This window comes from Acidovorax sp. GW821-FHT09A11, assembly GCF_059418365.1.
On the sequence record NZ_JBWKPS010000003.1, the window covers coordinates 450013 to 677118 of the forward strand.

Sequence of the window (227106 nt, forward strand, 5' to 3'; positions counted from 1 at the left end):
TGAGGGCCAGCGACGTGGCCGCCCCGCCGGAGAGGCTCAGCGGCACGGCGTTGCCGCTGGAGCCATAGGCCACCGTGTGCGCCGAGTGGCTGGCCACCGGCGCCGCATCGGCCACCACCAGCGTGTAGGCGCGCGTGGCGGTGTAGGGGCCGGTGCCGGTGCTGCTGTCGGTGGCGGTCACGCTGAAGTTGAAGGACCCCGTGGCCGTGGGCGTGCCCGACAGCACGCCACCCGCGCTGAGCAGCAGCCCGCCTGGCAACGCCCCGGCCGTGACGGCATGGGTGTACGGCGCCGTGCCGCCCGATGCCGCGAGCGGAGTGCTGTAGGCCACGGTGCGCGTGCCGCCCGGCACGGTGGCGGGGGCCAGCGACACCGTGGGGCTGGCAATGGCCAGGGTATAGGCCTGCGAGCCCGCATACGGCCCCGGAAAGGCGCTGCTGTCGGTGGCGGTGACCGTGAAATTGAACGCACCGCCCGCCGTGGGCATGCCGCCGAGCAGCCCGCCGGTGGACAAGGCCAGCCCCGTGGGCAGCGCGCCCGCCGTCACCGCGAATGCATAAGGGCCTGCGCCACCGCTGCCCGCCAGGGTCTGGCTGTAGGCCGCCGCCACCGTGCCGACTGGCAGGGTGCCGGGGCCGACGGCCACAGGCACATCGTCGTTGGTGATGGTGCCCAGGCCCTGGTTGTCGGCGATGGTGGCGTTGACGGCGCCGCTCAGGTGGACGAAGAAGGTCTCGTGGGCCTCGGGCGTGGTGTCGCCGACCACGGGCACCGTAATGGTGAGCAAGGTTTGCCCTGGCGTGAAAGTCAGCGTGCCGCTGGTGGCGGTGTAGTCGCCGGACTGCGTGGCCGTGCCGTTGGCCGTGGCGTAGTTGACGCTGGTGGTGAAGCCACTCGGCGCGCTCAGGGACACGGTGAAGACGGCGCCGGTGGTACCGCCGTGGCCCTCCACCACGGTCACATCGTTGATCGACAGGCTGGGGGCCGCGTCGTCGTTGACGATGGTGCCCTGGCCCTGCGCGTCGCCCGCCACGGCATTCACCAGATTGGTCACATTCACCCCAAACGTCCTGTCCGGCTGGAAGAGCGCATTGCCCGGCACCTGCACCACGAAGGGGTAGGTGCTGCTGCCTGCGGGTATGGCCTGGCCCGCGAGGCTGTGCGCCACGTAGTCGGCCCCCGCGGTGGCCGTGCCATTGGCCGTGGCGATGTCGAAGGTGACGCCGCCCGGCCCGGCGGGCGCGCTGAGGCTGACCGTGAAACTGAAATGGGCCATGCCCGCATTGCCTTCGCTGGCCGCCACGTCGTTGATGGACAGCACGGGCTGCTGGCTGACCACCAGCGTGTAGTTCTCCAGCTCGAAATAGCTCCCAGGCCCCGTGCTGGCGTCCGTGACCCGCAAGGTCACCGGGTAGCTGCCCAGGGACGCCGCCGTGGTGCCGCTGACCACGCCCGCGCCGGAGATGCTGATGCCCGCCGGGAGGCTGCCCGTCTCCAGCTGATAGCTGTAGGGCGGCACACCGCCCGTGGTGGCCAGTGCTTGCGAGAAGGGCTGGCCCTGCACCGCCGTGCCCGTGGGGGTGGCCAGCGCCAGGCTCGGGTTGCCCACCGTGCCGGTGTAGCCCTTGTCCACGAACAGGCCGCCATGGTCGGTGGAGCGCACGCTGAAGGTGTAGCCCCCGCGCCGGGTGGGCGTGCCGGTGATGGCGCCCGAACCGGCCAGGCCGAGGCCCGGGGGCAGCGCGCCGCCTTGCAGCGTGTAGGTGTATGGCGCCGTGCCGCCGCTGGCGCTGAGGGCCTGCGAAAACGGCGTGCCCGCCGTCAGGGCGGGCAATGTTGCGGGTGCGACCGCAATGGGAGACGACGAGGGATGGATGGTGACCGTCACGCCCACGACGCTTTGCGCAGTGGCGTTGCCCGATGCGTCGGTGAACTCGAAGTAGTCGCTGGTGGCGCTGTTGCCATTGTGGCTGTAGTCCAGGACCCAGTTCGGTCCGGTGATGCGCAGGTTGGCACTGCCATGCACAGGTAACGCCGGCCCGTCCACCGGACCGGTGCCCGCCCAGCCAATACCTGGCGTGCAGTCGGTCACGTCGATGGTGACCGTGCCGCCTTGCGTGACCCCACCACCCTTGGCCGGGCAGATGAGCGAGGTGTGCGCGGCGCTGGCCATGCCAGGCTGCAGCAAACCCGCCAGCAGCGCCGCGCAAGCCAGCAGGCGCAGGGCCGCATGACGGAGCCCCTCCGGAAATCCATGGAAACGCAGCATTGGCATCGCCCCTACACAGTTCTTTGTCTTGTGCTTGGGCGGGCCCTGCGCGGCCCACGGCGGGAGCCACTGTCCTGTGAAAAGTGCAGCGGCAGCGCCGCACCGAGCTTGTCCCAATCGTGGCTGATTACATGCTGCGCCCTGGCAAATAGCATCCCTCCTGAAGTAGGGTTCCCACTGCCGAAAACACGCGCCAGGCATGGCGCAGGCGCGCCGGTCTGGAGGCAGGCCCATGGCTTGCGAAGCGCTTTCCGGCAAAGCCACCAACAGAAAGGCCCCGCGTGCGGGGCCTTTCTGTCCATTCGATCAAATCAGCCCCTGGCGCTTATCCATCAAGTGCCAGATGCTATAAAATCAATAGCATCACAGATTCGGCGCCAGCAACCGCTCCAGCACCTTCTCATCCATCCTGCGGCGCTGCGCCATGTCGTGCAACTGGTCTTCACCGATCTTGCCGACGTTGAAGTACACGGCATCCGGATGACCGATGTAGAAGCCGCTCACGCTGGCCGCCGGCATCATGGCCAGGCTTTCGGTGAGGGTCATGCCGATGTCTTCGCACTGCAGCACACGGAACAGCTCGCTCTTGGCGCTGTGGTCGGGGCAGGCGGGGTAGCCGGGCGCGGGGCGGATGCCGCGGTACTTCTCGGCGATCATGTCGTCGTTGCTCAGCGCCTCGCCGGCGGCATAGCCCCACAGGTCGGTGCGCACGCGGTGGTGCAGGGCTTCGGCAAAGGCTTCGGCCAGGCGGTCGGCCAGGCTCTTGAACAGGATGGCGGAGTAGTCGTCCAGCGCGTCGATGAAGGCCTTTTCCTTCTTCTCGATCCCCAGGCCCGCCGTCACGGCGAACATGCCGGCGTAGTCGGCAATGCCGCTTTCCTTGGGCGCCACGAAGTCGGCCAGGCAGCGGCTGGGGCGGGTCACGCCGTCGATGGTGTGCTTTTCCGCTTGCTGGCGCAGGCCGTACCAGGTCATGGCGACCTCGGTGCGGGTGTCGTCGGTGTAGAACTCGATGTCGTCGTCGTTCACGCTGTTGGCGGGCAGCAGCGCCATCACGCCGCTGGCCGTGAGCCACCGGCCTTCGATGATTTTTTTCAGCATGGCCTGGCCATCGGCAAACACCCGCGTGGCCTCCACGCCCACCACCTCATCGGTGAGGATGGCGGGGTACGGGCCGGCCAGGTCCCAGGTCTGGAAGAACGGGCCCCAGTCGATGTACCTGGCCAGCTCGGCCAGGTCGAAGTTCTTGAACACGCGGCGGCCCAGCGCACGTGGCACGGCGGGCTGGTAGGCGGACCAGTCCACGGGTGTCTTGTTCGCGCGGATCTTGGCCAGGGGCCACAGGGGCGTGGCCTTCTTGTTGGCGTGCTGGATGCGCACCTTGTCGTAGTCGGCATTCAGCTCGTCCACGTAGTTCTGCACGCCGTCGCCCAGCAGGCTCTGCGCCACGCTGACGCTGCGCGAGGCATCGGGAACGTAGACCACGGGGCCTTCGTAGTGCGGCGCGATCTTCACGGCGGTGTGCACGCGGCTGGTGGTGGCGCCGCCGATGAGCAGCGGGATCTTCTTGATGCGGAAGTGCTCGTCCTTCTGCATCTCGCCCGCGACGTACTGCATTTCTTCCAGGCTGGGGGTGATCAGGCCCGACAGGCCCACGATGTCGGCGCCCTCGACCTTGGCGCGCGCCAGGATCTCGTGGCAGGGCACCATCACGCCCATGTTCACCACCTCGAAGTTGTTGCACTGGAGCACGACGGTGACGATGTTCTTGCCGATGTCGTGCACGTCGCCCTTGACGGTGGCGATGACGATCTTGCCCTTGCTGCGCACGTCGCGCCCGGCCAGTTCGTCCTGGCGCTTTTCTTCCTCGATGTACGGAATCAGGTGGGCCACGGCGGACTTCATCACGCGCGCGCTTTTCACCACCTGGGGCAGGAACATCTTGCCAGCGCCGAACAAATCGCCCACCACGTTCATGCCGTCCATGAGCGGGCCCTCGATCACGTGCAGCGGACGGCCGCCCCTGGCCAGGATCTCGCGGTAGGCCTCTTCGGTGTCCTCGGTGATGAAGTCGGTGATGCCGTGCACCAGCGCATGCGACAGGCGCTCGCCCACGGTCTTGGGGTGCTCGGGCGTGCCGCGCCATTCGAGTTTCTTGCTCTCGTCCTTGGCGCCGCTCTTGGCGGTTTCGGCGATCTCGACCAGGCGCTCGCCGGCGTCGGGGCGGCGGTTGAGCACCACGTCTTCCACGCGCTCGCGCAGCACGGGCTCCAGGTCGTCGTACACACCCACCATGCCGGCATTGACGATGCCCATGTCCATGCCCGCCTTGATGGCGTGGTACAGGAACACGGTGTGGATGGCCTCGCGCACGGGGTCGTTGCCCCGGAAGCTGAACGACACGTTCGACACGCCGCCCGAGACCTTGGCGCCCGGCAGGTTCTGCTTGATCCAGCGCACGGCCTCGATGAAATCGACGGCGTAGTTGTTGTGCTCTTCGATGCCGGTGGCCACGGCGAAGATGTTGGGGTCGAAGATGATGTCTTCGGGCGGGAAACCCACTTCATCGACCAGGATGCGGTAGGCGCGTTCACAGATTTCGATCTTGCGTTCGTAGGTGTCGGCCTGGCCTTTTTCGTCAAACGCCATGACCACCGCAGCGGCGCCGTAGCGGCGCACCAGGCGCGCCTCGTGCTTGAACTTGTCCACGCCCTCCTTCATGGAGATGGAGTTGACGATGCCCTTGCCCTGCACGCAACGCAGGCCGGCTTCGATCACCTCCCACTTGGAGCTGTCCACCATGATGGGCACGCGCGCGATGTCGGGCTCGGACGCGATGAGCTGCAGAAAGCGCACCATGGCGGCCTTGCTGTCGAGCATGGCCTCGTCCATGTTGATGTCGATGACCTGGGCGCCGTTCTCCACCTGCTGGCGCGCCACGGCCAGGGCCTCTTCGTACTGGCCGTTCAAAATCATGCGCGCGAACGCCTTGGAGCCGGTGACGTTGGTGCGCTCGCCGATGTTGACGAACAGCGTGCCCTCGCCAATGGAGACAGGCTCCAGGCCGGACAACTTCATGGGGGGGACGGACAAATCTGACATAAGGCTCACCTGCGCGGCACAAGGGGGTTCAGGTGAGCGTCGTTGTCAATGTACTGAGGGATGCGCGGCCCAAGCCTGACGAGCCGCCATGCCCCACCAGGGCACGGCAAGCCGCTGCAACGCTCCTTGGACCAGGGGCCGATTGTAGTTGGCCCGCCCGCGGTCAGCGCATCTGCCGGCGCTGGCCCAGCGCGACCAGCAGCACCAGGCCGGCGAGCAGCCACAGCGCCCATTCCGACAGGGACGGAATCGCGCTCGGGGCCGCCGCGATGGTGTCGGTGTCGGTGGCGCTGTTGTTGCCGGGGTTGGGGTCGGTCACGCCACCTGGGGCCGCGACGGTCGCGGTGTTGACCAGTGTCCCCGTCGCCGACGCGCCCACCGTGGCGCTGACGGTGTAGGTCACCGATCCGCCCGCGGGCAGGTTGACGGTGTCGTTGATGCTGCCACTGCCCGCCGCCGTGCAGGTGCCGCCGCCCGCGCCCACGCAGGTCCAGGTGCCGGTCAGCACCGCGGGCAGGGTGTCCGCCACCGTTGCCCCAGCGACGCCGGAGGGCCCGGCATTGCTCGCGGTGATGGTGTAGGTCACCGAGCCGCCCGGGGTGGCCGTGGTCACGCCGTCCGTCTTGGTGATGGCCAGATCCGCCTGCGGCGTGACGGTGTCGGTGTCGGTGGCGCTGTTGTTGGCCGGGTTGGGGTCGGTCACCCCGCCCGGCGCCGTCACCGTCGCCGTGTTGACCAGCGTTCCCGTGGCCGCCGCACTCACCGTCGCGCTGACGGTGTAGGTCACCGAGCCGCCCGCGGGCAGGTTGACGGTGTCGCTGATATTGCCGCTGCCCGCCGCCGTGCAGGTGCCTCCGCCCGCGCCGACGCAGGTCCAGGTGCCCGTGAGGGCGGCGGGGAAGGTGTCCACCACGCCCGCGCCTGCGGCGTTCGATGGGCCGGCGTTGCTGGCGGTGATGGTGTAGGTGACCGAGCCGCCCGGAACGGCCGTGGTCACACCATCCGTCTTGGTGATGGCCAGGTCGGCTTGCGACGCGAGGGTGTCGGTGTCGGTGGCGCTGTTGTTGGCGGGGTTGGGATCGGTCACCCCGCCCGGCGCTGTCACCGTCGCCGTGTTGACCAGCGTTCCGGTCGCCGAACCGCTGATCGTGGCGCTCACCGTGTAGGTGACCGATCCCCCCGCGGGCAGGTTGACGATGTCGTTGATGTTGCCGCTGCCCGCCGCCGTGCAGGTGCCTCCGCCCGCGCCGACGCAGGTCCAGGTGCCGGTGAGCGCGGCAGGGAAGGTATCGAGCACCGCGGCCCCCGACGCATTGGACGGCCCCGCGTTGCTGGCGGTGATGGTGTACGTCACCGATCCGCCCGGAACGGCCGTGGTCACGCCATCGGTCTTGGTGATGGACAGATCCGCCTGTGGCGTGAGCGTGTCGGAGTCGGTGGCGCTGTTGTTGGCTGGGTTGGGGTCGTTCACGGCAGACGTCACCGTCGCGGTGTTGGTCAGCGTGCCCGTCGCAGACGCATTGATCGCGGCGCTCACTGTGTAAGTCACCGAGCCGCCCGCGGGCAGATTGACGCCATCGTTGATGTTGCCGCTGCCCGCCGCCGTGCAGGTGCCGCCGCCCGCGCCCACGCAGGTCCAGGTGCCGGTGAGCACGGCCGGAAAAGTGTCCGCCACCGTGGCACCGACGGCGGGGTCCGGCCCTGCATTGCTGGCGGTGATGGTGTAGGTCACCGATCCGCCCGGCGTGGCCGTGGTCACTCCATCGGTCTTTGTGATGGAAAGGTCCGCGTCTTGGGCATGCGCTGCGGTCGCGGCCACCATGGCCAACAAGAACGCAGTGAGCCACAGCAATGCACGTTGGCGCATGGTGAAGTCCCGATTTGGAGTGGAAGGGTGGCCAAAGTGTAACGCCACGTTTCCATCTGGAACGTTCATGCGCGTCGGCGCGCGCTGACGGCGCGTCCCGCGCTGGACGCGGTCGAATCGCCCTTAACGCACCGGCAGAAACTGCAGGAAAGTCCCGCCCACGATACCCTGCACGTAGCTGATGGCAGCGCGGCGGTACTTTTCGGTGGTCAGGGCGGCCAGCAGGTCGAGCCGCGCGATGACCTTGCCGAACTCGCGCTCGAAGCTCAGGTTGCGGCCCTGGGGCCCGATTTCGTCGGCCAGCAGCAGCGGCTGGCCCTGGGCATTGCGGCGCTGGGCCAGCAGCCACACGGCGCTTTCCACATTGCGCGCGGCGTTGTAGAGGTGCTGGGCATCCACACCGTCGAGCAAGAAGAACTCGGTCTTGCCGCCATGGGCCGTGATGATCATGTCGGCCGTCGCATGGATGAACGCCGCCACGCGGTCTCCCGCAAACTCCGGCGCCAGCGCAAAGCCCATCGCGGCGATGTCACGGCGCCCCTGCAGTGGCGCCCAGGGCTGGCGCTGCAGGATGGCCGTGCGCACCTGCTCGGCGGCGTGCTCTCGGCTGGTGGTGCTGGTCTTGCGCCATTCGGCGGGGTTGCGGCGGTAGAGCTTGTCCATGAGGCGGAACAAGCCCTCCAGGTTCTCCTGCATGGCCAGCGTGGCCAGGCGGTTCATGTCGGACTGGGCCAGCTCACCGGGCGCGGCGGATGCGCCCTTGACCTCGCCGCGCTGCGTGGGCGCGTTGCCCGCGCAGCCCCCGAGCACGGCGCACAGCAGCGCACAGGACGACATCCACAGGATAGAAAAGAACGGCCCACGCATGGGGGCCGATTATCGGGCGCAGTGCGGGCCTCGCACAGGCGGTTGACACTGTTTGAAGATCTCAGGCCGCTGCAAGCATCGAACGGGCGAACCCGCGCCACACTCCCCGTTTGGCGTCAGCTGCGGCCTGCGCTGTCAGGGTTGGGGATGCCCTCCATCGGGCATTCCTCGGTGCCTACCATGGGCCGCGTGATGGCTTCCACGGCCTTGCGGGTGCCTTCGGGGTCATTCACCCAGCGGGTGTAGAAGTCATACGGGCAGGCGGCCACGCCCTGGTCCCCGTCGCGGGAGTTGATCATGCCGGTGTAGCCCCGGTGCAGCAGCTTGAAGAGGTGGTTTTCGGACTGCCCGTTCCTGCGGAAGTCGCGGATCAGGCTTTTTGACAACGCTGCGTACTGCACCCCGTATTCCTCCTCGCCGCATTCACCGAGCGTTCGGCCATCAAAGCCAATCAGCGCGCTGTGGCCAAAGTAGCTGTACACGCCGTCGAACCCGGCGGCATTGGCCACGGCCACGTAGGTGTTGTTGGCAAAGGCCATGGCCTTGCTCATCAGAATCTGTTGCTCCTTGGCGGGGTACATGTAGCCCTGGCACCGCACGATGAGCTCAGCGCCCTTCATGGCGCAGTCGCGCCAGATCTCGGGGTAGTTGCCGTCGTCGCAGATGATGAGGCTGATCTTCAGGCCCTTGGGGCCTTCGCTCACGTACGTGGTGTCCCCCGGGTACCAGCCTTCGATGGGGGTCCAGGGCATGATCTTGCGGTACTTCTGCACGATCTCGCCCTGGTCGTTCATCAGGATCAAGGTGTTGTACGGCACCTTGTGCGGGTGCTCCTCATGGCGCTCGCCGGTGAGCGAGAAGACGCCCCACACCTTGGCCTTGCGGCAGGCGGCGGCGAAGATCTCGGTCTCCTCGCCGGGGATGGTGGCCGCCGTGTCCATCATCTCCTGGGCGTCGTACATGATGCCGTGGGTGCTGTACTCCGGGAAGATCACCAGGTCCATCCCGGGCAGGCCGGTCTTCATGCCCACCAGCATGTCCGCGATCTTGCGCGCGTTGTCCAGCACTTCGGCCTTGCTGTGCAGGCGTGGCATCTTGTAGTTGACCACCGCCACGCCGACGGTGTCCTTGCTGCTGGAGATATCGCCGTGAATCATGGTGAAGCACCCCTATCAATGAGAAATCATCCAGGGCCGTTTGCTGGGAAACGCCTTGGCGCCGCTGGGCGCCGTCACCGTGGCCTTGCGGCTTTGCGATGACGAACAGCAACCACAGCCTGCAGGGTGCTTGAGGCGGGCGTAGTCGCCCGAGCGCTGCGGCTCGTGCCGCGCGCGCTCGTTGGTGGCGATGGCGCTGCGCGCCGACGCACTCATGAGCGCCAGGCGCGGTGCGGTGGCAAACACGCGCGGCGATGCGGCGCCGCAGTCCGGGCAGGCGGCGGGTTCGTTGCGGTCGGCCAGCAGGCGGAAGGCATCAAAACCGCCACACTGGGCACAGGCGTAGTCGTAGGTGGGCATGGCGGGTTCTTTCTGACGAAGGCGCCCCGTGGGTCAGGCCAGATCGGGCGACAGCGGCATGGCCACCGAGCCATCCAGGTGCTGGACCGGCCCTGCGGCGCTGGGGTTGATGTCAAAGTCAAAGATCTGCGTGGGCAGCCACAGCGTGGCGCAGGCGTTGGGCACATCCACCACGCCGCTGATGTGGCCCTGCACGGGCGCCGTGCCCAGGATGGAATACGCCTGCGCGCCCGAGTAGCCGAACTTCTTGAGGTACTCGATGGCGTTCAGGCAGGCCTGGCGGTAGGCCACGTTCACATCCAGGTAGTACTGCTTGCCGCTTTCGTCCACGCTGATGCCCTCGAAGATCAGGTAGTCGTTGTAGGTGGGCGTGATGGGGCTGGGCTTGAAGATGGGGTTCTTGATGCCGTACTTGGCCATGCCGCCCTTGATGAGCGTGACCTTCATGTGCACCCAGCCCGCCATCTCGATGGCGCCGCAGAAGGTGATCTCGCCATCGCCCTGGCTGAAGTGCAAGTCGCCCACCGACAGCCCGGCACCGTCCACATACACCGGGAAGAACACCTTGGCGCCGCGCGACAAGTCCTTGATGTCGCAGTTGCCACCATGCTCGCGCGGGGGCACCGTGCGGGCGCCTTCGGCAGCCGCCTTGGCCTTGGCATCGCCCGTGAGGCGACCCATGTGCGCGGTGCCCGCCGAGGGTGGGTTGGCCAGCCCGGCCGTGGGGTCCGAGTGGATCAGGGTCTGCTCACGGGCGTTCCACTGTTCCAGCATCTTGCGGTCGGGCAGGCATCCGATCAGGCCGGGGTGGATGAGGCCGGCGTACTTCACACCTGGCACATGGCGCGAACTGGTGAACATGCCATGAAAGTCCCAGATGGACTTTTGCGCCTGGGGAAAGTGCTCGGTCAGAAAGCCGCCGCCATTTTTCTTGCTGAAGAAACCGTTGAAGCCCCACAGGCTGTCCTGCTTGGCGCCAATGTCCAGCAGGTCCACCACCAGCAGGTCGCCCGGCTCGGCGCCCTTCACGCCCACGGGGCCGCTGAGGTAGTGCACCGTGGTCAGGTCGATGTCGCGCACGTCGTCGGCGCTGTCATTGTTCTTGATGAAACCGCCGGTCCAGTCGAACGTCTCCAGCACGAACTCATCGCCAGGGTTGACCCAGCAGGCCATGGGGATGTCGGGGTGCCAGCGGTTGTGGATGTTCTCGTTCTCGGTGGGCGACTTGCTCAGATCGACCTTGATCAGGGTTTCAGCCATGGCGTGCTCCTTGGAAGGGTGGGTGGACAGAGGAAAAAGTGGGGGAAGAGAGTCCAGGGCATGCACGGCAAGCGCCCTGCGAAACTGTCACGGCGAAGGCCAGTGCCCCCGCGCAAGGGCCGCCCCGCCGCGCTGGGGGCGTTCCCCTCCTGCAGCGCGCAGCGATGCGAGAGAGGGGGAAGGCGCGAAGCGACACAGGGGGTGCCTCATACAGACAAATAAGCCTTGATGCGCTGCTGGTCGGTGTCAGCGCGTGCCGTCTCATGCACCAGGCGGCCGCCCTCGATGACGAACAGCCGGTCGGCCACGTCCATCGCGAATGACAGCACCTGCTCGCTCACCACGATGGTGATCTGGCGCAGCTTGCGGATCTCGTTGAGCGCCTTGGCGATGTCCTTGATGATCGAGGGCTGGATGCCCTCGGTGGGCTCGTCGAGCAGCAGCACCTTGGGGTCGGTGACCAGCGCTCGCGCAATGGCCAGCTGCTGCTGCTGCCCGCCCGACAGGTTGCCGCCCTTGCGGCGGCGCATGTCCCACAGCACGGGGAACAGCGCGTAGATGTCTTCGGGAATCTGCCGCGTCTTGGAGTTTTCCAGCCCGGTCTCGATGTTCTCTTGCACCGTGAGGGTCGGGAAAATCATGCGGCCTTGCGGCACGTAGGCGATGCCCTTGGCCACGCGGCGAAAGCTCTCGTCCTTCGTCACGTCCTGGCCTGCCACGGTGATCTGGCCGCTCTTGACGGGCATCACGCCCATGAGGCTTTTGAACAGCGTGGTCTTGCCCATGCCGTTGCGGCCCATGATGGCCACGGTTTCGTTCTCCCGGCCCTCGAACGAGATGCCGTGCAGTGCCTCGCTCTGGCCGTAGGCCACAAACAGATCTTTGACTTCCAGCATGCTGCGCTCCTGTGGGGGTTCGGTGGGCGGGTGGCGAAGTCAATGACCGAGGTACACGTCGATGACCTTGGGGTCCGCCTGCACCTTCTCCATGGGGCCTTCGGCCAGGATCTTTCCCTGGTGCATCACGGTGACCTTGTGGGCAATGCGCTTGACGAACTCCATGTCGTGCTCAATGACGATCACCGCGCGGTTCTTGCAGATGCGCTGCAGCAGCTCGGCCGTCAGCTCACGCTCGCGGGCGCTCATGCCAGCGATGGGCTCGTCCAGCATCAGCAGCTCGGGCTCCTGCATCAGCAGCATGCCGATCTCCAGCCACTGCTTTTGCCCGTGGCTGAGCAGGCCCGCCTCGGTGTCGAGCTTGTCCCCCAGGCCGATGTCCTCGGCCACCACCTGCACACGCGCCTTGACTTCGTCGGTGCACTTGAACGCCAGCGCGCCCAGCACCGAGCGGCCCGCGGGGTAGGACACCTCCAGGTTCTGGAAGACCGACAGGTTCTCGTAGATGGAGGGGGTCTGGAACTTGCGTCCGATGCCCAGCCGCACGCGCTTGTGCTCGGCCATGCGGGTGAGTTCTTCGTTCTTGAACTTGATGCTGCCGCCGGTTGCGCGGGTCTTGCCGCAGATCAGGTCCAGCAGCGTGGTCTTGCCCGCGCCGTTGGGGCCGATGATCACGCGCAGCTCGTTCTTGTCGATGTACAGCGTGAGGTCGTCGATGGCCTTGAAGCCGTCGAACGACACGGTCAGGTCTTCAATGGCCAGCGCGAAGTCGGTGTTGCTCATGAGGAGTGCTCCGGTGGTTTCAGACGCCCTGGCGGCTCACGCCATCAGGCAGCGTGGCAGACGGTACGGGCGACGATGCCGCCGCTGGCCCAGCATCGGCGGGTGGGCGGACTGCGGGTGCCCGGCCTTGGGCGGACGCCTGGCGCAACGCTTCGCGGCGGCCCTTCCACCAGGGCACCACATGGCTCTCCCACAGGCCCGCCAGGCCCATGGGGAAGGCCATGGTCACGCCGATGAAAAGCCCGGCCATGAGGAACAGCCACAACTCGGGAAAGCTCTCCGAGAAATACGTCTTGCCCGCGTTCACCAGCAAGGTGCCATACACGGCACCCACCAGGCTCATGCGCCCGCCCACGGCGGCGTAGATCACCATTTCAATGGACGGCACGATGCCCACGAAGCTGGGCGACATGAAGCCCACCTGCAGCGAGAACATCGCCCCACCGATGCCCGACAGCGCGGCGGCCAGGCAGAAGGTGAAGACCTTGAAATTGGCCACGTCGTAGCCCGAAAAGCGCACGCGGTCTTCCTTGTCGCGCATGGCCAGCAGCAGCGTGCCCACCTTGCCGGTCTGTATCCAGCGGCACAGGACGATGGAGCCGATGAGCAGCGCCACGCACACGTAGTACAGGATGTACTTGGCGCTGTCGGTGCGCGTGTCCCAGCCCCACAGGGTCTTGAGGTCCGTCATGCCGTTCACGCCCCCGGTGTAGCCCTGCTGGCCGATGATGAGCACGGTCAGGATCAGCGCCACGGCCTGCGTGATGATGGCAAAGTACACGCCGCCCACGCGGCGCTTGAACATCGCGAAGCTGATGACCCAGGCCAGCACCGTGGGCACCACGATGACCGCTGCCAGCGCAAACGGCAGGCTCTTGAAGGGAATCCAGAAGCTGGGCAGCTCGGTGATCTGGTTCCAGTCCATGAAGTCCGGGATGCCGGGCGTGGACTGGATCTTGGTGCTGATGGGGTCCGACGCCTCGAGCTTGAGGAACATGGCCATGGCATAGCCCCCCAGGCCAAAGAACACGCCCTGCCCCAGGCTGAGCACGCCGCCGTAGCCCCACACCATCACGAGGCCGATGGCGACGAACGCATAGGTGAGGTACTTGCCCACCAGGTTCAGCCGAAAGATGTCGAGTGCCAGCGGCAGCACCACGGCCAGCAGCACGGTGAGCAGTACCAGGCTGGCGAGCTGGTAGCGCAGGATCCAGGCTTTGAGGGCGTTCATGCGGAGACTCCGGTGGGCTCGAAGGAAATGGACAGTTGAGCGAATTTCATCGGCGAACTTTGGAGGCGAACAAACCCTGCGGCCGCACCATCAGGATCAGCACGATCAGCGACAGCGTGATCATCTTGGCCATGGAGCCCGCCATGAAGAACTCGGTGATGGACTGCGTCTGCGCAATGCCGAAGGCCGACACCACGGTGCCCAGCAGGCTGGCGGCGCCGCCAAACGTCACCACCAGGAAGGCGTCCACGATGTAGAGCGAGCCCGATGTGGGGCCGGTGGAGCCGATGGTGGTGAACGCTGCGCCCGCCACGCCGGCAATGCCGCAGCCGATGGCGAACGTGAGGCGGTCGGTCTTCTGGGTGTCGATGCCAATGGCGTTGGCCATGACGCGGTTGCTCACCGTGGCGCGCACCCGCAGGCCCCAGCGGCTTCGGTGCAGGGCGAGCAGCACGCCGCCCGTGACCACCGCCGTCAGCGCCAGCACGAACAGGCCATTGATCGGGATGTCCAGCCCCTCGGCGGGCGCCCAGGAGCCCAGCAGCCAGTCGGGCAAGGTCGGGCTGACCTCCTTGGGGCCAATGAAGGTGCGAAACGATTGCTGCAGGGCCAGGCTGATGCCCCAGGTGGCCAGCAGCGTGTCGAGCGGGCGCTTGTACAGGTGGCGGATCAGCCCCCATTCCACCAGCCAGCCCGCCGCAAACGCGAAGCCGAACGCCGCCACGATCGCCAGCGGAAAGTAATACGGAATCATCTGCGGCGCATGGTTGGCCGCCAGCGTGGATCCAAGGTAGATGGTGTAGGCGCCAATGGTCATGAACTCGCCATGGGCCATGTTGATCACGCCCATCTGCCCGAAGATGATGGCCAGGCCCAGCCCCATGAGCAGCAGCACGGCAAAAAGGCTCAGGCCCGCAAAGCCCTGCATGAGGCCGATGTTGAGCATTTCTGAGAAGGTCATGGGTGCTGCTCCTGAGCGCAAACGGGTCGGTACGAAGAACGGGGCACGCAAAGGCACGGCCCAAGCCAGGGACGCCGAGCAAGGGCCGCCCCGCAGCGAGGGCGTCGTCCCCCTCCCGCGCAGCGAGAGAGGGGGAAGGCGCGAAGCGCCTCAGGGGGTGTTTATTGATACCCTTTGGGGAACGGATCCGGCTTGATCAGCGCGGGCGACTCGGACACCACCTTGAACGACGCGTCCGGCATGCCCATGGCGATGCGCGACTTGCTCCACAGGTGGTGGTTGGCGTCCACCTTCACATAGCCCTCCGGCGCGGTGGTCAGTTCAATGCCGGGCGATGCGGCCACCACCTTGTCCACGTCAAAGCTCTTGGCTTTTTCGACCGCCGCCTTCCACAGCCAGGGGCCCAGGTAACCCGCCTGGGTCACGTCGCCAATCACGGCCTCCTTGCCGTACTTGGCCTTGAAGGCGGTCACAAACTTCTTGTTGTTTTCGTTGTCGAGCGACTGGAAGTACTTCATCGACGAATAGAAGCCCGCGAAGTTTTCGCCGCCCACCCCGGTCATTTCGTCCTCGGTGACCGACAACGTGACGAGCAGCTGCTTGTCGCCCGTGATGCCCGCGGCCTTGAGCGCCTTGTAGAACGCCACGTTGGAGCCACCCACCACCGCCACAAACAGGCAGTCGGGCTTTTGCACCTTGATCTTGTTCATGAGCGAGCCGAAGTTGGTGCTGCCCAGCGGGTAGTACTCCTCGCCCACGACCTTGCCCTTCTGGAAGTTCTCGATGTGCTTGCGCGCAATCTTCATGGAGGTGCGGGGCCAGATGTAGTCGGAGCCAATCAGGAAGAAGCTCTTGGCCTTCTTCTCGGTCTTGGCCCATTCCAGGCTGTACAGGATCTGCTGCGTGGCTTCCTGGCCGGTGTAGATCACATTCTTGGACTGCTCCAGGCCTTCATAGAACGTGGGGTAGTAGAGCAGGCCGTTTTCCTTTTCGAACACCGGCAGCACGGCCTTGCGCGAGGCACTGGTCCAGCAGCCAAACACGGCGGCGCAGCGGTCGTTGATGAGCAGCTTCTTGGACTTCTCGGCAAACGTGGGCCAGTCGGAGGCGCCGTCTTCCTTGATCACCTTGATCTTGCGGCCCAGCACACCGCCCATGGCGTTGATCTGGTCAATGGCCAGCTGCTCGGCCTGGATGGAGCCCGTTTCGGAAATCGCCATGGTGCCGGTGGCCGAGTGCAGCTGGCCCACGGTGACTTCGGTGTCGGTGATGGCCAGCTTGGTGGTGTTGACCTGCGCCGTGGGCTGGCCAAAAGACCAGGCGGGCAGGCCCGCTACCGACGCGGCGCCCAGCGCCTGCAGGATGCGACGGCGGCCGGGTTCGGCCTGGACGGAGTCACTGAAGCGGGGGTCGGAGGGGTGGCTCATGAAGGCGCTCCTTGCGGGATCGGTGTGAATGAATGAAGGAAGGAAGGGACGGGACCAAAGCGGTTTGTTTGCGCTGTGGAATGAAGGTTAGGGACAACCCTTGCATGCGCCCATACGTCAATTAACGTAGGGCTGCCTACGCACCCCGGTGCGCACCCTGCGCATGGCCCCGCGCACCCGTGCAGCGCCCCAACGCGGTGCACGCCTAGAACGCTTCTTGCTTGAAGCCTGCGCATGGCCCCACCGCTCCCACCCAACGCCCAGAGCGCGCCGCAGACCATCTTCCGGTTCCGGCGCGAATACAACGCGTGGGTGGCCGACGAGACCATGGAGGACTACGCGCTGCGCTACACGCCCAAGAGCTTTCGGCGCTGGAGCGAATTCCGCGTGGCGAACACCGCATTTGGGTCGCTGTCGTTCCTGGCGCTGGAGGCCATTGGTGGTGCGATTGCGCTGAACTACGGCTTCAGCAACGCCATGTGGGCGATCCTCACCGTGGGCCTCCTGATCTTTCTGACGGGCCTGCCCATTGCCTACTACGCCGCGCGCTACGGCCTGGACATGGACCTGCTCACGCGCGGCGCGGGCTTTGGCTACCTGGGCTCCACCATCACGTCGCTGATCTACGCGGTGTTCACCTTCATCTTCTTTGCGCTGGAGGCGGCCATCATGGCGCTGGCGCTGCAGATGGTGGTGGACTGGCCGCTGGAGTGGTGCTACATCGCGTCGTCGCTGGTGGTCCTGCCGCTGGCCATGCGCGGCATCACCCTCATATCGCGCCTGCAGGCGTGGACGCAGCCGCTGTGGCTGTTCCTGCTGCTGCTGCCCTTTGTGTGGATTGCACTGGCCCAGCCGCAGCTGTACCGCGACTTTGCGGGGCTTTCGGGCCTCAAGAGCGGCAGCAGCCAGTTCGACCCGCTCATGTTTGGTGCAGCGGCCGCGGTGATCTTTTCGCTGGTGGTGCAGATTGGCGAGCAGGTGGACTTTCTGCGCTTTCTGCCCGAGCGCACGCCCGCCAACCGCCTGCGCTGGTGGGGCGCGGTGCTGGTGGCCGGCCCTGGGTGGATCGTCATGGGCATGCTCAAGATGGCGGGCGGGGCCTTTCTGGCGTTTGCCGCGCTGCAGTTCGAGGTGGGCGCCCAGCGCGCCGCCGAGCCCACGCAGATGTTCCTCGCAGGCTTTCACCAGGTCATGCAGGCGCTGGGCCTGCCAGGGCTGGCCGTGGCGGTGACGGTGGTGTTCGTGGTGGTGTCGCAGATCAAGATCAACCTCACCAACGCGTACGCGGGCTCGCTGGCATGGTCCAACTTTTTCGCGCGCGTCACCCGCAGCCACCCGGGGCGTGTGGTATGGCTGGTGTTCAACGTGTTGATTGCCACGCTGCTGATGACGCTCGGGGTGTTTGGAGCGCTGGAGAAGGTGCTGGCCGTGTACAGCAACGTGGCCATCGCCTGGGTGGGCGCGCTGGTGGCCGACCTCGTCATCAACAAGCCGCTCGGGCTCTCCCCCAAGGGCATCGAGTTTCGGCGCGCGCACCTGTACGACTTCAACCCCGTGGGGCTGGGCGCCATGGTGCTGGCGGCCACGGTGGCCTGCGGCGCCTATGCGGGGCTGCTGGGCGAAGAGGCGGCCGCGTTTTCGCCCTTCATCGCGCTGGTGCTGTCGATGGCGCTGGCGCCGCTGCTGGCCTGGCTGACGCAGGGCCGCTACTACCTGGCGCGCGCGCCGGGCAACGAGTGGCGCCCCGGCGAGATCGTGCGCTGCGCCGTGTGCGAGAACCAGTTCGAGTCCGAAGACATGGCGCGCTGCCCGGCCTATGCCGCGCCCATTTGTTCGCTGTGCTGCTCCCTGGAGTCCCGCTGCCACGACCGTTGCAAGACCGGCTCGCGCGCGGCCGACCAGTTGCGCGGCGTGGTGATGGCCCTGCTGCCGCAGCGCTGGGCCATCAAGGTGAACTTTCGCCTCGGACAGTACCTGATGGTCGTGGTGTCGCTGTGCGCGGTGATGGCGTTTCTGGTGGGCGTGGTGTATGTGCAAGAGAGCCTGCAAACCCCTGCGCCCGAGCAGGTGCTGCGGATGCCGTTCCTCAAGGTGTTTGCGTTGCTGGCGCTGCTGGCGGCCGTGTGCGCGTGGTGGGTGGTGCTGAGCACTGACAGCCGGCGCATGGCGCAAGATGAATCAGAGCGGCAGACGCAGCTGCTGCTGCAGGAGATCGAGGCCCACAAGCGCACCGACGCCGAACTGCAGGCCGCCAAGGACCAGGCCGAGTCGGCCAACCAGGCCAAGACACGCTACGTGGCGGGCATGACGCACGAGCTGCGTTCCCCCCTCAACAGCATCCTGGGCTACACGCAGATCTTGCTCAAGAACCCGCACACCGAAGGCTGGATGCGCGAGACGCTGTCCACCATGCAGCACAGCGGCCAGCACATGCACGCGCTCATTGACGGGTCGCTGGAGCTGGCGCGCATCGAGGCCGGGCGCCTGCGGCTGGACATGGCCCCGCTGCCGCTGCCCGACCTGATCGAGAACATCGAAGCCATGCTGCGCCCGCAGGCCGAGGCCAAGGGCCTGCACTTTGTGGTGGAGACACTGGGCACCATGCCCGGCTGGATACGGGCCGACGCCAAGCGCCTGCGGCAGATTCTGATCAACCTGCTGTCCAACGCGGTGCGGTTTACCGAGCGCGGCGAGGTGCGGCTGCGCATGGACTTTCGCCAGCATGTCTCGCGCATTGAAGTGATCGACACCGGCATCGGCATCGAGCCGCAAGACCTGGAGCGCATCTTTGTTCCGTTTGAACGCGGCAGCGCGGGGCGCCGGGCCAGCGAGGCGGGCACGGGCCTGGGGCTGACCATCACGCACCTGCTTGCCGAGCTGATGGGTGGCCAGCTCACACTGACCAGCACCCCGGGCCAGGGCAGCACCTTCACCGTGCGGCTGTACCTGCCCGGCATTGCGGTGGACCCGGCCTGGACCCCGCCCAGCCGCGCCACGCTGCGCCCGGTGATTGGCTACCTGGCACCCCGGCGCACGCTGCTGGTGGTGGACGACCAGCCTCTGCAGCGCCAGCTGCTGGCCGGCCTGCTGGTGCCCCTGGGCTTTGATGTGCGCGAGGCCGCCAGCGGCCGCGAATGCCTGGAGATCGTGCGCCAGACACCGCCCGACCTGGTGCTGCTCGATATCACCATGGACGACCTGGACGGCTGGCAGACCGCTGCCCTGCTGCGCGCGCTGCGCCCCGCGGCGGAGCTGCCCGTCGTGTTCGTATCGGCCAACCTGTTTGAACATGAAGCGACGCGCCTGGCCGCCCAGCAGTGCCAAGGCTTCGTGGGCAAGCCCGTGATCGAATCCGAACTGCTGCAGGCGCTGGAGCACGCGCTGCAGCTGGAATGGGTGCGCGACAACACCCCGCTGGCGCCCGGCCCGGATCCCGCCGCAGGCCCCGCCAACCCGGACGACACCCTGGCCACCCTGCCGGAACAACTGCGCGAAGACCTGACCCGCCTGGCACGCTCCGGCCAGGCCGCCGCGCTGCGCGAGCGGCTGCGGCGCGCACGCGGCGACCTGCCGGGCCACGCCGCCACGCTGGCGCTGCTGCAGGCCAGCGCCGACCGCTTTGACTTCGAAACCCTGGCACACCACCTGCGCGAGCCCGAAGAGGGAACCCCATGAACGACCAACCCGACGCCGCCCCGCAGATCAGCCAGCGCGTGATCCTGGTGGTGGACGACGCGCTCGACACCCTGCGCATGCTGTGCGATGCACTGGCCGCCGAAGGCTACGCCGTGCTGGCCGCGCGCGATGCCGAAGAAGCCCTGCAGCGCTTTGACCTCACCGTGCCCGACGGCGTGCTGCTGGACGCGGTGATGCCCGGCATGGACGGCTTTGCGCTGTGCCGCCAGCTCAAGGCCACCCCGCCCTGGTCGCATGTGCCCGTGGTGTTCATGACGGGCTTGTCGGACACCGAACAGATCCTGCAGGGCTTTGCCAGCGGCGGCGTGGACTACGTGGTCAAGCCCCTGCGGATCCCCGAGGTGCTGGCCCGGCTGGCCACGCATGTGCGCAACGCCCAGGCCACGCGGCTGGCGCGCGAGGCGGTGGACGTGGCCGGGCTCGGCGTGGTGGTGCTCGACGGCCAGGGCCGCGTGGCCTGGCGCTCACCGCAGGCCACGCGCTGGCTGGAGACAGCTTTCGCCCGTGAGGAGGCACCGGCCGAACGCGCGGCCGCCTGGCTGGTGCAGGCGCGCCGGGAGGGCGCGCAAACCCTGCCCCTGGCCGATGGCCGGCAGCTGCTGGCCCGGCACATGGGCACCAGCGGCCTGGCCGAATCCATGCTGCTGCTCAGCCACGCGCAGCCCGAGGCCGCCGCGCCACGCCACCTGCAGCAGGTGGCGCTGACCCCGCGCGAGACCGAGGTGCTGTCCTGGCTGAGCAAGGGCAAGACCAACCGCGACATCGCCGACATCCTGGGCATGAGCCCGCGCACGGTGAACAAGCACCTGGAGCACATTTTTGAAAAGCTGGGGGTGGAAACGCGCACCGCCGCCGCGGCCATTGCGGGGCAGTTGCTGCAGGTCTGAGTCCGGATTTTCCGGATGGGCCACGCCTGCCCCCATTCGTCCGGGCGGCGCCTGTCGACGCCAGGGCGCTCCTTGCGAGCGGCCCTTCGACGGGCCCGGGCGACCGGCTGATCCGAGGCCGGCACCCATCAGGTCAGTTGAGGTCAAATTGACCTTTGGCGCTTATCCATCAAGCGCCAATAGCTATTAATTTGATAGCGAAATTCCTTGCAACCTCAGGCAGCCACGGGCTCCATGGCCGAGGCCGGCAGGCCGAACAGATGGTCGAACACCCAGTTGAAGACAAAGGTGTAGCACAGGAAGAACACGATCAGCCCCAGGTCCATCACGAACGCGTGCCACAGGCTGATGCCGAACCACCACGCGAACAGCGGCACCAGCGTGAAGACCAGTCCGCCCTCGAAACCGATGGCATGCGCCACGCGCCGCGCCACGCTGCGGCCGCGCACGGGCTGGCGTGCTTCCCAGCGCTCGAAGGCCCAGTTGAAGATGATGTTCCAGAGGATGGCAATCACCGAGGCCGCCACGGCCACCACGCTCGAATGGCCCGCGCCCTGACCCGTCAGCAGGGCCAGCCCCGCCGTCGCCGCCACGATGGCGATCAGTTCGTACAAGGTCACATAGATCAGGCGGCGCTTGAGGCCCTGCAGACCAAAAAGAGTAGGTTTCTTGTCCATGGGCCGGACTTTATATTCAACAATCTGACATATAAAGTCAGCTTATTTCAGTTTTATTGATAGATCAGGAGCCACCATGGCCTTCAGTTCCGACAGCGTGCAGGTCTTTCTGGCCGCGCTGGACCACGGCTCGTTCTCGGCGGCGGCACGCGCGCTCTCGCGGGTGCCCTCGGCGGTGAGCATGACGATGGCCCATCTGGAGGCCGAGCTGGACGTGCAGCTTTTCGACCGCAGCGGGCGCGAGCCCCGGCCCACCGCGGCGGCGCGTGCGCTGGAGCCCCAGGCCCGGCTGCTGGCGGGCCAGCTGCAGCAGCTCAACGCCCAGGCGCTCGCGCTGACCCAGGGGCTGGAGGAGCGGCTGACGCTGGCCATCGCCCCCGAGCTGCTCGCTGCGCGCTGGACCGGGCCCCTGGCCGCGCTGGCGCAGGAGTACCCGCTGCTCCAGGTCGAGGTGCTGGCCGCGCCGCAGGTGGATGCGCTGGAGCTGCTGCACGGCGGCCGCGCCCAGCTGGCGCTGGTGTTCGAGCGCCCCAGCATCGACGGGCGCGAGGGTTTCCAGGAGGTGGGCACCGAGACGCTGGTCGCCGTGATCGCCCCCGAGCATCCGGTGCTGGAGGGCGCACGGGCGTCGGCGAAGGCGCGGGGCGAAGAACCCGGGCGCGCCATGCTGCGCGAGGAGCACCTGACCACCACGCGCCAGATCGTCGTGGCCAGCCGCGACCTGGCGCAGACCGATCCCCGCTTTGTGTTTGCCCGGCACCACTGGCGCACCGACAACCACCTGGCCGCGCTGGGGCTGATCGAAGCGGGCCTGGGCTGGGGCTGGCAGCCCCGCGCGCTGGTGCAGCCACGCATCGAGGCCGGCCGCCTGGTGGAAATGCCCTTCGAGAACCTGAGCAACGGCACCGCGCTGTGGGTGGACGTGGTGTGGTCCAAGGAGCGCCCGCTGGGCCTGGGCGCGGCGCGCTTCGTGGCGCTGATGCGGGAGAGCACGGGGGTGCGCACGGCCCCCGGCGACTGCACCCTCAAGAAGGGCTCCAGCGCCTGACCATCATGCGCAATTAGCTATTTTTTCAATAGCATCCGTGCCGCCAGCCGTGCGCCGGAACCGCCGCGCCTCGCCGTCCTCGGGCACCCACAGGCGGTGCGCCCAGCCGCCCTGCTCGGCCAGCGCACGCACTGCCGTGCGGGTGGTGGGGCAGTGGTCCAGGGCCTGCAGGTGGTTGACCACCAGGGTGCCGGGCGTCAGCGCGGCGGCCTCGGCCATGTCGGCGGCGTCCATGAGGATTTCCGCGCCGATGTCGAAGCGCGCGCCCCCCGCGGGCAGCACCGCCACATCCGGCTTCAGTCGCGCCAGGCAGTCGCGCACGGCGGGGGTCAGCAGCGTGTCGCCCGCCAGGTACACGCAGGGCTCGCCCGGCAGCTCCAGCAGGTAGCCATGGCCGTGCTCCATGAACCGGCCGATCCAGCCCCGGCCGTGCACGCAGGCGATCGGCGTGACATGGCCGCCCAGCGCGAACGGCTGGCGCTGCGGGCCGGACAGCGGCCACGCCGCCAGGCCCCGTTGCGCCAGGTAGCCCGCGTCGCGCGGCATGCAGACCACCGGAATCTGCCGCTCGCGCAGAAAACGCTTGCCCGCGCTGTCCAGGTGGTCGAAGTGGCCGCGCTGGCAGTGCGTGATGAGGGCGTGCGTCACGCGCTCCAGCGCCGCGTCCGTGCCCGGCGGCAGGTCGACGATGGGATTGCGCTCGCGCCCCTGGCCCAGGTAGCGCAGCGCAGGCAGGGCGCCGCGCGGGGCGAGCATCGGGTCCACCAGCAGGCCCACGGGGCGGCCTTCCGATGAGAATTCCAGCAGGACGGTGGCATTGCGCAGATGGGTGATGTGCATGGGGGTCTCCAACAGGGCCGGGGGGTGGGTCGATGGCCGATTGTGGGATGCCGTGGCCTGCGCGAGAATGGCCTGATCGGACAACTTCTTGCCATTTCCGGCCAACCACTTCTTCCCCCATGGCAACACCCGTCGAGCCATCCCTCCCGCGTCGCTCCGTGCCGCCGCCCGCCGCCCCGCTGCGCCTGGGCCTGCTGCTGTACCCCGGCTGCATGCCGGCGGGCCTGTTCGCTGCCGCCGACATGGCCCGCGCGGCCGGCCTGCGGGTGCAGCGGCCCGTGGTGCAGACGCTGTGGGTGGGCGCCGACCTGCAGCCCGTGCCCACGTGGCAGGGGCCGGCGCTGGCGCCCACCGCCGCCCTGGCCGGGGCCGATGTGGATGCGGTGCTGGTCCCCGGCCTGTGGCTTTCGTCCACGAACGGCCTGGCCGCGCAGCTGCAGCAGCTGGCCCCGGTGGTGCGCGCCCTGGCCGCCCTGCCCCGCCGCACGCAGGTGTGGAGCTACTGCGCCGGTGTGCTGCTGGCCGCCGCCAGCGGCCGCCTGCGCGGGCGTGGCGCCACGGCCACCTGGTGGCTGCGCGCCGCGCTGGAGCAGCAGTTCGGCGCCGTGCGCTGGCGCTTCGACGAACCCCTCGTGCAGGACGGCGCCGCCACCACGGCGGCCGGTGCCAACGGCCACCTGCCGCTGATGCTGCACGCCCTGGGCGCGCGGATCGCGCCCGAGGCCCTGGCGGACCTGCAGGCGCTGCTGATGCTGCCGCGCCCGCGCGCCACCCACCCGGCGTTCGCGGGGCACGACCTCATGGCCACGGCCGACGCCGACCTGCGCCGCGCCATGCTCTGGGTGCAGCGCAGCCCCGCCGCAAAGCTGCGGCTGCCCGCACTGGCGGACGCGCTGGGCGTGTCGCCCCGCACGCTGGCACGCCGGGTGCAGGCCCACACGGGGCTGCCGGCGGCGCAATGGATGCGCCGCATCAAGCTGCGCCAGGTGAGCGAGGCGCTGTGCGACACGCCACGGCCCTTGAAGCGCATCGCCGAAGACCTGGGTTTTGCCAGCGAAGCCGGCCTGCACCGGGCCTTTCGGCAGGCCACGGGGCAGACGCCGCTGGCCTACCGCATGGCGCACGGGCGCGGTTGAAAGAACCCCGGCAGAAGGCTGGCGGGGTAGCCCCGCAGCCGCGCTTTTGCGATCATCCGCCCTCGCCCTGCAAGATCGCCACACGTTCCGAGGACCCGCCCATGCCCCAGACCTACACCGCCACCTGCCATTGCGGCGCCGTCCATGTGCAGGCGGGCCTGGACCTGAGCCAGCCCACCTTCCGCTGCAACTGCTCCATCTGCCGGCGCACGCGCTTCTGGGCAGCCGTGGCGCTGCCGGGCCAGTTCCACATCGTGCGCGGGCAGGACGAGCTCACGCGCTACCAGTTCAACACGCGCAAGAACCTGCACTACTTCTGCAGGCACTGCGGCGTGCGCGTGTTCGGCCACGGCACCGAGACGCCGATGGGCGAGATGTACGGCATCAACGTGGGCTGCATCGACGGGCTGACGGACGAAGACCTCTCGCGGCTGGCCATCGTGCGCATCGACGGCCGGCACGACCAGTGGCAGCAGCCGCCGGCCCACGCAGGCCACTTGTGAGCTAACCTCTTTCACACCAACGCACCGCCCCTGGAACCCCATGCCGTCACCCCTGATTCCCAAGTCCCGCAACAAGGCCGCCGAGCTCTGGTCGCAATGGCAACCCGGCAAGCCCGCCGATGGCGAGGGCAAGGGCAGCAGCCGGGGCAAGCCGCCACGCGGCGTGTCGCTGCAGGACTACGACCCGGGCGCCAAGCCGTTTTCGCAGGGCGAGAAAGCCCGGGACAAGGCCGCCGTCGAGGCGCTGGCCGAGGAACTCGATGCGCTGCAGAACCTGTTCTATGCCGACAAACGCTACAAGCTGCTGGTGGTGCTCCAGGGCACCGACACCTCGGGCAAGGACGGGACGATCCGGGGCGTGTTCGGCCGCATGAGCGCCCTGGGCGTGCATGCCGTGGGCTGGAAGGCGCCGACCGAGGCCGAGCGCGCCCGCGACTACCTCTGGCGCATCCACCAGCAGGTGCCACAGGCCGGCGACATCACGGTGTTCAACCGCAGCCACTACGAGGACGTGCTGGTGCCCGTGGTCAACGGCTGGATCACGCCCGAACAGCACCAGCAGCGCCTGGCCCACATCAACGACTTCGAGCGCATGCTCGTCGAAACGGGCACCATCGTGCTCAAGTTCCTGCTGCACATCAGCCCCGAGGAGCAGCGACAGCGCCTGCAGGAGCGCCTGGACGATCCGGCCAAGCACTGGAAATTCAGCATGGGCGACATCGAGGTGCGCAAGCAATGGGCGGAGTACCAGCGCGCCTACGACGCGCTGCTGGCCGCCACCCACACGCCCTGGGCACCGTGGACCATCGTGCCCGCCAATTCCAAGACCCATCGCAACCTGATGATCGCCACCGTGCTGCGCGAGGTGCTGCAGAACCTGGACCTGCGCTACCCGACGGGCGACCCGGCGCTGACCCATTTCACGGTGGAATGACCGGCGTGGCGGGCGGCCGCCCGGTGCCCGCGCACGGCGCGGCCCATGGTGCAGTGCCGCATGGGGCGGTCGTTTGCATGGTTATGCAACAAATGCATAACACACAAACACTACGGCCTTAGACAGCGTGCGGCGGCAGGCATAAGCTTCGCGGCTTGAACTGATCCCACAAGGAATTCACCATGTCTTCATCCACGGGCGCCCCAGCCTCCAACCCCGCAGGCGCAGTCCACACCCTGCCCTCGTACCTGCAGGCCGACCACCTCGGCCCCTGGGGCAACTACCTGCAGCAGGTGGACCGCGTCACCCCTTACCTGGGCAGCCTGGCGCGCTGGGTGGAAACGCTCAAGCGCCCCAAGCGCATCCTGATCGTGGACGTGCCGATCGAGCTGGACAACGGCACCATCGCCCACTACGAGGGCTACCGCGTGCAGCACAACCTGAGCCGGGGCCCCGGCAAGGGCGGCGTGCGTTTCCACCAGGACGTGACACTGTCCGAAGTGATGGCCCTGTCGGCCTGGATGTCGGTCAAGAACGCCGCCGTGAACGTGCCCTACGGCGGCGCCAAGGGCGGTATCCGCGTGGACCCCAAGAAGCTGTCGATGGGTGAGCTGGAGCGCCTGACGCGCCGCTACACCAGCGAGATCGGCCTGCTGATCGGCCCCTCCAAGGACATCCCCGCCCCCGACGTGAACACCAACGGCCAGATCATGGCCTGGATGATGGACACGTATTCCATGAACGTGGGCGCCACCGCCACCGGCGTGGTGACCGGCAAGCCCGTGGACCTGGGCGGCTCGCTCGGCCGTGTGGAGGCCACCGGCCGCGGCGTGTTCACCGTGGGCGTGGAAGCCGCCAAGCTCACCGGCCTGGCGCTCGACGGCGCCCGCGTGGCCGTGCAGGGCTTTGGCAATGTGGGCGGCATCGCGGCCAAGCTGTTTGCCGAAGCGGGCGCCAAGGTGGTGGCCGTGCAGGACCACACCGGCACCATCTTCAACGCCAAGGGCCTGGACGTGCCCGCGCTGCTGGCGCACGTGAAGACCCGGGGTGGCGTGGGCGGCTTCGCCGGCGCCGATGTGATGCAGCCCGAGGAGTTCTGGGGCGTGGACTGCGAGATCCTGATCCCCGCCGCGCTCGAAGGCCAGATCACCAAGGACAACGCGGGCCAGATCAAGGCCAGGCTCGTGATCGAAGGCGCCAACGGCCCCACGACCACCGAGGCCGACGACATCCTGCACGACAAGGGCGTGCTGGTGCTGCCCGACGTGATCGCCAATGCCGGCGGCGTGACGGTGAGCTACTTCGAGTGGGTGCAGGATTTCTCCAGCTTCTTCTGGAGCGAGGACGAGATCAACGCCCGCCTGGTGCGCATCATGCAAGAGGCCTTCGCGGGCATCTGGCAAGTGGCGCAAGAGCACAAGGTGAGCCTGCGCACCGCCACCTTCATCGTGGCCTGCCAGCGCATCCTGCACGCCCGCGAAATGCGCGGCCTGTATCCGTAAGCGCCCGCAGCGGCTGCGCCGCTTCCCCCGAGGGGACACGCCGGTGGCCTGGCGTGAAGGCGCCGCCTGATTGCGCAGGGGCACTTTCTAGTCCGCCATCCTGGCCACGCCCTTACCGGGGCGGGCCTTGCCAAACAACCGCCACGCCGTGATCCGGCCTGGCGGTTTTTTCTTTGTCTGCGCACGGTGCGCCGGCCTGCTTGTTGCGCCACGGCGACGGGCACGCGGCGCGCACCGCCGTTCACGGAGCCAAAGCGACCGCACAGCCGAAGCAGAAACAAGAAGATACGCGCAGGTACAAATGGTCATCTTTTGCCACGGGTGCGCGTGAAAAACTTCCTTGACCTTGCTTTCACGCCCCTCCTGGGAGACTTCCGGTGGCCTTACCTTCCCTGCGCAGCCTGGTGGCGCGCTTTCTCCTGAACCGCTTGCGCACCGCCCGCGCCGTCGCCCGCCTGGCGTACCGCCTGCACCCCCACAAGCCCGCGCTCATCGACCGGCGCGGCACGCTCACCTACGCACAGCTGCACGAGCGCGTGTTGCGCCTGCGGGCCTGGATGCAGGCGCAGGGCGTGAAGAAGGGCGACGTCGTGTTCACCTGGCTGCCCGAGACCGGCGAGCAGTACGAAACCCGCCTGGCCACGTTCGAGAACGGCACCATCTTCGCGAGCTTCCACAAGCACCTGCCGGCCGATGCGGCGCTCACCACCATGGGCCGCGTCAAGCCCACGGTGTTCATCCACGACCCGCTGCTGAGCGCCCCCATCCTGCAGGCCGTGCGCGAGCAGCTGCCCGGCCTGCGCCTGCTGGCGCTGGGGGATGAGTACGAACAGGCGCTGGCGCAGGCCACCCCCACCGCGGGCACCGCCGAGGTGCACGAGGACGACGTGTTCGCGCTGCACATGACCTCGGGCACCACGGGCCTGCCCAAGTCCATCGGCTACAGCAACCGCAAGTACCTGGACAGCGTGCGCCTGATCTCGCGCGCCATCGACTTCAGGCCACCCGCCCACGGCCCCGACGTGAACATGCTGGGCCTGCCGCTCACCGGGCCGGGCTCGGGCCTGGTGCTGCCCACGCTGCTCTCGGGCGCGGCGCTGGTGATGCCCGAGGACTTCCGCGCCAGCACGCTCGCGGGGCTGATCCAGAAGCACCGCGTGTCGCGCGCCTTCCTCTCGCCCTCGGCCATCATCGACCTGCTGGACGAGCCCACGCTGGACCAGTACGACCTGTCGTCACTGACCCACGTGCCCTATGGTTCGGAGATGATGCCCGCGCCCAAGATCGCCGAGGCCATCCGCCGCTTCGGGCCGATCTTCCAGCAGGGCTACGGCTGCCTGGAGGCCCTGCCGCCCATCACCTGGCTGCTGCCGCACCAGCATGTGGATGCAGAGGGCAACCCGCTCGGCCTGGAGGTGCTCTCCACCGTGGGCCGGGTCATGCCCGGCGTGCAGGTGGTCATCCGCGGCGACGACTTCACGCCGCTGCCGCAGGGCGAGATGGGCCTGATCACCGTGCTGACGCCCGTGCGCTTCGACGGCTACTGGCTCGACCCCGAAAAGACCGGCGAGACCCTGCGCGACGGCTGGGTGGTGATGGGCGACCTGGGCTATTTCGACACGGCAGGCTACCTGCACGTGCTGGGGCGCAGCGCCGACCGCGTCTCGCGCGATGGGCAGCTGCTGAACCCGCGCGAAGTGGAAGAGGTGGCGCACACCCACCCCTCGGTCAAGGAAGCCTGCCTGGTGCAGCATGGTGCGCAGGCTGTGCTGGTGCTGAGCCTGCGCCAGAGCTGGCGCAAGGAGCACGACTGGCGCACGCTCGAAGGCGAGATCGCGCAGTACCTGGCCGGGCAGCTGCCCGCCCACCTGCAGCCGGACGATGTGCGCATCGTCGAGGAGATTCCGCGCAGCTTCCTGAACAAGATGCTGCGCCGCGAAGTGCGGCTGATGCTCGAAGCCGCGCCGCCGTGCGCCGCAGCCTCCAGTGCGCCCACGCCCGCCGCGGTGCCTTCGTCCGTCCCGGCGGTGGCACCGTGATGCACCACAGCCACGCGCCGGGCAGCACCACGCCATCGCCCCTGACCCTCGGCACCAAGCTCAGCTACGCGGTCGGCAACGTCGGCCTGCAGATGCTGATCGCGGCGATGAATTTCATGCTCATGATCTTCTACACCGACGTAGCCCTGGTCGCGCCGGCCGTGGCAGGCGCGGCGCTGCTGGTGGGCAAGGTGTGGGACACCGTCAACGACCCGCTGTTCGGCTGGGTGACCGACCGCACGCGCTCGCGCTGGGGCCGCCACCGCGTCTACCTCGTCTACGGCGCGGTCCCGCTCGGCATCGCCGCCGCCGCGGTGTGGATGGTGCCGCCGGGGCTCTCGCCGATGGCCGCGTTCCTGTGGATCGCGATCACGTACACCGTGTTCGACACGCTCATGACGCTGGTGCAGCTGCCCTACCAGGCGATGGCCGCGAACATGACCACCGACTACGACGAGCGCACCAGCCTCACGGCCCATGCCTCCATGGGTGCGCTGCTGGGCTTCTTCGCGGGCAGCGTGTTCATGCCGGTGCTGGTGCGGGCCGCGCCCGACGCCCGCACCGGCTATGCACTCGCGGGCTCGTGCTTCGGCCTGATCGCCGGCGCGGCCGTGGCCGTGGTGGCCTGGCGCGTGCGCGAGCCCCAGGGCGGCGCCGAGCCCGCCGCCGACGCCAGCGACCGCCAACCCATGTGGGACAGCGTGCGCGAGACCCTGCGCACCACGCTGCGCAACCGCCCTTTCCTGTTGCTGATGAGCGCCGCGACCCTGGTGCGCCTGGGCCTCACGCTGGTGCAGGCCTCGCTCGCGTACTTCGTGATCTACCAGCTGCAGGGCGACAAGGGCGACCTGCCGCGCTACATGGGCACGCTGCTCGGCGTGGTGGGCCTGTCGCTGTTCGTGTGGAAGGTCGTGGTCGACCGCTGGGAAAAGAACTGGGCGTACGTCCTGGGCCTGGTGCTGTGTGCGGGCGGCCTGGTGGCGCTGTACTGGGTGGGGCCGGGCGACCAGCGCCTGGTCATGGGCATCCTGGTCGTCATCGGCATCGGCATGGGCGCGCACTGGATCGTGCCCTTCGCCATGGTTCCCGACACCATCGACCACGGCCACATGCAGGCCGGTGAGCGCAAGACGGGCATGTACTACGGCCTGTACGGCCTGATGGACAAGCTGGCACGCACGCTGGCCACGGTGATGGTGGCCGGCATGCTGGACGTGACGGGCTACGTGCCCAACGTGGCGCAGTCGGCCAGCGCGCTGCAGGGCATCACCCTGATGACCGGCGTGCTGCCGGCGCTGTGCCTGGTGCTGGCCGTTCCGCTGCTGGTGGCCTACCCCATCACGCGGTCGCGCCACGCGGACATCCTGCACAAGACCCGCTGACCCGCGAGGCCGCGCCCCGCCAGCGCGATCCGCGAAAAGTCCGGGACGAACAGGCTCTAGGCGCCGGGCGCGGGGCCCACCGGCTCCGGTGGCCGCACCCCGCGCTGCGCCAGGCAGAAAGGCTGGGCGCACTCCGCGCGGGCCGCATAAGGGCAGCCCACGGTCTCGCACAAGCCGGAGGCGCCGTTGCGGGCGCGGTCCTCCTCGCGCGGCACCTGGCCGCTGGCCTGCAGCACGGCCATCTGCGTCCACGGATCCATGCGCAGCTGCGCCAGCAGGTCGCGGCCATACACGGCAGCGGGCATCTGCGGTTGGAAATCCATCACCAGCAAGGCGCTGGTGCGGGGCGCCGAGGCCTCCAGCCCTTGCAGCACCAGCGCGAACACCCCGGACTGCAGCGACTGCGCACTGCCCGTGAACGGCACCTGCAGCGGCGCCGCCGTGGAGGGCGTGGCGGCCGCCGCCGCTGCGGATGCGGCAGCCGAAGGCGCCTGCGACGCCAGCCACGGCACCGGCACGCGCAGGGTCAGCGCAAAGCCGCGCGGGCCTTCGGGCGTCTGCACGCTGCCCTGGCGCACCAGCCAGGTCTGCAGCGGCGGCGCCTCTGCGTCCACCGCGCCGCTTTCCAGCGCCTGCGCCAGCCCGATGGGCCAGGGCTGGGCGGCCGTGACCCGCTGGGGCGCCACACTGCCCGCCGTGAGCTGCGCCACCAGCGCACCCACCATGCGCAGCAGCGGCGCACCCAGCCCCGTGGCGGGCCAGTCGGCGCCCGACACGGATGCCGTGGAGGAGGCTGGCACAGGCGCGCCCACGGGCAGCGGCGGCGGTGCCAGCGCCCCCCGCGGCGCGGCGCCGGCCCTGGCGCCGGGGGCCGCAGCGGCGGCCGCGTTGCCCGCCACCCCGCGCCGTGGTTCAAAACCTGCGCCGAGCTGCTCGCGCGCCTGCGCCGAGATGCTGGCCTTGTCGGCCGCCGGGGCGGGCAGAGGTCCAGCGGGCGGGCTGGGAGAGGTCGGTGTGGGCGGAGGCGCGCTCGGGTCGGCCGTGGGCAGCGGCGCGGTCGCGGGGCCGGGCTTGTCCAGCCCCAGCAGCGCGGCCTGCCGCTGCAGGGCCGCTTCGGCCAGGAACTGGGCCACGGGCGGCAGCGCGCTGCGGGAGGGGTCGATGGGGAGGGCCATACCGGACAAGCGTGGGAGTTTCCGATTCTGAAGCGATTCCACGGGCGTGAACAGGGCACGCCGCCCGCAGCGTGCAAAACCATCAACAAGCTACCAAATGCATAGCTGAAAATGCACTAAATTCCAGCGCCAGTGGCCTATCTGATTCAAAATTGCGCCGGTCCGCTGGCACCACCCGGTGCCGGTGCCCCGTGGTTCCAAGCTCGCCATGCGCCAACGCCCTGCCCCACCATCCCACCACACGCCCGGCCCCACGCGGGCGCCCCACCCGGGGGTCGCACCCGCCCTGCTGGGCGCGGTGGCGGGGTTTCTGCTGTTCAGCGCGTGGATCTTTGCACCGGGCTGGGAGCGCGCATTCCGCTCCGACAACTCGCCCGCATCGTGGCTGTCGAGTGCGCTGCTGCTCACGCTGTGCATCACCGCGCTGCGCCTGACGGCCGAGCGCTGCCTGCCCTGGCGGCTGGGCGTGTGGCTGGTGCTGGCCTTCGGCGCGCTGGCGCTGGACGAGCAGTTCATGCTGCATGAGTTCTGGAAATTCCGCTGCCACGAATGGACCGATGCCTGCCGCTGGAGCGCCGTGCGCGAGGCGCCCATGCTGGCGGTGGCCGTGGTGGGCCTGGCCACGCTGGCCTGGTTGCACCGGGCACTGTCGCACCGCAGCACCCAGGCCCTGCTGTGGACCGGGTTCGCCGTGGGGCTGGCGGCGATGGCCGTGGACCAGTGGCCCGAGGTGCAGCCGCACTGGCCCTGGTTGCCAGGGCTGCCGGAGTTGCTGACTACGCTGGAAGAGGCGCTGGAGGTGATGGCGGAGGCGCTGGTGCTGGGGGCGTTGTTGCGGCAGCCGGGTTTGCGGTGAGTGTGGGTATCACTTCGGGCTGATTGAGCGGTCACTTTGGGCCTCAAGCCGCCGTTCAGAAGCGCCGTCCTGAAGCCGCCATTGACTTGCTGCAACGGCTGTTGGAAATCTCGGTGTTTGCCTACGGCAAGCTGTGTTTGCCGAATGAATGTGTGCCGGGTTTCCACGGAATTTTTAAACCTGGACTATCCTGCACGGTCCATTTTGTCCCGCAGGTTTTGCGGTCTAAATTACCTTAGGTGTCACCAAAAGCCTTTATGACCGCTGAGACCGCCAAACACTACGCAGCGCTGTCCGAGCTGTTCATGACGGATCAGTCGTTTGACTTGGGCAACGAAGTGACGATCCGGATTGCATACGCGCATATGTTTGCGAACCACATGCTCGCGTACGCACCGGCACAGCCAGGCAAGCCAAGCCCCGGTCCATGGAAAGCGACGAGAGGCGGTAACTGGCATGACATTACAGCCGAACTCTCCATTCCAGTGGATGGTGTGCCCGGCCTTGGATCGTTCCATGAAATTGCTCGCGCTGTCCTACTGGTTATACGACTCGGCATAAATCCTGCGACTTATCTTTCGGCCACTTCCAACAAGTCTTTCTTCGCGCACTCTCAAGCTTCAGATCCTGATGCGTGGGTTCAGCCGGTAGAGACTGAGCTACGGCGCTTTCCGCTAGCGGTGGATGATGGAAAAGTAAACGCTGACAGAGCCGCTTGGCTGTCTGACAGGTGGCCAACAACTGCACGCCTGATCCGTCAAAGTCCCGAGTTCGCTTTGGCTGCGGATGCTTTGGCGATCGGTCAGTATGTTCACCGAACCTCGCTGGTCATGGTCGCGATTTGGGCGGCGCTTGAAGCGCTTTTCTCTCCGTCAAATAGCGAGTTGAGGTTTCGAGTTTCCGCGTTGATTGCGTCGTTTCTGGAGCCGCCGGGCGAGCGCCGCCGGTCGAGGGTGAAAGAAATCGGCAAGCTCTACGACAAGCGCTCTTCCGCCGCACACGGAAAGTCGAGCCACGAAAATACCGACCTGCTCGCGTCGTTCAACCTTCTGGGTGAAGTGTTGCGAAGGATGGTTGATCAAGGTCGTGTACCTACCAAGGCAGAGCTTGAGGGTTTGCTTTTCGGCGATGTAGAAAGCCCTTCGTGACATCCAACCCATCGAGCGGGTGTCCAACAGGCTGCGTCAGTCGGCCACCTCATGTCAAACTTTGAGCGTCCGCTTTCACCTGACACCACCGACTGCTCCTGACCGGAAGCTCCCCCTGAACACTTCTGAGCTCCCCACCCCAAGCATCTGAAAACCCGGCCCTTCCCCGCCCCCAACTGCCTCGCAAGGAGTCCACTCACGTGCACTCCTGATCCGCCCAGTACCCCGCCCGGAACCACTGGCCATTGATGTTCAGGTACCACCGCCAGTCAAAAACCGGCTCAAAGCTCATGCCACCCGGCGCAGGGGTATCGATGCGCAGGATGTCCGCCACGCCGTCGCGGTCCACGTCGATCTCGTGCACCATCACCGCCGTGTGCTTGCGCTGGGGCTTGTCCCGGATGGGCGGGTCGGCGGGTTGCATCCAGCTCGTGGCGTAGCGGCGGGTCTTCACCTTCACGGCATCGGGCGGCAGCTTGCCGGGCACGACCAGGCGGACCAGCACCTCGGCGGTGTCGGACAGTCTGGCGTAGCCACGCACGGGGACCGTATCGTCCTCGCGCGGGTCGCCGAAGCCCTTGCCTGGGTAGTGGCCGCCGCAGTAGTGGTCGGCGTTGCTGATGTCCCAGTAGCGCTGGCGCAGGGCCCGTGCGCCGACCAGCCCCTGGTGGGTGATGGCATACAGAGTGAGCGCGGGGGCAAAGGCCAGGTCGGCAGACCCCACGTCCCAGAAGCCGGTCACGAACTCGATCTCGGGCCCCATGTGGCGGTTGAAGCTGCCATGCGGCGCGCCGGTGGGGACCACGCTGATGCGGGTTCCCGCCACCGCCGCCAGGCCATCGGCATCCGTTTCGTGCAGCAGGGCCACGCTGGCGTGGGTGCGGAAGTACGAAGGGGCGATGGTGGGCAGAACGGGCCGCGTGGCGAGCGGGGCCACGGCGGGGATGTGGTCTACCGCGCGGGTGGCCAGCTTCAGGTCGGCGAGCGGGTCAATGGGCTCGCCCCGGTCAATCTCCTGCTCGGGCCGCAGCGGCACACCCGCGCGCAGCAGCTTCTTGGCGGCTTCGAACTCGGGGCGTGCCGGGTACACCACGGGCGCCTCGGCTGGGTGGGTCTTGGTCAGGGCATTGAGCTGCAGAGCGGCGGGCCGGGGCAAAGCGTTGCCATAGGCACGCAGCCGGTTGGGCGATGGTGCCACCCAGAACGCACGGGCTGCGTCCTTGCCCGCCTGGGCCAGGGTCAGGGGCTGGTCAGACAGCAGATTGCAGGACACATGGGCTTGCAACGGTGCCGCCAATGCGGGGCCCAGGCGCGCATCGCCCCGGTAGAGCACGGCGCACCAGCCGTCGCGCTCGGCAAGCTGGTCCAGCGCAGTATTGGCGGGCACCTGGGCCAGCACGCTGGCTTGGGCCTGGGCCGACTCGCGCAGGTTGACCCACGAGCCTTGTACGTAGCGCACCTTGGCGGGCGCCAACTGCGGCGTGCCTGCAGCGGGGCCCTGCGCCAAGGTGCTGGTGCTGGCGAGCGCGGCCACAACCGACAGTGCCAAAACCGACGCGCCGCTGCGATGGTGCGTCCACATGGTGGTGCGCCCCGCTCAAGCCACGACGGCGGGTTCGGCCGCCGCGGCCGCAGCCGGTGCCTCCACCACGCGGGCCAGCAGCGCGCCGGTATAGCGCGCAGGCAGCGGAATCCACACGCGCACCGGGTTGCCTTGCGCCACCGCCACCGGTTGGCCTTCCGCATTGCGCATCTGGTCCAGCCGCACGGTGATGTTGCCGCTGGGGTGCACCACTTCGATCAGGTCGTCCACCGCAAAGTGGTTCTTGGTTTCGACCAACACCCAGTCGCCTTGCAGCCCCACTTCGGCCTGCCCCTCGGCGCCCAGCACCTCGCCCACGAACTGGCTGCGCTGCGTGGTGGAGTGGCCGTTGATGTAGTTCTGGTAGTCGTTGCTGGGGCGCCGCTCCAGCAGGCCGCCGGTGTAGCCCCGGTTGGACAGGCCTTCGAGCTCGATGAGCAGCTCGGGGTTGAACGGGCGGCCGGCCACGGCGTCGTCGATGGCGCGGCGGTAGACCTGGGCGGTGCGGGCCACGTAGTACAGGCTCTTGGTGCGGCCCTCGATCTTGAGCGAATCGACACCGATCTGCGCCAGGCGCGCCACGTGCTCCACCGCGCGCAGGTCCTTGCTGTTCATGATGTACGTGCCGTGCTCGTCTTCCATGATGGGCATCATCTGCCCGGGGCGGCCGGCCTCTTCGATGAGGTAGACCTTGTCGGCCTTGGGGTGGCGCTCGCCGTTGCCGGTGGTCGATGCGAAGGACTGTTCGGCCTTCTGCTGCGCGGCCTCGAAGTTGAAGTCGCCTTCCATCTTCTGCGCAATGGCTTCGCCCGTGGTGGGGTCGATGTCGGCGTCGTGGGTGGCGTAGTTCCAGCGGCAGGCGTTGGTGCAGGTGCCCTGGTTGGGGTCGCGGTGGTTGAAGTAGCCGCTGAGCAGGCAGCGGCCCGAGTACGCGATGCACAGCGCGCCGTGCACGAAGACTTCGAGCTCCATGTCGGGGCATTCCTGGCGGATTTTTTCGATCTCGTCCAGGCTGAGTTCGCGCGAGAGGATGACGCGCTCCACGCCCATCTTCTGCCAGAACTTCACCGCCGCCCAGTTGGTGGTGTTGGCCTGCACCGAGAGGTGCACCACCTGCTCGGGCCACTTTTCCTTGACCATCATGATCAGGCCCGCGTCGGCCATGATGAGGGCGTCGGGTTGGCAGTCGATCACGGGCTCGATGTCGCGCAGGTAGGTGCGGATCTTGTCGTTGTGCGCGATCAGGTTGCTGGTCACGAAGAACTTCTTGCCGCGCGCATGGGCCTCGGTGATGCCTTGGCGGATCTGCTCGAGCTTGAACTCGTTGTTACGCGCGCGCAAGGAATAGCGCGGCTGGCCGGCGTACACCGCGTCGGCGCCAAAGTCGTAGGCGGCGCGCATCTTGTCGAGCGAGCCGGCGGGCAGCAGGAGTTCGGGGGCTTTGAGGAGGGTGGTCATGGGATGGCCCAATCTAGAAATCGTCGGGGGTCGGGTTCAGCGGGGCATCAGGGGCAGGCCCGCGAGCATGCCCACGGCCTGCGCGGGAAAGTCTTCGGCATCGAACGCCTTGTCGCCATCGGCATCCTGCACGCCGTTGGGCATCAAACCTTTGAAGTCGAACTGGCGCGTGTCCATGAAGTGCGAGGGCACCAGGTTGCGCAGCGCCACGGCCATGTTCTCAATGCGGCCGGGGTACAGCTGCTGCCAGTCGCGCAGCATCTGGCCGATCTGCTTGCGCTGCAGGTTCTCCTGGCTGCCGCACAGGGTGCAGGGGATGATGGGGAAGTTGCGGATCTCGGCCCAGCGCGTGAGGTCATCCTCGGCCACATAGGCCAGCGGGCGGATGATGAGGTGGTCGCCCCGGTCGCTCTGCACCTTGGGCGGCATGCCCTTGAGCTTGCCGCCGAAGAACATGTTCAAAAAGAAGGTCTGCAGCATGTCATCGCGATGGTGGCCCAACGCGATCTTGGTGCAGCCCAGCTCGTCGGCCACGCGGTACAGGATGCCCCGGCGCAGGCGGCTGCACAGGCTACACATGGTCTTGCCTTCGGGGATGTGCTCCTTGACGACGCTGTAGGTGTCCTGCGTTTCGATGTGGAAGGGCACGCCCACCTTCGTCAGATACTCGGGCAGCACATGGGCCGGAAAGCCGGGCTGCTTCTGGTCGAGGTTGACGGCGATCAGCTCGAACTTGTGGCCGTTGCGCTGCTGCAGCAAACGCAGCACGTCGAGCAGGCCGTAGCTGTCCTTGCCGCCGGACACGCAGACCATGACCTTGTCGCCGCCTTCGATCAGGCCAAAGTCGCCAATGGCCTGGGCGACTTGCCGCACCAGGCGCTTTTCGAGCTTGAGCGCGGCGTGGGCGGCGGCTTTGTCGGCGGCCTCAGCAACAGGGGTTTCGGGCAGGGTGGCGGTAACGGACATGGGGAGCGGGCCGGGGTTCTGGCAAAGGGTGCGGGCGAAAGTTCAACCGAAGGCGCAAGGGTGCCGCAGAGTCATGCGCCCGGCAATGCGCCACCGCAGCGCAGTGACGATCTGAGTGCTGCGTTTTTTATAGCTACCAGCGCTTTCTGGATAAGCGCCAGAGGCCAGTTTGTCTCCGAATTCAGGCCTCAGCGGGGTAGAACATCTTGCGCGTGGGCACGTTTTCTACCGCCTTGGCGATGGCGCCGATGTGGTCCGGCGTGGTGCCGCAGCAGCCGCCCAGGATGTTGACCAGCCCCTCGGCCGCGAACTCGTGCACCAGGCGGCTGGTGATCTCGGGGGTTTCGTCAAACCCGGTGTCGCTCATGGGGTTGGGCAGGCCCGCGTTGGGGTAGCAGCTGATGAACGTGTCCTCGGCCACCCGGTTCAGCTCCTGGATGTAGGGGCGCATCAGCGTGGCGCCCAGCGCGCAGTTCAGGCCGATGGCCAGCGGGCGCGAGTGGCGCACGCTGTGCCAGAAGGCGGTCACGGTCTGTCCGCTCAAGATGCGGCCCGAGGCGTCGGTGACGGTGCCGCTGATGATGAGGGGCAGGCGCTCGCCGCTTTTTTCAAAGAACTCATCGATGGCGAACAGCGCGGCCTTGGCGTTGAGGGTGTCGAAGATGGTCTCGACCAGCAGCACGTCGGAGCCGCCCTCGACCAGCGCCTCGGTCTGCTCGTAGTAGGCGGCGCGCAGCTGCTCGAAGTCCACATTGCGCGCGCCGGGGTCGTTCACGTCGGGGCTGATGCTGGCCGTCTTGGGCGTGGGGCCCAGGGCGCCGGCGACGAAGCGCGGCTTGTCGGGCGTGGAGTATTTGTCGCAGGCGGCGCGGGCCAGCCGGGCGGACTTGAGATTCATCTCGCGCGCCAGGTCGGCCATCTTGTAGTCCTCCTGCGCGATGGTCGTCGCGCCGAAGGTGTTGGTCTCGATGAGGTCGGCGCCCGCGGCCAGGTAGCGCTCGTGGATGTCGCGGATCACGTCGGGGCGGGTGAGGCTGAGCAACTCGTTGTTGCCCTTCACGTCGCGCGGGAAGTCCTTGAACCGGTCGCCCACACCGTCGGGGCCCGTGTAGCCCTCGCCCCGGTACTGCGCCTCGCCCAGCTTGAAGCGCTGGATCATGGTGCCCATGGCGCCGTCGAGGATGACGATGCGTTGGGCGAGGATGTCGGGCAGCTGCGCGGCGCGGGTGTAGTGAAGGGCTTGCATAGGCCGCTATTGTAGAAAGCCGGGCTAAACGGCTTTCTACCCTGGACTAATCTGCCTTCATGCGTGCGAACAAGGATTGCGCCGCCCGCAGAGCTTCTTGGCGCACGGATTCATCCGCCGTGGGGAGTTCGATGCCATCTACCCCGTCCACGAACATGGGGCCACCCACATCGTCGTCGTAGCTGGAGCCATCCTCGTGAATAGCCCGGTAGTCGCCTTGGGTGAGATCCTTACCCAGCAACTTGGCGTAGTGAAACCAGGTCCATACCTTGAGCGGATCCTCCGCGTGCCACGATTCCATCAGCTTCGCCAATGGCCCGCAGCGCTCACGGGGCATGCCCAGCGCCTCGGCCCGCGCCGCGCATGGCCCAGGACGCAAGTTGCCGTAGTGCGCCAGGAGCGGCTGCGATGGCTGGGGGCCTAGCAGGCCATGGGCCTTCAGTGCGGCATGGGAGCCGAGCCCCAGCGCAGCGGCCAGCAGTTCATAGACGTGAGACCGCTTGACGTTGGCACGGTCGGCGCCTGGAATCGTTTGAAGGTGGGTTTGCGCCTGACGCGCAAACGAAGCGATGTTGTTCATGTGAAACCTTTCTTCAGCGAGCGCGCAACGCCGGGAAAGTGCACACGTTTAAGCCACGGCAGCGCACTCTATGAATAGAGGCCGCATGAAATCAATGAAGAGGAAGAAGAGAGCCTTTTTTTGCTCGTGTGCAAGCAGGGTGGGCACCGTACGAAATTGTAAGCCGGTGATTGGCAAGGCCTCTTGATTTGACAGCATCACGCCACCCAACCATACTAGTCAGTCTAGTCAAATCAGCAAAAGGAGCCTTTATGCATGCTTGGCAACTACAAGACGCCAAAAGCCGCTTTAGCGAACTGGTGGAATGCGCACTGAACGAAGGCCCCCAACTGGTTACCCGGCGTGGCAACGACGCCGTGGTGCTGATGGCCGCGCCCGAGTACCGGCGGCTGGCGGGCGAGGATGCGCTGGTGTCCCTGCTGTTGCAGGCGCCACGCGGGGAGCCGCTGGATACGGCACGGTCAGCCGAACCCATTCGCACGTTGGCGCTGGAGTGATCTGAAGTGAAGTACCTGCTGGACACTTGCCTGCTGTCTGAATTGGTGCGGCCCGCGCCCAATCCCGCAGTGCTGGAGTGGATGGGCGCGCGCACGTCTGCCGACCTGTTTGTCTCCGCTCTGACACTGGCCGAGCTGGAGCGAGGCATTGTGCGACTGCCGCCTTCGCGCCGCCAGAGCGAACTGGCCACTTGGCTCGCCAGTGTGCAGGCGGGGTTTGGGCAGCGGACTCTGGCCTTCACACGGGATACGGCCGGGTATTGGGCGCGCCTGTGCGCGCAGGCCGAGGCAGCGGGCAAGCCGATGGCGGCTTTCGACTCGCTGATTGCCGCGACGGCGCTGGAGCATGGCCTGGCCGTGGTCACGCGCAACGTGAGCGACTTTGCCAGCGCACCCGTGGTGCTGATCAATCCTTGGGACATAGCACCCGGCGCACAATAAGCCCCTTCGCGAGCGGGCACACTCGCCGCGAAAGTATTGGTCAAATTGGCCTCTAGCGCTTGACATACAAGCGCTACCAGCTATCAATTTCAGAGTATCCGCTTGTCCTCCCGCCTGTCTCCCGCCTTGTCCCCCGCCCATACCGTCCTGCAGGACGTCTTCGGCTACGAGCAATTCCGCGGCCCCCAGCAGGCCATCGTTGAACACGTGATCGCGGGCAGCGATGCCCTGGTGTTGATGCCCACGGGCGGCGGCAAGTCGCTGTGCTACCAGGTGCCGGCCATCGTGCGCCAGCAGCAGGGGCGCGGCGTGACCATCGTGATCTCGCCCCTGATCGCGCTGATGCACGACCAGGTGGGCGCGCTGCACGAGGCGGGGGTGGATGCGGCCTTTTTGAACTCCACGCTGAGCTTTGACGAGGCGCAGGACGTGGAGCTGCGCCTGCAGACCGGCGACATCACGCTGCTGTATGCGGCGCCCGAGCGGCTGAACACGCCGCGCTTCCTGGGCCTGCTCGACAGCCTATACCACGAGGGCCACCTGTCGCTCTTCGCCATCGACGAGGCGCATTGCGTGAGCCAGTGGGGCCACGACTTTCGCCCCGAGTACCGCGCGCTCACGGTGCTGCACGAGCGTTATGCGGGGGTGCCGCGCATCGCGCTCACGGCTACGGCCGACGACCTCACGCGCGCCGACATCATCGAGCGCCTGCAGCTGGAAGACGCGCGGCTGTTCATCAGCAGCTTCGACCGGCCCAACATCCGCTACACCATCGTCGAGAAGAAGGACGCCACCACGCAGCTGCTGCGCTTCATCGAGCGCGAGCACGCGGGCGAGGCGGGCGTGGTGTACTGCCAGTCCAGGAAACGCGTGGAGGAGCTGGCGGCCACGCTGAGCGACGCCGGCCTCACGGCCCTGCCCTACCACGCGGGGCTCGACACCAAGGTGCGCCAGCGCAACCAGGACCGCTTCCTGCGCGAGGAAGGCATCGTGATGGTGGCCACCATCGCCTTCGGCATGGGCATCGACAAGCCCGACGTGCGCTTCGTCGCGCACGTGGACATGCCCAAGAACATCGAGGGCTACTACCAGGAGACCGGCCGCGCGGGCCGCGACGGCCTCAACGCCGATGCCTGGATGGCCTATGGCCTGAACGACGTGGTCAACCAGCGCCGCATGATCGACGAGAGTCCGGCGGGCGAGGAGTTCAAGCAGGCACTGCGCGGCAAGCTCGACGCGCTGCTGGCCCTGGCCGAGGCCACCGACTGCCGCCGCGTGCGGCTGCTGGCCTACTTTGGCGAAGCCTCCACACCCTGCGGCAACTGCGACAACTGCCTGACACCACCCGCGATCTGGGACGCCACCGACGCGGCGCGCAAGCTGCTGTCCACCATCTACCGCGTGAACCAGGCCAGCGGCATCAGCTTTGGCACGGGGCACATCATGGACATCCTGCGCGGCAAGAAGACCGAGAAGGTCGCGCAGTTCGGGCACGAGAAGATTTCCACCTTCGGCATTGGCGCGGACCTCTCGGAACCGCAACTGCGCGGCGTGCTGCGCCAGCTGATCGCCACGGGCGCTTTAGGCCTTCAGAAGGTGATGCTGGACAGCGGCCACAGCTTCGACACGCTGTGCCTCACCGAGGGCTCGCGCGCCGTGCTCAAGGGCGAGGTGCCGGTGCAGCTGCGCGAATCGGTGTCGTCCGCACCGGCCAAGCGCACGCGCAAGGGCAGCGCCCCGCCCGCCGCCGCCGCCAACCTGGGCCCGGACGCGCAGGTGCGCTTCATCAACCTCAAGGCCTGGCGCGCCGAGGTGGCGCGCGAGCACAACCTGCCCGCGTATGTGATCTTCCACGACGCCACGCTCGCGGCGATTGCCGAACGCAACCCGGGCACGCTGGACGACCTGCAGGGCATCAGCGGCATGGGGGCGAAGAAGCTCGAAGCCTACGGCGCCGACGTGCTGCGGGCGGTGGGCGGCTGAGCCGCCCGGCCACCGGCATCGCCCCACCCCCTGCCAGGCTGGCGCGCGCGTGCGTGTGGCGGGGAGGGCTACCTTCCCGCGCGCAGCGCGCGAATGCCCTCTGAAAAACGCCGCAGCGTGGGCGTGCTGTCGCCCGGCGGCACCATCAGCTCGATGAGCTGGAAGCGCCCGCGTTCGGCAAACGCGGCATCGAGCGCCGCCTTGAACTGGGCGCGCGTGTGCACCCGGTGGCCGCGCCCGCCCAGGGCGTCGGCGGCATCGGCCAGATGCCAGTCGCCGAGCGTGGCGCAGCGCGACGTGGTCTGGAACGCGCGGATCATCTCCCAGGTCTGGTTGTTGAGAACGATGGCGATGGGGTCCAGCCCCAGGCGCGGGCAATTGCCCAGCTCCCAGCCCGTCATCTGGAAGGCGCCGTCGCCCACCAGGATCAGGCTGCGCTGGCCCGTGGCCACCTGGGCGCCGATGCCGGCCGGCACCCCGAACCCCATGGACGCGTAGTAGCCCGGCGCCACCAGCGGCGTGGGCAGCAGCTCCATCGCGGCGAACAGGCAGTCGCCGATGTCCGAGACGATGTTCATGGGGCCGTGCGTGCGGATGCGGTCGTTGAGCGCGCGGGAGAGGTCGGCCGCGCACACGGGCGCATCGTCGGCCACCAGGCCTTCGGGGCAGATGGGCGGGGGTGGCAACGCGCGTGCCATTGCAACGCCCGCTGCCGGGGCACGGGCCAGCAACGCCTCCACCAGCGCGGCCAGGGGGATGTCCGGGCACAGGTGGTGGCCCACGCGCGCCTCGCGGTGCGCGGCGATGAGCGCGCGGCGGAAGTCCATGCGCTGGGCGCTCACGCCGAAGTTGCTGTCCGACAGGATGGCGCCCAGCATCACGGGCAGGTCGGAGTCGTCAAGCAGCGCGCTGGTCTCCGGTGCGCCCGCCACGCCCAGGTAGGTGCCGTGGAAGGGCACGCCGGCATGCCCCGCGTCCTCAGCCAGCAGGCCCCGGCCCATGAAGGTGGTGAGCACGGGCAGCTGCAGGCGGCGCGCGAGTTCGGCCACGCGGGCTTCCAGGCCAAAGCGGCGCACCTCCACGTCCACCACCAGCACGGGGCGCCGGGCAGCCTGGATGCGGGCCATCCATTCATCGGCGCATTCGGCCACGGCGGCTGCGTTGAACGGGCTGGGGGGCAGCACCGGCACCTCGGCCATGGGGTGCAGCGTCATGTCGCGCGGCACCTCGATGAGCACGGGCTGCGAGTATTCGCGGCAGCTGCGCAGCACGCGGGCGAGGTCGGCGGGCGCGGTGGCGGGGTCGGACAGGCGCACCTGGTCGCAGGTGATCTCGCGGAAGATCCGCCACTGCGAATCGACATGGCGCACCTGGTGGTGCAGCACCAGGCCGGAGTGCGCCTCGACCTCGCCGGGGCAGCCGGCCAGGACCACCAGCGGCGAGCGCTCGGCATAGGCCCCCGCCACCGCATTGACCACGTTGAGCGCACCCGCGCCGTAAGTGACGGCCACCACGCCCAGCCCGCAGTGCATGCGCGCGGCGGCATCGGCGGCAAAACCCAGCGAGGGTTCGTGGCTGAGCGTGACCAGCGGCAGGATGCCGCTTTCCTCGATCTGCGCGAACAAGGGCAGGATGAAATCACCGGGGATGCCGAAGATCTCGCGCGCGCCGTGGTGCTTGAGCGCGTGCAGCAGCTGGAGGCCGAGGGGGTTCATGGAGGATTTCCTGACAAGGTGGTGCCGTTGTGCGGCGGTGGCGCGAATGATCCGCGCGGGCCGCGCAAAGCACTTCTGACGCGCATCAAGGCGTGTGCAACAGCGGCCGTATTTGCATGCCTATTTCATGCAGGCCCTTGCAACGCAGGAAATCTGCGCCCGGCACTCACACCCGGCGCAAGGTGAATCCGGAAAACAGCGCGGCCAGTTGCTGCTGGTGCGCGGGCGCCAGCGCCCAGGCCGGAGCGCCGAGCACGCGGCATTCCTGCAGCGCCCAATGCCGCACCCCGCGCGCGGCCAGGGCCTGGGCCAGTTCCAGCAATTCGCCCACACCAAACAGGCCCGCGTGCCAGGTGGTGCGGCATTCGTGGTCGATGCCATGGGCCAGCATGGCATCGAGCGCGGCCCAGGCGCGCGCGCCGCTGCCGGGGGTGGCGGTGATGGCGTCGTAGCGCTGCGGCAGGGCCTTGATGTCCAGCCCCACCCAATTGAGGCGCGGCAGCAGCGCCGCCAGCCGCCCGGGGTACATGCCGCCGGTGTGCAGGGCGGTCTGCAGGCCCAGTGCGCGCACGGCATCCACCGCAGCGGGCAGCGCGGCTTGCAGCGTCGGCTCACCGCCCGAAAACACCACGCCGTCGAGCAGGCCCCGGCGGCTGTGCAGGAACTGCAGCGCCTGGTCCCACGGCAACGCCGGGGGCGCGGCGGCGTCGAGCAGCCCGGGGTTGTGGCAGTAGCCGCAGCGCCAGGGGCAACCCTGGCAATAGAAAACGGCCGCGAGGCGGCCGGGGAAGTCGATGGTGGTGAGCGGCGTCATGCCGCCCAGCCGCAGCGCGGACGCTGGCGGCGCCTCAGCAGGCGTTGCTTCCACCACGCGCCTGCTCTGAAAAGAAACGGCGCTCGGCGTGCTCGCCCTGCTTGCCCGTGTTGAAGCTGGCCACGGGGCGGTGGTAGCCCATGACGCGGGTCCAGACCTCGCAGGGCTGGCGCTCGCCGTCGGTGAGCTGCACGGCGGCCAGGGCGGCCTGTTCGGGGGTAGAGAAATGGCTCATGTGATCTCCTTCATGGTTGAAAAATGCTTCTGTATTGATAGCTGCCAGCTCTTTATTGATAAGCGCTACAGGTCAATTTGGTTTGAAATTCGAGGTCAGGCCGCAAGCCGCCGCCGCTTGGCGTCCAGCCGCTCTTCGTCGCAGCGCGGGCAGAACGGGTGCTCGCCCGCCAGGTAGCCGTGCGTGGGGCAGATCGAGAACGTGGGCGTGACGGTGATGTAGGGCAGGCGAAAGCGCGTGAGCGCGCGCCGCACCAGATCGCGGCAGGCTGCGCCGCTGGACAAGCGCTCGCCCATGTACAGGTGCAACACGGTGCCGCCGGTGTATTTGGATTGCAGCGCCTCCTGCCGCATCAAGGCCTCGAACGGGTCGTCGGTGAAGCCCACGGGCAGCTGCGAGGAGTTGGTGTAGTAAGGCTGCTCGGACGTGCCCGCCTGCAGGATGGCAGGCCAGCGCTTCCTGTCTTCCTTGGCGAAGCGGTAGGTGGTGCCTTCGGCGGGCGTGGCCTCCAGGTTGTAGAGGTGGCCGGTTTCCTCCTGGAACTGCGTCATGCGCTCGCGCACGTGGTCGAGCAGGCGCACGGCAAACGCGTGGCCCCATTCGCTGGTGATGTCGTGCCGGTCCGCCGTGAAGTTGCGCACCATCTCGTTGATGCCGTTCACGCCCAGCGTGGAAAAGTGGTTGCGCAAGGTGCCCAGGTAGCGCTTGGTGTAGGGGAACAGGCCCTGGTCCATCAACCGCTGAATCAGCTTGCGCTTGGTCTCCAGGCTTTGTTTGCCCAGTTCCAGCAGGCGGTCGAGCGCGGCGAACAGGCCCGCCTCATCGCCCGCATGCTGGTAGCCCAGGCGCGCGCAGTTGATGGTGACCACGCCCAGGCTGCCCGTCTGCTCGGCGCTGCCGAACAGGCCGTTGCCGCGCTTGAGCAGTTCACGCAAATCGAGTTGCAGGCGGCAGCACATGGAGCGCACCATGTTGGGCTCCAGCTCGGAGTTGATGAAGTTCTGGAAGTACGGCAGACCGTACTTGGCCGTCATCTCGAACAGCAGCTGCGCGTTCTCGCTCTCCCAGGGGAAGTCCTTGGTGATGTTGTACGTGGGGATGGGGAAGGTGAACACCCGGCCCTTGGCATCGCCCGTGGTCATCACGTCGATGTAGGCGCGGTTGATGAGGTCCATCTCGGCCTGCAGGTCGCCATAGCAAAACGGCATCTCCTGGCCAGCGATCACGGGCACCTGCTCGCGCAGGTCTTCGGGACAGGTCCAGTCGAAGGTGAGGTTGGTGAACGGCGTCTGCGTGCCCCAGCGCGAGGGCACGTTGAGGTTGTAGACCAGCTCCTGGATGCACTGGCGCACGGCGGCGTAGTCCATGGCATCAACGCGCACAAAGGGCGCCATGTAGGTGTCGAATGACGAGAACGCCTGCGCGCCCGCCCACTCGTTCTGCAGCGTGCCCAGGAAGTTCACGATCTGCCCCACGGCCGAACTCATGTGCTTGGGCGGCCCCGCCTCCACCTTGCCCGGCACGCCGTTGAGCCCCTCGTGCAGCAGCGTGCGCAGCGACCAGCCTGCGCAGTAGCCGCTGAGCATGTCGAGGTCGTGGATGTGCAGGTCGCCGCTCCTGTGCGCCTCGCCGATCTCGGGCGTGTAGACGTGCGACAGCCAGTAGTTGGCCGTGACCTTGCCCGCCACGTTCAGGATCAGCCCGCCCAGCGAGTAGCCCTGGTTGGCGTTGGCGTTCACGCGCCAGTCGGCGCGCGTGAGGTATTCGTTGATGGAGCTTTCCACATCGACCAGCGTCTGCCGGTCGGCGCGGAGCTGGGCGTGCTGCTCGCGGTAGACGATGTAGGCGCGCGCGGTGGCCAGGTGGTTGGCGGCGATCAGCGTCTGCTCGGCCACGTCCTGGATCTGCTCGATGGTGGGTGCCTCGCCATGGAAGCGGTGGATGAGCACCTTGGTGACCTGGGCGGTGAGCAACGCCGCTTCGTCGGCGCCATATTCACCCGAGGCCTGCCCGGCGCTGGCCAGCGCGGCGCGGATGCGTTCGGCGTCAAAAGGAACGCGCTGGCCGCTGCGCAAAACGACTTCGCGGGGCAAGGTGGAAAGGGTGGACGCCATGGGTTCGACCAATCTGTGGAACGGGTTAAAAACACTACCTATGGTGTCCACGATACCCACCAAACACTATAGGTAGTTTGACCCAACACAATCGAGGCGGTAAGCAGGGGTAAAAAAATGCCGGCACAAAGGCCGGCGAAAGGAAGGTGCCGTCAGGCCCTACCGATGGATGGGGGTGCGTGTGATGGCACGCTGGAGCACAAGAGGTGTGCGTGGAAAAGGTGGGTGTTTTTGTTGGGGGCTAGGGGCTGCTGGGGCTCCACCGCTGCGGCCGGGCTGCGCTCGCGTGGGCGCTCAATGGCAGGCGGCGGTTTCTTCCTCCTCGATGCGCGGATAAAAGTCATGGTCTTCGCGCTGCATGCGCTCGAACACCCGGCGCAGCACCACGTTGGCCTCGTCCCGAAAGCCCTGCGCATCGCGGCGCACGGCCTCGGCCGTGTTCCAGCGGCGCGCAAAGGCGTTGTAGGCGCTGGCAATCGAGGCCATCTCGCTCTGGTACTGGCGGCCCAGGCGCGCCAGTTCGGCGTTGCCACCGCGCTGCAGTGCGGGGTACAGCACCTGGTCTTCCACGGCCAGATGCAGCTTGATGGTGCCGCTCATCGCCACGATGCCCTGCGCGATGGCCGTGGCGTTGGCCTGCACGCCCGCGTGGGCCAGGGCGCGCAAGGTGGCGATGCTGCGCAGGATGTCGGTGTGCTGGTGCTTGAATTTGTCGAGGTTCATGGTCAGTCCTTGTGGGCAAACGGTGTGTGAGCGCGGTGGCCGCTTGTGGCAGCCGCCGCGCACGGTGCATTTCAGCGGCGGGCCTGTGCCAGGTAGGCCCCCGTGGAAGCGGCCGGGGCCCGCGAACCGAACACACCGCTCACCACCTGCCAAGCCATGGCCAGCGCGCCGACGATGAAGACCACGTCGCCAAAGGTGCGCACCCAGCGCAGCGTCTGGATGAAGGGCTGCTGCATGAAGGCCTCGCCCCGGGCGTACCACAGGCCTTCGCTCACGCTCGCGTGGAACTGGAACAGGGCGATGGGGAACAGACTGGTGGCGATCATCAGCACCAGGCCGGCGTTGAGCCACCAGAAGCCCGTCTTCATGAGCCGCTCGCTGAACACCAGCTGCGGCCGGATGTAGCGCAGCACCAGCAACGTGAAGCCCAGCGCCAGGAAGCCATACACCCCGAACAGCGCGGCGTGGGCATGCACCGGCGTGGTGTTCAGGCCCTGCACGTAGTACAGCGAGATGGGCGGGTTGATCATGAAGCCGAAGACACCCGCGCCCAGCATGTTCCAGAAGGCCACGGCCACGAAGCACATCAGCGGCCAGCGCAGGCGGGCCATCCAGGGCGTGCGGTGCTGCAGGCGCCAGTGTTCCCAGGCCTCGTGGCCCAGCACGACCAGCGGCACCACTTCGAGCGCGCTGAAGGCTGCGCCCACGGCCATCACCGGGGTGGTCGTGCCCGCGAAGTACAGGTGGTGGAAGGTGCCGGGCACGCCGCCCAGCATGAACAGCGAGGCCGAGGCCAGGCTGGCCGTGGTGGCCATGCGCACCGACACCAGCCCCAGCGTCGAGAAGATGAAGGCGAGCGCCGTGGTGGCGAAGACTTCGAAGAAGCCCTCCACCCACAGGTGCACCACCCACCAGCGCCAGTACTCCATCACCGACAGGTGGGTGCGTTCGCCGTAGAAGAAGCCCGCGCCGTAGAACAGGCCGATGGCCACCACCGACGCCGTCAGCAGCGCCAGCAGGTTCTTGTCGCCACCGGGGGTGCGCAGCGCCGGCACGATGCCGCGCAGCATGAGCACCAGCCAGAAGGCGATGCCGGTGAACTTGCCGATCTGCCACAGGCGGCCCAGGTCCACGTATTCATAGCCCTGGTGGCCCAGCCAGAAGTTCCACTCGGGCGGCATGATCTGCGCGATGGCCAGGTAGTTGCCCGTGAACGAGCCGACCACCACCACGACCAGCGCCCAGAACAGGATGTCCACGCCCAGCTTCTGGTAAGCCGGGTCCTTGCCGCCATTGATGAGCGGCGCGAGGAACAGACCGGCTGCCAGGAAGCCCGTGGCGATCCAGAACAGCGCGCTCTGGATGTGCCAGGTGCGCACCAGCGAATAGGGGAACCACTGCGACACGTTGATGCCGTAGAACTGCTGGCCTTCCACCGTGTAGTGGGCCGTGAAGCCGCCCAGCAGCACCTGGAAGCTGAACAGCGCAACGATGAGGAACAAATACTTGCCCAGCCCGCGCTGCGACGGCGTGAGCGGCACGCGCGAGAGCGGGTCATGCTGGGGTGGCGTGGGCTCCACCTCGTCGTGCTTGCGCAGGAAGGACCAGCCCCACACGAGGAAGCCCACGCCCGCCATCATCACGACCACGCTCATCACCGACCAGACCATGTTCTCGGCCGTGGGCTTGTTGCCGATCAGCGGCTCGTGGGGCCAGTTGTTGGTGTACGTTGCCGTGGTGCCGGGGCGCTCGGTGGCGGCGGCCCAGGCCGTCCAGAAGAAGAAACCCGTCATCTGCGCGCGCCGCTCGGCGCTGGGCAGGGTGTTCTCCTTCATGGCGAAGTGCTCGCGGGTCTTGTGCAGCGCGGGCACGTCGCTGAAAAGCTGGTCGTAGTACAGCGCGGTCATCGCAATGGCATCCGCACGCACCGAAGACACCGTGGCCACGCCCGTCTCGGGGTGGTAGGTGTTGGTGCGGTACTCGGTCTTCATGCGGTCGCGCAGCACCGCCTGGGCGGCGGCGTCGAGCTCGGCAAAGGGCTTGCCGTGCGCACGCTCGGCGGCGACGTCAAGCCAGTTGAGCAGCTCGCGGTGCAACCAGTCGGCCGTCCAGTCGGGCGCCTGGTAGGCGCCGTGGCCCCAGATGGAGCCCAGCTGCATGCCGCCCACCGATTGCCAGGCGGTCTGGCCGTCGAGGATGCTGTCGTGGGTGAAAAGCACTTCACCCCCTGCCGTGGCGAATTTCGCGGGGATGGGCGGCGCGGTGCGGTAGACCTCGGCGCCGTAGTAGCCCAGCAGGCTGAAGGTGACGATGAGCACGCCGATCAGCGTGAACCAGAGCTTGCGGTAGTTACCCATGGCGGGCCTCCTGCTTCAACAGAACAACAACGGGGCGGCGCCAGCGTGCGCTGGCGGCGTGGGGTCGGGGTCTTGTGGTCATGGCTTTTTGGAACAAGTGAATCGGTGTCACTGCCCACATCGCAAGCGCCGGGCCAGGGCTGCAGGCCTATAAAATCAACCACTTACACCGGTCATGGTTTTTTTGACCCTTCTCAAATGGGGTTTAATTCACCCATTGAAGGTAAGTATCACCATGGACCATAGCCCCCTGCTGGCCGACCTGGCCACCGACCTGCCCCAGGCTGTGCGCCTGCAGCGGCTGGCGGACCACCTGCGCACCCGCTTTCACTGCGGCGCCGTGGCCCTGCTGCAGCTGGAAGAAGACCACCTGCGCCCCGTGGCCGTGGAGGGTCTGGTGCGCGAGGCGCTGGGCCGGCGCTTCGTGGTCAGCCAGCACCCCCGGCTCGCGGCCATCCTGGCGCGGCGCGAGGTGACCTGTTTCGACCACGACAGCACCCTGCCCGACCCCTACGACGGCCTGCTCGACACCCTGGTGGGCGAGCCCCTGCCCGTGCACGACTGCATGGGCGTGAGCCTGTGGGTGGACGGCCAGCCCTGGGGCGTGCTGACGCTGGACGCACTGCAGACCGGCACCTTCGGCGAGGCCGCACGCGCCGCGCTGGCCGACTGCAAGGTGCTGGTGGAGGCGGCCGTGCGCATCTCGCGGCTGGAGCGCGAGGTGCAGGCGCTGCGCAGCGCCCCCCACACCCGCAGCGCCGACGACGAGCGCACCACCCGCGCAAGCGATGGCGACATGGAGATCGTTGGCCAGAGCGAGCCCCTGCTGCGCCTGCTGCACGAGCTGGAGGTAGTGGCGGGCTCGGACCTGCCGGTGCTGCTGCTGGGCGAAACCGGCGTGGGCAAGGAGCTGTTCGCGCGCCTGCTGCACCGCCAGTCCACGCGCCGCACCAAGCCCCTGGTGCACGTGAACTGCGCGGCGCTGCCCGAGTCTCTGGCCGAGAGCGAACTCTTCGGCCACGTGCGCGGCGCGTTCTCCGGCGCAGTGGCCGATCGGCCCGGGCGCTTCGAGGCCGCCGAGGGCGGCACGCTGTTCCTGGATGAGGTGGGCGAGCTGCCGCTGGCCGTGCAGGCCAAGCTGCTGCGCACGCTGCAGAACGGCGAGATCCAGCGCCTGGGCGCCGACCGCCCGCGCCGCGTGGACGTGCGCGTGATCGCCGCCACCAACCGCAACCTGCGCGAGCAGGTGCGCGACGGCGCGTTCCGCGCCGACCTGTACCACCGGCTGTCGGTGTACCCCGTGCCCATCCCGCCGCTGCGCGAACGGGGCAACGATGTGCTGCTGCTGGCGGGCCGCTTTCTGGAACTGAACCGCGCGCGCCTGGGCCTGCGCAGCCTGCGGCTGTCGGCCAGCGCACAGGACGCCCTGCGCCGCTACCCCTGGCCCGGCAACATCCGCGAGCTGGAGCACGTGGTCAGCCGCGCGGCGCTCAAGGCCCTGAGCCGGGGCGTGAGCCGCGCGGACATCGTGACGCTGGAGCCCGCGCTGCTCGACCTGGACGCCAACGCCGCCAGCGTGGCCCACGCCCCCCTGGATGCCGGTGCCCCCGCTGTGGCCACCACGCCGCCCACCCCCACCACCGCCGAAGGCCCGCTGCGCGACGCCGTGGATGCCTGCCAGCGGCACGCCATCACGCAGGCCCTGGCGCGCCACCAGGGCAACTGGGCCCAGGCGGCGCGTGCGCTGGAGGTGGACGCGAGCAACCTGCACAAGCTGGCGCGCAGGCTGGGCATCAAGTAGAGCTTCCATTTTGATAGCATTCAGCGCTTATCCCTCAAGCGCTGGCGGCCATTTTCTTCCCATGTCCATGCCGGGGGGCCTGCGGCACGCGGGCCTGCGCCACAATGGCGCCATGCTGACCCTCCAAGACATCCGAGACGCCGCCACCCGCCTGCAGGGCCAGGTGCTGGACACCCCCTGTGTGGAATCCAAGACGCTCTCGCAGATCGTGGGCGCGCAGGTATTCCTCAAGTTCGAGAACCTGCAGTTCACGGCCTCGTTCAAGGAGCGGGGCGCCTGCAACCGGCTCACCTTGCTGGTCGACGCGGAACGTGCCCGCGGCGCGGCGCCCGGAACGACGCCGGGTGTGGTGGCCATGAGCGCGGGCAACCATGCCCAGGGCGTGGCCTACCACGCGCAGCGCCTGGGCCTGCGCGCGGTGATCGTGATGCCGCGCTTCACGCCCGGCGTGAAGGTGGAGCGCACCCGCGGCTTCGGCGCCGAGGTGGTGCTGCACGGCGACACGCTCGAAGAAGCCCGGGCCCACGCCTACGGGCTGGCCGATGCGCAGGGGCTGACGTTCGTGCACCCCTACGACGACGAAGCCATTGCCGCGGGCCAGGGCACGGTCGCGCTGGAGATGCTCGCCGCCCAGCCCGATCTGGACATGCTGGTCGTCGCCATCGGCGGGGGCGGGCTGATCGCCGGCATGGCCACGGCGGCCAAGGCGCTCAAGCCCGGCATCGAGATCGTGGGCGTGCAGGCGGCGCGCTTTCCGTCGATGGTCAACGCCGTGCGGCACACGCAGCACCCCATGGGCACCTCGACCATCGCCGAGGGCATTGCCGTGGGCACCCCGGGCAAGATCACCCAGGAGGTGGTGCAGCGCCTGGTGGACGACCTGGTGCTGGTGGACGAAGGCGATATCGAGCAGGCCGTGCTGATGCTGCTCGAAATCGAGAAGACGCTGGTCGAGGGCGCGGGCGCCGCGGCCCTGGCGGCGCTGGTGCGCCACCCCGCCCGCTTCAGGGGCAAGCGCGTGGGGCTGGTGCTCTCGGGCGGCAACATCGATCCGCTGCTGCTGGCCGCCATCATCGAGCGCGGCATGGTGCGCTCGGGCCGGCTGGCGCGCATCAAGGTCAGCGCGCGCGACGTGCCGGGCGTGCTCGCGCGCATCACCGCCACCGTGGCCGACGCGGGCGCGAACATCGAGGAAGTGCACCACCAGCGCGCGTTCACCATGCTGGCCGCGCAGAACGTGGAGATCGAGCTGGTCCTGCAGACAAGGAGCAAGGCGCACGTGGACGAGGTGCTGGGCAAGCTGCGTTCGGCGGGCATGGAGGCCGACCTGATCTGACCCCCGGCGCGGGGTTTTCAGCCCCGTGCACGCCGGCGCGGCTAGAATTGCGCAAGTTTTAAGCATCTGGAGCCCACACCATGTCCGACCACCACACTACGCACGCCCCCGAATCGCTCCCGCACGATCCTGTGGAAAACGTGGTTCACGTGATTCCCGTGGTGCTGCCCGTGGTCGGCGGCATCATGATGTTCCTGCTGGCCTTCATCGCCGTGTACATGGCCTGATCGATTGCCCTGGCACCGCCACAAGCCCCGCTGCGCGGGGCTTTTTTTCGCCTTGCACCACCCCCGTCACCAGGAGACCCCATGAGACCCGGACACGCCCTCGTCCTTTTTTCCGGTGGCCAGGACTCCACCACCTGCCTGGCCTGGGCGCTCACGCAGTTCGAGCGCGTGGAAACCATCGGCTTCGACTACGGCCAGCGCCACCATGTGGAGCTGCAGGCCCGGCAGGCAGTGCTGGCGGCCCTGCGGTCCCGCTTCGGGCCATGGCGGGACCGGCTCGGCGACGACCACATGATCGACCTGGCCGTGCTGGGCCGCATCAGCGACACGGCGCTGACCAGCGACGCCGAGATCCAGATGACCGCCGCCGGCCTGCCCAACACCTTCGTGCCGGGGCGCAACCTGCTGTTCTTCAACCTGGCCGCCGCCGTGGGCTACCGGCGCGGGCTGCACACGCTGGTGGGCGGCATGTGCGAAACCGACTTCTCGGGCTACCCCGACTGCCGCGACGACACGCTCAAGGCGCTGCAGGTCGCCGTGTCGCTGGGCATGGGGCAGCGCTTCACGTTCGAGACGCCGCTCATGTGGCTGGACAAGGCCGCCACCTGGGAGCTGGCCCGCACCCTGGGCGGCGACGCGCTGGTGGATCTCATCATCACCGAGTCGCACACCTGCTACCACGGGGTGCGCGACACGCTGCATGCCTGGGGCTACGGCTGCGGCACCTGCCCGGCGTGCGAGTTGCGCAAGGCGGGCCATGCGCGGTGGCAGGCCGGCCAGACAGGCCAGCCCTGCACCTGAAGGGCGGGACAGAGCGGGACTGGGCGGATTGTGATGCATAACCTCATGCATCTTTTGCATGGTTTTAGCCCCAGTCTGACAGACAAGCGGTCGGCAGATTCATAAAATTGACACCCCAGCCGACCCGCGGAATCCGTGGAAATAGCCTCCACCCCGTGGGGCTGATCCACGCTCCCGCCCGCCGACTGAGCACGAAAGCCGTTTTTTCAAAGGCAGCGCTCAGCATCGCAACTGCGCCAGGCCTTGCCGCGATCCACCGGGTCCGCTTCCTTTGAAAAAACTGTTTTTCAACTTAGGAAGCTCCCGATGAACGCACCCACCATGCAGGGCCTGAATCTCAACGCCCCCGCTTACGTCAAGAACGCCCGGCTGCTCGCCTGGGTGGCCGACATGGCCGCCCTGTGCAAGCCCGACACCATCTATTGGTGCGACGGCAGCAAGGAAGAGTACGACCGCCTGTGCCAGCAGCTGGTCGACGCCGGCACCTTCAAGAAGCTCAACCCCGCCAAGCGCCCCGGCAGCTTCCTGGCCTGGTCCGACCCATCGGACGTGGCCCGCGTGGAAGACCGCACCTACATCTGCTCGGCCGCCAAGGAAGACGCAGGCCCCACCAACAACTGGATGGCACCCGCAGAGATGCGGGCCACGCTGCAGCCCCTGTTCGACGGCTGCATGAAGGGCCGCACCATGTACGTGGTGCCTTTCAGCATGGGCCCCCTGGGTAGCCACATCGCCCACATCGGCGTGGAGCTGACCGACAGCGCCTACGTGGCCGTGAACCAGCGCCTCATGACCCGCATGGGCAAGGCCGTGTACGACGTGCTGGGCGTGGAAGGAGAGTTCGTGCCCTGCATGCACACCGTGGGCGCCCCCCTGGCCGAAGGTGAAAAGGACACGACCAGCTGGCCCTGCAATCCCAAGGTCAAGTACATCGTGCACTACCCCGAGACGCGCGAGATCTGGTCGTACGGCTCGGGCTACGGCGGCAACGCGCTGCTGGGCAAGAAGTGCCTGGCCCTGCGCATCGCGTCGACCATGGGCCGCGACCAGGGCTGGCTGGCCGAGCACATGCTCATCCTGGGCGTGACCAACCCCGCCGGCAAGAAGTACCACGTGGCCGCCGCCTTCCCCAGCGCCTGCGGCAAGACCAACTTCTCGATGCTGGTGCCGCCCGAAGCAGGCTTTGCCGGCTGGAAGGTCACCACCATCGGTGACGACATCGCCTGGATCAAGCCCCATGCCGACGGCAAGATGTATGCCATCAACCCTGAAGCCGGCTACTTTGGCGTGGCCCCCGGCACGAACATGCACACCAACCCCAACTGCATGAAGAGCCTGGACAAGGACGTGATCTTCACCAACGTGGCCCTGACCGACGACGGCGACGTGTGGTGGGAAGGCATGGAAAAGGACACCGGCAAGCTCCCGGACCACCTGATCGACTGGCAAGGCAAGGACTGGACGCCCCAGATCGCCAAGGAAACCGGCGCCAAGGCGGCCCACCCCAACTCGCGCTTCACGGTGGCCGCCACCAACAACCCGGCGCTCGATGCGCAGTGGGACGACGCCAACGGCGTGGCGATCGACGCCTTCATCTTCGGCGGCCGCCGCTCCACCACCGTGCCGCTGGTGACGGAAGCCCGCACCTGGACGGAGGGCGTGTACATGGCCGCCACCATGGGCTCCGAGACCACCGCCGCCGCCTTCGGGGCCCAGGGCGTGGTGCGCCGCGACCCCTTCGCCATGCTGCCGTTCTGCGGCTACAACATGAGCGACTACTTCCAGCACTGGCTGAACATGGAAGGCAAGATCGCCGCCACCGGCAAGGCCGTGCCCAAGGTCTTCTGCGTGAACTGGTTCCGCAAGGACGAGGCCGGCAAGTTCGTCTGGCCCGGCTACGGCGACAACATGCGCGTGCTCAAGTGGATGATCGACCGCATCGAAGGCCAGGCCCAAGGCCAGGAAACCATGTTCGGCGTGGCGCCCCAGTACGCCGAGATCAACTGGACGGGCCTGGATTTCAGCGCCCAGAAGTTCGACGCCGTGACCAGCATCGACAAGGCGGCCTGGGCCGATGAGTTCAAGCTGCACGATGCCCACTTCGAGCAACTGGCCTACCACCTGCCCACGGCCCTGCTGGACACCAAGGCCCTGCTGGAAAAACGCCTGGCTGCATAAAACCCTGTTCTTCCCAGTCCGAGAAACCGCCCCTTCTGCCGAACGGGCGGTTTTTTCATGGGCCGGCGCCAGGGGGAAACAGGCCAGGCGCAGGACAGCCGGCCCATGAAAAAAGCCGTGGCGAGCATTCGCCACGGCTTCAAGGGGATCGGGACGGCCGCGCAGCGCGGTCTCAGTAGTACGTGCGGATATCGTTCACCGTGGGGATGCCCATTGCATGGTTCAGTTCAGCCATGATGCGGGGATCCTTCATGGCGACTTGCCAGGTGCGCTCGTCGTCCGCGGCGCGGCGGCGGTTTTCCGCCCAGGCGCGGCCTGCCACGCGCAGAGCGGCGCCAGCACGGCGTGCCGGGGCGGTCAGCAGGGCCAGGGCGGCGAACGCCACCAGCCACAGCACCATCCACGCGGCCAGCAGGTGGCCTTCGCTCCAGGTGTCGATCACCTGGTTGGCCACGACCAGCAGTGCCGACACGACGGCCGCGAGCAGCAGGGTGGCGGCGCCACGGGCGCCGTCAAAGTTGGCGGCCACGCTCTTCAGAGCGGCGGCGGCGTTTTCGGCGCGGACCACGCCGGGGTGTTCAGTGGGGTAGTCAACGTGTGCAAAGCTGGTCATTTCGGTTTCCCTTTTCTAACGCTTGTGGCGAGATTGCCGGGCGATGGGGTGATATTAGGGTTTACCCTTTGCATGTTCAAGTTTATATTTTGAATCATTGATATTCATAATGGTGATGAATTCCCATGACACCCTTGAACTTCCGCTCGCTGGACCTGAATCTGTTGCGCGTCTTCGACGAGGTGATGGCCGAGCGCAGCCTCACGCGCGCGGCACACAAGCTGTCCATCACCCAGCCCGCCGTGAGCAATGCCATGCGCCGGCTGCGCGACGTGCTGGGGGATGAACTGGTGGTGCGCAGCGGCCAGGGGGTCGAGCCCACGCCCCGCGCCTTGGCGCTGTGGCCCCCCGTGCGCGAGGCCCTGGCCCATCTGCAGGACTCCCTGGCGCCGGGGCGCTTCGAGCCCGCCACGGCCGAGTCCACCTTTGTGCTGGCCATGGCCGATGCCACGGCGGCCACGCTGGTTCCCGCCCTCGTGGAGATCATCGAGCGCGAGGCCCCCGGCATCTCGATCCGGGTGCTGCCCCTGACCACCCGCGACCCCCGGCGCCTGCTCGACGAGGAAGCCGCCGACATGGCGGTAGGCTACTTTCCGGCCGTGCTGGCCGACCTCACGGCACGCGCGCAGTCGGGCGGGGCGGTCGCGTTCGAGAGCCGCCGCCTCTACGACGGGGAATACGTGTGCGTGATGCGCCAGGGCCACCCGCTGGCGGACGCGCCGCTCACCCTGGACGCCTATTGCGCTGCCCGGCACATGCTGGTGAGCTTTTCCGGCCGCCCCTTCGGTTTCATCGACGAGGCGCTGGCCTCCCTGGGCCGCGAGCGCAAGGTAGTGATCACGGTCAACCAGTTCTTCACCGCCGGGCGCGTGGTGTCGGGTTCGGACCTGCTGACGGTGCTGCCGCGCCACTTCGTGCCCGTCACGGGCATCTCCGACGCGCTGGTGCAACGGGCCCTGCCGCTGGACGTCCCGCCCGTGCACGTCGATGCCCTGTGGCGCCGCCGCGGCCCGCAGCAGGCGGCGATGACCTGGCTGCTGCACGCCCTGGCGCGCTCGGCGCGCCGCACCTTTCCCGAACCGTGAGGCCCGGGCGCGGGCATCCCGCCCACCCACCCCAGCGCGGCCTGCCGCGGCAGTGCCTTGCGGCGGGATCTGGCGCATTTCGGGGTGCCGCCAGGGCATTCGCTTCGCCCCTTCCCACCCCGAGCCCGTAGACTGCGCGCTCCATGAACATCCAGCTGCTGTCCGATCTGCACCTTGAGGCGCACCCCCATTTCATCCCCGAACCGGCCCCCGGCGCCGATGTGCTGGTGCTTGCGGGGGACGTGGGCTCCTACCAGCAGGGCTCGCTGCTGCAGGACGATGACTTCGGCCTCGCCCGGTTCTCGCCCCTGGCCCCGTACGCGGGCTGGCCCACGCCGGTGCTCTTCGTGCCCGGCAACCACGAATACGACGCGCAGGATTTCGATGCGGCCCACCAGCGGCTGCGCAGGACCTGCGAACGGCTGGGGATCACCTGGCTGGAGCGGGAGGTGGTCACTCTTCAAGGTGTCCGCTTCGTGGGCACCACGCTCTGGAGCGATTTCGACGCTTTGGCGGACCACGAAGGCACCACCGACCTGGCCAGGCGCCTGAAGCTGCGCGACAAGGCTTTCCGGGCGGCGAATTTCTATCTGCGCAAGACGGGCGGCACCCGCCATGCGCAGCCGTTCCTCGCCGAGGCCGTGCGCGACCAGGCCCTGGTCTGCCAGCAGTGGCTGGCCGACGCGCTCGCGGTCCCGTTCGACGGGCCCACGGTCGTGGCCACGCACTTCGCGCCCAGCCTGCGCAGTGCCGACCCGCGCTACGGCATGGTGCCGGGCACGGCGGGCTTCTGCAACGCGCTGGACGCCCTGCTGCCCCGCGCGCAGCTGTGGCTGCACGGGCACCTGCATGCCCCGAGCGACTACACGGCACGGGGCCTGCGCGAGGACGGCACGCCGTGGCAGTGCCGTGTCGTGGCCAATCCGCTGGGTTATGCGCGCAAGGGCGAGCAGGCGGCGTTCCAGGCGCAGTGCTGCATCACCTTATGATCGGCGCACGGGGCCCTGCCGCCCCGCAGTGCAGAGGAAAAAACATGACCCAGGTCAAGACAACAGAAGTCCGCGCACGTTAGTCTGACCCATTCCTTTTCGGAGAACACCATGAACATCCTGCTTGCTGTCGACGGCAGCGCCTACACCAAGAAAATGCTGGCTTACCTGGCCACCCACGAAGAACTGCTGGGGGGCAACCACCAGTACACGGTGCTCACCGTGCAGGCCCCGCTGCCCGCGCGTGCCCGCGCGGCCCTGGGCAAGGAAGTCGTGGAGAACTACCACGCCGAAGAAGCCGAGAAAATCCTGGCGCCCGTGTGCAAGTTTCTCGCGCGCCACGGTGTGGAGGCCAAGCGCAGCGTCAAGGTCGGCACGGTGGGCGAGAACATCGCCAAGGTGGCCGACAGCGGCAAGTTCGACCTGCTGGTGATGGGCTCCCACGGCCACGGAGCCCTGGCCACCCTGGTCATGGGTTCGGTCACCACGCAGGTGCTGGCCCACAGCAAGGTGCCCGTGCTGCTCGTGCGCTGAGCCCCGCCGCCCGGCGCAGGCCGCGCCCTGCCTCGGCAGGGTTTTTCGCCCACAAGACAAGAAAGCCCGGCATGCCGGGCTTTCTTGCGAGGTACGAAACGCCGGAACGGGCTGCCGCTACCGCGCAGCCAGCCCGTCGAAACAGGTGCGCACCACCAGATCCACGATCTGCGCATCCGAATACTGGCCGCCTTCCTTGAGGAAGCTCACCACCGGGTCACAGGCCCGCGCATACAAGGTGTACAGCACCACCAGCGGTGGCAGCGTGGGGTTGATCACGCCCTCGGCCTGGGCCTGGGTGATCCATTCGCCGATCTGGTCGCTCACCGCCACCAGGCCGTTGAGATAGTCCTTGTTGGCCATGAGCACCGCGCGCAGCGTGGAGTTGCGGCTGGGCAGCAGCGGCATTTCATTGCTCAGCAGGCGCTCCAGCGACCAGCGCACCAGCGCATGGAGCTTTTCGAGGGGTGGCGTTTCGGCGGGCAGGTCCGCCAGATAGGCCCGCACCCGCGCCAGGATCTGCACCATGGCGGCGCTGCACAGCTCTTCCTTGCTGCAAAAGTGCTTGTACAGGCTGGCCTTGGCAATGCCCACGGCGTTGGCCACATCGTCCATGGTCATGGCGTCGAAGGCCTTTTCGCCCAGGAGCTGACAGGTGGACTGGAGGATGGCATCCTCGCGCGCCTGGTGCATCTGCTCCTTGAACGAGGCTTTGGGGGGCTGCGTTTGCATGGCGTCCATTTTATACATCACAGTAAAAAAATAAATGACCAAGTTGCAATGCAACTACGTCGTTCACGTTTTCTCCAGCAGGAATCGTGCCGCGGGCCTGGGCGCGAGGGCGGGCAATCTGCGCTGGTGCACTGCAGCACCCGCCCCCATAATCGCGCCGCCATGTCCACGCCGCACGCCCTGCCATCGACAGTTTTCACCACCGACCAGGGTTCCGGCGAAGAGCGCTTCGAGGCCTGGCGCAGCAGCATTTCGGTGGTCTTCGATGTCGCGCCGCTGGACCGCGATCCGCTGGAGAGCTTCAGTGCATCGGTCACCGCCAGCCACCTGGGCGCCCTGCTGGTGGGCGACCTGCGCTTTGGCCGGCAGCAGTTCTCGCGCGGTACGCCGCGCGTGGCGCGCGACGGGGTCAACCACTACCTGGTGCAGTGGTACCGCAGCGGCGGGTTCGTGGGCCAGCACGACGACGGCGTGGACATGCAGGTGCGCGCGGGCGACATCACCGTGTTCGACCTCGGCCGCACGCAGCGCACCTACGCCAGCCCCTCGCACGTCCTGTCCATCGTCGTGCCCCGCGAGATCGCCGACGAGGCCTTTTGCAGCCCCTCGGCCGACCTGCACGGCACGGTGCTGCGCGGCCACACGGCGCTGGGCGGGCTGCTCAGCGACTACCTGCAGTCGCTGCATCGGCGGCTGCCCACCGTCACCCTCCCCGAGGCGCCCGCCGTGGTGCAGGCCACCACGCAGATGCTGGCGGCCTGCCTGCGCCCGGGCCGCGACACCCTCGCCCAGGCGGAGCCACAGATCCAGGGTGTCACCCTCGGACGCATCCAGCAATACATCGCGCAGCACCTGGGGGCCCCGCTCAGCCCCGAGCTGCTGAGCCGCACGTTCGGCGTCTCGCGCAGCATGCTGTACCGGCTGTTCGAGCCGCTGGGCGGCGTGGCGCACTACGTGCAGCAGCAGCGCCTGGCCCGGGCGTTCCACGCGCTGGCCAACCCGGCCAACCGCCGGCTGCGGGTGGGCGAGATCGCCACGCGCGCCGGGTTCACCAGCGAGGCGCATTTCAGCCGCGCCTTTCGCACGACCTTTGGCCTCACGCCCAGCGACGTGCGTGCCATGGGGCGCGGCTGGCAAGCGCCCCGCAAGGGCCCGGACGGCGCCAGCGGGCAGACCACCGCCGAATACGCGGACTGGCTGCGCGGCTTGAGGGTGTAGCACCCGCTTTTGCCGATCCCTCGGCGGCACGGGCAGTCAAGCGCCCTGAAACGCACAGTCAAGCCGCGCCGTGAATGCTGCCTAGCATGCGCGGCAGCCCTCCTCCGCTTCTTCTCCGTGCGCGCCACCATGTTCCTTGTCCGCGGCATCGCCGCCGCCCTTTTCGCGGCCAACCAACCGGCGCAGCGTGGGCTTGGCCTTGACCGACGGCGGCCCGGGTCCCGTCGCAGGGCTCGCGCATCACTCCCAAAACAATAGCTACTCACCCTTTTAAAACAAGCGCTACAAGGCAATTTCATGCAAAAAAACCATCCCTCCCGTCACCCCGCAACCGCCCCACGCATCGCCCTGTGGGCCGCCGCCGCTGCAGCCCCCGCCGCCTGGGCCCAGGGCGCGCCCGTGGGCGCGGTGGCCTATGCCCCGCTGGCGGCCCCGGCCGCCGTGCCCACGCTGTCGCAATGGGGGCTGCTGGTGCTGGTGCTGCTCCTGGCCGCCGCGGCCCGCCACCTGCTGCGCCACGCGGGGCACGGCGTGGTCCGCGCCATCGTGCCGGGGCTGCTGACCTGCGCGGCGCTGCTGTGCATGCCGTGGGGCGGACAGGCGATCGCGGTGCCCTCCAGCGATGTCCCGCTGGACAACCCGGCGGGGGGCGTGGCCGACATTCCCGACCACCCCGACCTGGAACGTGCATTCGCCGACTACCTGCACGCCTACGAGGTGCGCAACACCACGGACCGCCCCCAGCGGATCACCGCCGTGAGCGTGACCGCCGCGCACCGCATCCAGGGCCCGGGTGATGAGACCCGATGCACGGTGGGGCAGACGCTGGCGCCCATGGCCTCGTGCCATCTCGTGGTGGGCCGGCCGCACTGAACGCAGCCGCCGCCCCGGCTAGGCCGCCGGCGCCTCGAGCGTGCGGGCGGCCGTGGCCGTGAGCGCGGCCGTGAGCGCGTCCAGCACCGCCGACTCCAGGTTCCAGCAGTGCCAGTACAGCTGGATCGGCAGCCTGCGGCCGGGCGCCAGGTCCACCATGCTGCCGTCGGCGATGGGCCCGCGCGCCAGCAGCTCGGGCACCACGCCCACCGCCCAGCCGGCGGCCACGGCGCGCATCTGCGCCTCCGACCCGGGCACGAACAGGTGGTTGAGCGCCACGCGCTTGAGGCCGAAGGCACGGGCCACGAATTCGGCGGCCATGTCGTCCTTGCGGTTGAACGACAGGAACGGCACTTCGCGGAAGTTGTGCGGCGTGAGCCCCTGGGGCAGGTGCTGCTGCGCATAGGGCGCAGACGCCACCGCCACGTAGTGCATGGCGCCCAGAGGCACCATCTTGCAGCCGCGCAGGGCCTGCTTGAGCGTGGTCACGCAGCCCAGCACCTGGCCGGAGCGCAGCCATTCCTGGGTGAAGTCCTGGTCGTCCACGATGATTTCGAGCGGCAGGCGCTGGCGCACCAGGTCGTGCAGCGCGCCCATGGCCCAGGTGGCGATGCTGTCGGCATTGATGGCGATCGAGATGCGTTCGTCCTCGCGCGTGCCGCCGGGGGCGCTGGGCGCGAGTTCGTGCAGGTCGCGCTCCAGGTCGGCGCGCAGCAGTCGCAGCTGCTTGGTGTGCTTGAGCAGCAACTGCCCCGCCGAGGTGGGCCGCAGCGGACGGCTGCGCACGATGAGCACCGAGCCCACCTGCGCCTCCAGCGCGCGCAGGCGCTGTGAGACGGCCGACTGTGTGACGTTCAGGCGCTGCGCAGCGCGCTCGAAGCCGCCCTCTTCAACGATGGCGGCAAGGCATTCCAGGGCGGCGGGATCGTAGGTGCTCATGGTCTCGGGCTCGAACAAAAGAGGGTTGTCTCTACCGCACCGTTTATTAGGTGCGCTGATGTTTTTGGAGTAAGTTTAATTTTGCTTTTAGTTGAATGCAATGTCGCGCACACTGCGCCCCATCGTGTCCCGCACTGGGGCGGGTGGCACGCAAAGGCTCACAAGGCATTCCGCATATGAAAACCATTGTTCTCGGCGCAGGCATCATCGGCACCAGCACGGCGTGGCACCTGCTGGAACGCGGTCACGAAGTCATCGTGATCGACCGCCAGCCCGATGCGGCGCTCGAAACCAGTTTTGCCAACGCGGCGCAGATCTCGGTGAGCTACTGCGAGCCCTGGGCCAACCGCGAGGCGCCGCTCAAGGCGCTCAAGTGGATGTTCGACAAGGAAGCGCCGCTGCTGTTTCGCCCGCAGATGGACTGGCAGCAGTGGCGCTGGGGCCTGCAGTTCCTGGCGCAGTGCAACGACGCGGCATTCGAGCGCAACGTGCAGCAGATCGTGGCGCTGGGCGCCTACAGCCATGCCGCGCTCAAGGACCTGGTGACCACCACGGGCATTGAGTACAACCGGCTCGAACGCGGCATCGCCCACTTCTACACCGACCAGAAGTCCTTCGACGCCGCGGGCCATGCGGTGGAGCTCATGCGCAAGCACGGCGTGCAACGGCGCCTGGTGAGCCGCGACGAACTGCTGCAGATCGAGCCCGCGTTCAAGGCCTACGGCGACAAGATCACCGGCGGCACCTACACCAGCACCGACGAGAGCGGCGACGCGCGCGTGTTCACGCAGGAACTCGCCCGCCGCTGCGTGGCGCGCGGCGCGCAGTTCCTCTATGGCCACGACGTGCTGCGCCTGAACAAGATCGGCAACGCTATTGATTCGGTAGCTGTCATGGCACGCCAGTCCAGCGGTGGGGGCAAAAAAGACTTCATCCTGAAGGCCGACGCCGTGGTCGTGGCCTGCGGCTCCTACAGCGCGCCGCTGTTGCGCAGCGTGGGCGTGGACCTGCCGATCTACCCTGGCAAGGGCTACAGCGCCACGTTCCCGCTGCTCAAGCCCGAGGGCGCGCCCATGGTCTCCACCATCGACGACGGCAAGAAGATCGCCATGAGCCGCCTGGGCAACCACCTGCGCGTGGCGGGCACCATCGAACTCAATGGCTGGGACCTGACGCTGGACAGCACACTGGCCCGCGCACGCTGCCACATGCTGTCGCGCCGCATCGAGGCCATCCTGCCCGGCGTGTGCGACACCCGCACGCCCGAAGAAGGCGGCGACCCGCAGTACTGGACCGGCCTGCGCCCGGCCACGCCCACCAACATCCCGTTCATCGGGCAGACCCGCGTGGGCAAGCTGTGGGTGAATGCTGGCCACGGCACGCTGGGCTGGACGCACGGCGCGGGCTCGGGCAAGGCGCTGGCCGAGCTCATCAGCGGCGAACAGCCCGCGATGAACTTCGGCTTCCTGGGCGACGAACGGGTGCGCGCGCCCCGGGCCGTCGCCACGGCCTGAAGCCACTGCCAGCAGACACGGGCCGGGGCCGTTACGATCCCGTCCATGCCTGCACCGCACTACCTCTTTCTCACCACGTCCACCCGCGAGCCGGGCCACACCGGCAACACCGAGTGGCTCGCGCGCCAGGCGGCCGCCGCGCTGCCCCCGGGCACCACACAAACCTGGCACCACCTGGCCCGCATGGACCTGCCGCCCTTCGTGGACCAGCGCCACACCTCGGGCACCTATGCGCCGCCCGAAGGCGACATGAAGACGCTGCTGGACGCCACGCTGGCGGCCACGCACATCGTGTTCGTGGCGCCGGTCTACTGGTACAGCATTCCCTCGCCGCTCAAGACCTACCTGGACCACTGGAGCGCCTGGATGCGCGTGCCCGGCCTGGCCTTCAAGGAGCCCATGGGCGCGAAGACCCTGGCGCTCATCACCACCAGCGGCGACCGCGCCAAGGCCCAGCCCATGATCGACTCCGTGGAGCTGTGCGCCCGGTTCCTGTCGATGGCCTGGGGCGGCGCGCTGTGGGGCAAGGGCGGGCCGCCGGGGGCGGTGCAGGCCGACGCGCAGGCGCTGGCTGCGGCGCCGGACTTCTTGCTGGCGTAGCTAACCACAACGCCGTGCCGGCACGGCACAGGGTGAGGCTGCTGCGGTCGCGGTGGGTGTGGCTTTCGCCACAGGGGCCGGGACGCCGGCGAGAACAGCTAGGGCTGCCGGCTCCGGGCCAGCGCCACGATGGCGCCAATGGCGCCGCGCGCCTGGGGGCTGTTGTGCCAGCAGGTGGACCTCATCATCTCCGAGATGGTTCTGGTCACCGCGGCCACATCCGCGTCGACCAGTTCGGCCAGCGCCGAAAACCCGACCTGCTCCAGGCGCGCAATCACGGTGGCCCCCACGCCGTGCAGGGCCAGCATTTGCTCTTTTTCAGCGGCAGAAAAACCCATGTCACCCCACTGTGGGCATTGCAACGAGGGAGACTGTATCCGCCTGCCCGAGCGCCATCAGGTTCGCCAGGCTCTGGCGGCCCGCAGATCCATCCGGCACCAGGGCGTGCGCGGCGTCTCCCATGGCTGGGGCGCCGGCGCCCGGCGCGCCTTTCCACTTCACTGTGCCGGCGGCATTGGCCTGCATCATGGGCAGCTCCCTCTCAAGAATGATGCACACGAGGCTATTGCCGGGCTGCTGACAACGTCGTGTCAGGAGCCCAGCCCCATCCGCTGCACCAGAATCCCCAGCCATTCGTGCAGCGCCAGGCTGCTGTCGGCCAGCGCGGAGGCGCGCGGCAACACCCGGTACAGCTTGCGGGCCTGCCCGCCCTTGAAGCCCATGGGCGCGGGCAGCACCTGCAGCCCCGCGCGCTCGAAGGCCCCGGCCGCGCGCACCATGTGCCAGCCGTGGGTGACCAGGGCAATGCGCTCGATACCGGCGGCCTTGAGCAGGATGGCGGATTTTTCGGCATTGCTGCGGGTGTCGAGCGACTCCACCTCCGTCCAGCGCACCCGCCCTTTGAACTCGCGCTCCACCACGTCCTTCATGACCAGTGCCTCGGCCCGCATGCCGCCGGTGGAGCCGCCCGTCGCCAGGATCGGCAAGCCCGCCTGCTGCTGCAGGTGCACGGCGTAGCGCACCCGCTCGCGGGCGCCCCGGCTGAGCACATCCACACCGTACTCGGGGGCCACGGTGTCGGCCCCGCCCCCCAGCACCACGATGGCCTGGGTGCGCGATTGGGACAACTGCTTGGCGGTCACCACGGGATGGTGCTCCAGGCTGCGCACCAGCACATCCGACACCGGTGGCCAGGACAGCACCAGCACCGACAGCAGCGACAGCACCACCACCGTGATGCCCGTGCGGCGGTGGTAGCGCGCGATCCACAGCCCCACCAGCGCCAGCAGGATGCTGGACACCGGGGGCAACAGCAGCGCAGACAGTATTTTCTTCAGGGCAAACCACATGGCAACAGAAGGAGAAAGGGAAGGAGCAATCAGGCCTGCACGAGCCCGCCCGGCGGCGCCAGGGCATGGCGGGGGAAAAAATGGACCGCTTGGACGGCCGAACCATCGGCCCTGCGGGGTGGGGCAAGCTCAGTGCAGCACCCGCCGCTGCGCCAGAAAGTCCAGCAGCGCGGCATCGAAACCCTCGGGGTCCTCCAGCTGGGGCCAGTGCCCGACATGGGGCAGCACCAGGGTCTGCGCATCGGGCAGCACCTGGGCCAGCGCCTCCAGGGCCGCGGGGGGTGTGCAGCGGTCCAGCGCGCCCCCCACCAGCAGCGTGGGCATGGCCAGGTGGGCCAGCGCGGCAGCCCCGCGATCAAACGTGGGCAAGGCCTCCAGCGCGCGCCGGTAGGCCCCCGGGTACACCTGGGCCAGCGCATGGTTGGCCAGCCGCACCCCTTCGGGCAAGGCGCCGGTGCCGATGAACTGGGGCACCAGCGTTTGCGCCAGCGCCTCCATGCCGCCACCGCCATCCAGCGCTTTCAGGGCGCGCAGCCGGGGCGCCACCCAATCTTCCACCGCCTGCGCATCGAGCGCCGGCCCGCCCGCGCACAGCACGAGGCGCCGCACCTGCGATGGGCCGCGCACGGCGGCCTCCAGCGCCACCATGGCGCCCATGCCGTGCCCCACCAGCGTGACCGGGCCACCCTGCAGGGCGTCGATCAGGGCCAAGCAGCTCTGCGCCAGCGCCTTGAAGGTGTAGGGCTCCACGGGCGCGCTGCGGCCATAGCCCGGCATGTTCCAGGCCACGGCGCGGTAGCCAACCGTGGCCAGCGTTTCCACCTGGGGGGCAAAGGTGAGGTGGTCGCCATCGGCGTCGTGCAGCATGAGCACGGTGGGGCCGAAGCCCAGGGCGGTGAAGGTAGGAAGAACGGCCATGCGGTGGAAAACGGAACAGAAATGACTTACGCAAAACAGGGCTCAGGCAGATAGCTCCCCCCCACGCCAGGTGGTGGTTGCATCCCGATTTGCGCAAGTCTTACGGAAGTAAACCCCGCAACAGCGCGGTGGTGGGTGGCGCCTGATAATAGTTGCTCCCCCCTGCTGCCACCGCTGGCACCGCTTTTGTGAACCCTTCGCCCCCCCGCCCCGCCCTCGCCCTGCCACCGAGCTTCTCCACACGCGAGTTTCGCGATGCACTGGGCATGTTTGCCACGGGCGTGACGATCGTCACGGCCCGCACGGCTGCGGGTGACCTGGTGGGGCTCACGGCCAGTTCGTTCAATTCGGTGTCGCTGGCGCCCCCGCTGGTGCTGTGGAGCCTGTCGCACGGCGCCAGCACCCTGCCCACCTTTGCCGATGGCTCGCACTACGCCATCCACGTGCTGGCCGCGGACCAGAAGGCGCTGGCCGAGCGTTTTGCCACGCGCGGCATCGACCGCTGGGCAGGCCTGGAACACCGGCCCGGCATCAGCGGTGCCCCGTTGCTGGCCGGGGCTGCTGCCACGTTCGAATGCTTCAACCGCAGCCAGTACAAGGAGGGCGACCACACCATCTTTGTGGGCGAGGTCGAGCGCTGCGAGCACCGCGAAGGCATCTCGCCCCTGCTGTACCACGGGGGCAAGTTCTACACCGAGCACCCGCTGTGACGGCCCCCACTGTGGCCGTGCGCCACGTGAACATCGGCCTGGCCCGGCGCCTGAAGGTGGGCGAACGCTCGGTGCTCACCGCCATCGGCAAGGCACCCGTCACCGGCCCGGTGGCCGTGGGCCCGCTGGGCCTGGCGGGGGACGAGCAGGCCGACCCGAGCGTGCACGGCGGCCTGGGCAAGGCCATATACGCCTACCCCGCCGCCCACTACGCGTTCTGGCAGGCACAGCGCCGCGAACGCGGCGTGAGCCTGTTCGATGAAACCTTGCCGCCGGGTTTCATGGGGGAGAACCTCACCATCGACGGGCCGCTGGAAGCGGATGTGTTTGTGGGCGATGAATGGCATTTCCCCCACTGCGTGCTGCGGGTGAGCGCCCCGCGCGAGCCATGCTTCAAGTTCAACGCCGTCATGGGGTTTGCGCAGGCGGGCCGCACCATGGCCCTGGCCGGGTGCTGCGGCTACTACCTGGCGGTGGACCAGCCCGGCACCATCGCCGCCGGAGAGACCGCCACGCTGGTGCCCGGGCAGCGCGGGCTGAGCATCGCGCAGGCGCTGGCCGGCAAGTGGGCAAAACACGCGCGCTAGCCAAGCCCCACCGGGTTCATCAATTTTGATAGCTGCCAGCGCTTACCAGATAAGCGCCAGGGGCCAATTTGGCTTGGATGCAGGACCTCAGCGCACGGTGTCGGGCAGCTCGATCTTGACCTCCAGCACCTCCAGGTTGTCCTGGCGCTCCAGGTGCACCTTGAGGTCGTCGGGGTTGATCTTCACGTACTTGGAGATCACCGCCACCAGTTCGCGCTGCAGCGCGGGCAGGTAGTCGGGCTCCGAGGCATTGCGGCCGTTGCGCTCGTGCGCCAGGATGATCTGCAGCCGCTCCTTGGCGACGCTGGCGGTTTTCTTCTTCTCGCCGAGCAGGAAGGACAGGAAAGAAGCCATGGCTTATTTGCTCCCGAACAGGCGTTTGAAGAAGCCTGGCTTTTCCGCGTCGATGAAACGCAGCGGCTTGTCGGTGGCGCCCAGGAAGCGGTCGATCACGTCCTTGTAGGCCTCGGACACATCCGAGTCCTTGGCATGGATCGCGGGTGTGCCCTGGTTGGACGACTGCAGCACCACTTCCGACTCGGGGATCACGCCGATCAGCTTGATGCGCAGGATGTCCTGGATGTCTTCCAGGCTCAGCATCTGGCCGTCCTGCACGCGGCTGGGGTTGTAGCGCGTGATGAGCAGGTGCTCCTTGATCGGCTCGCCGCCTTCAATGGCGCGCTTGGTCTTGCTCCCCAGCATGCCCAGGATGCGGTCCGAGTCGCGCACCGACGACACCTCGGGGTTCGTCACCAGCAGCGCCTCGTCGGCGAAGTGCATGGCCATCAGCGCGCCGCTTTCGATGCCGGCGGGCGAGTCGCAGACGATGTACTCGAAGTCCATCGCGGCCAGGTCCTTGAGCACTTTCTCGACGCCGTCCTGCGTGAGCGCGTCCTTGTCGCGCGTCTGGCTGGCGGCCAGCACGAACAGGTTGTCGCACTGCTTGTCCTTGATGAGGGCCTGGTTCAGGTTGGCCTCGCCCTGGATCACGTTGATGAGGTCGTACACCACGCGGCGTTCGCAGCCCATGATGAGGTCCAGGTTGCGCAGGCCGACGTCAAAGTCGATCACGGCGGTCTTGTGGCCGCGCAGGGCGAGGCCGGTGGCAAAGCTGGCACTGGTGGTGGTCTTGCCCACGCCACCCTTGCCGGAGGTCACGACGACGATTTTGGCCATGTGTTGGGGTCTCTTGAGGGGTTTGATGATGAATGAAGTATCAATTTTCGTGGCGCATGCACCGGGGCGACGCTTGACACGGGCGTGGCCCACACCAGGGCTCCCGCGCAAGGGCCGCCCCGCCGCGCTGGGAGCGTCCCGCTGCGCGCAGCGCGCAGCGCTGCGAGAGTGGGGGGAAGGAGCGAAGCGACATAGGGGGGTGTTTCACTTGAGAGCTTCGATGATGAGCTTCTCGCCATCGAGCCGGACCTGGGCCGGCTTGCCGCGCACATCGGCGGGCAACTCGGTCTCGGTGGTGCGGTAGATGCCCGCGATGGACACCAGCTGGGGCTCCAGGCAGGTCGAAAAGATGCGCGCTTCGGTGTTGCCGCGCGCACCGGCAATCGCGCGGCCGCGCAGCGGGGCATAGACGTGGATGTTGCCGTCGGCGATCACCTCGGCGCCAAAGCTCACCACGGCCATCACCACCAGGTCGGCGCCACGGGCATACACCTGCTGGCCCGAGCGCAGGGGCTTGTCCACCACCACGGTGCCGGGGCCCGGCATGGGCACTTCGCGCACCACTTCGACCTCGACCTCGCGGATCACCTCGCGCACCACTTCCTGCACCGGGGTGGCAGGGGCCTCGGCGCGAACGGGCGGTGCATCGGGCGCCGCGGCCAGCCCGGCCGCGCGCGCGGCATCCATCTGGGCAGGGCTGCCGCCGCGGACCGCCACGGGCAGGGTGCTGTGGCTGCGCAGCAAGGCCGTGATGGCCGCGAAATCGATGGGTTCCTGCGCTTCGCGCACAGGGGCCAGATCGATCAGCACCGGATCATTGTCGAAGAAGCCCGGGGCGTCGGCCACGCGCTCGGCCAGGTCGGCGGCAAACAGCGCGGCGTCGGTGGTCTTGAGCACCACGGCCACCACGGGCAAAGAGGCGCTCTTGAGGTCAAAGCTGGTGCGGGACTGCGCCGCCGTCGTAAGGGCCATGAATGAGGGGTGGAAAAGACGCTCGGGAACGGGTTTCAGAAGGCGCAAAGTGTACCGTGGGCCCGTGTAAGAACCTGTTCGCGCTCCCCGGGCGCCCTGCGCGGGAACACAAGGGGAAACGCGCGGCGCCTCGCGCGTGGCGCCGTGCCCCTCCCTGGGGAGCCCGTGCCTTCATCGGAAACCGGGCCAATGGCCGCCAGGGTCGCGAGGGGCCGTGAAGCCTTCCGCCTGCGCTCCGGGTCGCCTGGATGCATGGGCGACGGGGCGCCGGGCAAGGGTCTTTGATAATCGACCGATGTCTTCTCCCCGCAAAACCCACATCGATTCCCTGGCCATCGCCCTGCTGCTGGCCTGCTGCATGTTCTGGGGCTTCCAGCAGGTGCTGGTGAAAGCCACCGTGGGCGAGGTGGCTCCCGTGTACCAGGCCTTTCTGCGCTTCGTGCTGGCCACCGTGGCGGTCGCCGCCTGGTGCGCGTGGCGCGGCGTGCCGCTGTCGGGCGCGGCCGAGCCGGCCGGGGCACCGCGCGCGGGCCTGCTCGCCGGGGCGCTGTTCGCAGGAGAGTTTGCCTGCATCTACCTGGGGCTGCAGTACACCACGGCGTCGCGCCTCACGGTGTTCCTCTATGCCGCCCCGTTCTGGGTGGCCCTGCTGCTGCCGCGCTTCATCCCCGGGGAGCGCCTGCAGGGCTGGCAGTGGCTGGGACTGGCCGCTGCCTTTGTGGGCGTGGGGCTGGCGCTGGGCGACGGTCTGCTGGGCCCCGCCAACGCCGCCCTGCCCCGTGCCTGGCTGGGCGACCTGCTGGGCCTGGCCGCGGGCCTGATGTGGGCGCTGACCACGGTGGTGATCCGCACCACGCCGCTCGCGCGCGTGGCGCCCGCCAAGCAGCTGCTCTACCAGGTGGGCGTGAGCGCCGCCGCACTGCCCTGGCTGTCGCTGGCCCTGGGCGAAAGCTGGACCTTGCAGTTCAGCACCTTCGCCTGGGGTTCGCTGCTGGTGCAGGCGCTCGTGGGTGCATTCGTGAGCTATCTGGCCTGGATGTGGATGCTGGCGCACTACCCGGCCACGAAGATCTCGGTGTTCGTGTTCCTCACGCCCGTGTTCGCGCTGCTGTTTGGCACCTGGTGGCTGGGCGAGCCCGTGACGCCCGGACTGGTGGCGGCGCTGGTGCTGGTAGCGGCGGGGATCGTGCTGGTGAACCGGCGCGCGAGCTGATCATTTGTATCAAATGGTGCTACTGCGCCTACTCACTTGGCACTGGCAGCTATCATTTTCATGGCACTTGTTGTCGAAGGTGCCCAGTCCAACCAGGCATGTGGGAAGAACACATGGGGACGATTTGAATCACCGCTGCAAAGTACCACCACAGGTACGCGAGCACCGTTTACCGCTTCCTGAAAAAGCACCCATGCATCACAACACAATGACTTTTGCACCCGAAGCTGCCCACCAATGGGCCCCACGTGCCTTGCCGACCTTGCGAGCCGCACTGGCCTTGAGCTGTGCCGCACTGGCCTTGGCAGGCTGCGGTGGCGGCTCAGGCTCCGCAGAGCCAGGCCAGCCTCCCGTCACCGGCGCGCTGGCCGCCCCCGAGAACTTTGAGAACGGTGGGGCCCTGAGTTTTTCGTGGAGCGCCACGCCGGGCGCCACCCGCTATGAGCTCTTTGCCGACACGGATGGCCCAGGGCCTCAGACGGAAGTGCAGATGGGCGAGGCGCAAGGCCTCAGTTTCTACTCCACGACTCAACGACAGTTCGGCTACCTGAATCTCGCCCGGCTGCCTGACTTCATCAACGCCACCTTCCGTCTGCGGGCTTGCAACACCGATGGCTGTGGAGCCTTCACCGCAGCGAAGGCGCTGGACATTCCCAAAAGCATCAGCCATGAATTCCCATCGGGGCGTGCGCCCCTCAAATCATCAGCGAGCAATTTCGATCCCATATCCCAGGACGGCCTGACTTTGGTCCTGCGCGGTGCCAGCGGTTCGACAAGCACCTTGTTGGTGTTCGCGCGCACGGCCATCGACCAGCCATGGCAGCAGCAAGCCGAGTTCCCCACGCGCGCGTCCCGGATCGCGCTGTCTTCGGACGGCACCACCCTGGCGGGGGCTGAAGACGACAAGATACAGATCTACCACCGCGGCGGCGCAACCTGGGGCCTGCAAGCCACGATTACATCGACCCAGACGCCTGCCGCATGCCCCCAGCCCTGCCAGTTGGCCTCCGTCCCCGGCAAGCTGGCACTGTCGGCCAACGGCAACCTGCTGGCCGTCACGGGGATCTATGGCGCTGCCACTAACACCCCCAACGCTGTTTTCACCTACGTGCGCACCGGCACGACCTGGGCACCCCAAAGCCATCTGGCGCCGGGAGGCAGCGTCGTGGGAACGGCCCTGGCCCTGTCGGGCGATGGCAGCACCCTGGCGTTGAACAGCGGCGCCATCACCCGCAGCGAGAGCTTCGCACCACCATACCTGCATGTTTACGCGCAAAGCGGAGGCGGGACGTGGAGCGAGCAAGCGCGGCTGCCCGTGGGCATCGTGAATTTCCTGGACATTGCGGCATCGCGGTACAGCGCCTTGGCGCTCTCCAACGATGGCGCCACGCTGGCCGTCGAAGCCCTGAACGCACCCAACTCGTTGCCGGCAGAGTTCCACATCACTGGTGCAGACCTCACATGCGCAGGCACGGGGAGTACGGCGCCCGGGTGGCACATCGCCTTGTTCGCCCGCGAGGGTGCTACATGGCGCAGGCAGGCCGTCATAGCGCGCGACGCAGCATCCTGGGCCCTGGCAAACGACGGCAGCGCCCTCTTCTTCGGTGGCGAGCTGTTCAACCGCCGCAGCGGCGCCTGGACGTGCCCTTAGGGTTACGCGCCGCCGGGGGCCTGAAGCCCCGCGAGGATGGCCACCTCCAGCCCCCTCCGGACCGTGCCCCGCAGCAATGAAGCCGGGAAAAACAAGGCCTACCGCCATATAGCAAGCGTATGTAGCTTCTATTTTTATAGCAAAATGCAGGTCGACCGGGGGCATGGCCTCATGGCGCCACGGATGCGCGCACCCAGCGCAGCACCTTCATCGTCGTCCAGGCGCGTGAACTGCCGGGACCAGGTTTCGGACTGCGCAAGTTTCGAATACTGGGGCGGTTCGCCCACAACCAGTCCGGGTGGGTGGCCCGGGGCTTCGCCCGAAAGCATGCAGGTGTACCCTGTAGTACAGGGCAGTGCGGGGGTTTTGGTCCCCGGGGATGGGCCAGCGGGTTTAGCGCGTCGTTGCCCGCATCGCAGTCTTTGAGGCAGTCACCGGCGAGCTGTCGAGCAGGGCCCGGCCCGTGGTGGTCGCCAGGCACGACCAACGCGCCAGCTCTTCGGGCGTCAGCTCGCTGCGTTCCCAGACGGGCACATGACCGCCGTCGCTGCGGTGGTTCATAGGCCGCACGAGCAGGTCGACCGTGCCACCAGCCAGTGGCTCAGAGCTTGGGGATGCGGATCCGGCTGATCATCAGCGAACCCGACAGCGCGAACAGCAGCACCAGCGGGTGCAGCGTGAAGCCGCCGATGAGCACCTTGCCGAACCACAGGCTCTCGCGCACCGCGCCCAGGTAGGCCGCCAGGGCCAGCAGGCCCACGAGCACGATGGAGGTGGGGATGGGCGTGCCCTCGAAGTACTTCACCTTGCCGTCGTCGCCCGAGAGGGTTTCGGCCGTGACGTTGTAGCGCGCCAGGCGCGAGACGCCGCAGGCCACGAAGTAGGCCAGCACGATGCGGTCGTACAGGCCCTGCATGCCGCAGCCATAGGCGATGATGGCCGGAGCCACGCCGAACGAGATCACGTCGGCCAGCGAATCGAGCTCCCGGCCCATGGCCGAACTCTTCTGGCGCCAGCGCGCGATGCGGCCGTCCAGCACGTCGAAGATGAGCGCGGCCAGCACGAGGGCGGCGGCGAAATAGACGTGCACCACGGCGCCGGTTTCCAGGTAGGTCATCGACGAGAACAATGCGCCCACGCCGCAGACCGCGTTGCCCAGCGTGAACCAGTCGGCCAGGTGGAATTCGCGGATCATCGAGAAACGCTTGGGATGTCGGGGAGTGTTCATGTCAGGAGCTCCGGTCGCGCCATGGTGGATGAGAACGCCCCATTATGGGCGGCCAGGTGCCGGGCTTCTTGTAGGCACACCGCCCGCCCGCTCGAGGATGAAATCGATGAGCGTGCGCACCGAACTGGTCTGGTAGCGGTTGGGCATGTACAGGAGGAACATCTGCGTGCCAAAGACGCTCAGGCGGTAGTCGTCGAGCGCGGTGACGATGCGCCCCTCGCGCACCGGGTCCGCCACCACGTAGTCGGGCAGCAGGCCCACGCCCAGGCCCGCCAGGACCGCGTCGCGCAGGAAGGGAAAATGCTCGGACAGCAGGGTGGGCCGGGGCAGCACTTCCTCGCGCTGGCCGTCGGGCCGGTAGGCGGCCACGCGCAGCTCGCGCCCGATGAAGCCCGAGGTGAAGAGCGGCACCGTGGCCAGGTGCTCCAGGCGCGTGGGCAGGCCGTGCTCCTGCGCGTACGCGCGGGCGGCGCACACCACGTAGCGCACGGGCCCCAGGGCCCGCGACACCAGGGCCGGCGGCGGCTCGGTCATGATGCGGATGGCGATGTCCACGTCCTCGCGCACGAGGTCGCTCACGCGGTTCTCGAACATCACTTCGAGCACGATCCCCGGGTACAGACGCTTGAATTCGATGAGCCAGCCGGCCATGACCATCTGGCCGTAGCCCAGGGGCATGCTCAGCCCCACGCGCCCCTGCAGGCTCTGGCCCAGCGTGGCGATGGTTTCGCGCGCCGCCAGCATCTCGTTCATGATGCTGCGGCCGTGCTCGTACAGGCGCAGCCCGACCTCGGTGGGCTCCACGCGCCGCGTGGTGCGGCGCACCAGCTGCACGCCCACCGACTTCTCCAGCTGGTGCAGGTGGTAGCTCACGTTGGCGCGGCTCATCTTGAGCTTGCGCGCGGCCAGGCTGAGGTTGCCGGCGTCCAGGATCTCCACCAGCAGGGTCAGTGCCGAGAGGTCCACGTGGCGCGCTCCGCTTGTTTGTCAAAAATATTCATACAGAGTGTCAATCCTTCATGTGATTGTCAAGAAATCCTGTCGGCACAACAATCCCGGGTCTGCCCGCACTTCCGTCCATGACCGCTCCCGCACTCCATCCGCCCTTTGCCCGCACCGCCACCACCCTCCGCGGCCTGCGGGATGTCGAACAGCTGGAAGCCACGCCCCTGGCCCAGGCGCTGCCGGTGCGGAGCACCTATGAAATCCTGCGCAACGCCGCCCATGCGTTCGGCGGCAAGACCGCGCTGACCTTCCTGCCCACGGCCGATCCGGCGGACGCGCCCATCCGCTGGTCGTACGCGCAGCTGCTGGCCGGCATCCACCAGACGGCCAACCTGCTGCACACACTGGGCGTGGGCCCCCGGGACGCCGTGGCCGTGCTGCTGCCCGGCTGCCTGGAATACCACCTGGCACTGTGGGGCGGCGAGGCGGCGGGCATCGTGCAGCCCCTGAACCCCATGCTCACCGACGAGAAGCTCGCGGCCATGATGGCGCTGGCGGGCGCCAAGGTGCTGATCGCCTACGGTGCGGAAGGCGACGTGGGCTACTGGAGCAAGGCCCTGCGCCTGCGCAGCCAGGTGCCCACGCTCGCCACCGTGCTGCGCGTGGCCCCGCACGATGAGGCGCCCGGCGCCGCCGGCGCGCTACCCGAGGGCGTGGTGGACTTCGCGGCGCGCCTGCGCCAGCCCGCCGGCCAGCTGGTGAGCGGCCGGCGCATCGCGCCCGGCGACATCGCAGCGTACTTTCACACCGGCGGCACCACGGGCGCGCCCAAGATCGCGCGCCACAGCCATGGCGCGCAGGTGTTCACCGCCTGGGCCAGCGTGCAGATGCAGGGCATCACGCCGCAGGACGTGGGCATCAACGGCTACCCGCTGTTCCATGTGGCGGGCGTGCTGCCCGGTTCGCTTGCGGCGCTCTCGGCGGGGGTGGAGACCATCATCCCGACGGCGGGCCTGTTCCGCAACCGCGAGGTCATCGCCAGCTACTGGCGGCTGGTCGAGCGCCACCGCTGCACCTACCTGTCGGCCGTGCCCACGGTGCTGGCCGCGCTGGCCAACGTGCCGCTCGATGGCGCCGACATCTCGTCGCTGCGCTACTGCCGCACGGGCGCGGCCATCCTCGCGCCGGAGCTGGCGGCGCGCTTTGAGCGCCTGTTCGGCCTGCATGTGCACGAAAGCCTGGGCATGACGGAGATGGCGGGCATCTCCACCATCACGCCACCGGGCGTGCACGCGCCCGCCGGCTGCGTGGGCTGGCGCCTGCCGTACGCGCGGCTGCGCATCGTGGCGCTGGACGCGCACGGCAACGCGTCCGGCCAGGACATGCCGCCTGGGCAGCCGGGCATGGTGCTGTTCCAGTCGCCCAACCTGTTCTCGGGGTTTCTGGATGCGGCGGACACGGCCAAGGCCTTCACGGCCGACGGCTGGCTGGCCACCGGAGACCTGGGTTTCGTGGACGCCGAAGGGCGCCTGCACCTGAGCGGCCGCTCCAAGGACCTCATCATCCGCAGCGGCCACAACATCGATCCCAAGGTGATCGAGGACGCGCTGGGCGCCCACCCCGCCGTGCAGCTCGCCGCCGCCGTGGGCGCGCCCGACGCCTATGCGGGCGAGCTGCCCGTGGCCTTTGCCACGCTGGTGCCCGGCGCGCAGGCGACCGAGGCCGAGCTGCTCGCCTTCACCGCAGAGCACGTGGACGAGGCCGTGGCCCGCCCGCGCTGGGTGCGGGTCCTGGGCACCATGCCCGTGACCAACGTGGGCAAGATCTACAAGCCCGCGCTGCGCCTGCAGGCCGCCTGCCACACGGTGCAGGCGCTGGCCGACGGCGTGTGGGCCGAGACCCCCGGCCTCCCCCGCCACCAGGTGCAGCCCGAAGGCGAGAGCGCCGTGCGCGTGACCCTGCAGCCCGGCCCGGGCGCGGCCGCGCTGCAGGCCCGGCTGCGCGAGGTGCTCGCGCCCCTGCCGCTTGCCGTCACCATCGCCCCGGCGCCAGGAAGCCCCCAGCCCGCCTGAACGAGCCCCGGCCCGCCACCGCGCAGGGCCGGGCCGGGCCGGGCCAGCCTGATTTGCAATACCCATGACAGGAGACGACACATGCCCCACCACCCCCCGTCGATGACCCGCCGCCACTGGCTGGGCGCCGCCGCCCTGGCCGCCGCCGCCGCGTGCACCGGCCCCGCCGCCCTGGCGCAGGCCTACCCCAGCAAGCCCATCAAGGTGGTCGTGCCCTTTGCCGCGGGCGGCGCCACCGACGTGCTCGCGCGCGTGCTGGCCGAGAAGATGGCCGCGGGCCTGGGCCAGCCCATGGTCATCGACAACAAGCCCGGCGCGGCCGGCATCATCGGCACCGACGCGGTGGCCAAGGCCGCGCCCGACGGCTACACGCTGCTGCTGGCCTTGAGCAACTCCATGCTCACCAACCAGTTCCTGTACACCAAGCTGCCCTACAGCCCCGAGCGCGACATCGCGCCCATCTACCAGATCGCCATCGCGCCGCTGGTGCTGGTGGCCCACCCCGGCGTACCCGTGGCCACGGGCCCCGAGCTGCTCAAGTACGTGGTGGCGAACAAGGGCAAGGTGGCCTACGGCTCCTACGGCACGGGCGCCTACCCGCATCTGGCCGGCGCCTACATGAGCCTCACGCAGAACGCCGACATGAGCCACGTGGCCTACCGCGGCGAGGCGCCCATGGTGCAGGACCTGCTGGGCGGCCAGATCCAGATCGCGTTCGCCAGCGCGCTGCAGGCCAAGCCGCACATCGACGCGGGCAAGCTCAAGGCCATCGGCGTGAGCGGCGAGCGCCGCATGGGCGCGCTGCCGGGCGTGCCCACGCTGGCCGAACAGGGCCTGAACGACGAGGCCTACCGCGTGGCGGGCTGGCTGGCCTTTGGCGCACCGGCCGGCACGCCAGCACCCATCCTGGAGCGCATTGCCGCCGAGGTGCGCAAGGCCACGCAGTTGCCCGACGTGGCGCAGCGCATCGCGGCCATGGGGTTCGATGTGCAGAACAGCTCACCCGCGCTGTTCACGGCTGCGATCGCCAAGGAGCGGCCGGTGTGGGAGCGATTGATCAAGGCCTCGGGCGCGAAGCTTGACTGACCCCCTGAGCGGCTGCCAGAAACAGCTGCTCTTCGTCATGTCCAGGCCTGCGCAAGCAGGCTTGGAGCCGCAGCCCTCAGCCCCGGAAGGGGGCCGTCGCCAGCGCGGCGGAGCGGCCCTGGCATGGCGCCGCGCCGGTCACAACAGGTGGCAGGAAGCAAAAAAAGGCCCGCGAGGGCCTTTGAGGCCAAAATGGGCCCCAGCGCCTGTCCATCAAGCGCAAGCAGCTATCATTTTTGAAGCATTTTCGCGCCGCCCACGGTGCAGGGGCCCCGCCGCGTTCAATCGAGGGTCACGCCGGTCGATTTCACCACCCCGGCCCAGCGCTGGAGTTCCTTGCCGACATAGGCGCGGTACTCTTCGGGCGTGGAGCCCAGCGGCTCGGCGCCCTGCACCGCCAGCCTGGCACGCACCTCATCGCTTTGCAGCGCCTTGTTGATCTCGGCGTTGAGGCGCTGCACCAGCGCCGCCGGCGTCCTGGCGGGCACCATCACGCCCTGCCAGGCGCCCGCCTCAAAACCGGGCATCACGGTTTCCCCCAGCGTGGGCACGTCGGGGTACAGGGACATGCGCCTGGCGGTGGTGACCGCCAGCAGCTTCAGGCGCTTGTCCTTCACGAAAGGCATCACGGAATTGATGGTGTCCGTCATGAACTGGATCTGCCCCGCCACGAGGTCGACATCCGCGGGGGCGCTGCCCCGGTAGGACACGTGCGTGGCCTCGATGCCCAGGCTCCTGGTGAACTGGAAAGCCGCCAGGTGGGTCACGTTGCCATTGCCTGCCGAGCCATAGGAGAGCTTGCCCGGGTTGGCCTTGGCGTAGTCGACGAACTCGCGCACATTGTTGACGGGAAGGCTCGGGTGCACGACCAGGGCCAGCGGCACCACGGCGGTGAGGGCCACGGGCGCCAGATCTTTCTGCACGTCATAGCTCAGGTTCTTGTAGAGCGCCGGGCTCAGGGTGATGGACGAGGTGTTGTAGAGCAGCGTGTACCCGTCACCCGCCGCCTTGCTGACCTGGGTGCCGCCGATGTTGCCGTTGGCGCCGGGCTTGTTGTCCACGATCACGGACTGCCCCATCTGCTCCGTCAGCTTCTGCGCCAGCACGCGCGCCACCTGGTCGGTGGGCCCGCCTGGCGGAAAGGGCACCACGAGGGTGATCGGTTTGGAAGGGTAGGCCTGCGCATGCGCCAAGCCCATGGGGGCGATGGCCGCCACGCCGGCCGCGCAGCCGAACATGGCCAGGCATACGCGCCGGACGCCGCTGGGTCGCGAAGACGTGCGGGAAGTGCTTTTTTTCATGGTGGTTGTCTCCTGGGTGGTTGTAGTTGGGGAAATCGGTTCACGAACGCCCGGCGAGCAAGCGGGTGGCCGTGTAGGTCATGACCGGTACCCCCTGCTGGTTGAAGACGTCGATGCGCGAGGTCACGACCGCGCGGCCACTCCTGGAGGTGGGCCGGATCTCCGTCACCTCCACCACCGCCTCGATGGTGTCGCCCACCCGCACGGGCGCGAGGATCTTCTGGTGCAGCTCCAGCATCGCAAGGCCCGTGCCCTGGATCATGGTCTGCAGGATGAAGCCCTCGATGAGCGCATAGGTCAGCGCCCCCGGCACGGGCCGCCCCGCCATGGCGCCGCCCTCGTAGCCGTCTTCGATGAAGATCGCCTCCAGCATGCCGGTCACGCCGATGAAGCTGACCAGGTCCGTCTCGGTGACCGTGCGCCTGAAGGTGCGAAAGCGTTGTCCCACGCTCAGGTCCTGCCACACGAACCCCTGTCCGAGGCGCGGCAAATGGCGGTCCACGCCAGCGAGGGCGGCAGGGCGGAGGGTGTCCGCAGAAGGCGTCTGGGGGATCATGGGAGGTGTCCTTGTCAAGAAGAGGGGCCCACGGCTGCGCGGGTGCCCAGCAGTGCCTGGATCTGTGCGCCGCCGAGCCCGGCCTGGGCCAGCAGCGTCTCGGTGTGTTCGCCCAGCCGGGGGGGCATGGCGATGGCGGGGCGCTGCCCGTCAAAGCGCACCGGCACGCCCGGAAAGCGCACCTCGCCCAGGGCGGGGTCGGAGAGGGTTTCGAAGAAATCCGTGGCCACGAGGTGTGGATCCAGGGGCAGGTCTTGCAGCCTGGCCACGGGCGCGGCGGGGATTTCCAGCCGCTCGCACACCGCGATCCAGTGGGCCGTGGTGTGGCGCCCGGTGAAGCCCGACGCAAGCTCCAGCAGTTCGGCGATGTGCCGCGTGCGGCTGGCGATGTCGGCGAAGCGCGCATCGCGCGCCAGGTCCGGGGCACCCACCTCGGTGAAGAAGCGCTGCCAGTGCAGGTTGGTGTACGGCATCATGGCCACCGCCCCATCGGCCGTGCGGTAGGGCCGGCGCCAGGGGGCCAGCACACGCGGGTAGCCCGGCGGGGACAGCGGCGGCTCGAAGTGCTGGCCGTAGTAGTGCTCGACCAGGTTGAAACCCACCATGGACTCGAACATGGGGATTTCCACGAAGGCCCCCCGGCCCGTGCGCTCGCGCTGCCACAGCGCGGCCAGGATGGCATGCGCGGCCACATGGGCACAGGTCTTGTCGGCGGCGATGGTGGGCAGGTAGCGCATTTCCCCGCCCTGCCGTTCCATCAGGTCGGCGAGCCCCGACATGCCCTGGATCACGTCGTCATACGCGGGTTTGCCGGCATAGGGGCCAGGCAAGAAGCCCACCAGGCTGGCGTACACCAGGCGCGGAAAACGCTCGCGCAGCGCCTCGGGCGCGAGGCCCAGGGCCGCCAGCTTCTGCGGCCGCATGCTGTGCATCAGCACATCGGCCGTGGCGATCAGTGCGCCCAGCGCCTCCTGCGCACCGGCCTGCTTGAGGTCCAGCGCCACGCTCTTCTTGCTGCGGTTGGCGCCCAGGAACATCGCCGCCATGCCCGCCTCCCGGGCGGGGCCGGTATGGCGCGTCGAGTCGCCCTCGGGCGGTTCGATCTTGATCACCTCGGCGCCGTAGTCGGCCAGGACCTGGCTGGCCAGGGGGCCGAAGATCACGCTGGACAGATCCAGCACGCGAAGGCCTTGCAAAGGCGTCATCTCACATCCTTCCGAAGGCGGGTGGGCGGGCACGGTGCCTCACTGGAACTTCGGCGCGCGTTTTTCAATGAAGGCGGTCACCGCTTCCCGGTGGTCTGCCGTCTTGTGCGCGATGGCCTGGTAGCCCGCCGAAGTCTCCAGCAGCGAGGCCAGCGAGGCGTGTTCGCCCTCGCGCAGCAGGCGTTTTGTCATCCGCATCACGGCGCCGGGGTTGGCCGCGATCCTGGCGGCCAGCGCCCGCGCGGCGGGCAGCAACTGGTCCGCCGCCACCACGCGACTCACCAGGCCGCAGGCCAACGCCTCCTGCGCGCCGATGGCCTCGCCGGTGAACGCCATCTCGGACGCCTTGGCCCTGCCGACCGCGCGCGGCAGCAGCCAGGCACCACCGTCGCCGGGCACGATGCCCACGCGCACAAAACTCTCGGCGAAGGTGGCCGCCTCGCTGGCGATGCGGATGTCGCACATGCAGGCCAGGTCCAGCCCCGCGCCGATGGCCGGGCCGTTGACGGCGCAGATCACGGGAACATCGAGCTGGTACAGCGCCTGGGGGATGCGCTGGATGCCCTGGCGGTACTCCTCGCGGATCAGGTCGGGCGTGAACGCGTCATCAAAGAAGCGCTTCATGTCCTTGACGTTGCCGCCCGAGCTGAAGATGGGACCCGCGCCCGTGAGGATCAGCACCTTGACGCCGGCATCCCGGCGCACGTCCTCGCACAGCTGCACGAACTCGTCCACCGCGGTGTTGCCGGTGAGCGCGTTGCGCGTTTCGGGCTGGTTCATGGTGGCGGTGAGGATGCCGCCGTCGCGTTCAATGGTCAGAAAGGCCATGGCAAATGTCTCCAGTCAGCGAAGTGGCACTCGGGCCGGGAATTCGACGTCGGTGATGCGGCGCACCAGGTCGAGCGTGATGCCGCTGTGCTGCAGCAGCGCCTCGCCGGCCACGGTGTGCCAGTACCCCTCGCTGCCGGCCGTCTGGCGCCAGGCATGCAGGCGCCGGGTGAAGAGCTGCAGGTCATGCTCCTCGGTGAAGCCGATGGCGCCGTGGATGGCGTGGGCGGCTTCCGACACGGCCAGCGCGGCCTCGCTGCAGCGCGCCTTGGCGGTCGCCACGCGCAGGCGGTCGGGCTGGATGCCCACGCCGCCGCTGCAGCCGAGCTGCGCGGCCATGCGCGCGGCAAACACGTGTTCGCTCATCACGGCCAGCTGGTGCTGGACGGCCTGGAACTTGCCGATGGGGCGGCCGAATTGCTGGCGTTCGTTGGCGTACCGCAGGGTGCGCTGGAACACGCTGCTGAGGGCGCCGGCCATCTGCGCGGCCACCACCGCGGCCTGCAGGGTGCGCACGTCCAGCGCGGCATCCACGCCCACCGTGGGGGCGGCATCGCACTGCGCGGCCGACCAGGTCAGCGCCGCGTCCAGCGCCAGTGCATGCGCACGGGCGTGGGCGCCGTCGACGGGAAGCAGGTGCCAGGCGCCGCCGGCCTGCACCAGCACCGTATCGGCCACCTGGCCGCCGCGCACCAACGCGCAGTGCAGACCGCCGCCGGCGCCACGCTGGCCGCGGGCCAGGGCGATGCTGCCCTGCGGGCGCACCAGCCCTGCCTGGGCCAGCAAGGCCCGCGCCACCATGGTCTCGGCCAGGGGCAGCGGCAGCGCGTGGGCACCGCATTGCTCCAGCACGCCAAAGGCCTGGTCCAGTTCCAGGCCCGCCCCCCCCTCGTCTTCGCCCAGCAGGGCGTCGGCCAGGCCGGTGGATTCCAGCTGCTCCCACAGGCCCCGCGCGGCATCCGCCGCGCGCCCGCCGCACTCGATGGCGCGCACCACGGCGGGGGTGCACCGGTCCGCCAGCACGTCGTGCGCGGCATCGGCGAACAGGTCGTTGTCATTCATGCTCATGTCGGTCATCCATTGCGTTGCACACACTGCCCCCGGCCCCTGGCCGAAGCGCGGCCCGGTCGGAGGCGCCAGGCACGGTCCCCACGCAGCGCGCGCGCGAGAGATGCCGCGCAGCAGCCCAGGGGTGTCTCATCTCAAGCCCAGGCCGCGGGCGATCATTCCGCGCAGGATGTCGCGCGTGCCGCCGCGCAGCGAGAAGGAGGGCGAGGCCTCGGTCACGTACTTGAGCGTCATCAGCAGCTCCACGGGCACGTCCTCGGCCTCGCGCGCGAACAGGTCCTCGGCAATGGCCGCTGGAATCATCTGCTCGAGGGTGGTTCCAAGCTCCTTCACCAGCGCCGCCTCGACGATGGGGCTCGCGCCCTGCGTGAGTTTTTCCTGCACCGACACGGACATGGCGCGCAGCGGCGCCAGCTGCGTGAGCACCTTGCCCGCCAGCCGCACGGCCGAGTCGGTGCGTCCCTGGGGCGTGCGCACGTAGCCGAGCCACTGGTCGAACAGCACGATGGAGGAGAACAGGCGCTCGGGCCCGCTGCGCTCGAACGCCAGCTCCGCCGTGACCTGCTCCCAGCCCTGGCCCTCGGCGCCAATGAGCGCATCCGGCCCCAGCCGCACGTTGTCGAAGAACACCTCGCAAAAATGGCTGTCGCCCGAGAGGTCTTCGATGGGGCGCACCGTGACCCCCGGCAGCGACAGGTCCACGATGACCTGCGACAGGCCCTGGTGGCGGTCCTCGGAGGTGCCCGAGGTGCGTACCAGCGCGATCATGTACTGGCAGTGGTGGGCGTTGGTGGTCCAGATCTTCTGGCCGTTGAGCACAAAGCCTTGCGCATTGGGCACGGCGCGCGTCTTCACGCTGGCCAGGTCCGAACCCGCGTTGGGTTCGCTCATGCCGATGCAGAAGAACGCCTCGCCCTTGCACACGCGCGGAATGTAGAACTGCTTTTGCGCCTCGGTGCCGTACTTCAGGATCAGGGGCGCGCTCTGGCGGTCGGCGATCCAGTGCGAACCCACGGGGGCGCCGCAGGCCAGGTATTCCTCCACCAGCACGTAGCGCGTGAACGCGCTGCGCCCGCCCCCGCCGTACGCCCTGGGCAGCGTGATGCCGATCCAGCCCTTGTCTCCCAGCCGGCGGCTCAGAGCGCTGCTGTAGCCGCCCCAGGAGCGCGCGCGGATGTGCGCGGGCAGGTCGGCAATGGCCTCCTGCAGGAAGGCGCGCACCTCAGCGCGCAGTGCCTCGTCTTCAGCGGGAATGCGCGTGAGCGCCAGTGAATCCAGGGTGCTCATCCCAAAACTCCGTCGTCCTTGTAGGCCTGCAATTGCGCGGGCGAAAAACCCAGGTAGCGGGCCAGCACCTCGTCGGTGTGCTGGCCCAGCTGCGGGGGCGTGTGGCGGTAAGTGACGGGCGTGTCCGACAGGCGGATGGGGCTGGCCACCAGCGGCACCTCGCCCGCCTGCGGGTGCGGCATCGCGATCCGCAGGCCCCGGGCCTGGACCTGTGGGTCCTCGAACACGTCGCGCACGGTGTTGATGGGGCCGCAGGGCACGGCGTGCCGCTCCAACAGAGCGATCCAGTCGCGCGTGGTGCGCGCCACGGTGGCGGCGCGGATGCGGCCGACCAGTTCCTCCCGGTGGGCCAGGCGGCCGGCGTTGCACGCGAAGCGTTCGTCCTGCGCCCAGTCCGGTTCGCCGATGGCATGGCAAAAGCGTGCAAACTGTCCGTCGTTGCCAATGGCCAGGATCATGTGGCCGTCCTGCGTGGGGAAGTCCTGGTAGGGCACGGTGTTCGGGTGCGCATTGCCCATGCGCTGCGGCACCTTGTCGCCGTACAGGTAATTCATGCCCTGGTTGGCCAGGCAGGCCACGCCCACGTCGAGCAGCGCCAGGTCGATGTGCTGGCCCCGGCCCGTGTGTTCGCGCGCCTGCAGCGCAGCGAGGATGGCCGTGCTCGCATACAGCCCGGTGAGGATGTCGGTGAGCGCCACGCCCACCTTCATGGGACCGCCGCCGGGTGCCCCGTCGGGGTGGCCGCTGATGCTCATGAGCCCACCCATGCCCTGGATCAGGAAGTCGTAGCCCGCACGGTGCGCGTAGGGGCCGTCCTGGCCAAAGCCGGTCACGGAGCAGTACACCAGGCGCGGGTTCAGCGCGCTCAGGCTTGCATGGTCGAGCCCGTACTGCGCCAGGCCGCCGGTCTTGAAATTCTCGATGAGCACGTCGCACCGCGCCGCGAGCTCGCGCACGATCCGCTGACCCTCGGGCCGGGTGAAGTCCACCGTCACCGACTGCTTGTTGCGGTTGGTGCACATGTAATAGGCCGACTCGCCGGTGGGCCGGCCCGCCGCGTCCGTCACATGGGGAGGGCCCCAGGCGCGGGTGTCGTCGCCGGTGCCCGGGCGCTCGACCTTGATCACTTCGGCCCCCAGGTCGCCCAGGGTCTGCGCGGCCCAGGGGCCGGCCAGCACGCGGGACAGGTCGAGCACCTTCACATGCTGCAGCGCACCCGGCTGCACGGCGGGAGCACCGCTCATTGCAGCGGCACCTTGGCCTGGGTGACGATGCGCTTCCACAGCACGATCTCGTTTTTCTGGAACTCGTGCATCTGCGCGGGCCCACCGGTCATGGCGGTGGCTCCGATGCGCTCGTAGAAGGCACGGGTCTCGTCCATCCTGGAGATGGCGGTGAACAGCTCGGCCAGCCGGGCGGTTTCGGCGGCGGGGGTCTGGGCGCTGACCATGGCGCCCACCCACGTGTAGGCCTCGAAGCCCGGCAGGCCCGCTTCCGTGGCGGTGGGCACGTCCGGCGCCGCGGCCACGCGCTTGTCGGACGCCACGGCCAGCACCTTCACGCGGCCGCCCTTGGCTAGCTCCTGCACGGCGGTCACCTCGGCGAAGGTGTAGTCGACGGTGCCCGAGGCCACGGCCGTCATGGTCTCGCCGGCGCCCTTGAAGGGCACGTGCACGGCGTGGATGCCCGCCGTGTCGTTGAGCAACTCGCCCATGAGCTGGTAGCCGGCCGAGCCCGCGCCGAAGTTCACCTTGCCCGGGCTGGCCTTGGCGTAGGCGATCAGGCCCTTGAGGTCGCTGTACGCCGCCTTGGGCATGGCCGCGATCATGGCGGGCGAACGCATCATCATGGTCAGCGGCGAGAAGTCCTTCACCGGGTCGTACGGCAGCTCCTTGAACAGCGCGGCGTTCACCGCCAGCGTGGAGTTGCTGCCGATGAAGACGGTGTAGCCGTCGGCCGGCGCCGACAGCACTTGCTTGACGGCGATGAAGCCGTTGGCGCCGGGCTTGTTTTCCACCACCACGGCCTGGCCCGTGAGGTCCTGCAGCTTGCGCGCGAAGTAGCGCGCCGAGGTGTCGGTGCCGCTGCCAGGGCCGAAGGGCACGACGAACTTGATGGTTTTGGCAGGGAATGCCTGGGCTTGCACGGCGGGGGCCAGGGCCGTGGCGGCAAGCGCCAGCAGCGCGCCGGCCACGGTTCTACGGGATTGCATCACGGTGTCTCCTTCATGGAATTTTTTTGATCGTCAGGCCCTGCCCAGGCCTGCAGGCGAATGTAGGCAGCGGGCACCCATGCTGTCTAATATTAAAAATTCACAAACCGATATTTGTTTGGTATCCCATGAACCTGCGCCAGCTGCGCCAATTCGTCACCCTGGCGGAAACCGGCAACTTCCACCGCACCGCCGAGCTGCTGCACATGGCCCAGCCGCCCCTGTCGGTGTCCGTGCGCAAACTGGAGGAGGAACTGGGCAGCCGCCTGTTCGAGCGCCACAGCACTGGCGTGCGCCTGACGGCCGAGGGCCAGGCCATGCTGCCCGAGGCGCACCTGGCGCTGTTTCATGCGGAGCGCTGCCGCCAGGCCGTGGCGGACGCGCGCGAGGGGCTGGGCGGCCTGCTGCGCCTGGGCATCATCGGATCGGCCACCTATGCCCTGCTGCCGGAGCTGATCCCATCCGTGCGGGCGCGCTACCCGCAGATCGAGCTGGAGCTGTCGGAGGCCACATCGACCGAAATCCTCGACGGGCTGCTGGCGCGCCGCTTCGACGTGGGATTCGTGCGCTACCCGGTTCTGCACCCCGAGCCGTTCGAGCTCCTGCCCATGGACCGCGACGATTTCGTGCTCGCCGTGTCCGCGCACGGCCCGCTGGCGAAGCGCCACGCGATCGCGCTCTCGGAAGCGGCGGGCGAGCCCTTCATCATGTACCCGCAGGACAAAGTGCCCGGGCTGTCCGCCCTGGCGCTTCTGCGCTGCCAGCTGTCGGGCTTTTCACCCCGCGTGGCACAGGAGGCCATGCAGGTGCAGACCATCATGAGCCTGGTGGCCGCGGGCCTGGGCGTGGGACTGGTGGCGGGCGTCGCGCGGCTGGTGGTGCCGCCCGGCGTGAAGTGCCTGGCGCTCACCGACAACCCGCCGGGCTTCAAGGTGGGCATCGCGCTCGCGCGACGCGCGGGAGAGGCCAGCCGGCTCGTGGAGCGCTTCATCGAGCATGCGATGGGCTTTTCCAGCGTGCCCCGCCCCGGCCCGGATATGGATCAAACCGGGCTGTAGCGTACAGCCCGCAAGCGCGGGCAGCTATGTATTTTGCACTTCTGCCGCGCGCTCGGCGGCAAACGCCACATACCAGTCCAGGCAGCCCGGGTTGGCCATGGCGTCCTTGTTCACCACCTTCTCGATGGGCTGGCCCAGCAGCAGTTTCTTGATGGGCAGCTCCTGCTTCTTGCCGCTCAAGGTGCGCGGCACCTCGGCCACCGCGAAGATGTCGTCGGGCACGAAACGCGGGCTCAGCGCCGTGCGCACCGCGCCGTTGATGCGGGCGCGCAGGGCCTCGTCCAGCGTGTGGCCGGGGCGCAGCACCACGAACAGCGGCATGTAGCTTTCGCGGCCCAGGTATTCCAGGTCCACCACCAGGCTGTCGAGCACCTCGGGCAGGGATTCGACCGCGCTGTAGATCTCGCTCGTGCCCATGCGCAGGCCGTGGCGGTTGATGGTGGCGTCCGAGCGACCGTAGATGATGCAGCCGCCGTTGGCGCCGATCTTGAGCCAATCGCCGTGGCGCCACACCGCGCCCATGCGCGCGGGGCCATCGCCGCCGCCGGGCTGGCGGCCGTGGCCAGGCGGGTACATGTCGAAGTAGCTCGACAGGTAGCGTGAACCGTCCTTGTCCCCCCACAGGTACAGCGGCATCGACGGGATGGGCTGCGCGCACACCAGCTCGCCCACCTCGTCCATCACCGGCACGCCCGCGGCATTCCAGGACTCCACGGCCGCGCCCAGCATGCGGCATTGCATCTCGCCGGGCACCTGGGGCATCTCGCGATTGCCGCCGATGAAGGCGCCGCAAAAGTCGGTGCCGCCCGAGATGTTGTTCCACCAGATGTCGTGCGTGCCCAGGGCCTCGAACTGCGCCGTGCCCCATTCCTGCACCTCGGGCGACAGCGGCGAGCCCGTGGTGCCCAGCGCGCGGATGCGCGTGAGGTCGCCGTATTCGGCCAGCGCGATGCCCGCCTTCATGCAGTTGGCAAAAAACGCCGCGCCCGCGCCGAAGAAGGTCACGCCCGTCTCGGCCGCGAAGCGCCACAGCACGCCCCAGTCGGGGTGGTCCTTGCTGCCGCCGGGGTTGCCGTCGTAGATCACGCAGGTGGTGCCCGACAGCAGGCCCGAGAGCTGTGCGTTCCACATCACCCAGCCCGTGGAGCTGTACCAGTGGTAGCGCTCGCCAAAGCTGTTGGGCTCGTAGCTGCAGCCGATGTCGTTGTGCAGCACCTTGAGCTGCAGCGCCACCAGCACCGTGCCGCCGTGGCCGTGCACGATGGGCTTGGGCAAGCCGGTGGTGCCGCTGGAATAGACGATCCACAGCGGGTGGTCGAACGGCAGCCACATCGGTTCGAAAGCTTCAGTGTCTGCATCATTTCGGGCTGTAGCGCTTGTCCAGCTTGCGTAACCAGCTATCGAAACAGAAGCATCCAGATTGCCCAGCAACACCGCGTGCCGCAGGCTGGGCAGCGCCGCGCGCAGCTCGGCCAGCACGCCGGTGCGGTCGTGGTCGCGCCCGCCGTAGGTCACGCCGTCCACGCCGATCAGCACCTTGGGCTCGATCTGGCGGAACCGGTCGAGCACCGCATGGGTGCCCATGTCGGGCGCGCAGATGCTCCACACGCCGCCGAGGCTCACCGTGGCGAGGAAGGCCACCATCGCCTCCGGCACGTTGGGCAGGTAGGCGGCCACGCGGTCGCCCGGCTCCACGCCCTGGGCCTTCAGGTGCAGCGCCAGCGACGCGACCTGGCGGCGCAGCTCGGGCCAGCTCATTTCGCGGTGGTGGCCCTTTTCGTTGCGGCTGATGATGGCCGGCAGACCGGCCGCGTGCGCGGCGTCCACATGGCGCAGCGCCTGCCGCGCGTAGTTGACCTGGGCGCCCGGGAACCACTGCGCGCCGGGCATGGTGTTGCGCGCCAGCACCGCCGTGTGCGGCGTGGGCGATTCGATGCGGAAGTAGTCCCACACGCTCTGCCAGAAGGTATCCAGCTCCGTGGTCGACCAGCGCCACAGCGCGTCATAGCTGTCGAACGCAATGCCGCGCTCATCGCGCAACCAGTTCTGGTACAGGCGAATCTGCGGCACAAACGGCGCCGCGGACCGGGGAGGAAGTGGGGGGATTGTTTTGCTTGTCTCCATGGCGACGCAGCGTACCAGCGGTGGGTGGAAGGGGCTAGTTGGCTCCGTCGCCGGGTTGACACGGGGGTGGTCATTCAGATGCTCGATGGTCTGCTGACCGAGGCCGGGAGTGCCGCTGTATGAGCAATCCCCCTGCCACGCCTGCCGCAACCACCGTCCCGGCTCTGCAACCCCACATTGCTCGCCATATCCTGGCGCTGCGCGATCAGCGGGTGATGCTGGACGCGGATCTGGCCGCGCTGTGCGGGGTGGAGACCAAGGTGCTGGCGCAGGCCATCAAGCGCAATAGCGAACGGTTTCCTGGGGATTTCATGTTCCAGCTGGATGCCCAGGAGTGGGCTTCTTTGAGGTCACAGTTTGTGACCTCAAACACCGGCCGGGGTGGCCGCCGCTATGCGCCCTATGCGTTCACCGAGCAGGGCGTGGCAATGCTGTCTTCGGTCTTGAACAGCCCGCGCGCCATCGCCATCAATATCGAGATCATGCGAGCCTTTGTGCAGGTGCGTTCCATGGCCGCGACGCACCAGGAGTTGACCCGGCAGCTCTCGGAGTTGCAGGACAGGGCTGAGGTCCTGGCGATGCAGCATGACACCTTCAGCCGCAATACCCGCGCCCAGCTCAAGCAGGTGTTTGATGCGCTGCGCGAGCTGATGACGCCGCCGGAGCCGCCCAAGCGGCCTATCGGGTTTGTGACGCCTGAGGACAAGAAGGGCAGCAAACCCGGCAGCGCCAAGGCGAAGGGCAAGAAGGTGTAGCGCACAAACACCCAGCGGCTAAAAGAAGAAGCCACCTGAATCCCGCAGCTTTTATCGCTGGGGGGATGCAGGTGGCTTTTATGTTTTAAGCATTAATGAGTGCTTACAGCCATCGAAATTGGAGCATGCGGCCAAGTGCGAACTGCCGCTTATCCGCAGCGTCAACCTATAGCCAAATTTACCGCATTAATCGCAAAAAACGGCCGCATACCAATAATTTTTAGGATCATTGAACCAAGGATCAGATTGCGATCTGCACAATGGTCGGAGACATTTTCTGTCTAAATCATATCTCGTCATTAAACCGACGAGTTCATAAAAACTTATTTTATCTATTGGCTCCTCTATCGTCACAGCCAAACCGGACGGAGTACCGGTGACCTCCTTAACTGCCGGAATAGCTTTTAACCAAGCGAAGAAGCAATCCTCATCAGGCTCACAGTAGTACCGAGACGGCTCTGGAATCAATAGCATTTCTTCCTCTTTAAAAATCACTTGGACTTTGGAGGCCAAACATTTCTGTATCCTCCACCAGGACTCTGAACATCCCATTGAGGACCACCGTGAGCACGCCCACCCCAACCCGTAGGGCACCAAACATCTCCATTGGCATCTTGCCATCCATAACTAGATCCACCCCTTCCTGGATTCGGATTTGGAACCCAATTCTCCCCGCCCTTGGGATCTTTGAATCCTTGCTCTTCCCCCGGTTTACCTGGCGCCTTCGGACCGTTCGGGTCATACGCGTTATCTGGTGGTTTGATTAGCATCGGGCCGACGATATTCCAGCCGATCCACGCGCCCGCACCCGCGCCTATGAGACCGCCCACCACTGTGCCAACCGGACCAAACGCGGAGCCCGCACCAGCTCCAGCCAAACCACCAGCCAAGGGGTTCAGACCACGTGGATCGCTATAACGCAACGGATTCCCGTCTACATAGGCAAACCGATTCCACCCCCCATCCAGCCCAATAGGATCAGCCTGCGTATACCGCCCACCCATCGTCGGACTGTAGCTGCGGAAGTGGTTGTAATGCAGCTTGGTCTCTTGGTCAAAGTACTGCCCCGGATACCGCAGGTTGAACTGCACTTCAGGGATGCTTGTGCTGCCCGTCGTCGGTGTCGTGGCGCTGCTCGTAAACCGCCTGGCCGCCGTGGTGGGCTGCTCGTCGCCGAAGGCGCTGTAAGCCCACTGCCACGCGGCCTGCCCATCGGCCTGCGTGAGCTTCCTCGGGGTGTTCAGGTGGTCGCTGTGGATGGCATAAGCCTGGCCTTTGATGATGGCCGCAATGGGCATGGGGCCTGAGGCGGTGGGCAGGTAGATGTACTGGGCCGTGCCCGTGCTGTTGCTGCCGCCCGAGCCGTACTCGCCCAGCAGGCTGCCGTCTTCAGCGTACACGTAGCTAAAGCCCAGTTTCTCGGCGTCGCTGGTGCCGGGGCTCCAGAGTTTGCTGAAGAAGCTGAGGATTTGCTGGATGAGGCCGGGTTGTTCTGCCTGGGCGAGTTCTGCTCCCTCGTCGTCGGCCAGCAGGTTGTTCAGGTTCTTGCCGGTTTTGCTATTGCTGGTGCCGCTGCTTTGTGTGGTGCTGCTGTACAGCGGCTCGGTCTTGAACACGCGCTGGCCCAGGCCGTTGTGGGCGTATTTGGTGGTGGGTGCGTCTTCGCCCTGGCCGGTGCTGGCGCTCTCCATGCGGCCTTCGCTGTCGTAGCGATAGCTGGTCAGGCCGTCGCCCAGCAGGTCGCCTGCGCTGTTGTATTGGTAGGTGACGCTGGTGGTGGCCGCGCTGCCGCCCGCGGTGGCGGTTTGCGTAAAGCCCAGCAGGCGGTTGTGGGTGCTGGCACTGCCGTAGGTGCGGCTGAGGGTGCCAGGGGTGCCCACGGTGGTGGTCTGCACGCTGGTTTTGCGGTTGCCGTTGGCGTCGTAGGTGTAGGTGGTGGTGCGCCCTGTGTCTCCAAGCTCGATGATGCGGCCCGCCAGGTCGTACTTGACGGTCCAGAGCTTGGTGGCCTGGCTGAGGGTGCTGTCCTGGGGGTTGGTGCTGGCGGGCTGCCACAGGTCCTGGCTGATGGTCGTGATGCGGCCCGCTGCGTCGTACTGGTAGCTGCTGAATTCGGTGGTGGCCAGTTGGCCCGCCGTGTTGTAGCTGCGGGTGGCGGGAATGGCGCCCGCACCGCCGGGCAGGTTCCAGCTCCAGCCGGTGGGCTGGCCCAGGGGGTTCCAGGTGATGCCGCTGACCAGGGGCTGGCCCGCCCAGGTCAGGCCGGTGAGCTGGCCGGTGGTGTCGTAGACGTTTTGCAGCACTTGCCCGCCGGGGTAGGTGGTGCTGGCCAGCAGGCCCTGGGCGTTGTAGCCGTAGCTCACGCTGCGGGTGTCGCCGTTGATCAGGGCCTGGGTTTTGGTGGTGATGCGGCCGTGGGCGTCGCGCTGGTAGGTGGTGGTGCCGCTGGCGTCCACGATCTCGCCAAGGTATCCCCGGCTGGCGGGGGTGAGGTCGTAGCGCAGGGTGGTGGTGCGCCCGTCGGCATAGGTGATGAGCGTGGGGCGGCCCAGCAGGTCGCGTTCGATGGTGGTGGCCTGGCCCAGGGCGTCGGTGATGGTGCTGGGCAGGCCCAGGGCGTCGTACTGGGCGGTCTGCGCGCCGGTGTCTGCGCTGGTTTCTGTGGTGGCGTTGCCCAGGGCGTCGCGGGTGTAGGTGGTGGCTACGTTCTTGGCGTCCAGGACTTTGGTGACCTGGTCCAGTGCGTTGTAGGTGAGGCTGACGGTAGCGTTGGCCGCATCCTTGAGCGACTGGGGACGGCGCAGGGCATCCAGGGTTTGACGGGTGGTTTGGCTCAGGCCGTTGGTGGAGCTGACGCGATCACCGTTGGCGTCGTAGGCAAAGGTGGTGGTCTGCCCGCCCAGGGTGACGGATTCCACGCGGTTGATGCTGTTGATGGTGCGCGCCAGCCGCCATGCGAGTTGTCCCTGGGCATTGCGAACCTCTTCCTGCGTGCGGTTGCCCATGTTGTCGAGCACATAGTTGCCGCTATTGCCCCGGTTGTCGCTCCAGCCTATGAGGCGCTGGGCAAGGTCGTAGGTGTAGCTGACAACGTGGCCGTGCGGCAGGCTGGCTGTGGCGACCTGACCACTCGGACGGTAGGTCAGTGCCGTGACAAGCCCACCCCGGCCGATGGAGAGAATGCGACCGCGAGCGTCGTAGGTGAAGCTTGTCACCAAGCCGGTCGGGGCAGTATGGGTGAGCACACGACCGGCGCCGTCGTGGGTATAGCTGTCAGCCTGCCCCAGAGCATTGGTAGCAATGACCAGATTGCCCAGTGCGTCGTACTGATAGCTGGTAGTAGCGCCGTTGGGCGCGGTTTCGGTCGCCACGAGGCCACTTGGATGGTAGGTCCAGGTGGTAAGGCGGGTCATACCTCCGGTTGCGGTGTCCCTCACCGTCTCGCCCAGAGGGTTGCCTACATAGTCGTAGCTGTACAGGATCTCGCGACCAGCCTCGGTAATCTTGGTGGGTTTAGGGACGGATGCGGACCATTCAATGCTTGTCGACTGTTGCGCAGCACCTCCCTGATTCCGGATTTGTTTGGTCAGTTTCGATCCATCCGCACTGTACTCATAATTATTGATGACTCCGCGAAAATCATATTCGCTTCTAACACGCCCGAATGGATTGACATTTCGACTCTTGACGACAGAGCGGCCATAAGGGTCGACAAGGTCAACGCTGTACAGGAAAAGATAGTCTTCGGGGTATGAATCTTGATTTCCATAAATGTAAAGATAGCTGCGCAAAATCCCTAGCGGATCGGTAACTTGATGAGTCGCACCACCAGAGCTCCATGCACCGTAATTTACGGCATACCGATTAGTACCCCCGGCCCGCTCCGTGAATACAGCACGCCCTTGTTGATCATAGCCAAATCTTGAATATAGTTGCCCAGACTCATCATGGATTTTTGTCAGCAAGAAGGGGGAATTTTCATTTTCATAAAAATACCACCGCCCGGAGCCCCCTGGATATCCGACACTTGCAAGCCGCCCTTCATTATCATAGGCGTAATTTATATTACCATCTGGCGTCTTTAAAACAACAATTCTGTCTGAGGCATACAGTAATTCCAGTTCTTTTCCGAAATGATTTCTAATGCGAACCAGATTGTTGCCGGCATAGAAGAATTGGTACTTCATCCCATTGGGCTCGATTTGCTCCAATAGCATTCCGCCGTCCCGGTCGGTTGCAAAAAATCGGACCCGGCCCGTGCTCTTCTCCGTGAAAACATAACCCGCGCGCACGCCTTCCTGCTTGACAAGCGAATCCCCGCTCAGATCGTTTGCAACCCAACCCGCCTGCGCAGACGAAGAAGTATTTCCATTGAGTGTAAAACGTCGTGGCGAGCCGTCTTCCAGAATCACGGTATGGGCCAACTTTCCGTCATTCAAGGCCTGCAGGTTCTCACTCCTCCAGCTCGCAGTTTCACCAGTCACCCCGTTAACAGGCGCCATACGTGATGAAAATCGATGAGCCCAGCCCTTGGAAAATCCTTGCCCCCTGGTCTCTCCACTGACGGGATAACGAACGATACCGCTGCGAAACACGCGGGTAAAAGAAAGAGGATGAGGCCCAAGGTCGACCCAATCCGATTCCATCTGGATTTTTTCACCCGTGGAAGGCATGATGGGATTACCAAATAGAGTATCGCCCTCATCACTGACAAATTGAGCTCCTTCACCAGCCCCCTTTGAGCACATATTTGGCGACTTCAGACCTGGCAATGAGTAATCGACACAACTGACACTATAAACACCAGGCTCGGAGATCAACTTCTTCTGCAAAGTGCCTCGGCTGCACTTCCACTCAGAAACTAGGCTCAACCTCCCATTCCCAGAATAATTAGAAGAAGGGTCTTTATAATGCCACTCCCGCCTATAATTGACACCAGCATAAATTGACACTCCGTTATACTTCGGCCCACCCCCATCTATTCCTTGGGGCGTATCCAAGACTCAAGGATTTATAGCACTCGGACCCGCAGCCCATGTGGCTCGGCATTCATTATATTTTTTGACTGAATAAGCAGCATAAGATGCCTTAAACTCATCCGGAGTTGCATAAATAACTTTTTGAAAATTATTGTGACTAACCTGATAAAAAAACTCATTGAACCACGAGACCTCCATTGCGAAATCCTGCTTCGCGAAAACAGGGGAGCAAACCAAAAACGTCAAAATTATAGCCAAATGTCTTGACATAAATTCCCTCATGAAATTATTATATTAAATACAAAGCAATAAAATATCGCCCTATAGCATATTATAAATTCAATTCAACCCACTGCCTGAGCCGCTACAGATAGCATAAGCCCGGTAAAAGCCAGAAAATTCTTCAGAGCTTCGGCAACTCTTTTACCCGACACCAATTAAAATCAGAAATTATTCTGAGAATAAATCGATGGTTTACGCGACGTTGTTTATATATTTCCCAAAAAACTGCGTCTAGGGGGGTGATGATTGAATCAATATTTTCCCTACATTATTAAGCAGGTACGGCGTTGATCGCGATTCGGGCACGAAGCTGCTGTCCGCCGTACCCCGCAGCGGTGCGCAGACGGCCTTGCGGCGTGGGGATGCGCGGCATTCCCGCGAAGATATACATCAAGGGTTTGTTGGGAGATCGCCCACCCGGACAGCAAGGCAATTCCACCTCATTGACAACGGCGCCTGGCAAACACAGGGCGTCTCAGGCCGCGTGCCGCCACGGTGCCTCAGTGGTGCCACGGCCTCCTATCCGGCATCGGGCATGGGCGCGCTCTTTTCCAACCTTTATCCGCCAAGGGTCGCACAAATTTCGCACGATTGTGCTAAATTCTCCCCATGGATGCCAAAACCCAGAAATCGGAACTCACCCGCGCGGCCATCGTGGGCGCGGCGCTGGACCTGGCTGCGGCCGAGGGGCTGGAGTCGATCACGCTGCAGGCCGTGGCCGACCGGGTGGGTTTGTCCAAGAGCGGCGTGTTCTCGCGGGCCGGCTCGCGCGAGGCGCTGCAGAAGGCGGTGATCGAGGAGTTCGGCCGCCGCTTCCTGGCCGATGTGTTCGTGCCCGCGATGCAGCACCCCAAGGGCCTGCCGCGCCTGAACGAGATCGTGCGCCGCTGGATTGCGCGCACGCGCGACGTGGAGGCCTTCACCGGCTGTCTCTACACCGCTGGCGCCTTCGAGCTGGACGACCGCGAGGGCGAGCTGCGCGACCTGCTGCACGCCGAGATCACGCGCTGGCGCGCGGCCCTGCGGCGCACGGTGCTGCAGGCCGTCGAAGCCGGGCACCTGCCCGCCGACACGCCGGCGGACCAGCTGGTGGGCGAGATCTACTCGATGATCATGGGCCTTTTGCACGATGTGCGCTTTCTGCGGGACCCGCAGGCAGCGCCACGCACCGAGGCGTCGTGGGCGCGCCTCCTCAAGAGTTATCAGACCGTCTGATCCCCTTCTCCGTGTTTCTGCGCGATGGATACCTCTTGTTCTTCTTTGCCCCAATTTCGCACAACCGTGCGAAGAAAGGAATCACCATGCTGATCATCTTGGGTATCGCCGCCATCGCGGCCGCGGTGGGCGCCGTCCGGGCGCTGCGCCAGACACTCGCCCGCCTTCCGCGCAGCAACCGGGACTGGATCTTCTATTGACGACCGCTCGTCCACCACGACCCGCCCCTTCCCTCCTCCCTCCCTTTTGGAGCCCCACCATGAACGCCCCTTCCTCCTCCTCCACCGCCCTGCGGGCCACGTCCAGCTTCTATGGCGAACACCCCGGCATGCGCCTGCTGCGCGTGGCGCTGGGCACCACCGAGCGCCTGTGGCCCGCGCTGGCCGTGCGCGCGGCCTACCGCCTTTTCGGCACGCCCCTGCCCCTGCGCAAACCGGGCCGCAGCGCCGTGCCGCCCGGCCACTGGCGCACGGAACGCTGGCCGTTCGAAGACGCCGAGATCACGCTTTACCTGCCCCAGGCCCAGCCGCACGGCCCCACGGTGCTGCTGCTGCACGGCTGGGGCGGCCACGCGCGCCAGATGCTGCCGCTGGCCGGCGCCCTGGCCGCGCGGGGCCTGCGCCCGGTGCTGGTGGACCTGCCCGCGCACGGCGGCAGCCGGGGCCGCGTGAGCAACCTGCCGCAGTTCGCGCGCGCCATCGAATACGCCACCGCCCGCCTGCATGCGCAGGATTCGGCGCCCAGCGCCGTGGTAGCCCATTCGCTCGCGGCCAACGCGGCGGCCCATGCGGCCAGCCGGGGCCTGGCCACCGGGCGGCTGGTGCTGCTGGCGCCGCCCGCGTCGCCCCACGAATACACGCGCCTGTTCGCGCAGGTGTTCGGCCTGTCGGAGCGCACGCGCGCTTCCATGCAGCGGCGCATCGAGGCGCGCGAGGGCATCCTGATGCGCCAGTTCGAGCCCCCGGCCGTGGGTCCGCGCATCGCGCTGCCCACCCTGGTGGTGCACGACCGGGGCGACCGCATCAACCGCTTTGCCGATGGCGAGGCCTACCGCGACCACATTCCGGGCGCCACGCTGCTGGCCACCGAAGGGCTGGGCCACCGCAAGATCCTGCAGCAGGATGGCGTGCTGGCGGCCGTGGCCGATTTCGTGGCGGGCCCGGGCCATCCACGCTGACGGGCCCGGGAGCCAGGGGGCCCGGCGGGGGGCCGCGCGGCGCAGCGTGCGGTGCGGGGTGGCTCGGCGCACCGCCGCGCGGTGTCGCCAACAGTTACAGCCGCAAGGCGAACAGGACGCGGCCAGCGCCTATCATCCGCAGTCGTGCGTGCCCCCAGGGCCGCTCTTGCCGATGATTCACCGGTGTGCTGCCTGCCACCGGTGGCCCCACGCCGCTACCTGTTGTCTCCGATGCACGCTCTCCTGTCCGCCTGGCCCGCCCTGGCCCTGCTGTTGCCCGCGCTGGTGCTGGTGTCGGCCTTCTATTTCCTGGCCAAGGGCGACCGCCGCGCGTTCTCGCACCTGCTGGCCCTGCTGGCGTGTTTCCTGATCGGCGCGCTGCTGATGGAGTTCTTCATCTTCATGGCGGCGCGCATGGCCCGTTCGGGCAGCCGCGAGGCCGTGCTGGGCGCCGGCACCCGCCAGCTGCTGGAAACCATGGCCAATCCGCGCTCCATCACCGCCCCGCCCCTGTCGCTGGCGGCCGTGGCGGCCTACAGCGTGCTGGCGTCGTACCTGTGGCTGCTGGTCACCTGGGGCCTGCACCTGCGCGGCAAGCCTGCCGGCGGCGCCGGAAAGAAGAAAGCGGCCAAGCGCCCGCCGCGCAAGCCGGCCCGGGCCTGATCCACGGGCCTTGGGGTCTTTGGGGCCCCTAGCGCTGAATACATCAGCGCCGACAGCTATATATTTAATAGCATATCCTGCGCGCACACTTGACGCAGGGCAACCTCCGGCGCGCGGAGCGCATCCACAATGGCAGGCGATCCCCTCCGGTCGCGGGGGTGCGTACCAGGCTGTCCACCTCCTGCCTTTTCCTGCCATGACTTCCTCCTTCTCCTCCCACAGCGATGTCCTCATCGTCGGCGCGGGGCCCGCGGGCCTGTCGCTGGCCATTTCCCTGGCCCACGCCGGTTTCACGGCCACGGTGGTCGAGCAGCAGCCCCAGGCCGCGCTGGCCGCCCCCGCGCCCGACGGCCGCGAGATCGCGCTGACCCACCCCAGCCGCGCCACGCTCCAGCGGCTGGGCACCTGGGCGCAACTGGCGCCGCACGAGACCGGCGCCATCCGCGAGGCCCAGGTGCATGACGGGCCGCTCGGCCAGCGCAGCGCACTGCAGCTCGACGCCCAGCGCTCGGGCCACGGGGCGCTGGGCTTCATCGTCCCCAACCACGCGCTGCGCCGCACCGCCTATGCGGTGGCCGCGCAAACGCCCGGCGTGCGCATCGTCACCGGCGCCCAGGTGACGCGCGTGGCCACCCTGGCCACGCATGCCGAGCTGGCGTACCGCCTGCCTGCCCCCACAGACACGGCCCCGGACGCGGAGGCCCCTTCACCCCAGCGCCTGCAGGCGCCCTTGCTGGTCGCGGCGGACAGCCGCTTCTCGGCCACGCGGCGCCAGCTGGGCATTGGCGCGCGCATGGCGGACTTCGGCCGCACCGTGATCGTCTGCCGCATGCGCCATGCCCGGCCCCATGGCGGCGTGGCGCACGAGTGTTTCGGCTACGAACGCACGCTGGCCATCCTGCCCCTGCCGGATGCGGTGGATGCCGCAGACGTGGCCGACACGGCCGGCAGCCCGCACCTGTGCTCGGTCGTGGTCACCGCAGGCGCTGCGGATGCCGCCACGCTGATGGCGTTGCCCGCCGACGCCTTTGCCGCCCAGGTGCAGGCGCAGTTCGACAACCGCCTGGGGCCCATGCAGCTCGACGGAGAACGCCACGCCTACCCGCTGGTGGCCGTGTACGCGGATCGCTTTGCCGCCCACCGCTGCGCGCTGCTGGGCGACGCGGCCGTGGGCATGCACCCGGTGACGGCCCACGGCTACAACCTGGGCCTGGCCGGCGTGGAGCGCCTGACCGCCGCCCTGCTGGCCGCGCGCGGCCAGGGCCGCGATATCGGAGACAGCGCAATCCTGTCCGGCTATGGACGCGCACACCACCACCACGCATGGCCGATCTACGAAGGCACGAACGCCATCGTGCGGCTGTACACCGATGCCCGCCCCCTGCCCCGCCTGCTGCGCCAGCTGGTGCTGCAGGGCGCCCGGCGCCTGCCACCGCTGCAGGCGGCCATCGTGGGGCAGCTCACCGGCAAGCCGCCCGCGTGGACCGAGCTGCTGGGGCGCCTGGCACGGCAGTGACACGTCCGCCCCCGGCCAGCCCGCCGGCCGCCACCGGGTGCCGCCCCCTTTCCACGCGCGGAAGGGAAGAAGTGGCAGCGCCCGCGCCCACGCCACGGGCGCTCAGGGGGTGGTGACTTCCAGCTCCACCATGCCGTACAGCGGCGCGCCCAGCCAGGGCCACCACAGGGTCTCCAGCGCCAGGCCCGCCCAGCCATAGCATTCCGCCACGCTGTGCGCGTGCCGCAGCGCCAGGCGCGGGTGCGCGGCGGACAGGTCGGCCAGGCGTGCCAGGCCCCAGCGGAACTCGGCCCCCGTGGGTCCCACGCTCGCGTGCCGGCCGGCCGTGCCCACGGCCCGGTGGGTGAGCACGTCCAGCACCAGGCGCGAGCCCGGGGGCGCGCACTGCGCGAACTCGTGCAGCACCGCCTGCACCTGGCCTGGCTCCAGGTACATGAGCACGCCCTCGCACACCACCAGCACGGGCGCCGCTGCCGCCCCGCTCCCCGCCGCGCGCGGCGGCAGGCCCAGCCGGTGCCACCAGCCGGGCTGGGTGATGTCCGCCTCGGCCAGCCGTGTGCGCGGGCACCGCGCGGGCAGCAGTTGCCGTCGCAGCGCCATCACCTCGGGCAGGTCGGCGTCGAGCCAGTGGTTGGCGCCGGTGTCCAGCCACTGGAAATGGTGCGACAGGCCGCAGCCCAGGTTCACGCCCTGGCCCCCGGGGTGCCTGAGGAAGAAGCCCTGCGCGGTGTCCCGGATGATCCGGGTGCGCCACAGCACGTTCAGCACGGTGGGCAGGTCGTTGAGGTAGGGCTCCACATCGGTGCCCAGCCGCTCCAGCAGCCCGGCGGCCACCGCATCGCCGCAGGCCAGCCAGGGAAAGTAATGGTTGCCCCGCGCCCGCGCCGCCAGCGGGATGAGGAGGGTGCTGGGCACGGCGGGCAAGGGCGCGTGCCGCAGCGGGGCCGGTGCCGCGGCGCTGCGTGGCGCGGGCGCCCGCCCGGCGGATGCCCGGGGACGGCGTCGGCTTCGGTGCGGCTGCAGCGGCAAGATCGTCTCCTCCTGTGGTCGCAGGGACGCCCCGTTTGGCGGAATGGATGGACGGGAGCAGGCAGTACGGCGGCCACGCGCACAGGCTGCTGGCCGCCACGGGAGACTGCGGCGACGGACTGGGGCCGCCGGGAAGTCTGCGAACGCCATTGTGGTCCGAACCCGGGCCGGTGTGCCCATTTCGCAGGGCCGCGCAAGGGTATATGCAAACGCGGGAAATGGCCGGTGCGGCTACACCCGCTTGGTCAACACCTCCCAGACCAGCGAGACGCCCGCGGCCAGCAGGTCGCCGGTGAAGGAGTCGCCATCGCCATCCCGCGCGCCGCTGAAGGCACTCTTTTGCCGCTCGCGCTCGGCCCGGCTGCGGTCGCGCTCCAGCGCCACCAGGGCATCGCCAATGTCCACGGTCGCCGCCGGCGTGCCGTGCGCGGCCTGGGCCGGGCGGGCGCCAGCCCGGGCGTAGCCCTCCATCGCGCGCACCACCGCGTCGGGGTCGATGAGCGAGAACGCCGCGCGGCAGTAGGGGCAGGCGTGGTCCTTGCGGATGTCCACGGGCGCGCCGCAGCTGGTGCAGTAGATGGCGCCCACGCGCCGGGCCAGGTCGTCGATCTCGGGGCGCGTCATGTGGCGCACGAAGCCCTTTTCGACCATGAAGGAGGAAAAGGTGCTGAACCGCCCGTGCTGGCGCGCGCAGCGGTAGGTCATGTAGCGGCCGCTGCGCACAACGTCGAAGCCCTGGTCCAGCGCGCAGCTGCAGCGCGGGCAGGCCATGCGCGCCTGCAGCGGGCGGTGTTCATGGGTGCGGTGTTCGTGCAGCAGGCGGAACAGGTCCACCACCGCCTGGGGCGAGAGCTTGAGGTTCTCGTGCCGGTCCAGCCAGAGGCCCTGGCAGGCGTAGCAGATGTCCAGCTCCAGCGTGTGCCCGGTGTTGCTGGTGAACGAATGGGCCTCCATGGGCTGGCGGCACGACGGGCAGGATGGGGCGGATGGCGGCATGGTGGACGTCGGGTGAGGGCCGGCCCTCTTGCCCGCCGCTGTGAGGCAGCCATCCTACCGTTCCCGCCGCCTCGCACCTTCGCCTGGCGAAGTTCATCGTCCACGTGCGCATTCATCCACTAGCATTCGCGCCTCGAACTACAAGGAACAACACACATGGGATTCATGAACTGGCAAGAAAAAAGCGCGGCCGTGCTGCAGCAGGGCGGAGTGATCGCGCCCGACGAACGGCTGCCCTGGCCGCAGACGGCGGCGATGGGCGTGCAGCATGTGATCGCGATGTTCGGCGCCACGGTGCTGGCGCCCATCCTGATGGGGTTCGACCCCAACGTGGCCATCCTGATGAGCGGCGTGGGCACGCTGATCTTCTTCCTGGTGACGGGCGGCAGGGTGCCCAGCTACCTGGGTTCGAGCTTTGCCTTCATCGGGGTGGTGATCGCGGCCACGGGCTATGCGGGCAAGGGGGCCAACGGCAACATCGCCGTCGCCCTGGGCGGCATCATCGCCTGCGGCCTGCTCTACACGCTGATCGGCGCGCTGGTGCAGGCCATCGGCACGGGCTGGATCGAGCGCTTCATGCCGCCCGTGGTCACGGGCTCGGTCGTCGCGGTGATCGGGCTGAACCTGGCGGGCATTCCGATCAAGAACATGGCGGCGAGCAATTTCGACAGCTGGATGCAGGTCGTGACCTTCGTGAGCGTGGGCCTGGTGGCCGTGCTCACGCGCGGCATGGTGCAGCGCCTCTTGATCCTGGTGGGGCTGATCGTGGCGAGCATCATCTACGCGGTGCTCACCAACGGCCTGGGCCTGGGCAAGCCCATCGACCTGTCGATCCTGGCGAACGCGGCATGGGTGGGCATGCCCAACTTCGCCGCGCCGGTGTTCGACGGCAACGCGATGCTGCTGATCGCCCCGGTGGCCATCATCCTGGTGGCGGAGAACCTGGGCCACATCAAGGCCGTGACGGCCATGACCGGCCGCGACCTGGACCGCTACATGGGCCGTGCGTTCATCGGCGACGGCGTGGCCACCATGGTGAGCGGCGGCGTGGGCGGCACGGGCGTGACGACCTATGCCGAGAACATCGGCGTGATGGCCGCGACCAAGATCTACTCCACCGCCGTGTTCCTGCTGGCGGGCGTGTTCGCGCTGGTGCTGGGCTTTTCCCCCAAGTTCGGCGCGCTGATCCAGACCATTCCGCTGCCGGTGATGGGGGGCGTCTCCATCGTGGTGTTCGGCCTGATCGCGGTGGCCGGGGCCAAGATCTGGGTGGACAACAAGGTGGACTTCTCGCAGAACAAGAACCTGATCGTCGCGGCCATCACGCTCATCCTGGGCACGGGCGACTTCACGCTCAAGTTCGGCCAGTTCGCACTGGGCGGCATCGGCACGGCCACGTTCGGCGCCATCCTGCTGTATGCCTTGCTCAACCGCAAAGCGGCGTAATCTGCGGACGTGAGCGGACGTGAGCGGACGTACCGCATTTGTAAGGGTTAACCCTTAATTTGTAAGGAACGACGGCTAGCATCCTGGGTTTTGTCCACGGGGCCATCCGCTCACCGGGCGGGTGGCCTCTTTTCTTTTTTGCGGAGTTTGTTCATGTCCCTGGCCGATCGGGTGCTGTACCCCGACTTTCTCTCCCGCACCATGTCCGCCGACGAGGCGGCCGCCCTGATCCCTGCCGGTGCCCATGTGGGCATGAGCGGCTTCACCGGCGCGGGCTACCCCAAGGCCGTGCCCGGCGCGCTGGCGCGGCGCATCGAAAGCCTGAACGCGCAAGGCCATGGTTTCAAGATCGGGCTGTGGACGGGAGCCAGCACCGCGCCTGAGCTGGACGGCGCGCTGGCCCAGGTGGACGGCATCGAGATGCGACTGCCCTACCAGTCCGACCCCACGGTGCGCCGCCAGATCAATGCGGGCCACATGCAGTACGTGGACATCCACCTGTCGCACGTGGCGCAGTTCGTGTGGTTCGGCTTCCTGGGCAAGCTCGACGTGGCCGTGGTCGAGGTGGCGGGCGTGCTGCCCGACGGCCGGCTGATTCCCTCGTCCTCGGTGGGCAACAACAAGACCTGGCTGGACCAGGCCGACAAGGTCATCCTGGAAGTGAATGCCTGGCACAACCCGGGCCTGGAAGGGATGCACGACATCTACTACGGCACCGACGTGCCGCCACACCGCAGGCCCATCCCGATGACGCGGCCCGACGAGCGCATCGGCGAGCCCTACCTGCGCTGCGACCCGTCCAAGGTGATCGCGGTGGTGGTGACGGACCAGCCCGACCGCAACAGCGTCTACGCCGCGCCCGACGACACCTCGAACCGCATCGCGGGCCACATCATCGAGTTCCTGCAGCACGAGGTGAAGAAGGGCCGGCTGCCCCGGGACCTGCTGCCGCTGCAGTCGGGCGTGGGCAACATCGCCAACGCGGTGCTGGCGGGGCTGAACAACGGCCCGTTCGAAAACCTCACGGCCTACACCGAGGTGCTGCAGGACGGCATGCTGGACATGCTGCGCTCGGGCAAGCTCGCCAGCGCCTCGGCCACCGCCCTGTCGCTCAGCCCGGCGGCGATGCAGGACTTCAACGAGCGCATCGAGTACTACAAGCAGCGCATCGTGCTGCGCCCGCAGGAGATCAGCAACCACCCGGAGCTGATCCGCCGCATGGGCCTGATCGCGATGAACGGCATGATCGAGGCCGACATCTACGGCAACGTCAACTCCACCCACATCATGGGCTCGGCCATCATGAACGGCATCGGCGGCTCGGGCGACTTCGCGCGCAATGCGTACCTGTCGATCTTCATGACGCCCTCGCTGGCCAAGAACGGCTCGATCTCGTGCATCGTGCCCATGGCCTCGCACGTGGACCACACCGAGCACGACGTGCAGATCCTCGTCACCGAACAGGGCCTGGCCGACCTGCGCGGCCACTCGCCCACGCAGCGGGCCGAGCTCATCATCGACCGCTGCGCGCACCCCGACTTCCGCCCGGCCCTGCACGACTATGTGGCCCGCGCCAAGCGCGGCGCCGTGGGCCAGCACACGCCGCACCTGCTGGGCGAGGCACTGTCCTGGCACCAGCGCTACGTGGAGACGGGCAGCATGCGGCAGAGCGCGCCCGCCTGACCAGGCCCCGGCCGAATCCCCCGGCCCGGCAGGGAGAACATGGTCTTGTCACAGGCCCTGGGTAAAATCAGGGTTAACCCTTGGTCGTCGGACCACCAGGCCTCCCCCCGTTTTCCTTTTTCTTCACCGGCCACCAGCCCTTCGCGGGGCTGGTGGCCTTCTTGTCCGTGAGTTTTCCTGCCATGCAACGTCGCCAGTTCACCCAGTCCCTTGCCGCTGCCAGCGCCGGCCTGCTTTTTGCCAACCCGTCGCGCGCCGTGGGCGTGCAGGACCCGATGGACGCCAGGAGCGTGGCCATTGGCTGCTCCGTCGGCCTGACCGGCGCCCTGGCCAGCCTGGGCAAGGAACTCAAGCAGGGCCTGGACGCGGGCATCGCCCAGGCGAACGTGCGCGGCATCCATGGCCGGGAGCTGAAGCTGCTGGCGCTGGACGACGGCTATGACGCCGCCCGCTCGGAGGAGAACGCGCGCAAGCTGATCGCCGACGGCGGCGTGGTGGCGCTGCTGTCGTGCATGGGCACGGCCAACAACCAGCGCATCCTGCCGCTGGTGGACGAGGCGCAGATCCCCTACGTGGCCCCGCAAAGCGGCGCCACGTCGCTGCGCAAGGCCGAGTACCGCTCGGTGTTCCACGTGCGCGCCAGCTACTCCGACGAGGCCCAGCGCCTCACGCAGAAGCTGGTGGCCATGGGCATCACCGACCTGGCCATCGTCTACCAGGACACCGCCTTCGGCCGCGAATTCCTGGCCGATGTGAACAACGCCATGAAGGCGGCCCAGCAGCCCGCGCCCAAGGCGTTCAAGCTCGACGCACAGGGCGCGCAGGTGGCCGACGTGGTCAGGCAGGCCGTGGCGGCCAAGCCCACGACGGTGCTGCTGGGGACGGCGGGCGACGTGTCGGCCGCGCTGGTCAGCGAATTCAAGAAGGTGTCGCCCAGCACCCCGCTGGCAGCGACCAGCGTGGCCCTGTCCGGCGACAACCTGCGCCAGCTCGGCGGCAAGGCGGCGGGCATCGCGCTGTCGATGGTGCTGCCCGACGCGGGCCGCACCAGCGTTGCCCTGGTGCGCGACTACCAGCGCGCCATGAAGGCGGTGGGCTTTCAGGAATTCTCGAGCCGCAGCTTCGAGGGCTATGTGAACGCCCGCGTGCTCGCCGAAGGCCTGGAGCGCGCCGGCCGCGAGCTGACCCGCGCCAGGCTGCGCAACGCGCTGGCCGGCATCCGCAGCAACGACCTGGGCGGCCTCACGATCGACTACGCAGGCAGCGCCCCCTATGTGGGCTCGCGTTTCCTGGACCTGGGCGTGATGGGCGCCAACGGCAAATTCATCGGGTAACCCCCTGAGGCGCTGCGCGCCATTCCTCAAGGGGGGACGCCTCCGGTGGACCGGCAGGGCCGGATCCACGGTGGCGCCGGGCCGGGGCTGCGCCCATGAGAGCAAGATGGGCACAATGGCCGGTCCGAAAAGATTCATCCCTCTGTCCGACCGAAGCCACCATGCCCATCTGGAAAAAGCCCGTCGACCTGGCTCGACTCAACGCCGACCACCACAACACCGCTGCCTCGCACCTGGGCATCGAGATCATCGAACTGGGTGACGACTTCCTGCGCGGCCGCGTGCCGGTGGACCAGCGCACCAAACAGCCCTTCGGGCTGCTGCACGGCGGTGTGAGCGTGGTGCTGGCCGAGTCGCTGGGCTCGGTGGGCGCCTACTACGCCAGCCCCGAGGGCCACAACGCCGTGGGCCTGGACATCAACGCCAACCACCTGCGCTCCGCCACCAGCGGCTGGGTGACGGCCACCGCCCGGCCCATCCACCTGGGCCGCACCACGCACGTGTGGCACATCGACATGGTCAACGACGCGGGCGAGCTCACCTGCGTGTCGCGGCTGACCATGGCGATCCTGGCGCCGAGATAAGGTGCATCCCCCTGAGGCACTTCGTGCCTTCCCCCTTCTCTCGAATCGCTAACGCGACTCGGGAAGGGGGACGCAGCCCTCGCTGCGGGGCGGCCCTTGCTTGGCTGCCCTGGTGGGCAGCGCCACCCGCAGCGGGCAGGGTTGAATTTATAGAAAATTACTCTCCAGCGCTTACTGGGTAAGCGCCAGAAGCTATCTATTCAGTAGCATTCTGCTGCGCCAGGCGCTCGCTTTTCCAGTACACGTCATCCCCGCCATCCATGCGGTTGAGCACGCGGGCCAGGACGAACATCAGGTCGGAGAGGCGGTTGAGGTACTGGCGAGGCGCGTCGTTCAGCGCCTCTTCGTTGCCCAGGGCGACCACGGCGCGTTCGGCGCGGCGCGCCACGGTGCGGCAGACATGGGCTTGCGCGGCGGCTCGGGTGCCGGCGGGCAGGATGAATTCCTGCAGGCGCGGCAGCGCCGCGTTGTGGTGGGCCAGGGCGTCATCCAGTGCCAGCACCGCTTGCGGCTTGAGCAGTTCGAAGCCCGGGATCGACAGCTCGCCCCCCAGGTTGAACAGCTGGTGCTGCACCTCGACGAGCAGGCCGCGCACGTCCTCCGGCACGCGCTCGCACAGCAGCAGGCCGATGTGGGAGTTGAGCTCATCCACGTCACCGAGCGCATGGATGCGCAGGCTGTCCTTGGAGACGCGTTCGTTGTTGCCCAGGCCGGTGGTGCCGGCGTCGCCGGTGCGCGTGGCGATCTGTGTGAGTCGGTTGCCCATGGGTGCCTTGCTTGGTCGGTGGGGGATGCGGCGCAGGGCCGCGCGGGGAATCTACACCCGCGATTTTCCGCCACCGGGCCCGCCGGGCTGGCATTCAAAAAAAAGCCCCTTGCACACGCACCCGGTGCAAGGGGCGGACGGGCAGCCCCTATCGCGCTGCCGTCCACCGGCTGCCGCCGGCCACCAGGGTCACTGGGTCGCCGTCGAGCGGTTGAGCTTGTCGATGTCCGCCGTGGAAACACCCGTGTTCGAGGGCTTGAGGTTGTTCCACGCATTGGCGTGGTACGTGTCCCACTCCTGGCGCGACACCATGCCGTCGCCGTTGGAGTCCATGAGGCGGGCGTTCACCCGCGTTTCCGCCTTGGCGGCGGCCTTGCCCCCGGAGGCGCTGGGGTTGATCTCTGCCACCGGGGCGCCACGGCCATCGCCCTTGGCAGGGTTGGCGGGCGCCGCCGTGCTCTGGCTGGCACGGTTGTCGGCCTTGTTCTGCGCATTCGCGGCGGCGGGGCCGCCCGAAGCGGCGGGATTCACCTCGGAAGGGGGGCGGGCGGTGTTGGTGGCGGGCGCCTGCGCGAGGGCGGCGGTGCAGGCCAGGGCGGCGAGGGCGGCCACAACGGTTTGCTTTTGCATGAGAGGCTCCTTGGGATAAAACAACAAAAAACATCCATCCAACGGGATGCTGAAGTGCATTGTTTTGGGCCGGCGGGAACGCCGATGTAGGACATGCCCCGGCCTGCCAGTCATCCGGCAACCGGCCCGCGGCGTCGGGCGGGCGCCTGTGGCGCCCTACGTTTGGGTACATCCCCTCCGCATTGCCCTACAAAGCAGCCGCTGCCGGTTACACCGCGCTGGGAAATGTTGGCCCGGGCAACAGCAGGCAAGAGTGCTGGCCTTGCCCGGCCTGCTGCGGTGCAATGAAACCCTGTTCAACTTCGAAGGAGCCTAGCTTCCATGAAAGCACTGCAACGACGCACCTATTCGTTCGATACGCGCAGCGTGATGCTCTTCGCCGCCCTCTCCCTGGGTGGCGTGGGCGCATTGCAGGCACAGTCCACTTCCACTTCGCCCCAGCCTGCGCCGGCCAGCAAGGCCGCAGCCCCGGGAGACCCCAAATACTCCTACGGCCCTGGCACCGGAAACCCCTCCATGGCCGCCACCAACGCTTTCAATCGCGCCGACACCGACAAGGACGGCAAGCTGAGCGAGAAGGAAGCCACCAAGCTGCCGGCCATCAGCCAGCGCTTCAAGGAGCTGGATGCCGACCAGAGCGGCTCCCTGTCTCCAGCCGAATTCGAGAAGGGCCTTCTTTCCTGATCCTCCATCCCGGATGCCCTGGCTCTTGGCCACGGAGCCAAACCCGGGGTGACCACCGCGTGTAGCGGACCATTGGCGTCCGCGAGCCCGCCCGCCCTGGAGCGTTCCAGACCGTGGGCGGGCTTTTGTGCCTGCGCGCCGAGGGCCGCCGTCAGTCGTGCAGCGAGGACAGGAATTGCTGCAGTTCAGGCGTGCGCGGGTGGCCGAACAGCTCGGCGGGCGTGCCCGTCTCGTGCACACGGCCCTGGTGCATGAAGATCACGCGGTCGCTGACCTTGCGCGCGAATGCCATCTCGTGCGTGACCATCATCAGTGTCATGCCTTCCAGCGCGAGCGACTCCACCACGCGCAGCACCTCGCCCACCAATTCAGGGTCGAGCGCCGAGGTGATCTCGTCGCACAGCAGCACCTGCGGCTCCATGGCCAGGGCGCGTGCAATGGCCACGCGCTGCTGCTGCCCGCCCGAGAGCTGGTCGGGCATGGCGTCGAATTTTTCTGCCAGGCCCACGCGCTCGAGGAGCTTGCGCGCCTGCGCGGCCGCCGTGGCGGCGTCGCGCGACTTCACCAGCGTGGGGGCCAGCATGATGTTGCGGCCCACCGAAAGGTGCGGGAACAGGTTGAAGTTCTGAAAAATCATGCCCACCTGCTGGCGCAGCTCACGCATGGCCGTGGGGCTGTCGTGCATGAGCTTCTTGCCGTTGACGCTGAGGGCACCCTCCTGAAAGACCTCCAGCCCGTTCACGCAGCGCAGCAGCGTGCTCTTGCCCGAGCCGCTCTTGCCGATGATGGCGATCACCTCGCCCTTTTGCACCTTGAGGTCGATGCCCTTGAGCACCTCGTTCGTGCCGTAGGACTTGCGCAGGGCCGTGATGTCCACGATGGGCGGCGTGCCCACCACGATGCCGTCGTGGGCGGGAGCCGGGGTTGTATCAACTGCGGTTGCCATGGAGTTTCCTTTCAAGGGACTGCGCCACCAGGCTCACCGGGAAGCACAAAACAAAGTACAGCAGGGCCACGCAGGCGTAGACCAGAAAGGGCTGGTAGGTGGCGTTGGAAATCATGCTGCCGGCCTTGGTCAGCTCGACAAAGCCGATCACCGATGCCAGCGCCGTGCCCTTGATCACCTGCACCAGAAAACCCACGGTGGGCGGCACCGCAATGCGCAGTGCCTGCGGCAGCACCACATGGCGCAGCTGCTCGCCAAAGTTCAGGGCCAGGCTCTGCGCCGCCTCCCACTGGCCCTTGGGGATGGAGGCCACGCAGCCGCGCCAGATCTCCGTGAGATAGGCGCTGGTGTAGAGCGTGAGTGCCACGGCGGCGGCTGTCCACGGCGAGGTCTTGATGCCAAAGAGCGCAATGCCGAAGTACGCCAGGAACAGCTGCATGAGCAGCGGCGTGCCCTGGAACACCTGCACGTAGGCCCCGATCAGGCGCTCGGTACCCCGCACCTTGGACAGACGCAGCACCAGCAGCAACAGGCCCACCAGCCCGCCGCCGATGAAGGCAATGAGCGAGAGACTGACGGTCCAGCGCGCGGCCATCAGCAGGTTGCGCAGGATGTCCCACAGAGAAAATTCCACCATGGCTTATCTCCCCACCAAGAATCGGGCACCCACCCAGATGAGCAGGCGGCGGGTCAGCATCGACAGCGCCAGGTACACGGCCGTCGCCAGGATGAACGCCTCGAACGCGCGGAAGGTGTTGCTGGAGATCAGGTTGGCCGCGTAGCTCAGTTCCGGCGTGGAGATCTGCCCGCACACGGCCGAGCCCAACATCACGATGATGATCTGGCTCACCATGGCCGGCCACACCTTGAGCAGCGCCGGCGGCAGCACCACACGGCGGAAGGTCTGGCCGGGCGTCAGGGCCAGGCTCTGCGCGGCTTCGATCTGCCCGCGCGGCGTGGCCTCGATGCCGGCGCGGATGATCTCGGCCGAATACGCGCCCAGGTTGATCACCATGGCCAGCACGGAGGCCACCTCGGGCGAGAGCTTGAGCCCGAGCGCCGGCAGGCCGAAGAACAGGAAGAACAGCTGCACGATGAAGGGCGTGTTGCGCACCAGCTCCACATAGGCGGCCACGGCCCAGCGCAGCGGCAGCGCACGCGGCCCCAGGTTGCGGGCGCGCGCCCAGGCACAGGCCGTGCCCAGCAACAGGCCCAGCACGGTGCCCACCACCGTGAGCCCGATGGTCCAGACCACACCGCGCACCAGCAGCGGCCAGGAGGACAGCACGGCAGAGAAATCCAGCGCGATCAGCATGCGGTTGCCCTGCGGCGCTTGTCACGCCCCAGGCCTGTTCAGCAAATGGTCAGTGGTGAGCGTTCACAGGGGCAGTTCGCCGGCGGGACGGCCCAGCCACTTGCTGGAGAGCTTGTCGATGTCGCCCGACTTCTTCGCCTCGGCGATGATCTCGTTCACGCGCAGGCGCAGCTTGTCCTCGCCCTTGGCCACGCCGATGAAGTTGGGGCTGTCCTTGAGCAGCAGCTTGTACTCGGTCTGCAGGCTGGGGTTCTTCATCATGATGGTGCCGGCCGTGGACGCGCTGGTGGCGATGGCCTGCGTCTGGCCCGACACGAAGGCCGAGATGCTGGCCGCGTGGTCTTCAAAACGCTTCACGTCCACGCCGGCGGGCGCGACCTTGGCCAGTTCCTGGTCCTCCATGGCGCCGCGCGTCACGGCCACCGACTTGCCGGCCAGGTCCGCAAAACTCTTGATCGACAGGCTCTTGCCCGCGAACACGGCCTGGAAGAACGGGGCGTAGGCGGCGGTGAAGTCGATCACCTTCTCGCGCTCGGGGTTCTTGCCCAGCGTGGAGATGACGAGGTCGGCCTTCTGCGTCTGCAGGTAGGGGATGCGGTTGGCGCTGGTCACGGGGATCAGTTCGACCTTCACGCCCAGCTTGGTGGCGATGTAGTTGGCCATTTCCACATCCAGGCCCTGGGGCTTGAGATCCGTGCCGACAAAGCCGTAGGGCGGATAGTCGGTGGGGATGGCGATCTTGATTTCCTTGGCCTTGAGGATGTTGTCCAGCGCGTTCTGCGCGTGGGCGGCAGGGGCCATCAGCGCGGCCGACAGGCCCGTGGCGGCGAGCACGCCCAGTGTCAGGCGGCGGGTCGAGGAAACAAAGGCACGGGAGGCGGTCATAGCAGGGCTCCTAGGTAGGTGGATGCGTCGGCGGGTGCTGCGTCCTTGTCGGACGCTTTCGGGGTGGAACTCTTGGGCGCAGCGCGGGGCTTGCGTTGCCGGGGCTGCGCGGTGGTGTCCGCTGCGGCGGCGGTGCTCTTGCGCACCGGGGCCAGCGCATCGCGCAGCCCGGCCAGCGGGTCGGTGCTGGCCTGCAGGCGCAGCGCGGATTGCACCGAGCCGATGTGCTCGGACATGAGCGCTTCGGCTTGGGCGATGTCGCCCGCCTCCAGCGCCTCGACGATGCGCACGTGGTCGGCGCACGACTGCGCGGCATCGTGCGACGACTGGTAGAGCATGGCGATCAGCGTGGTGCGCGCCGTGAAGTCGCGCAGCGTGTCGGCCAGCAGTGAATTGCCCAGGCATTCGGCCAGGCACACATGGAAGTCGCCCAGCAGGAAGCTGCGCGCGCCCACGTCGCTGCCCGCCAGCGCCGCCTTCTCGCGCTGCAGGTGGCTCCTGAGCTGGCGCACGGCCGCCTTGTCCACCGCCTTGAGCTGGTGCAGCAGGCCCAGTTCGATCACGCGGCGCGCCTCGAAGGCCTCGCGCGCCTCGTCTTCCGAGGGTTCGATCACATACCAGCCACGCCGCGCGCTCACGGTGACGATGCCGCGCGTGGACAGCCGCGTGAGCGCCTCGCGCACGATGGTGCGGCTGCAGTCGAACAGCATGGCCAGCTGCTGCTCGCCCAGGCGCGAGCCGGGGGCGAGCTTTTGCGCCATCACGGCTTCGATGATGCGGTTGCTGATCTCGGTGGCGGTGGTCATTGCCGCCTGCTGATTGCAGGTTCCGTGCCAACTGGTATACAAGATGGATGCACCAGTGTGGCGCGCCAGCCTATGGCGCCCTACGGGGGCTCAGCGGACTTCGCCCTCCTTGCTCAAAGAATGCCTCGCCACAGATTGAATCTGGTGGGTTCGCTATGGATTTCGCAGCGCGATGCGCTGTTGAAATGCTGCAGCCAGGGCATGGTGCCCTCATGGCGCGCCCAGCCGGGGTCGCCCCGGCGCGCAAAACTCGCCCAGCTTTGGTGCATGGCCTGCGCCAGAGCGGCAGGCGGCGCGGCCCCCGTGAACTCTTGCCCCTGGGCAGTGTGAAGGTTGCCAAAGACAAACGGCAGCTCCACCGCGTGCGCCGCGCCCAGCCGCCCCCGCCACTGGGGGGATGCCCAGGCAAACTCATAGCGGTGGGCGCTTTGGGCCCATTCGCTGGCCAGCGCCGCGATGCGCTGTGCGGGCACGCGGTAGTAGAAATCGGACTGCAAGGCTGACAGCAGCTCGCCCGGTGTCTGCTGGGCAGCCGGCAACAGCGCCCGGCAGGCGCGAACCGCCTCCGTGGGCAAACCCACATCCTGCGCAAACGCCAGCACCTGCGCCTCGCTCACGCGGTCGATGGCGCCGCCCGGCACGTGGTACAGGCGCATCTCGTCCACATTGCTGCCCACCAGCACCTGCAGGTCCGGTGGCCGGGCCCTCCATTGCTGGCGCATCGCCTGCAGCGGCGGCGCAGCCAGCACCCGCCCATCCACCACGGGCCGCAGCGGAAAGAAGTTGCGGCCCCCGATGCCATGCCGAACCCGAAGCGATGGATCTGCTGCCAGCCTGTGGACGGCATGAAGCACCGAACCGATGGGTGCCGAGGCCAGCGTGGTGCGGCTCGGCGCCACGCCCACCAACGCAGCCACTGCGCGGCGCACGGCGGCGGCTTCGTCCAACGTTTGGCAGGCCACGCTCGGGCTTTGCAGGATGACCCTCTGGAACAAGCCGCGCGACGCTGGCATGCCCAGCAGGCACGCCAGCGCACCCGCGCCCGCCGACTGGCCAAACACCGTGACCTGCGTCGGGTCGCCACCCCAGGCCTGGACATGGTCCTGCACCCACTGCAGCGCAGCGATCTGGTCCAGCAAACCCCGGTTGGCGGGTGCACCGTCGTCCTCACCCTCGAAGTGCATGAACCCGTCCATGCCCAGCCGGTACTGCAGCGACACAAAAACCAGCCCCTGCCGGGCGAACGAAGCGCCGTCGTACAGCGGCTCGCTCGCCGAGCCGCGAAAGAAGCCGCCACCATGCACCCACACCAACACCGGCAGGCCCGCACCCGGCGCTGCGGGCGGTGCCCACACATTGACGGCCAGACAGTCCTGGCCACCCAGCATGGGCGCATCGGCTTTTGCCGTGCGGGCCAGCTGCGGCGCCATGGGCGCGAAGGTGGTGGCGTCGCGCAGGCCGGACCACGGCAACGCAGGCGCCGGTGCCACAAAGCGCAGCGCGCCACGTGGTGCCTGGGCGTACGGCACGCCACGGAACACACGCACGCCGTGGTCCCACAGACCCCGCAGCTGGCCGCCGTGGGGCAGCGTGACCTGGGGTGCCGCTGTGCCCACTGTCATTCCGTGGCCAGGCCCAGCTTGTCGATCAAGGGCCGCCACACGGCCGCATCGCGCGAGGCCCAGGCGCGCACGTCGCCCGGCACCGAGGAAGTGAGCGTGACGTTCATGGCCTCCAGCCGCGATTTGTACTGCGCATCGCCCCGGCACTTTTCGGTGACGGCGTTGAGCTTGCTCAGCAGTTCGGGCGGCGTGCCCGCCTTGGCCACCACCGCAATCCACGCGGGCCGCGCCAGGTCGGCGGCGGTGGGCAACGCTTCGGCAATGGTGGGCACCTCCGGCAGCAGGGGCGAGCGCTGCGCGCCAAACAGCGCCAGCGGCACCAGCTTGCCCGCCTTGACCTGGGCTGCGGCCGTGCCGATGACCAGGGTCATCGCATGGATCTGCTGCCCCATCAGCGCGGTGAGGCCCGCGCCTTCGCCCACAAAGGGCACATGGGTGCCAGCCACGCCAAGGCGCTCGATGAGCGCCGAAGTCAGCAGGTGCGCCGGGCTGCCCTTGCCCGGCGACCCAAAGTTGACGCCACCCGGCGTGGCGCGCGCGAGTTTTTGCAGATCGGCCAGGCTCGCGATGCCCTGCCCCGCAGGCACGGCCAGCACCAGCGGCGACGTGCCCAGCACGGCCACGCCATCGAAATCGCGCAGCGGGTCGTACGGCGGCTGCTTGTACACATACGGCGTGATCGTCATCTGCGACATGCCGATGCTCAGCAGGCTGTAGCCGTCGGCGGGCTGGCCCTTGAGGTAGTTGATTGCCAGCACGCCGTTGGCCCCCGGCTTGTTCTGCACCACCACCGCCTGGCCCAGTTCACGCGCGGCGCAATCGGCCCACACGCGGGTCATCGCGTCCGAGCCGCTGCCGGGCGGCTGCTGCGCAATGAGCTGGATGGGCTTGGCCGGGTACGCGCCTGGCTGTGCCACTGCGATGCCTGCCAGCAGCACGAGGGCGCCCAGCAGCGGAATGCGGGGCGCGCGGGGGAAGGAAAGGGCCATGGTGTGTTGTCTCCTGGTTTTTTTGGGGGGGTGGCAGTGGAATGGCGTTGCACGGGCGCCTGGCGGGGCACCCGCAAACGTGCGCAGGTGCGCGCCGGTGCGGCGGCACCCGGGGCCTAGCGGCGAGGCGCTCGCGCCTTGGCGGGCGCGGCACTGGCGGCTGCGGCTTCACATCGGGTGGCGATCAGGTCGGCCAAGCAGGCCAGCTGGGCTTGTTGCGCAGCATCCGGCGTGTCCTGCCGCGCAGGTGCAAAAAGCTGCAGCATCCCCAGCCCGCGCAGCGAGGACAGCACTAGGCCCAGCAGGCCATCGCGGTCGGCCTCGTGGGCCAGTTCGGGAAATGCCTTGAAGAACCCGTCGCGCATGCGCGCCTGCACGCTCTGGCGCAGCTCGGCAATGTGGCCCAGCACTTCCGGCTGGTTGCGGCAGCCCAGATAGATGTTCCAGGCCACGATGAAGCGCGGCTGCGCATAGACCAGGCCCCAGACGGCCTGCACGAAAAGGGTCGCCCTCTCGCGGGGCGCCAGCGTGCTGTCGGGCCAGAGTGCGCCCGACAGCACGCTGGACTCGATCAGCTCGCTGAGCACGTTCATCATCAGCACCGCCTTGGACGTGAAGTGGTGCTGCACCGCCCCCGACGTCATGCCCGCCGACTTGGCCAGCTCATGGATGGACATCTCCTCCAGGCTGCGGTTCTGGATCACATCGATGGCCGTGGCGATCAGGTGCTGGCGGGTGGCGGCGCTGCGCTCGGCATGCGTGCGGCGCACCCCCGCCTTGGGGGAAACACGGTGGTTCATGGCGCTTTCACAATATACATTTCAAACGTAATGTATTTAAGCGAACACCCGCGAACAAGCCCGTGAATACCCGCACCACGCCGCGCAGTGCCCGCGCGCCTTGTGCACCCGCGGGGTCCGGGCCAGCTTGCACCTGCCTGACCACTGCCATGGCGCCCCGCAAAAGCCGGTGGTATTCTTTTCGATCACCCTGGAGACAACCCATGAACGCCCCCACCGCTGCCGCCCACCTTCTCCCCGAAATCAACCTGCGCGAAGTGCCCCAGGCCCTCATCGAAGCGCTGCAGACCCGCTTTGGTGCGCGGTGTTCGCTGGCCCAGGCCGTGCGCGAGCAGCATGGCCGGGACGAAGGTTCCTTCCAGGCGCCGCCACCTTCCGCTGTCGTGTTCGCCGAGAGCACGCAGGACGTGGCCGACGCCGTGAAGCTGGCCAGCCAGTACGAGGTGCCGGTGATTCCCTACGGCGCCGGCTCCTCGCTCGAAGGCCACCTGCTGGCCGTGCAGGGCGGCATCAGCATTGACGTGAGCCGCATGAACCAGGTGTTGAGCATCAATGCCGAAGACCTCACCGTGACCGTGCAGCCCGGCATCACGCGCAAGCAGCTCAACGATGCGATCAAGGACACGGGCCTGTTCTTCCCCATCGACCCCGGCGCCGATGCCAGCATTGGCGGCATGAGCGCCACGCGCGCCAGCGGCACCAACGCCGTGCGCTACGGCACCATGCGCGAGAACGTGCTGGCGCTGCAGGTGGTCACGGCCAGCGGCGAAGTCATCCACACCGGCACGCGCGCCAAGAAGAGCAGCGCGGGCTACGACCTCACGCGCCTGATGGTGGGCAGCGAGGGCACGCTGGGCATCATGACCGAGATCACCGTGCGCCTGTACCCGCTGCCCGAGGCCGTGAGCGCCGCGATCTGCTCGTTCCCGAGCATCGAGGCCGCCGTGCACACCGTGATCCAGACCATCCAGCTCGGCGTGCCGATCGCGCGCGTGGAACTCATCGACCACCACACGGTGCGCATGGTCAACGCGCACAGCAAGCTCACCCTGCGCGAAGAACCCATGCTGCTGATGGAGTTCCACGGTTCGCCATCGAGCGTGAAGGAGCAGGCCGAGACGGTGCAGGACATCGCCAGCGAGTTTGGCGGCAATGCCTTTGAATGGGCCAGCACGCCCGAGGAACGCACGCGCCTGTGGACCGCGCGGCACAACGCCTACTTCGCCGCCGTGCAAAGCCGCCCCGGCTGCCGCGCCATCAGCACCGACACCTGCGTGCCCATCAGCCGCCTGGCCGACTGCCTGCTCGACTCGGTGCAGGAAGCCGAGGACAGCGGCATCCCTTACTTCCTGGTGGGCCATGTGGGCGACGGCAACTTCCACTTTGGCTACCTGCTCGACCCCAACATCCCCGAAGAACGCGTGACCGCGGAAGACCTGAACCACAAGCTGGTGGCCCGCGCGCTGAGCATGGGCGGCACCTGCACGGGCGAGCACGGCGTGGGCCTGCACAAGATGGGCTTCCTGCTCGATGAAACCGGGGCTGGCGCGGTGGACATGATGCGCGCCATCAAGCGGGCGCTGGACCCGAAGAACATCCTGAATCCGGGAAAGATCTTCGCGCTGTAGCCACCGCGTGGCGCAGCCCCCGTCCCGGGCGGCCCATGCTGCCCTTCGAAAGCTGTGCGCATCCGCAAGACGGGCCGCGGGCGAGCCCCATGGCCCTCGCTAGCGCCGCGGCGGCGGCGGTCTTGATGCCCCCGGGAAGACGGCGGGTGCCTTCTAGAATGAAGGCATGATCAAATACTCCTTCCCAGCCGCGCCGGTGACCTACCGGCCCGCCGCCAGCACCCCCGCCACCATGGCCGGCGAGTTGATCGACTACCAGGCGTGCCCGTTGTGCGAGAGCAAGGCCTTTCGGCCGCTGCGCAGCGCGGACTGTTCCCACCACCCTCGCTACAGCCAAGAACTCTCCCGCACCATGGATTGGAGCCAATGCACGGCGTGCCAGCATGTTTTTCGCAGCGGCTACTACTCCGAAGCGGCGCTGAATGTCGTTTTCCGTGGCACCAACGAATCCCAGGTGGTGGGCTATGACCTGGAACGGCAGCGCTATGTGTCTGCGCAGATGATCGAGAAGGTGCTGTCCTACCAGACGGGAGGCACGTGGCTGGACGTGGGGTTTGGGAATGCATCGCTTCTGTTCACCGCGCAGGAGTACGGCTTCGATCCCGTGGGCCTGGACCTGCGTCCGCAATCGGTGGAAGAGCTGCGCAGATGGGGGGTGGCGGCCCATTGCCAGGACGTCACAGGGTTCGAGCTGCCGCGGCCGGCCAGTGTGGTCAGCATGGCGGATGTGCTGGAGCACATGCCGTTTCCCAAGGTGGGCCTGCATGCCGCCCACCGGCTGCTGCAACCCGGGGGGGTGCTGCTGATCTCCCTGCCCAACCTGGGCTCCTTGGTCTGGAAGGCGCTGGATGCGAACAACGCGAACCCCTACTGGGGTGAAATCGAGCACTATCACAACTTTGACCGCGACCGGCTGTACGCGCTGCTGGCCGAATGTGGCTTCCGGCCCGTGCGCTATGGCATCAGCCAACGCTACCGCGTGTGCATGGAAGTGATTGCCGTGAAGGTCGGGGCGGACAGCGCACACCACACACCGCCACAACTGCGATGACCCACGGAAATCCCGATGAGGGGCCTTGGCTTGCGGCCCGCTGGAGGGAGGGCGCCGGCTCTGGTCCAGTGGCCGCTTGACACGCCGCGGATGGGATGGCCGGTGGCGGCCCTCCGTGCGGGGCTCGCGCTCCGCCCCCCATCTTTGCGGCAGTGTCATGGCAAAAGGCCGCACGGCGCCGTGTCAGAAAGCGCACGTTGTCCCGCCGAAATCTCCAAGACGAAAGAGCCCATGCAGAACGCCAGCCCCGCAGAACGCGCACTTCAGGTCGCCCTGGTCGCCGAATACCAGCATGCCTCGCTGGCCAACCTGCTGTGTGAGCTGCACGCCTTCTACAACGAGGGCGCCACGCCCTCTCGGCAGGTGGTGATGGAGCACCTCCGCCAGAACCTCCTGGCGCCCGGCTCCGCCCAGCGTTTGCTGGTGGCTTCGCGCAGCGACGGCGTTGTGGTGGGCCTGGCGGCGTTCTCGCTGGTGTATTCGCTGGTCGAATTTGCAGAGGAGCAGCGCAGGCATTGCCAGCTCAAAGAGCTGTACGTGAGTTCGGCCGAGAGAAGCCAGGGGACTGGCCGGGCGCTCATGTCCGGGCTCGCCCGATATGCCTTGGACCACGGCTGCCGCCGCATCGACTGGCCCGTGAAGGCGTCGAACGTCGGGGGAATCCTGTTCTACGAAAGCCTCGGTGCCCAGCGTGTGGCCGAACGGCTCAGCTACCGGCTGACTGCGCCCGCACTGGGCCGGCTGGCCCAGGACCGTGGATGTGCCGGCGCAGGGCCCGCACTGAACTGAAAACCGGAGACCTGCGCCTTGTTTCGATCTTTCGTCCTTCTGCTCGCCCTGCTGGGCGGCGCGGCCTTCGGCGGGTTGCTTCTGGTGTCGCTGCTGCAACCCACCTGGATTGAACGCGGTGCACGCGAGCTCATCCGCCAGCACATCGAGCACAAGACGGGCGAGAAGCTCCAGGCCCTGGACGAACGCTTCCTGAACGCGCAAGCACGGGTCTTCTTGCGCGGCAAGGAGCAGGAGATCGACGCCGCGCGCAAGGCGCTGTCGGCCGGCCTGCCCGCCCGGGTCGCCGCCATTGCGGCCGAGATGGGGATCCCGGCCTGCGAATGCCGCAAACGGCGGCAGCAGCGGCTGGAGTTGCAGATCGGCACCGCGCAGCAGATGCAGGCCCAGCTCGATGCGCTGATCCGCAGCGCCTACATGGATACGGCCGAGAAGCTGCTGCGCGAATTGCGCATCTTCAGCGGTGCCAACGCCCTGGCGTTCGCCCTGCTGGGCCTGGCCGCATGGCGGCGGCCCCACGGCGCAGTTGGGGCATCGCTGGTGCCGGCCACCGCCACGCTCCTCGTGGCAACGCTGGCGAGCAGCGCTGTCTACCTCTGGGGCCAGAACTGGCTGCAGACCATCGTGTTCGGCAGCTATGTGGGCTGGGCCCAGCTGGCTTACATCGCGCTGGTGTATGCGTGGCTGTGCGATCTCTTGTTCAACCGGGCACGCATCAGCCTGCACCTGTGCCAGGGCAGCCTGAGCGGCGCTGTGTCCCCCTGCTGAAAGCCACCACCCCATGCGCATGGCCCTCGTCTCCGACATCCATGGCAACCTCGCCGCACTGGAAGCGGTGGCCGCCGACATCCGCCGCCGGGGCGCTGACCAGGTGGTGAACCTGGGCGACAACCTCCAAGAACCTGTTCAAGGTGTTTTCGGGGTCGCACAAGTACCTTGCCGGGATGGGATGCTAGGCGCAGTGCGCAGTTGATAGCTTGGCTATCAACAAGCGCCGCAACGCCGCAGACCGCCCGGCAAGGCACTTGCCCGAAGGGTTGGAGTGAAATCGGGCGATTGAATGCCCCGGCTGCTTGCATGGGCACGAGCCCATGCAGCGCATCCGAGGCATCCACTCATCCCGATTGCACTTCAATGCGATTCCCGAAAACACCTTGAACAGGTTCTCGGCCCGCTGCTGCCGCGCGAGACGGCGCAGTGGCTGATGGCGTCGGGCTGGCTATCACTGGCGGGCAACCACGAGCGCCAGGTTCTGGAACTGCGCCCCGGGCGCGGCGGCCCTTCGGACCAGTACGCGCACGCACAGCTCACCGAGGCGGAGTTCACCTGGCTGCGCACGCTCAAGGCCTGGCATCGCTTCAGCGACGACATTTACCTGTGCCACGGCTCGCCGCGCAGCGACCACGAATATCTGCTGGAAACATTGGACGGCAGCACACTGCGCCTGGCCACCCCAGCAGAGATATCCGACCGGCTGGGCGGCGAGCATTCACCGGTCATCACATGCGGCCACACCCACGTGCCCCGCGCAGTGCGGCAGGGTGCAAGCCTGCTGGTCAACCCCGGCAGCGTGGGACTGCAGGCCTACAGCGATGACCACCCCGTGCCCCACGCGGTGCAGACCGGGACACCCGACGCACGCTATGCCTTCATCGAACAGCGCGCAGGCGGCTGGCATTGCGAACACATCTGCGTGCCCTACGACCACGCGGCCATGGCGGCGCTGGCCCGGCAACACGGGCGCCCGGACTGGGAGCACGCACTGCTCACTGGCTACGCCGCCTAGTCCGCGCGCCCATCAGCCGTGCACTGACCGCGAATCTGCGGGAGCCTGGTCACGGTCATGCATGCCGTAGTCGCGCACCACGGCGGCAACGCGCAGGCGGTAGTTGTCGAAGATCCGCTCGCGACCGGCTTTCTGCGTGGCGCGGTGGGCTTCCATCTGGCGCCATTGCGCAACTGCCTCCTCGTCACGCCAGAACGAAAGCGACAGCAGCTTGCCGGGAGCACTGAGGCTCTCGAACCGTTCGATGGAGACAAACCCGTCGATCTGCTCCAGCAAAGGCCGCAACGCAGCGGCAGCGCCCAGATAAGCGTCCTGCTGGCCCGGAGCGGGCTGCACCTCGAAGATGACGGCCATCATGCGCGGGTCTCCAGCGGGCGTGCGGGCAGGCCCAGCGTGCCTTCCACGCCCTGCGTGAACGTGCGCTCCTCGCGCAGGATGAAGCGCTTTTCCTGCGCCATGGCGAAGTTGGCGCGGCCCTCCGGGTCGGTGCGCAAGCGGGCGCGGTAGGCCTCGTAGGCGGCCAGCGACTCGAAACCTATGAGCCCCCAGGCCTCGTAGTTGCTGCCCTCGTGCGGCAGGAAGTAGCCGATCAGGTGGCCGCCGCAGCGCGGGATGATCTGGCCCCAGCGGCGTGCGTATTCGGCGAACAGCTCGCGCTGGAAGGGGTCGATGTCGTAACGGATGAAGCAGGTGATCATGGTGCGTGGCCCTGTGCGTTGTGAGGGCCTCACGATAGGCGCTTGACGGCCCGTGATGGTTCGCTCAACATCGAACCATGAAAGATGGTCCCCACATTGCGCGCATTGCCGCGCTCATCGGCGACGCCGGTCGCGCCGAAGTCCTCACCGCGCTGATGTCCGACCGCGCGCTCACGGCCACCGAGCTGGCCGAAGTTGCCGGCGTCACCAAGCAGACCATCAGTGCCCACCTGGCCAAGCTGCTCGATGCAGGCCTGCTGACCGTCGAGCACCAGGGCCGCCACCGCTACTTCCGGCTGGCCGACCGCGATGTGGCACACCTGCTGGAATCGCTGATGAACGTGGCCTTCCGCGCGGGCGCGGTGCGCCTGCGCTCCAGCCCGCGCGAGCCTGCCTTGCGCCGCGCACGCATGTGCTACGACCACCTGGCCGGCGAAGTGGGCGTGCAGTTTTATGAAGCCCTGGTGCGCCAGGGGCTGCTGCAGGCCACGCCCCAGGGTGCGGCGGTAACGCCCGCCGGCGCGCAATGGTTTGCCCAGGTCGGGATCGACACCCCCGCCCTGGCCCAGCAGCGGCGCATGCTGTGCCGCCCTTGCCTGGACTGGAGCGAACGCCGCCACCACCTGGGCGGCGCGCTGGGGGCTGCGCTGCTGCAGCGGCTCTTCGAGGGCGGCTGGGCACACCGCGCACAGGGCTCGCGCGTGGTGCATTTCACGCCCAAGGGTGAGCTGGCGTTGCGCCAGTGGTTGGCCACCACCTCCAACGCACCCCCATCCATCCCCCTCCTCGGCCCCGGGACATGATGAAGACCCTGCTGCTTTTCATCGCCACCGCCCTGGCTGAAATCGTGGGCTGCTACCTGCCCTGGCTGTGGCTCAAGCAGGGCAAGCCCATGTGGCTGCTGCTGCCCGCGGCACTGAGCCTTGGTCTGTTCGCATGGTTGCTCACCTTGCACGACACGGCAGGCGCGGGGCGCGTTTACGCGGCCTATGGCGGGGTCTACATCGGCGTGGCCCTGGCGTGGCTGTGGGTGGTGGACGGCATCCGGCCCACGCCGTGGGACGTGGCGGGCGTGCTGGTCGCGCTGGCGGGCATGGCGCTTATCGTGCTGCAACCCGCGCGCTGACACCTATTCCCCGGCCTTCGGCAACTTCACGCCCTTGGTGGCCTTGGGCCGCACATGGGCCGAGCGCGGACTGCGCAGGGTGTCGGCATCGAGGATCAGCCGGCCCTGGATGCGCCCCTTCATGCGCTTGACGCTGCTGGCCGCGTCCTGCATGTGGCGCGCCATCAGCGTGCGCACCGTCTCCACGTCGCGCACGCGTGCGGCCCGCACGATCTCGCGGTGGAAATTGGCATTCACTTCGCCAAAGCGCCGGTGCTCGGCCTTGGGCGTGCGGTTGCCGTAGACGATGAGCTGGCGCAGCATCTCGTTGATCAGCTCGCAATTGAAGCGCAGGAACGGATTCGGGTTGGCCGCGGCCAGGATGTCGTGGAAGTTCACGTCCTCGCGCCGCTGGCTGAGCATGTCCTCGCTGCTCGACGCCGGGTCGCAGCAGGCGATGGAGTGCTCCAGCGCCTCGAAATCGGCCTCGGTCAGGTGCGGCACGGCGCCGGCGGCCAGCTCGGGCTCCAGGAACTGGCGCACGGCGTAGATGTTGTCGATGGTCACTTCCTGGAAGAACAGGTAGTTCTGCATGAACTGCAGGGTGCGGTCCAGCGGCACCTCGGCGATGGTGCCCCCGCCCGAGGGGCCGGTGGAGATGGTCACCAGCCCCTGCACCTCCAGCGACTTGAGCGCCTCGCGGATGGTGCCCTTGCTCACCTCGAACTGCGCCTGCAGCTCGCTCTCGCGCGGCAGGCGGTCGCCCGGGCTCAGGTTCTTCTCGGTGATGAGGCGCTTGATCTCCTGCGCCACCAGGTCGGGGCGCTTGAGGGCTTTGAGCGGCTTCTGTGTGGACGTTTTGGTTGCCATGTTCAGGGAATTGTCGTTGGTCGGCCGGCAGCCACGGCGGTGCCTCCGCGCGGCGAAGTACCGCCCATGGTGCAGTGTATGCACCGCAAGGGGGCAGCGGAAGGGATGCAGGGTTTCCACGCACGGTGTTTATTCTATTTATCACTATAAATAGCAGAAATGAGCGCCAACGGCGCTCTGCGGCGGTGGCACGCAGTGTGCTTTGCACAAGCCGTGCCCCGCTATCGGCCAGCCGGCCTCAACCCCTCCACAGGAGCCCCCCATGCACCGTCGCCACCTCTTGCAACTCTCTGCCCTGGGCGCACTGCCCGCATCGCTGGGCCTGGCCCAGAGCGCCTGGGCGCAGTCCAGCGGTGCCATCCAGTTCGGCTGCCCGGTGCCCATGTCGGGCGCGTTCGCGGCCAACGGCAAGTTCGCCGACCTGGGCATGAAGCTGGCCATAGAGCAGTACGGCACGGCCCTCAAGCGCCCCCTGGCCTACACGGTGCTGGACACGGAAGGCAAGCCAGCCACGGCCGTGCGCAAGGTGCAGGAGTCCTCGCAGCAGCAGGGCACGCGCTTTTTCGCGGGCGGCATCCTGTCGTCCGAATCGCTGGCCATGGGCAAGGAGGCCGAGAAGGCCGGCGGCATCTTCATCACCACCGCCGGCGCCGACGAGATCACGGGCAAGGACTGCAACGCCGCCACCTTCCGCTGGTCGGTGCCCACCTTCGGCGCCATCGAGCAGACGGTGCGCCCCCTGGCCGAGGCCCTGCCCAAGGCCAAGCGCTGGTACACCATCACGCCGCAGTACGTGTTCGGCGACGGCCTGCTGTCGGCCGCCAAGAACATCTTCAAGGAAAAGGGCCTGGAGCACGTGGGCAACAGCTACCACTCGCTGACCGAAAAGGAGTTCAGCGGCTACCTGACCAACGCCATGGCCGCCAAGCCCGACGTGCTGCTGCTGCTCAACTTCGGCTCGCAGTCGTCCGACGCGCTGCGCCAGGCCGTGAGCTTCGGCATGCACAAGAACATGACCATCCTGGTGGCCTGGGCCTCGGGGCTGGAGCAGTTCGAGTCGCTGGGTGCCGACCTGTGCGAAGGCATCTACTTCGGCGCGCAGTACTGGCACACGGCCAACGCGCCGCTCAACCTCGACCTGGTCAGGCGCAGCAACGACAAGTTCAAGTCCAACCCCAACTACAGCCTGGCGGGCTCGTACATCTGCACCAAGCTCATGATCGACGGCATCATCAAGGCCGGCACGGTGGAGCCCAAGGCCGTGATCGCCGCCATGGAAGGCATGAAGTACCAGGGCCTCACGGGCGACGAAGAGATCCGCAAGGGCGACCACCAGGTGCTCAAGAACTACTACCTGCTCAAGGGCAAGGCCAAGGCGAAGATGGCCAACAAGGACGACTACGTGGACGTGGTCAGCTCGGGCAAGTCCTTCCTGCCCCTGGACCAGACCGGCTGCAAGCTCACCTGACACGTATTGGCCTTCAACCGGCTGGCGTCGCTGGGAAGCCTTGCCGTGCTAACGCACTGTCTGCGGCTTCCCGCCTGGCCATCCGGCTGAAGACAAACCCGCGGTGACGCTCGCAAGCTCTGCCGCATCGCCCTCCTCCACGGCCCGCAGCCGCGCGCCTTGGGATTTTTCCTTCCATCTCTCGCCCATGAACATCTACCTGCTACAGGCCATCAACGGGATCGGCATCGGCATGCTGTACTTCCTGCTGGCGGTCGGCCTGTCCATCGTGTTCGGCCTGCTGCGCTTCGTGAACTTCGCGCACGGGGCGTTCTACCTGCTGGGCGCCTACTTCTGCTTCCAGATGACGCGCTGGGGCCTGAGCTTCTGGCTGGCGCTGGCCGTGGTGCCACTGGTCGTGGGCGCCCTGGGCTGGCTCACCGAAAAGCTGGTGCTGCGCCACGTGTATTCCAAGCCGCACGAGTTCCACATCCTCGTCACCGTGGGCCTGGCCCTGGCGATCCAGGAACTGGTGATCCTGCAGTGGGGCCCGCTCGGCGACAGCGTGCCGGTGCCCGACCTGCTGCAGGGCGTGGTCATGTGGGGCGGCATCGTCTACCCCAAGTACCGGCTGTTCGTGATCGGTTTCACCGCCGTGCTGGCCGTGGGCCTGTGGTACGTGCTCGAAGGCACGCGCCTGGGCAGCGCGGTGCGCGCGGGCAGCGAGTCGACGGAGATGGTCTCGCTGCTCGGCATCAACGTGTTCCGCATCTTCAGCCTGGTGTTCGCGCTGGGTGCGGCCACTGCGGCGATTGCCGGCGTGCTGGCCGCCCCCATGCGCGGGGCCGAGCCCTTCATGGGCATCGAGGCGCTGGGCGTGGCCTTCATCGTGGTGGTGGTCGGGGGCATGGGCAGCTTTGCCGGAGCGCTGATCGGCGGTCTGCTGATCGGCATCGTGCAGAGCGTGATGAGCACCGTGTGGCCCGAGGGGGCGCGCCTGATGATCTACATCGCCATGGCCGCCGTGCTGCTGTTGCGCCCGCATGGCCTGCTGGGCCGCAAAGGATGAACACCACCATGATGACAATCTTGCGCAAAAATTTCCACCTGCTGCTGGCGCTGGCCGTGGTGCTGGCGATGCCGCTGACCATGCAATCGGGCTCGCTCGCCAGCGAGGTGCTGATCTATGGCCTGGCCGCCATGGGCTGCAACCTGCTGCTGGGCCACACCGGGCTGCTGTCCTTCGGGCAGGGCATCTTCTTCGGCCTGGGCAGCTACACCATCGCCCTCACGCTCACGCGCTGGCCCCTGCCCATGCCGCTGGCCCTGGCGCTCGCCGTGGTGATGGGCGCGCTGGGCGCGGCCATCGTGGGCTGGGTCGCCATCCGCCAGCGCGGCACCTACTTCGTGATGCTGACCCTGGCCTTCGCGCAGATGTTCTACTTTCTCGCCTACTCCATGCCTGGCATCACGGGCGGCGACAACGGGCTGATGGACATCCCGCGCCCCTCGCTGGCCGTGGGCGGCCTCACGCTGTGGCCGCTGGCCTCGCCCTGGCAGTACTACGGCTTCGTGGCCACGGTGTTCCTGGTGGCCTTCTGGCTGCTGCAGAAGGTGTCGGCCTCGGTCTTCGGGCGCACGCTGCTGGCGGTGCGCGACAACGAGGAGCGCGCGGGCGCCATCGGCTACAACCTCAAGCTGCTCAAGCTGCAGGCCTTCGTGATCTCGGGCGCGGTGACCGGCCTGGCCGGCGCGCTGCACGCCATGATGACGGGCATCGCCCCGCTGGCGAGCGCCGAGTACCACACCAGCGAAATGATCCTCGTCATGACCGTCATCGGCGGCACGGGCAACCTGCTGGCCTCGCTGCTCGGCTCGGCCTTCTACCTGCTGGTCGGCGACTGGCTGTCCACGCTGTGGCCGCGCTGGCTGCTGATCCTGGGCGTGGTGCTGATGGTGGTGAGCCTCGGCATGCAGCGCGGCCTGTGGGGACTGGGCGAGTCGGCCTGGAACCTGCTGCGCGGCAAGGGCCGTGGCGGCAAGGATGACGTCAGCACGCAAGGAGGCCACCCATGAGCACCGCCACCCCCTCCCCCATCCTGCTCGAAGCCGTGGGCGTGGAAAAACGCTACGACAAGTTCGCCGCACTGGCGGGCGTGGACCTCAAGGTGCGCGCCAACACGGTCCATTCGGTCATCGGCCCCAACGGCGCCGGCAAGACCACGCTGTTCCACATGCTCACGGGCACCAAGAACGTGAGCGGCGGGCGCATCGTGTTCGACGGGCACGACGTGACGCACGAGCCCGACCACCGCCGCGTGCAGCGCGGCATGGCGCGCTCCTTCCAGGTGACCAGCCTGTTCCTCACCCTGCCCGTGCGCGAGAACCTGCGCCTGGCCGCCCAGGGCACGGCGCCGCGCCATGCGCTCAACTGCTGGCATGCGCCGCAGGGCGCGCGCTCGCAGGCCGAGGTGGTGGCCAGCGTGCTGGCGCGCCTGGGGCTGGAGCGCCATGCCGACACGCCGGTGGGCAACCTCTCGCACGGCCAGCAGCGCCGGCTGGAGGTGGGCATGGCGCTGGCGGCACGGCCCAAGGCCATCTTCCTGGACGAGCCCACCTCGGGCATGGGCATCGACGACCTGGACGACATGAAGCGGCTGATCCAGGGCCTCAAGGACGAGCACACCGTGGTACTCATCGAGCACAACATGAACATCGTGATGGACATCTCCGACACCGTGACGGTGATGCAGCAGGGCCGCGTGCTGGCCGAAGGGCACCCGCACGCCATCCGCAGCGACGACCGGGTGCGCAGCGCCTACCTGGGCAACATGATCACGGGGGGCAAGGCGGCATGACGATCCTCGACATCCAGGGGCTGCACGCCCACTACGGCAAGAGCCATGTGCTGCAGGGCGTGGACCTGCGCGTGGGCGACGGCGAGCTGGTCACCCTGCTCGGGCGCAACGGCGCGGGCAAGACCACCACGCTCAAGAGCATCTGCGGCGTGGTGCCGCCCACCCAGGGCCGCGTGCGCTTCGCGGGTGACGAGGTGCAGGGCCTGGCCACGCACGCCATCGCCCAGCGCGGCGTGTGCCTGGTGCCCGAGCACCGCGGCATCTTCAAGCTGCTCACGGTGGAGGAGAACCTGCTGCTGGGCCAGCGCAAGCGCTCGCCCTGGCAGTTGCCGGACATCTACCGCATCTTTCCGCGCCTCAAGGAGCGGCGCGGCAATGGCGGCGGCCAGCTCTCGGGCGGCGAGCAGCAGATGCTGGCCATCGGCCGCGCGCTGATGAATGCGCCGCGCCTGTTGATGCTGGACGAGCCCGTGGAAGGGCTGGCCCCGGTGATCGTGGAAGAGATCGTGGCGCAGCTCAAGACCATCAAGGCCGCCGGTGTGGCCATTTTGCTGGTGGAGCAGAACCTGGAGGTCTGCACCCAGCTGGCCGACCGGCACTACGTGATCGAACAGGGCGCCATCGTGCACGAGGCGGACAACACCGCCTTTCTCGCCGACGACGCCATCAAGGACCGCTATCTGGGCGTGGGCCTGGCATAGATTTTTCAGGAATTCGACTGTGGACATGACGACGACCCCCTCCCCTACCCTGCAACCGCGCGTGAACGGCGCGCGCCTGTGGCAATCGCTGATGGACCTGGCGCAGATAGGCGCCACGCCCAAGGGCGGCGTGTGCCGCCTGGCCCTCACCGCGCTGGACGGCGAAGGCCGCGACCTCTTCGTGCGCTGGGCGCGCGATGCCGGCTGCAGCGTGCGAACCGACGCCATCGGCAACATCTTCGCGCGCCGCGCGGGGCGCAACGACGCCCTGCCCCCGGTGATGACCGGCAGCCACATCGATACCCAGCCCACGGGCGGCAAGTTCGACGGCAACTACGGTGTGCTTGCCGGCATCGAGGTGGTGCGCACGCTGAACGACCTGGGCATCGTGACCGAAGCCCCGATCGAGGTGGCGGTGTGGACCAATGAAGAGGGCTCGCGCTTCGTGCCGGTGATGATGGGCTCGGGCGTGTTCGCCGGCGCCTTCACGCTGGAGCACGCGCTGGCCCAGCGCGACGCGCAGGGCACCAGCGTGGCCGAGGCGCTGGCCGCCATCGGCTATGACGGCGAGCACGAGCCCACGCCGCCCGTGGGCGCGTATTTCGAGGCGCACATCGAGCAGGGCCCGGTGCTGGAGGCCAACGGCTGCGTGATCGGCGTGGTGCAGGGTGCCCTGGGCCAGCGCTGGTACGACGTGAGCGTGCAGGGCATGGAGGCCCATGCCGGCCCCACGCCCATGGCGCTGCGCCGCGATGCCCTGCTGGCCGCCAGCACGCTGGTGGCCGAGGTGAACCGCATCGCCCTGGCCCATGCACCGCATGCGCGCGGCACGGTGGGCGTGCTGGAGGTGTTCCCGAGTTCGCGCAACGTGATCCCCGGCAGCGTGCACATGACCGTGGACCTGCGCGCCGCCGACGATGCCATGCTGCTGCAGATGGATGCGGAGTTGCGCACCGCCTGCGAGCGCATCGGCACGGCCCACCGCACACCCATCGCGGTGGAGCAGGTGGTGTACTTCCCGCCGCAGCCGTTTGCGCCCGCGCTGGTCGAAGGCGTGCGCGCCGATGCCCAGGCACTGGGCTACAGCGCCATGGACGTGGTCAGCGGTGCCGGGCACGACGCCGTGTACCTGGCGCGCCTGGCGCCCACGGCCATGGTCTTCGTGCCCTGCGCCGACGGCATCAGCCACAACGAGATCGAGGACGCGGAGCCCGAGCACCTGGAGGCCGGGTGCAACGTCTTGCTGCAGGCCATGCTGCGCAGCGCCCGGGTGGTCGCCGCATGAAGATCCTCATCGCCCGCCTGAACCACGAGACCAACACCTTCTCGCCCGTGCCCACGCCCCTGGAGGCGTTTGCACCCACCTACGGCGAGGATGCCCTGCGCGACAACCTGGGCATGCGCACGGCCATGGCGGCCTTCATCGACCTGGCCCGGGGCCTGGGCGCCACGCTGGTCACGCCGGTGTCGGCCATGTCTAACCCCAGCGGCAAGGTGCACGCCGCGGCCTACGAAGAACTGACCCGCCGCATCGTGGAGGCAGCGCCGGGCTGCGACGCCATCCTGCTGGACCTGCATGGCGCCATGGTGGCCGAGAACAGCCCCGACGGCGAAGGCGACCTGCTCGCGCGCGTGCGCGCAGCGGCGCCCGGCGTGCCCATCGGCGTGGCGCTGGACCTGCACGGCAACATCACGCCCAAGATGGTCGCCAACGCGGATGTGATGGTCGGCTTCAAGACCTACCCGCACATCGACATGTACGAGACCGGCGAGCACGCGGGCCGCCTGCTGCTGGCCATGCTGCAGGGCCAGGCGCGCTACAGCGTGCGCTGGCACCAGCTGCCCATGATGGGCCACACCCTGCGCAGCACCACGCTGCAGGGCGCCATGCTGCGCGCGGTGGACGCCGCCCGCGCTGCCGAGGCCGACGGCGTGCCGGCCGTGTCAGTGTTCGCGGGGTTCTCGCTGGCCGACATCGAGGCGCCGTTCATGAGCGTGGTGGTCACCGGCCTTGCCGATGCACCCGAAGCAGCCCAGGCCGTGGCCGACCGCATCGCGGCCACCATCTGGCACGAGCGCACCGAGTTCGTCTACGACAGCGAGCCCCTGGCCGACTCCCTACAGCGCGCCCAGGCACTCACCGCGGGCGCCAGCCGCCCGGTGCTGCTGCTGGACCACAGCGACAACTGCATGTCCGGCGGCACCTGCGATTCCATGGACGTGCTGCAGGCCGCCCTGGCCGAGGGCCTGGACGACATCGCCGTGGGCCCGCTGTGCGACCCCGAGGCCGTGGCCGAACTCGTGGCGGCCGGCGTGGGCGCGCAGTGCATCGTGCGCCTGGGCAACAAGGTGCCGCTCACGCAACTGGGGGTATCCAAGGAGCCCGTGGCGCTCAGCGGCACGGTGCGCGCCATCAGCGACGGCGAGTACACCGTGACCGGGCCCATCTACACCGGGCAACGCTGCGCCATGGGCCGCACCGTGCTGTTCGACACCGGCAGCGCCCTCATCGTGGTGACCGAGAAGACGCACGAGCCCTGGGACCTGGGGGTGTTCTCGTGCGTGGGGGTGGACCCCACGGCGCACCGCTTCGTGCTGCTCAAGTCGCGCATGTACTGCCGCCCGGTGTTCGTGCCGCTGTCGCATGCGCTGGTCGAATGCGACAGCCCTACCGGCGTGACCAGTTCCAACTACGCGCTGTTCCCATTCAAGAACGTGCGCCGGCCGGTGTTCCCGCTCGACGCGGTTTGATGGAACACCGGGGGCACAGGTCAGTTCACCTTGATTAAACGCCAGTCGATGCGGTTGTCGGGGCGCTGCACCAGCTCGACGTTCTTCTTCATCGCCCAGGCCAGCATCTGGTTGTGCAGGGGGATGTTGGCCACGGTGTCGTTCTGCAGCTGCAGGCCTTCGGTCAGCAGGCGGTTGCGCACGGGCTGGTCGGTCTCGGTCTTCACGCGGTCCACGATGTAGTCCATGCGTTCGTTGCTGTAGCGGCCCAGGTTGTAGTTGCCATCGCCGCCCGTGGTCTTGGTGCGGGTGAGCGATTGCAGGGTGTACAGCGCGTCGAAGGTCGGCACGCCCCAGCTGAGCAGGGTGATGCTGGCCTCGTGCCGCTGGGCCATGGGGTAGTAGGTGATGGAGGGCATGGTGCGCAGCTTGGCCCTGACGCCCACGCGCGCCCACATCGAGGTGATGGCCTGGCACAGGTTCTCGTCCTGGATGATGGAGTTGTTGCTGCAGGCGAAATCGACCTCGAAGCCGTCCTTGTAGCCCGCATCGGCCAGCAGCGCCCTGGCCGCGTTGGTGTCGTAGGGCAGGCGCTTGTCCACCGCCTCCGTCCAGCCGTTGACCAGGGGCGAGACGATGGCGCCCGTGGGCTTGGACATGCCGCGCATGGTCACGCGCTGCAGCGTGGCCACGTCGATGGCCTGGTACAGCGCCTTGCGCACGCGCAGGTCCTTGAGCGGGTTCTTGCCCTTGACGCTGCTGCCCGGCAGCTCGTCGCGGAACTGGTCCAGGGCCAGGTAGATGGTGCGGTTCTCGACCATCTCCATCACCTTGATGTTCGGGTTGGCCCTGAGGCGCTCCAGGTCCTGCAGGCTGGTGTCGCGCACCATGTCGACCTCGCCCGAGAGCAGGGCCGCGACGCGCGTGGCCTCGGACTTGATGGGTGTGTAGACGATCTCGGTGACGTTGCCCTCGGTCTTGCCGGCGTTCCACCACTGCGGGTTGGCGGCAAAGACCAGCTTCTGGTCGGGCACCCATTCCTTGAGCACGAAGGGCCCGGTGCCCATGGCATTGCGGTGAGAGAAGGTCTCGTCCTTGGACTTGATGTCCTTGGGCTCCACGGCATTGTTCTTCTCTGCCCAGGCCTTGCTCATCACGCGCAGCTCGGTCAGCTGGTTGAGCAGCACCGGGTTGGGGTTCTTCAGGAAGATGTCGATGGTCTCGCCGTCGACCTTGGCGATGCGCTCCATGCCCTGGGTGTAGATGGCGTAGGTGGAGGTCTTGCTCATCGCGCGCTGCAGCGAATACACCACGTCGTCGGCCGTCATGGGCGATCCGTCGCTGAACTTCACGCCCTGGCGCAGCTTCACGCGCAACTGCGTGGGGCTGACCTGCTGCCACGAGGTCGCCAGGAGCGGCTCGACCTTGAGCGTGCGGCTGTTGAACATCACCAGCGACTCGTACACCGCCGCATGGATGCCATTGCCCAGGGCACTGTTCTGCGAGTGGATGTCCATGGACTGGATGTCGGTGGACCCGGCCCAGCGGAACGTCTTGGCGTGCGCGCCCGGCATCGCGGCCACCCACGCCGCCATGGCCAGCACGGGCACGAGCCAGCGGCGGCCTGGCCTTGCGGTGCCGGCCCCGCGGGGCGCGGCGGGCTGCGGGTGCGCAGGGTGCCGCGCCACTGCGGCAACGCGGGACACAACAGTGCGCGGAGACAGGTGAGGAAGGAAGCTCTGGAACCTACGGGGCATATGTTTTCCTTTGCAGGGATGGAAGCCGCAATATGCCGCAGCGGACCGCCAAACCTATTGCGCGTTTTCCACGACATCCACCCCTCTGCGCACGGTCCCCGGGGCGCAGAGGGAGCCCCGGGCGTCCAGGCGACCGGCCAGCTGCCGGTACTGGCTGGGGCTGACGCCACAGGCACGCTGCCAGCCATGCACGAAGTGCGCGGAGTCGAAGAACCCCGCGGCATGCGCGATGCCCGTCAGGCTGGCCGTGCCGCCAAGCAGGGCCTGCTGCGCGTGCTCGATGCGGGCGGCCTGGCGCAGCGTGGCAAAGCCCAGGCCGTGCCGGGCCAGATCGCGTTGCAGCTGGCGCGCGCTGCGACCCAGGCGGCGGGCGGCGTCGGGCAGGGCCAGGGCAGGCTCCTCGCGCCACCAGGCCAGCAGGTCCAGCACCTCGTTCGCGCACCCCAGCCGCCGCGCCAGGGACTGCAGCGTGCGCGGCGCATCCGCCGGGCTGCCGCTGGTGCCGCCGCGCGCCAGCACGCTCACGCACGAGGCGGCAATGCCCGCGCGGATGTCCGCACTGCGCTGCGCCGCGGCACGCAGGGCGCGGTCCGGCAGCATGGGGGATTCCCGCCGCAGCGCGCCCTGGCCATCGAGCTGCGTGTTGACGCCCAGGGGCGCCATCCGGTTGTAGGCGTTCCAGCGGTCCACGAACGCAGAGGGCCCACGGCCCACGGCGGCCGAGGGCGCCAGGAGCGCCTGCACCGGGTTCAGGTCCAGCGCACACAGCAGCGCAAGGCGCGCCTCCCGCCGGGCCTCTTGCCCGCGCGCCTGCGGGCCGCCGCGCAGCACCTGCGCCACATATGCCTGGTGGGTGACGAAGCCCTGCATCTGCGTGCGCACGGCCCGCGCCAGCAGCGCGTGGGGGCGTTCGTCGATATCGCCCAGGCAGGCGGGCAGCAGGTGGTAGCAAAAAAGCGCGGCCATGGCGCTTTTATACAAGCTGGCGCGGCCCGGCCCAGGGACGATGGCCCTCTCCTTCATTCCCTGTGCAAACACACCATGCAACGACGAGATCTTCTGGGCCTGATGGGCCTGACCGCACTGGGCGCCCCCCTGCGCCCCGCTTTCGCCCGCGGCGCCACCCACGGCCTGCTGGCGCTCGATGCCACGGCCCAGGCAGCGCTGGTGCGGGCGGGCCATCTGCAACCCGCGCAGCTGGTGCAGGCCAGCCTGGCGCGCGTGGCGGACGTCAATCCCAGGCTGCAGGCGCTGGTGGAACTCTGCCCCGACCGGGCCCGCGGCCAGTGGCAGGGGCCGCCCTCCCCCGGGCCCTTCTGGGGCGTGCCGTTTGCCTACAAGGACGCGGTCGACCTGCAAGGCACGCACCGGCGCAGCGGCTCGCGCCTGCAGGCGGAGGCGGCACTTTCCAGCGCCTCGTCGCCGCTGGTGGCGCGCTGCGAAGCCAGCGGGCTGATCGCCATCGGCAAGACGGCAACGCCCGAGTTCCAGCTCAGCGCCACCACCGAACCCCTGCTTGGCGGCCCGGTCCGCAATCCCTGGAACCCGCTGCACTCCCCGGGTGGTTCCTCGGGCGGCGCCGCGGCGGCCGTGGCCGCGGGCATGCTGCCCATGGCGCACGCGACGGATGGCGGTGGCTCGATCCGCATCCCCGCCTCGTGCTGCGGGCTGTTCGGGCTCAAGCCCAGCCGCTCGCGCATGCAGGGCTCCGGCCCGCGCGATGCCGGTGTCGACCACGCGGTGAGCCGCACGGTGCGCGACAGCGCCACGCTGTTCTGGTGGAACCAGCGCGGCGATGGCGCCGCGCCGCTGCCGCCCATGCCCGCGGTGCACGGGCCCTCGGCCCGGCGCCTGCGCATTGGCTTCGCGCCGCAGAACCTCTTTGGCGAGATGCCGGACCCCGCCGTGCTGCAGGAAGTCACCCGGGTCGCGCGGCTGTGCGAACGGCTTGGGCACCAGGTGCAGCCCTTTGCGCACGGCATCGACGGCGAGCGGTTCTTCGATGCCTTCATGGTGGCCTGGAGCGGCGGCGCCGAGCGGGCGCTGCAGCAGGCCGAGGGCACGGGCCGCCCGCCCGACACGCTGCTGGAGCCCTGGACCCTGCACCTGGCACGGCACGCGCGCGCGCTCCCCGCCGGCGCGGCGGCACGCGCCGGCGCGCACTTTGCCGCCGTGGGCGCGCAGGTGAATGCCTGGTTCGACGCCGTGGATGTCGTGCTCAGCCCGGTGGCCGCCAGCGAGCCGCCACCGCTGGGGTGGCTTGCCCCCACCGTGCCCGGCGCCACGCTGTGGGCCCGGCTGATGCGCTATGCGTCGTACACGCCGCTGCACAACGTGGCGGGCACGCCGGCGATGTCGGTCCCGCTAGGGCTGAGCGCGCGCGGCCTGCCCATCGGCAGCCATTTCGCGGCGCGGGTCGGCGACGAGCAGACGCTGTTCGCACTGGCCTATGAACTGGAACAGGCCGACCCCTGGTCGCACCGGGTCCCACCGCTGTGAATGAAGCCCCGTCAGGGGCGCGCGGGCGCGAGCGGGTAGCGCGCGCCCGCGCGCGCCGTGCCCACCTGCAGCAGGTTGATGACACCCATCACGTCATCCACCAGCCCCACGGCTTTCTCCAGCGCCTGCGACTGCGCCTCGGACTGCACGCAGCCCATCAGCGTGACCAGCCGCCGCTCGCCCAGCACCCAGACGCTGGTGTCGTCAAAGCGCCCCTCCTCGCGGATATAGCGCTGCACGCGCGGGATGAGCTCCGCGTCGTACAGGTAGGAGTTGGGCAGCCGGCAGCGCCCCACGCGGTGGCAGCTGCCGCCATGCTGCGAGCGCGTGTGCGCCAGCTCGCGCACCTCGGCGTCGGTGTAGAGCGGGCCCTCGGGCACGGGGCATTGCGGGATGGCGCTGGTGACCTGGACGAAGGGGTCGTTGAAGGCATTGGTGCGGGGGGCTGGGCTGCCATCCTGCGCAACGGCCAGGGCAGCCACCCCCAACCACAGCAGGAAGAACTGGAAGAACACACAAACACGGCGCATGCATTGCTCCTTGGTGGACGGCAGGCACCCACGCTGCCTACAACGCGATCTGGTATCGCGCAAATTCCCTGCGGCCTTTCAGCACACAGTCGTACAGGGTAAAACCAAAGTCCTCATAGAGTGCGCGCAGCGGCTGCCGATCGGCCACGCAGTCCAGCCGCAGGTACCGCACACCCAGGCTGCGGGCGTGCTCGCGCCCGAACGCCAGCAGCGCGGCAGACACCCCCTGCCCCGCCCATGCCCGCCGCACGGCCAGCTTGTGCAGGAACGCGGAGGTGCCTGGTTCCGCATCCGGCCAGAAAGTGGGGTCTTCGCGCTGCCAGCGCACCACGCCCGCCACGTCATCGCCCACCCTGGCCACCAGGAAGTGGCCGGTATCCACATCCTGCTGCACACGTTCCTCGCTGAAATCGGACACGGCCCACAGCGGCATCTGGCGGTCTACCAGCCACTGCGCGGCCTCGCGCAGCACCGCCGCGATGGCGGCGGCGTCTGACGGGCGGGCGATTTCTGTGTGCATACGAAAGCGGTATTGGCCTGCAGACAGGGGAGGTCCACGCAGGATGATGGGATGGCGCAAAGAACTATCCGCCTGCACAGCAGGCAGATTGCGGTTTACTCATTTTTTGATAGCTATTGGCGCTTGATGGATAAGCGCTGGAAGTCATTTTTATCTAAATTCTAGGGACAAAACCTCTTTCTGCAATCCCCAGCCCGCCCCCCGGATGGGGCGTGCCCCCTACGATGCCCTGACCGTGCCCCCCAGCGACCTCATCGTCCACCGCCCCGAAGGCCTGTACTGCCCGGCCGGGGATTTCTACATCGACCCCTGGCGGCCGGTCAGCCGGGCCGTGATCACGCATGCGCATTCGGACCATGCGCGCATGGGCTCGGCCCACTACCTGGCGCACCAGGACAGCGAAGGCACGCTGCGCAACCGACTCGGAGCCGATATCGATCTGCAGACGCTGGCCTATGGCGACACCATCGACCACCACGGCGTGCGCCTGTCGCTGCACCCGGCGGGGCATGTGCTGGGATCGGCCCAGGTGCGGGTGGAACATGGCGGCCAGGTGTGGGTGGCCTCGGGCGACTACAAGCTCGAAGACGATGGCACCTGCCCGCCGTTCGAGCCGGTGCGCTGCCATACTTTCATCACCGAATCGACCTTCGGCCTGCCCATCTACCGCTGGCCCTCGCAGCCCGTGCTGTTCGCCGACATCAATGCCTGGTGGGCCGCGAATGCGGCGGCGGGCAAGGCCAGCGTGCTGTATGCCTACGCCTTTGGCAAGGCGCAGCGGCTGCTGCACGGGGTGGATGCGGGCATCGGCCCCATCGTCGTGCACGGCGCGGTGGAGCCGCTCAACGCCGTGTACCGCGCGGCGGGCGTGGCGCTGCCGCCCACCCTGCGCGTGACGGACCCGGGCGCCACCAAGGCCGAGCTGCGCCGCGCGCTGGTGCTGGCACCGCCCTCGGCGGCGGGCACGCCCTGGCTCAAGCGCTTTGGCGAGCATTCCGATGCCTTTGCCAGCGGCTGGATGCTGGTGCGCGGCGCGCGCCGGCGCCGCGGCGTGGACCGGGGCTTCGTGATGAGCGACCACGCGGACTGGCCGAGCCTGCAGAAGGCCATAGCCGCCACGGGGGCCGAGCGCATCATCGTGACCCATGGCAGCACCGAGGTCATGGTGCGCTGGCTGTGCGAGCAGGGACTGGATGCGCAGGTGTTCAAGACCGAATACGGCGCCGACGACAACGAGGACGACGCAGGCGCAGCGCCGCCAACGCAGGCCGATGCACCGGCGCCGGAGGCCGCGGCACCATGAAGGCCTTTGCCACACTGTTCCAGGCTCTGGACTCCACCACCGGGCAGTCGGCCAAGCTGGCCGCGCTGGTGGCCTACCTGCGCTCGGCACCAGCGGCCGATGCGGCCTGGGCCACCTACTTCCTCGCGGGCGGCAAGCCGCGCCAGATGGTGCCCACCAAGCGCCTGAAGGCCCTGGCGCAGGAGGCGGCCGGGCTGCCCGAATGGCTGTTCGAGGAAAGCTACCAGGCCGTGGGCGACCTGGCCGAAACCCTGGCCCTGCTACTGCCCCCGCCGGTGCAGCCGGTGGACCTGCCGCTGGCCGAGTGGATGGCCCGGCTGCTGCCCCTGCGCGCCCTGCCGCCCGAGGAAGCCGACGCCCGCCTGCGCGCGCAGTGGGACAGGCTGGCGCCGGAGCAGCGCTTCGTGTACTTCAAGCTCATCACCAGCAACTTCCGCGTGGGGGTGTCGCGCCTGCAGGTCACGCAGGCACTCGCCACGGTGAGCGCGCTGGACCCCAAGCGCATCGCGCACCGGCTCATGGGCTACACACAGATCGGCCGGCAGCCGCAGGCGGGCGACTACAGCGCGCTGGTGGCCCCCGTGGACGAGGGTGAAGACGGCGCCGCCAGCACGGGCAGCGACACGGCCATGGCAGGCCAGCCCTACCCCTTCTTCCTGGCCCACCCGTTCAGCCAGCCCCTGGGCGAGATGCCCGCGCTGCTGGGCGCGCCCGAAGACTGGCTGGTGGAATGGAAGTGGGACGGAATCCGCGCGCAGATCGTGCGCCGGCGCGGCGCGGTGTGGGTCTGGTCGCGCGGCGAGGAGCTGGTGACCGACCGCTTTCCCGAACTGGCCGATGCCGCGATGGCGGCACTGCCCGACGGCACGGTGGTCGATGGCGAAATCCTCGTATGGCTGCCCGGCGAGCCCCAGCCGCGCCCCTTTGCCGACCTGCAAAAGCGCCTCGGCCGCAAGACACTGACGCCCAAGCTGCTGCGCGAACTGCCCGTGGTGCTGGTGACCTATGACCTGCTCGAACATGCGGGCCAGGACCTGCGCCAGCAGCCCCAGCAGGCCCGCCGCGCGCTGCTGGAGACAGTGCTGCAGCCACCCGACGCCATCGCAGAGCCCGCAGCCCCACCCGCACTGCGCCTGAGCGCCCTGCTGCACGGCGCCGACTGGCCGGACCTCGCGCGCCAGCGCGAGGCCGCGCGCGGCATGGGCACCGAGGGCTTCATGCTCAAACACCGCCAGGCGCACTACGGCGTGGGCCGCACCAAGGACGTGGGCGTGTGGTGGAAGTGGAAGATCGACCCCATGAGCGTGGACGCCGTGCTCATCTACGCCCAGCGCGGCCACGGCCGGCGTGCCAGCCTGTACACCGACTACACCTTTGCCGTGTGGACCGGGCCGCAGGACGACCCCGACCGGCAGCTCGTGCCCTTCGCCAAGGCCTATTCGGGCCTGACGGATGCGGAGATCGCGCAGGTGGACGCCATCGTCCGCAAGACCACGCGCGAGAGCTTCGGGCCCGTGCGCAGCGTGGATGCGACCATGGTCTTCGAGCTCGGCTTCGAGGGCATCGGCAGGAGCCCGCGGCACAAGAGCGGCATCGCCGTGCGCTTTCCACGGATGCTGCGCTGGCGCCAGGACAAGACGGTGGCCGAGGCCGATACCCTGCAGACCCTGATGGCCCTGCTGCCGGGGCAGGACGCTGCCGCATGAGCACGGCGCGCCGTCCGCGCAAGCCGCTGCCCACCGTGGCCGCGAGCGCGGCCGCAGGCTGGATGGCCACGCGCGGCTGGCAGCCCTTCGGCTTCCAGCAGGAGGTGTGGCGCGCCATGGGCGAGGGCCGCTCGGGCCTGCTGCACGCCACCACCGGCGCGGGCAAGACCTATGCCGTGTGGCTGGGTGCGCTGCAGCACCTGGCGCTGGCAGGCGCGCCCGTGGCACCCACGGCGGACGCCAGTGCGCGCACGGCCCTGCGCACACGCCGCGCGGCGGCGCCGCCGCTCACGGTGCTGTGGATCACGCCCATGCGCGCCCTGGCCGCAGACACGCTGCGCGCACTGCAGGCCCCGCTGCCGGACCTGGCGCCAGACTGGACCAGCGGCCTGCGCACCGGCGACACCGCCAGCGGCGAGCGCGCCGCGCAGGACCGCCGCCTGCCCACGCTGCTGGTCACGACGCCCGAGAGCGTGTCGCTGCTGCTGGCGCGGGCCGATGCCCACGAGCGCCTGCGCCATGTGCAGCTGGTGGTGGTGGATGAATGGCACGAGCTGGTGGGCAACAAGCGCGGCGTGCAGGCCCAGCTGGCACTGGCGCGCCTGTCGGGCTGGAACCCGGCGTTGCAGGTGTGGGGCATGTCCGCCACGTTGGGCAACCTGCCGGAGGCACTGGACACACTGCTGCCAAGGCCCGCGCGGGGAGCCCCTGCAGCACCGCCCGCCGTGCTGGTGCAGGGCCGCATCGACAAGGCGCTGAAAGTGGAGGTGATGCTGCCGGCCAAGGTGGACCGCTTTGCCTGGGCCGGCCACATGGGGCTGGCGCTGCTGCCGCAGGTAGTGGAGTCCATCGAGTCGTGTGCATCGTCTCTTGTTTTCACGAATACACGCTCGCAGGCCGAGCGCTGGTACCAGGCCTTGCTGGAGGCGCGGCCCGACTGGGCAGGCACCATCGCACTGCACCACGGATCACTGAGTCAGGACGTGCGGGCATGGGTGGAGAACGGACTGAAAACCGGCACGCTCAAAGCGGTGGTGTGCACCTCCAGCCTGGACCTGGGCGTGGACTTTTTGCCCGTGGAGCAGGTGCTGCAGATCGGCTCGGCCAAGGGCGTGGGGCGGCTGGTGCAGCGCGCGGGCCGCTCGGGCCACGCGCCGGGGCGCACCTCCAGCATCACCCTGGTGCCCACCCACAGCCTGGAGCTGGTGGAGGCCGCTGCCGCGCGCCACGCGCTCGCGCTGGGCCGCATCGAAGACCGGCACACGCCGCGCGCGCCGCTTGATGTGCTGGTGCAGCACCTGGTCACCGTGGCGCTGGGCGGCGGGTTTGTGCCTGACGAGCTGCTGGCCGAGGTGCGCCGTGCCCCGGCGTATGCCCAGCTTGCCGACAACGACTGGTTGTGGGCACTGCAGTTTGTGCGGCAGGGCGGGGCCTCGCTGGCCATCTACCCTGACTTTCAGCGCGCCGTGCCGGACGAAGAAGGCATCTGGCGTGTGCCTGATGCGCGGCTGGCACGCCGGCACCGTAGCAACATCGGCACCATCGTGAGCGATGCCAGCATGCAGGTGCAGTTTGTCAGCGGCGGCCGGCTGGGCTCGGTGGAAGAGAGTTTCATCGCCCGGCTGCGCAAGGGCGACGTTTTCATGTTCGCCGGGCGCCTGCTGGAGCTGGTGCGCACGCAGCAGATGACCGCCTACGTTCGTCTGGCGCCCAAAGGCAGCGCCGCACTGCCGCGCTGGAACGGCGGGCGCATGCCGCTGTCGAACACGCTCGCCGACGCCATGCTGGAGATGCTGGAGCAAGCCGAGCGCGGCGTGTACTCGTCGCCCGAGATGCAATGCGCTCAGCCCCTGCTGGCGCTGCAGCATGCGTGGTCGGCCCTGCCCACCCCCAGCCGCCTGGTGGCCGAAACGCTCAAGACCCGCGAAGGCTGGCACCTGTACCTGTACCCGCTCGCAGGCCGTCTGGTGCACCTGGGCCTGGCCGGCCTGCTGGCGTGGCGCGCATCCGAGCAGGTGCCCAACACCTTCTCGATCGCGGTGAACGACTATGGGCTGGAGCTGCTCTCTGCCAAGCCGATCGACTGGGCCACGCTGCTGCCGCGCCTGATCGGCGAGGGCACGCCCACCCGCATTGGCGGCGGGCTGGAGGATGAAGTGCTGGCCAGCCTGAACGCGACCGAGATGGCACGCCGGCGCTTTCGCGAGATCGCACGCATCGCCGGCCTCATCTTCCAGAGCCACCCGGGCGAGCAGCGCAGCAGCCGCCAGCTGCAGGCATCGTCCTCGCTGTACTACGACGTGTTCGCCCAGTACGACCCGGACAACTTGCTGCTGGCCCAGGCCCGCGCCGAGCTGCTGGCCAACGAGCTGGACATGGAGCGCCTGGCCCGCACCCTGCGCGGCATGCAGGCGCAGACCCTGTCCGTCCATGCCCTCACGCGCCCCACCCCATTCGCCCTGCCGCTGATGGTGGAGCGCTTTCGCGAGCGCCTGAGCACCGAAACGCTGGCCGACCGCCTGGCGCGCATGGTGCAGGCGCTGGAGAAGGCCGCCGACGACACCACCGGCACCCACCACGCCGACCATCCCGTGGCCCCGGCCGACATGGCCTGGGACGTGCCCGACGGGGCCACCGCGTCGCCCCGGCGCGCGCGCCGAGGCGATGCCGGCGACACGCCCCGCCGACCGAGAAGGCGCCATGGATTCTGAGCACCTCGACGACCGACCTTGCCCGTGAACGCAGACCCTTCTTTCGCCCCTTCACCCACCGCACCTCCCCCAGGCGCCCAGGCCATCACCCTGCCCTGCGGCACTGCCCTGTGGCTGCTGCCCCAGCGGGCCGTGTGGTGGCCCGCTGCGCGCACGGCCTTCGTGGCCGACGTGCACTTCGGCAAGGCCGCCACCTTCCGCCGCGCGGGCCAGCCCGTGCCGCATGGCACCACGGCCGACAACCTGGCCCGGCTCGACGCGGTGCTGGCGGCCACGGGCGCCGGACACCTGGTCTTCCTGGGCGATTTTCTGCACGCGCGCAGCGGCGCCGGCGCGCCGCTGTGGAACCAGTTGCTGCCCTGGCGCGAGCGCCACGCCCGCATCCGCATGACCCTGGTGCGCGGCAACCACGACCTGCATGCGGGCGACCCACCCGCGCCGCTGGGCGTCGATGTGGCCGATGAGCCCTGGCGGCCCGTGGAGGGGGCCGGGGTGCTGGCCTGCCACCATCCGCAGGCGGGGCCGGGCGATACGGTGCTGGCAGGGCATTGGCACCCGGTGGCCACCTTGCAGGGCCCTGCGCGGGACACGGTCCGCCTGCCGTGCTTCGCGTGGCAGCCGGGGCTTCTGGTGCTGCCCGCGTTCGGGGCTTTCACGGGCATGTCCAGCCAGCCGGTGCCCCCGTCCGCGCGGCGGTTCGCGGTGGCTGGAGACCGGGTCCGCGAAGTGCCGCGCCGGCCGGCCAGCGCCTGAGCCCGCGTTTCAGGGGCGCTTCGGCCGGGCCCGCCATGAAAAAAAAGGCTTTACCCGTCGGTAAATTTTGCATTATGGGATTCGATTGCAAAAACAGGGGGCACGGAACGCCGCAAGGAAGGAGAATCAGAGAGCATCCGCGTTTGGCCCCGCTGCGACCCGGCCGGGGACATTTACATACTCTGTTTCGTGAGACAAGCCATGACGACCCAGCAACCGACCATCATCTACACCCTGACCGACGAAGCACCCCGTCTGGCCACGGCTTCCTTCCTGCCCATCATCCGCACCTTTGCGGCGCCTGCGGGCATCAACGTGACCGAGAGCGACATCTCCGTGGCCGCGCGCGTGCTGGGCGAGTTCCCCGAATCGCTGACCGCCGAACAGAAGGTGCCCAACACCCTGGCAGAGCTGGGCAAGAAGACCCTGCAGGCCGATGCCAACATCATCAAGCTGCCCAACATCAGCGCCTCGGTGGGCCAGTTGCAGGCCTGCATCAAGGAGCTGCAGGGCAAGGGCTATGCGATCCCTGACTACCCGGAAGATCCCAAGACCGAAGAAGAAAAGGCGATCCGCGCGCGGTATGCCCGCTGCATCGGCTCGGCCGTGAACCCCGTGCTGCGCGAAGGCAACTCCGACCGCCGCGCCCCCAAGGCCGTGAAGGAATACGCGCGCAAGAACCCGCACAGCATGGCCGACTGGAGCCAGGCCTCGCGTTCGCATGTGTCGCACATGCACGCCGGCGACTTCTACCATGGCGAAAAGTCCATGACGCTGGACCGCGCCCGCGACGTGAAGATGGAGCTGATCACCAAGAGCGGCAAGACCGTGGTGCTCAAACCCAAGGTCTCGCTGCTGGACCGCGAGATCATCGACAGCATGTTCATGAGCAAGAAGGCGCTCGTCGAGTTCTACGAAAAGGAAATCGAAGACGCGCGCAAGACCGGCGTGATGTTCTCGCTGCACGTGAAGGCCACGATGATGAAGGTGTCCCACCCCATCGTGTTCGGCCACTGCGTGAAGATCTTCTACAAGGACGCGTTCGCCAAGCACGGCAAGCTGTTCGAAGAGCTGGGCGTGAACGTGAACAACGGCATGGCCAACCTGTACGAAAAGGTCGCCACGCTGCCCACGGCCCAGCGCGAAGAAGTCCTGAAAGACCTGCATGCCTGCCACGAAGGCCGTCCCGAGCTGGCCATGGTCGATTCGGCCAAGGGCATTACCAATTTCCACTCGCCCAACGACATCATCGTGGACGCGTCCATGCCCGCGATGATCCGCAACGGCGGCAAGATGTGGGGCGCCGACGGCCGCCTGAAAGACGTGAAGGCCGTGATGCCCGAATCGACCTTTGCCCGCATCTACCAGGAGATCATCAACTTCTGCAAGTGGCACGGCGCGTTCGACCCCAAGACCATGGGCACGGTGCCCAACGTGGGCCTGATGGCCCAGCAGGCCGAAGAGTACGGCTCGCACGACAAGACGTTTGAGATCACCGAAGACGGCGTGGCCAACATCACCGATCTGGCCACCGGCGAAGTGCTGCTCTCCCAGAACGTGGAAGCCGGCGACATCTGGCGCATGTGCCAGGTCAAGGACGCCGCGATCCGCGACTGGGTCAAGCTGGCCGTGAACCGCGCGCGCAATTCCGGCATGCCCGTGGTGTTCTGGCTCGACTCGTACCGCCCGCACGAGGCGCAGCTGATCACCAAGGTCAAGATGTACCTGCACGAGCACAACACGGCGGGCCTGGACATCCAGATCATGAGCCAGGTGCGTGCGATGCGCTACACGCTGGAGCGCGTGATCCGTGGCCAGGACACCATCAGCGCCACCGGCAACATCCTGCGCGACTACCTGACCGACCTGTTCCCCATCATGGAACTGGGCACCTCGGCCAAGATGCTGTCCATCGTGCCCCTGATGGCCGGTGGCGGCATGTACGAAACCGGCGCGGGCGGCTCCGCACCCAAGCATGTGCAGCAGCTGGTGGAAGAAAACCACCTGCGCTGGGATTCGCTGGGCGAGTTCCTGGCGCTGGCCGTGTCGCTGGAAGATCTGGGCCTGAAGACCGGCAACGCCAAGGCCAAGGTGCTGGCCAAGACGCTGGACGCCGCCACGGGCAAGCTCCTGGACAACAACAAGAATCCTTCGCCCAAGACCGGCCAGCTGGACAACCGCGGCAGCCAGTTCTACCTGGCCCTGTACTGGGCGCAGGAACTGGCCGCGCAGACCGACGATGCCGACCTGGCCAAGTTGTTCGCACCGCTGGCCAAGCAACTGGCCGCTGACGAACAGACCATCGTGGCCGAGCTGGCTGCGGTGCAAGGCGCGCCCGCCGACATCGGCGGCTACTACCTGCCCGACACCGCCAAGCTGGACGCCGTGATGCGCCCCAGCAAGACGCTGAACGCGGCGCTGAAGACCGTGGCTGCGTAAACAACCAGCCAAGCCGCCCGCCCCCTAAAAAGGCCCCGCCCGTCGGGGCCTTTTTTCATTGCCCGACCACACCAGGATGACAAGGCGGCCCGCAGCGGAGCCACCGTTCATGTCGCAGGCGGTGGCGACAAGTAAGTGGCGTGGCTACCGCCCCAGGATCAGGGCCGGTCGCGGTCGGCCACGCGGGTGTTCAGCGCCGCGGGCAGGTAAGCAGGCAGGAACGCACAGCCCTTGCCGAACTGCGCCTCGAAGGCCAGGCACTGCGCAGCGATGCCCTCGGGCGTGGGCTTCACGCCCTCGTCCACCCAGCCCAGCAGGGCGGTCATCAGCGCCGGGTAGGTGGGATCGCTCAGGTAGCTGTGGGTATTGTGCTGGGTGAAGGTCTGCACCAGGCGCGCCGCGCTGCCGCCCTGCTCCATGGTGGCCTTGAAAGCCGCATCCAGCTCGACAAAGGCCGTGGGGTCGTCCACGCCTTTCACGGTGAGCACGGGCACGGGAATGCGGCCACCGAGGTCCGTGTCCTGCGCAAACCGCGCCACGGCGGCCGGGTCCGCGCGGTAGCGCAGCACGGCGGCGTTCAGGGCCGCATCGTCGGGAGAGCCCTTGTACTGCACGCCCTGGTTGCCAAACGGGCTCGCGCCACCGGTGCGGTGCTGCACCGCGTCGCGGTAGTGGAACGTGGCCCAGTTCATGTGGCCCTGGATGGAGCTGGCGGGGATGCGGATCACATCCACGATGGTCTTGACCTTGCGCTGCTGCTCGGGCGTGCGCTCTGCAGCGGGCCGGTTCAGCGCCAGGCATTCGTTCACGCGCGCCGCCAGATCCGCCTGCGTCATGGCCGCATCGAGCGGCAGGCCGATGTTGAGCGGGTACGCCGCCTCGGTGGGGCGGGGGTGGTTGTTGCACAGGTACTGGTAGACCACGCGCAAATCGGTGCGGAAGTCGTACGAGCGGGTGCCGCCCGCGAGCACGCCGCTGGTCAGCAGCACGGCATCGTAGGGGCGCCGGCCGCCGGCCGTGGCCTGGAACATCTCGGCCCCCTTGGCCGCCACGCTGGCGCCCCACGACTGGCCGTGCAGGATGGTGCGCTGCGGCCGGGCCACCTGCTGCACGAAGATCTTGCGCAGGCGCTCGGTATCTTCCGCCGCCGCGCGCACCTCCACGCCGCCCTGGCGGAAGGTGCTGCCCGCCCAGGCGTAGCCCGCACGGACCATGATGGACCAGCGCTCCAGGTCCTCCACCGCGCGCTCCATCCTGGGCGCGCCCAGCGCCGGGCCGCCGTGGGCGTGCAGCACTAGGTGGCCGTTCCACTGCTGCGGCATGGCGATGAGGTAGTAAGCCCCTGCGGAATCCTGGCCCGACAGGCAGCGGGCAATGGGCGCCAGGTCCTTGGGGCAGGGCGTGGCGGCGGGCGCGGCCTCCGCCACCGCCTGGGGTTGGGTGGCAACCGGCGCGCAGCCAGCCAAAAAGACGGCGGCTGCCAGGGCGGCCGGTGCGGCCGCGGTCCGGCGTGGCCAGTCGCGAAGCGGCGGCAAAGCAGTCATGGGAAGGTCTCCGTTGAAATGATAGTGGCGGTGGGCAGCTGCTGCGCATCGTAGAAACGGGGCTCCGATACGTCAAATAGGCAAATCTCCAATCTCCGATACGATTTGCATATGAACCCGCTCCCTGAGCCATTGCACTGCTGACATGGACATCCGCCAGCTCCGCTACTTTCTCGCCGTGGCAGAAGCCGGGCACATGACCCGCGCCGCCGAGCAGCTGGGCATGGCCCAGCCACCGCTGAGCCAGCAGATCAAGGCGCTCGAAAGCACCGTGGGCATGGCCCTGTTCAAACGCCATGCCAAGGGCGTGGCACTGACCGAAGCGGGCCGCGCGCTGCAGGCCGACGCCACGCGCCTGGTGCACGACTTCGATGCGCTGCAAGGCCGCATGCAGTTGCTGGCCGAGGGCAAGACCGGGCGCTTGGCCATCGCCTTCACCAGCTCGGCGGCCGCGCACGAGTTCACGCCATTCGCCCTGCGCGAGTGCCGCGCGCGGCACCCCGGTCTGGTGCTGGAGATCGGCGAGAACAACGCCGCCGAGATCACCGAGGCCGTGGCCGGGGGCCGCCTGCATTGCGGCCTGCTGCGCGTGCCGGTGGCCCGCCCCGAGGGCCTGGCGTTCGACACCCTGCAGCACGAGCCCGCCATGGTGGCCCTGCCCATCGACCACCCGCTGGCGCTGCGCCAGCGGCGCGGCAAGCCGCTGGCCATCCGCATCGCGGACCTGGAGGGCGAGCCCATGATCCTGGTGCGCCGTCCGGGTGCCCCGGGCCTGTACGCCAACCTGCTGGCCCTGTGCGACGAGGAAGGCGTGCGCCCCCGGGTGGTGGCGGAAGTTGCGCGCATGCTGACCAACCTGAACCTCGTGGCGGCGGGCACCGGCATCTCGGTGGTGCCGTCGTCGATGGTGGGCGTGCACCGCCACGCGATCGCGTACCGCCCGCTGGTGGACGGCGGGCGGCTGGACGTGCCGCTCACCCTGGTGTACCGCTCGGCGGACAACATGGGGCCCACGGCCACCTTCACCGCGCTGCTCAACACGCTGGCGCGGCAGGGCACGCCCTGACGCCGGGGGGACCGGTAGGCCATGGCGATCTCGCGCTGCGGCGCCCACGTGTAACTGGCGGCAACAAACCCCACACGGCCGATGCGTGCGGGCACACTGGCGCCGCCGCCGGTGCCGCGCGCCGTCCCCGCCGTGCCCTGCCGCGCACCCCCGTGGCAAGTGGGCGGCGCCGAACGGCGGGCCCCTGCTTGTCCGCATCCGCGTTTTTCTGGCCGCCCCCGGGCCCATCGCCCCATTTACTTTTTATGCCACGTCTGACCCCCTCCTTGTCCTCCCTCGTGTCCGCCGCCTGCCTGGGTGCGCTGCTGTGCGCCGCAGGGCCCGCCGCGGCGGGCCCTAAAGAGGGAGTCCGCGCCTATGAGCGCGGGGAATACGCCACAGCCCTGAAGGAATTGCGTCCCGCCGCGCAGGCCGGCCATGCAGACGCCCAGTACCACCTCGGCCGCATGTACGACGCAGGCCGCGGCGTGGCGCTGAACGAAGCCACGGCGGTGGGCTGGTACCTCAAGGCCGCCCAGCAGGGCCACACGGATGCGATGTACGAGCTGGGCGTGTCCTACGACGAGGGGCTGGGCGTGCCGCAGGACCGGGTGCAGGCCGCCCAGTGGTACCGCAAGGCGGCGGACCTCGGCCACGCCCAGGCGCAATACAACCTGGCGGTGTCCTATGACAAGGCCGAGGGGGTGCCGCAGGACTTCCGCAAGGCGGTGGAGTGGTACCGCAAGGCGGCGGCCCAGGGCCACCTCGATGCGCAGTACAACCTGGGCATTTCGTACGACAAGGGCGAGGGGGTCGACAAAGACCCCCGGCAGGCCGTGCAGTGGTACCGCAAGGCCGCCGAGAAGGACCATCCCGAATCGCAGTTCCAGCTCGGCATGGCGTTCTACCACGGTGACGGGGTGGCCAAGGACCTGGCGCAGGCCGTGCACTGGTACCGGCGCGCGGCGGAGAACGACCTTGCATCCGCGCAGTACCACCTGGGGCTCGCCTACGACGCGGGCGAGGGCATCGCCCAGGACAAGAAGGAGGCCGTGCACTGGTACCGCCAGGCGGCCGGGCAGGACCATGCCAAGGCCCAGTTCAATCTGGCCGTGTCCTATGACGAAGGCGACGGCGTGGCACGGGACAAGAAGCAGGCCGTGCACTGGTACCAGCAGGCGGCCGGGCAGGGACATGCCAAGGCCCAGCGAAACCTGTCGCTGATGTACGCCCGCGGAGAAGGCGTGCCGCGCAACGCGGCCCTGGCGCGCGAATGGGCGCGCAAGGCGGCCGAGCCGCGCGACGGCACACCGGATTGATGCCCTGGCACGCGGTGCCGCCTGGAGCAGCGGCACCGGAGCAGCCCCAGGGTATGGCGGCGGCAGTTGCTATATTTTGAATAGCAAAAACCCGCCATCCATCCTGCGCCAGGGGCATTTTCCCAAGGGACACCGCACTGCGGTGCCGCCGTGGCGGCTCAGGCCGCCACGGTGTCCTCAGTTGTTGCCCTGGGCCGTGCCCTCGCGGCGCGGGTCCGCGCCGCCCGCATACGTGCCCGCGCCGGGGTTGCGCGCCAGCAGGCCCGCATTGCCGTTGGACCGCAGGCCATTGAACACCGCACCATGCAGGCCGCTGGTGAAGGTGTCGGTCTGCGCCACGGTGTGGCCCCGCGCCTTGAGGCCGTCGCGGATGGCGGCCGTGTCGATGACCGAACCCTTTTCGATGGACGTGGTCGCGTTGGTCTGCGCGCCGAAGTTGGGCAGGTTGATCGCCTGCTGCACGTTCAGCCCCCAGTCCGTCATGCCCAGGATGCTCTTGGCGGTGTACTGGATGATGGCGCTGCCGCCGGGCGAGCCGATGGCGCCTTCCAGGTCTCCGGTGGCCGCGTTGAAGATGATCGTGGGCGCCATCGAGCTGCGCGGGCGCTTGCCGGGCTGAACGCTGTTGGCGATGGGCAAGCCTGCAGCGTCGGTGGCGGTGAACGAGAAGTCGGTGAGCTGGTTGTTCAGCAAAAAGCCCCGCACCATCTGCAGGCTGCCGAAGCCGTTCTCGATGGTGGTCGTCATGGACACCGCGTTGCCCGCGTTGTCGATGATGGACAGGTGGGTGGTCGATGGCAGGGCCAGCGAGTTGTCCTGCCCCTTGGCGCCGCTCACGCCCGGCGGTGTGCCCGCCACGGGGGTGCCGATGCTCTTGCTCAGGCTGATGAGCTTGGCGCGCTCGCGCAGGTAGTCGGCGTTGACCAGGCCGGCCTGCGGCACGTTCACGAAGTCAGGGTCGGCCACATACAGCGCGCGGTCGGCATAGGCCAGGCGGTAGGCCTCGGACACCACGTGCACCGCATCCAGCGTGTTGGGCTTCATGGCCGCCAGGTCGAAGCCCTGCAGCAGGCCCAGCGTCTGCAGCACGGCGATGCCGCCCGAGCTGGGCGCGGGCATGCCGCACACGCGGTACTGGGTGCGGTAGACGCCGCAGACGGGCTCGCGCACCTTGTGGGTGTAGCTGCTCAGATCGTCCAGCGACAGCTTGCCGGGGTTGGTGGGGTGGCCCGCTACCTTGGCCACGATGTCCTTGGCGATGTCGCCCTGGTAGAACGCGTTGGCGCCGCCCGCGGCAATGGCCCTGAGCGTGGCGGCCAGTTCGGGGTTCTTGAGCAGCGTGCCGGCCGCCTTGGCCGTGCCGTCGGCATTGAGGAAGTAGCTGGCGCCGGGCTCGCCCTGCGCCTTGATGCGCGCGGCCGAGCCGGCGATGGACACGCTCATGCGCTGCGAGATCGCAAAGCCGTTTTCACTGAGCTGGATCGCGGGCTCGAACAGGTCCTTCCAGGGCAGCTTGCCGTGCACCTTGTGCGCGGCTTCGAGCATGCGCAGCACGCCGGGCGTGCCCACCGAGAGGCCGCCATCCACCGCCGCCAGAAACGCCAGCGGCTTGCCGTCCGCGCCGATGAAGAGATTGGGCGTGGCCGCCTTGGGCGCGGTTTCGCGGCCGTCATAGGCGAGCAGCTTGTTGGCACCCTTGTCGAAGTGCAGCATGAACGCGCCCCCGCCGATGCCCGACGACTGCGACTCCACCAGGTTCAGCACCATCTGCACGGCGATCGCCGCGTCCAGCGCCGTGCCGCCCTTGGCCAGGATGTCGACCCCGGCCTTGGTGGCCAGCGGGTTGGCGGTGGACACCATGTCCTTGTTGGCGTAGCTGATGGCCTTGGGCGCGTAGCCCGAGGGCGGCTCCGGCGGCACGTACTGCTCGACGGGCTCGGGGTTGGCCACCGGCGTGCCGGGGCCGTCATTGCCGCCGCAGGCGGCCAGCAGGGCCAGCGCGGCGATGCCCAGGCCCCAGCGGGTGGGTTGGCGTCGAAAGACAGAAGCCGTCATGGTGAAAGGTCCTTGGAAAGGGAGGGTGGTGAAACCGCCGCCCTGTGGGGCACGGCGGACGGCCCGAGCGCCGGGAACGCCCATCAAGTATGTGACGACTTGATGAAAATCATTTTGCTTTTATGCCCCATTTCACGCCAAATACGAGAAACAGATTTCCTTATTTGCCGTGAAACAGAATCTGGATTCCATCGACCGCCAATTGCTTGCCCTGCTGCAGCACGACGCCGAGACGCCGCTGGCCGAGCTGGCCGATGCCGTGCACCTGTCCAACACGCCCTGCTGGCGGCGCATCCAGTGGCTGCGCGAGAAGGGGTTCATCACACGCCACGTGGCGCTGGTGGACCCGCGCAAGGTCAATGTGGGCGTGACCGTGTTCGTGGCCATCAAGACCAACCAGCACCACCAGCAGTGGTTCGAGACCCTGCGCGACGTGGTGATGGGCATTCCCGAGATCGTGGAGTTCTACCGCATGAGCGGCGACGTGGACTACCTGCTGCGCGTGGTGGTGCCCGACATCCGCGCCTACGATGCGGTCTACAGGCGGCTGACGCAGGCCGTGGCGCTGTCGGACGTGAGCTCGAGCTTCGCGATGGAAGAAATCAAGTTCACCACCGCGCTGCCGCTGGACTACGCGCAATGACGCACTGCCGGGCAGGGGCAGCACGGCGTCCGGCCGGCAGGCCGGCAGGCCGGCTGCGCGGCACAATCCAGTCCGCGCCACCTGATGCCGCCACACCCGCGTCGCCGCCCCTGGCCTCCTGAATCCAGCATGCACTGGATTTTGTTAACCAAATAGTGAACTATTCGGGCATGACCAAAGACACCGAGACCCCCGCCAAGGAGCGCCAGCGGGATGCCGACCGCTCCCAGGGCGTGATCTTCAGCGCCGCGCGCGACGAGTTCGCCGAACACGGCCTGGGCGGCGCGCGCATGGACCGCATCGCCGAGCGGGCGGGCCTGAACAAGCGGCTGATCTACTACTACTTCGAGGACAAGGAAAAGCTCTTCCAGGCCGTGCTGGAGCAGGCCTACCTGCACATCCGCGAGGAAGAGCGCAAGCTCAACCTGCTGGACCTCCCGCCCGCGACCGCCATCCGGCGGCTGGTGGAGTTCACCTGGACCTACTACCTGGAGAACCCCCAGTTCCTCACGCTGCTCAACAGCGCCAACCTGCACAGGGCGCGCCACCTGCAGGAGTCCCAGCGCGCGCGCGAGATGAACTCGCCGTTGATCGCCACGCTGGGCGAGGTGCTGGAGCGTGGGCGGCGCGAGGGCAGCTTCCGCGGCGGGGTGGATCCGCTGCAGCTGTACGTGTCCATCGCCGGGCTGTCGTACTTCTACCTGTCGAACAACCACACGCTGTCGGCGATCTTCGGGCGCGACCTCATGGCCCCGAAGGCGCGCAGCGAGCGGCTTTCGCACATGTGCGATGTGATCCTCGGGTACGTGCTGAGGAACTGAACGGGCCCACACCATGCAAATCGCCGCCGTCCTGATCCTCCTCGTTGCACCCGCCGCCATGGCGGGCTTTCTGCTCTGGCGCGCCTATCAACTGGGTATCAAGCACCGTGTCGCGCTCACCCGTCAGTGGATTTCGCGCCCGCCCGAGGGGATTGAAGGATGCGCGCGGTTGTTTGCCTGGCGAGACCTGTCTTTTGCCATAGCGTTGTTGGCGTCTCTCGGCCTGCTGCTTTCTTTGCCGCAGTACTTACCGGCGTGGGTCTTGCTGATGGCTTTCGGTAGTTTTGTGCACCAAGGTTTCACCGGCTATGCCGTCGCCAAACTTCGAAAGAGGCCATCCCGTTGAGCGCGCAACTCGCTGGCCACTCAGTTGGTTTGCAACTTGACCGCTGAGCCTGTAGGCGCAAGGTAGCAGCGCGGCACGGCCGCCGACCGTTGGCTTCACCGCAATCCACGGGTAAACCCCTACCCCCACCACCCGCGTCCGCGTTGACGCAGGCGCAGCGATGCCTAAAAATAATCTCTATTCACCATTCAGTGAATTAAAGAGCAAGTCCAAGCCTGCCCACGGAGACAAATCCATGCCCATCACCCGCACCACCCGCCGCACTGCAGCCACCGCCCTGGCCGCCGCGATCACCTCCCTGTCCTTCGGCGCCCTGGCGCAAGGCGGCTACCCGACCAAGCCGATCCGCGTGATCGTGCCGTTTGCGGCGGGGAGCACCACCGACATCATTGCGCGCGCCATCGCCGACAAGATGGGTCAGAGCATGGGCCAGACGCTGGTGGTGGACAACCGCGGCGGCGCCAGCGGCACCATCGGCCAGCAGGCCGTGGCCACGGCGGCGCCGGACGGCTACACGGTGATGATCCATTCGTCGTCGCACACGGTGAGCCCCTCGACCTTCGCCAAGCTGCCGTTCGACACGGTGGGCGACTTCGCGGGCGTGACGCCGATCTCGTCGCTGCCCAATGCGCTGGTGATCTCGCCCGCCAAGGGCATCAAGACGCTGCAGGACCTGGTGGCCACGGCCAAGGCCAAGCCCGGCACGGTGAACTTCGCCTCGGCCGGCCAGGGCAGCGCCACGCATTTGAACGCCGAGAAGTTCAAGCTGGCCGCAAAGATCGACGCGCAGAACATCCCCTTCAAGGGCTCGGCCGAGGCCGTGACCGAGGTGCTGTCGGGCCGCGTGGACTACTACTTCTCGCCCATCGCGCCCGTGATCGGCCAGATCAAGGACGGCCAGCTGCTGGCGCTGGCCGTGGGCTCGCCCAAGCGCGCCGCCGCCCTGCCCGATGTGCCCACCACGGCCGAGGCCGGCGTGCCCGGCTCGGAGTTCAACTTCTGGATCGGGATGATGGTGCCGGCCAAGACGCCACGCGACATCGTCAACCGCCTGCACGACGAGGTGGTGAAGGCGCTGGCCACGCCCGAGGTGAAAGAACGTTTCCTGAAACTCGGTGCCGATGCCTGGACGCTCAAGCCCGAGCAGTTCGACGCCTACATCAAGGACGAGATCAAGAGCAACGCCACGCTGGTGAAGGCCGCCGGACTCTCGCCCACACAGTAATTCCCTTGGCGCCGCACCGCACCGCCAGCCCCTGCCGTGGGGGTGGTCAGGCCGCGCCTTTGCCCAATTTTTTTGCAACCTTGAACTGAACGAAAGCACCACCGCCATGGCAACCCAACGACTCGGACTCATCATGCACGGCGTCACCGGCCGCATGGGCATGAACCAGCACTTGATCCGCTCCATCTGCGCCATCCGCGCGCAGGGCGGCGTGGTGCTCGGGAACGGCAACCGCGTGATGCCCGACCCCATCCTCATCGGCCGCAATGCCGAGAAGATGGAGGCCCTGGCCAAGGCCCACGGCATCGCGCGCTGGGGCACGGACCTGGACGCCGCGCTCGCCAACCCCGAGGACACGGTGTTCTTCGACGCCGGCACCACGCAGATGCGCCCCACCCTGCTGGCCAAGGCGATCCGTGCGGGCAAGCACGTGTACTGCGAAAAGCCCATCGCCACCAACCTGAACGAAGCGGTGGAGATCGCTCGCCTGGCCTCGGGCTCGGGCCTCAAGCACGGTGCCGTGCAGGACAAGCTCTTCCTGCCCGGCCTGCGCAAGCTCGACATGCTGCGCCGCGCGGGCTTCTTCGGCCGCATGCTGAGCGTGCGCCTGGAGTTCGGCTACTGGGTCTTCGAAGGCGACCTGCAGCCCATCCAGCGCCCGAGCTGGAACTATCGCAGCGAAGACGGCGGCGGCATGATCCTGGACATGATGTGCCACTGGCGCTACGTGCTGGACAACCTGTTCGGCGAGGTGAAGTCGGTCTCGTGCATCGGCGCCACGCACATCCCCACCCGCTGGGACGAAGCCGGCCAACCGTACAAGGCCACGGCCGACGACGCGGCCTACGCCACCTGCGAGCTCAAGGGCCACAACGGCGAAGACGTGATCGCGCAACTCAACATGAGCTGGGCCACGCGCGTGCGGCGCGACGACCTGGTGACCTTCCATGTGGACGGCACCGACGGCTCGGCCGTCGCGGGCCTCTCCAGCTGCCGCGCGCAAAGCCGCGTGGCCACGCCCCGCCCGGTGTGGAACCCCGACGAGAAGCAGACCATGAACTTCTTCGACCAGTGGCAGGAGATCCCGGACTCGCAGGTCTACGACAACGGCTTCAAGATCCAGTGGGAGCACTTCATCCGCCACGTGGTGGAAGACGCGCCGTACCGCTGGACCCTGCCTGAAGGCGCCAAGGGCGTGCAGCTGGTCGAAGCCGCGCTGGAAAGCTGGAAGGAACGCCGCTGGGTCGATGTGGCCCCCCTGCAAGCTTAACCACCGATTACTGTTTTGATAGCTGCTAGCGCTTGCTGGATAAGCGCCAGAGGCCAATTTCATTCAAATTTCTGCGAGTACACCATGGCCTTCAGCCTCCCCTTGCCCACGGCCGATGGCCGCATCAGCCCCTACACCCTGCAAGGCCGCCCGCCGGTCGCGCCACAGCGGGGCGTGGCGTTCAACCGCATCGCCTACTCGGCGGCCCACGTGGTGGCCAACCCGCTGGCGGCCATCGACCCCTGGCTGCAGTGCGCGGTGGACTGGGACGCGACCATCGCCTACCGCCAGCGCCTGTGGTCGCTGGGCCTGGGCGTGGCCGAGGCCATGGACACCGCGCAGCGCGGCATGGGGCTGGACTGGCCCACCTCGCTGGAGCTGATCCGCCGCTCGCTCGACGCGGCGCGCGACTTCGGCCCCGGCGCGCTCCTGGCCTCGGGCTGCGGCACGGACCACCTGGTGCTGGAGGACGTGAAGTCGGTGGACGACGTGATCCGCGGCTACGAGGAGCAGATGGAGGCCATCGAGAAGCTCGGCGGCAAGCTCATCGTGATGGCCAGCCGGGCGTTGGCCCGGGTGGCGCAAAGCCCCGCCGACTACGAACGCGTGTACGACCGCATCCTGAGCCAGGCACAGCAGCCCGTGGTACTGCACTGGCTGGGCGACATGTTCGACCCGGCCCTGGCGGGCTACTGGGGCTCGCGCGACGTGGATGCGGCCATGGACACGGCGCTGGCGGTGATCGCCGCGCACCCGGACAAGGTGGACGGCATCAAGATCTCGCTGCTCGACAAGGACAAGGAAGTCGCCATGCGCCGCCGCCTGCCCACCACGGGCGGCACCGACGGCCAGGGCGTGCGCATGTACACGGGCGACGATTTCAACTACGCGGAACTCATCGCCGGCGACGGCGCGGGCGGCACGCCGCGCCAGGGCCAGAGCGATGCGCTGCTGGGCATCTTCGACGCCATCGCACCGGCCGCGAGCGCGGCACTCGCAGCGCTGGCCGCTGGCGACACGGCGCGCTTTCACGCCATCCTGGGGCCCACGGTGCCGCTGTCGCGCCACATCTTCGCGGCGCCCACGCGCTTCTACAAGACGGGCGTGGTCTTCATGGCCTGGCTCAACGGGCACCAGAGCCACTTCACCATGGTGGGCGGGCAGCAGAGCACGCGCTCGCTGGTGCATTTCGCCGAGCTGTTCCGGCTGGCCGACCAGGCCGACCTGCTGGAGCAGCCCGAACTGGCCGTGCAGCGCATGGGCCACCTGCTGGCACTGCACGGCGTGAGTGCCTGACCGCCATGCGTGATTTCACCCAAGACCACCGCTGGCTCTCCATCAATACCGCCACCGTGCGCAAGCAGCAGGGGGCCGAGGTGCCACTGGCGCGCATCATCGACCAGTGCGCCGCACGCGGCATCCGCGCCATCAGCCCCTGGCGTGACCAGGTGGCCGCGGCGGGGCTGGACGCTACCGCGCGCCAGCTGCGCGCCCATGGCATGGAACTGTCGGGCTACTGCCGCGGTGGGTTCTTCCCGGCGGCGGATGCGGCCGGCCTGCGCGCCGCGCTCGACGACAACCGCCGTGCCATCGACGAGGCCAAGACGCTCGACGCCGCCTGCCTGGTGCTGGTGGTGGGCGCACTGCCCGGGGCGCTGGAAGGCACGCCGCACTACACCGACATCGCCCGCGCGCGCGGCGAGGTGGTCGACGGCATCGCCGCGTCGCTGGAATACGCGCGCCAGGTGGGCATGCCGCTGGCCATCGAGCCGCTGCACCCCATGCAGGCGGCCGACCGCGCCTGCATCAACACGCTGGAGCACGCGCTCGACATCTGCGATGCGCTGGACCCCAGTCGCAGCGGCAGCCTGGGCGTGGCGCTGGACGTGTACCACGTGTGGTGGGACCCCAAGCTGGAACAACAGATCGCGCGCGCCGGCAAGGAACGCCTGCTGGCCTTCCATGTCTGCGACTGGCGCCTGCCCACGCGCGACCTGCTCAGCGACCGGGGGATGATGGGCGACGGCGTGATCGAGCTCAAGAAGATCCGCCAATGGGTCGAGGCTGCGGGCTTCGGGGGCTATGCCGAGGTGGAGATCTTCTCGGCGCTGGACTGGTGGCAGCGCACGGGCGAGGACACGCTGGACACCTGCATCGCGCGGCACCGCAGCGTGGTCTGAGCCCCCGGGGCGGCTCCGCGCCCTGCGGACCCCGGCGCCACCGGTGCGCGTGGACCCGTGGACCCGTGGACAGCATCGTCCGGGCCCGCGCCACGGCGGGCCGTCACCCGGGGCCCTCGGCTGCCACGGGCCGTGCGAGGGCGCAGCCTGCGACGCGCGGGGCGGGCCGGCCGTTGCCCCATCACCCTGGCCGCAATGGGGAAATGGTGCAAAGGGCTGCATAATTACGAATCAATCTCATCACCAATCCCGTTCGCATCCGTTTCGCCATGGCCTCCAGCGCAGTTTCCCGCTTGCACATCGTTTCGCGCATCGCCGCGGGCGTCCTGGGCGGCTATGCCTTCACGTGGGGCTTCATCGCGCTGGGCATCGGCCTTCTGTTCGCGGCGCAGATGGAGTTCCACGATGCGGAGGCCCTGGGCTACATCGTCGGCTTCATCGTCTTTCTGGTGGCCTTTCTGTGGGCGTTTTCGGCGGCAAGCGTGAAGCGCGTGTGGCTGGTGCTGGCCGGCGGCGGGGCGCTGATGACCGGCGCCGCCTGGCTGGTGCAGCGCGCCATCCTGTAAACCGCGCGCACGAACCCAAGAGGTAGATACCCATCATGTTCCAGAACTTCCGGCTCACCATGGCCTGGCTGCACACCTGGTTCGGCCTGGTGCTGGGCTTCGTGCTGATGGTCGTTTTCTTCTTCGGCTCGCTGTCGGTGTTCGACCGCGAGATCGACCGGTGGGCCATTCCCCAGACCCGCTTCGAGCCGCAGCCCATGCCCTCGTTCGACAAGATCCTGCAGCCGGCCTTCCAGGACATGAGGCCCAGCGCGGAAAACATCGAGGCCGCCAGGGACCGCGTGAACGGGCCTGTGCCGCAAAGCTTCCCCGTCATCAAGACCTGGGGCGCGTACACCACCCACCGCGACCCGGTGCTGGGCCTGTTCGCGGGCTATGAGCTGCCCAATGCCAAGGACCCCGACGACAACACCATCTGGGGCAACCGCACGATCGATCCGCGCTCGGGCGCCTCGCTGCCCGACGACCACCTCAAGATCGGCAGCCAGTTCTTCTACCCGCTGCACTACAGCCTGAACTTCAAATGGAAGGACCTGGGCACCTGGATCGTGGGCTTCGCCGCGCTGATGATGCTGGTGGCGCTGGTCAGCGGCGTGGTGATGCACCGCAAGATCTTCCGCGAGCTGTTCACCTTCCGCCCCCGAAAGCACACGCAGCGCAGCGCGCTCGACCTGCACAACCTCACGGGCGTGGTGGCGCTGCCGTTCCACTTCATCTTCGCGTTCTCGGGGCTGGTGATCTTTGGCGGCATGTACTTCCCCATCACCCACACGCAGCTGCACCCGCTGCACGAGCTGCACGAAAAACACGAGGCCGCAGAAACCGGCCTGCCGCACGAGCGCGCGGGCACCGCCGGCACCCTGGCCTCGGTGGACGCGATGGTGGCGCAGGCCCAGCGCCGCTGGGCCGCGCAGGGCATGGCGGGCGACGTGGGCTTTCTGACCGTGCAGCACGTGGGCGATGCCAATGCGTACGTGAGCGTGTACCGCGCTGGCACCGACCGCATCGCGCTCGTGGGCAACGGCATCCACTTCAAGGCCAGCACCGGCGAGGTGCTGCGCGAAGACCCGCCGCTGACCCCGGTGGCCAACGTCAACACCTTCCTCACCGGGCTGCACCTGCAGCATTTCCGGCACTGGCTGCTGCGCTGGCTGTATGTGCTGGGCGGCCTCTCGGGCTGCGTGTGCATCGCCACGGGCTTCATCTTCTTCGTGGAAAAACGCAAGCGCCAGCACGCCAGGCAGGGCGTGACCGGAGCGCGCTGGGTGGACGCGTTCGCGGTCTCCACCGTGACGGGCATGCTGATCGCCGCGCTGTCCATGCTGATCGGAAACCGCCTGCTGCCCACCGACCTGCCCGCGCGCGGGGACTGGGAGCAATATGTCTTCTGGGGCGCCTGGGCACTGGCCTTCGTGCACGGCATCTGGCGCACCGCGCCCGTGGCCAGCGCGCGCATGGCCCCCGCCTGGGCCGAGCAGTGCTGGGCCATCGCCGTGCTGGGCGTGGCTGCCGTGCTGCTCAACTGGGTGACCACGGGCGACCACCTGCTGCGCACCCTTGGCAACGGCTACTGGCCCGTGGCCGGCGTGGACCTGGCCATCCTGGCGAGCAGCGCCATCGCCGTGCTCGCCGCGCGCAAGCTCAAGCACCGCGCCCAGGGCCAGCTGGGCGCCCCTGCCGTGGACGGCGGCGCGGCCTCCTCGCTGGAGACCGCCCGTGCCTGACGCCTTGCTGCTGGTGGCGGCCCTGGCCGCCAACGTGGTCGGCCTCGGCTGGCTGGCCCTGTCGATGGATGCGCACTGGGAGCAGGTGCGCGGCACCGAGCCCCTGCGGCGCAGCACCGTGCGCACACTGCGCTGGATGGGCGCCGCCGGCCTGCTCGTGGCCCTGGCCCTGTGCCTGGCCGTGGACCACGCATCGATGGCGTCGCTGGTGTGGTTCATGGCGCTCGCGGGTGCCGCGCTCACCATCGCGTTCACACTGTCGTGGCGGCCCCGCGTGCTGGGCGTGCTGATCGCCTGGGTGCGGCGCAGCGGCGCTGGCGTGGCCCGATAAAACCGCCGCACGCAGTTCATGCGGGCCCAGGCTGGGTGGTGCGATGTTTGCGCCCCGGCTTCGACAGGCTCAGCCCGAACGGCTTGTGAAATACCGGGAGGCGACGCTCCCCGAACCCGATTCCGCCACACCCTCAACCACTGGCGCGCCCCCACGCCAGTGCACCCGTGGAACCGGCTTCGCCGGGCCACCGGGTGCTTCACCCTCGGGGGAAGCCGCGCAGCGGCTCAGGGGGGCATCAAATCTTGCCCATGTAGTCCCGCTTGCCCAGCTCCACGCCGTTGTGGCGGGCCAGCGCGTAGGCCGTGGTCACGTGGAAGAAGAACTGCGGCAGGCCGTAGTGCAGCAGGTACTGCTCGCCCGGAAACTGCCGCTCGCGCGCGGTGCCGGGCTGGATGGTGATGGTGCGCGTGGCGGCATCGGCAAACGCCTCCACGGGCAGGCCTTCCACGAACGCCAGCACGGTGTCGATGCGCTCGTTCAGGTCGGCAAAGCCGGGGCGGTCCGCATCCGGATACGAAGGCACCTCCGCCCCCGCCAGCCGCGCCGCCACGCCCTTGGCGAAGTCGCAGGCGATCAGCACCTGGCGCGCCATGGGAAACATGTCGGGGAACAGCCGGGCCTGCAGCAGCGCGTCGGGGTCGAGCTTGCGCGCCGTGGCGTGCGCCTCGGTCTTGGCCAGGATGTCTTTGAGCGAGCCCAGCATCTGGCGGAGAACGGGAACGCTGGCGTTGTAGAGGGGAGATGTCATGGCGGGATTCTTGTCTTGGGATGAAGCACAGGGAAGGAAGGGTCGGCGCCCGGCGGCCTTTTTTTACCCGCCGGGACCGGAGCGCATTGCAGCACATCGGCGCACTCCGTGCTGGCGCCCCGCCTTTTGGGCTCGTGCCCGGCAGTGTCAGGCCAGGTGCTGGCGCAGCTGGATCACATTGCCCTCGGGGTCGTGGCCATCGCAGGCCCGAAAGCCCCGGGCCTCCCATTCCCTGGCCGCGGGCGCGAGCTGCCCGCCCAGGGCCACGGCCCGCAGCCGGGCCTGGGCCAGGTCCGGCACCGCGAAAAAGAGCTTGATGGGGGTCTCCTCGCGCACCACGGGCGGCTGCGTGATGGCGATGGCCCGGGCGATCCGCTGCGGGATGGCGTGGACCACGATCTGCACCGCGCCAGACTCCAGCACGATATGGTCGCTTTCGGCGTGGACCACGTTCAGGCCGCAGAGCCCTTCATAGAACGCGGCGAGCCGCTGCATGTCCTTGGCGAAGACGACGGCGCCGGACGAAGGCATGGTGGACACGGTGAATCTCCCGCAATGGACGGATGGATCGATGAGGGGCAGCCGCCGCCATTCTCACCGAGATTCACGCGGCCACGGGGTCCGGCAGCAGGCCGCCCGGCCCGCGTTCAGGCCGCCACCGGCGCCACCGTCCTGCGCACCCGGCGCACGTTGAAGGCGCTGGCGATCAGCACGCCCTGCACCACGGCCAGCCCCAGCAGCACGGCGGTGAAGCGGCCCTGGTCGAGCAGCACGCCGAACAGCAGCGGCGACAGCGCCTGGCCGATATCGAGGCCCGAATACACGATGCCGTAGACGCGGCCCGTGGAGCCCTCGGGCGTGGAGCGCTTGACCAGCAGGTCGCGCGAGGGGCCGGCGATGCCGGCGCAAAAACCCATCACCCCGAACAGCACGGGCACCAGGGCGCCGGGCGGGTGCGCCAGGGCCAGCGCCACGGCCACGCAGGCCGCCAGGCCGAAACCGATGCCCACGATGCGCTCGCAGCGGCTGGGGTCGGCCGCCAGGAAGCCGCCCAGCACCATGCCACCGGCGCTGGCCACCATGTAGACCGTGAGGCACATCGCGGCCAGCGCCACGGGCACGGCATGCAGCTGGCGCGCGGCCTCGGGGGCAAAGGCCTGCACCACGTTCAGCGCCACGGCGTAGAAGAAGAAGAACGCAAAGCACATCCACACGGCGGGGATGCGCAGGAACGCGAAGTTGCCGCCCTGCCCGGCCGCGCCGGTGGCGGCGGACCTGGCCGCAGCGGTGGGCGCGGGCATGGGCGGCAGCGCCAGGTGGCGGCGGCTGACCAGCAGCACCAGCAGCACCGAGAACGCCAGCACGCCCGCGCACACCAGCGCCACGCGCCACGATGTCGCGATGGCGATGGGCACCAGCATGGCGGGCGCGAGCGCCCAGCCCAGGCTGCCGGTGATGCCGTGCACGCTGTAGGCGTGGCCCAGGCGCGGCGCGCTCACGCGGCGGTTGAGCAGCGTGTAGTCCACCGGGTGGAACACGCCGTTGCCGATGCCCGCGAGCACCGAGAACGCCGCGAGCATGGCGTAGCTGGTGCTGGCCGCGAAGCCGAAGGCCGCCAAGCCCAGCAGCGCCAGGCCGCCGAACAGGATGGGCCGGGGCCCGAAGCGGTCCACCACGAAGCCCGAGCCCGCCTGCACCGCGCACGAGACCACGAAGAAGATGGTCATCAGGAAACCCAGCTCGGTGTAGCCGACCTGGAACGCGTCCTTGAGCCACGGGAACAGCGGCGCCAGCAGGAGCTGGCTGTAGTGGCTGATGAGGTGGGCGATGCCGACCAGCCCGATGACGCTGGCATCGGCGCGCAGCGGGGTGGAGGCAGGCGGAAGGCCGTGGACATTTGCGGTGGTCATGGCGGCATCGTAGTATTGGCCCCGGGTTTCTGGAATGCGACGGAACGACAGCTTTCGGCGAATTTGCGCCAAACCGTTGATCCGGGGCACGCCGGCCACGCCCCCTTTTCTGCTTTTTTTCGACCCGCCATGGCCCGTACCAGCCAAGCCGCTCCCCTGGGCGACACCGACCCGTTCACCCCCACGCCCGCCAGCCCCGTGCGGGTGCGGGCGCGCGACATGCCGGCCGATACGCATTTCGAGCCGCACCGCCACGCCTGGGGCCAGCTGGCCTACTGCGCCAGCGGGGTGGTCCAGGTGAGCGTGCACGCACCGGGCACCGCCACCGCGTACATCGTGCCACCCTCGCGCGCGGTGTGGATCGCCCCCGGCGCGCTGCACGCCGTGGCGGTGCTGGAGGCGGCCGCCTTCCGCACGCTCTACATCGACCCCGGCGTGGTGCCGGCTGGCGGCGCGAACTGCCGCGTGATGGCCGTGACGCCCCTGCTGCGCGAGCTGGTGTCGGCGCTGGACCCGGTGGGCGGCCCGCACCCCGGCCCCGCGCGCGAGGCCGCGCTGACCGCGCTGGTGCTCGATGAGATCGGCCAGGCCGAAAGCCTGGCCCTGGGCGTGCCGCTGCCCGGCCCCCACAGCGACAAGCGCCTGCGCGCGCTGTGCCAGGCCGTGCTGCACGAGCCCGGGCGCTACGCCACGCTGCGGCACTGGGCGGCCGACAGCGGCGCCAGCGAGCGCACGCTGGCCCGCCTGTTCCGCGCGCAGTTCGGCATGGGCTTCGCACAGTGGCGCCGCCAGGCCGTGCTGGCCCATGCCCTGCCCCGCCTGGCGCGCGGCGAGCCCGTGGGCCAGGTGGCGGCGGCCAGCGGCTACGCGAGCGAAAGCGCGTTCTCCGCGATGTTCAAGGCGGCGATGGGGCAGCCGCCCAGCGGGTTCATTGGCAAAAACATGGCCTAGCGCACGGCCGGAAAGCGCCAACAGCTATCAAATTCGCAGCGAACGGATGTCGCCGGATGGGACCACGCCCCTCAGCCCGGCGCGACCCGCTGCTGCACCAGGTCCATCGCAAAGCGGCCGTGGCCCACGGACCAGTCGGAATAGTCGTTCTCGTGCAGGAAGATGAACACATCGGCCGGCGCCACGCCCGCCAGGGTGTGCAGGTTGTGAGCGATGGCGGCGTACAGCGCGCGCTTCATCGCATCGCTGCGCCCGCGCCGCAGCGTGATCTCGAGCACCACCACGCGGTCGGAGCGGGCCACGCCGTTGAAGGTGCGGCTGCAGGCGAACTCCCCGGGCGCGTAGCCGGCCACCAGGTTGAACAGCTCGTCCGGCGGCATGCCGATGCTGTCCACCAGCGCCTGGTGGACGCCTTGCACGATGGCCGTGCGCGTGGCGGCGGGGGTGTCTTGCGGAACATGGGTGCGGATGAAAGGCATGGCGGTGTTCTCGTATGTTCCCTGAAGTCAATTAAATAGGCAGAAGCGGGCAGCGCAGCCTTCAGGCGATCCGGGCATTGCCGCTGATGGCATGGGCCATTGTTGCTATCGTTCTGCCGCCTGCAAAGCGATGATTTCTCCGCAGCCTTGTGCACTAAACTCACAAAGATGAGCCCCCGCCTGCCCCCACTGGGCGCCCTGCGCGCCTTCGAGGCCGCCGCCCGCCTGGGCCGCATGACCGCGGCGGCCGACGAACTGTCGGTCACGCCCGGCGCCATCAGCCGGCAGGTGCGCCAGCTCGAGCAGCACCTGGGCGTGCCCCTGTTCGACGGCAGCAAGGCCCGCCCCACGCTCACCCCGGCGGCGCGCGTGCTGCAGCCCGTGCTGACCACCGCGTTCGCGCACATCGCCGAGGCCGTGCGCGAGATCGGCGACGGCAGCCGAGGCCCGCTGGACGTGGCCTGCTTCAGCACCTTCACCGTGAAATGGCTGATCCCCCGGCTGTTCGACTTCCAGGCGCGGCACCCGGGGATCGAGGTGCGCCTGCGCACCACCGCCGACGCAGGCGCAGGCGCCGGGGCCGCCCCCGCGCGCTGCGACGTGTCCATCACCGCCGAGGAGCCCGGCGCGGCGCGGGACACCCCGGCCTGTACGCGGCTGTTCCCCGAACACCTGGGCCCGGTGCTGAGCCCCGCGCTGGCCGGGCGCGTGGCCCTGCGCCAGCCCGCCGACATGGCCGCTCCCGCCCTGCAGCCCCTGATGCTCCACACGCGCACGCGGCGCAACGCCTGGGCCATGTGGGCGGCCGCCACGGGAGCGCCGGTGCCTGCCGCCCCACCCGCGGGCCCCGAGTTCGAACACTACTACTTCACCCTGGAGGCCGCCGTGCGCGGCCTGGGCGTGGCGGTGGCCCCCTGGCACCTCGTGCTGGACGACGTGCGGGCCGGCCGGCTGGTGGCGCCGCTGGGCTTCGCGGCCTCGGGCTACGACTACGTGCTGCGCCGCCGCGCCGGCGCCCACCCCCGGATCGATGTGTTCTGCGCCTGGCTGCAGGCGCAGGCCGAGGCCACCGCAATGCCCCCGGGCCCGCAGGCGCCCTGAGATCGCCCTACGATGGGCATTCCTTGCCTTCGCCGCCCCGCCGCCATGCCCGACTCCGCCATCCACAGCTACCAACCCCGCCAGGGCCACGGCCTGCCGCACGACCCGTTCAATGCCATCGTCGGCCCCCGCCCCATCGGCTGGATCTCCACGCAGAGCGCGGCCGGAGCCACCAACCTCGCGCCCTACAGCTTCTTCAACGCGTTCAACTACGTGCCCCCCATCGTGGGCTTCGCGAGCATCGGCTTCAAGGACACGGTGCGCAACGTGCAGGAGACCGGCGAGTTCGTGTGGAACCTGGCCACGCGCGACCTGGCCGAGGCCATGAACCAGAGCTGCGCCAACGCGCCGCCCGAGGTCAGCGAGTTCACGCTCGCCGGCCTCACGCCCCGACCGTCCACGCAGGTGCGCCCACCCCGCGTGGCCGAAAGCCCCGTCACCTTCGAATGCCGCAGCACGCAGATCCTGCAGCTGCAGGGCGCAGACGGCGTGCAGGTGCCCACCTGGCTGGTGCTGGGCGAGGTGGTGGCCGTGCACATCGACCAGCGGCTGCTCAAGGACGGCGTGTACGACACCGCCAACGCCGGCCACATCCTGCGCGCGGGGGGCCCGGCCGACTACTTCACGGTGGGGCCGGAGCAGTTGTTCAAGATGTACCGGCCACGGTAGGCCGCGCCCCCTGCGCTACGGCGGCTCCAGCGGCAGGACCACGCTCACCTCGAACCACGGGATGGCGCCCCAGCCGCGGCGGCGCGTGACCAGCGTTTCGCCCGAGTACATGGACACGCGGTAGGCCAAGCCCTGCGGCCCCGGCAGGCTGCCCGCGCCCTCGCGCCCCCGGTGGCGGCTGCGGGGCTCCCAGCCACAGCACACGAAGTGCAGCCGCGCCATGCCGGTGTGGCGTGCCAGGTAGCGCTCCACGGCCGCCGCCTGCGCGCCCGGTACCCGATAGGTCGCGGTCAGCGCGCGCAGCTGGTGCAGGTGGCCCTCGGCACAGCCGGTCCATTCAAGCCCCGGCGGCTTGTGCCGCTGCACGGCCAGGAAGTCAGCGCACGAGGCCGTCTGGCCGAACGCGGCGGGCGCGAGGAGGAGGAAGATAAGGCTCAGACACGGCACCGCGACGGGCGCGCAGCCCCGGCGCCACCACCACCACTCCATGCGCCGCGCCCCTGGCTGGCATGCAGGCGGCGGCAGGTGGCGCTGCGCCATGGCCTGTTACCGCGACAAGGGCGCGCACAGGCCTGCGGCCGGGTCCCGCGCCCATTGCTCTGCCCAGGCCCACACCTGCTGCACGCCATCCGCCCCGGCGGCGCGGCGCTGCAGGCCATGGTCCGCGTCGGGCAGGCTGCGCGCGCAATAGGGCTCGGTGCGCAAGGCGGCGAGTTCGGCAAACCGTTCGTATGCGGCGGGGGGCACCAGGGCATCCTCGCCGCCCCACACCTGCACCACGGGCCAGGGGCTTTGCACCAGCGGCAGGGTCAGCGGCCAGCTCCACAGGTCGCGCCAGTAACCCAGGCTGCGGCCCTGCGCCACGGCGGTGTCGGGCCGGCTCCCGGCCACCACGCGGGCCAGTTCCTCCCAGTCTTCCTGCGCACCCAGGCGCTGCGCCTGCAGCCTGCCGGCCTCCTGCGGGTCCAGCCCGCTGGCCGACAGCAGCACCAGGCCCGCCAGCTGCGGCACTTCGGGGGCGAGGGCGGGCAAGAGTTCGGCCCCTTCGGAGATGCCCACCAGCAGCTGCGGCAGCGCGGGCGCGCCGTCGCGCGCGCGCTGCCGCGCATCCGCGACCAGGGCCGCACGCGCGTGGGCCAGCCAGGTGGAGAGGCGGTCCTGCTGCACGAATTCGCGCGCGCAGTCGCCGGGGGCCGTGCGCGCCTGCGGGTCCACGCCGGGCTTGTGCAGCACCAGCACCTGCGCGTGCAGCAGGCCGGCGAAATAGCGGTCGGCAATCGGGCCCATGCCCGCGCAGCCGGAGCCGGGGATGACGATCACGCGGTAGCGCAGCGGTGCCGTGCGCTCGCTGCGCGCGAGGGCCTGGAGCGTCGCGCCATCGGCGCCCGGCAGGGGCCGCGGTGCAAACGGCTCCGACGGCGGCGGGGCCTGGGTCGGCGCCGCCGGGGCCTGCGGGGGCGCCTGGGGCGCGTCCGCGGACGCTTCGGGCCCGTACACATTCACCAGCGATCCGGACACGGCCGCCGCATAGAACGGCGGTGGCGACGCGGCGCAGCCGCCGAGCACCACGGCACCGGCCGTGGCCACGAAAAAGGCCAGCGCAGGGCTGGCCAGGGACCGCCCAGGCGCGGCACAAGAAAAAAAGCGTTGGACGTTGAGCACAGCCGAAGTCTGGCACGACTGCGGCGACCCGGAATGCTGCGCCTGCCACTGGCGCGCCGCCAGGCGCCTGAGGTCGCAAGATGCTAGCAAATCAATAGCATATCGCGCTTATCCATCAACCGGAACGGGGCAATCCAGTCAAGACCGGCACGCCCCGGCCCAGGGATGCCCTTATTTCAGGATGAGGACCTGCTCGGGCTGCTGGGGCTGCGGCACGGGCATGGGCTGGCCGCCCTGCTGGTACACCGGCGGCGGGCGCACGCCGCGCGCCAGGTGGGCGTCGGTGTAGCCCAGCTGCATGGCCATCTGCTGGTACACGTCCTGCGCGAGCGACAGCGAGGTCTCGCGGATCACCTTGGCGCGGTTGGGCGGGGCGATGTCGCCACGGATCGACAGGATCTTGGTGTCGTTGCCTTCGCCCTGGGCGGAGAACGCGGCCTTGATCTCGTAGGTCTTGGTGTTGATGAGCGAGAAGTCGGCCAGGAGCTGCAGGCCGTACTGGCGCGTGGCGCTGGTGGTGCCCTGCAGGGGCGAGAGCGCATCGGTGAAGTCGATGCTGGAGACCACGCCGAACAGCACGTAGTCGGCGCCGTTGAACTCGCCCTTCTTGATGCGGCTGATCACGTCGTTGACCTGGGGCTGCACCTGGGGCGTGGCCATCTTGCCACCCTGCACCTGGTTGAGCACCTGCTCGGCCTTGGAGGGCTGGGGCTTGCCCGCGTCGAAGCCCTTGCCCTGGATCAGGCGGAAGTAGGTGCCCTGCAGGATGGCACCCTTGATGTCGTTGGTGTAGCCGCCGAGCTCGCGCTGCTCAATGTAGCTGTAGCGGCCGGCCACGTAGGTGCCGCTGGCCTGCTCGGACGCCTGCATGTGGTGGCTGCCCGAGTGCGAGCCGCCCCCGCCGTAGGGCCCGGCGCTGTAGCCGCCGCTGTGGCTGCCGCCCGCGCTCATCTGGCTGCTGCGCTGGTAGGTGCCGGCCAGGAAATATTCGGACACGCGCTGAGCGTAGGCCAGGTCCGTCACGGCGATCTTGGGCGCGGCGCCCGGCTGCTGCGCCTGGGCGGCGGTGCCCCACGCCATGGTGGTGGCGGCGATCACGGCCAGGGCCGTGTGGAGGGTGATTCTGCGTTGCATGGTGTGCTCCTTGTGAGCTGACGGAAATTCATGAATGGGTCGAGCGATGCGGGCCGGAGCACCTTCATCCTTCGAAACTGGCGCGGCCCAGGCCAGCAGCCGCCGTGCAAGGGCCGCCCCGCCGCACTGGCGGCGTCCCCCTTCCCGCGCGCAGCGCGAGAGAAAGGGGGAAGCGGCGCAGCCGCTCAGGGGGTTGCCTACTTCTTATCGCTTGCTTGTCTTGCGGATCTCTTTTTCATCCTGCCACTCGATCGTGCCTTCCTGCACATCGAACAGCTTGAGCGTGAACTTGTAGTACACGTCCTTGGTCGCGTTGTTCTGCTTGACGATGCTGGTGAGCTCGCCTTCCATGCTGTACTTGGCGGCCGTCATCTGGCCGACCTTGGCGGTGGTGCCCTGCTTGTACAGGCCGCTCTGGTTCTGGCGCTGCAGCTCGTCCACACCGGCCTGCATCTCGTTGATGGAGCGCACGAAGCGCACCTTGCCCGACTTGACCAGCGCCGTCTGGATCGAGTTCATCACGTTGGTGGTGTCGATGTACTCGCTGGTCTTGTTCTTCACGGTGGAGATCGTCACCGTGGGGCGGCCCTGGAAGATGCCGGTTTCGAGCAGGCCGCCGGTCATCTTCTCGGCGATCATCTGCAGGTCGGTGGAGCCGAACTCGTTGGTCACCAGCTCGACGGCCTTGGCGTCGCCGTAGTTGACCTGGCGGTCAAAACGCACGGTGGGCGAGGACAGGTTCTGGCAGGCCGAGAGGGCCAGGGTGCTGGCCGCGAAGGCCAGGATGAGCGTGGTGCGCTGAATGGTGTTGCGTTGCATGTTGTTTTCTCCGGTCGGCACTGTGGTGTTCAGCGCGGTTCTACGTTCATTTCCAGGCGCAGGTCGACGGCGGCGCTGGTCGGCGCCACGCTCTTGACGGTCTGCTGGCCCAGGCCGAGCACGCTCATCTGCTTCCACGATTCGCCGTCGCCCACCTGGTTGCCCACGTTGTCCAGCCACTTGAAGCGATAGAACACGGTGCGGTCGGTGCGGCCCATGTTGGCCATGTCGGCCTGCACGACGAGGATGTCGTTCTTGCGCACGATGCGCATCTCGCGCACGGCGATGCTGTTGGCCTCGCCGCGCAGCGCCACCTTGGAGGCCACGGCCAGCGGCGTGGCCGGGTCGTGCAGCTGGGCGCGGGCCGCGGTGGCCAGGGTCAGGGTGAGGGCCGCGCACGCGATGGCGGGTGCGGCGGCGGCAAGGGCAAAACGGGTTCTCATGCCAGAGGCTCCTTGGAAATGGGACATGTGCGGTTTCAGTTCTTGGCGGCGGGCGCGGGCGTGGCCGAGGTGGACTTGACCACCGACTTGGGCACCGAGCGCGTCCGGCTGGTGGTGGTGGTCGTCGTGCGCACGGTGGTGGCAGGCTCTGCGGCGGCGGGCTGCGGCGCGGCGGCCACGGTGGGCAGCTGGCCCAGCATGGCCACATCGCCGGTCAGCACGCTGTTGTCGTACATGCGCAGGGGCACCAGGGCGTACTGGCCGTCGATCTTGATGGGCTGGGGCAGCTGGCGGCCGTTCACGCTCACCACGTGCTCGCCCGGTGGCAGGTAGCCACGGGCCACGTACACGCGGCCGGGCAGCATGCGCCACATGCGGTCGTCGGCCTGCTCGGTGGCCACCGAGGCCGCCGCGCCGATGATGCCGCCGATCAGGCCGCCGCGCTTTTGCAGCTCGTTCTGCAGCACGCCCTTGGCCACGGCGCGGGTGAAGCCGCGCAGCACCATGCCGGGCATTTCGTCCTTGAGCGCGCGGCGCGCCATCACGTTCACGTCCACCACCTTTTCGAGCTTGAGGTCGGTGCCCGCGGCGGAGATGGTGGTCAGCAGCGCGTCCTTGGACGGCTCGATCACGGGGTAGGAAATACTGGCCGTGACCATGCCCCGGCCCGTGGGCACCGGAAGCGTGAAGGCCTTGGGCTTGCGCGCGGGGGCGTCACCGGCTTCCACGATGAAGAGCACGTCGGTCATGCGCTGGCGGCGCTTCCAGGTGAAGCCGGTGCGGGTGTCCAGGCCGCGCAGGCCTTCTTCGAGCACGCCGGTTTCGGGCTTGAGCTCGATGGCCTTGCGGTAGCCGGGCGCGGCCAGGCCGGGCTCGTTGAGCATTTCGTACAGGAAGCCGGCGAGGTAGTGCGAAAGGGCGTTCTGGTAGCCGTTCTTGAGGGCCAGCACCTCGGGGTCGTTGAGCGTCTCGACGGGGTAGCCGTTGAGTTCCTTGCCCCCCGAGGTGGCGCCCTTGGACTTGGCTTCTTCTTCCGCCGCCAGGGTTTCCTTGGCACGGAACTCGGCAATGATGGCCTCGCGCTCGTGGGTGCGCTTGATGTCCACGCGGGCGTTCTCGAAGTCGCCCACGGCCATGCGGTTGAGCGCCAGGCGCGTGGTCACCCACACCTTTTCATAGTCCTGGCCTTCATAGACCTTCAGGCGTTCGCTGATCAGCGCGGCGCCCACGGTGCCCATGAGCTTGCTGGGGTTGGTCTTGGCGGTTTCTTCCCATTCCTTGACCTTGATGTCGGCCAGCAGGAAGGCGTTGGTGCTGTCGGGGTAGCGGCGGTCCATGCGCAGCAGCTCGCCGCGTTCCATGTTGAACAGGAGCGCGGTCTTTTCTTCCTCGGTCTTGGCGGTGCTCTCGAGCTGGGCGATGGCCGCGGGAATGCCGCCGCTGCGCCCGGCGTTCTGCATGTCGGTCGCCAGCTTGTCATGGCTCTGCATGGTGGCGCAGCCCGTGAGGGCGGCGCTCAGGGCCAGCACCCACAGAAGGCGCGGGCGGAAACGGGATGGGTGGGCGGTCATGGATGCTCCTTGCAGATCGGTCGGTTGCGCACCAGAAAACCCCGGCACTGCCCACGCGCAAGGCCGCGCCACGCCAGGCGCGCACCGGTCAGGGAGGTGCGCCGCGACGGCGGAAAGCGCCTGCAGGATGGGAGATCCGGACAAGGAAGGTGCTCGCTGCGCGTGCGCCCCCTCCCGGCGCTTTCACGTGCTGCTGGCAGCCCCCTCTGGCTGTGAGTTTCTTGGTAGTTTTGTATGGGGTTGTAGCCAGGGACGCAATGTAGCAAAAGCTTGTATCTTTTCTGTAACCGCGCCGAACGGCTCAAATCGCCATGGAACAGTGGCATCTCATGCCTCCACACGGTTGAGCGGCATGCGGTAGAGCCACACCACGCGGCCCCCCGGCGCGCGCAGCTGCACGCTGGGCAGCACGCCGGGGATCGCGAATTCCAGGCTCACCAGCCACGCGCCGGGCGCCAGCTCGGCCTGGGCCTTGGCGGCGGCGCGGGCCATGCTCTCGGGCCGCTGGAACAGGTACACCATGCGGTAGGGGCTCCAGTCCTCGGCCCACATGTCGGCGCGCCGCACGCGGGCCCAGGGGCACCGCAGGGCGCACAGCAGGCGCAGGGGCCAGCTCCATTCGATGCCCTCCAGCTGCGCGGCCGGGTAGGCGTGGCGCAGTGCCTTCAGGCCATCGCCCACGCCGCTGCCCGCGTCCAGCACCCGCGCCCCCAGCGGCAGCGGGGCCTGCGAGGCCAGGGACTGCAGCGCATGGTGGGGCGTGGGAAACAGCGGCGCATCGCGCCAGGCGTTGAGCGGGTAGACCAGCAGCAGCAACGCCAGCGGCACCAGCCACGCCCAGGTGGGCAGGCTGGCCGCGCCCAGCAGCGCCAGCGACAGCGGAAAGCCCGCCGCGATCAGCCCGCGCCGCCACCAGCTGCCGCCCAGCACGCTGGCCGCCGTCCCGATCAGGCAGGCGGCCAGCAAGGCCGCCACCGGTGGGACCGCGCGCTGCAGGGCCACAAAAATGAGCCACGCGCACGCCCACGCCAGCAACGCGGGCAGGGGCCAGGGCATGCGCAGGGCCAGCATGGGTTCGTGCTCAGCGGCCAAAAATGCCGCGCAGCAGGTTGACGGGGTTGACCACGTTGCCTGCATCCGTGCCACCCTCGCCCGCTGGCTGCTGGCCTGCCGGCGCGCCGCCCATGCCGCTGGAATAGGCGCCGCCCGAGGGTGCGCCGGGTGCCGTGCCCATGCTGCCGCCGCGCCGCCCCTGCATCTCTTCGCCCAGCATGGCCATGGTGTGCGACTTGACGCGCACGCGCACGGCCCACTCGGGCTCCCAGGCTGCCTTGGGGTCGGCCGGGCGCGGGGGGTGCACGATGTGGCTTTCGCCGCCGTAGGCCATCATGCGCAGCATGGGCGTGGCATCGCGCCCGCCGCCCGCGAAGATGCCCTGCGGGATGGCGCACTGCGTGGTTTCGGGCGAGAGCAGCACCCGCTCCTTGAGCCAGCGGTCGATGGTGGCGGGCGACAGGTAGTCGAACAGGCCCATGCCCGTGTCGGGCGTTTCGGCGCTGGACCACATCACGAGGTCGTCCCCGTTCTGCGACATGGCGTGCAGGTAGTAGGCGCGCGCATTGCGCACGGGCTGCCAGCTGGTGCCCATGCTGTCCTGCGGCTTGCCGGTGGTGCGCAGGTCGATGGCGGGCATCAGGTCCTGCGCGGCACCGAGCGTGAACTTCATGGATGCAGGCACGCCATCGCCGCGCACCTGGTGTTCGCCCACCAGGGAGCTGCCCGCCGACAGGCTCACCTGGTTGCGTTCGTTGGGGTACAGCGCATAGGAGGGGCCCACGCGCGGCCCCCGGTCGGGCACGGCGCGGCCGGCGAAGGCCTGGGCATAGTCGGACGGCTTGGCGCGCGCCAGGTCGATCACGCGCGGCTGGCCCGCGCGCACCGCGCTCCCGCAGCCCCAGTACAGCAGGATGCGGCCCTTGGGCTGGTGCTGCTGGTATTCCTGGGGCACCTCACCCGGCTCGGTCTGGGTGGGCTGTGCGCGCGGGGGGACCAGCGGCAGGGATTCGCCCATGCGCATGCCCGCCGGAATGGCCTGGCTGGCCTCGACGCCGGGGCGCAGGGTGTTGTGCAAGGCGATGTCGATGACACGCGGCGGCATGATGGACATGGCGCGGGCGTTGCCGTAGGCCGTGTTGCCACCGCCCGCCCTGCCCTGCGCGCCGCCGCCCATGAGGCCGCCGAGCATGCCGCCCCCGCCGGGCAGGCTGTCCATCTCGGGCATGCCCGCCATGGTGCCGGTGGACACGTCCATCCACAGCTGGACCTTGGGGGGTTTGGTGTTTTGGGCCTGGGCGCCCAGGCTGGCGATGCACAGGCCAACGGCCAGGCAGGCGGGGGTCAGGACGAAGCGCAAAGGGGTCATGGGGGTCTGCTCCAGGAGATGCATGGATCACCCGGCAAACCATCGTGGGCCGCAGGGCGGCTGTATCGCCGCCCTGTGAAGAGGCCTTGCGGTCAACCCGGGTGTGTTGAACGCAGCGCAGTGTAGGCCCCGCACAGACGCATTTTGCCTGCGCAAGTTACGTGTGGAAACCGCTTGTGTGCGCTATTTCACACATCCCCGGCACAAGAAGGCTAGGCCTGACCCCGCAGGCGGTCGATCAGCCCGTTCAAGGCCTCCAGCGAGCCGAACTGGATCGCCAGCTCGCCCATGTCCTCCACCCGGCCGTGGCGCTTCACGCGCTTTTTCACGCGCACCTCGACCTCGGCCATGAGCAGGTCCGAGAGTTCTTCCTCCACGCGCTTCAAGTCGCGCGACTTTTCCTTCTGGGGCTTTTGCGGCACCAGGCTGAACTCGGCGCCGATCTTCTTGACCAGGGCCTCGGCCTCGCGCACCGACAGTTTCTTGGCCGCGATCTGGTTGCCCGCCGTGATCTGCGCGGCGCGGTCCAGCGACAGCAGCGCGCGCGCATGGCCCATGTCGATGTCGCCGGCCATCAGCATGGTCTGCACGGGCTCGGCCAGGTTCAACAGGCGCAGCAGGTTGCTGGCGGCGCTGCGCGAGCGGCCCACGGCCTGCGCGGCCAGCTCGTGCGTGAGCCCGAATTCCTTGACCAGGCGCTGCAGCCCGTGGGCTTCTTCCAGCGGGTTGAGGTCTTCGCGCTGGATGTTCTCGATGAGCGCCATGGCCGCCGCCGACTCGTCGGGCACATCGCGCACCAGCACCGGCACCTCGGCCAGGCCCGCCAGGCGCGAGGCCCGAAAGCGCCGCTCGCCTGCGATGATTTCGTACTTGCCCGCGTGCTCCCCGCCCGTGAGGCGCCGCACCAGGATGGGCTGCATGATGCCCTGGGCCTTGATGGACTCGGCCAGCTCATACAGCGCCCCTTCGTCCATGCGCGTGCGGGGCTGGTACACGCCGGGCACCAGTTCAGACAGCGGCAGGCTGCTGGGCAGCCCGGCTTCAGCCGCCTGGGCCTGTTCCACTTTTTCTTCGACCTTGGGGCCCAGCAGGGCTTCGAGGCCTCGGCCGAGGCCCTTGGGTTTTTTGGTGACCATGAAATGCTTCTCGCGAAAAGGAATGGGGAAAGAGTCTTCAGCGGTCGATGATGACCAGCGTGCCATGGCTGCCCGGTGCCACCGCGTGGGGCACGCCAGCGGGCACGATGAACACCTCACCCGCGTTCACCTCGGTGACCTGCCCCTGCAGGGCGAGGCGCATGCAGCCGTCGAGCACCAGCAGCGCCTCGTCAAAGTCGTGCGACTCGTCGGAGTAGGCGGCGTTGTCCATGCGCAGCACCTTGACGTTGGCGCCTGCGGCCTGGCCCACGACCGTGGAGCTCCAGGCGCGGGGAAGTTGGTCGGCGATGGCGGGCAGGTTGACTTTGGTCATGGATCGGATCACTGAGAAATTCGGTAGCTGACGGCTACACGGCGCACCACGCGCCACAGGGCCCAGCGGCTCATGCCGGGTTGGCCAGCTGCAGCAGCCAGCCATGCCCCTCGTCCCAATCGCCCAGGCCCGATTCGGCATTGATGTGGCCGCGCTCGCCGTAGTCGATGAAGCGCGCGCCCCAGGCCTGCGCCAAACCTTCGGCGCGCTCCAGGCTGCAATACGGATCGTTGCGGCTGCCCACCAGCACGGCCGGGAACGGCAGGGGTTTGCGTGCAATGGGCGCCCAGCCGTGGATCTGCGCGGCCAGGTCGGGGCGTTCCACATCGCCCGGCGCCACCAGCAGCGCGCCCACCACGCGGTGCGCGTTGGCCGAATGCGCAGCCCACCAGGCGGTAAGGATGCAGCCCAGGCTGTGCGCCGCCAGCACCACGGGGCCATCGGCATCGACCACGGTTTCCTCCAGCCGCGCCGACCAGTCGCCGCGCAGCGGGCGCATCCAGTCGTGCTGCTCCACGCGGTGGTAGCCGTGGCGGGCCTCCCACAGGCTTTGCCAGTGGCCGGGGCCCGAGTTCTGCCAGCCGGGCAGCAGCAGGATGTTGGAAGCCTTCATTACTATCAATTCAATAGCTATCAGCGCTTGTCCATCAAGCGCCAGGTGCCATTTTTGCCATGGAAGATGCAGCAGCTGGCATGTTTTTCACGCGGTCCACCATCTCTTGCGCAAACTCGACGAAGGCCTGGCTGCCCTTGGCCGCCGGGTCAAACACCACGCCGGGCAAGCCGTAGCTGGGCGCTTCGGCCAGGCGCACGTTGCGCGGGATCACGCTGTTGAACACCTTCTCGCCAAAGTGGCCCTTGAGCTGGTCGCTCACCTGCTGCTGCAGGGTAATGCGCGGGTCGAACATCACGCGCAGCAGGCCGATGATCTGCAGGTCAGCATTGAGGTTGGCGTGCACCTGCTTGATGGTGTTGACCAGGTCGGTCAGCCCTTCGAGCGCGAAGTACTCGCACTGCATGGGCACGATCACGCCGTGTGCGCTGCACAGGCCGTTGAGCGTGAGCATGGAGAGCGACGGCGGGCAGTCGATGAGCACGAAGTCGTAGTCGCCATCGGCCTCTGCCAACGCGGCCTTCAGGCGCTTTTCGCGGTGCTCCAGCGCCACCAGTTCCACCTCGGCGCCCGCCAGCTCGCGGTTGGCGCCCAGCACCCAGTAGCCACATTTTTCCGACAGCACGGCGGCCTCTTTGACCGAGGCGGATTCGAGCAGCACGTCGTACACCGTGAGGTCCAGGCTGCGCTTGTCCACGCCCGAGCCCATGGTGGCATTGCCCTGCGGGTCCAGGTCCACCATCAGCACGCGCTGGCCGATCTTGGCCAGGCCCGCAGCGAGGTTGACGGTGGTGGTGGTCTTGCCAACACCACCCTTCTGATTGGCAACGCAGAAAATTTTGGCCATGTGGGTGTTGCAGTCCGTGTTGTTGTCGTTGTTTTATTTGGAGATGGCCAGCTTGATGCCAAAGCCGATCAAAAAGACGCCCGCCACTTTTTCCAGCACGCGGCCGATGCGCGGGTTGGCGCGCATGCGCGCGGCCAGGTGGTGCGTGAGCAGCACGGCGACCAGCCCGTAGAGGAACGTCAGCACCGCCACGGTAGCCGCCATCACGCCAAAGGTCAGCATGCCCTGGTGGCGCGCCGGATCCACGAACAGCGGGAAGAACGCCATGTAGAACACGATGGCCTTGGGGTTGAGCAGGGTGATGAGCCCCGCCTGCTTGAAATAGTGGCGCGGCTGGATGTTGAGGATGGGTTGTGCCCCCGGCTTGGCCGTGAGCATCTTGAAGCCCAGCCAGGCCAGGTAGGCGGCCCCCAGCCACTGCACCGCATGGAACGCCGTCGGGTACGTGGCCAGCAAGGCCGCCACCCCGGCCACCGCCGCCCACATCAGCACCTGGTCGCCCGCGATCACGCCCATGGTGGCGGCCATGCCGCCGCGCACGCCGCCCTTGCTGGTGGAGGTGATGAGCGCCAGATTCCCGGGGCCCGGAATGAGCAGGAACAACACGATGGCGGCGACAAAGGCGCCGTAGTCTGCGATGCCGAACATGATCTCTCCCGGTGTGCTGGATCTGGAGGGGGTGCCGCGACATGCGGCGCACCCACGATGAGCAGCCGAGTTTAAGCGACCACCCCGCCCTGCTCCCTCATCCGCATGCCAGCGGCTGGCAAACCCGTCCCAAAAAACCTCAGGCGGGCTTCAACCAGATGATGCAGCGCTCGGCCTCCAGGCCCGGGACAGTCAGTGGTTCCACGTGAAACACCGACGCACCCGCGGGCAAGGCGGCGATCTCGTCCTCTGGGTGCTTGCCCTTCATGGCCAGCCACACGCCGTGGGGCGCGGCCAGCGCACCCTGCGACCAGGTCACGAAGTCGGGCAGCGAAGCAAACGCACGGCAGCTGATGATGTCGAACGGCGTCGTCAATGTCTCCACGCGCGCATGCACCCCATGCAGGTTGCGCAGCTTCAAGGACACCGCCGCTTGCTGGATGAATGCCGCCTTCTTGCCCACCGTGTCCACGCAGCTCACATCCACCGCCGGGCAGCAGATGGCGAACACCACACCGGGCAGCCCGCCGCCCGAGCCGACATCCAGCAGGCGCACCGAGCCCGCTGCCAGGCCCTGTGGCGCCAGGGTAGCGACGTGCCGGCGCAGCGGTGCCACCGCCGCCAGGCTGTCGAGCAAATGTTGCGTCATCATCTCCTGCGGGTCGCGCACCGAGGTCAGGTTGTAGACCTTGTTCCACTTCTGCAGCAGGGCCAGAAATTCCATCAGTTGGCTGACCTGGTCATCGCCCAGGCCCAGGCCCAGAGCATCTGCACCCGCCTGCAACTGGCTGCGCAATGCGTCGTTGTGGGGTACGGTCATCGTCATGCCGCGACTTCGCCTTCAGCCTTGGACGGGGCGACGGCAAATTCCTTGAAGCCACCCTTCTTCAGATGCACCATCAACAGCGAGATCGCCGCCGGCGTGATGCCCGTGATGCGCGATGCGTGGCCCAGGGTCTCGGGCCGGTGGCGGCTGAGCACCTGGCGCGCCTCGATGCTCAGGGCCGTGACCTGCATGTAGTCCAGGTCGGGCGGCAGGCGCAGTTTCTCGAAGTGCGCGGCGCGTTCCACCTCGCCCTTCTGGCGGTCGATGTAGCCCGAATACTTGGCCGCAATCTCCACCTGCTCCACCACGGGCTCGCTCAAGGGCCCCAGTGTTTCACGTGAAACCTCGCTGGAGGCGTACTTGCCGCCGTCCATGGACACCAGGCTGGCGTAGTTCACATCCGGGCGGCGCAGCAGCTCGAACAGGTTGTATTCGTGCTCGATGCTCTTGCCCAGCACGCGCTCCGACTCGGCCGCGGGCAGGTTGCGCGGGTTCACCCAGGTGGCCTTTAGGCGTTCTGTTTCACGTGAAACAGCATCGCGCTTGCGGCTGAACGCATCCCAGCGGGCGTCATCCACCAGGCCCATTTTGCGACCGGCTTCCGTCAGGCGCATGTCCGCGTTGTCCTCGCGCAGCTGCAGGCGGAACTCGGCCCGGCTGGTGAACATGCGGTAGGGCTCGGTCACCCCCTTGGTGATGAGGTCGTCCACCAGCACGCCCAGGTAGGCCTCGTCGCGGCCGGGCAGCCAGGCGGCTTCGCCCCGGCACTGCAGCGCGGCATTGATGCCGGCGAACAGGCCCTGCGCCGCCGCCTCTTCGTAGCCCGTGGTGCCGTTGATCTGCCCGGCGAAGAACAGGCCCTGGATCTGCCGCGTCTCGAAGCTGCTCTTGAGCGAGCGCGGGTCGAAGTAGTCGTATTCGATGGCATAGCCAGGGCGCAGGATGTGCGCGTTCTCCAGGCCGGGCATGCTGCGCACCAGGTCGTACTGGATGTCGAACGGCAGGCTGGTGCTGATGCCGTTGGGGTAGTACTCGTGTGTGGTCAGGCCTTCGGGTTCCAGGAAGATCTGGTGGCTGTCCTTGTCGGCAAAGCGGTTGATCTTGTCCTCCACGCTCGGGCAGTAGCGCGGGCCCACGCCCTCAATCTTGCCGGTGAACATGGGGCTGCGGTCAAAGCCGCTGCGGATGATCTCGTGCGTGCGCTCGTTGGTGTGGGTGATCCAGCAGGGCACCTGCTGGGGATGCATCTGCGCGTTGCCCATGAAGCTGAACACGGGCACGGTGCCCTCGTTCACGCCACCGGGCATGCCGTCGCCGGGCTGCTCGGTGCACTTCGAAAAATCGATGCTGCGCCCGTCGATGCGCGGTGGCGTGCCGGTCTTCAGGCGCCCCTGGGGCAGCTTCAGCTCCTTAAGGCGCGCCGACAGCGACACCGCAGGCGGGTCCCCGGCCCGGCCGGCCGCGTAGTTGTTCAGCCCCACATGGATCTTGCCGTCCAGGAACGTCCCGGCCGTGAGCACCACCGTCCGGCTGCGAAAGCGGATGCCCACCTGCGTGACGGCGCCCACCACCCGGTCGCCCTCCACCATCAGATCGTCCACCGCCTGCTGGAACAGCCACAGATTGGGCTGGTTCTCCAGCATGCGGCGGATGGCGGCCTTGTAGAGGATGCGGTCGGCCTGGGCGCGCGTGGCACGCACGGCGGGGCCCTTGCTGCTGTTGAGAATGCGGAACTGGATACCGCCCTCGTCCGTGGCCAGCGCCATGGCGCCGCCCAGCGCATCCACCTCCTTCACCAGGTGGCCCTTGCCGATGCCGCCGATGCTGGGGTTGCAGCTCATCTGCCCCAGCGTCTCGATGTTGTGCGTGAGCAGCAGCGTCTTGCTGCCCATGCGCGCGGCGGCCAGCGCGGCCTCGGTGCCCGCATGGCCACCGCCGACAACGATCACATCAAATTCCTGGGGATACAACATGGGGACACTCCGGGGCCTGGCGGGCCCGATAATCAAAACACCCGGTAGCACAGGAGCACCCTACCCAAGGCGCCGCACACCGGCCCTGCTGGTGGTGGGCGCGCCCGGCGCCCCAGCAGGCAACCCGCGATTTTCCCACTTTGCGCAGGCCGTGTCTGTTTCCAACCCCCTCACCCTCTTTCTGACCGAGTTGCTTGGCGCCCCGCCCCCGGCCGTGGAAGCCTGGTGGGCACGCGCCGAACGGCGCGTGCTGGAGCGTGGCCAGCCATTGCTGCGGGCAGGCGAATACTGGCGGCACCTGTGGTGGGTGGAGCGCGGCGCCCTGCGGCTGTTTTACCTGGACCGCGACGGGGCCGAATCCAACAAGAACTTCTTTCTGGACGACGCCCTGTGCTGGCCCATCACCCCCACACTGCGCCAGCAGCCGGTGATGTTTCACGTGGAACCATTGGAAGACAGCGTGGTGTGGGCGCTGCCCTTGCCCACCGATTCCAGTCGCCCCCTGCCCGGCGCGGGCTGGGCACCGTGGGCCGCGCTGGAGCACCGGGTGCTCTGCGCCCTGCTCGACGGCAAGATGCAGCGCGAGCAGGAATTTCTGCAGCTCAGCGCCCGCCAGCGCTACGCCCGTTTGCTGGAGCAGCATCCGCAATGGGCCGAGCGCATCGCCCTCAAGCACCTGGCGTCGTACCTGGGCGTGACCGATGTCTCGCTGTCGCGCCTGCGCAGCGAGATGGGGCTTAGAGCGGCTAGCAAAACTCAGCGTAGCGGCCCTGGCTAGGCGTTCCGTCGCAGGCAGTACAAGCGGTACGACAAGACGGAACAACGACGCCAGGGGAGTTTTGTGAGCCGCTCTTATCAAAGGATAAGGCACTGGGGGCGGCTTACCGGCAGAGTGCGGGCATCACCCCCACCAGCCCGCCCATGACCACCGCCCAGCACCCCAGCAACGCGCCGCCCCCGCTCTCCCTGATCCCCCACGCCCTCGCCGTGGTGTGGCTCGGCCTCATGGCAGGGTTCTTCGGCACCTACAGCGCCAACGTCAACCTGGCCCTGCTGCAGATGGACGGCGCCATCTACGCCACCGTGCAATCGGCCTTCAACCGCAACGTGCGGCACGCGCTGTTCTTTGTGCTGTTCTTTGGCCCGCCGCTGTGGTGCGCGCTGGCCCTGGCCACGGCTTGGCGTGAACACCGCGCGCCATGGTGGCGCCTGCTGGCCGGGGTGGGCGTGGCCTACCTGCTGGGCATCGTGTTCTTCACCCAGCAGGTCAACCTGCCGCTCAACCACACCACCGAAGCCTGGAACCCCCAGGCCCTGCCCGCCGGCTGGGCCCAGGTGCGCGACCGGTGGAACGCCGCCAACCTGTGGCGCGCGCTGCTCAGCCTGGGTTGTTTCATGGCGGCGCTGGGGTCGCTGGTGGGGCGGCTTGCGGGTCGCCGCACGTAGCCGCGCTGGCACAGCGCCACGCACCGGCCTCCCGGCTTGCAGGAATCCTGCCACGCGCCTGTGCTCCAATCGCAGGCACCATGCCCCACACACCTTCCCTCCTGATCTTCGCCGGCAGCACGCGCCAGCAGTCCTTCAACCGCAAACTGGCCCACGCCACCGCCACCATCGCACGCGACGCGGGCGCCACGGTCACGCTGCTGGAGCTGTCGGACTTCGACATCCCGCTGTACAACGCCGACCTCGAAGCCCAGGGCACACCGGCGGACGTGATCCGGCTCAAGGAGATCCTGTGGCAGCACCCCGCCTGGGTCATCTGCTCGCCCGAGTACAACGGCAGCTACACCGCCCTGCTCAAGAACACCATCGACTGGGCCTCCAGCCCCGTCAAGGGCCACCCGGACTGGCAAGACGGCGGCAAGAGTTTTCGCGGCAAGGTCGTGGGCATGCTCAGCGCCTCGCCCGGCGCCCTGGGCGGCCTGCGCTCGCAAAGCCACCTGGCGCCCCTGCTCATCAACGCCGAATGCTGGCTGGCACCCAAGGCGTTTGCGCTGGGCTCGGCCGGCAGCGCATTCGACGACGGCGGCGCTCTCATCCAGCAAGCCCACCGCGACCGCGTGCGCGCCGTGGTCGACCAGGTGCTGTGGGCATCCAGCTGCCTGCACGGCGATGCTGCCGCTGGCCAGTGAACGCCAAAATTTGAATCAAATTGGCCTCTAGCGCTTTATTCATAAGCGCTAGCAGCTATATAAATAATAGCATCCACCCATGAACTGCCGCCCCGGCTGCGGCGCCTGCTGCACCGCCCCCTCCATCAGCTCGCCCATCCCGGGCATGCCCCAGGGCAAACCGGCGGGGGTGCGGTGCATTCAGCTGGGGGACGGTGCGCGCTGCCTCATTTTTGGGCAACCCGAGCGGCCGGCGGTGTGCGGGGGGCTGATGCCGTCGGCCGAGATGTGTGGCACCAGCACGGAGCAGGCCATGGGTTTCCTGGCGCGGCTGGAGCGGCTGACGGAGCCCGGGAGCGTGGGCGAACCGGCGGGGTGACCGGCGGTCCTCCCGATGGGTCCGCGCCCGCTACTTCATCGAGTGCAGCCCGACCTTGTTGCCCTCGGTGTCCATGAAGTGGGCAAAGAAGCCGAAGTCGTTGCCAATCTCCGTCTTCGGCACCACCACCGCCCCGCCCGCCGGCTCCACGCGCGCCAGCATGGGGGCCAGGTCCTCGCCGCCATTGAGGTACACCATCGTCCCGTTCTGCGAGGGTACGCTGCCCTCCGCCTGCACGAGGGCACCGCCCACGGCGGCGGGGTCGGAGGACAACATCCCCATTTTGGTCGGGCCCATTTCCATGGGCGCAATGGTGATGCCCAACACCGTCTCGTAGAAAGTCCTGGCGCGGGTGAAGTCGGTCACGGGGATCTCGAACCAGTTCAATGCATGGGCCATGCTGCGCTCCTTGGGTTGCGGGATGGAAACCCGCACTGTGAACCATCGCGCAGCCCGGCGCAATGACGGCCCGGCCAGGCCGCCGCAGGCCTTTCCGCGGGCCGTCCCTTCCCTGTCACGGGCCCCGCACGGGGGTTGCCTGCGCACGCCCGGTTGCGTACAACACGGTCATTCCTCCCAGCCTTCGGTTCTGCTCAAAAATGCCTCCAGCGCTTTACCGACAAGCGCCAATAGCTATCAAAATAAAAGCAACCAAGGCCGCCCTGTCACACCACCGCTGCCTCCAACGTCTGTGCAGGACCACGGAACAGTCTTCCCACACGCTCCTGCCTGCCGCACGCCACCCGACACCGCCATGACCACGAACCCCGCACCCACCGCCACCGACCCCTTCACCACCCTGCGCCCGCGCCTGTTCGGCATTGCCTACCGCATGCTGGGCGTGCGCGCCGATGCCGAGGACGTACTGCAGGACGCCTGGCTGCGCTGGAGCCGCCAGGACACCGCTGTACTGCAGTCGGCCGAGGCCTGGCTGGTGACGGTGGTCACGCGGCTGGCCATCGACCGGCTGCGCGCACTGAAGGCCGAGCGCGAGGCCTACGTGGGCTGGTGGCTGCCCGAGCCGCTGGTGGAACTGCACCACGGCGACGCACCGCACCACCACGACACCCCCGAGGCGGCCGCCGAGCTGGCGGGCGAGTTGTCGGTGGCATTCATGTACGTGCTGGAACGCCTGGGGCCAGAGGAGCGCGCGGCCTTTTTGCTGCGCCAGGTGTTCGACTACGACTACCCCGAGATCGCCGCGCAGCTGGGCAAGAGCGAGGCCAGCTGCCGCCAGATGGTGCACCGCGCCAGCGAGCGCGTGCAGCAGGCGCGCACCCGGTTCGAGGTGCCGCAGGCCGTGCACCACCAGCTGCTGCAGCGCTTCATGCGGGCCGCCCAAAGCGGCGACCGCAACGCCATCGAGGCGCTGCTCAGCGAAGACGCGCAGCTGATTGGCGACGGCGGCGGCAAGGTGCCATCCTTTCCCAAGCCGCTGGTGGGGCCGTTCCGCATCGCCAACCTGTACTGGGCGCAGTTCCGCCGCCTGGGCGCGCTGGTGGTCTACCGCATGGCGCTCCTCAATGGCGAACCCGGCCTGCTGCGCTACGTGGACGGCCGCATCGAATCGGCGCAGGCGTTCGTGACGGACGGCGAGCGCATCGTGGCCATCTATGCCGTGCGCAACCCGGACAAGCTGGCGGGCATCCCGGACACGCTGGGGTGACGCGCTGAGGTTTTTTCGGGGCACCGTGTCACAGCGGCAGACCCGGCCACGTCTAACCAGTATGAAAGGCAGCAGCAGCAACACCACCGCAGCCTTCATGCCCAACGTTTTCAACCCCAGGCCATTGCCACTTACACCCAAGGATCTGCCATGCCATCGACCACCCAGCACACCGCCCGCCTGCCCTACCACAAGCTGTCTTCCAAGGCCTTCATGGGCCTGGTGAGCCTGTCGGAAACCCTCAAGAAGGGACCGCTGGGCGCGCGCCTGGCCGAACTCGTCTTCCTGCGCGTCTCACAGATCAACGGCTGCGCGTACTGCATGGACATGCACTGGACCTACCTGGTCAAGGACGGCATGGAGCCGCGCCACCTGAACGCCGTGGCCGGCTGGCGCGAGGCGCCGTTCTTCGGCGAGCGTGAACGCGCCGCCCTGCGCTGGGCCGAGATCATCACCGCCACGCCCCACAGCGATGCGAGCGACGAGGAATTCGCGAAGCTGCAGGCGGTGTTCAACGAGACCGAAATCTCCGAACTGGGCTTTGCGATTGCCGTGATCAACGCCTGGAACCTGGTGAACGCCGGGATGCGCGCCCCGATCCCGGAAGCGGGCTGAAGCGTCCTCCCACGCGCCGCAGGGGCGGGCCTGGCGCGCGGGAGAGGGTTTCGGCCCCCACAACCCCTCTCCCGTGCGCAACTGCGGATTGACGCCGCAGTCCCTGTCGCTCAAACTCAAGTGTTTCCATGGGTAACTGGTGTCGCAAAGATGCCTTACCGGCCTTCCCGTGCGCTTCCACCCGCTTTTGAGACCACCGCCATGAACTTCCTGCACCGAACCGCGATGGCCCTGATGGCGAGCCTCGTCGGCGCCACCTGCGCCGCGCAGGCTCCCGCTGCGTCCATCACCACGACACGCCAGAGCGAGCGCATCACCTGGACCGCCAACGAACCCCACGGCGCGGGCAAGTTGCGGCTGGCACGCCCCGACGGCACCGTCAGCGACATGGCGTTCCCACGCGCCCCGATCGTGCTCGAGCCCCAGCGGGCGGGCCTGGCCGACGGACGCTATTTCTATGAGCTGAGCCTGGATCCCCCGCTCGTCATGGACCCCGCGCTGGCCCAGGCCACCCTGCACCAGCGCATCGTTTCCGGCTCCTTTGTCGTGGCCCAGGGCCAGCTGGTGGTCGGCGGCGCCGAGTCCAGCGCGCCCGTACCGCGCCCCAAGTCGGCGGCCACCACGTTCTCCACCAAGGACCAGTTGCTTGCGGACGACCTGATCGTGCAGGGCAGCGTGTGCGCGGGCCTCGACTGCGTCAACAACGAGAACTTCGGTTTTGACACGGTGCGGCTCAAGGGAGCCAATCCCATCATCCATTTCCAGGACACGAGCAATAGCCCGTTTCCCACCAACGACTGGCGGATCAAGGCCAACGACACCGCCTCGGGCGGCGCCTCCTACCTCGCCATCGAGGATGCGACCTCCGGCAACCAGGTCTTCACCGTCAGTGCCGGGGCCCCCACCAACAGCCTCTACGTCAGCTCCGGCGGCGACCTGGGCCTGCGCACCGCCACGCCGGTGCTGGACGTGCACGCCCTGACGGGCGACACGCCCGGGGTCCGCCTGGAACAGACCTCGGCGGGCGGCTTCACGGCGCAGACCTGGGACATCGCTTCCAACGAGGCCAACTTCTTCGTGCGCGACCTCACAGGCGGCTCGCGCCTGCCGCTGCGCATCCGCCCTGGAGCGCCCACCAGCAGCCTGGACATTGCCGCATCGGGCAACGTCGGCCTGGGCACCGCATCGCCGTCCGCCGCGCTGCATGTGCTGCGCAACGACGGCACCGCCCAGGTCCTGGTGCAGGAGACCAACAGCACAGCCGCCCCGCGCACCCTGCTGAACCTGGCCAACAACGGCCCCGCCACGCTGCGCTTCACCACGGCACCGGCCACCGGCTGGGACATGACCTCCGGCACGGCCCTCACCCTGGCCACACAGGGCGCGGGCACACCGCAGTTCACGCTGGCCGCCAACGGCAACCTGGCCATCACCGGCACGCTGAGCACCGGCTCCAGCCGCACGCTCAAGACGGGCATCGAACCCGTCAACGGCACCACCCTGCTGGAAAAAGTGCTGAGCCTGCCGCTCTACCACTGGCGCTACAAGTCCAGCCCCGCGCAGGAGCGCCACGTCGGCCCCATGGCCGAGGACTTCCGCAAGATCTTCCAGCTCGGGCAGGACGACAGGAGCCTGGCCCCCGGCGACCTCGCGGGCGTGACCCTGGGCGCCGTGCAGGCGCTGGCCCGCAAGGTGACCGAACGCGAAGCCGACATCGCAGCCATCAGGGCCCGCATCTCCCTGCTGGAAGCGCAGATGGCGGCCCCCGCCAAGCCCGCGCGCTAAGAGGGTGCCAGCCATGCCACACCACCCCAACGCCTTCCTGGACAGGCCGCAGCCGCGCGCCACGGCCTTGCTGATGATGGCCACCGCGCTCGCAGCGTTGCTGCTGTGCCAGAGCGTGCAGGCACAACCACCAGGCGACGCCGCGATCACGTCCCGCCTGCAGGCCCAGCGGCTGGAATGGACCCCCGCCGCGCCCCATGGCCGCGCCGTGCTGCGCATCGCGCGCGACGGCGGCATGCCCCAGGACTTCGCGCTGCGCAGCCCGCTGGTGTTCTCGCTGCAGGACACCCCCCTGCCCGACGGGCACTACACCTACGAGCTGACGCTCGCCCCCACCACCAGCGCCGTGCGGCACGACGACGCCACGGCGGCCCTGGTCCCGTCCGCACCCTCGGGGGCCGGCGGTGCCATGCTCAGCGGCAGCGTGTCCGTGGCGGGCGGCGCTTTCGTGCTGCCACCGCAGGTGCCGCCCCGGGGCGAGGTCGGCGCGGCAGACAGCGGCAGCGACAGCGCCACCACGCCCTCCACCCGCTCCACCCTGGCCAGCGCAAGCACGCGCATGGTGGCCAAGGACCAGCTGGTCAGCGACGACCACATCATCCAGGGCAGCGTCTGCGCGGGATTTGACTGCGCCATCAACGAGGGCTTTGGCGACGACACCCTGCGGCTGAAGGAAAACAACCTGCGCATCGGGTTTCAGGACACCCGCGTTGCACCGTTTCCCAGCAATGACTGGACGCTGGTCGCCAATGACAGTGCCAGCGGCGGAGCCAGCTTCATGGGCATCGAGGATGTCACGGGTGCCAAGTTCCCCGTGCGCTGGCTGGCCGGAGCGCCGGCCAACAGCCTGTACGTGAGCCCGCAGGGTCGCGTGGGGATACGCACGGCCGTGCCCGTGCTGGACCTGCATGTGGTGTCCACCGACACACCGGGGTTGCGGCAGGAGCAGAGCAACGTCAGCGGCTTCACGGCCCAGACCTGGGACATTGCCGGCAACGAGGCCAATTTCTTCGTGCGCGACGTCACGGGCGGCTCGCGCCTGCCCCTGCGCATTCGCCCCGGGGCTCCACACTCCAGCCTCGACATCGCCGGCAATGGCAACGTCGGCATGGGGACTCCGCGCCCCATGGCATCCCTGACCCTGCGGCGCGCCGACGGCTCCGGCAGCCTGCTGGTCGACAACACGGCGGGCGCTGCCCTGGCCCCGCGCGTGCAGATGGAACTGCAGAACAACGGCGCCATCGCCGCGCGCCTTGCGCACGGCACCGGCACGGCGTACTGGACCCAGCATGCCACCGCCACCGCCATGGGCCTGGCCCCCAGCGGCAGCGGCAGCAACGCGCTGTCGGTGCAGTCGAATGGCGGCCTGATGGTGGCCGGCACGCTCAGCCAGGGCTCCAGCCGCACGCTCAAGCACGACATCACCGCTGCACCGGTCCACGCGATCCTGGGCGAGGTGGCGCAACTGCCGCTGTATGCGTGGCGCTACCTGAGCGACCTCAACGCCAGCCTGCACCTGGGCCCCATGGCCGAAGACGTGCACCACCGCTTCAAGGTGGGCGAAAGCCCCCGTACGCTCGCGCCCAGCGATGTCGCCGGCCTCGCGGCCGCCACGGTCCAGGCCCTGCACCAGAAGCTGGCCGCCAAGGATGAGGAACTCCTGGCCCTGGCGGAACGCCTTTCGGCCCTGGAGCAGCAGCTTGCGCGCAAGCGCGGAGGCGCGCGATGATGGCCCGTGCAGCGCGGGCTGCAGCCACCTGGTGCCGGCACCTCCTCGCGGGAGCGGGCGCCGCCGGCCTGCTGCTGTGGGGTGCAGCAGCAGGCGCCCAGAGCATCAACGTCACACCTTCCACCATTCCCGTGCCGGTGCAGGGCGTGCCCTACAGCGTGACCTTCGTGGGCAGCAATGGTGTGGCGCCGTACCAGTTCCTGGTCAGCACCGGCATGCTGCCCGCCGGCCTGAGCCTGTCGGCCGGGGGCGCCCTCACGGGCACCCCCACCACCGCAGCGGCGTACAGCTTCACCATCACGGTGTCCGACTTCCTGGGCCGCGAGCTGGACCTGACAGGCACGGGCGCCGTGACCAGTGCGCTGGTCATCACCCCGCCACCCGGACTCGTCGTCAACACGCCATACAGCGGACAGATCCAGGTGACGGGCGGAACAGGCCCCTACACCTTTGTCATCAACTCGGGCGCCTTGCCACCGGGCATGTCGCTCAGCGCCAGCGGCATGCTGACCGGCACACCCACCACCCTGGGCAACTACATCCTGGTCATCCGGGTCACGGATGCCAACGGCCTGTCCTCCGTCATCACGCTGAACATCAGCGTCGCGGCCACTGCCACGATTCCGGTCAACGACCCCTGGATGCTGGCCCTCGCTGCACTGGGATTGGGCTGGCTGGGACGGCGGCAACTTCAGCAGCGGCAGCGGTACTGACACACGGGCACGGCCGTACGGGCAGCCAAGCGCGCCTGCGCCTGCTGCCCGACAAGGTCGGGTTGCCTGGGCTTCCTGCGCCAGCAGCGACACAGCACCGGCCGTCCCGCGTCACGGCCAGACCCATGCATGGCGGCTCCTGGGCCACAAGGCCGCCAAGCTGCTCCAAAGTGCGTCAGGTGTAGCCTGCCTGACAGACCCTGGCGCAACACCGCCCTACAGTGGCGTCTCCCATCCCCACAAAAAGCCGGAGACACCACCATGCTCAACATCCCTTCCCTGCAAGACAGCGTCAGCCCCGAAGAATGGCAGCTGCGCTGCGACCTGGCTGCCTGCTACCGGCTCGTGGCGCTGTACGGCTGGAGCGACCTGGTCTTCACGCACATCAGCGCCAAGCTGCCCGAGTCGGTGTCCGGTCCGGAGCACCACTTCCTCATCAACCCCTACGGCCTCATGTTCGACGAGATCACCGCGTCGAGCCTCATCAAGGTGGACATGCAGTGCAACAAGCTGCACGACTCGCCCTTTCCCGTGAACCCGGCAGGCTTCGTGATCCACAGCGCCGTGCACGAGGCCCGGCCCGAGGCGGGGTGCGTGCTGCACACCCACACGCGCGCCGGCGTGGCCGTGAGCGCGCAACAGGGCGGCGTGCTGCCCATCAGCCAGCAGAGCACCTTCGTGCTGGGCTCGCTGGCGTACCACGAGTACGAGGGCGTGGCCTTTCGCGACGAGGAAAAGCCGCGCCTGCAGGCCGACCTGGGCGAGGCCAACTTCCTCATGCTGCGCAACCACGGCCTGCTCACCGTGGGCAGGACGATCGCCGATGCCTTCCTGTCGATGTACACCTTCGAGAACACCTGCCGCATCCAGATCGACGCGCAGGCCGGCGGCGCGCTGACCTCGGTGAACCCGCAGATCGTGAGCGGCGTGGCCCAGGCCATGCGGGTGCAGACAGGCGGGCTGGGCGGTGCGTTTGCATGGCCCGCGCTGCTGCGCAAGGTGCAGCGCGACATGCCCGGCCACGACGTCTGAGGCGCCGTGGCGCGAGGGGGCGCGGGGCCGTGCCCCCGTGCCAGCAGAAAGACGGTGCAGCGCATAGCATCGGAGGGTTCCCACTTTTCACGAGGATCCGTCCATGAAGCTCTACTACTCCCCCGGCGCCTGCTCGCTCTCCCCGCACATCGCACTGCACGAGGCCGGCCTGGCCTACACGCCCGTGCTGGCCAGCACCAAGACGCACAAGCTGCAGGACGGCTCCGACTACTACGGCATCAACCCGCTGGGCTATGTGCCGATGCTGGAACTGGACGACGGCACGCGGCTGCGCGAAGGCCCCGCCATCGTGCAATACGTCGCCGACCAAGTGCCCCTCAAGATGCTGGCCCCCCAGAACGGCACGCTGCAGCGCTACCGCCTGCAGGAATGGCTCACCTTCATCGGCATGGAACTGCACCGCGGCTTCACCCCGCTCTTCAATCCCGCCACGCCCGAGGAATACAAGGTGATGGCGCGCAACAGGCTGCTGCAGCGCCTGCAGTGGGTGGACGGCCAGCTCGCCGGCAAGCAGTACGTCATGGGCGACCACTTCACCGTGGCCGACGGCTACCTGTTCACCGTGCAAGGCTGGCACAAGCCCACCGGCATCGATATCTCCAGCCTGGCCAACCTGCAGGCCTACGCCGCCCGCGTGGCGGCCCGCCCCGCCGTGCAGGCCGCCATGAAGGTGGAAGGCCTGCTGAAATAGGGACACCCCCCTGAGGCGCTGCGCGCCTTCCCCCCGCTCCCGCTACGCGGGCAGGGGGACAACGCCCTCGCTGCGGGGCGGCCCTTGCCCGGCGTTCCTGGCCTAGGCCGCGCCAGTATCGATTGGGAGCGCCTAGCGCGGCGCACGGCCAAAACTCCAGATGCGCTAGAGCGGCTTCTGCCGCCACGCCACCAGCGCCCCCAACCACAGCGCGCAGGCCGAGAACACCAGCCCGCGCGCGAGGCCTCCCGGGCCATCGGCGATCCAGCCCACCACCGTGGGCCCCACGATCTGCCCGGCGGCGAACACGATGGTGAAGGCGCTGATGCCGCTGGCCCACAGCACCTGTGGCAGGTTGTGCCGCACCAGGGCGGTGGTCGATGCCACCACCGACAGGAACACGCCGCCAAACAGCAGGCCCGAGGCCAGCACCACCGGCCAGGCCGACGTCAGCGCGGGCAGCACGGTGGCCACGCCCAGCAGCCCGTTGAGCAGGCCCAGCGCCTGGCCGCCACGGCTGCGGTCCAGCAGCCCCGCCCAGATGCGCGACGACAGCACCACCGCCAGCCCCAGCAGCGCATAGAACCAGGTCACCGCCGTGCCGCTGGCGCCTTGCTCGCGCAGCAGCGCCACGACGAAGGTCATGTAGCCGATGTAGCCCACGCCGAACAGGCCGTAGCCCAGCAGCGCGGGCGCCAGCGCACGCCAGCGCACCCGGGCGGGCGGCGGCACCACATTGAAGGCCCGGGGGGCATCCGCGGGCACCGCCAGCCCGCGCAGCACACGCGCGGGCCACCACAGGGCCGCCGTCGCGGCCATGCAGGCCAGCGCCAGCGCCCACCAGGCCCACGTCCAGGCATGCGGGGACGGCGCCGCCGCCAGCACGGCGGGCACGAGCACGGCCGACAGGCTGATGCCCCAGCCCGTGCCCCCGTAGTACAGCCCCAGCAGCAGGCCGCTGCGCCCCGGCTCCTGCGCCCCCAGGCGCGCGGCGAGCAGGCCGCCGGCAATGAACACGAGCGCGCTCGCCACGCCGGCCAGCAGGCGCTGCAGCAGGAGCGGCACCGCCTCGGTGAAAAAACCGCAGAGCCCCATGAACACGGTGGCCAGCACCGCGCCGGCCAGCAGCACGGCCCCGGGTGCGGCACGCCGCAGCAGCCAGGGCGTGGCCAGCGCGCCGACCAGGTAGCCCAGCGCATTCACGGTGTTCATCGCGCCCGCGAGGGTGTAGGACCAGCCCAGGTCCTCCCGCATGGGCGGCAGCAGCAGCGCGTACGCAAAGCGCGTGATGCCGAGCGACACCGCCGCCCCCATCGACAGCGCCACGGCCAGCCACAGCGCGGGCACGGGGCGGGGGGAAGGATGGCGGGGCGGCATGGCGTTTGATTCTGCCCCAGGCCGCGCCAGCGCGCCGCGGCCCCCCGCACACCGCCGGCCAGCCCCGGATAGCACAAAACCAGAGCCCTTGTTGACGCATGTGCGCTGCACGTTTTGCGCTGCAGCATTAACCTTCCGGGGTTGATCGATTGTGTGCAACCCGTTTTTGAAAGCCCCGCATGCCTTTTCTGTCCGACCCCGTCCAAGCCGGTGACCTGCAGCTGGCCAACCGCATCGCCATGGCACCGCTCACGCGCAACCGCTCGCCCAACGCCGTGCCCACCGACCTCGTGGCCACCTACTACACGCAGCGCGCCAGCGCCGGCCTGCTGATTTCCGAGGCCACCGCCATCAGCCACCAGGGACAGGGCTACGCCGACGTGCCCGGCCTGTATGCGCCCGAGCAGATCGCCGGCTGGAAGAAGGTCACTTCGTCCGTGCACGCGGCGGGCGGCAAGATCGTGGTGCAGCTGTGGCATGTGGGCCGTGTCTCGCACACCGACCTGCAGCCGGGCCATGCCGCGCCCGTGGCCCCGTCGGCGATCCAGGCCAAGACCAAGACCGTGCTCATCAAGGACGGCGTGCCGACGTTCACCCAGACCTCGGAGCCCCGCGCGCTCGAGATCGCCGAGATCCCCGGCATCGTGGCCGACTACCGCCGTGCCGCCCGCGCTGCCATCGAGGCCGGCTTCGACGGCGTCGAGGTGCACGCCGCCAACGGCTACCTGATCGACCAGTTTCTCAAGACCAGCGCCAACCACCGCACCGACGCCTATGGCGGCAGCATCGAGAACCGCGCCCGGCTGCTGGTCGAAGTGGTCACCGCCATCACGCAGGAAATCGGTGCCGGCCGCACGGGCATCCGCCTGTCGCCCGTGACGCCCGCCAACGACGTGGTGGACGCGGACCCGCAGCCCCTGTTTGACTACGTGGTGCGCCAGCTCGGCCCGCTGGGCCTGTCCTACATCCACGTGATCGAGGGTGCGACCGGCGGCCCGCGCGAACTGCCCGACCGCCCCTTCGACTACGCGGCCCTGAAGGCGGCCTACCGCGCGGCCGGCGGCCAGGGCGCGTGGATGGTGAACAACGCCTACGACAAGGCGCTGGCGGAAACCGCGCTCGCGAACGGGGCGGACATCGTGGCCTTTGGCCGGCCGTTCATCGCCAACCCCGACCTCGTGCAGCGCCTGGAGCGCGGCGCGCCCCTGAACGAGGTCAACCGCGCCACGCTGTACGGCGGCGGCGCGGAGGGCTACACCGACTACCCCGCCCTGTCGGCCTGAGGCGGGCGCGCCGTCAGCCCAGCCCGATCGGGCTGGGCGCCCGCATCACGATGCGCGTGAACAGGCGATCGTAGGCGGGGTCCCGCGCCTGGCCGGGCGCCAGCGGGTTGGTATTGCCGGCAAACGCCGCATCGATCGCGGCCCAGTCGCCAGGCTGCAGGCATGCCTGGGCCGCTGGCAAGACCACGGTTTCCTCCAGGCGCATGTGCTCCAGGTAGAAAGCGACATAGCGCCGCAGGGCCTCGGAAAAGGTGTCGCGGCGCGCCTCGCCCATCAGCTCCCAGCCCAGCAGCAGATGCTGCAGCTCGCGCACGGCGGCCTCGCCGCCCGCGTGTTCGCGCTCCAGTTGCGCGATGGCGCCGGCCGCCTCCGGCGAACGCTCGGCCACCTTCGGGAACAGCCATTGCGATTCCTTGGGGTGGTGCTGGCGTTCGGGGAATTCGTCGATGTAGAACAGCATGGCCCGCATCACGTCGAAGAACGCGGCGGGCTCGTCGCCCGGCCCCTGGTCCAGCATCAGGCGCAAGGAATGCAGCACGGCCGCAAGCGACGCATGCTCTTCGTGGATGGTCCGCAGGCTGATCGACGGCATGGCAGTGCTCCCCAGGTCACAAGGCCTCCAGATTGCCATGCAGGCGCCCGCCCGCGCATGACGCAGGTCAACAAACCGTCGGGGACCGGGTGCGCATCGCGCGGCCGGTGCGCCTGCGGCCGCCGCACGCCGGGCATGAAAAAGCCCTGCATGCGCATCCGCCCGCAGGGCCCATTCCGGGTGTGATGGCGCGCGGGCGCCACCGGTTCAATCCATCATCAGCGCGCGAGCAGTGCCCTGGAAGGCTCCCCGGCGAGCGCCTGGTGCTGCGGCGCCTCCACGGGTGCGTGGTGGGCGGCGTGGAGCATGGCGTCGGCCAGGCGGAACTGCTGCACCACCTGCGACAGGCGCGCGGCCTGTTCGCGCATGGACTCGGCCGCCGCCGCGGACTCCTCCACCAGCGCCGCGTTCTGCTGCGTCATGCGGTCGATCTCACCCACCGACTGGTTCACCTGGCCGATGCCGGCCGACTGCTCCGACGCCGCCGCCGTGATCTCGCCGATGATGTCCCCCACGCGCTGCACGCTGGCCACGATTTCCTTCATGGCCGTGCCCGCATCCTCCACGTGGCGCACGCCCCCGTCCACGGCCGTCACGCTGCTGTGGATCAGGCCCTTGATGTCGCTGGCCGCCGCCGCCGAGCGCTGGGCCAGGCTGCGCACCTCGCTGGCCACCACGGCAAAGCCCCGCCCCTGCTCACCGGCGCGCGCGGCTTCCACGGCGGCGTTCAGCGCGAGGATGTTGGTCTGGAAGGCGATGGAATCGATCAGGCCGATGATGTCGCCGATCTTGCGGCTGGAGGCCGAAATCTCCTGCATGCTGGAGACGGCCTGCTGCACCACCGAGCCGCCGCGCGTCGCGGTGCTGGAGGCCGATGCCGCCAGCTGGTTGGCCATCTGCGACGACGACGCGGTCTGCTGCACCGTCGAGGTGAGCTGCGAGAGCGAAGCCACCGCTTCCTGGGCATTGCTCGCCGTCTGCTCCGTGCGTTGCGAGAGGTCCTGGTTGCCCATGGCGATCTCCTGGCTGGCCGTGGCGATGTTGCCGCTGGCGTCCCGCACCTGCGCCACGAGCGCGCCCAGGCCCTGCTGCATGTCGCGCAGCGCGCGCTGCAGGTCGGCCACTTCGTCCTTGCCTTCGGCGGCAATGTTCTGGGACAGGTCACCCCCGGCAATGGCCTGCGCCATGCGGCGCGCCTCTTCAAGCGGGTGGCAGATCGAGTTCATGTTCATCAGCGTGGTGGGCACCACCACCACCACGGTGATCACCACGGCCAGGACGAAGAGCCACTTGGTCTCGCTGGACACCCGGCCCTGCTGTTCGACCGACTGGGCCACTTCGGCCCGCAGCACGGTATCGAGCTCTCCCACCAGCTTGTCGGCCTGGTCGAACTCGGCCACGGCCTTGCCGCTCATGCGGTTGGCAATCGTGGCGGTGTCGTAGCCGCTGGCTTCCAGCTGCCGGGCCACATGGGCAAACAGCTCGCGGTAGCTGTCCAGCCTGGCGATGATGTTGCGCACCACCACGTTGTCCGCGTCGTCCTCGCCCTCCAGGAACTTCGCGGCGATCTTCTTGGCCTTGTCCTGGCTGGCCAGCCACTTGTCGTGCGCGGCCTTCACGGCTTCCGGCTTTTCGTAGCCAATGATCATGTCCTTCTCGTACTGGCGGACGGAGCCCATCTCGCCGCGCAGCTCCGCCATGTAGCCCACCTTGGCGAAGGAGTTGTCCATGAAGTTCTGGCTCATGTCATGGATGCGGAACATGCCCAGCATGCCCGCGCCGCCCAGCAGGCCCAGCAGGCCCAGCACCACCGCGATGGCCCCCAGCATGCGCATTCGGATGGTGAACTGCCGCATGAACGAGAAGAGATTCATGATGTGTCGTCCTTTTATGGGTATGGAGGGGCCGCGCCTGCATTCGAAGCCGCCGGCCTGCAACAAAGCGTTGCAGTTTGCCAGACATCGATGACCGCACTGTACGTATTTATCACATGCGCCAGCGCTTCAGTAAGAGGGCATTCGCCATCACGCTGACCGAGCTCAAGGCCATGGCCGCCCCAGCCACCACGGGGCTCAGGTAGCCCATCGCCGCCAGAGGAATCCCGGCCACGTTGTACGCGAACGCCCAGAACAGGTTCTGGCGGATCTTCATCACCGTGCGGTGGGAGATGTCGAGCGCCGCGGCCACCAGCATCGGGTCGCCCCGCATCAGCGTGATGCCCGCCGCATGCATGGCCACGTCCGTGCCGTTGCCCATGGCCATGCCCACATCGGCCGCCGCCAGCGCCGGGGCGTCGTTCACGCCGTCGCCCACCATCGCGACAATACGGCCCCCGCGCCCCGCCGCTGCGCCGGGTCGCTGCCCTCCGGGAGGGACTTCTTCGCTACCCCGTTGCAACGCAGCCACCCTGGCGGCCTTGTCACCCGGCAATACCTCGGCCATCACCTCACCCGCGTCGGGGTCCAGCCCCAGGCGCCGGGCCATGGCCTCGGCCGCTCCCCGGTTGTCGCCCGAGATCATCACGGTGCGGATGCCACGCGCCTTCAGCGCCGCCAGCGCCGCGCGCGCGCCGGGCTTGGGCTCGTCGCCAAAGGCCATCAAGGCACGCAAGACATAGCGTGCGCCGCTCGCCCCTTCGGTCGCACGCTGGGCCACGGCCGACACGGTGGCGCCCTCGTCCTGCAGCGCCCGGGCGCGCGCCGCCAGGGGGCCCATCTCCACGCCCAGCTCCTGCATCCAGCGCAGGCTGCCCACCAGGTAGCGCTGCCCGGCCACATCGCCCTCGGTGCCGCGACCGGGCACGGCGCGCACATCCTGCGCCGCCGCCACGCGGACCTGCCGCTCGCCCGCGGCCGCCACCACGGCGCGTGCAAGCGGGTGTTCGCTGCCGCTTTGCACCGCCACCACCGCGGCCATCACGGCCGCGTCGTCCAGGCCGGGCACCACCTCGAACGCCGTCAGCCGGGGCTGGCCCACGGTCAGCGTGCCCGTCTTGTCGAAGGCCACCGTGTCCACCTTGTGGGCCAGCTCCAGCGCCTGCGCGTCCTTGATCAAAATGCCGTTCCTGGCCGCCCCCCCCGTGCCCGCCATGATGGCCGCCGGCGTGGCCAGGCCCAGCGCACAGGGGCAGGCGATCACCATCACGGCCACGGCGTGGATCAGCGCGGCCTCGATGCCCACGCCCATCCACAGCCAGCCCAGCAGCGTGGCCAGGGCCACCACCAGCACCACGGGCACGAACACGGCCGACACCTGGTCCACCAGCCGCTGGATGGGCGCCTTGGCCGCCTGGGCGTCTTCCACCAGCCGGATGATCTGGGACAGCACCGTCTCGGCCCCCACCGCGGTCACGGCCATCACGATGCGGCCGTCGCCGTTGATCGAGCCCCCCGTCAGCGCCGCGCCCACATCACGCGCCACCGGCAGGGGCTCGCCGGTCAGCATGGATTCGTCCACCTGCGTGTGGCCCTCGTGCACCGTGCCATCCACCGGGATGCGCTCGCCCGGCCGCACCACCAGCTGGTCGCCCACCAGCACCTCGGCCACGGGAACGTCCACCTCGCCCTCCCTGCCCAGGAGGTGCACCAGGTCCGGCCGCAGGGCATGCAGCGCGCGGATGGCGGCCGTGGTCTGGCGCTTGGCGCGCGCCTCCAGCCACTTGCCCAGCAGCACCAGCGTGACCACCACGGCAGAGGCTTCGAAGTAGAGGTGCGGCGCATGGCCTTCATGGGCCGTGAGCCACAGCCACACCGACAGGCCCCAGCCCGCGCTGGTGCCCAGGGCCACCAGCAGGTCCATGTTGCCCGCCAGGGCCTTCACCGCATGCCAGCCCGCCTTGTAGAAGCGCGCGCCCAGGACGAACTGCACCGGCGTGGCCAGCGCGAACTGCACCCAGGCCGGGAGCATCCAGTGCAGGCCGAACAGCTCCCCCAGCATGGGCAGCACCAGCGGGGCCGACAGCAGCAGGCCGATGCCCACCGGCAGAAAGCCCGCCCAGGGCGACAGATCCTCGGGCGCCTCGGCCGGCCCCGCGGCGCGCGGCTCATAGCCCGCATTGCGCACGGCGCGGCGCAGCAGCGCCTCCATGGCCTCGGCGTCGGCGGTGGCCGCGCCCGGTGCCCAGGCCACGCGGGCCGACTCGGTGGCGAGGTTCACGGTGGCATCCTGCACGCCGGGCACCTTGCGCAGCGCCCGCTCCACGCGCGCCACGCAGCTGGCACAGGTCATGCCGCCGATGCCCAGATCCAGGGGCGGGAAAGCCATGGGCGTGGCGGAAGGACCGGCGGGAGAGGGAAGGTGTTGTATGGCCATGGGGAGCACGGTACACCTTGACATGATGGCAAGGTCAAGCACCTCGGCAGGCCCCGGCCCGGCACGCTGCCGATCACCCGCCGCCGACAGCCCACACGGCGCCTTGTCCGATACGCAGCCCCACGGGCTGGTGATCGAATGGCCGCATGACGACACGCCCCACGCCCCACGCTCCTCCCCCCGCCGCTGCCGCGGCTGCGGCGCCGCAGCCGCGCACTGGCCAGGCCCCCGCGCCCCTGGACCGCGCGGCCTTCCGCGAGCGGTTCCTGCAGGACTTCCAGGACCCGCGCTTCGCCACCGAGGCGGCCGACGCCATCGACCGCATCGAGGCCATCGCCTGGCGCAACTACGACGAGGGCCGCAAGGCGCCGCGCACCCGCAAGGCCGGCCCGGGCCATGCCGACCCCGGCTACGAACTCTCGCTGGACTGGCTGGACGCCAAGGCCAGGATCGACGCCGCGCGCACCCGCTGGGCCGACCCGGCCTCGCCGCCGCGCGCCCTGCTCGTGTGCGGCTCGGCCCGCAACGATGGCACCTGCCCCGGCGAAATCTCCAAGAGCTGGCGCCTGCTGCACACGGCGCGCGAGGCCCTGGCGGACGCCGGGGTCGAGGTGGACACGCTGGACCTGAGCCGCGTCACCTCGGACTACGGGCGCCACATCCACCCCTGCAAGGGCTGTGTCTCCACCGCCATGCCGCTGTGCCACTTTCCGTGCAGCTGCTACCCCAACCACGCCATGCGCCAGACCGGCGACTGGATGAACGAGATCTACGAGCGCTGGACCGCCGCGCACGGCGTGATGATCCTCACCCCCGTGTACTGGTACCAGGCACCGAGCCCCCTCAAGCTCATGATCGACCGCCTGGTGTGCGCCGACGGCGGCAACCCCGACCCCACCAGCACCCACGGCAAGAAGGCCGCCGAAGCCAAGGCGCTGGAACTGGCGGGCTGGGACTACCCCAAGCATCTGGCCGGGCGCGCCTATGCGCTGGCGGTGCATGGCGACGTGGCGGGCATCGAGTCCACGCGGCGCGGCCTGTCGGACTGGCTGGACTGGATGGGCCTCATCGACGCCGGCCCCGCCGCGCGGCTGGACCGCTACATCGGCTACTACGAAAGCTACGCCGACAGCCATGCCGCGCTGGACCGGGACACCGCCGTGCAGGACGAGGTGCGCGGCGCCGCCCAGGCGCTGGCCGTGGCCATCACCGCGCTGCGCGCCGGCCGCCTGGTGCAGCCCGACGCAGGCGTGCGCAGGCCACGGCCCAAATAGTTGGAATCAAAACGGCTGCTACCGCTTGATGGAAAAGCGCTAACAGCTATACTTTTAATAGCATTCATCTACCTTGTCCGCAGGCAGCCGCCGCACGGACCGCAGGGTTGCTCCCCCGCCTCTTGACCCTGACATGGTGTGAAGGTTTACGCTGGCGTCCTGAAACCTTTCCGATACCCGTCGGACCACCTTCCAGGACATCCAGGAGCCACCATGACCACGAACGAATCCACTTCTCCCGCCACCACGCAACTCTTCAACGTGCAGGGCATGACCTGCGGCCACTGCGAGCGCGCAGTCACGCAGGCCGTGCAGTCCGCCGACCCCGACGCCACCGTGCGCATCGACCGCAGCACCGGCCGCGTGGAAGTCGGCAACACCAGTGCACCCCGGGCCGCCATCGCTGCCGCCATTGCCGAAGAAGGCTACACGGTCGCGCCATGAGCGCCACCCTGCCCCGCGCCCAGGGCCGGGCCAGCGGCCGGCCCCTGACCATTGGCGAAGCCGCGCGCAGCGCCGGCATCTCGGCCCGCATGGTGCGCCACTACGAGTCCCTGGGCCTGCTGGCCGCCGTGGCCCGCACCGACAGCGGCTACCGGCAGTACACCGAGGCGGACGTGCACACGCTGCACTTCATCCGCCGCAGCCGCGACCTGGGCTTCTCGATGGAGGAGATCGCCGAGCTGCTCGCCCTGTGGCACGACCGCAGCCGCGCCAGCAGCCAGGTCAAGCGCATCGCCCAGGCGCACATCGACGACCTGAGCGAGCGCATTGCCTCGATGCAGGCCATGCAACGCAGCCTGCAGACGCTGGTGTCGTGTTGCAAGGGGAACGAGCGGCCGGATTGTCCGATCCTGGATGACCTGGCGGGTGCGGCGGGCGGTTAACTCCACTATTGATAGCTACTCGCGCTTGTCGGGCAAGCGCTGGAGGCCAAAAACAGCACAAACCAGCCCAGACAAGCAGTGCTTGACCATGGCAGACTCGCCGCTTTACTTCCTTTGGCTGCGCGCGCTACTCCATGCTTACCGGTGAATTGAGAAACAAGGTCGATCAGGTCTGGAACGCGTTCTGGTCCGGCGGCATCGCCAACCCCATCGAAGTCATCGAGCAGATCACCTACCTGCTCTTCTTGCGCGCGCTCGACAGCGACCAGACCCGCGAAGACAACAAGGCCCTGCGCCTCAAGACAGCGCCGGTGCGCATCATCCCCGAGGGGTTCGACCCCAACGGCAGGCCTTTGGAAAACATGCGCTGGTCGCGCTTCAAGAACATGGCGCCCGCCGACATGTTCGACGTGCTCAGCAACCAGGTCTTTCCCTTTCTGCGCGGCCTGCAGATGTCGGGTGGCCCTGCGGCTGAAACTGCCTTTGCGCACCACATGCGCGATGCGCGTTTCACCATACCCACACCCGGTCTTCTGGCCAAGGTGGTGGACCTGCTCGACACCATCCCCCTGGACGACCGCGACACCAAGGGCGACCTGTACGAGTACATGCTCGGCAAGATCGCATCCGCCGGGCAGAACGGCCAGTTCCGCACCCCGCGCCACATCATCGATTTGATGGTGGCCCTGACAGCCCCCACGCCCCAGGACACCATCTGCGACCCCGCATCGGGCACCTGCGGATTTTTAGTGGCCGCAGGCGAATACCTGCGCCGCACCTACCCCGACATGCTGCGCGTACCCGCCCAGAACAAGCACTTCCACAGCGGCATGTTCCACGGGTACGACTTCGACAACACCATGCTGCGCATCGGCAGCATGAACATGGTGCTGCACGGCGTGGAACACCCCGCCATCGAATACCGCGACTCCCTCGCCGAAGGCGCGGCAGGCGATGCCGAGGCCTACAGCCTCATCCTGGCCAACCCGCCCTTTGCCGGTAGTCTGGACTACGAAAACACCGCCAAAGACCTGCTGCAAACCGTCAAGACCAAGAAGACCGAACTGCTCTTCATGGCACTGTTCCTGCGTCTGCTCAAGACAGGCGGCCGCGCCGCTGTCATCGTGCCCGACGGCGTGCTCTTTGGCAGCAGCAAGGCCCACAAGGAACTGCGCCGCAAGCTGGTGGAAGAGCAAAAGCTCGACGCCGTCATCAGCCTGCCCGGCGGCGTGTTCAAGCCCTACGCGGGCGTCAGCACCGCCATCCTGCTCTTCACCAAAACCATGAGCGGCGGCACCGACAATGTGTGGTTCTACGACATGCAGGCCGACGGCTGGAGCCTGGACGACAAACGCCAGCCCCTGCTGGATGCAAGCCTTCTGGGCCTGCAGCGCTTTGTGGACGGGCGCAGTCAGCTATCAGAAGCAGAGCACGCCAAAAACAACCTGCCTGACGTGCTGCAGCGCTGGCGCTCTCTCCAAACCGTTCGGGCTGAGCCTGTCGAAGCCGGGGCGCAATCCCACCTCTCCCCTGAACTCACCCGCCCCCGCACCGCCCAAAGCTTTTGCGTGCCCAAGGCCGACATCGAGGCCAATGGGTATGACCTGAGCATCAACCGCTACAAGGAAGTGGTGCATGCACAGGTGCAGCACCGGGCGCCGGGGGAGATCTTGGCGGAGCTACGGGCGTTGGAAGGCGAAATTGCGCGGGGGATGGGGGTGTTGGAGGGGATGTTGAAGTGAGTGCGAAATTCCCAACCGCCAAGCTGACAGACATTGCCGAGCTAAACCCCACGCTGGGCAAAAAGTTGCCAGCGGAAGAACTAGTTTCTTTTGTGCCAATGGCGTCACTGAGCGCCGAATCTGCCAAGGTAGAAACGACACAAGATCGGCCCTACGCAGAAGTAGCCAAAGGCTTCACGCCGTTTCTCGATGGCGATGTATTGGTGGCAAAGATCACCCCTTGCTTTGAAAACGGAAAAATTGCCCAAGCCCGCTTACCGCGTCCACATGGCTTCGGCTCCACAGAGTTCCACGTCGTTCGGGCACGCCATGGGATCGCAGAGTCGCGGTATCTGCACCATTACCTGCGGCTCGAAGAAGTGCGTGCAAATGGTCAGCGCCGCATGACAGGCAGCGGCGGGCAAAGACGGGTTCCTGCAAGTTTTCTCGCTGATCAGGCGATCCCCCTCCCCCCGCTGGAAGAACAACGCCGAATCGCCGCCATCCTCGACCAAGCCGAAACCCTCCGAACCCAACGCCGCACCGCCCTGGCCCTGCTCGACAGCCTCACCCAGTCCCTCTTTCTCGATATGTTTGGGGACCCACTGGACAACACCAAGCGCTGGGAGTGGAGCTGCATGTCGGAGCTTTTCGAGACGCCTCCAATTTTTGGAACGATGATCCCTGGCGAAGCAGAGAAAGGCTCATGGCTATGTCTTCGAGTCGCCAACATTCAAGACTGGCAGTTGACGCTTGAAGATAAAAAATACGTTGATTTGCCCGGATCAGCCGTTGAACGGCACAGCGTCCAAGCGGGAGATCTGCTCATGGCGCGGGCAATCGCTAGTCAAGAACATCTTGGTAAATGCGTAGTAGCTCAACCGGGAGACGAGTTGTGGGCTTTTGACTCTCACCTTATGCGCTTGAGGTTCCGGGCTGACAAAGCGTTACCTGAGTTCATTCGGCAAATGCTCAGAACACCGGGGGGCCGCAGTATCTTTCTGAAAGCTTCTCGGAAATCATCAGTGCAATACAACATCAACACGAAGGAAATTTCTGCCTTGGAGGTGCCAGTTCCCCCCCTACCCCTCCAAAAAACCTTCGCCACCCGCATCGCCTCCATCGAAGCCCTCAAAGCCACCCACCGCCGCGCCCTGGCCGCGCTGGATGCGCTGTTTGCCTCGCTGCAGCAGCGGGCCTTCAGTGGCGAGTTGACTCCGACTGCCCCACGCGCTCCAGCCCAAAGCCTTGAGCAATTGCAGCAACTGGAAGCGTCCATCGGCCTGGAAGCATTGATCTTCATTGCCAAGCGCATGCCCGATGGCGATCTCTACAACTCCCTCAAGGCGATCTACTTTGCGGACAGGCACCATCTGGAACACCATGGGCGCCAGATTTACAACGAGACCTATTGCGCACTACCCCATGGCCCGGTCCCTCAGTCGGCTTACGACGCCACGCGGGTGCTCATTGGCGAACGAATGTTCAGCGACTTTGACGACGACGCCATGCGTGCCGCCCTGCGCCGCAATGACAAGAAACTCACGGCCCTGCGTGATGCCGATTTCAGCAAGCTCAGCCGGTCGATGGTGGAGAGCCTGGAATGGGCCGTCCGTTACTGCAGCGACATGAAGTTCGGGCAGACCAAGACGGCATCGCACGACAGCGCCTACGAGCGCACACCCAAGAACGAGGCGATCCCGCTGCAATACATCATCGATACGTTGCCGCCTGAGGCCCGTCAGCGCCACTGGAATCTCTAAGCTCCACAGTCCAGCCCACGCCATGCCCACCTCCGTCGCCCAGCTTCAACAATGGCTGCTTGAACCCGAAGGCCAGCGCCTGGAGTTCAAGGAGGCCAAGCAGCGCTACGACTTTGAAAAACTGCTCAAGTACTGCGTGGCCCTGGCCAACGAGGGCGGTGGCACCATGCTGCTGGGTGTTACGGACATGCGGCCCCGGCGCATTGTGGGCACACAGGCTTTCGACGAGCCGGGCCGCACCGAGGCGGGCCTGCACACGCGGCTGGGGCACCGTATTCCGGTAGAAGAGCTGTTGCTGCCCGAAGGGCGCGTGGTGATCATTCACGTTCCGCCACGCCTGCCGGGCACAGCATGGGAGATCGATGGCCGTTACTTCAAGCGCGCAGGTGACGACCTGGCAGCCCTCAGCGGCCAGGAGTTAAGGGACATGTTTGCCGAGACAGGCCCCGATTTTTCAGCCCAGCCTTGCCCCGGTGCCTCGCTGGCTGACTTGGAGCCCGAGTCCATCGCCCTGTTCCGCGAACGCTGGGCCAAAAAGAGTGGCGACGCGCGCAGGTACGAGCTGAGCGACCTGCAAACGCTGCGCGATGCCGAGCTGCTGGTAGAGGGCGATCAGGTGAGCTATGCGGCACTCATCCTGTTTGGCACGCGCGCGGGCCTCACGCGGTGGCTGGCGCAGGCCGAGCTGGTGTTCGAGTACCGCTCGTCCGAAGCCGCTGGCCCGGCGGCCGACCGCGAGGAATACCGCGCAGGCTTCTTTGCCTGGCAAGACGCGCTGTGGAAAAAGATCAACCTGCGCAACGACCGGCAGAGCTACCAGGACGATTTCTTCCGCATGGACCTGCCCACGTTTGACGAGGTGCCCGTGCGCGAGGCCTTACTGAACGCGGTGGCCCACCGCGACTACCGCCTGGGCGGTTCCATCTTTGTGCGCCAATTTGCCAAGCGGCTGGAGGTGGTGAGCCCCGGCGGCCTGCCTCCCGGCATCACGCCCGAGAACATCATTGACCAGCAATACCCCCGCAACCGCCGCCTGGCCGAGGCGCTAGGGCGCTGCGGGCTGATCGAACGTTCCGGCCAGGGCCTGAACCTGATGATGGAAAGCGCCGTGCGCCAGGGCAAGCCCCTGCCCAGCTTTGCAGGCACCGCCGCGCACGAGGTGCGGCTGACGCTGGAGGGCGGCGTGCGCAACCCAGCGTTTGTGAGGTTCATGGAGCGGCTGGGGGACGAGACGCTGCGCAGTTTTTCGACGCTGGACTATCTGGCGCTGGAATGCCTGGAGCAGGGCAAACCGCTCAGCCCCACACTGAAAGAGCGCTTGCCCAGCCTGATGGCGGTGGGTGCCGTTGAGTCCATGGGCAGAGGCCGAGGCACCCGCTACATGCTCTCAGAAGCCCTGTATGCATCCTTGGGTGCTAAAGGCACCTACACCCGCCAACGCGGCCTGGATCGCGACACGAACAAGGCGCTGCTGCTGAAGCATGTGATGAAACAGGGGGAACAGGGTGCCCCTGTGTCGGAGCTGCAGCAGGTGCTCCCCACACACTCAGCGAGCGCATTGCGGGGCCTTCTGCTGGAATTGCGAGCGGAGAACAAACTGGCGCTGAAAGGCGAGCGCCGTTGGGCCCGCTGGTATGCAATAGCGCATAAAAGTCTTTAGCAGACTGCTATAGACTAGAAAATATTGTTCAAAAACAAAGACTTATATAAGCTGCTTAAAGCAATTTTCTCTATAAGAGCTTTAAATAGCGGGTCCAACCCACCGCCCCAATGGGCTGGGTACCAGTGACCGGATGACAAAGAGGGAGTCCCCGTGAGCAGCGCCCCATCGAACTTCGCCTTCCTGCAACCCGATTGGCCCGATCTGCTGGCCGAAGCTCGCCGTGCCGAGGCTGCTGCTCATGCCGACCCGCGCACCGCCTGCTTTTACGCCCGCCGCATGCTGGAGCTGGCAGTGGCCTGGTTGTATCAGGCCGAAGGCGGCCGGGGTGGCAGCCTGCGCATGCCGTACAAGGCGGATTTGTCGGCTTTCCTGTTCGAGCCCAGTTTTCAGCAACTGTTGGGGCCGACGGTGCACACCAAGATGGATGTGATTCGCCGCTTGGGCAACCAGGCCGTGCACCACGCCCGCCCGGTGCCGCCGCAAGATGCGCTCAATGCATTGCGCGAGCTGTTTCATGTGGCGTTCTGGCTGGCGCAGCACTATGCGCGCCGCGTGGGTGACCGGCCTGCGGCGGGCCTGCAGTTTCGCGCAGAACTGCTGCCCCGCCCCGCCACCGCCAACATCGCCGCTGAACAGGCTGCCAGCCGCGCAGCCCAGGCTGCGGCACAAGAGGCACTGGCCAAGCAGGCCCTGGCCTTGGCCGAACGCGATGCAGCCCTGCGCGAAGCCGCCGCCCACAATGCCGAACTGGACGCGGAACTGGCCCGCTACCGCGCGGAGATCGCCGCCGCCAAGGCCGCCAACGCCGCGCAGCCCGCCACAGCGCACGACTACAACGAGGCCGCCACGCGCGACCTGTTCATCGACCTGCTGCTGAAGGAGGCCGGCTGGGCACTGGACCAGCCACGCGACCGCGAGTTTGAAGTGCAGGGTATGCCCAACGGCGAAGGCAAAGGCTTTGTCGACTACGTGCTGTGGAGCGGCGAAGTGCCGCTGGCCATTGTGGAAGCCAAGCGCACCCGCCGCAGTCCCAACGAAGGTCAACAACAGGCCCGCCTGTATGCCGATTGCCTGGCAAAGCAGTACGGCCACCGCCCCGTGATCTATGGGACCAATGGCTACGAGCACTGGATGTGGGACGACCTGGCCAGCCCATCACGCCCAGTGCAAGGCTTTCACACCAAGGACGAACTGGAGCTGATGGCCCAGCGCCGCACCACGCGCAAGCCGCTGGCCGACTTGCCTATTGCGGCGGGCATTGTGGAGCGCCATTACCAGCAGCGTGCTATTCGCCGCATTGCAGAAACGTTTGAGCGCGACCAGCACCGCAAGGCATTGGTGGTGATGGCCACCGGTGCGGGCAAGACCCGCACGGTGATCGCACTGGTGGACCTGTTGATGCGTGCCAATTGGGCCAAGCGCGTGCTGTTCCTGGCGGACCGCGTGGCGCTGGTCAACCAGGCCGTGAACGCCTTCAAGGCCCACCTGCCCGACGCAGCCCCCGTAAACCTGGTGACCGACCGCGCCACAGAGGGGCGGGTCTACATGTCGACCTACCCCACGATGATGGGGCTCATCAACGAAGGCGCCAATGCAGGCGCGGGCGGCAAGCGCCGCTTCGGCGTGGGCCACTTCGATCTGATCGTGGTGGACGAGGCGCACCGCTCCATCTACCAGAAGTACCGCGCCATCTTCAGCTACTTCGATGCGCTGCTGGTGGGCCTGACGGCCACGCCCAAGGATGAGATCGACCGCAACACGTACAGCCTTTTCGGCCTGGAAAGCGGCGTGCCCACCGATGCCTACGGGCTGGACGATGCCATTGCCGAGGGCTATCTGGCCCCGCCACGGGCAGTGTCGGTCCCGCTGAAGTTCCAGCGCCAAGGTATCCGGTACGACGAGCTGAGCGACGACGAGAAAGAGCAGTGGGATGCGCTGGAATGGGATGAAGAAGGCGGCGACGCACCCGATGAAGTGAGCGCCGAAGCGGTCAACAAATGGCTGTTCAACACCGACACGGTGGACAAGATGCTCGGCTTGCTGATGGACAAAGGCCACAAGGTGGCCGGCGGCGACCGCCTGGGCAAGACCATCATCTTTGCCAAGAACCAGAAGCACTCAGAATTTATCCAGCAGCGCTTTGATCTGAGCTATCCGGAATACCGGGGCCAATTCGCTCGCATCATCACTTTCAAGACCGAATACGCCCAGTCTCTCATCGACGACTTCTCGCAAAAAGACCGCAAGCCGCACATCGCCATCTCGGTGGACATGCTGGACACAGGGATCGATGTGCCCGAGGTGGTGAACCTCGTGTTTTTCAAGATCGTGCGCTCCAAGGCCAAGTTCTGGCAGATGGTGGGGCGTGGCACGCGGCTGTGCAAAGAGCTGTATGGCCCGGGGCAGGACAAGAAGGACTTCTTCATTTTTGACTTCTGCCAGAACCTTGAATTCTTCAGCCAGGACCTGGAAGGCAGCGAAGGTGCCGTGGCACAGCCGCTATCGCAGCGGCTGTTCAATGCACGCCTGGAGCTGATCGGCCTGCTGGACCAGCGCCAGCAGTTGAGCGGCGTGGCCGAAGAGGCGCAGCAGTCCTTCGTGCTGACCGAACCCGTCATCCGCCACGACACCGCCGCGCTGTTGCACAGCATGGTGGCGGGCATGTCGCTCAACAACTTCGTGGTGCGTCCCCAGCGCCGCTGGGTGGAAACCTGGGCTCAGCCGGATGCGTGGAAGCGGCCCACGACCGAGCAGTTGGCCGAGGTGGCCACACACCTGTCCGGCCTGCCCACGGCTGTGCGCGATGACGACGAGGATGCCAAGCGCTTTGATGCCCTGCTGCTGAACACGCAACTGGCGCTACTGCGCAGCGAACCTTCGTTGCCCCGCCTGCAATCCAAGGTGCAGCAACTGGCCGACAGCCTGCTGGAACTGGCCAATGTACCCAGCGTGCGCGAGCATCTGCTGCTGATCGAAGCCATTGCGGGTGATGAGTGGTGGCTGGACGTGACCTTGCCCATGCTCGAGCAGGCGCGGCGCAAGCTGCGAAGCCTCATCAAGCTGATTGAAAAAAGTGGCCGCAATGTGGTCTATACGGACTTCGAGGACGACATTGGCGAGACGACCGAAGTGGCCTTGCCATTGGTCGCGAGCGCAGTGGACTACGAACGTTTCCGCGCCAAGGCCAAAGTCTTCCTGCGCGCGCATGAAGACCGGCTGGCACTGCACAAGCTGCGCCGCAACCAGCCCCTGACCGCTGCCGATTTACAGGAGTTGGAAGCCCTGCTGCACGAGGCGGGCGGTACCGACAGTGACATCCAGCGCGCCGTTGCGCTGCACACCAGCCTGCAGGTGTTTGTGCGTTCCTTGGTCGGCCTGGACAGGGAGGCAGCCATGGCCGCATTTGCCAACCTGATTGCGGAAGGTACTGCCAGTGCCAGTCAACTGCAGTTCGTGGAAGAGATCGTGCAGCACCTGACGGAGCATGGCGCCATGCCCGCGTCACGGTTGTATGAGTCGCCGTTCACCGATATTCACGCCCAGGGGCCCGATGGTGTATTTGACACAGGCAAAGTGGAGCAACTGTTCCAAGCGCTGCATGGGCTGGAACTGCAGCAAGCAGCTGCCTGATCGTCTCACCTCCTGAATTTGACCTAGTTGAAACGCAAAAAGCGTATCAGTCGGCCTTGCGTACGATTTTCACCGCAACCTTTTTTGCAGGTGCTGCATTGCGCTTACGTGCGGACTTGGCTAGTGCGGGCTTCGCCGGCAAGGCAGAAGCTAACGCCGTGCTCTCCGCGCGGCGCAGCACCCCCTGGCACAGCGTTTCGATGCACTGCCCCGCCACCTGCTCGGCCGTGTACTCGCCGCCGGGCTGGTACCAGCGCCCGATCCAGCTGAGCGCGCCCGCGATCACGAAGGCCGTCATCTTCGGGTCGCAAGGCTGCAGCGATCCTTCCTCCACCCCCTCGGCCACGAGGCGGCGGAATTCCTGGTCGATGGCGGACTTCAGGCGGCGCAGCTCCTTGCGGCTCTCCGGCGGCAGTTGCTCGTCGCCCACGCGGATCAGGCACTTGCCGAAGTCCATGGTGACGATGCGCGCATACACCTGCATGCAGGTCATGAGCTGGTCGATGGCCTTGCCCCCGGCCGCGCGCGAGGCATCGATGCCCTCGAGCATCATTTCGAGGCCCTTGCTCACGCACTGCAGCAGGATCTCGTCCTTGTTCTTCACGTAGTAGTACAGCGTGGGCTTGGTCACGTTCAGCCGCGCGGCGATGTCGTCGAGCGAGGTGGCATGAAACCCGCGTTCGTTGAACAGCTGCGCGGCCGCCTGCAGCACGGCATTGCGCTTGGCCTCGCGCTGCTGTTCGCGGTGGGACGCGGGCGCCCAGGGAGACGCAGGCGGGCGGTCGGCACTGCGGGGGGGCGACACGGTGGGGCTGGGCATGGCGGGCTGGTTCCTCGGGAAAGTACGGATGCTGGTTTGGCGCGGGGCCTTCCAGAATCTACTCACGAGTAAACAGTTTACGCACAAGTAGGAAATTTCTGCAGGCCCGCAGGAATTTTCTGGTCAGCACAAACCCGCATTAGAAAGCCAATGGAGACACACCCACCCGGCATTCCCCCCGCCAGCGCGCCGCCCCTGCTGCAGGTCGACGGTGTCACGCTGGCCTTCGGCGGGGTCAAGGCGCTCACCGGCGTGGGCTTTGGCGTGCAGGCCGGCTCCATCACCGCCGTCATCGGCCCCAACGGCGCGGGCAAGACCTCGCTGTTCAACACCATCTCGGGCTTCTACCGCCCGGGCAGCGGCGCCATCCGCTTCAAGGGCCAGGACATCACGCGGGTGCCGGCGCCGCAGCGCGCCCGGCTGGGCCTGGGGCGCAGCTTCCAGAACATCGCGCTGTTTCGCGGCATGACGGTGCTCGACAACATCAAGCTCGGGCGGCATGCGCACCTCAAGACCAATGTGCTCGACGCGCTGCTCTACGTGGGCCGCGCGCGCCGCGAAGAGGCCGCCCTGCGTGCCGACATCGAGGAGCGCATCATCGACTTCCTGGAGATCGACCACATCCGCCATGCGCCCGTCTCGGCCCTGCCCTACGGCCTGCAAAAGCGCGTGGAGATGGCCCGCGCCCTGGCCATGCAGCCGGAGGTGCTGATGCTCGACGAGCCCGTGGCCGGCATGAACCGCGAGGAGACCGAGGACATGGCGCGCTTCATCCTCGACGTGCGCGCCGAATGGGGCGTGACGGTGCTCATGGTCGAGCACGACATGGGCATGGTGATGGACCTGTCGGACCACGTGGTGGTGCTCAACTTCGGCCAGGTCATCGCCCAGGGCACGCCGGGGGAGGTGCAGGCCAACCCCGAGGTGATCCGCGCCTACCTGGGCTCGGGCGACGTGGGCGACCTGCGGGCCCGCCTGCATGCCGGTGCTGCGACGCCACTGCAGGGGGTTGCATGATGGATTGGGCCTACCTCTTCGAAATCAGCCTCACCGGCATTGCCGGCGGTGGCCTCTATGCGCTCGCGGCGCTGGCCTTCGTCATGGTCTACAAGGCCACGCGCGTGGTGAACATCGCCATCGGCGAGCTGCTCATGGTCGGCGCCTACCTCTTCTTCACCTTCGCCGCCACCTTCGCGCTGCCGCTGTGGCTGGCCATTCCGGCGGCGGTACTCGGCTCGGGCCTCTTGGGCGCGGTGATCGAGCGCACCATGATCCGCCCGCTGCTGGGCGAGCCGCCGATCTCCGTCTTCATGGTCACCGTGGGCCTGGCCTCGGTGCTCGTGGGCCTGGTGGAAATGATCTGGACGGCCGACCAGCGCCGCCTGCCCGAGTTCATGCCCACCAAGCCCATCATGATCGGTGAGGCCTTTCTCGCACCCAAGGTGTTCTGGGGCGCGGTGATCGCCGTGGCCTTCATCGCCGCGGTGCTGCTGGTGTTCCGCTTCTGGCGCGGCGGCGTGGCCCTGCGCGCCACGGCCAGCGACCAGGCCGCCGCCTACTCGGTGGGCATCAACGTGCCGCGCGTGTTCTCGCTGGCCTGGGTGGTCTCGGCCATGATCGCCGCGGTCTCCGGGATCATCGTCGGCTCCATCGGCGGCATCTCGTCGAGCATGGGCGTGTTCGGCCTGTCGGTGCTGGTGGTGGTCATCGTGGGCGGGCTCGACAGCGTGCTCGGCGCGCTCCTGGGCGGCCTGCTCATCGGCCTGGTCGAAGCATTGGCGGGCGCCTACCTGGGCGGCGAATACAAGCTGCTGGCCACCTTCATCGTGCTCGTGGCCGTGCTGCTGGTGCGGCCGTACGGCCTGTTCGGCACGCACGAAATAGAACGTCTGTAAGGCACGCCATGCGCATCGGAACCCTCAAGGAATCCTACGTCGCCGACGCGGCGCTGTTCGACTCGCGCACGCAGAAGGTCTGGCTCGCCGTGGCCGCCGCGCTGCTGCTGCTGTTCCCCTTCATGGCCAGCGACTACTGGCTGTACCTGGCCTGCCTGGTCAGCATCAACGTCGCCAGCGCCACCGGCCTGAACATCCTCACGGGCTACACGGGCCTGGTGAGCCTGGGGCAGGCGGCCTTCATGGGTCTCGGGGCCTACACCGTGGCCGTGCTGGAGACGCGCGCGGGCACGCCCTTCGTGCTCAACCTGCTGGCCGGCGGCTTCGTGGCCATGCTGGGTGGCATCGTCGTGGGCATCCCCTCGCTGCGTGTCAAGGGCCTGTACCTGGCCATCGCCACCATCGCGGCGTCGTTCATCGCGCACTTCATCTTCGCCAACTGGAAGTTCACGGGTGGCACCGGCGGCCTGAGCGTGCCGCCGGCCAAACTCTTCGGCCTGCCGCTCGATACCTCGTTCCGCCTGTACTGGGTGATCGTGCCGGTCACCGTGCTCATGCTGCTGGGCGCGGCCAACCTGTTTCGCACGCGCGTGGGCCGCGCCTTCATCGCCATCCGCGACCGCGACATCTCGGCCGAGGTGCTGGGCATACCGCTGCTGCGCTACAAGCTGCTGTCGTTCGGGCTGTCCTCGTTCTACGCGGGCGTGGCAGGCGGCCTGTGGGCCTACTTCTTTCGCGTGGTCACACCCGAGAGCTTTCCGCTGCTCATGTCCATCTTCTTCCTGGCGGCCATCATCGTCGGCGGCATGGGCTCCATCCTGGGCGGCATCCTGGGCGCGGTGTTCATGACCATGGTGCCCGAGCTGCTCAAGCTGGTGGTCGCCCTGCTGCCCGGCGGCAACGAGCTCACGGTGTTCCTCTCGCCCGTACGCACCGTGATCTTCGGCCTGCTGATCATCGGATTTCTGGTGTTCGAGCCACAGGGGCTCGCAGAAGTGTGGCGGCGCATTCGCCGCTTTTTCCATCTGTGGCCGTTCCGCAATTGAGAGAGCCGCCACAGCCCATAAAACCATGAAGGAGACAAGCACCATGCCCACCACCACCAACGCATCCCCCATGTCACAGCGCCGCCGCACCCTGCTGCTCGCTGCGGGCGCCACGCTGGCCGCACCGCTCACCGCCACTGCGCAGGCCAGCGGCGAAGACATCGTCATCGGCGGCTCCATCCCACTCACGGGCGTGTTCGCGTTCGCGGGCGTGGGCATCAACGCCGGCATCGGCGACTACGTGAAGATGGTCAACGACGCGGGTGGCATCAAGGGCCGCAAGCTCAAGTACGTGCCCGAGGACACGGGCTACAAGGTCGACGTCTCAGTGGCCGCGTACAAGAAGATCACCAGCCAGAACAAGGTGAACCTCTACTACGGCGACTCCACGGGCTTTGCCAAGACCATCAACCCCGAGCTCGACCGCGCGGGCACCACGCTGATGGCCGGTGCCTCGTTCGCCAGCGAGCTCAACGATCCGAAGAAGTACCCGAACCAGTTCCTCGTGGGCCCGGACTACACCGAGATGTTCGGCATCCTGCTCAAGCACATCGCCAAGGAAAAGCCCGGTGCCAAGGTGGCCTTCGTGTACTCGGACTCCGAATTCGGCCGCGACCCGATCGACAAGAGCGAGGCCACCGCCAAGGCGCTCGGCCTGTCGGTGCCCGTCAAGATCATGACGCCCGCGGGCAGCGTGGACGTCTCGGGCGAGGTCATCAAGCTGCGCCGCGCCGCGCCCGACTACACCATCTTCCACGGCTACATCCTCGCGCCCATCCCCGAGTTCATCACCCAGGGCAAGCAGCAAGGCATGACCAGCAAGTGGATGGGCACCTTCTGGACCATGGACAGCTCCACCGTGATGAAGATGGGCGAGGCCGCCGACGGCTTCATGGGTGTGATGCCCTACCGCTACTACTACGACACCGAGAAGGCGCCCATGCTGGAGAAGATCCGCGCGCTGCGCCCCGAGTACCAGAGCACGGCCTACATCCAGGGCTTTCTCGCCGCCATGCTGTTCACCGAATCGGCCAGGCGCTGCCTGGACGCGGGCAAGCCCCTCGACGGCAAGAACCTCAAGGCCGCGCTCAACAGCATCAAGGACTTCGACACTGGTGGCCTGATCGGCGTGCCGATCACCATCAGCGGCAACTCCATCCCCGTGGGGCGCGTGTACCGCGCGGACATGAAGGCACAGAAGATGGTCGCGGCCTCCGACTGGATCAAACTGTGACCAGCCTGCCATGACCCCGCTCGCCACGCCGGACCACGTCCTCGAAGTCAACAACATCGAGGTCATCTACAACAAGGTCGTACAGGCCCTGCGCGGCCTGTCGCTGGCCGTGCCGCGCGGGCAAATCGTGGCGCTCTTGGGCAGCAACGGCGCGGGCAAGTCCACCACGCTCAAGGCCATCTCGGGCCTGCTGGCGCTCGAAGACGGCACGGTGGAGTCGGGCAGCATCCGCTTCAACAGCCAGCCCACCGCGGGCTTGGCACCGCAGCAGCTGGTGCGCAATGGGCTCTCGCACGTGATGGAGGGGCGCCGCGTGTTCGAGGACCTCACGGTCGAAGAGAACCTGGTGGCCGCGACCTATGCGCTCACGGGCCGCGCCGATGCGAAGCCCGACTTCGACAGCGTCTACAGCTACTTCCCGCGCCTGCACGAGCGCCGCAAGGGCCTGGCCGGGTATCTCTCGGGCGGCGAGCAGCAGATGCTGGCCATCGGCCGCGCCCTCATCGCCCAGCCCCAGCTGATCCTGCTCGACGAGCCCTCGCTGGGCCTGTCGCCCAAGCTGGTGGAAGACATCTTCACCATCATCGCGCGCATCAACGCCGAGCGCGGCACCTCCATGCTGCTGGTGGAGCAGAACGCCACCGTGGCGCTCGCGGTCGCCCACCAGGGCTACATCATGGAGAACGGCAAGATCGTGATCGACGGCTCGGCCGAGCGCCTGGCCAGTGACCCCGACGTGCGCGAGTTCTACCTGGGCATGGGGGGTGGCGGGGAAGCCAAGAGCTTCAAGGACATCAAGCACTACAAGCGCAGGAAGCGTTGGCTGTCATGAACCTCCCGAACCTCACCCTGCCCCAGATGCTGCGCGAGCGCGCACGCACCGAGCCAGCGCGCGTGGCCATCCGGCAAAAGGACTTCGGTATCTGGAAGCCCTTCACCTGGGCCCGCTACCACGAGCGCGCCTGCCACTTCGGCCTGGGCCTGCGCGCGCTCGGCCTGCCGGCCGGCGGCCATGTGGGCGTGATCTCCGAGAACCGCATCGAATGGGTGCTCGCGCAGATGGGCGCGGGCCTGGTCGGTGCGGTCACCGTGGGCGTCTACCCCACCAGCCCCAGCAACGAGGTGGCCTACGTGGTCGGCCATGCCGACATCGAGGTCATGGTCTGCGAAGACCAGGAACAGACCGACAAGCTGCTCGCGGCCCTGCCCGATCTGCCGCGCCTGAAAAAGATCATCGTCATCGAGACCAAGGGCCTGCGCAGCTTCGCACCCGAGGTGCGCGCGCTGATCGCCACCTTTGCCGAGGTGGAGGCGCTGGGCGCCGCATCCGGCCAGCAGGCGCTGGTGGACGAGGCCCTGGCGCGCCAGGCGCTCGACGACGTGGGCCTCATGATCTACACCTCGGGCTCCACCGGCAAGCCCAAGGGCGCGATGATCAGCTACCGCAACATCCGCGGCGTGGTGCCCGGCATCGTCGACCGGCTGCAGCTCGACGCGGCCACCACGCACCTGTCCTATCTGCCGCTGTGCCACGTGGCCGAGCAGATGCTCACCAGCTTCGTTCCGGTGTACATCGGCTCGCAGGTGAACTTCGGCGAGTCCATCCGCACCGTGCAGGAAGACCTGCGCGAGGTGGCGCCCACCATGTTCCTGGGCGTGCCGCGCATCTGGGAGAAGATGCACGCCGCCATCCACATCAAGCTGCAGGAGACCGGGGGCCTGCGCCGCCGGCTGTTCCACCGTGCGGTCGCCGCCTGCCAGCCGCTGGCCGAGAAGCCGCGCAGCGCCTGGAGCCTGGGCGAGCGCCTGGCCTTCGCCGCCAGCTACTGGCTGGTGTTCCGCGCGCTGCAGAACTTCGTCGGCCTGCGCCAGGCGCGCGTGGCCCTCACCGGGGCCGCGCCCATACCGCCCGACGTGGTGCGCTTCTTTCGCGTGCTCGGCCTGCCGCTGGTGGAGGTCTACGGCCTGACCGAATCCACCGGCATGGTCACGGGCCACCGGCTGGACAACGTGGTGGTCGGCACCGTGGGCGTGCCCATCCTGGGCGTGGAGCACCGCATCGCCGACAACGGCGAGCTGCAGCTGCGCGGCGACATGGTGTTCGCGGGCTACTACAAGAACCCCGAGGCCACGGCCGCGAGCATCATCGATGGCTGGCTGCACACCGGCGACGTGGTGCGCGAAGAGCAGGGCCAGATCAAGATCGTGGACCGGCTCAAGGACATCATGATCACCGCCGGCGGCAAGAACCTCACGCCCTCGGAGATCGAGAACACCATGAAGGGCAGCCCCTTCATCAAGGAATGCATCATCGTCGCCGAGGGCCGCAAGTTCGTGGGTGCGCTGGTGATGATCGACTACGAGACCGTGGGCAAGTGGGCCGAGGCCCGGCGCCTGGCGTTCACGCATTTCCGCTCGCTGGTGGAAATGCCCGAGGTGCGCGAGCTCATCGACACCGAGATCCGCCGGGGCAACGAGCGCCTGGCCCAGGTCTCGCAGATCCGCCAGTTCCACCTGCTCACCAAGGAGCTGGACCACGACGACGGCGAGGTCACCGCCACCATGAAGGTGCGCCGCTCGAGCATCTACAAGACCTACGCTGCCGAGATCGAGGCGCTGTACCGGTAGAGAGAAGAAAAAAGGCAGGTCGCGCAGGGCCGTTGTGGGTTTCGTTTGCCATCCTGCTCTCAGCAATGCTATCAATATAGAAGCGTCTTGCGCTTATTCAGCAAGCGCTGGAAGGTATTTTGACCATGAACTCGTCTACCACCGTGCAAGCACCGCCCGCACAAACCCCCCTGCTGCTCGAACGGGATGGCCCCATCGCCACCCTGCGCTTCAACCGCCCCGAGGCACTCAACGCCATCGATGTGCCCATGGCGCAGGCCTTTCTCGCCAGCGTGCAAGCCATTGCCGCCGACCCCACGGTGCGCGCCGTGGTGCTGCGCGGCAACGGCAAGGGCTTCATGGCCGGGGGTGACCTGGCCACGCTGCGGGCCACGCCCGTGCAGGGCGCCATCGACATCCTCACGCCGCTGAACCAGGCCCTGCCGCTGCTGGCGCAGATGAACGCCCCCGTCATCGCCCAGGTGCACGGCGTGGCCGCAGGCGCGGGCCTGAGCCTGCTGCTGATGGCCGACTATGTGCTCGTGGCAGAGGGCACGCGCTTCAACCTGGCCTACATCAACCTGGGCACCAGCTGCGACGTGGGTGCCTCCTGGGCGCTGCCGCGCCTGGTGGGCATGCGCCAGGCGCTGGAGATCGCGCTGCTGGGTGAGGCCTTCACCGCCGAGGATGCGCTGCGCCTCGGCCTGGTCAACCGCGTGGTGCCGGCTGCAGAGCTCGACGCCGCCACCACCGCCATCGCCGAGCGCCTGGCCGCAGGCCCCACCCTGGCCTACGGCGCCATGAAGCGCCTGATGCGCGAGTCGATGGACCGTACCCTGCCCGAGCAACTGGCCGCCGAGGCGCGGGCCTTCGTGCACTGCGCGGGCACGCAGGACTTCCAGGCCGGGGTGGACGCCTTCCACGCGCGCCAGGCACCGCAGTTCACGGGCCGCTGACCTTCCTTTTTCCATCCCGCCTTCCACCTCCCCTTCGCCGAAACTTCCCATGAGCCTTCAAGACGTCTACGTCCTCTCCACCGCCCGCACCGCCATCGGCACCTTTGGCGGCAGCCTCAAGGACGTGCCCAACACCGATCTCGCCACCACTGCCGTGAGGGCCGCCATCGCGCGCAGTGGCCTGCCCGCCGATGCCATCGGCCATGTGGTGATGGGCAACGTGATCCCCACCGACACCAAGGACGCCTACCTGGCCCGCGTGGCCGCCATCGACGCCGGCTGCCCCATCGAGACGCCGGCCTTCAACGTCAACCGCCTGTGCGGCTCGGGCCTGCAGGCCATCATCTCGGCGGCCCAGGCCATCGGTTACGGGGATTGCGACATCGCCATCGGCGGCGGCAGCGAATCCATGAGCCGCGGCCCCTACTTCGACACCGCCGCGCGCTACGGCGCGCGCATGGGCGACGCCAAGAGCATCGACTACATGCTCGGCATCCTGCACGACCCGTGGCAGAAGATGCACATGGGCATCACCGCCGAGAACGTGGCCGAGCGCTACCGCATCGGCCGCGAGATGCAGGACCAACTCGCCGTGCAGAGCCAGCAGCGCGCGGCGCATGCCATCGCGGCGGGCTACTTCCGCGAGCAGCTCGTGCCGGTGGAGATCGCCACGCGCAAGGGCACGGTGGTCTTCGACACCGACGAGCATGTGCGCGCCAACACCACGCTGGAGGTGCTGGCCGGCATGAAGCCCGCGTTCAGGAAGGACGGTTTGGTCACCGCCGGCAATGCCTCGGGCATCAACGACGGCGCCGCCGCCGTGGTGCTGGCCTCGGGCGCACGCGTGTCGGCCCTGGGCCTCACACCCCTGGCCCGCCTGGTGGGCTACGCCCATGCGGGCGTGGAGCCGGCCTACATGGGCATCGGCCCCGTGCCGGCCACGCGCAAGGTCCTGCAGCGCACCGGCCTCACCGTGCAGGACATGGACGTGATCGAGGCCAACGAGGCCTTCGCCGCCCAGGCCTGTGCGGTGATCCAGGAGCTGGGCCTGGACCCGTCCAAGGTCAATCCCAACGGCTCGGGCATTTCGCTGGGCCACCCGGTGGGCGCCACGGGCGCCATCATCACCACCAAGGCCATCGCCGAGCTGCACCGCACCGGCGGACGCTATGCGCTGGTGACCATGTGCATCGGCGGCGGCCAGGGCATCGCGGCGGTGTTCGAGCGGGTGTGAGGGCGGCGCCGTCCCCGCGCTGCCGCCATTCAGGAGTTTTGCCTCCAGCGCTTTCCCATCCACCATCGATTGCTACCAAATAAATAGCAACTGAGTCCCGTGGATCCTGTGAATACGCTTCGCCCTTGCGTGGCGCGGCGCCTGGGCAAGGAGCGAGCCCGGCGCAGTCCCGGGGGCCACTTCGGCTTCCGAGGCCTGTGCCGATCGCGTCAGTATGATCGCGCTGGACAGCGCTCTCCAGCCGGAGCGCCCCGCGTTACTCTCCAGCGATCCCCATGAAAAAACTCTTTCGCATTGCGGCACTGCTTTTCTCCCTGATTCCTTTTGCCAGCAGCGCCGTCGCGGCCCGCCCGGTGTCCAGCATCATCGTGATGCCTTGGGACCTCAGCCAGAACAAGAATCTTCCCGGCGAACTCAAGTCCAAGGGATTCAGCCACGCCACGGTGTACCTGAACTGGTCCGACATCGAGCGCAGCAAAGGCCTGTACGAGTTCAGCCACTACCATGGCCACATGGATGCCCTTGTCAACGGCGGGCTGTCGCTCCTGCTGGTCATCGACATGGGGGGACGGCCCTACAAGGACGAGAGCGGCAAGCTGGTGCCCAACATGTCCACGGTCCCGCAGTGGATCACTGCCGCACATCCCGATGCCGTCATGCGGAATTTCTCGGGCGACCCGAGCTGGCAACCGGATTTCACGGACGACAGGATCAGAAAGCCCGCGCACGCTTTCATCGCGCAAACGGTCGATCATTTTTCCAGGCGCTACCCCGCAAAGGTGCTCGGCTATGCCCTCGGCCTCCAGGAGGAACACGAAATAAAGTATGGGCAGATGGGCTACCAGTGGCGGGACTACAAGGAGTCCACACAGAATGACTTCGCCAGGAAGCACAACAACGCCCGTCAGCCTGTCATCAACTACAACAACAACATTGCCGCAGGGGTGCCCAAAGCGGAACCTCTTTTGCATGCCCACAAGGAGTTTCGGGAAAACCGGCTCCAGGAAGCCACCTGCGCATACACCAAGGTGATCCGGGACAAGGGGGCGCAGGCGATCGGATATTTCGCCGAGACATTCACGTCGCATGACGCCATCTATGCCACCGGCATCGTTGAAAAACTGGCTGGGTGCATCGACATAGCCGTCATCGATTTCAACTTCTACGATGGCTACAGCCTGGTGCCGGATGCAGACGTCCTGCCCACGCTTGCCAACTACATGGGCTCGCTGGGCTACAGGAAAATCATGGTGGGTGCCTACGGTGAGCGATGGGAGGCCGAAAAAAGATCGCGGGAACTGATGCCTGTCATCCAACGCTCCGTCACCCAATCGCTGACGCAGGCCAATGTGATGGGCTACGAGATCGGAGGGTTCGCGCACCAGGCAGGCGGCGGCTCCCTCTCCGCCCTTGACATGGACAAGCTCAATGCCCCATCTGGCCACATAGCGGCAACCAGCACGGCCCCCCGGATCAAGATTGGCATCCTGGGCTCCACGACCAACTTTCACGTCTGGCACGGGGAAAGAAGCGCAGGCAGAAACACCCACCGTGATGCGCTGTTCGCGTCCTACAAGATCCTGAGCAGCGAGCCCGGGATGGATGTGCATGTCATCGGCGAAAAGAACCTTCTGCAGGACGATCCCCTCATCCAGCGCCTGGATGCCATCCTCGTCCCGCACCAGGCTGCCCTGCCACAGAGCATCAAATCCAAGCTGACCACCTACTGGAAAAACGGCGGGTCGCTCATCCAGGACATGCGCCTGGGTGAATTCGACGAAAACGGCAAGCCCACCTTTGACTGGATGCATGAGGTGTTTGGGATTGCCGATATAGAGTGGAAGAAAAACGGGGGCATTTTTTTGATTGATGGGGCCATCTACCGCCTCAAGCCCTCGCGCCGTCTCTATGCGAGCTATGCCGCCATTACCCCCAAGAATGGCTTCAAGGTACTGGCTACAGAGCTGCTGCGAAATGACAAGGGCATCATGGTCCGCGGTGAACGCACCCTGGCGTTCGGCTTTCTTCCCCAGCTTGTCGAAGACCACACTGGCGATGCGTGGAGAAAGTTGTTCGTGAAAGAGATCATGAACACACTGCCGTCTCGCAAGACTGCAGCCGCCGAACGGCAATGAGCGGGACGGGGGAAGATCCTTGTCTTCCAAAAGCACAGAGGGCGCGTTTACTAAGAGTAGGCCGGATGGCTTGCCGCGCAGGCAGCTGAACAGCCCGAGGTCCCTCCATCGATCAGTCTGTGCCGCGCATCTGCATGCGCCATGTAAAAGGTTTCAGGCACAGGGTTCGAATCAAGGTCAGTTCGCCCCCATGGGTATTCTCATGGGTTGAGATCAACTTATTCAGACATCTTTTCTGGCAGTGGTATCTGGTGAGCACATCCACACAGGCTCGATACACATGCACTGAAAAGTATGAAATATTCAATGAATCATTTTCCAATTTTCCTTTCAGTTGTGTACGTAGTACGAAACCACGAACAGCATCTTGAAGGAATTTTGCTGTCCACAACAGCACAATTGTCATCCCTCGTCAGCGACTACGAAATCATAGTCATTGACAAAGCATCTGATGACCAGAGCCTTGTGGTACTCAAAAAATTAACAAGCCAGTCCGGTCTCCCTAATCTACAGGTTTATGCACTCATCAAGGAGGTTGACAACGATACGGCTGCCTGGGTCGGCTTGGAAAATGCCCTTGGAGATTTCATCGCTATTATTGACCCCTTGAAGGATGATATTTCCTTTCTTCCAGAAATGCTGGACAAGGCCGTAAATGGCGCTGATGTAGTTTTTGCCAGCAACGCAAAAAAGGCGAAGCAGGGGATTTTATATGAACTAGCTTATGCGGCCTTCAATAGATTTTACAAGATTTTCAATGGAATTCACCTAGAAAAAGAAGCTCCCCAATATCGCCTGCTGAGCAGACGTGTGGTGAATTTCATTCACCAGCACCCACAACCGGCCATCACCTACCGACATTTGCCTGCCACGGGCGGATTTACTCGCGCAAATATGGAATACAGCAGCGAGCCACACACCCCGCAAGTAAAGAGAGTAGGTGAAAGCATTAATCGGGGAATCAGGCTGCTCGTTTCCACAACGCGCGCGCCCATGCGGCTTGTTACTTTCCTCTCGCTATTTGGTGCCATCGCGAATCTGATCTATTCGATATATGTCGTCGCGATCGGCATCTTCAAAACCAATGTTGCACCCGGCTGGGTGAGCCTTTCCTTACAACAATCGGGAATGTTTTTCCTTATTTCACTGGTATTGTTGGTCCTGGGGGAGTACATATTGCACATGGCAAGCCTTTCCAATGAAGGTCCGCTCTACCATGTAGGACAGGAATTCACCAGCGCTCACATGACACGCCGCGAAAAACTAAACATCGAGGAAGCCGCTTCCCCGCAAGCCCCATCCCCTCGCACAACTGAAAAACAACTGGTGCGGTGATGGATTTCACCCAGAATTGCGATGCTGCGATCATCGGAGGCGGTTTCTACGGCTCGGCGATAGCCATCTACCTGGCCCGTCAGCGGGGCTTCAAGCGAATTGTCCTGATTGAAAAGGAGACTGAACTCCTGACACGTGCGTCCTATCACAACCAGGCACGGGTTCACAATGGTTATCACTATCCACGAAGTTTTACGACCGCCTTCCGTAGCCGGGTTAATTTTCCACGTTTCGTGCAAGATTGGCCTCAGGCCATCACGCGGGATTTCACGAAGTTATACGCCATAGCTCGCAGTAATTCCAAAGTCAATTCAAAACAATTTGAACGCTTCTGCCAGGAGATTGGCGCGACCACAACCCGTGTGGACGGGCCGCTGAGACATCTTTTCAATCCCAAACTTATCGAGGATGTTTTCCTGGTCGAGGAATATGCTTTCGATGCCATGCAGTTGGCTCGGTGGGCTCAACGCGAGCTGAGCGAATGTGGCGTCCACGTGCTCCTGGAAACAAGTGCCACACTCGTAAACAGATCAACCACCGGTGGGATGAAAATATCT

At 67.8% G+C, this 227106-nt stretch carries 203 protein-coding genes and 1 riboswitch (2 of these 204 cut by a window edge); of the genes, 109 read left to right on the forward strand and 94 right to left on the reverse strand.

The window, feature by feature from the left end; all coding sequences use genetic code 11:
- The 12 genes from AC07PV_RS09700 to urtA all read right to left on the reverse strand — a co-directional run.
- A protein-coding gene (locus AC07PV_RS09700) for a putative Ig domain-containing protein (protein WP_494630093.1) crosses the window boundary here: on the reverse strand, positions 1-2275 show its 5' portion. Its footprint begins 1244 nt before the window's first position; only the first 2275 of its 3519 coding nucleotides appear in the window; its start codon is at positions 2273-2275; its stop codon lies off the left edge, out of view.
- A gap of 357 nt (positions 2276-2632) precedes the next feature.
- A complete protein-coding gene (gene metH / locus AC07PV_RS09705; protein WP_492244773.1) occupies positions 2633-5347 on the reverse strand; it encodes a methionine synthase in 2715 nt (904 codons plus the stop codon).
- A gap of 51 nt (positions 5348-5398) precedes the next feature.
- Positions 5399-5505: riboswitch (S-adenosyl-L-homocysteine riboswitch) on the reverse strand.
- A 29-nt stretch (positions 5506-5534) separates the two neighbouring features.
- Positions 5535-7238, reverse strand: coding sequence for an IPTL-CTERM sorting domain-containing protein (locus tag AC07PV_RS09710; protein ID WP_494630095.1), 1704 nt, complete (start codon positions 7236-7238; stop codon positions 5535-5537).
- Between the two features lie 123 nt (positions 7239-7361).
- Positions 7362-8075 carry a hypothetical protein gene (locus AC07PV_RS09715; RefSeq protein ID WP_494630096.1) on the reverse strand — a complete coding sequence of 238 codons (714 nt, stop codon included), beginning with the start codon at positions 8073-8075 and terminating at the stop codon, positions 7362-7364.
- A 146-nt stretch (positions 8076-8221) separates the two neighbouring features.
- Positions 8222-9262, reverse strand: coding sequence for an aliphatic amidase (locus AC07PV_RS09720; RefSeq protein WP_494630097.1), 1041 nt, complete (start codon positions 9260-9262; stop codon positions 8222-8224).
- 15 nt (positions 9263-9277) lie between these two features.
- Positions 9278-9622 carry an FmdB family zinc ribbon protein gene (locus AC07PV_RS09725; protein WP_057228095.1) on the reverse strand — a complete coding sequence of 115 codons (345 nt, stop codon included), beginning with the start codon at positions 9620-9622 and terminating at the stop codon, positions 9278-9280.
- Positions 9623-9655: 33 nt separating this feature from the next.
- Positions 9656-10882 carry a formamidase gene (gene fmdA, locus AC07PV_RS09730; protein WP_494630099.1) on the reverse strand — a complete coding sequence of 409 codons (1227 nt, stop codon included), beginning with the start codon at positions 10880-10882 and terminating at the stop codon, positions 9656-9658.
- 206 nt (positions 10883-11088) lie between these two features.
- Positions 11089-11778 carry an urea ABC transporter ATP-binding subunit UrtE gene (gene urtE / locus AC07PV_RS09735; RefSeq protein ID WP_492808234.1) on the reverse strand — a complete coding sequence of 230 codons (690 nt, stop codon included), beginning with the start codon at positions 11776-11778 and terminating at the stop codon, positions 11089-11091.
- 39 nt (positions 11779-11817) lie between these two features.
- Positions 11818-12561 carry an urea ABC transporter ATP-binding protein UrtD gene (gene urtD, locus AC07PV_RS09740; protein WP_121507918.1) on the reverse strand — a complete coding sequence of 248 codons (744 nt, stop codon included), beginning with the start codon at positions 12559-12561 and terminating at the stop codon, positions 11818-11820.
- 19 nt (positions 12562-12580) lie between these two features.
- Positions 12581-13792, reverse strand: coding sequence for an urea ABC transporter permease subunit UrtC (gene urtC, locus AC07PV_RS09745; protein WP_369641064.1), 1212 nt, complete (start codon positions 13790-13792; stop codon positions 12581-12583).
- A 46-nt stretch (positions 13793-13838) separates the two neighbouring features.
- Complete coding sequence (gene urtB / locus AC07PV_RS09750) at positions 13839-14753, reverse strand: urea ABC transporter permease subunit UrtB (RefSeq protein WP_494630100.1); 915 nt, start codon at positions 14751-14753, stop codon at positions 13839-13841.
- Between the two features lie 161 nt (positions 14754-14914).
- Positions 14915-16180, reverse strand: coding sequence for an urea ABC transporter substrate-binding protein (gene urtA, locus AC07PV_RS09755; protein ID WP_218296552.1), 1266 nt, complete (start codon positions 16178-16180; stop codon positions 14915-14917).
- 234 nt (positions 16181-16414) lie between these two features.
- On the opposite strand from urtA, the gene AC07PV_RS09760 reads away from it, so the two are divergent.
- Positions 16415-19855, forward strand: a complete 3441-nt coding sequence (locus tag AC07PV_RS09760) for a hybrid sensor histidine kinase/response regulator (protein ID WP_494630101.1) — start codon at positions 16415-16417, stop codon at positions 19853-19855.
- Entirely contained in the window at positions 19852-20763 is a 912-nt protein-coding gene (locus tag AC07PV_RS09765) for a response regulator (RefSeq protein WP_492254341.1), read from the forward strand. The genes AC07PV_RS09760 and AC07PV_RS09765 overlap by 4 nt, the downstream gene beginning before the upstream one ends.
- Before the next feature lie 215 nt (positions 20764-20978).
- Here the strand turns inward: AC07PV_RS09765 and AC07PV_RS09770 are convergent, their stop codons facing one another.
- Positions 20979-21440, reverse strand: a complete 462-nt coding sequence (locus AC07PV_RS09770; RefSeq protein ID WP_218296549.1) for a PACE efflux transporter — start codon at positions 21438-21440, stop codon at positions 20979-20981.
- A gap of 76 nt (positions 21441-21516) precedes the next feature.
- Here AC07PV_RS09770 and AC07PV_RS09775 point away from each other — a divergent pair, with 76 nt between their 5' ends.
- A complete protein-coding gene (locus AC07PV_RS09775; RefSeq protein ID WP_218339196.1) occupies positions 21517-22488 on the forward strand; it encodes a LysR family transcriptional regulator in 972 nt (323 codons plus the stop codon).
- 3 nt (positions 22489-22491) lie between these two features.
- Here the strand turns inward: AC07PV_RS09775 and AC07PV_RS09780 are convergent, their stop codons facing one another.
- The gene (locus AC07PV_RS09780; protein WP_494630104.1) at positions 22492-23328 is read right to left on the reverse strand and encodes an MBL fold metallo-hydrolase; all 837 of its coding nucleotides are present in this window, start codon (positions 23326-23328) and stop codon (positions 22492-22494) included.
- Positions 23329-23447: 119 nt separating this feature from the next.
- Here AC07PV_RS09780 and AC07PV_RS09785 point away from each other — a divergent pair, with 119 nt between their 5' ends.
- The 6 genes from AC07PV_RS09785 (at position 23448) to AC07PV_RS09810 (ending at position 30824) form a co-directional block, all read left to right on the forward strand.
- Positions 23448-24464 (forward strand): helix-turn-helix domain-containing protein, encoded by a 1017-nt coding sequence (locus AC07PV_RS09785; RefSeq protein WP_494630105.1) that lies wholly within the window; start codon positions 23448-23450, stop codon positions 24462-24464.
- 101 nt (positions 24465-24565) lie between these two features.
- Entirely contained in the window at positions 24566-24967 is a 402-nt protein-coding gene (locus tag AC07PV_RS09790) for a GFA family protein (RefSeq protein WP_494630107.1), read from the forward strand.
- 40 nt (positions 24968-25007) lie between these two features.
- Entirely contained in the window at positions 25008-25901 is an 894-nt protein-coding gene (locus AC07PV_RS09795) for a PPK2 family polyphosphate kinase (RefSeq protein WP_494630108.1), read from the forward strand.
- 182 nt (positions 25902-26083) lie between these two features.
- Positions 26084-27403 (forward strand): Glu/Leu/Phe/Val family dehydrogenase, encoded by a 1320-nt coding sequence (locus tag AC07PV_RS09800; protein WP_494630110.1) that lies wholly within the window; start codon positions 26084-26086, stop codon positions 27401-27403.
- A gap of 377 nt (positions 27404-27780) precedes the next feature.
- The gene (locus AC07PV_RS09805; protein WP_494630112.1) at positions 27781-29442 is read left to right on the forward strand and encodes a class I adenylate-forming enzyme family protein; all 1662 of its coding nucleotides are present in this window, start codon (positions 27781-27783) and stop codon (positions 29440-29442) included.
- Positions 29442-30824, forward strand: a complete 1383-nt coding sequence (locus AC07PV_RS09810; protein WP_494630114.1) for an MFS transporter — start codon at positions 29442-29444, stop codon at positions 30822-30824. Before AC07PV_RS09805 ends, AC07PV_RS09810 begins: the two co-directional genes overlap by 1 nt.
- Positions 30825-30880: 56 nt before the next feature.
- Here AC07PV_RS09810 and AC07PV_RS09815 read toward each other — a convergent pair whose 3' ends face one another.
- Positions 30881-31999 carry a hypothetical protein gene (locus AC07PV_RS09815; protein WP_494630115.1) on the reverse strand — a complete coding sequence of 373 codons (1119 nt, stop codon included), beginning with the start codon at positions 31997-31999 and terminating at the stop codon, positions 30881-30883.
- A 208-nt stretch (positions 32000-32207) separates the two neighbouring features.
- Between AC07PV_RS09815 and AC07PV_RS09820 the strand changes: the two genes are divergently transcribed.
- Positions 32208-32855 carry a DUF8692 domain-containing protein gene (locus AC07PV_RS09820; protein WP_492244784.1) on the forward strand — a complete coding sequence of 216 codons (648 nt, stop codon included), beginning with the start codon at positions 32208-32210 and terminating at the stop codon, positions 32853-32855.
- A gap of 257 nt (positions 32856-33112) precedes the next feature.
- Positions 33113-34003, forward strand: a complete 891-nt coding sequence (locus AC07PV_RS09825; RefSeq protein WP_492244785.1) for a hypothetical protein — start codon at positions 33113-33115, stop codon at positions 34001-34003.
- A gap of 196 nt (positions 34004-34199) precedes the next feature.
- Here AC07PV_RS09825 and AC07PV_RS09830 read toward each other — a convergent pair whose 3' ends face one another.
- The 5 genes from AC07PV_RS09830 to AC07PV_RS09850 form a co-directional block, all read right to left on the reverse strand.
- The gene (locus AC07PV_RS09830; RefSeq protein ID WP_492244786.1) at positions 34200-35585 is read right to left on the reverse strand and encodes an SH3 domain-containing protein; all 1386 of its coding nucleotides are present in this window, start codon (positions 35583-35585) and stop codon (positions 34200-34202) included.
- Positions 35586-35600: 15 nt separating this feature from the next.
- Entirely contained in the window at positions 35601-37043 is a 1443-nt protein-coding gene (trhP, locus tag AC07PV_RS09835) for a prephenate-dependent tRNA uridine(34) hydroxylase TrhP (RefSeq protein WP_492244787.1), read from the reverse strand.
- A 36-nt stretch (positions 37044-37079) separates the two neighbouring features.
- Positions 37080-38009, reverse strand: coding sequence for a tRNA 2-thiocytidine(32) synthetase TtcA (gene ttcA, locus AC07PV_RS09840; protein ID WP_492244788.1), 930 nt, complete (start codon positions 38007-38009; stop codon positions 37080-37082).
- 181 nt (positions 38010-38190) lie between these two features.
- Complete coding sequence (locus tag AC07PV_RS09845; protein ID WP_218296535.1) at positions 38191-39255, reverse strand: homocysteine S-methyltransferase family protein; 1065 nt, start codon at positions 39253-39255, stop codon at positions 38191-38193.
- Positions 39256-39301: 46 nt separating this feature from the next.
- Positions 39302-39835, reverse strand: coding sequence for a hypothetical protein (locus AC07PV_RS09850; protein WP_494630117.1), 534 nt, complete (start codon positions 39833-39835; stop codon positions 39302-39304).
- A 251-nt stretch (positions 39836-40086) separates the two neighbouring features.
- On the opposite strand from AC07PV_RS09850, the gene AC07PV_RS09855 reads away from it, so the two are divergent.
- The 3 genes from AC07PV_RS09855 to recQ all read left to right on the forward strand — a co-directional run bounded on the left by AC07PV_RS09855 (position 40087) and on the right by recQ (position 42756).
- Positions 40087-40332 carry a type II toxin-antitoxin system Phd/YefM family antitoxin gene (locus tag AC07PV_RS09855; RefSeq protein WP_008904540.1) on the forward strand — a complete coding sequence of 82 codons (246 nt, stop codon included), beginning with the start codon at positions 40087-40089 and terminating at the stop codon, positions 40330-40332.
- A 6-nt stretch (positions 40333-40338) separates the two neighbouring features.
- On the forward strand, positions 40339-40773 hold the full coding sequence (locus AC07PV_RS09860; RefSeq protein ID WP_492244791.1) for a type II toxin-antitoxin system VapC family toxin: 435 nt from the start codon (positions 40339-40341) through the stop codon (positions 40771-40773).
- 126 nt (positions 40774-40899) lie between these two features.
- Positions 40900-42756: a DNA helicase RecQ gene (gene recQ, locus AC07PV_RS09865; protein WP_494630240.1), complete on the forward strand. Its 1857-nt coding sequence runs from the start codon at positions 40900-40902 to the stop codon at positions 42754-42756.
- Between the two features lie 68 nt (positions 42757-42824).
- Here the strand turns inward: recQ and ipdC are convergent, their stop codons facing one another.
- The 6 genes from ipdC to AC07PV_RS09895 form a co-directional block, all read right to left on the reverse strand.
- Positions 42825-44471 carry an indolepyruvate/phenylpyruvate decarboxylase gene (gene ipdC / locus AC07PV_RS09870; protein WP_494630118.1) on the reverse strand — a complete coding sequence of 549 codons (1647 nt, stop codon included), beginning with the start codon at positions 44469-44471 and terminating at the stop codon, positions 42825-42827.
- Positions 44472-44637: 166 nt separating this feature from the next.
- Entirely contained in the window at positions 44638-45285 is a 648-nt protein-coding gene (locus tag AC07PV_RS09875; protein ID WP_494630241.1) for an anaerobic ribonucleoside-triphosphate reductase activating protein, read from the reverse strand.
- A gap of 34 nt (positions 45286-45319) precedes the next feature.
- Entirely contained in the window at positions 45320-45520 is a 201-nt protein-coding gene (gene nrdD, locus AC07PV_RS09880; protein WP_369641049.1) for an anaerobic ribonucleoside-triphosphate reductase, read from the reverse strand.
- A 95-nt stretch (positions 45521-45615) separates the two neighbouring features.
- Positions 45616-47634, reverse strand: a complete 2019-nt coding sequence (locus tag AC07PV_RS09885) for a ribonucleoside triphosphate reductase (RefSeq protein WP_494630119.1) — start codon at positions 47632-47634, stop codon at positions 45616-45618.
- 294 nt (positions 47635-47928) lie between these two features.
- On the reverse strand, positions 47929-48357 hold the full coding sequence (locus AC07PV_RS09890) for a hemerythrin domain-containing protein (protein ID WP_494630121.1): 429 nt from the start codon (positions 48355-48357) through the stop codon (positions 47929-47931).
- 71 nt (positions 48358-48428) lie between these two features.
- A complete protein-coding gene (locus tag AC07PV_RS09895) occupies positions 48429-50714 on the reverse strand; it encodes a nitric-oxide reductase large subunit (protein WP_492254325.1) in 2286 nt (761 codons plus the stop codon).
- Between the two features lie 235 nt (positions 50715-50949).
- Between AC07PV_RS09895 and norR the strand changes: the two genes are divergently transcribed.
- The 5 genes from norR (at position 50950) to AC07PV_RS09920 (ending at position 57057) form a co-directional block, all read left to right on the forward strand.
- A complete protein-coding gene (gene norR, locus AC07PV_RS09900; protein ID WP_492254324.1) occupies positions 50950-52515 on the forward strand; it encodes a nitric oxide reductase transcriptional regulator NorR in 1566 nt (521 codons plus the stop codon).
- Positions 52516-52627: 112 nt separating this feature from the next.
- Positions 52628-53851, forward strand: a complete 1224-nt coding sequence (locus AC07PV_RS09905; RefSeq protein WP_218296527.1) for a threonine ammonia-lyase — start codon at positions 52628-52630, stop codon at positions 53849-53851.
- 80 nt (positions 53852-53931) lie between these two features.
- Positions 53932-54078 carry a hypothetical protein gene (locus AC07PV_RS09910; protein ID WP_218296526.1) on the forward strand — a complete coding sequence of 49 codons (147 nt, stop codon included), beginning with the start codon at positions 53932-53934 and terminating at the stop codon, positions 54076-54078.
- 81 nt (positions 54079-54159) lie between these two features.
- Positions 54160-54879, forward strand: a complete 720-nt coding sequence (queC, locus tag AC07PV_RS09915; protein ID WP_494630123.1) for a 7-cyano-7-deazaguanine synthase QueC — start codon at positions 54160-54162, stop codon at positions 54877-54879.
- A gap of 306 nt (positions 54880-55185) precedes the next feature.
- Positions 55186-57057, forward strand: coding sequence for a phosphoenolpyruvate carboxykinase (GTP) (locus AC07PV_RS09920; protein ID WP_218296524.1), 1872 nt, complete (start codon positions 55186-55188; stop codon positions 57055-57057).
- A gap of 172 nt (positions 57058-57229) precedes the next feature.
- On the opposite strand, the gene AC07PV_RS09925 is transcribed toward AC07PV_RS09920, so the two are convergent.
- Positions 57230-57670, reverse strand: coding sequence for a hypothetical protein (locus tag AC07PV_RS09925; protein WP_218296523.1), 441 nt, complete (start codon positions 57668-57670; stop codon positions 57230-57232).
- Between the two features lie 125 nt (positions 57671-57795).
- On the opposite strand from AC07PV_RS09925, the gene AC07PV_RS09930 reads away from it, so the two are divergent.
- The 3 genes from AC07PV_RS09930 (at position 57796) to AC07PV_RS09940 (ending at position 60278) form a co-directional block, all read left to right on the forward strand.
- Positions 57796-58755, forward strand: a complete 960-nt coding sequence (locus AC07PV_RS09930; protein ID WP_218296522.1) for a LysR family transcriptional regulator — start codon at positions 57796-57798, stop codon at positions 58753-58755.
- A 143-nt stretch (positions 58756-58898) separates the two neighbouring features.
- Positions 58899-59744: a metallophosphoesterase gene (locus AC07PV_RS09935; protein ID WP_218339216.1), complete on the forward strand. Its 846-nt coding sequence runs from the start codon at positions 58899-58901 to the stop codon at positions 59742-59744.
- A 111-nt stretch (positions 59745-59855) separates the two neighbouring features.
- Positions 59856-60278: a universal stress protein gene (locus AC07PV_RS09940; protein ID WP_218296520.1), complete on the forward strand. Its 423-nt coding sequence runs from the start codon at positions 59856-59858 to the stop codon at positions 60276-60278.
- Positions 60279-60395: 117 nt separating this feature from the next.
- Here the strand turns inward: AC07PV_RS09940 and AC07PV_RS09945 are convergent, their stop codons facing one another.
- On the reverse strand, positions 60396-61019 hold the full coding sequence (locus AC07PV_RS09945; protein ID WP_218296519.1) for a TetR/AcrR family transcriptional regulator: 624 nt from the start codon (positions 61017-61019) through the stop codon (positions 60396-60398).
- Between the two features lie 153 nt (positions 61020-61172).
- Here AC07PV_RS09945 and AC07PV_RS09950 point away from each other — a divergent pair, with 153 nt between their 5' ends.
- On the forward strand, positions 61173-62228 hold the full coding sequence (locus AC07PV_RS09950) for a helix-turn-helix domain-containing protein (protein WP_492254321.1): 1056 nt from the start codon (positions 61173-61175) through the stop codon (positions 62226-62228).
- Positions 62229-62525: 297 nt separating this feature from the next.
- Positions 62526-63101, forward strand: a complete 576-nt coding sequence (locus AC07PV_RS09955) for a midcut-by-XrtH protein (protein ID WP_494630125.1) — start codon at positions 62526-62528, stop codon at positions 63099-63101.
- 18 nt (positions 63102-63119) lie between these two features.
- Here AC07PV_RS09955 and AC07PV_RS09960 read toward each other — a convergent pair whose 3' ends face one another.
- Positions 63120-64040, reverse strand: a complete 921-nt coding sequence (locus AC07PV_RS09960) for a LysR family transcriptional regulator ArgP (RefSeq protein ID WP_218296516.1) — start codon at positions 64038-64040, stop codon at positions 63120-63122.
- A 176-nt stretch (positions 64041-64216) separates the two neighbouring features.
- On the opposite strand from AC07PV_RS09960, the gene AC07PV_RS09965 reads away from it, so the two are divergent.
- Complete coding sequence (locus tag AC07PV_RS09965; RefSeq protein ID WP_494630126.1) at positions 64217-65554, forward strand: D-amino acid dehydrogenase; 1338 nt, start codon at positions 64217-64219, stop codon at positions 65552-65554.
- Positions 65555-65599: 45 nt separating this feature from the next.
- Positions 65600-66154, forward strand: coding sequence for a flavodoxin family protein (locus tag AC07PV_RS09970; protein WP_492244801.1), 555 nt, complete (start codon positions 65600-65602; stop codon positions 66152-66154).
- A gap of 98 nt (positions 66155-66252) precedes the next feature.
- Here the strand turns inward: AC07PV_RS09970 and AC07PV_RS09975 are convergent, their stop codons facing one another.
- From AC07PV_RS09975 to AC07PV_RS09990, 4 genes are all read right to left on the reverse strand, one after another.
- A complete protein-coding gene (locus AC07PV_RS09975) occupies positions 66253-66462 on the reverse strand; it encodes a helix-hairpin-helix domain-containing protein (RefSeq protein WP_218296513.1) in 210 nt (69 codons plus the stop codon).
- 31 nt (positions 66463-66493) lie between these two features.
- Positions 66494-66682: a hypothetical protein gene (locus tag AC07PV_RS09980; protein ID WP_494630128.1), complete on the reverse strand. Its 189-nt coding sequence runs from the start codon at positions 66680-66682 to the stop codon at positions 66494-66496.
- 62 nt (positions 66683-66744) lie between these two features.
- On the reverse strand, positions 66745-67503 hold the full coding sequence (locus AC07PV_RS09985; protein ID WP_494630129.1) for a YdcF family protein: 759 nt from the start codon (positions 67501-67503) through the stop codon (positions 66745-66747).
- A gap of 129 nt (positions 67504-67632) precedes the next feature.
- Positions 67633-68421, reverse strand: a complete 789-nt coding sequence (locus AC07PV_RS09990) for an alpha/beta fold hydrolase (RefSeq protein ID WP_494630130.1) — start codon at positions 68419-68421, stop codon at positions 67633-67635.
- 188 nt (positions 68422-68609) lie between these two features.
- Between AC07PV_RS09990 and AC07PV_RS09995 the strand changes: the two genes are divergently transcribed.
- Positions 68610-69131 (forward strand): flavin reductase family protein, encoded by a 522-nt coding sequence (locus tag AC07PV_RS09995; protein WP_029414219.1) that lies wholly within the window; start codon positions 68610-68612, stop codon positions 69129-69131.
- Positions 69128-69718 (forward strand): MOSC domain-containing protein, encoded by a 591-nt coding sequence (locus AC07PV_RS10000; protein WP_494630131.1) that lies wholly within the window; start codon positions 69128-69130, stop codon positions 69716-69718. Before AC07PV_RS09995 ends, AC07PV_RS10000 begins: the two co-directional genes overlap by 4 nt.
- Positions 69719-69805: 87 nt before the next feature.
- On the opposite strand, the gene minE is transcribed toward AC07PV_RS10000, so the two are convergent.
- The 3 genes from minE to minC all read right to left on the reverse strand — a co-directional run bounded on the left by minE (position 69806) and on the right by minC (position 71866).
- A complete protein-coding gene (gene minE, locus AC07PV_RS10005) occupies positions 69806-70072 on the reverse strand; it encodes a cell division topological specificity factor MinE (protein ID WP_015011987.1) in 267 nt (88 codons plus the stop codon).
- Positions 70073-70075: 3 nt separating this feature from the next.
- The gene (gene minD / locus AC07PV_RS10010) at positions 70076-70894 is read right to left on the reverse strand and encodes a septum site-determining protein MinD (protein ID WP_218296509.1); all 819 of its coding nucleotides are present in this window, start codon (positions 70892-70894) and stop codon (positions 70076-70078) included.
- Positions 70895-71098: 204 nt separating this feature from the next.
- Complete coding sequence (minC, locus tag AC07PV_RS10015) at positions 71099-71866, reverse strand: septum site-determining protein MinC (protein WP_218296508.1); 768 nt, start codon at positions 71864-71866, stop codon at positions 71099-71101.
- A gap of 295 nt (positions 71867-72161) precedes the next feature.
- Here minC and AC07PV_RS10020 point away from each other — a divergent pair, with 295 nt between their 5' ends.
- Positions 72162-73079, forward strand: coding sequence for a DMT family transporter (locus AC07PV_RS10020; protein WP_218296507.1), 918 nt, complete (start codon positions 72162-72164; stop codon positions 73077-73079).
- 490 nt (positions 73080-73569) lie between these two features.
- Positions 73570-74730, forward strand: a complete 1161-nt coding sequence (locus AC07PV_RS10025; RefSeq protein WP_494630133.1) for a hypothetical protein — start codon at positions 73570-73572, stop codon at positions 74728-74730.
- 601 nt (positions 74731-75331) lie between these two features.
- Here the strand turns inward: AC07PV_RS10025 and pssA are convergent.
- Both pssA and AC07PV_RS10035 read right to left on the reverse strand, forming a co-directional pair.
- Positions 75332-75958 (reverse strand): CDP-diacylglycerol--serine O-phosphatidyltransferase, encoded by a 627-nt coding sequence (gene pssA, locus AC07PV_RS10030; protein WP_218296505.1) that lies wholly within the window; start codon positions 75956-75958, stop codon positions 75332-75334.
- A gap of 42 nt (positions 75959-76000) precedes the next feature.
- Entirely contained in the window at positions 76001-76924 is a 924-nt protein-coding gene (locus AC07PV_RS10035) for a LysR family transcriptional regulator (RefSeq protein WP_218296504.1), read from the reverse strand.
- 113 nt (positions 76925-77037) lie between these two features.
- Between AC07PV_RS10035 and AC07PV_RS10040 the strand changes: the two genes are divergently transcribed.
- A complete protein-coding gene (locus AC07PV_RS10040; protein ID WP_494630134.1) occupies positions 77038-78975 on the forward strand; it encodes an acyl-CoA synthetase in 1938 nt (645 codons plus the stop codon).
- 81 nt (positions 78976-79056) lie between these two features.
- On the forward strand, positions 79057-80061 hold the full coding sequence (locus AC07PV_RS10045; protein WP_218296502.1) for a Bug family tripartite tricarboxylate transporter substrate binding protein: 1005 nt from the start codon (positions 79057-79059) through the stop codon (positions 80059-80061).
- Positions 80062-80342: 281 nt separating this feature from the next.
- Here AC07PV_RS10045 and AC07PV_RS10050 read toward each other — a convergent pair whose 3' ends face one another.
- The 8 genes from AC07PV_RS10050 to AC07PV_RS10085 all read right to left on the reverse strand — a co-directional run bounded on the left by AC07PV_RS10050 (position 80343) and on the right by AC07PV_RS10085 (position 88518).
- Positions 80343-81362 carry a Bug family tripartite tricarboxylate transporter substrate binding protein gene (locus AC07PV_RS10050; protein ID WP_218296501.1) on the reverse strand — a complete coding sequence of 340 codons (1020 nt, stop codon included), beginning with the start codon at positions 81360-81362 and terminating at the stop codon, positions 80343-80345.
- Between the two features lie 40 nt (positions 81363-81402).
- Positions 81403-81918: a MaoC family dehydratase gene (locus AC07PV_RS10055; protein WP_369641022.1), complete on the reverse strand. Its 516-nt coding sequence runs from the start codon at positions 81916-81918 to the stop codon at positions 81403-81405.
- Positions 81919-81932: 14 nt separating this feature from the next.
- The gene (locus AC07PV_RS10060; protein WP_494630135.1) at positions 81933-83123 is read right to left on the reverse strand and encodes a CaiB/BaiF CoA transferase family protein; all 1191 of its coding nucleotides are present in this window, start codon (positions 83121-83123) and stop codon (positions 81933-81935) included.
- 39 nt (positions 83124-83162) lie between these two features.
- Positions 83163-83951 carry a crotonase/enoyl-CoA hydratase family protein gene (locus AC07PV_RS10065; RefSeq protein WP_218339229.1) on the reverse strand — a complete coding sequence of 263 codons (789 nt, stop codon included), beginning with the start codon at positions 83949-83951 and terminating at the stop codon, positions 83163-83165.
- A gap of 15 nt (positions 83952-83966) precedes the next feature.
- Positions 83967-85013 (reverse strand): acyl-CoA dehydrogenase family protein, encoded by a 1047-nt coding sequence (locus AC07PV_RS10070; protein ID WP_494630243.1) that lies wholly within the window; start codon positions 85011-85013, stop codon positions 83967-83969.
- Positions 85014-85148: 135 nt separating this feature from the next.
- The gene (locus AC07PV_RS10075; protein ID WP_218296498.1) at positions 85149-86306 is read right to left on the reverse strand and encodes an acyl-CoA dehydrogenase family protein; all 1158 of its coding nucleotides are present in this window, start codon (positions 86304-86306) and stop codon (positions 85149-85151) included.
- Positions 86303-87550 carry a CaiB/BaiF CoA transferase family protein gene (locus tag AC07PV_RS10080; RefSeq protein ID WP_494630136.1) on the reverse strand — a complete coding sequence of 416 codons (1248 nt, stop codon included), beginning with the start codon at positions 87548-87550 and terminating at the stop codon, positions 86303-86305. Before AC07PV_RS10080 ends, AC07PV_RS10075 begins: the two co-directional genes overlap by 4 nt.
- Complete coding sequence (locus AC07PV_RS10085; protein ID WP_494630137.1) at positions 87547-88518, reverse strand: Bug family tripartite tricarboxylate transporter substrate binding protein; 972 nt, start codon at positions 88516-88518, stop codon at positions 87547-87549. The genes AC07PV_RS10080 and AC07PV_RS10085 overlap by 4 nt, the downstream gene beginning before the upstream one ends.
- Before the next feature lie 128 nt (positions 88519-88646).
- Between AC07PV_RS10085 and AC07PV_RS10090 the strand changes: the two genes are divergently transcribed.
- Complete coding sequence (locus AC07PV_RS10090) at positions 88647-89576, forward strand: LysR family transcriptional regulator (protein WP_218296495.1); 930 nt, start codon at positions 88647-88649, stop codon at positions 89574-89576.
- A gap of 24 nt (positions 89577-89600) precedes the next feature.
- Here the strand turns inward: AC07PV_RS10090 and AC07PV_RS10095 are convergent, their stop codons facing one another.
- Entirely contained in the window at positions 89601-91700 is a 2100-nt protein-coding gene (locus AC07PV_RS10095) for an acetoacetate--CoA ligase (protein WP_494630139.1), read from the reverse strand.
- A 119-nt stretch (positions 91701-91819) separates the two neighbouring features.
- Between AC07PV_RS10095 and AC07PV_RS10100 the strand changes: the two genes are divergently transcribed.
- On the forward strand, positions 91820-92455 hold the full coding sequence (locus tag AC07PV_RS10100; RefSeq protein WP_494630140.1) for an ORF6N domain-containing protein: 636 nt from the start codon (positions 91820-91822) through the stop codon (positions 92453-92455).
- A 491-nt stretch (positions 92456-92946) separates the two neighbouring features.
- Here AC07PV_RS10100 and AC07PV_RS10105 read toward each other — a convergent pair whose 3' ends face one another.
- Positions 92947-97128 (reverse strand): RHS repeat-associated core domain-containing protein, encoded by a 4182-nt coding sequence (locus tag AC07PV_RS10105; RefSeq protein ID WP_494630142.1) that lies wholly within the window; start codon positions 97126-97128, stop codon positions 92947-92949.
- A gap of 1197 nt (positions 97129-98325) precedes the next feature.
- Here AC07PV_RS10105 and AC07PV_RS10110 point away from each other — a divergent pair.
- The 4 genes from AC07PV_RS10110 to ubiM all read left to right on the forward strand — a co-directional run bounded on the left by AC07PV_RS10110 (position 98326) and on the right by ubiM (position 102287).
- Entirely contained in the window at positions 98326-98931 is a 606-nt protein-coding gene (locus AC07PV_RS10110) for a TetR/AcrR family transcriptional regulator (RefSeq protein WP_494630143.1), read from the forward strand.
- A gap of 259 nt (positions 98932-99190) precedes the next feature.
- Entirely contained in the window at positions 99191-100108 is a 918-nt protein-coding gene (locus AC07PV_RS10115) for an alpha/beta fold hydrolase (protein WP_494630145.1), read from the forward strand.
- Between the two features lie 231 nt (positions 100109-100339).
- Positions 100340-100771, forward strand: a complete 432-nt coding sequence (locus AC07PV_RS10120) for a hypothetical protein (protein ID WP_218296491.1) — start codon at positions 100340-100342, stop codon at positions 100769-100771.
- 196 nt (positions 100772-100967) lie between these two features.
- Positions 100968-102287, forward strand: coding sequence for a 5-demethoxyubiquinol-8 5-hydroxylase UbiM (gene ubiM / locus AC07PV_RS10125; RefSeq protein ID WP_494630146.1), 1320 nt, complete (start codon positions 100968-100970; stop codon positions 102285-102287).
- 102 nt (positions 102288-102389) lie between these two features.
- On the opposite strand, the gene AC07PV_RS10130 is transcribed toward ubiM, so the two are convergent.
- Both AC07PV_RS10130 and AC07PV_RS10135 read right to left on the reverse strand, forming a co-directional pair.
- Positions 102390-103202 carry a class I SAM-dependent methyltransferase gene (locus tag AC07PV_RS10130; protein ID WP_370627743.1) on the reverse strand — a complete coding sequence of 271 codons (813 nt, stop codon included), beginning with the start codon at positions 103200-103202 and terminating at the stop codon, positions 102390-102392.
- Between the two features lie 345 nt (positions 103203-103547).
- Positions 103548-104312: a zf-TFIIB domain-containing protein gene (locus AC07PV_RS10135; RefSeq protein ID WP_218296488.1), complete on the reverse strand. Its 765-nt coding sequence runs from the start codon at positions 104310-104312 to the stop codon at positions 103548-103550.
- A gap of 156 nt (positions 104313-104468) precedes the next feature.
- Between AC07PV_RS10135 and AC07PV_RS10140 the strand changes: the two genes are divergently transcribed.
- From AC07PV_RS10140 to AC07PV_RS10155, 4 genes are all read left to right on the forward strand, one after another.
- Complete coding sequence (locus AC07PV_RS10140; protein WP_218296487.1) at positions 104469-105758, forward strand: solute carrier family 23 protein; 1290 nt, start codon at positions 104469-104471, stop codon at positions 105756-105758.
- Between the two features lie 153 nt (positions 105759-105911).
- On the forward strand, positions 105912-107441 hold the full coding sequence (scpC, locus tag AC07PV_RS10145; RefSeq protein ID WP_218339235.1) for a succinyl-CoA:acetate CoA-transferase ScpC: 1530 nt from the start codon (positions 105912-105914) through the stop codon (positions 107439-107441).
- A gap of 182 nt (positions 107442-107623) precedes the next feature.
- Positions 107624-108775 (forward strand): ABC transporter substrate-binding protein, encoded by a 1152-nt coding sequence (locus AC07PV_RS10150; RefSeq protein WP_218296485.1) that lies wholly within the window; start codon positions 107624-107626, stop codon positions 108773-108775.
- Positions 108776-108936: 161 nt separating this feature from the next.
- On the forward strand, positions 108937-109359 hold the full coding sequence (locus AC07PV_RS10155; RefSeq protein ID WP_218296484.1) for a hotdog fold thioesterase: 423 nt from the start codon (positions 108937-108939) through the stop codon (positions 109357-109359).
- A gap of 196 nt (positions 109360-109555) precedes the next feature.
- Here the strand turns inward: AC07PV_RS10155 and AC07PV_RS10160 are convergent, their stop codons facing one another.
- On the reverse strand, positions 109556-110125 hold the full coding sequence (locus AC07PV_RS10160; RefSeq protein WP_218296483.1) for a cob(I)yrinic acid a,c-diamide adenosyltransferase: 570 nt from the start codon (positions 110123-110125) through the stop codon (positions 109556-109558).
- Between the two features lie 189 nt (positions 110126-110314).
- Complete coding sequence (locus tag AC07PV_RS10165) at positions 110315-110755, reverse strand: hypothetical protein (protein ID WP_218339236.1); 441 nt, start codon at positions 110753-110755, stop codon at positions 110315-110317.
- 321 nt (positions 110756-111076) lie between these two features.
- Here AC07PV_RS10165 and AC07PV_RS10170 point away from each other — a divergent pair, with 321 nt between their 5' ends.
- On the forward strand, positions 111077-111439 hold the full coding sequence (locus AC07PV_RS10170) for a PLC family EF-hand domain-containing protein (RefSeq protein WP_369641013.1): 363 nt from the start codon (positions 111077-111079) through the stop codon (positions 111437-111439).
- A gap of 151 nt (positions 111440-111590) precedes the next feature.
- On the opposite strand, the gene AC07PV_RS10175 is transcribed toward AC07PV_RS10170, so the two are convergent.
- From AC07PV_RS10175 to AC07PV_RS10210, 8 genes are all read right to left on the reverse strand, one after another.
- Positions 111591-112385 carry an amino acid ABC transporter ATP-binding protein gene (locus AC07PV_RS10175; protein WP_494630148.1) on the reverse strand — a complete coding sequence of 265 codons (795 nt, stop codon included), beginning with the start codon at positions 112383-112385 and terminating at the stop codon, positions 111591-111593.
- Complete coding sequence (locus AC07PV_RS10180; RefSeq protein ID WP_057227970.1) at positions 112369-113022, reverse strand: amino acid ABC transporter permease; 654 nt, start codon at positions 113020-113022, stop codon at positions 112369-112371. Before AC07PV_RS10180 ends, AC07PV_RS10175 begins: the two co-directional genes overlap by 17 nt.
- Positions 113023-113025: 3 nt before the next feature.
- The gene (locus AC07PV_RS10185) at positions 113026-113700 is read right to left on the reverse strand and encodes an amino acid ABC transporter permease (RefSeq protein ID WP_218296480.1); all 675 of its coding nucleotides are present in this window, start codon (positions 113698-113700) and stop codon (positions 113026-113028) included.
- A gap of 63 nt (positions 113701-113763) precedes the next feature.
- The gene (locus AC07PV_RS10190) at positions 113764-114585 is read right to left on the reverse strand and encodes a transporter substrate-binding domain-containing protein (RefSeq protein ID WP_218339238.1); all 822 of its coding nucleotides are present in this window, start codon (positions 114583-114585) and stop codon (positions 113764-113766) included.
- Complete coding sequence (locus AC07PV_RS10195; RefSeq protein WP_494630149.1) at positions 114582-115391, reverse strand: GntR family transcriptional regulator; 810 nt, start codon at positions 115389-115391, stop codon at positions 114582-114584. The genes AC07PV_RS10190 and AC07PV_RS10195 overlap by 4 nt, the downstream gene beginning before the upstream one ends.
- A 113-nt stretch (positions 115392-115504) precedes the next feature.
- Positions 115505-117013, reverse strand: coding sequence for a carboxylesterase/lipase family protein (locus tag AC07PV_RS10200; RefSeq protein ID WP_494630150.1), 1509 nt, complete (start codon positions 117011-117013; stop codon positions 115505-115507).
- Positions 117010-118002, reverse strand: coding sequence for a Bug family tripartite tricarboxylate transporter substrate binding protein (locus AC07PV_RS10205; RefSeq protein WP_494630151.1), 993 nt, complete (start codon positions 118000-118002; stop codon positions 117010-117012). Before AC07PV_RS10205 ends, AC07PV_RS10200 begins: the two co-directional genes overlap by 4 nt.
- 116 nt (positions 118003-118118) lie before the next feature.
- Positions 118119-118802 (reverse strand): TetR/AcrR family transcriptional regulator, encoded by a 684-nt coding sequence (locus AC07PV_RS10210; protein ID WP_218296475.1) that lies wholly within the window; start codon positions 118800-118802, stop codon positions 118119-118121.
- Between the two features lie 203 nt (positions 118803-119005).
- Between AC07PV_RS10210 and AC07PV_RS10215 the strand changes: the two genes are divergently transcribed.
- The 6 genes from AC07PV_RS10215 to AC07PV_RS10240 all read left to right on the forward strand — a co-directional run bounded on the left by AC07PV_RS10215 (position 119006) and on the right by AC07PV_RS10240 (position 124056).
- Positions 119006-120430: an FAD-binding oxidoreductase gene (locus AC07PV_RS10215; RefSeq protein WP_218339242.1), complete on the forward strand. Its 1425-nt coding sequence runs from the start codon at positions 119006-119008 to the stop codon at positions 120428-120430.
- Between the two features lie 166 nt (positions 120431-120596).
- Positions 120597-121481, forward strand: coding sequence for a class I SAM-dependent methyltransferase (locus tag AC07PV_RS10220; protein ID WP_494630152.1), 885 nt, complete (start codon positions 120597-120599; stop codon positions 121479-121481).
- Between the two features lie 231 nt (positions 121482-121712).
- Positions 121713-122270: a GNAT family N-acetyltransferase gene (locus AC07PV_RS10225; protein WP_218339243.1), complete on the forward strand. Its 558-nt coding sequence runs from the start codon at positions 121713-121715 to the stop codon at positions 122268-122270.
- Positions 122271-122288: 18 nt separating this feature from the next.
- On the forward strand, positions 122289-123038 hold the full coding sequence (locus tag AC07PV_RS10230) for a hypothetical protein (RefSeq protein WP_218339244.1): 750 nt from the start codon (positions 122289-122291) through the stop codon (positions 123036-123038).
- A gap of 13 nt (positions 123039-123051) precedes the next feature.
- Complete coding sequence (locus tag AC07PV_RS10235; RefSeq protein WP_370627744.1) at positions 123052-123243, forward strand: metallophosphoesterase family protein; 192 nt, start codon at positions 123052-123054, stop codon at positions 123241-123243.
- 231 nt (positions 123244-123474) lie between these two features.
- Complete coding sequence (locus AC07PV_RS10240; RefSeq protein WP_255590939.1) at positions 123475-124056, forward strand: metallophosphoesterase family protein; 582 nt, start codon at positions 123475-123477, stop codon at positions 124054-124056.
- A 12-nt stretch (positions 124057-124068) separates the two neighbouring features.
- On the opposite strand, the gene AC07PV_RS10245 is transcribed toward AC07PV_RS10240, so the two are convergent.
- Both AC07PV_RS10245 and AC07PV_RS10250 read right to left on the reverse strand, forming a co-directional pair.
- Positions 124069-124413: an antibiotic biosynthesis monooxygenase family protein gene (locus AC07PV_RS10245; protein ID WP_218339245.1), complete on the reverse strand. Its 345-nt coding sequence runs from the start codon at positions 124411-124413 to the stop codon at positions 124069-124071.
- Positions 124410-124754, reverse strand: a complete 345-nt coding sequence (locus tag AC07PV_RS10250; protein WP_218339246.1) for an NIPSNAP family protein — start codon at positions 124752-124754, stop codon at positions 124410-124412. The genes AC07PV_RS10245 and AC07PV_RS10250 overlap by 4 nt, the downstream gene beginning before the upstream one ends.
- 77 nt (positions 124755-124831) lie before the next feature.
- Between AC07PV_RS10250 and AC07PV_RS10255 the strand changes: the two genes are divergently transcribed.
- On the forward strand, positions 124832-125557 hold the full coding sequence (locus tag AC07PV_RS10255; protein ID WP_494630154.1) for an ArsR/SmtB family transcription factor: 726 nt from the start codon (positions 124832-124834) through the stop codon (positions 125555-125557).
- On the forward strand, positions 125557-125880 hold the full coding sequence (locus AC07PV_RS10260) for a YnfA family protein (RefSeq protein WP_218296719.1): 324 nt from the start codon (positions 125557-125559) through the stop codon (positions 125878-125880). Before AC07PV_RS10255 ends, AC07PV_RS10260 begins: the two co-directional genes overlap by 1 nt.
- 3 nt (positions 125881-125883) lie before the next feature.
- On the opposite strand, the gene AC07PV_RS10265 is transcribed toward AC07PV_RS10260, so the two are convergent.
- Complete coding sequence (locus AC07PV_RS10265; protein ID WP_218296468.1) at positions 125884-126729, reverse strand: FadR/GntR family transcriptional regulator; 846 nt, start codon at positions 126727-126729, stop codon at positions 125884-125886.
- A gap of 262 nt (positions 126730-126991) precedes the next feature.
- On the opposite strand from AC07PV_RS10265, the gene AC07PV_RS10270 reads away from it, so the two are divergent.
- From AC07PV_RS10270 to AC07PV_RS10300, 7 genes are all read left to right on the forward strand, one after another.
- Positions 126992-128197 carry an ABC transporter substrate-binding protein gene (locus tag AC07PV_RS10270; RefSeq protein WP_494630155.1) on the forward strand — a complete coding sequence of 402 codons (1206 nt, stop codon included), beginning with the start codon at positions 126992-126994 and terminating at the stop codon, positions 128195-128197.
- A gap of 187 nt (positions 128198-128384) precedes the next feature.
- A complete protein-coding gene (locus AC07PV_RS10275) occupies positions 128385-129245 on the forward strand; it encodes a branched-chain amino acid ABC transporter permease (RefSeq protein ID WP_218296466.1) in 861 nt (286 codons plus the stop codon).
- An 11-nt stretch (positions 129246-129256) separates the two neighbouring features.
- Positions 129257-130252, forward strand: a complete 996-nt coding sequence (locus AC07PV_RS10280) for a branched-chain amino acid ABC transporter permease (protein WP_494630245.1) — start codon at positions 129257-129259, stop codon at positions 130250-130252.
- The gene (locus tag AC07PV_RS10285; RefSeq protein ID WP_218296464.1) at positions 130249-131034 is read left to right on the forward strand and encodes an ABC transporter ATP-binding protein; all 786 of its coding nucleotides are present in this window, start codon (positions 130249-130251) and stop codon (positions 131032-131034) included. Before AC07PV_RS10280 ends, AC07PV_RS10285 begins: the two co-directional genes overlap by 4 nt.
- Positions 131031-131735, forward strand: a complete 705-nt coding sequence (locus AC07PV_RS10290; protein ID WP_218296463.1) for an ABC transporter ATP-binding protein — start codon at positions 131031-131033, stop codon at positions 131733-131735. The genes AC07PV_RS10285 and AC07PV_RS10290 overlap by 4 nt, the downstream gene beginning before the upstream one ends.
- Before the next feature lie 25 nt (positions 131736-131760).
- Entirely contained in the window at positions 131761-133020 is a 1260-nt protein-coding gene (locus AC07PV_RS10295) for a Zn-dependent hydrolase (protein WP_494630156.1), read from the forward strand.
- Positions 133017-134486 (forward strand): M81 family metallopeptidase, encoded by a 1470-nt coding sequence (locus AC07PV_RS10300; RefSeq protein WP_494630157.1) that lies wholly within the window; start codon positions 133017-133019, stop codon positions 134484-134486. Before AC07PV_RS10295 ends, AC07PV_RS10300 begins: the two co-directional genes overlap by 4 nt.
- 20 nt (positions 134487-134506) lie before the next feature.
- Here AC07PV_RS10300 and AC07PV_RS10305 read toward each other — a convergent pair whose 3' ends face one another.
- Positions 134507-136060, reverse strand: coding sequence for an ABC transporter substrate-binding protein (locus tag AC07PV_RS10305; protein ID WP_218339491.1), 1554 nt, complete (start codon positions 136058-136060; stop codon positions 134507-134509).
- Between the two features lie 216 nt (positions 136061-136276).
- Positions 136277-137188 (reverse strand): helix-turn-helix transcriptional regulator, encoded by a 912-nt coding sequence (locus AC07PV_RS10310; RefSeq protein ID WP_218296460.1) that lies wholly within the window; start codon positions 137186-137188, stop codon positions 136277-136279.
- 75 nt (positions 137189-137263) lie between these two features.
- On the opposite strand from AC07PV_RS10310, the gene AC07PV_RS10315 reads away from it, so the two are divergent.
- Positions 137264-138721: an amidase family protein gene (locus tag AC07PV_RS10315; RefSeq protein WP_494630159.1), complete on the forward strand. Its 1458-nt coding sequence runs from the start codon at positions 137264-137266 to the stop codon at positions 138719-138721.
- An 11-nt stretch (positions 138722-138732) separates the two neighbouring features.
- Here the strand turns inward: AC07PV_RS10315 and AC07PV_RS10320 are convergent, their stop codons facing one another.
- Both AC07PV_RS10320 and AC07PV_RS10325 read right to left on the reverse strand, forming a co-directional pair.
- Positions 138733-139251, reverse strand: a complete 519-nt coding sequence (locus tag AC07PV_RS10320; protein ID WP_218296458.1) for a BON domain-containing protein — start codon at positions 139249-139251, stop codon at positions 138733-138735.
- 37 nt (positions 139252-139288) lie between these two features.
- On the reverse strand, positions 139289-139771 hold the full coding sequence (locus tag AC07PV_RS10325; RefSeq protein WP_492806781.1) for a GNAT family N-acetyltransferase: 483 nt from the start codon (positions 139769-139771) through the stop codon (positions 139289-139291).
- A gap of 205 nt (positions 139772-139976) precedes the next feature.
- Here AC07PV_RS10325 and AC07PV_RS10330 point away from each other — a divergent pair, with 205 nt between their 5' ends.
- The 5 genes from AC07PV_RS10330 (at position 139977) to AC07PV_RS10350 (ending at position 148683) form a co-directional block, all read left to right on the forward strand.
- Positions 139977-141074 (forward strand): ligase-associated DNA damage response exonuclease, encoded by a 1098-nt coding sequence (locus AC07PV_RS10330; RefSeq protein ID WP_494630160.1) that lies wholly within the window; start codon positions 139977-139979, stop codon positions 141072-141074.
- A complete protein-coding gene (locus tag AC07PV_RS10335) occupies positions 141071-142780 on the forward strand; it encodes an ATP-dependent DNA ligase (protein ID WP_494630161.1) in 1710 nt (569 codons plus the stop codon). The genes AC07PV_RS10330 and AC07PV_RS10335 overlap by 4 nt, the downstream gene beginning before the upstream one ends.
- On the forward strand, positions 142777-145491 hold the full coding sequence (locus AC07PV_RS10340) for a ligase-associated DNA damage response DEXH box helicase (protein WP_494601246.1): 2715 nt from the start codon (positions 142777-142779) through the stop codon (positions 145489-145491). Before AC07PV_RS10335 ends, AC07PV_RS10340 begins: the two co-directional genes overlap by 4 nt.
- Positions 145492-145509: 18 nt before the next feature.
- A complete protein-coding gene (gene pdeM, locus AC07PV_RS10345) occupies positions 145510-146244 on the forward strand; it encodes a ligase-associated DNA damage response endonuclease PdeM (protein WP_218296453.1) in 735 nt (244 codons plus the stop codon).
- 201 nt (positions 146245-146445) lie between these two features.
- The gene (locus AC07PV_RS10350) at positions 146446-148683 is read left to right on the forward strand and encodes an NADP-dependent isocitrate dehydrogenase (RefSeq protein ID WP_494630162.1); all 2238 of its coding nucleotides are present in this window, start codon (positions 146446-146448) and stop codon (positions 148681-148683) included.
- A 158-nt stretch (positions 148684-148841) separates the two neighbouring features.
- On the opposite strand, the gene AC07PV_RS10355 is transcribed toward AC07PV_RS10350, so the two are convergent.
- Positions 148842-150227 carry a hypothetical protein gene (locus AC07PV_RS10355; protein WP_494630164.1) on the reverse strand — a complete coding sequence of 462 codons (1386 nt, stop codon included), beginning with the start codon at positions 150225-150227 and terminating at the stop codon, positions 148842-148844.
- Positions 150228-150372: 145 nt separating this feature from the next.
- Here AC07PV_RS10355 and AC07PV_RS10360 point away from each other — a divergent pair, with 145 nt between their 5' ends.
- Both AC07PV_RS10360 and AC07PV_RS10365 read left to right on the forward strand, forming a co-directional pair.
- On the forward strand, positions 150373-151293 hold the full coding sequence (locus AC07PV_RS10360) for a LysR family transcriptional regulator (RefSeq protein WP_218339257.1): 921 nt from the start codon (positions 150373-150375) through the stop codon (positions 151291-151293).
- Positions 151294-151559: 266 nt separating this feature from the next.
- Entirely contained in the window at positions 151560-152591 is a 1032-nt protein-coding gene (locus AC07PV_RS10365) for an SEL1-like repeat protein (RefSeq protein WP_218296449.1), read from the forward strand.
- A 177-nt stretch (positions 152592-152768) separates the two neighbouring features.
- Here AC07PV_RS10365 and ggt read toward each other — a convergent pair whose 3' ends face one another.
- Entirely contained in the window at positions 152769-154646 is a 1878-nt protein-coding gene (gene ggt / locus AC07PV_RS10370) for a gamma-glutamyltransferase (protein ID WP_494630165.1), read from the reverse strand.
- A 181-nt stretch (positions 154647-154827) separates the two neighbouring features.
- Between ggt and AC07PV_RS10375 the strand changes: the two genes are divergently transcribed.
- The 10 genes from AC07PV_RS10375 to AC07PV_RS10420 all read left to right on the forward strand — a co-directional run bounded on the left by AC07PV_RS10375 (position 154828) and on the right by AC07PV_RS10420 (position 163752).
- Complete coding sequence (locus AC07PV_RS10375) at positions 154828-155289, forward strand: Lrp/AsnC family transcriptional regulator (protein WP_218296717.1); 462 nt, start codon at positions 154828-154830, stop codon at positions 155287-155289.
- A 170-nt stretch (positions 155290-155459) separates the two neighbouring features.
- Positions 155460-156110, forward strand: a complete 651-nt coding sequence (locus AC07PV_RS10380) for a TetR/AcrR family transcriptional regulator (protein ID WP_218296447.1) — start codon at positions 155460-155462, stop codon at positions 156108-156110.
- Between the two features lie 13 nt (positions 156111-156123).
- Positions 156124-156456: a hypothetical protein gene (locus AC07PV_RS10385; protein ID WP_218296446.1), complete on the forward strand. Its 333-nt coding sequence runs from the start codon at positions 156124-156126 to the stop codon at positions 156454-156456.
- Between the two features lie 235 nt (positions 156457-156691).
- Complete coding sequence (locus tag AC07PV_RS10390; protein WP_494630167.1) at positions 156692-157681, forward strand: tripartite tricarboxylate transporter substrate binding protein; 990 nt, start codon at positions 156692-156694, stop codon at positions 157679-157681.
- Positions 157682-157787: 106 nt separating this feature from the next.
- Positions 157788-158951 carry a Gfo/Idh/MocA family protein gene (locus tag AC07PV_RS10395; RefSeq protein ID WP_494630168.1) on the forward strand — a complete coding sequence of 388 codons (1164 nt, stop codon included), beginning with the start codon at positions 157788-157790 and terminating at the stop codon, positions 158949-158951.
- An 84-nt stretch (positions 158952-159035) separates the two neighbouring features.
- Positions 159036-160247, forward strand: a complete 1212-nt coding sequence (locus AC07PV_RS10400) for a dihydrodipicolinate synthase family protein (protein WP_494630170.1) — start codon at positions 159036-159038, stop codon at positions 160245-160247.
- 5 nt (positions 160248-160252) lie between these two features.
- Positions 160253-161131 carry a sugar phosphate isomerase/epimerase family protein gene (locus AC07PV_RS10405; RefSeq protein WP_218296443.1) on the forward strand — a complete coding sequence of 293 codons (879 nt, stop codon included), beginning with the start codon at positions 160253-160255 and terminating at the stop codon, positions 161129-161131.
- Between the two features lie 269 nt (positions 161132-161400).
- Positions 161401-161697, forward strand: coding sequence for an iron uptake protein (locus AC07PV_RS10410; RefSeq protein WP_492806771.1), 297 nt, complete (start codon positions 161401-161403; stop codon positions 161695-161697).
- A gap of 35 nt (positions 161698-161732) precedes the next feature.
- Positions 161733-163421, forward strand: a complete 1689-nt coding sequence (locus tag AC07PV_RS10415) for a PepSY-associated TM helix domain-containing protein (protein ID WP_494630171.1) — start codon at positions 161733-161735, stop codon at positions 163419-163421.
- Positions 163414-163752 (forward strand): DUF3325 domain-containing protein, encoded by a 339-nt coding sequence (locus tag AC07PV_RS10420; RefSeq protein WP_218296440.1) that lies wholly within the window; start codon positions 163414-163416, stop codon positions 163750-163752. Before AC07PV_RS10415 ends, AC07PV_RS10420 begins: the two co-directional genes overlap by 8 nt.
- Positions 163753-163990: 238 nt before the next feature.
- Here AC07PV_RS10420 and AC07PV_RS10425 read toward each other — a convergent pair whose 3' ends face one another.
- The 3 genes from AC07PV_RS10425 to AC07PV_RS10435 form a co-directional block, all read right to left on the reverse strand.
- Positions 163991-164503, reverse strand: a complete 513-nt coding sequence (locus AC07PV_RS10425) for a DUF1993 domain-containing protein (protein WP_218296439.1) — start codon at positions 164501-164503, stop codon at positions 163991-163993.
- Between the two features lie 147 nt (positions 164504-164650).
- Positions 164651-165034, reverse strand: a complete 384-nt coding sequence (locus AC07PV_RS10430) for a VOC family protein (protein WP_255591003.1) — start codon at positions 165032-165034, stop codon at positions 164651-164653.
- 116 nt (positions 165035-165150) lie between these two features.
- On the reverse strand, positions 165151-166413 hold the full coding sequence (locus tag AC07PV_RS10435; protein WP_218296437.1) for an MFS transporter: 1263 nt from the start codon (positions 166411-166413) through the stop codon (positions 165151-165153).
- A gap of 129 nt (positions 166414-166542) precedes the next feature.
- On the opposite strand from AC07PV_RS10435, the gene AC07PV_RS10440 reads away from it, so the two are divergent.
- Positions 166543-167364 carry an AraC family transcriptional regulator gene (locus tag AC07PV_RS10440; RefSeq protein ID WP_218339269.1) on the forward strand — a complete coding sequence of 274 codons (822 nt, stop codon included), beginning with the start codon at positions 166543-166545 and terminating at the stop codon, positions 167362-167364.
- Positions 167365-167435: 71 nt separating this feature from the next.
- Here the strand turns inward: AC07PV_RS10440 and AC07PV_RS10445 are convergent, their stop codons facing one another.
- Positions 167436-167843, reverse strand: a complete 408-nt coding sequence (locus AC07PV_RS10445) for a tautomerase family protein (RefSeq protein ID WP_218296435.1) — start codon at positions 167841-167843, stop codon at positions 167436-167438.
- A 168-nt stretch (positions 167844-168011) separates the two neighbouring features.
- Between AC07PV_RS10445 and AC07PV_RS10450 the strand changes: the two genes are divergently transcribed.
- Together AC07PV_RS10450 and AC07PV_RS10455 are read left to right on the forward strand one after the other, a co-directional pair.
- Positions 168012-168944, forward strand: a complete 933-nt coding sequence (locus tag AC07PV_RS10450) for a LysR substrate-binding domain-containing protein (RefSeq protein ID WP_494630173.1) — start codon at positions 168012-168014, stop codon at positions 168942-168944.
- 12 nt (positions 168945-168956) lie between these two features.
- Positions 168957-169613 (forward strand): flavin reductase family protein, encoded by a 657-nt coding sequence (locus AC07PV_RS10455; RefSeq protein ID WP_370627745.1) that lies wholly within the window; start codon positions 168957-168959, stop codon positions 169611-169613.
- A gap of 15 nt (positions 169614-169628) precedes the next feature.
- On the opposite strand, the gene AC07PV_RS10460 is transcribed toward AC07PV_RS10455, so the two are convergent.
- From AC07PV_RS10460 to mnmG, 15 genes are all read right to left on the reverse strand, one after another.
- Positions 169629-170153, reverse strand: coding sequence for a DUF4952 domain-containing protein (locus tag AC07PV_RS10460; RefSeq protein ID WP_494630175.1), 525 nt, complete (start codon positions 170151-170153; stop codon positions 169629-169631).
- A 6-nt stretch (positions 170154-170159) separates the two neighbouring features.
- Entirely contained in the window at positions 170160-171275 is a 1116-nt protein-coding gene (locus AC07PV_RS10465; RefSeq protein ID WP_492254283.1) for an alpha/beta fold hydrolase, read from the reverse strand.
- Positions 171276-171446: 171 nt separating this feature from the next.
- The gene (locus AC07PV_RS10470) at positions 171447-172409 is read right to left on the reverse strand and encodes a hypothetical protein (protein WP_218296431.1); all 963 of its coding nucleotides are present in this window, start codon (positions 172407-172409) and stop codon (positions 171447-171449) included.
- Between the two features lie 204 nt (positions 172410-172613).
- Positions 172614-173228, reverse strand: a complete 615-nt coding sequence (gene lpoB / locus AC07PV_RS10475; protein ID WP_218296430.1) for a penicillin-binding protein activator LpoB — start codon at positions 173226-173228, stop codon at positions 172614-172616.
- Between the two features lie 29 nt (positions 173229-173257).
- Positions 173258-173671 carry a YcfL family putative periplasmic lipoprotein gene (locus AC07PV_RS10480; RefSeq protein ID WP_218296429.1) on the reverse strand — a complete coding sequence of 138 codons (414 nt, stop codon included), beginning with the start codon at positions 173669-173671 and terminating at the stop codon, positions 173258-173260.
- Positions 173672-173706: 35 nt separating this feature from the next.
- A complete protein-coding gene (locus tag AC07PV_RS10485; protein ID WP_218296428.1) occupies positions 173707-175242 on the reverse strand; it encodes a COG3014 family protein in 1536 nt (511 codons plus the stop codon).
- A 327-nt stretch (positions 175243-175569) separates the two neighbouring features.
- On the reverse strand, positions 175570-176313 hold the full coding sequence (locus tag AC07PV_RS10490; RefSeq protein ID WP_218296427.1) for a class I SAM-dependent methyltransferase: 744 nt from the start codon (positions 176311-176313) through the stop codon (positions 175570-175572).
- Positions 176314-176323: 10 nt separating this feature from the next.
- On the reverse strand, positions 176324-177664 hold the full coding sequence (locus tag AC07PV_RS10495; RefSeq protein ID WP_494597714.1) for a hypothetical protein: 1341 nt from the start codon (positions 177662-177664) through the stop codon (positions 176324-176326).
- A gap of 212 nt (positions 177665-177876) precedes the next feature.
- The gene (locus AC07PV_RS10500; RefSeq protein ID WP_218296425.1) at positions 177877-178800 is read right to left on the reverse strand and encodes a ParB/RepB/Spo0J family partition protein; all 924 of its coding nucleotides are present in this window, start codon (positions 178798-178800) and stop codon (positions 177877-177879) included.
- A 37-nt stretch (positions 178801-178837) separates the two neighbouring features.
- Positions 178838-179134: a cupin domain-containing protein gene (locus AC07PV_RS10505; protein ID WP_494630177.1), complete on the reverse strand. Its 297-nt coding sequence runs from the start codon at positions 179132-179134 to the stop codon at positions 178838-178840.
- Between the two features lie 70 nt (positions 179135-179204).
- Positions 179205-179747: an RBBP9/YdeN family alpha/beta hydrolase gene (locus AC07PV_RS10510; protein ID WP_492806764.1), complete on the reverse strand. Its 543-nt coding sequence runs from the start codon at positions 179745-179747 to the stop codon at positions 179205-179207.
- Between the two features lie 34 nt (positions 179748-179781).
- Positions 179782-180594 carry a ParA family protein gene (locus AC07PV_RS10515; protein ID WP_192426742.1) on the reverse strand — a complete coding sequence of 271 codons (813 nt, stop codon included), beginning with the start codon at positions 180592-180594 and terminating at the stop codon, positions 179782-179784.
- A 33-nt stretch (positions 180595-180627) separates the two neighbouring features.
- Positions 180628-181242 (reverse strand): LysE family transporter, encoded by a 615-nt coding sequence (locus tag AC07PV_RS10520; RefSeq protein ID WP_218296421.1) that lies wholly within the window; start codon positions 181240-181242, stop codon positions 180628-180630.
- Positions 181243-181381: 139 nt separating this feature from the next.
- Positions 181382-182062 (reverse strand): 16S rRNA (guanine(527)-N(7))-methyltransferase RsmG, encoded by a 681-nt coding sequence (rsmG, locus tag AC07PV_RS10525; protein WP_494630247.1) that lies wholly within the window; start codon positions 182060-182062, stop codon positions 181382-181384.
- A 2-nt stretch (positions 182063-182064) separates the two neighbouring features.
- Positions 182065-184041, reverse strand: coding sequence for a tRNA uridine-5-carboxymethylaminomethyl(34) synthesis enzyme MnmG (gene mnmG, locus AC07PV_RS10530; protein ID WP_494630178.1), 1977 nt, complete (start codon positions 184039-184041; stop codon positions 182065-182067).
- Positions 184042-184192: 151 nt separating this feature from the next.
- Here mnmG and AC07PV_RS10535 point away from each other — a divergent pair, with 151 nt between their 5' ends.
- The 4 genes from AC07PV_RS10535 to AC07PV_RS10550 all read left to right on the forward strand — a co-directional run bounded on the left by AC07PV_RS10535 (position 184193) and on the right by AC07PV_RS10550 (position 186534).
- Complete coding sequence (locus AC07PV_RS10535; RefSeq protein ID WP_370628514.1) at positions 184193-184819, forward strand: Crp/Fnr family transcriptional regulator; 627 nt, start codon at positions 184193-184195, stop codon at positions 184817-184819.
- A 143-nt stretch (positions 184820-184962) separates the two neighbouring features.
- Complete coding sequence (locus AC07PV_RS10540; RefSeq protein ID WP_218296419.1) at positions 184963-185487, forward strand: anthrone oxygenase family protein; 525 nt, start codon at positions 184963-184965, stop codon at positions 185485-185487.
- Between the two features lie 80 nt (positions 185488-185567).
- Complete coding sequence (locus tag AC07PV_RS10545; RefSeq protein WP_218339283.1) at positions 185568-186176, forward strand: NADPH-dependent FMN reductase; 609 nt, start codon at positions 185568-185570, stop codon at positions 186174-186176.
- A gap of 79 nt (positions 186177-186255) precedes the next feature.
- Positions 186256-186534, forward strand: a complete 279-nt coding sequence (locus tag AC07PV_RS10550; RefSeq protein ID WP_218296417.1) for a YkgJ family cysteine cluster protein — start codon at positions 186256-186258, stop codon at positions 186532-186534.
- Positions 186535-186564: 30 nt separating this feature from the next.
- On the opposite strand, the gene AC07PV_RS10555 is transcribed toward AC07PV_RS10550, so the two are convergent.
- On the reverse strand, positions 186565-186933 hold the full coding sequence (locus AC07PV_RS10555; RefSeq protein ID WP_494630180.1) for a VOC family protein: 369 nt from the start codon (positions 186931-186933) through the stop codon (positions 186565-186567).
- Positions 186934-187288: 355 nt separating this feature from the next.
- Between AC07PV_RS10555 and AC07PV_RS10560 the strand changes: the two genes are divergently transcribed.
- From AC07PV_RS10560 to gstA, 7 genes are all read left to right on the forward strand, one after another.
- Entirely contained in the window at positions 187289-188200 is a 912-nt protein-coding gene (locus AC07PV_RS10560) for an RNA polymerase sigma-70 factor (protein ID WP_494630181.1), read from the forward strand.
- A 150-nt stretch (positions 188201-188350) separates the two neighbouring features.
- Positions 188351-188815, forward strand: a complete 465-nt coding sequence (locus AC07PV_RS10565; protein WP_218296414.1) for a carboxymuconolactone decarboxylase family protein — start codon at positions 188351-188353, stop codon at positions 188813-188815.
- A gap of 201 nt (positions 188816-189016) precedes the next feature.
- The gene (locus AC07PV_RS10570) at positions 189017-190600 is read left to right on the forward strand and encodes a tail fiber domain-containing protein (protein ID WP_492806755.1); all 1584 of its coding nucleotides are present in this window, start codon (positions 189017-189019) and stop codon (positions 190598-190600) included.
- A 13-nt stretch (positions 190601-190613) separates the two neighbouring features.
- Entirely contained in the window at positions 190614-192329 is a 1716-nt protein-coding gene (locus tag AC07PV_RS10575; protein WP_494601218.1) for a tail fiber domain-containing protein, read from the forward strand.
- Entirely contained in the window at positions 192326-193042 is a 717-nt protein-coding gene (locus tag AC07PV_RS10580; protein ID WP_218339290.1) for an Ig domain-containing protein, read from the forward strand. Before AC07PV_RS10575 ends, AC07PV_RS10580 begins: the two co-directional genes overlap by 4 nt.
- Positions 193043-193303: 261 nt before the next feature.
- On the forward strand, positions 193304-194074 hold the full coding sequence (locus AC07PV_RS10585; protein WP_218296410.1) for a class II aldolase/adducin family protein: 771 nt from the start codon (positions 193304-193306) through the stop codon (positions 194072-194074).
- Between the two features lie 103 nt (positions 194075-194177).
- Positions 194178-194786 (forward strand): glutathione transferase GstA, encoded by a 609-nt coding sequence (gene gstA / locus AC07PV_RS10590; RefSeq protein ID WP_494630182.1) that lies wholly within the window; start codon positions 194178-194180, stop codon positions 194784-194786.
- Positions 194787-194951: 165 nt separating this feature from the next.
- On the opposite strand, the gene AC07PV_RS10595 is transcribed toward gstA, so the two are convergent.
- Positions 194952-196163: a YbfB/YjiJ family MFS transporter gene (locus AC07PV_RS10595; protein WP_492246137.1), complete on the reverse strand. Its 1212-nt coding sequence runs from the start codon at positions 196161-196163 to the stop codon at positions 194952-194954.
- 179 nt (positions 196164-196342) lie between these two features.
- On the opposite strand from AC07PV_RS10595, the gene AC07PV_RS10600 reads away from it, so the two are divergent.
- A complete protein-coding gene (locus tag AC07PV_RS10600; protein ID WP_218296407.1) occupies positions 196343-197446 on the forward strand; it encodes an alkene reductase in 1104 nt (367 codons plus the stop codon).
- A gap of 13 nt (positions 197447-197459) precedes the next feature.
- On the opposite strand, the gene AC07PV_RS10605 is transcribed toward AC07PV_RS10600, so the two are convergent.
- From AC07PV_RS10605 to AC07PV_RS10615, 3 genes are all read right to left on the reverse strand, one after another.
- Positions 197460-198038 carry a hemerythrin domain-containing protein gene (locus AC07PV_RS10605; RefSeq protein WP_218296406.1) on the reverse strand — a complete coding sequence of 193 codons (579 nt, stop codon included), beginning with the start codon at positions 198036-198038 and terminating at the stop codon, positions 197460-197462.
- Between the two features lie 218 nt (positions 198039-198256).
- Entirely contained in the window at positions 198257-199912 is a 1656-nt protein-coding gene (locus AC07PV_RS10610) for a methyl-accepting chemotaxis protein (RefSeq protein ID WP_218296405.1), read from the reverse strand.
- A 112-nt stretch (positions 199913-200024) separates the two neighbouring features.
- Entirely contained in the window at positions 200025-202301 is a 2277-nt protein-coding gene (locus AC07PV_RS10615) for a heavy metal translocating P-type ATPase (RefSeq protein ID WP_494630249.1), read from the reverse strand.
- Positions 202302-202495: 194 nt separating this feature from the next.
- Between AC07PV_RS10615 and AC07PV_RS10620 the strand changes: the two genes are divergently transcribed.
- The 7 genes from AC07PV_RS10620 to AC07PV_RS10650 all read left to right on the forward strand — a co-directional run bounded on the left by AC07PV_RS10620 (position 202496) and on the right by AC07PV_RS10650 (position 213287).
- On the forward strand, positions 202496-203623 hold the full coding sequence (locus AC07PV_RS10620) for a flavodoxin family protein (RefSeq protein WP_494630183.1): 1128 nt from the start codon (positions 202496-202498) through the stop codon (positions 203621-203623).
- A gap of 213 nt (positions 203624-203836) precedes the next feature.
- A complete protein-coding gene (locus tag AC07PV_RS10625; protein ID WP_494630185.1) occupies positions 203837-204067 on the forward strand; it encodes a heavy-metal-associated domain-containing protein in 231 nt (76 codons plus the stop codon).
- The gene (gene cueR / locus AC07PV_RS10630) at positions 204064-204510 is read left to right on the forward strand and encodes a Cu(I)-responsive transcriptional regulator (protein ID WP_494630186.1); all 447 of its coding nucleotides are present in this window, start codon (positions 204064-204066) and stop codon (positions 204508-204510) included. The genes AC07PV_RS10625 and cueR overlap by 4 nt, the downstream gene beginning before the upstream one ends.
- A 134-nt stretch (positions 204511-204644) precedes the next feature.
- Positions 204645-206252, forward strand: coding sequence for a type I restriction-modification system subunit M (locus AC07PV_RS10635; RefSeq protein ID WP_494630187.1), 1608 nt, complete (start codon positions 204645-204647; stop codon positions 206250-206252).
- Positions 206249-207994: a restriction endonuclease subunit S gene (locus AC07PV_RS10640; RefSeq protein ID WP_494630188.1), complete on the forward strand. Its 1746-nt coding sequence runs from the start codon at positions 206249-206251 to the stop codon at positions 207992-207994. Before AC07PV_RS10635 ends, AC07PV_RS10640 begins: the two co-directional genes overlap by 4 nt.
- 22 nt (positions 207995-208016) lie before the next feature.
- Positions 208017-209654, forward strand: a complete 1638-nt coding sequence (locus tag AC07PV_RS10645; protein WP_494630190.1) for an RNA/DNA-binding domain-containing protein — start codon at positions 208017-208019, stop codon at positions 209652-209654.
- Between the two features lie 153 nt (positions 209655-209807).
- A complete protein-coding gene (locus AC07PV_RS10650) occupies positions 209808-213287 on the forward strand; it encodes a DEAD/DEAH box helicase family protein (RefSeq protein ID WP_494630191.1) in 3480 nt (1159 codons plus the stop codon).
- 46 nt (positions 213288-213333) lie between these two features.
- Here the strand turns inward: AC07PV_RS10650 and AC07PV_RS10655 are convergent, their stop codons facing one another.
- Positions 213334-214107: a TetR/AcrR family transcriptional regulator gene (locus AC07PV_RS10655; protein ID WP_494597729.1), complete on the reverse strand. Its 774-nt coding sequence runs from the start codon at positions 214105-214107 to the stop codon at positions 213334-213336.
- Positions 214108-214257: 150 nt separating this feature from the next.
- On the opposite strand from AC07PV_RS10655, the gene AC07PV_RS10660 reads away from it, so the two are divergent.
- The 11 genes from AC07PV_RS10660 to AC07PV_RS10710 all read left to right on the forward strand — a co-directional run.
- The gene (locus AC07PV_RS10660) at positions 214258-215124 is read left to right on the forward strand and encodes an ABC transporter ATP-binding protein (RefSeq protein ID WP_369640958.1); all 867 of its coding nucleotides are present in this window, start codon (positions 214258-214260) and stop codon (positions 215122-215124) included.
- Positions 215121-216002 carry a branched-chain amino acid ABC transporter permease gene (locus AC07PV_RS10665; protein WP_494630192.1) on the forward strand — a complete coding sequence of 294 codons (882 nt, stop codon included), beginning with the start codon at positions 215121-215123 and terminating at the stop codon, positions 216000-216002. The genes AC07PV_RS10660 and AC07PV_RS10665 overlap by 4 nt, the downstream gene beginning before the upstream one ends.
- Positions 216003-216010: 8 nt before the next feature.
- The gene (locus AC07PV_RS10670; protein WP_218296398.1) at positions 216011-217048 is read left to right on the forward strand and encodes a branched-chain amino acid ABC transporter permease; all 1038 of its coding nucleotides are present in this window, start codon (positions 216011-216013) and stop codon (positions 217046-217048) included.
- A 43-nt stretch (positions 217049-217091) separates the two neighbouring features.
- A complete protein-coding gene (locus AC07PV_RS10675) occupies positions 217092-218282 on the forward strand; it encodes an ABC transporter substrate-binding protein (RefSeq protein ID WP_494630194.1) in 1191 nt (396 codons plus the stop codon).
- 10 nt (positions 218283-218292) lie between these two features.
- Positions 218293-219114, forward strand: coding sequence for an ABC transporter ATP-binding protein (locus tag AC07PV_RS10680; RefSeq protein WP_494630195.1), 822 nt, complete (start codon positions 218293-218295; stop codon positions 219112-219114).
- Positions 219111-220910, forward strand: a complete 1800-nt coding sequence (locus tag AC07PV_RS10685; protein WP_494630196.1) for an AMP-dependent synthetase/ligase — start codon at positions 219111-219113, stop codon at positions 220908-220910. Before AC07PV_RS10680 ends, AC07PV_RS10685 begins: the two co-directional genes overlap by 4 nt.
- Before the next feature lie 125 nt (positions 220911-221035).
- Positions 221036-221845, forward strand: coding sequence for an enoyl-CoA hydratase/isomerase family protein (locus AC07PV_RS10690; RefSeq protein WP_494630197.1), 810 nt, complete (start codon positions 221036-221038; stop codon positions 221843-221845).
- A gap of 49 nt (positions 221846-221894) precedes the next feature.
- Positions 221895-223079 (forward strand): acetyl-CoA C-acyltransferase family protein, encoded by a 1185-nt coding sequence (locus tag AC07PV_RS10695; RefSeq protein ID WP_218339301.1) that lies wholly within the window; start codon positions 221895-221897, stop codon positions 223077-223079.
- 275 nt (positions 223080-223354) lie between these two features.
- The gene (locus AC07PV_RS10700) at positions 223355-225214 is read left to right on the forward strand and encodes a beta-galactosidase (protein WP_494630199.1); all 1860 of its coding nucleotides are present in this window, start codon (positions 223355-223357) and stop codon (positions 225212-225214) included.
- Between the two features lie 306 nt (positions 225215-225520).
- Positions 225521-226549 carry a glycosyltransferase gene (locus AC07PV_RS10705; RefSeq protein WP_218339303.1) on the forward strand — a complete coding sequence of 343 codons (1029 nt, stop codon included), beginning with the start codon at positions 225521-225523 and terminating at the stop codon, positions 226547-226549.
- A protein-coding gene (locus AC07PV_RS10710) for an FAD-dependent oxidoreductase (RefSeq protein WP_494630200.1) crosses the window boundary here: on the forward strand, positions 226549-227106 show its 5' end (the start). 585 nt of this gene lie beyond the right edge of the window; 558 of the gene's 1143 nt are visible here — the first part of the coding sequence; its start codon is at positions 226549-226551; the stop codon falls past the right edge of the window. The genes AC07PV_RS10705 and AC07PV_RS10710 overlap by 1 nt, the downstream gene beginning before the upstream one ends.

Excerpts from the sequence above, each read along its gene's own strand:
- metH (WP_492244773.1), bottom strand. The coding sequence starts at position 5,347 with ATGAAGTTGTCCGGCCTGGAGCCTGTCTCCATTGGCGAGGGCACGCTG.
- AC07PV_RS09710 (WP_494630095.1), bottom strand. The coding sequence starts at position 7,238 with ATGCGCCAACGTGCATTGCTGTGGCTCACTGCGTTCTTGTTGGCCATG.
- AC07PV_RS09715 (WP_494630096.1), bottom strand. The coding sequence starts at position 8,075 with ATGTCGTCCTGTGCGCTGCTGTGCGCCGTGCTCGGGGGCTGCGCGGGC.
- AC07PV_RS09720 (WP_494630097.1), bottom strand. The coding sequence starts at position 9,262 with ATGATTCACGGCGATATCTCCAGCAGCAAGGACACCGTCGGCGTGGCG.
- AC07PV_RS09725 (WP_057228095.1), bottom strand. The coding sequence starts at position 9,622 with ATGCCCACCTACGACTACGCCTGTGCCCAGTGTGGCGGTTTTGATGCC.
- fmdA (WP_494630099.1), bottom strand. The coding sequence starts at position 10,882 with ATGGCTGAAACCCTGATCAAGGTCGATCTGAGCAAGTCGCCCACCGAG.
- urtE (WP_492808234.1), bottom strand. The coding sequence starts at position 11,778 with ATGCTGGAAGTCAAAGATCTGTTTGTGGCCTACGGCCAGAGCGAGGCA.
- urtD (WP_121507918.1), bottom strand. The coding sequence starts at position 12,561 with ATGAGCAACACCGACTTCGCGCTGGCCATTGAAGACCTGACCGTGTCG.
- urtC (WP_369641064.1), bottom strand. The coding sequence starts at position 13,792 with ATGAACGCCCTCAAAGCCTGGATCCTGCGCTACCAGCTCGCCAGCCTG.
- urtB (WP_494630100.1), bottom strand. The coding sequence starts at position 14,753 with ATGACCTTCTCAGAAATGCTCAACATCGGCCTCATGCAGGGCTTTGCG.
- urtA (WP_218296552.1), bottom strand. The coding sequence starts at position 16,180 with ATGAGCCACCCCTCCGACCCCCGCTTCAGTGACTCCGTCCAGGCCGAA.
- AC07PV_RS09760 (WP_494630101.1), top strand. The coding sequence starts at position 16,415 with ATGGCCCCACCGCTCCCACCCAACGCCCAGAGCGCGCCGCAGACCATC.
- AC07PV_RS09765 (WP_492254341.1), top strand. The coding sequence starts at position 19,852 with ATGAACGACCAACCCGACGCCGCCCCGCAGATCAGCCAGCGCGTGATC.
- AC07PV_RS09770 (WP_218296549.1), bottom strand. The coding sequence starts at position 21,440 with ATGGACAAGAAACCTACTCTTTTTGGTCTGCAGGGCCTCAAGCGCCGC.
- AC07PV_RS09775 (WP_218339196.1), top strand. The coding sequence starts at position 21,517 with ATGGCCTTCAGTTCCGACAGCGTGCAGGTCTTTCTGGCCGCGCTGGAC.
- AC07PV_RS09780 (WP_494630104.1), bottom strand. The coding sequence starts at position 23,328 with ATGCACATCACCCATCTGCGCAATGCCACCGTCCTGCTGGAATTCTCA.
- AC07PV_RS09785 (WP_494630105.1), top strand. The coding sequence starts at position 23,448 with ATGGCAACACCCGTCGAGCCATCCCTCCCGCGTCGCTCCGTGCCGCCG.
- AC07PV_RS09790 (WP_494630107.1), top strand. The coding sequence starts at position 24,566 with ATGCCCCAGACCTACACCGCCACCTGCCATTGCGGCGCCGTCCATGTG.
- AC07PV_RS09795 (WP_494630108.1), top strand. The coding sequence starts at position 25,008 with ATGCCGTCACCCCTGATTCCCAAGTCCCGCAACAAGGCCGCCGAGCTC.
- AC07PV_RS09800 (WP_494630110.1), top strand. The coding sequence starts at position 26,084 with ATGTCTTCATCCACGGGCGCCCCAGCCTCCAACCCCGCAGGCGCAGTC.
- AC07PV_RS09810 (WP_494630114.1), top strand. The coding sequence starts at position 29,442 with ATGCACCACAGCCACGCGCCGGGCAGCACCACGCCATCGCCCCTGACC.
- AC07PV_RS09815 (WP_494630115.1), bottom strand. The coding sequence starts at position 31,999 with ATGGCCCTCCCCATCGACCCCTCCCGCAGCGCGCTGCCGCCCGTGGCC.
- AC07PV_RS09820 (WP_492244784.1), top strand. The coding sequence starts at position 32,208 with ATGCGCCAACGCCCTGCCCCACCATCCCACCACACGCCCGGCCCCACG.
- AC07PV_RS09825 (WP_492244785.1), top strand. The coding sequence starts at position 33,113 with ATGACCGCTGAGACCGCCAAACACTACGCAGCGCTGTCCGAGCTGTTC.
- AC07PV_RS09830 (WP_492244786.1), bottom strand. The coding sequence starts at position 35,585 with ATGTGGACGCACCATCGCAGCGGCGCGTCGGTTTTGGCACTGTCGGTT.
- trhP (WP_492244787.1), bottom strand. The coding sequence starts at position 37,043 with ATGACCACCCTCCTCAAAGCCCCCGAACTCCTGCTGCCCGCCGGCTCG.
- ttcA (WP_492244788.1), bottom strand. The coding sequence starts at position 38,009 with ATGTCCGTTACCGCCACCCTGCCCGAAACCCCTGTTGCTGAGGCCGCC.
- AC07PV_RS09845 (WP_218296535.1), bottom strand. The coding sequence starts at position 39,255 with ATGCAAGCCCTTCACTACACCCGCGCCGCGCAGCTGCCCGACATCCTC.
- AC07PV_RS09850 (WP_494630117.1), bottom strand. The coding sequence starts at position 39,835 with ATGAACAACATCGCTTCGTTTGCGCGTCAGGCGCAAACCCACCTTCAA.
- AC07PV_RS09855 (WP_008904540.1), top strand. The coding sequence starts at position 40,087 with ATGCATGCTTGGCAACTACAAGACGCCAAAAGCCGCTTTAGCGAACTG.
- ipdC (WP_494630118.1), bottom strand. The coding sequence starts at position 44,471 with ATGAACCCCCTCGGCCTCCAGCTGCTGCACGCGCTCAAGCACCACGGC.
- AC07PV_RS09875 (WP_494630241.1), bottom strand. The coding sequence starts at position 45,285 with ATGACGCCGCTCACCACCATCGACTTCCCCGGCCGCCTCGCGGCCGTT.
- nrdD (WP_369641049.1), bottom strand. The coding sequence starts at position 45,520 with ATGAGCCATTTCTCTACCCCCGAACAGGCCGCCCTGGCCGCCGTGCAG.
- AC07PV_RS09885 (WP_494630119.1), bottom strand. The coding sequence starts at position 47,634 with ATGGCGTCCACCCTTTCCACCTTGCCCCGCGAAGTCGTTTTGCGCAGC.
- AC07PV_RS09890 (WP_494630121.1), bottom strand. The coding sequence starts at position 48,357 with ATGAACCTCGACAAATTCAAGCACCAGCACACCGACATCCTGCGCAGC.
- AC07PV_RS09895 (WP_492254325.1), bottom strand. The coding sequence starts at position 50,714 with ATGGGTAACTACCGCAAGCTCTGGTTCACGCTGATCGGCGTGCTCATC.
- norR (WP_492254324.1), top strand. The coding sequence starts at position 50,950 with ATGGACCATAGCCCCCTGCTGGCCGACCTGGCCACCGACCTGCCCCAG.
- AC07PV_RS09905 (WP_218296527.1), top strand. The coding sequence starts at position 52,628 with ATGCTGACCCTCCAAGACATCCGAGACGCCGCCACCCGCCTGCAGGGC.
- AC07PV_RS09910 (WP_218296526.1), top strand. The coding sequence starts at position 53,932 with ATGTCCGACCACCACACTACGCACGCCCCCGAATCGCTCCCGCACGAT.
- queC (WP_494630123.1), top strand. The coding sequence starts at position 54,160 with ATGAGACCCGGACACGCCCTCGTCCTTTTTTCCGGTGGCCAGGACTCC.
- AC07PV_RS09920 (WP_218296524.1), top strand. The coding sequence starts at position 55,186 with ATGAACGCACCCACCATGCAGGGCCTGAATCTCAACGCCCCCGCTTAC.
- AC07PV_RS09925 (WP_218296523.1), bottom strand. The coding sequence starts at position 57,670 with ATGACCAGCTTTGCACACGTTGACTACCCCACTGAACACCCCGGCGTG.
- AC07PV_RS09930 (WP_218296522.1), top strand. The coding sequence starts at position 57,796 with ATGACACCCTTGAACTTCCGCTCGCTGGACCTGAATCTGTTGCGCGTC.
- AC07PV_RS09935 (WP_218339216.1), top strand. The coding sequence starts at position 58,899 with ATGAACATCCAGCTGCTGTCCGATCTGCACCTTGAGGCGCACCCCCAT.
- AC07PV_RS09940 (WP_218296520.1), top strand. The coding sequence starts at position 59,856 with ATGAACATCCTGCTTGCTGTCGACGGCAGCGCCTACACCAAGAAAATG.
- AC07PV_RS09945 (WP_218296519.1), bottom strand. The coding sequence starts at position 61,019 with ATGGACGCCATGCAAACGCAGCCCCCCAAAGCCTCGTTCAAGGAGCAG.
- AC07PV_RS09950 (WP_492254321.1), top strand. The coding sequence starts at position 61,173 with ATGTCCACGCCGCACGCCCTGCCATCGACAGTTTTCACCACCGACCAG.
- AC07PV_RS09955 (WP_494630125.1), top strand. The coding sequence starts at position 62,526 with ATGCAAAAAAACCATCCCTCCCGTCACCCCGCAACCGCCCCACGCATC.
- AC07PV_RS09960 (WP_218296516.1), bottom strand. The coding sequence starts at position 64,040 with ATGAGCACCTACGATCCCGCCGCCCTGGAATGCCTTGCCGCCATCGTT.
- AC07PV_RS09965 (WP_494630126.1), top strand. The coding sequence starts at position 64,217 with ATGAAAACCATTGTTCTCGGCGCAGGCATCATCGGCACCAGCACGGCG.
- AC07PV_RS09970 (WP_492244801.1), top strand. The coding sequence starts at position 65,600 with ATGCCTGCACCGCACTACCTCTTTCTCACCACGTCCACCCGCGAGCCG.
- AC07PV_RS09975 (WP_218296513.1), bottom strand. The coding sequence starts at position 66,462 with ATGCTGGCCCTGCACGGCGTGGGGGCCACCGTGATTGCGCGCCTGGAG.
- AC07PV_RS09980 (WP_494630128.1), bottom strand. The coding sequence starts at position 66,682 with ATGATGCAGGCCAATGCCGCCGGCACAGTGAAGTGGAAAGGCGCGCCG.
- AC07PV_RS09985 (WP_494630129.1), bottom strand. The coding sequence starts at position 67,503 with ATGTGGTTTGCCCTGAAGAAAATACTGTCTGCGCTGCTGTTGCCCCCG.
- AC07PV_RS09990 (WP_494630130.1), bottom strand. The coding sequence starts at position 68,421 with ATGGCCGTTCTTCCTACCTTCACCGCCCTGGGCTTCGGCCCCACCGTG.
- minE (WP_015011987.1), bottom strand. The coding sequence starts at position 70,072 with ATGGCTTCTTTCCTGTCCTTCCTGCTCGGCGAGAAGAAGAAAACCGCC.
- minD (WP_218296509.1), bottom strand. The coding sequence starts at position 70,894 with ATGGCCAAAATCGTCGTCGTGACCTCCGGCAAGGGTGGCGTGGGCAAG.
- minC (WP_218296508.1), bottom strand. The coding sequence starts at position 71,866 with ATGGCCCTTACGACGGCGGCGCAGTCCCGCACCAGCTTTGACCTCAAG.
- AC07PV_RS10020 (WP_218296507.1), top strand. The coding sequence starts at position 72,162 with ATGTCTTCTCCCCGCAAAACCCACATCGATTCCCTGGCCATCGCCCTG.
- AC07PV_RS10025 (WP_494630133.1), top strand. The coding sequence starts at position 73,570 with ATGGGCGAGGCGCAAGGCCTCAGTTTCTACTCCACGACTCAACGACAG.
- pssA (WP_218296505.1), bottom strand. The coding sequence starts at position 75,958 with ATGAACACTCCCCGACATCCCAAGCGTTTCTCGATGATCCGCGAATTC.
- AC07PV_RS10040 (WP_494630134.1), top strand. The coding sequence starts at position 77,038 with ATGACCGCTCCCGCACTCCATCCGCCCTTTGCCCGCACCGCCACCACC.
- AC07PV_RS10045 (WP_218296502.1), top strand. The coding sequence starts at position 79,057 with ATGCCCCACCACCCCCCGTCGATGACCCGCCGCCACTGGCTGGGCGCC.
- AC07PV_RS10050 (WP_218296501.1), bottom strand. The coding sequence starts at position 81,362 with ATGAAAAAAAGCACTTCCCGCACGTCTTCGCGACCCAGCGGCGTCCGG.
- AC07PV_RS10055 (WP_369641022.1), bottom strand. The coding sequence starts at position 81,918 with ATGATCCCCCAGACGCCTTCTGCGGACACCCTCCGCCCTGCCGCCCTC.
- AC07PV_RS10060 (WP_494630135.1), bottom strand. The coding sequence starts at position 83,123 with ATGACGCCTTTGCAAGGCCTTCGCGTGCTGGATCTGTCCAGCGTGATC.
- AC07PV_RS10065 (WP_218339229.1), bottom strand. The coding sequence starts at position 83,951 with ATGGCCTTTCTGACCATTGAACGCGACGGCGGCATCCTCACCGCCACC.
- AC07PV_RS10070 (WP_494630243.1), bottom strand. The coding sequence starts at position 85,013 with ATGAATGACAACGACCTGTTCGCCGATGCCGCGCACGACGTGCTGGCG.
- AC07PV_RS10075 (WP_218296498.1), bottom strand. The coding sequence starts at position 86,306 with ATGAGCACCCTGGATTCACTGGCGCTCACGCGCATTCCCGCTGAAGAC.
- AC07PV_RS10080 (WP_494630136.1), bottom strand. The coding sequence starts at position 87,550 with ATGAGCGGTGCTCCCGCCGTGCAGCCGGGTGCGCTGCAGCATGTGAAG.
- AC07PV_RS10085 (WP_494630137.1), bottom strand. The coding sequence starts at position 88,518 with ATGCAATCCCGTAGAACCGTGGCCGGCGCGCTGCTGGCGCTTGCCGCC.
- AC07PV_RS10090 (WP_218296495.1), top strand. The coding sequence starts at position 88,647 with ATGAACCTGCGCCAGCTGCGCCAATTCGTCACCCTGGCGGAAACCGGC.
- AC07PV_RS10095 (WP_494630139.1), bottom strand. The coding sequence starts at position 91,700 with ATGGAGACAAGCAAAACAATCCCCCCACTTCCTCCCCGGTCCGCGGCG.
- AC07PV_RS10100 (WP_494630140.1), top strand. The coding sequence starts at position 91,820 with ATGAGCAATCCCCCTGCCACGCCTGCCGCAACCACCGTCCCGGCTCTG.
- AC07PV_RS10105 (WP_494630142.1), bottom strand. The coding sequence starts at position 97,128 with ATGCCTTCCACGGGTGAAAAAATCCAGATGGAATCGGATTGGGTCGAC.
- AC07PV_RS10110 (WP_494630143.1), top strand. The coding sequence starts at position 98,326 with ATGGATGCCAAAACCCAGAAATCGGAACTCACCCGCGCGGCCATCGTG.
- AC07PV_RS10115 (WP_494630145.1), top strand. The coding sequence starts at position 99,191 with ATGAACGCCCCTTCCTCCTCCTCCACCGCCCTGCGGGCCACGTCCAGC.
- AC07PV_RS10120 (WP_218296491.1), top strand. The coding sequence starts at position 100,340 with ATGCACGCTCTCCTGTCCGCCTGGCCCGCCCTGGCCCTGCTGTTGCCC.
- ubiM (WP_494630146.1), top strand. The coding sequence starts at position 100,968 with ATGACTTCCTCCTTCTCCTCCCACAGCGATGTCCTCATCGTCGGCGCG.
- AC07PV_RS10135 (WP_218296488.1), bottom strand. The coding sequence starts at position 104,312 with ATGCCGCCATCCGCCCCATCCTGCCCGTCGTGCCGCCAGCCCATGGAG.
- AC07PV_RS10140 (WP_218296487.1), top strand. The coding sequence starts at position 104,469 with ATGGGATTCATGAACTGGCAAGAAAAAAGCGCGGCCGTGCTGCAGCAG.
- scpC (WP_218339235.1), top strand. The coding sequence starts at position 105,912 with ATGTCCCTGGCCGATCGGGTGCTGTACCCCGACTTTCTCTCCCGCACC.
- AC07PV_RS10150 (WP_218296485.1), top strand. The coding sequence starts at position 107,624 with ATGCAACGTCGCCAGTTCACCCAGTCCCTTGCCGCTGCCAGCGCCGGC.
- AC07PV_RS10155 (WP_218296484.1), top strand. The coding sequence starts at position 108,937 with ATGCCCATCTGGAAAAAGCCCGTCGACCTGGCTCGACTCAACGCCGAC.
- AC07PV_RS10160 (WP_218296483.1), bottom strand. The coding sequence starts at position 110,125 with ATGGGCAACCGACTCACACAGATCGCCACGCGCACCGGCGACGCCGGC.
- AC07PV_RS10165 (WP_218339236.1), bottom strand. The coding sequence starts at position 110,755 with ATGCAAAAGCAAACCGTTGTGGCCGCCCTCGCCGCCCTGGCCTGCACC.
- AC07PV_RS10170 (WP_369641013.1), top strand. The coding sequence starts at position 111,077 with ATGAAAGCACTGCAACGACGCACCTATTCGTTCGATACGCGCAGCGTG.
- AC07PV_RS10175 (WP_494630148.1), bottom strand. The coding sequence starts at position 112,385 with ATGGCAACCGCAGTTGATACAACCCCGGCTCCCGCCCACGACGGCATC.
- AC07PV_RS10180 (WP_057227970.1), bottom strand. The coding sequence starts at position 113,022 with ATGGTGGAATTTTCTCTGTGGGACATCCTGCGCAACCTGCTGATGGCC.
- AC07PV_RS10185 (WP_218296480.1), bottom strand. The coding sequence starts at position 113,700 with ATGCTGATCGCGCTGGATTTCTCTGCCGTGCTGTCCTCCTGGCCGCTG.
- AC07PV_RS10190 (WP_218339238.1), bottom strand. The coding sequence starts at position 114,585 with ATGACCGCCTCCCGTGCCTTTGTTTCCTCGACCCGCCGCCTGACACTG.
- AC07PV_RS10195 (WP_494630149.1), bottom strand. The coding sequence starts at position 115,391 with ATGACCACCGCCACCGAGATCAGCAACCGCATCATCGAAGCCGTGATG.
- AC07PV_RS10200 (WP_494630150.1), bottom strand. The coding sequence starts at position 117,013 with ATGACAGTGGGCACAGCGGCACCCCAGGTCACGCTGCCCCACGGCGGC.
- AC07PV_RS10205 (WP_494630151.1), bottom strand. The coding sequence starts at position 118,002 with ATGGCCCTTTCCTTCCCCCGCGCGCCCCGCATTCCGCTGCTGGGCGCC.
- AC07PV_RS10210 (WP_218296475.1), bottom strand. The coding sequence starts at position 118,802 with ATGAACCACCGTGTTTCCCCCAAGGCGGGGGTGCGCCGCACGCATGCC.
- AC07PV_RS10215 (WP_218339242.1), top strand. The coding sequence starts at position 119,006 with ATGAACGCCCCCACCGCTGCCGCCCACCTTCTCCCCGAAATCAACCTG.
- AC07PV_RS10220 (WP_494630152.1), top strand. The coding sequence starts at position 120,597 with ATGATCAAATACTCCTTCCCAGCCGCGCCGGTGACCTACCGGCCCGCC.
- AC07PV_RS10225 (WP_218339243.1), top strand. The coding sequence starts at position 121,713 with ATGCAGAACGCCAGCCCCGCAGAACGCGCACTTCAGGTCGCCCTGGTC.
- AC07PV_RS10235 (WP_370627744.1), top strand. The coding sequence starts at position 123,052 with ATGCGCATGGCCCTCGTCTCCGACATCCATGGCAACCTCGCCGCACTG.
- AC07PV_RS10240 (WP_255590939.1), top strand. The coding sequence starts at position 123,475 with ATGGCGTCGGGCTGGCTATCACTGGCGGGCAACCACGAGCGCCAGGTT.
- AC07PV_RS10245 (WP_218339245.1), bottom strand. The coding sequence starts at position 124,413 with ATGATGGCCGTCATCTTCGAGGTGCAGCCCGCTCCGGGCCAGCAGGAC.
- AC07PV_RS10250 (WP_218339246.1), bottom strand. The coding sequence starts at position 124,754 with ATGATCACCTGCTTCATCCGTTACGACATCGACCCCTTCCAGCGCGAG.
- AC07PV_RS10255 (WP_494630154.1), top strand. The coding sequence starts at position 124,832 with ATGAAAGATGGTCCCCACATTGCGCGCATTGCCGCGCTCATCGGCGAC.
- AC07PV_RS10260 (WP_218296719.1), top strand. The coding sequence starts at position 125,557 with ATGAAGACCCTGCTGCTTTTCATCGCCACCGCCCTGGCTGAAATCGTG.
- AC07PV_RS10265 (WP_218296468.1), bottom strand. The coding sequence starts at position 126,729 with ATGGCAACCAAAACGTCCACACAGAAGCCGCTCAAAGCCCTCAAGCGC.
- AC07PV_RS10270 (WP_494630155.1), top strand. The coding sequence starts at position 126,992 with ATGCACCGTCGCCACCTCTTGCAACTCTCTGCCCTGGGCGCACTGCCC.
- AC07PV_RS10275 (WP_218296466.1), top strand. The coding sequence starts at position 128,385 with ATGAACATCTACCTGCTACAGGCCATCAACGGGATCGGCATCGGCATG.
- AC07PV_RS10280 (WP_494630245.1), top strand. The coding sequence starts at position 129,257 with ATGACAATCTTGCGCAAAAATTTCCACCTGCTGCTGGCGCTGGCCGTG.
- AC07PV_RS10285 (WP_218296464.1), top strand. The coding sequence starts at position 130,249 with ATGAGCACCGCCACCCCCTCCCCCATCCTGCTCGAAGCCGTGGGCGTG.
- AC07PV_RS10290 (WP_218296463.1), top strand. The coding sequence starts at position 131,031 with ATGACGATCCTCGACATCCAGGGGCTGCACGCCCACTACGGCAAGAGC.
- AC07PV_RS10295 (WP_494630156.1), top strand. The coding sequence starts at position 131,761 with ATGACGACGACCCCCTCCCCTACCCTGCAACCGCGCGTGAACGGCGCG.
- AC07PV_RS10300 (WP_494630157.1), top strand. The coding sequence starts at position 133,017 with ATGAAGATCCTCATCGCCCGCCTGAACCACGAGACCAACACCTTCTCG.
- AC07PV_RS10305 (WP_218339491.1), bottom strand. The coding sequence starts at position 136,060 with ATGGCGGCGTGGGTGGCCGCGATGCCGGGCGCGCACGCCAAGACGTTC.
- AC07PV_RS10310 (WP_218296460.1), bottom strand. The coding sequence starts at position 137,188 with ATGGCCGCGCTTTTTTGCTACCACCTGCTGCCCGCCTGCCTGGGCGAT.
- AC07PV_RS10315 (WP_494630159.1), top strand. The coding sequence starts at position 137,264 with ATGCAACGACGAGATCTTCTGGGCCTGATGGGCCTGACCGCACTGGGC.
- AC07PV_RS10320 (WP_218296458.1), bottom strand. The coding sequence starts at position 139,251 with ATGCGCCGTGTTTGTGTGTTCTTCCAGTTCTTCCTGCTGTGGTTGGGG.
- AC07PV_RS10325 (WP_492806781.1), bottom strand. The coding sequence starts at position 139,771 with ATGCACACAGAAATCGCCCGCCCGTCAGACGCCGCCGCCATCGCGGCG.
- AC07PV_RS10330 (WP_494630160.1), top strand. The coding sequence starts at position 139,977 with ATGGGGCGTGCCCCCTACGATGCCCTGACCGTGCCCCCCAGCGACCTC.
- AC07PV_RS10335 (WP_494630161.1), top strand. The coding sequence starts at position 141,071 with ATGAAGGCCTTTGCCACACTGTTCCAGGCTCTGGACTCCACCACCGGG.
- AC07PV_RS10340 (WP_494601246.1), top strand. The coding sequence starts at position 142,777 with ATGAGCACGGCGCGCCGTCCGCGCAAGCCGCTGCCCACCGTGGCCGCG.
- AC07PV_RS10350 (WP_494630162.1), top strand. The coding sequence starts at position 146,446 with ATGACGACCCAGCAACCGACCATCATCTACACCCTGACCGACGAAGCA.
- AC07PV_RS10355 (WP_494630164.1), bottom strand. The coding sequence starts at position 150,227 with ATGACTGCTTTGCCGCCGCTTCGCGACTGGCCACGCCGGACCGCGGCC.
- AC07PV_RS10360 (WP_218339257.1), top strand. The coding sequence starts at position 150,373 with ATGGACATCCGCCAGCTCCGCTACTTTCTCGCCGTGGCAGAAGCCGGG.
- ggt (WP_494630165.1), bottom strand. The coding sequence starts at position 154,646 with ATGACGGCTTCTGTCTTTCGACGCCAACCCACCCGCTGGGGCCTGGGC.
- AC07PV_RS10380 (WP_218296447.1), top strand. The coding sequence starts at position 155,460 with ATGACCAAAGACACCGAGACCCCCGCCAAGGAGCGCCAGCGGGATGCC.
- AC07PV_RS10385 (WP_218296446.1), top strand. The coding sequence starts at position 156,124 with ATGCAAATCGCCGCCGTCCTGATCCTCCTCGTTGCACCCGCCGCCATG.
- AC07PV_RS10390 (WP_494630167.1), top strand. The coding sequence starts at position 156,692 with ATGCCCATCACCCGCACCACCCGCCGCACTGCAGCCACCGCCCTGGCC.
- AC07PV_RS10395 (WP_494630168.1), top strand. The coding sequence starts at position 157,788 with ATGGCAACCCAACGACTCGGACTCATCATGCACGGCGTCACCGGCCGC.
- AC07PV_RS10400 (WP_494630170.1), top strand. The coding sequence starts at position 159,036 with ATGGCCTTCAGCCTCCCCTTGCCCACGGCCGATGGCCGCATCAGCCCC.
- AC07PV_RS10405 (WP_218296443.1), top strand. The coding sequence starts at position 160,253 with ATGCGTGATTTCACCCAAGACCACCGCTGGCTCTCCATCAATACCGCC.
- AC07PV_RS10410 (WP_492806771.1), top strand. The coding sequence starts at position 161,401 with ATGGCCTCCAGCGCAGTTTCCCGCTTGCACATCGTTTCGCGCATCGCC.
- AC07PV_RS10415 (WP_494630171.1), top strand. The coding sequence starts at position 161,733 with ATGTTCCAGAACTTCCGGCTCACCATGGCCTGGCTGCACACCTGGTTC.
- AC07PV_RS10425 (WP_218296439.1), bottom strand. The coding sequence starts at position 164,503 with ATGACATCTCCCCTCTACAACGCCAGCGTTCCCGTTCTCCGCCAGATG.
- AC07PV_RS10430 (WP_255591003.1), bottom strand. The coding sequence starts at position 165,034 with ATGCCTTCGTCCGGCGCCGTCGTCTTCGCCAAGGACATGCAGCGGCTC.
- AC07PV_RS10435 (WP_218296437.1), bottom strand. The coding sequence starts at position 166,413 with ATGACCACCGCAAATGTCCACGGCCTTCCGCCTGCCTCCACCCCGCTG.
- AC07PV_RS10440 (WP_218339269.1), top strand. The coding sequence starts at position 166,543 with ATGGCCCGTACCAGCCAAGCCGCTCCCCTGGGCGACACCGACCCGTTC.
- AC07PV_RS10445 (WP_218296435.1), bottom strand. The coding sequence starts at position 167,843 with ATGCCTTTCATCCGCACCCATGTTCCGCAAGACACCCCCGCCGCCACG.
- AC07PV_RS10450 (WP_494630173.1), top strand. The coding sequence starts at position 168,012 with ATGAGCCCCCGCCTGCCCCCACTGGGCGCCCTGCGCGCCTTCGAGGCC.
- AC07PV_RS10455 (WP_370627745.1), top strand. The coding sequence starts at position 168,957 with ATGGGCATTCCTTGCCTTCGCCGCCCCGCCGCCATGCCCGACTCCGCC.
- AC07PV_RS10460 (WP_494630175.1), bottom strand. The coding sequence starts at position 170,153 with ATGGCGCAGCGCCACCTGCCGCCGCCTGCATGCCAGCCAGGGGCGCGG.
- AC07PV_RS10470 (WP_218296431.1), bottom strand. The coding sequence starts at position 172,409 with ATGCAACGCAGAATCACCCTCCACACGGCCCTGGCCGTGATCGCCGCC.
- lpoB (WP_218296430.1), bottom strand. The coding sequence starts at position 173,228 with ATGCAACGCAACACCATTCAGCGCACCACGCTCATCCTGGCCTTCGCG.
- AC07PV_RS10480 (WP_218296429.1), bottom strand. The coding sequence starts at position 173,671 with ATGAGAACCCGTTTTGCCCTTGCCGCCGCCGCACCCGCCATCGCGTGC.
- AC07PV_RS10485 (WP_218296428.1), bottom strand. The coding sequence starts at position 175,242 with ATGACCGCCCACCCATCCCGTTTCCGCCCGCGCCTTCTGTGGGTGCTG.
- AC07PV_RS10490 (WP_218296427.1), bottom strand. The coding sequence starts at position 176,313 with ATGCTGGCCCTGCGCATGCCCTGGCCCCTGCCCGCGTTGCTGGCGTGG.
- AC07PV_RS10495 (WP_494597714.1), bottom strand. The coding sequence starts at position 177,664 with ATGACCCCTTTGCGCTTCGTCCTGACCCCCGCCTGCCTGGCCGTTGGC.
- AC07PV_RS10500 (WP_218296425.1), bottom strand. The coding sequence starts at position 178,800 with ATGGTCACCAAAAAACCCAAGGGCCTCGGCCGAGGCCTCGAAGCCCTG.
- AC07PV_RS10505 (WP_494630177.1), bottom strand. The coding sequence starts at position 179,134 with ATGACCAAAGTCAACCTGCCCGCCATCGCCGACCAACTTCCCCGCGCC.
- AC07PV_RS10510 (WP_492806764.1), bottom strand. The coding sequence starts at position 179,747 with ATGAAGGCTTCCAACATCCTGCTGCTGCCCGGCTGGCAGAACTCGGGC.
- AC07PV_RS10515 (WP_192426742.1), bottom strand. The coding sequence starts at position 180,594 with ATGGCCAAAATTTTCTGCGTTGCCAATCAGAAGGGTGGTGTTGGCAAG.
- AC07PV_RS10520 (WP_218296421.1), bottom strand. The coding sequence starts at position 181,242 with ATGTTCGGCATCGCAGACTACGGCGCCTTTGTCGCCGCCATCGTGTTG.
- rsmG (WP_494630247.1), bottom strand. The coding sequence starts at position 182,062 with ATGACCGTACCCCACAACGACGCATTGCGCAGCCAGTTGCAGGCGGGT.
- mnmG (WP_494630178.1), bottom strand. The coding sequence starts at position 184,041 with ATGTTGTATCCCCAGGAATTTGATGTGATCGTTGTCGGCGGTGGCCAT.
- AC07PV_RS10540 (WP_218296419.1), top strand. The coding sequence starts at position 184,963 with ATGACCACCGCCCAGCACCCCAGCAACGCGCCGCCCCCGCTCTCCCTG.
- AC07PV_RS10545 (WP_218339283.1), top strand. The coding sequence starts at position 185,568 with ATGCCCCACACACCTTCCCTCCTGATCTTCGCCGGCAGCACGCGCCAG.
- AC07PV_RS10550 (WP_218296417.1), top strand. The coding sequence starts at position 186,256 with ATGAACTGCCGCCCCGGCTGCGGCGCCTGCTGCACCGCCCCCTCCATC.
- AC07PV_RS10555 (WP_494630180.1), bottom strand. The coding sequence starts at position 186,933 with ATGGCCCATGCATTGAACTGGTTCGAGATCCCCGTGACCGACTTCACC.
- AC07PV_RS10560 (WP_494630181.1), top strand. The coding sequence starts at position 187,289 with ATGACCACGAACCCCGCACCCACCGCCACCGACCCCTTCACCACCCTG.
- AC07PV_RS10565 (WP_218296414.1), top strand. The coding sequence starts at position 188,351 with ATGCCATCGACCACCCAGCACACCGCCCGCCTGCCCTACCACAAGCTG.
- AC07PV_RS10570 (WP_492806755.1), top strand. The coding sequence starts at position 189,017 with ATGAACTTCCTGCACCGAACCGCGATGGCCCTGATGGCGAGCCTCGTC.
- AC07PV_RS10575 (WP_494601218.1), top strand. The coding sequence starts at position 190,614 with ATGCCACACCACCCCAACGCCTTCCTGGACAGGCCGCAGCCGCGCGCC.
- AC07PV_RS10580 (WP_218339290.1), top strand. The coding sequence starts at position 192,326 with ATGATGGCCCGTGCAGCGCGGGCTGCAGCCACCTGGTGCCGGCACCTC.
- AC07PV_RS10585 (WP_218296410.1), top strand. The coding sequence starts at position 193,304 with ATGCTCAACATCCCTTCCCTGCAAGACAGCGTCAGCCCCGAAGAATGG.
- gstA (WP_494630182.1), top strand. The coding sequence starts at position 194,178 with ATGAAGCTCTACTACTCCCCCGGCGCCTGCTCGCTCTCCCCGCACATC.
- AC07PV_RS10595 (WP_492246137.1), bottom strand. The coding sequence starts at position 196,163 with ATGCCGCCCCGCCATCCTTCCCCCCGCCCCGTGCCCGCGCTGTGGCTG.
- AC07PV_RS10600 (WP_218296407.1), top strand. The coding sequence starts at position 196,343 with ATGCCTTTTCTGTCCGACCCCGTCCAAGCCGGTGACCTGCAGCTGGCC.
- AC07PV_RS10605 (WP_218296406.1), bottom strand. The coding sequence starts at position 198,038 with ATGCCGTCGATCAGCCTGCGGACCATCCACGAAGAGCATGCGTCGCTT.
- AC07PV_RS10610 (WP_218296405.1), bottom strand. The coding sequence starts at position 199,912 with ATGAATCTCTTCTCGTTCATGCGGCAGTTCACCATCCGAATGCGCATG.
- AC07PV_RS10615 (WP_494630249.1), bottom strand. The coding sequence starts at position 202,301 with ATGGCTTTCCCGCCCCTGGATCTGGGCATCGGCGGCATGACCTGTGCC.
- AC07PV_RS10620 (WP_494630183.1), top strand. The coding sequence starts at position 202,496 with ATGACGACACGCCCCACGCCCCACGCTCCTCCCCCCGCCGCTGCCGCG.
- AC07PV_RS10625 (WP_494630185.1), top strand. The coding sequence starts at position 203,837 with ATGACCACGAACGAATCCACTTCTCCCGCCACCACGCAACTCTTCAAC.
- cueR (WP_494630186.1), top strand. The coding sequence starts at position 204,064 with ATGAGCGCCACCCTGCCCCGCGCCCAGGGCCGGGCCAGCGGCCGGCCC.
- AC07PV_RS10635 (WP_494630187.1), top strand. The coding sequence starts at position 204,645 with ATGCTTACCGGTGAATTGAGAAACAAGGTCGATCAGGTCTGGAACGCG.
- AC07PV_RS10645 (WP_494630190.1), top strand. The coding sequence starts at position 208,017 with ATGCCCACCTCCGTCGCCCAGCTTCAACAATGGCTGCTTGAACCCGAA.
- AC07PV_RS10655 (WP_494597729.1), bottom strand. The coding sequence starts at position 214,107 with ATGCCCAGCCCCACCGTGTCGCCCCCCCGCAGTGCCGACCGCCCGCCT.
- AC07PV_RS10660 (WP_369640958.1), top strand. The coding sequence starts at position 214,258 with ATGGAGACACACCCACCCGGCATTCCCCCCGCCAGCGCGCCGCCCCTG.
- AC07PV_RS10665 (WP_494630192.1), top strand. The coding sequence starts at position 215,121 with ATGATGGATTGGGCCTACCTCTTCGAAATCAGCCTCACCGGCATTGCC.
- AC07PV_RS10670 (WP_218296398.1), top strand. The coding sequence starts at position 216,011 with ATGCGCATCGGAACCCTCAAGGAATCCTACGTCGCCGACGCGGCGCTG.
- AC07PV_RS10675 (WP_494630194.1), top strand. The coding sequence starts at position 217,092 with ATGCCCACCACCACCAACGCATCCCCCATGTCACAGCGCCGCCGCACC.
- AC07PV_RS10680 (WP_494630195.1), top strand. The coding sequence starts at position 218,293 with ATGACCCCGCTCGCCACGCCGGACCACGTCCTCGAAGTCAACAACATC.
- AC07PV_RS10685 (WP_494630196.1), top strand. The coding sequence starts at position 219,111 with ATGAACCTCCCGAACCTCACCCTGCCCCAGATGCTGCGCGAGCGCGCA.
- AC07PV_RS10690 (WP_494630197.1), top strand. The coding sequence starts at position 221,036 with ATGAACTCGTCTACCACCGTGCAAGCACCGCCCGCACAAACCCCCCTG.
- AC07PV_RS10695 (WP_218339301.1), top strand. The coding sequence starts at position 221,895 with ATGAGCCTTCAAGACGTCTACGTCCTCTCCACCGCCCGCACCGCCATC.
- AC07PV_RS10700 (WP_494630199.1), top strand. The coding sequence starts at position 223,355 with ATGAAAAAACTCTTTCGCATTGCGGCACTGCTTTTCTCCCTGATTCCT.
- AC07PV_RS10705 (WP_218339303.1), top strand. The coding sequence starts at position 225,521 with ATGAATCATTTTCCAATTTTCCTTTCAGTTGTGTACGTAGTACGAAAC.